Raw genomic sequence first — 230,686 nt, 5'->3', positions numbered from 1 at the left:
GCACATCGCCGGCTACAACTTCAATATTTTCCCCCACCCGCGCACGCAGATTTTCAGGCCGCCGCGCCAGACACCGCAGTCGCTGTCCCCGCTGTTCTAGTGCCTGCAGCAATCGTCCGCCGACATAACCGGTCGCACCAGTCAGCAGAACCAGGTCGGCTGTGGAATTCGCCGCTTGTTCATTCTCAACCATCTATGATTTCACTTTCGCTTAACAGGAAATAGAACTTGATATCATATCAAGATTTATAGTACCGACACTGCAGATGTTGAGGGGAGAATTTCTGATATTTCTCAGGAACTGGTGTGGTTATGCGTCGTGGACATAGAATTCTCATGTCAGTCTTCGTAGACAACTACCATGATAATAAGGGAAGCAGTAAGGTTAACACCAATGACGCCTGACGCAAATTTACCCAGCCAGTTCCAGCGACTGGCAAAATAACTGTCTGTGAATGCCGCGAAGTAAACTGCCAGATATGAGAGAGTCCAACCTGCTACGAAAACCCAGTTTATATAATCAGCTGCAGGTCCCTCATACCACACTACGGCTTGCCCCCGAGATCGTTCTGCACGCAGATGCGTGAAGGCAAAAAACAGAACCGTAGTAGAAGCGAAACTTATACAGGCCGACAGCACGGCAGGCCAGGCACGATTCACCTTCTTTGGAAACTGAAATCCTGCAGGCAGTCTCCAGCACAGATACTTCTTGAAGTGGACTGGTAAAACCGCACGCAGCCCAAACAGAAGACCGGTAAACAGTGCGGATGAGACAAGACAAAAGAAGAGCAGATTATATCCCAGGGAAGTAAATTGATCTCCTACTACCTGTAGAAAACCAAAGGCAGGCGGCTCAAATTTCAGTCGATTGAAATCATTAACTTTCAAACCATAAAAAGCAAAACAAAACGCCCAGACCGTATAAAAACAGGCGAGCGTGTTGATCTCAAATACAAACCCGGATTCTTGTCCCTGCCAATCCTCAACCGCTGGCGAAATGATCTGTTCTTCTGGGTTCTCAATCAGATTCATCGCTGAAAACTTTTCTAAAATGTACCATTTTTTCTGACTGTATTATAGCACAAATAGATTTCAACGGACCACCAGTTTCCCCTCGTCGTAGGCAATCGCTTTCTGGCGGCCAATCACCGTATCCCAGTTCATCCGGTGAGGTGGACTCAGATAATGCGCGTAAGCGACCGCCATCTGGCGGGCCACCTCTTTGTAAGGCACATTCCCGAAGCCGGCTCCCATCGCGGGAAATACGACCGAGTTAATCTTCTGCCTTTCATCCGTCTGTCGCACGTTGTGCTGATACACGGCCAGCAGCGAAGCCCAGGTCGCCGCATACACTTTGTCGGTTCCGGAAATCGAACCGGGTACACGCATCGTCGGACTGTGGGCCACATAAGGATAATCCGAATTGCCGGTAGGCTCGATTAAAGAAGTGCCGATCGGCTGCTCGCCCAGATACTCATCCAGGATGCGATGCTGAATCCGCTGCATCAGTTCGACGCCATGAAAGTGGATCACGGCGGCATCGATGCCCGCATTCATAATCCCGAAGGCATTCGCGGCGGTCACAAAACAGTCGTGCGGGGGGAGGTCTTCAAAACGGCTTTCGATGACCGTTACACGAGGGAGACTTTCAAAACGTGTTTGAAATGCATCACACATTTCTGATTCGGGATGAATCAACCAGAGATCAATGGGCAGAGCCATAAAAGAGCAGGGCACCTTTCTGAATGCTAGACAGGTTTTATACCAATTCACTCACACTCAGGTCAAGCACTTAAATTCAGAGAATTCCTGAAATGCCTGCTCCGCTTTGACAAATCGCTTTGACTCAACGCACCAGCGCAATCGGCGTCTGATCTTTCCAGTCATACTGTTTCCCGTCCACTCTCAGACCATTCAGCATCAGGTCGAATTCGTGACCTTCCCATTGAAAGGTCACACGCCCCGGACGGATCGTCGTATCCTGGAAGGTCTGTCTGTTGCCCGGCATCTGTGCTGCCTGATCGGGTAGTGAAAAGATTCCCGCCGGGTAAGTAACCGCTTCGCGATCTGTAATCACAATCTGACGGTTGAAAGGTCGATCCTCGCGACCCGCCAGTCTCAATGTCAGCGCCAGTTGTGTTTCCGCCTGACCAATTTCTGCTTCCCAGTGTCCCTGAGAAGCGTTAAATGATTCCAGAGACCAGAACAACAGACCTACACACACCAGACCCGCGCCAAGATAGATCAGAATGTTTTTCAATATTTGTTTTTGAATTGGCTTATCTCGATTAAAAATGAGGAAAGAACCAGCGAATCGAAAAATCCATTTTCCAGTTCGTGCACCATATCAGAGCAGCAACATTGCCGGGCCTGTGTTGTGCTCTTCCTGGATATTATTATAGAGATACCCTATTCGGGGGAAAGCAGAATTTTGATCCATCAAATTCTCAAACAGGAATCTGATTTGTCACGACTGCAGCCCTCTGCATAAATCGTGCAAGATCTTTCACAATCGGAAACGATCTGCACGCGGCTCTGCTGCATTCCTGCAGATTTCTGCAATTCAGATTTTTTTACAATTTTGAAAACGGGAATTCTGAATGAATGGAGAGAGGTCGAGTCACTCATTCTCAGCATCGCCAGTCTGACAGACCAGATTTCTATCAGTTCTCAAGCGACTCGGTAATGATGATCGGCTGCGTCTCATCCCAGGCATAGTCTTTTCCATCAACCTGCACGCTTTGCGCGGTGGCAGAAATTTTATGTCCATAACCTTCAAGCGTTAAGCCTTCAGGAGTCGCAAACGTTTTAATCTGCTTCGAAACGGTCTGAGGTTGAGGAGGAAAAAATTCAATCCGGGGAGTTTTGAGGTTCGTGGAAACTTTGACGTTTTTTAAGACAATCTTCTGCCGAATCCCTTTCAGTGCAGGGGCATCTGGTTTTGATTTGTCCGACGAATAATAGATACCGAAACGCTCCTGACCGGGATCTCCCTCTTTTGCTGCGAACACAACGATATCCTCGCGGGGTGGTTTAGAAAACGCGACCCAGATCGTCGCGACCACTCCCAGCAGAATCACTCCCGCCATGATGAATTGATTTTTTCGGTTCATGTCAGATCGTTACCCGTTGGAAACAACCAGAACAAAGTAAGGCTGCTTTAATTTTAACAGAGACAGACTCTCGAATGCCAGCAGTTTCCAGCAGTTCGAGTCCCACATCCAGTGCCATACCTGCTCACTGCTCCTTTAACTGCTGCAGATGCTGTTCGAGCGCGTCCCATTCTGCGATGACATGCTGCTGGATTTCCGGATTGGAAATATAGGGATGGCCGCTGGCGACATGCACCTTGATCGATTCTTTCACGTACGAAATCAGCTGTAACACGTGGGATACCAGCTCCCGTACTTCCGGTAGAGTCTCTTTCGTAAACTGAAATTGAATCGCCGCTCCCAGCCCCAGAATCTGGCACCACTCCACTCCGTTTTCCTCGCGCCAGACTGGTGTGACCAGCAGGTAACGCTCCAGCACCGGAAAATAATAGGCGAACGCTTTGCCCCCCATATACATGAAATCTTCTGTATGCTTTTCCGGATCTTCCTGGAACCTTTGATAGGCTTCCGACAGCGTCAGGCCACCAAAGTGTTTCCACGCGACCTGCGCGTCGAGGTCTCCTGCATCAGGATCAAAGTCCCGTTCGCCGGGCAGCGGGCCTGATTTTTCCCAGGGTGGTTTCTCTGTCATAAGAATATAAGATTTTCACTTTTGATTCAGATTCAGGTAATCAGCAGCAAAGCCAGATAAGGTACTGCATTAAACACCAGAAACAGCAGTTTGAACAGGCCGATAAAGCAATACATTACCACATTAAACGAATCTCGAGGCAGCGGAATCCAGGCATTCTGCGATCGATACACCAGTTCCGGCGCCAGCAGAAAAATCAGGGTCCACACAATCAGGATTGACCCATTCACAATCGTGCACCACATGAAAAACGCGGTCAGAGTCTGCAGATCCATACGATTTTCCCTTCAAAAGCCATGCGAAAGACGTTGTTTCAAAATATTCCGGATGCGCGCTTTCACGGAAGGGGCTTCTTCTTCCAGAGCCGCTGCCAGTAAAGAATCCACTTCCGGTTTGAAGTCAGCATGCTGCAGTGCCAGTTCATTGAAACCGTTATAGCCCCATGCTCTGACAAATTTATTTTCACTCTGCAGACAGCGGCGTAAAAATGGTTCGAGTTGCTTCACTTCCCGTGTGTCAATCGTCAGGTAAGGCAGGCACTGCAGTAGATGCAATTGCGTTTCCCAGTTTTGTAGTTCCGATAAACTTCGGTAATAAGGCGACCAATCCATCCGAGTGACATCCTGTCCTGTTTCCAGCGCCTGTTTCAACAGCCAACTGGCGGCCTGCTGTCTCTCGGGATCAGCTAACAGCTTCACCAATGCGTTGCAGAACTCCGGTTCTCCACTGATACGATCATAGAGTGACTGTAATTCCTCGACAGTCCACTTCTGCTGATTCTCTAACAGACGTCTGATCTCCACCATCATTCCCCTGATATGATTTCGACTGATTTTAAGAGATCTGTGTTCACATTAAAAATGTTTTCCAGATCATCAACGCAAACATGATGAGAATGCCGATGACGACGAGTAGCCCAATCGGCAACAGTTCGGTCAGCGTTTTATGCCAGGCCAGGAAATGCTGAATCACCATCATGGTGCCCGCCAGCAGAAACAACCACAGTCCCAGTGACAGGATCCAGTCGGGAGCAGGGATACCAGTGAGGGGGTACCACAGCAGTTTCACTCCCAGCAGGAAGGCAGACAAAACGATGGGAGCATCCGCCAGTGTCAGCCACCCCAGCTGTTTCTGAATCTCGAATTTTTTCTCTGCTTTCTCCGGGTCTTCTTTGGGAATCTCACGAATCTTCTGAATTAAAAACAATCGAATCCCCGACAGATAAGCAGATAAAGCGACCGCAATCCCCAGTATCGCCAGCAGTTTATCTGAGCTGAATAACATTGAATTGCTCCTGAGTGAAGTCATTTTTCAGGTGATGAATCAGTAACTTTGACTTATTAAGTTTAACACCACATCCTGAACCGCAACAGCCACCCAACACTCATTCCATTCTCAGATTCGTCTCCGCCGCGGTCAGGTCTCCTCCGACTGACTCTCGGGCGGGGGAGGTGCCTTGATAACCTCCCGCCAGATTCCGCTCCTTAAGAACCCGGGGAGCACCGCCACTAGCGCGAATAATCCCACAACGCCGGCACAAAAAGAAATAAAACCCAATACGACCACTGGGATCTGCTCCAAACCACACAACTGATATTTCGCGTAGAGCCTCTGGGTTTGACCACTAAGCGCTGCAACTCCCTTCTCAATTGTAATGGTTGCCGTGTATTCACCCTGACTGAATGTGGGAATTTCTACGAGCATCTGCCCTCCGCTCACCAAACCTGAATTCCCAGGACTGTCAGAAAGCGTCGCTTCGCTGACTTTAAAATGGCGAGCGACGATTTCCTCGTCAGCTGCATTCTGGATCACGATGGATCCGGACAGACCATTCAATTCAGCCTGCGGTATTTGTTCCCCATCATCTTTAAGCCCCCCATCCACAAAAACCCCTTCGCCATGGGAGACACTACAGGTCTGGTGAAAAGGCACGGTCACCGTGCCAGGTCGTGAAAGATCCAGCATAACCTCCATGGGATGTGCTGAAATCCACCCACGAAAAGTATGTTGATAGTCAAACGCAAGCTTTGCAAAAAACAGAGTCACACAGATCGCAGTGCAGGCAATCACCCCGCCAGTCAGCCTTGCTTTCGCCAGTTTACGCATTGTCCGCTCTGAATTTAATTCCATGAAACCATCACTACGCAACATGACAAATGCAAGATTCACAAATCTACAGATCTGAGCGCGACATCTCTCTCATACTGCAGAAGCGATACCCTTTATTTGTAAACCAGATCTGAAAGAAATCAACAGGTTTCGCTGCAATTCAATCTTTCGGCGGTCATTCATGCACGTAGGCCCAGTCGCCCACGCGTTCCAGCCAGCCGCCATATCCGTTTTCCGGATAGTCCTGTTTGGGAAAGTACAACATCAGATCAAATCCCACTCCGAAGACAGGTGGCAGCACCTGCAGAGCCCAGGGATTGCCTGCATACTGTTGACGGGCATCCTCACCGGTGAAATATTGAAATTCAGAACAGGCCCGCATCCCGGTATCGGGCACGGCAGGCAGGTAATCGGGAACCAGCACAGTTAACGACTCAGGCGGCGCACCATGCTGACGTTCATAATCATTGATCGCGGCAATGAGCGGTTGACTGCGATGCGAAAACGCTTCCCAGCGGGCGGTCCAGACACGCCGCTCCCAAGCGTTCCCCAACAGAAAACAGGGAACATACACGACGATTACCAGCAACCAGAGCAGGGCACGCGCACGGGTCTGTTTCCAGCAGAGCCGCACCAGCACGATCGGCAGCATCACCAGCGCTGCCAGAAAGGAGAAGAGATATATCATCGTCACACACAGAATCAATCCGCTTCCATAAGGAGCCAATAATAACCATGTGCATAATGGTAAAGCAACAATCGCAGAAAATGCAAACAGAATGTATACGATCAAGTCTTTAGACTTCATAGCGGTACCCCGCTTTCGATGCCTGCTTTTCCGGTGCTCTCAATACCATATTCTTTTTTCGCAACTGCAATTGAGACCGGAAATGCCAGGCTGCGAAGCCACCGATGATCGCATTGAGACTGCCACAGATCAGACACGATATGATTGCGGAAGGAATTCCCAGACGAAAACCGGCAAAAAATCCCAGACTCCCCCCCATCTTGAAAAATTCCGCTCCCCAGAGAGCAGGGTGGAGGAGTTGATCAGCCAGTCTTGAGCTGGGTTTTCGACTGATGATAGAGAGTCCCACCAGGCAGACCCCATCCAGTACACCCAGAATGGGCAACAGGAACTCCCAGGCGGGATTGTTCAACTCGATGGCGTAAAGCTTCCCCGACAACAGGCCGACCAGATAACCTGCCACACCACCACCAACCAGGGAGAGAAAATTCTGAAACCGGCTCGGAGTATATACGGGCAGTTCTACTAACCGAAAGAAGGCGCACCAGGGTTTCAACAATTCAGACGAATGTCCGCAATTGATGACGGCGTCAGGCGTATAAATCGTCATGCCCTGTTTCAGACTGGTGGCAAACAGGACTTCGTCTGCAGACGACGTACCAGGCTTCCATTGGCAATCGGTGAGGAGTGAAGTTTGTTCTCCATCCGGAGTCACCACTTTTATATGAAGTCTCTCCAGAACCACCTTGCGCGGCAGATGGGTACGGAAATGTTTCACTTTTCCGCAGGAGATCCACCAGCAATAGAACATGACAAAGCTCAGACAGATACCTTGGAACCCGATGACCACTTCCAGGGGCGCATTGTTTCGAATCAGCATGACAGTCAGAGGTAATAGAAAGAGCAAACCTCCGGCGATTCCGACTTTGAATTGAAAACGACGCCAGTATTGGCTCACACTGATATCGTCTGGCTCAAGCAGATCGACCAGTTGTCCCCCCTCTGTCGCGAATGTGTAGAGGTCAGGCGAAATCGCTTCCACACAACTCCGGCAGTAGTGCCTGTCATTCCACAACAGCACCGCTTCGTCGAGAATCGGTTCTTTGCAACGGGGACAAACAGCAGAAATCACACGCGCCTCCCGATAAAACAGATCGCAGTCTCGTTACCGTCCCTGTATTATAATGAATTCAGCAGATGAAATCAGCATTTTTCCGCAGCTTATTCGCCGCCGATGCCTTCTTCTTCCTGTTCGACTTCTTTCGCCTCCTGCACATGCTGACCCGCGGGATTCACGATCCGGTCCATCTCCATCATCGCACCAATGATTCCACCGCCGCCGGATCCTGATCGGGTTCTGTTTTTGTGGCTAAACAGATCCTTAATAAACACCACCATCATGCAGGGAGTGGCGATCACCACCAGAATCAATCCAGCCAGCACACAGAATTCCATGGGTTCCATCAGATTTCCCTCGCATGATAGTCACTGGAAACAGGTGACAGTCATCGTTTGAGTCCTACGCCTAACTGAAACACGGCGATCACAAACAGTACTTTTCCCACCAGAGCCAGACAGCTTAACTGAAACCAGTCATTCCAGAGTTGCTGATACTCATCCGCTCCCAGCAGAACAGGTTCGGAAAGAGTGGAGCTGGAACTCAGCATTTGAGTACACAATCCAACCAGCACGAACACCAGCAGCGAAGTGACCAGCCACCATTTTCCTTTGACCGCAGGCCAGGTCAGTACCACAATCAGTGCGATACTTTCCAGGCAGAGCAACAGCCAGGGACTTGCCTGGTACAAGTATTCAACAGCTTTCATTGATCTCATCATCCTGGAAATGGATTCGTTTAATATTCACAGCATCTCCTTCGAAGCCACCTCCGCCTTACGAAACGCCTGCTGTTTTCGATCACTCAATCGAATCGGACACATCAGCTATTAAAGTTATTCGCAATCGATATCGAATTCTTCTCAACCAATTTTGAAAACAGCTACGGAATCTTATAGTCACTTTCCTGACTTATCGGATCCATCTCAACAGCACCACATCTCTTTCCAGCAATCACAAGGAATACAAACAGGGCAGCCACCGATGCTATTCTGGCATCTCAACACAGAACAGACAAACGACCTTTGCACGTGGATGCCACGAAGTATCAATCACTACCATAATCCAACGCAGGTCAGTGAAAATATAAAATCCTCATTGAAAATCATTTTTTTCGCAAAACCTCTCTTTACATATTCCCATATGGGAATACAATGATCGGCATGCCTAGATCACCCACAACCACTGACGCATTTAACGCGATTGCCGAACAGCGGCGACGCGACATCATCCAGCAACTGGCGGGAAAAGCGTGTTCCGTCAACGATCTGGCTGAGTCGCTCGGCGTTCCGCAACCGCAAATTTCCAAACATCTTCGCGTCTTGCGAGAGGTGAATCTGGTGACTGTCAGGCAAGAGGGCAAACACCGCTGGTACAGTCTGAATGCGAAACAGCTCAAACCCGTTTTTGACTGGGTCCAGACATTCGAGCGTTTCTGGGATCACCAGTTATTAAATATCAAAGCCGTCGCGGAAGTCAAAGCGGCGGAACAAAAGAAATCCAGCAGACAGAAAGAAGGATAAACAATCATGGTTTCAGCGACAGACAATTCACTCTCATCACTCCACATTGAACGCAAACTGGAAATCGCGGCCCCCATTCAAACGACATTTGAAGCACTGCTCGAACAAATCGGCCCTGGTTCTACACTGCCGGACGGAACACCTCTCCCGATGAAACTGGAAGCCTGGCCCGGCGGACGCTGGTTTCGCGATCTGGGAGAGAATGCCGGACATCTTTGGGGTCATGTGCAGGTGATCAAGCCCCCCGCGCTGATCGAAATCATCGGGCCACTCTTTATGTCTTATCCGGTCATGTCGCACGTGCAATATCGCCTTATTGAAAAGGGAGACGCCACCACGCTGCAGTTTCTGCATCGGGCCACGGGTCATATCGATCCCTCACATGCGGAAAACGTTGTCCCCGGCTGGGAGTATATATTGGAACAAATCAAACAACGAGCCGAACATTCAGTTTAAACGCACTGTTAACAACCTCTTACAAACCAAACCAGGAGACGACTCATGTCGATGCAACAACAAACACTCTCCCTGGCCGAACTCGCTATCGAGCAACTGCATCGCTCTCGCAATTTTGTATTGGCACTTTTAGAGACTTTATCCGACGATCAGTTGCATCTGCGTGTCGGCGGTGGAAACCATGCCCTGTGGATCATGGGGCATCTGGCATTCGCCGATGATGCATTCAGTTCTGCATTTCTTGATGAACCCAGCTGTCTGCCGGCAGAACACAGAGAACGTTTCACGAACGGTACCACCCCCAGTGATAACCCTGCTGACTACCCTGACCGGGAAGAACTGTTGGAACGCATGACAACCGCACGAAATCGATTCATCAAATGGGCCCAGACTCTGGAAGGGGACGCCCTTTGGCAAGCCTCTCCTGAAGCAATCGCATCGATTGCCGAAAACGCGATTACTGCAGTGCATACATTGTCGCAGCATGACTTCATTCACGGCGGTCAAATTACCACCATTCGCGCATCGCTTGGTATGAAACCCGTGTTTGGATAAGCCTCATTGAACGGAATCACAACACTGAGGTGATTTGAGTTCGTTTCATTTCACCTCAGTCAGTGGCAACGATTCATCCCGAGCCTCCGCTTCCCGAATCGCCTGCTGTCTAAGAGCGCTACGACGAATTGTGGAGGTCAGCCACAGCCCGTAAGGCAGCCAGATGTAATAGTTCCAGGGATCGGGTAATACAAATACCAACACCACAAATATGGGAACCACAATCCAGTAGAGTACAGCCAGCTTCACCACAAACGTCCGTTCCCGCGGCCCGTTTGTCTGTTGAATGCTGTTCCAGGTACCGTACACGCCTCCCAGAAAACCCAGTAGAGTGCCGCCGACAGCGCCGATTAAGCCAATCATCTCAGGAGCCATTTTTGATTCCCTTTAGGTCAGCATCAAAATCATCAGAGCCAATGGCACAATAACCGTCACAGGAAGCAGGTTGAATTCCGGTCGATCGAAAAACCGGGCTCGTCCATCATCTCAATCTCCCTGAATCGCTCTGGAAACCATTACTTCTTACTGTGATCTCCGCGTAACGGTACAGCATACAGTTTTCGCGCCGCGATCGCATCCTGAATTCCGGAAAACAGCACCAGCAGCGCCATCACAGCCATCACCAGCCGCAGCACATCGGGAACGGCCGCAGGCGCATAAATAATCTGTGTCGGCTCATTCCGCCACGCAGCCGCTTCCAGACAGACCGCTGTCACCAGCCCACCAAACAGCATCGCAATGATGATATGCAGCACGTACTCACCGCTGGGCAGACCTCCCAGCAACCGACGGCTCTCCCGTTCCAGCGCAAAGTCCACAATCGAAATCAATATATCAAAAACAAACAGCGCCAGCAGACACCAGAAATAAAAGCCCTGCAGCACCAAATTCGGTATCACCAGAAACAGCGCAGCGTAAGTCGGCCCGCGCAGACTGTGCACCACCAGCTCGGCCCGCGCATCCGGGTGACTCCGGATCCCATGCGAAAAACTGTGGTACAGCGCAATATCCGTCGCGCCCAGACAACCCAGTCCGAATAAAATGTATGTCGCTACTTCCATGAACGTTCACCTTCATTCAGTTTCCGTCACAAATCGGCTTACCACGTCACTATCCACTAGACGCAGTAAGGAACGATGCCGAAACGCAAACGCCGCGCGTAAATCTTTAACAAGAAACGTCCGCGTCATCAGAGCCCCGCCAAACTGCCACGCCAGTTCTACATTCAACACATCCCGTACGATTGTTCCGGCTGATAATTCTTCAAATTCATGAATGTGTGAGAAACGGGAAAACGGACCATGAATCAGCGTCTCACCAAAGCGGTGCCCAGGCTCATAGAGATCATGCCGAAAACCCATCACGACAGGCAGACAACCTGCAATCATCTGCTCAACCCAGGTCTCGGCCCCGGGGTGAATATGCCCCGCATGCCGCAACACGCGAAAGCCAGGCCACTCCGCCAGCAGCAACCCGAGATGAGCCGGATCTTCATGAAACCGAAATAGCGTCTCGCGATCAGCGGGAACAGTCTGTTCAAAACACAATTCCATAAACCGGCTCAATCATTCGGTTACTGTTCATACAACGCACTCACATCACACGGCACTTCAAAAACAGAAATCCCGGCGCGGTTGACAACTTGTGATAGCTTTCTGGATCACTCTGCTGCATCTGTTCGTCCGGTTTGCCTTCACTCATCTCTACGACGCACAAGCCCGCATCCGTCAATGCCTGCATTAACGTCGAAAGGGACCGACGATAATATTCCACTCGCACGGGTGAACCGATTGTATCCCACTCGTCGACGATTTTTTCCGTCAGAAAATAATTGCCGCTCGGCGAGAACTGATAGTCCACAAACGGATGATGCGTTGAAAACACAAACAGTCCCGCTGGCTTCAATATGCGTTTCACATCACGGAACAGAGGCGTCAGATCTGCCAGGTAATGAATCATCAAAGGAGAAACGGCCAGATCAAAAGATTGGTCCGCTTCATCAGGCACGCCCTGTGCAAGATCCTGCACATACGCGTTGATAGTTTTTCCTGGCTTCTGCTGTACCAGCGAGATCATCTCAGCAGAACTGTCAACGGCGGTCACCGTCGCGCCCCTGGATGCCAGGTAAGCAACGTATTCACCAGGTCCACAGCCCAGATCAATTACCCGTTTTCCCTGCAGTTCCGGCAGCAGGGCGCAGAGAGAAGGGCGTTCATAGTAAGCATTATAGCTGTTGTCTCTGATCGCTGTCGCATATTCGGCAGCGTGTCGGGAATACATGGGATTTAACATGGTGTGTCAGTTCCGGACAGATGTGAAAAACAAAAAGTCCCGCAACCGTTATACCACGACTCCGCTCCCTCAACAATAAATGAGAGAACGGAGTCGTTTTCAGATCCCAATCTGATTCGTTGTTTCTGCGTTAATACCCCGCAGTTGCAGCCTGGTACAGTTCTTTCGCAATGCCGCGCAAAGCATCGTCGGCCTGCTGTCCGCCGATATTCGTCATGATCACAATCGCAATATCTTTTTTCTTATCGATCCAGATCTGCGCCAGGTTTTTCCCATTCGAGCCGCCATGGTAGAGCAGGGGATACGGCGCCCAGTCGACAGTCACCCAACCCCAGCCATGTGCATATTTCCCTTCGGGTGGCGTTCCCGGACGGTTTTCCCCTTTGATCGTAAACACAGGCGTATGAATTTTCTCCACCATTTCCGGCTTGACGATATTGCAAGGCGCCCGCGTCCCGTTCCCGGCGTTCCACCCGGCCCAGGTTGCTAAATCCAGAATCGAGAGGTGCAAGGTTCCCGCTGGTCCGAGGATCAACGAGTTATCCGCGTTCGGCCCGGCCATATATGACTTGACCTTGCCATCTTTCTGTACCACATGCCCCAGCGGTGCATCGATTTTTCCGAGTGTGGACTGCGTTCCCAGACCGGCGGTCGTCAATTCGAACGGTTCAAAAATGCGTTCCACAATCAGTTCGTCCCACGCTTTACCGCTGACGCGTTCAATCATCGCACCCGCAATGGTATACCCGCGATTGTTATAAGCCCACGCCTTTGACGGTTCTGCCACGAGAGGTAGCTTGACCGATTCCTTTAACAGCCAATACCGCTGGTCGTTCAAATCTCCATCGACGTCAAACGAATCTTTCAGCAGCTTCATCAGGTTTTCATCGTCGGCCCGCATGCCGCTCGTATGTGAGAGCAGTTGCTCCAGCGTCACTTTCTCCACGCCGGGCGCCATCGTTTTTTTCAACTCTGGAAAAACGTCGCCCAGTGTCGAATCCCATTTCAACTTGCCTTCTTCAATCATCATGCCCGCGATGGTCGCGGTCATCGCTTTACCATCGGACCCCAGATGAAACTTGTCATGAATGGTGACCGGAATATCCGCACCCATCTTCCGCGTTCCGACCACACCATATTCGGTCAGCACGCCCCGATCGACCACTGCGGCGGCGACCGCCGGCAGATTGCCCGATTTCAGATAAGGTTCCAGTTTGTGATTAATCGTCTGCCCCTGCATCACACCAGTTGGCAGTATCAGACTCATCCCCAAAATCAGCATACAGACCCGCGGCCGCATAATACGCATAAGCTATTCTCCAATGTTCGATCAACTGTATTCTGGATGGCTCCCGCTGCCACCATCCGCTTTATTTATCGAGCATCAACGCTGCCGGCTGTGGAGTCATCGCACAAATAATCCTCAGATCCAAAAAACCACAACTGTTAAACCGCACAGGTCGCACGATCAGGCTGACTGGGATTCAGGAACCGATTTCAGATGCAGCCCTTTCGCCGCGATCTGCGCCGTAATAGCGGCGTCGCCACCATTCGCCAGCACAAACAGAATCACGGCAAACCCGTAATTACCATTCGAAATCGCGGCAGCCAGTACGACCAGTAAAATCATAAAACCACAGAACTCAGCAAAAGCAACCGGATAATGCTTCATCACAAAGTCGCCCCACGACGGGAAGAAGAAACTGCGAATTCCCACTTCCGACGGCTTCCAGAACGTCGCGCCACAGGCTTCACAGTGGTAATCGTGTTTGGGAACGACGGCAAAACAGTTGCCACACAGGTTTTCACGCGACTGAGTTACTTCCGGATCGAAGCCTTTCTCGTCAAACGTTTTATAAGCATCGAGAAATACCGACCGCATCGTCTTGCGGTCGATTTTTGGAAACCCTGAATAATTCAGGTTCTTGCCATCTTTGAGACAGATCTTGGCGTTTCCGAAGATCGTACTTTTCAGATCCTTGATCTGACTGTAATAAATCGACCAGAACGTACGCTTGGGTTTGCCTTTGCCATTCGTACGGATACACAGCAGCCGAAAGTTCGTCAGCACGACCGCCGTATGATTAATCGTCTGGGCCCAGAGGGCTCCCATGAAAAACTGCTCAGAGAAGGATGACTGATTCCCTTTAGAGATGAACAGCACTTCTTCTTTTTCCAGCAGCATCTCTTCCAGCAATGGTTCCAGACGTTTCACCAGTTGAAATTTTTTCTTGATTCCGCTCTTGGCAAACATCCCCTCCAGCTTGGGGAACATCGTCTCCAGCCGATAATTAATATTGGGGGAAAGCTTCAAATTTAACTGGGTAAGTTTGGTATCAACCGCCTGGCTGTCGACTGTGCTCATGAGAGTTCGTTCCTCAAGGATGAAATGATTCGCGGGTAGAAAAATATCTTAACCAGAACACACGAACAGTTCAAAATGATTTTCATTTATTTACGATGAATTCTTCACAGGGCCCCCTCAAGACACCAACCTGAGTTCCTTACAGCCGCCCGATCCAGGTCGCCACGTCCAGCACTTCGCTCAGCATCATCTGCTGGGCACACAGAATCGACCGCTGCAGTTCTTCCGCCGTCACCTCACCGGCTGAATTCGACAGCGCCAGCGTCCCTGTCGCATCACTCAAAAACTCAACCGTAAACCCCCGATGCACCGCCTGTCGAGCCGTCGTATCACAACACATATGTGTCATATACCCGGCAATCGTCACCGTATCGATGCTCTGCTCCCGCAACCAGTCTTCCAGTTCCGTACCGGTGAAACTGCCCGGTAGCGTCTTTTCAAGCAGCAGTTCGCGCGGCCGCTTCGCCACCTCATCATGTAATTCCCAGCCCGGCGTCCCTTTCTGAAAGAACGGCTTGTCCGGATCAGTCATATGATGCTGCACCACAATCACAGGCACCTGTTTCGCGGCAGCCGCATCCATCGCCACCAGGATCTGCTCCAGATGACCCGCCGGATAAGTAATCGGCAGCGCTCCCGTGAAATATTCGTTCTGCACATCTATCACCAGCAAAGCACGACTCATAATTTCTCCTTCAAGTAACTCATGCCTATTTCACTTCACCAGTATAAAATCAAAACACATTTTTCGTGTCATTTCGAGTTTTTCGTGGTAGTAAAAAACGACATTCAGAGTTTAATCCAGTTTATTAAATATTATAGAAGTGGAATACGCGGGCAGTTTAGCCTGCCGCCCCCAGTTTGAGACCAATGAGCCCGGTCAGGATCAACAGCACACTGATAACCCGAATCGTATTGATCGGCTCCTGAAACAGTATGACCCCCAGGATGACTGTTCCCAGGGCGCCGACTCCGACCCAGACAGCATAAGCGGTCCCCAGAGGCAGAGTTTTCATCGCGAGCCCCAGTAATCCCAGGCTGACAATCATCGAACCGATGGTCCAGAGGGAAGGGAGCAGACGCGTAAAACCTTCTGTATATTTCAAGCCCACGGCCCAGGCCACTTCAAATAGACCCGCCAGGATAAGAATCAGCCACGACATCGTATAGTCCTTCACACTGATGGGGCCGTCCCCGCTGAACCAGGAGCGGTGAGGTCGTCCTCACTTCCAGACAGATCGATACTGCCATCTTAGGCAACAGCAGCAAGTCTGCAAAGTCTCATTGAAAAAGTGAAGTTCCTGCACTCCTCACATCACCAGCACATTTTCGTGCATTTTATGTTTTTCGTAGTAGCAATCCTCAACCATCGGCTGACAGCGCCTTCTGCTCCGCATACCAGTCTTCCGTCGCCTGGACGGCCTGCTTCACCACCGCAATTACTTCAGCCGGCGGTCCCTTGGATTCCGTGCCGTACTCCCACTGGCTCAACAGTTCTGCGCCGGCAGATGTCTGAAAACCCACCAGCAGTTTGCATGGCTTACCCGCTGCATCCGGATCACCATACCCGCCGATCCAGTCATCAAGGACCGGACTGCAGACACTGCGCACTGTCACAAATGCAGCAGTATCAATCACCCCGATAAACAGTCCCTGTTCCCGATTGTCTTCCGTACCCGTCCCCATCCGATTGATCGTGCCATCGTCGGCCAGCAAAATAAATAATACCTGGTCGCCATCGCATTCCAGCACCACCATAATCCGTGCCACACTGTCGGCACTACTGACTGTGGTGGCCGCTGGTTTCGATTTAAACCTGTCAAAGAAGCCCATTCATACCTCATATCTCTGATCATTACTTTGAGCGCTCAAAATAATTTGTGAATGCTTTCAATATCGGTTTTTCCTCACTGCGGTCAAGTACAGAAAAGCGAATCTGTTTGAATCGCCCGAAATAAGGCCCACCCGATTGCAGGAATTCAGAGAACAAACGCGCTACCAGATCAGGAGAATTTCGAAAAACACCACAACCCCAGGCCCCCAGCACCAGTGTCTGACAACCTTGTGCAGCGAATAAAGCAAGCGCCTTATCCATACGCGCCATGAAGACCTGCGGAATCTCGCTTACATGCACGGACTCATTCTTCTGAATCGCTCCCGCATTGGGAGCCGCACTCGTCAGGAAGTCGACCTGGTAACTCGACTCCAGGAACGAACCCGCATCATCCCGAAATACCGGACAGGCAGGGGAGTAAATCATGCGATCCGAATAAAAGGCGCTCCGTAACTTGCGATGTGTCTCGTAGTACTGGCTGTGAAACAGATTCAGCGAAGCGTACAGCGCTGAACTGCGTGCCAGACTCTCTTCCTGCGCCTGGCTGCCGCCCAGAAATCCACCTCCCGGATTTTTTGCAGACGCGAAATTTAACACACCGATCCGCCCCGTCGTCGAATCCGCCGCCAGCGCGCGTGCGCCTTCTAATGTCGTTTCATTCTCCAGACGGAATTCAGTTTCCACAAACGGAACCGGGCTCTTCACCACTTCATCCCGCATCTGTTCCAGCGTCTCTGGTTCAAAACAGGCTGAACCCGCATTGCAGGCTGCCATCTCTGCAGCAATCGCTACCGTCTCTCCCCGTGGATTCACATACTGCCCCACTTCCATGACCTCCAGCGTGGTCTTTGCCAGATACGCACGTCCTGTTCGACTACTCATAGTCACAATCCTTTCTCATTCTTGTTTTCATTCTTATTTCTTTTACCACATTCTACCTTAGTGTAGATTATACGACAAGCAATAATAAATCAGGGTTCGCCCGCTTTTTCACTTTCGTGTCATTTCGTGTTTTTCGTGGTAGTAAAAACCAGTTAACCGAACGAAACCACCCTCAAGACTTTCATTCCGCTTCGAAATCTGGTTAGAATAAAATTCCTCACTACACACTCCAGCATCAGGAATAACATCATGCCACGACTGACAATCCCGTGTCTCTTCGCTCTGTTCACGCTTCTGTTTCTCACAACAGACGTTTCCTTCGCTGCAGAACCCGTTAACATCGGTTCCCGACTGGAACTCATGGTCGACGACACCCTGATCGAATCCCGCAGTGAAGAAGCCCGTTTCGAACTGCATCATCCCACGCCCCGCGAAAACGTCTTTACCTACGACAAGCCCTGGGAGGGGAGTGGCTGCGGCTACCAGAGTATCTTCAAAGACGGCGACAAATACCGCATGTACTACAAAGCCTGGCATCTCGATGTGCAGGAAAAGAAACTCGGCCCCAACAACAGCAACTTCACCTGCTATGCCGAGAGCGACGACGGAATCCACTGGAAACGCCCCGACCTGGGACTCTTTTCCTTTCCACCAAAATCAGGGGATAAAAACAACAACATCGTCATCGGCAAAGCCTATCGCGACTGGATGAAATCCGCCAAACCCGATCCCGTGCACCCTGCTGTCTTCAAAGATGAAAACCCGAACTGTCCCGCAGATGCGAAATATAAAGCCATTCTCCGCTCGCGCGGCCCGCACGGATTACTGGTGCTTAAATCCCCCGATGGCATTCACTGGTCACTCCTCTCGGAAAAACCGGTCATCACCGACGGCGCCTTCGATTCAGAAAACCTCGCCTTCTGGGACCCCGCCACCGGACAATACCGCGCCTACTGGCGTTACTTCACCAAAGGCACGACCAATGAAAAAGACTGGAAACCCTCCGGCCTGCGTGATATCCGCACCGCGACTTCCCCAGACCTGCTGCACTGGAGCAAACCCCAGGACCTGAAATACGGCGACGCGCCTCCCGAGCAGCTTTATACCAACCAGATCAAACCCTACTACCGTGCCCCGCACATCCTCGTCGGCTTCCCCACACGCTACATCGAGCGGGGCTGGTCTAAATCGATGGAAGAACTGCCCGAGTACAAGCACCGTAAAATGCGATCATCCATTTCCAACCGTTACGGCATGGCGATCACCGAGGGACTGTTCATGACCAGCCGAGACGGCGTCAATTTCAAACGCTGGCCCGAAGCCTTCCTGCGTCCCGGCATCGAACGCCAGGGAACCTGGGCCTACGGACATCAATACATTGGCTGGCAGATGGTCGAAACCAAATCCGATGTGGAAGGCGCTCCCAACGAAATTTCCCTCTACGCCACCGAAGGTTACTGGACCGGCAACAGCAGTCAGCTCAGGCGCTACACCATGCGCATTGACGGCTTCGTCTCCATCAACGCCCCACTCAAAGGGGGAGAGATCACAACGAAACCGATCACCTTCACAGGCAAAGAACTCAAGCTCAACTTCTCCAGCTCCGCCGCCGGCGGCATCACCGTCGAACTGCAGACCCCGGATGGCAAACCGATCGCAGGTTTCACAGAAGCCGACTGCAACGAACTCTTCGGCGACACCATCTCCCGCCCGGTCAGTTGGAAGAATGGCTCCGACGTCAGCAAACTCGCCGGCAAACCGGTCAAATTAAAAATTAAACTCAAAGACGCGGACTTGTATTCGTTCAAGTTTGAATAGCCGACTATTGAGATGAGAGCAGGGTAACCCCGAATGCAATTCGGGGTTACCACAGGCAACTGGAAATTGACAGTGAAATCTCCCATTAAAGAGCAACTGATCAAAGTCCAGACCGAACGCTTTCCGTCAGAGTATCCTTTTCGTGTTTTTCGGGTCATTCGTGGTAGTAATTAAATTCGTGGTGCCCATGATCACTTAAAGCAACTCATCAGAAACACCACGTTTAATCAACGCATTCGAAGGAACAGAATTCCGATCCAACATCTTCCTTGCTGCTTCCGCCCCCGCCACCGGCAGATTTTCCGGGTCAATCAACCCTGCCTGGACCAGTACGGAAGCCTGGTCCCAGTGAATGTGCTCCTCACTCATCTTGCCTGCCTCGAATGAAACAATCACGACCACAACAAATTCTAACCGGCGTCCTGTCGCCGGTACCCCCGGAAGTAACCAGTACATTTCGACAGAATGCGTGCAGCGAATCACAAATTCATCGACGATGCGATCCAGTCCCACGGTTCGTGAGATCATTTCCGTCTCCAGATCGGACGGCATATTCGGTATGAAATACTTGGCATAAAAGTGGTTCAGATGTGAACGTCCCATACCACCCGTCAGGGTAGGCACATGATTCACGTAAGGCACCTCGGTCATCGTGCCACAAGACGCATCCGCATCTTTTGTTTCGAACTCTGCCTCCAGGTGCGCTTCCCACAATTCCACCATCGCCCGCTGCTCTGGTGTCAAACGTTCTATATCGAATTCATACATTTGAAAATCTCCCTGTCGTTATTCCGGAGGAGCATTGCCAGCCACATCAACATCATCCTGCAGTGCCATTTTTTCAGGAAATCGTTTCATTACCAATTCCAAAGCCCATAAACCTTCCAGCCCGCCGATGATCATTCCGATCCCCATCAGCAACTGCAGCCAGCCCCCCAGAATCGCTGTCACCAGCGCGCCCGCTCCCTGGGCCATCACAAAACACATCAGGAAGTGAGCAATGCAGAGGGGATTCTTCAGTCGAAATGGATTACAGGAATGCGTGGGTCTGGTCCAGACAGGATCGGAATAGGGATTGATTGTCTGGAACCCGACGACAGCCACGACCATGACCGGCCAGAACAAAAACGAGACCAGCAACGCGAAATAGAAAAAGTAAACATCAAGCACGGGACCACCATTCATCGCCCCTGACTGATAATTCAGAAAAGACAGGCTGCCTGCAATCGCCGCCAGAATCAGCAGAACAGAACGAAACCGCGTCCAGTCACCTTCATACCAGCCGCTTCCTAACGGCTCACTCTGCCGCACCTCAATCTTCCGCCCGTCTGGATCTTCCACCACAAACACCGGCTCCTGTTCGATTTCATACTGTGAGATGATCGCAATTCCGGCCTCTTCCAGGCTCTCTCGCAGATCCGTCTCCAGGTTGACCGCAAACCCCAGCCGTGACCGGTCCGCTGGCTCTCCCTCTTTCAGCGGATAGAGTTCGAAAACCATCCCCTCAAACACAGCCGCGTAATGCACAGGCCCGGAACCATGCTGCTCCCGCTCAAACACAATTCCAAAGTGCTCGTAAAACACCCGGCTGACTTCAATATCCCGACAACGCAGCACCAGCAGATTGAGTTTCTGATCCATTATTGATGACACAGTCTTCTATTTTTTCAGTAACAAAATCAATTGTTGGGTGGCACTGTTGGCTCGCCCAACAGTGCTGTGATACAGCTTCCTAACCAGTAAAGACTCAGTCCTGATAAGTCTCGAAATAATCCCAGGGTAGGCCGCTCAGCTCAGGCAAATCTGAATCAACCAACTCTCCTTCGCTTTCATACCAACGTCGGGTGGCACTGTTGGCTCGCCCAACAGTGCTGTGATACAGCTTCCTAACCAGTAAAGACTCAGTCCTGATAAGTCTCGAAATAATCCCAGGGTAGGCCGCTCAGCTCAGGCAAATCTGAATCAATCAACTCTCCTTCGCTTTCATACCAGCGAGCGCTCGACCATTTCCAGTCCCGACTCTGATCGACCAGTTTCTTCCTGACTGGATTCATATGAATATAGCCTATTGATGCTTCAACTGCTTTCAATGACGAAAGATTCCGATCATATCCGGGCCCTTCCTGCCAGAATCGAAATACAGTATTTCCAGGTCGATCCCGTATTGTCAGATCATCCAGTAATCGATCTTGCGTTTCCTGCAGGAGCTGCTTGATACGATATGAAAACGGACGTTTGACAGCAAATAGGAAACGATCAATCTTACATTCCTGTTGTTGGGGATAAACCAGTAGATGCACATGATTGGGCATAATCACAAAAGCGATCAAGCCAAACTGATAACGCCTTAAGGCACGCTCAATTGACTGACACAACATCTGCTTCCAGAGATCGCAAATTAACAGAGACCTGTTCTGATAGCACGAAAACGTCAGTTCATGACAATCACCCAATTCGTGAAAGTGCCTGATCCGTTTTCGGTTTCTGGTCATAAATCATTGTCACCTGATTTCACAAATTGCCTCTGAAAATCACTTCTCCAGTGTTTTTGTGGTGACCAGCATCGACCTCAACTCCATCACTGTTGGCAAGCCAACAGTGCCACCCGACCGAAGTCAGTAACACAAATTTTTTACGTTCAGACACCCGATTACACTCCTTCAAGACCATGTCATGCTCCCCCTTAAATGAAGTCATATAACAGTTTACATGAGTGTTACCCATGTGTCCGAACGTGTGTTACCTATGTGCCCGGTCTTTACACAAGCTAACAGCGCCACCCAAAAGTGCACACATGAATTGTAACCACCATGTAATTAGACAGCAAACGCTGTCATACCTGTTCGTGTCATTTCGTCTTTTTCATGGTAGCAAAAAAAATCTCAACCACGCCGTTTCCACCGCTGCCGGGCTGCGTCCAGCAACACTGCGACAATAATCACCGCACCCGTGATCACGCGTTTGATCGACTGGGTGGCAATGTTGGCTCGCCCAACAGTGAGAAGAACCAGCGTCCCAACAACACAAACTGTTCGTGTCATTTCGTGTTTTTCGTGGTAGCAAAAAACAAATCTCACCCACGCTGCTTCCACCGCTGGCGTGCCACGTCCAGCAGGACTGCGACGATAATCACCGCGCCGGTGATCACGCGTTTGATTGGGTCGGTTGCCCCGATCTGTGCCAGCCCCGTCTGCAGCACCGCGATGATCAGTACGCCGAAGAAGGTATTGATCACCGAACCCCGGCCTCCCATCAGGCTCGTCCCGCCAATCACGCAGGCAGCGATCGCTGACAGTTCCAGTCCTACCGCCGCATTCGGGTCGGCACTGGAGAGTCGCGAAGTCTGCATCACCCCCGCCAGGCCACAAAGCAGGCCGCTGATCGTAAACACCGCCACAGAGTAGGGAGCCGTCCGTATGCCCGACATCCGCACTGCTTCCGCATTCGTTCCGATCGCCACACAATAGCGTCCGAAGACTGTCCGCGTCAGCAGGTAGTGTCCCGCCGCCACAATCACCAGCGCCAGCAGAAACGCGGGGGAGAAGACAAAGCCTTTCAAAGGCACGCCGATCCATTCAATCGATGAGCCTATGTATTTTGTCTGTGAATCCGTGATCAGATACGCGCTTCCCCGCGCCATCTCAAGCATTCCCAGCGTCACGATGAACGACGGAATGCCCGCCTTCACACTGATCACCCCATTCAACATGCCACACACGGCTCCCACGCCCAGGCAGACAGGTACCGCCGACCAGAGCGGACTGCCCCAGTCGACCATGCAGACTCCCAGCAGGGCCGAGGACAGCGCGAGCAACGAACCGACCGAGAGATCTATCCCGCCGATGATCAAAACCAGTGTCATCCCCACCGAAATCACCAGTAGATCGGGGATGTTATTCGCCACCGTAACCAGCGTCTGCTGCGACAGAAAATGATCGCTCATCAGGCTGAAGATCAGCACCAGGAACGCCAGCACACCCAGCAGGCCCGCATATTGAAACACGGAGTACGTCACGCCACTCACCAGCGAACGTGAAGGGAGAGAATCATTATCGGATACAGGGGCAGGGGAGTCGCTCATTGATTTAATCCTGAAACAGTCTCTTTCGCTTGTTGTGAGTATCCGGAAAAGCAGTCCTGCATGATCGCGTCATACGACCAGTTTTCCCGCGTATATTCTGCCACCAGTCGGCCGGCGGACATCACGCCGATCCGGTCGCAGGTCTCGAACAGTTCTTCCAGATCACTGCTGACAATCACCAGCGCCTTACCATTTGCCGCCAGTTGATCAAACAGCTGATGAATATTCCTGCGTGCCGCCACATCAATACCGCGTGTCGGCTCGTCAAACAGAAACACATCCGCATCCTGCAGCAACCACTTCGCGACCGCCACCTTCTGCTGATTGCCGCCACTCAAAGTGCCCACACTCTGTTCAATGTCCCGCGCGTGAATCTGCAGTCGCCGGCGTTCGGCTTCCACCAGCGCCACTTCGCGCCGATGGTCTATCAACCCCGCTGTCCCCGTCAGCAGATCCAGGCTCGCCAGCGTCGTATTGACGCGAATCGACTGCGACAGCAGCAACCCGTTCTGCTTGCGGTCTTCGGTCACCATCGCCAGTCCTGCCTGCACTGCTTCCTGCGGATGAGTAAACCGCCACGACTTTGTTTCTTCCCGTAAAAAGAGTTCGCCCTGTTCCCCGCGGTCGGCTCCGAAAATCAGCCGCAATAATTCGGTCCGTCCCGCTCCCACCAGACCTGCGATTCCATAACGCTCGCCGGCCTGAACGGAAAAGCGCACATCCCGAACAGGCCCGCCTGTCATACCTTCCACTCGTAACATCGTTTTTTCCGTGGAATGATTCGTATGTTCCTGCAGCGCATGTTGCACCGCCTGCGTTTCACCGGTCATCAGATCCACCACCCGCTCGATCGGCTCAAACTCACTGACCGCATGCGTGCTCACATATTTCCCATCTCGCAATACAGTCAGTCGATCCGCAATCCGCGCGATTTCATCCAGGCGATGGCTGATATAAATAATGCCCACGCCCCGCGCACGCAATACATCCAGTCGCGCAAACAGCCGCTCCGTTTCTCCCGCACTCAACGCCGCCGTCGGTTCGTCCAGAATCAACAGCTCACACTTCCGATCCAGCGCTGCTGCAATCTCCAGCATCTGCTGCTGCCCCACTCCCAGGCTGCCGGCACTCTGATCTGTATCGATCTCCTGCAGACCAAAACGATCCAGCGCCGCGCGTGCCTGCTCATGCAATCGCCTGCGATTGATCACGCCCCAGCGCTGCGGGTATCGTCCCAGCAGCAGATTCTCGGCGACAGAGAGCGTCGGGATCAGATTCAGTTCCTGCTGTATAATCTGCACGCCCCGCGATTCCGCAAAGCGTTTATCGACGGGATAGTAGGGGACACCATTTAACATCATACTGCCCGCTGTCGCCGGCGTCAGACCCGCTATAATTTTACACAGCGTACTTTTCCCGGCTCCGTTGGCGCCCAGCAGCGCATGGATCTCGCCCGGGCGCAGTTCCAGCCGCGCTTCATCGAGCACCCGCACGACATAGTCCTTGCAGACGCCGCGTGCTTCAAACAACAGCGACTCTGTGCCGCCCGTCATTTCAGATCCTCGGCCGTGATCAGATCCACGGGGGTTTCGCGATCTTCCACTTTGGCCTCTGGATCGGCAATCAGACGCAACGCATGCTCAATCCCGAACACCGCCAGTTCGCCACCATGCTGATCTGCGGTCGCCAGTATCTGGCCTTCCTTAATCGCCTGCTGTACCGCCGGGATGTTATCGAAGCCGACAATCGCCACCTCACCCGCTTTGCCGCTGTTTCTGACTGCCGCCAGTGCGCCCAGCGCCATACTGTCATTCGCAGCCAGGATCGCTTTGACATTCGGATGTTCGCTGAGCATCGAAGACGCCAGCGTGTTCGCCATACTCATCTCCCACTGCGCCGACTGGCTGTCGGCAATTTTGATGTCGGCTGCTTTCATCGCTGCTTCAAAACCGAGCCGCCGCTGGGTACCGTTGAATGAGGTTCGAATCCCTTCGAGCACTATCACTTCATCTCCTGCTTTCAGCTTCGTTGCCAGATAATCACCGACTTTTTTTGCTCCCGCTTGATTATCGGGACCGACAAAAGGAATCGAAATCTGTTCCGTCTGCAATATCTCTACATCCAGTTTATTATCGATATTGATAACCACCACACCCGCTTCCCGCGCCCGTCGGAGTGCCGGCACCAGTGCTTTCGAATCTGCGGGGGCAATCACAATCGCATCCACGCCACTCGAGACCATCTCTTCGACCAGCGCCACCTGACGACTCAAATCGCGTTCATCCTTGATCCCGTTCACAACCAGATCATAATCGTCGCTGTGTGCCTGCTGATGCGATTCGGCTCCCTTCGCCATCGAGGAGAAGAAATCATTCGCCAGCGATTTCATGATCAACGCAATCTTCGGCTTTTTATCATCTGAATGCTTTTCGCCCGACTGCTCTGACGGGTCTGTCTGCGACGTACAACCCGCGAACAGTCCACACAGTAACAGACCGGTTATCAGATCTTTTCGTAGTTCATTCATGGAAGCGCTCCTGTACTTGTTTTGTGATCAATGTTTCAATCTGTTCGCGGTCTGGCATCGCCGTCTGGGCTCCTGCTCCCGAGGCGGCAATCGCGCCTGCTGCAGAAGCAAAGTGGGCGGCTTCCCGCAATGTTGCCTGTTCGGCCAGTTTCACAGCCAGCCCTGCAGCAAAGGCATCACCGGCGGCCGTGGAATCGATGGCCTGAATTTGAAATGGGGGAATGATCTCGACCGCCTCTCCGTCAAACAGGACCGCCCCCTGATCGGCCATCGTGACCAGAATCTGACGCGGCCCCTGTTCAACCAGAGCGGGAATCGCTGCCACGACATCTTCAAGTGAAGTCAGTGGTTTACCAGTGAGTGCTGCTGCCTCACTCTGATTCGGGCAGATCAGATCCACCTTCAGCAGTTCGGCAGGAAAACCCGCCGGTGCAGGGGCCGGGTCCAGAATCACTGGCACTCCCGCTTCTCGAGCGATCTTAGCTGCAGCAATCACGGTTTCGACGGGGACTTCCAGTTGCATCAGCAAAACGTCGCTCTCACAAATCACCTGCCGGGCCTGTTCCAGTTCTGCCAGACCGACGAGACCGTTCGCTCCGGGGACAACCAGAATCGCGTTCTCGCCACTCATTTCCACCATCACCACCGCGACACCGCTGGTGGTGTCTGTTTTGCGTGTGACGTACCTGGTATTGATGCCTTCTGCTTTCAGATTCTGTAACAGCTCCTCGGCAAAGCTGTCATCTCCGACGCAGCCGATCATCGTCACTTCCGCCCCCATCCGGGCCGCGGCCACCGCCTGATTGGCGCCTTTGCCTCCCGGGTTTTCAGCTTTCGTCTCTGCAATCACTGTCTCACCCGGCAGAGGCAGCTTCGCCGAACGGATCATCAGATCCATGTTGATCGACCCCAGGACGGCGATCTTCGCGCGTCTTTTGTCACTCATCAGAAACTCCCGTTCTACTTCTGAGGAGGCTGACTGGAAAGTTGCACCAGCGCTTCGACCACGCGAATGCGCTGCGCATCAGTCAGTTTCAGATAACGCTGCTGACCGTCTCCCGGTTTGAACGTCGTCAGTCCATCCTCTTGAACAGTCACGGTTCCGGTTTCTGACAAATCAAAATATCCCCGATGCGGGAAGACTGCATACAGGACACTGGTCAGATCCCACGTCGGACGATCGTGTGGCGGGGGATTATACAGTATGTAGGCTTCCGCCAGGGGATGATGAGACGTGTAATTAAAATCTTCTTCTATGCTCTCATGTGGATAAGCAACGTTCAGCCCGATTTCAAATCCACTCCAGATAACAGGCGTCGGCCATTCCCGCGCCAGCTTCTGAGCCGCGGGGATGTCTTTGATAATGTTATACTCACGGTGATCAACCAGTTTTCCCTTGCGGGGAATTTTTTCAAACGCGCCCGCCATTATTGACAGAAGTTTCACTTTCTGTTTGACCAGTCCCTCACCAGCCAGGGGACTGATTTTGTCCGACGGCGATTTCAGCAGGTTCGCCAGGTTGGTCGAAAAGCCCACCTGTGCGATGACCACCGAATGATCTTCCGCACCCGCCAATGCGGTTCGCAGCACCGTCACGGCATCGGGTATCTGCTGCGGATCTTTGAGATCATGTGGATAGCGAAGTTGGCCGTTGTCCTTCTTTTCCGCCAGTATATTAAACTTGCCCGGTTGCGGTGTGACGCCACTTTTACAGATCCCGATCGGAATATCACCTTTCCCATAAAACGTATTCACGACATCCGTGAACGAAGCGGCCAGCGGATTGTCTTTGGTAATCGTCACCGCCAGCAGTTTGCAATCACCGCGGGCTTCCAGCGCATGGATCATTCCTAATGCCAGCACATCATCGACATCGTTCCCGATATCCGTATCAAAGATAACAGGTACCGGTCTCCGGGGTTCTTCTGCCTGCAGAAGTGACTCTCCCCTCCATGCGATCGACGCACAGAAGATTAAGACGGAAAATATGAGCATCTGAGTCGTTTGTTTCATTGGATTCAATCCTTTTCCTGGCTGAAAATGGTCCTGCTTCATCCGATCTTTGTGATTGAAGAACGCCGAATGAGCTGGACAGGAATACGATACTGTTTCTGTTGTGGTGGCACACTGCTGCGAATCTGTTCCAGAAGTAACCGGGCGGCCACCTGGCCCAACTGATTGACATCCTGACTGACCGACGTCAACGGCGCAGCCAGGTAAGCGGCGAAAGGAAAATCATCAAAGGCGATTAATGACAGATCGTCGGGAATAGCGCGTCCGCGTTCCGACGCCGCCCTTAATGCGCCCAATGCATTCTGGTTACTGAAAGCAAACAGCGCCGTGATTTCCGGTCGTGTCGACAGCAGATGCAAAGCCGCTTGATATCCCGATGCTTCGTCAAAATGATGCCCGGCAATCAGCGAAGAATCAAAGTCCAGGCCGCAAGACTCCAGCGACTCCTTGACCCCGGACAGACGCTCCCGGTTGGGCAGTGTCTCGGGCATTCCCTGTAAAATACCAATCGTCCGATGACCGGCTTCCAGGAGTTCATTCATCGCAGCCCGGGCACCTGACTGATGGTCTGACGTCACTGTCACCAGTTCCCTGTTGTTGAATCCCCGGTCGATCAGCACCAGCGGCAGCTTCTGTCGAGCAAGCTGGCAGAGATGGGCTTCTTCCATTCCCACCGGACAGACCACCAGACCCTCAATCTGCCGGGCCTGCAACTGTTCGACCAGCCGGGCTTCCGTCTCGCTGTTTTCCTGGCTGTCCGTCAACAGGACCGAATACCCGTCTGCTTCGGCGGCCAGTGTGATTTCCCGCGCGATCGCTGCAAAAAACGGGTTCGCCACATTGGGTAGCACGACCCCCAGCAGCTTTGTCTGTTGTGACCTCAACGAACGGGCCAGCAGGGAAGGGGAGAACTGCAGTTTTTTCGCGGCATCGCGCACGGACTGCTCGGTTGCACTGCTGATCCGATAAGCTTCCGCTTTCCCCGACAACGCCCGCGACGCCGTCGACACACTCACCCCGGCAGCCTCGGCGACTTCTTTCAACGTAATCGATTTGCTGGTCGACTTACTCATAGACTGTGTCCAGTTTTACCGTATCGTCTCCCGGGCCATTTGGACCGGGTATAATACATTGAAAGACGCCATAATTAAATGCAATGTAATCCAGAACCCTTTTGCACAATCGATTGTGCATATTATCAGATCCCGAGTGAAGATCAAGCCAGAAGACGAAAAGAGAGTCGAACGCATCGCCATCGATCTATAAAAAAAGAGCGGGACCAAATCAATTTCAGTCCCGCTCTGCGTATTCAAAAGCAGTCAAGCCAAGTGAATCAACTTTATTTCTCACCCACGCAAATCAGCTTGCCACGCGTACGAACAAAGATTCGGCCATCGGCAATCGCGGGAGTTCCCAGAATCGAATCGCCCATATCGTTCTTGGCGATAATCTTCTGCTCGGGGCCATCTTCCAGTACGACGATTTTACCGTTCTCGCCGGCGACATAAATTTTTCCATCACCATAAATGGGGGAAGCGAAGTATTCGCATTCGTTCTGAATCCGTTTCGGGCCCCAGACTTTTTTCCCTTTTTCCACATCAAAGCAGGTCGAGATCCCCCCCCCTTTGACGAGGAACATCCGATCTTCAGTCACGAGGGGGGATACAATATGATCGGTGTGTTTGGTGGGATGTTTCCAGAGCAGATGCGACTTGGTCACATCGCCGCGACCGCCCCCTTTGACAGCGAGAATAAATTCCTGTGCTGGTTCTTCGCCAAACTTGGCCCCCGCTTCATTGCCCGGGGGCAGGAAGGCAATATCCAGCTCTTTGCCTTCGAGGGCACCATCTTTATTCAAGTCGCCGCGATCAAATGTCTTTTTGTAGAAGGCTTCGGGCACTTTGGTCTTGCCGACAAACGCCTGGATTTCCTCTTTGGTGACTTTTCCGTCGCTGTTGCCGGTCTCCCAGCGGTCGATGGATGCCAGCCACTGATTGGCAATCCCGCCACTCTGCAGCGACACATAAATGATTCCATCTCGACTGACCGGAGTCGTCTTGATATTTCGCAGCAGTGTCTGGGCCGTCCACAATCGTTTGCCGGTCTGGGGATCATAGCCGATCAGCTTCCCGGTTCCCGCAACCACAATTTCATCCCCGTTGTCAGTCTCGCAGATGACCGGATGAGAATAGTTCACCGCCTGGTCGCTGCGATCATCCTTCCAGACGATCTTTCCCGTCTCTTTATTGAATGCATAAAAGGCAGGCGCCAGGTCATCATCCTGACAGAATAAAACCAGGTCTTTATACAGAGTGGGAGACATCCCCGCGCCCCATTTAAATACAAAGTAGGGGATCGGCAGTTCCTGTTTCCAGACATCCGCGCCGGTTTCAGCATCGACGGCCAGCATGCCCAGCGTGCTGAAATAGAAGTAAACCCGCTCCGCATCTGCAGCAGGCGTCGTCGCAGCGAAGCTGTTGGTTTTATGAATCTCCAGCAGATCGCCGGTTTTCCAGACACGTTCCCAGAGTTTCTTTCCGGTCTCTGCGTCAAAGGCATACAGTCCGATTTTATCCTTGCCGACCATTCCCGAAGTAAAGACGCGTCCCGCAGCTACCACCGGGCAGCCAATCCCATCCCCCAGATTTTGTGACCAGATCACATTTTTCTGATCGTCAAACTCCGCCGGCAATGGCTTTTTGCCGGTCGACACTCCCGAGCAGTTAGGCCCTCGGAACTGAGGCCAGTCTTCTGCCTGCACCAGATCACCACGCCCCAGGAGACTGAAGAGACCAGTCACAACAGCAAGTAAAACAGTTTGTTTTCGCGTCCAAAGCATCAGTTTCATCTCCTGAAATTTCGAGAAGCCAGTTATTCCGCGCTGAAGAAAATACCCTGTTCCAGGAACGGGCAAGATTCCACTCTACTTAATCTTTGTCGCAATACCACCTTATCTGGCGGATTTTTAACAAGCTTTAAAAACATATAAAAAAACCTGTATATTATAGAGACAGGCCGCCGATCAATTGTTAGAATCGCACACTTGAACACCCCGACAATCCCACCCGATGTGCACAGTAGTAATTCCAGAATGATCTGGTCCCGCCTGCCTGAAACGAGTGAAAGGAAAGTTCCATGTTCTCGATTCTGAATCATCCCCAGCGATTTACCGGAAACATGTCACGCCGCGAACTGCTGACAACCGGCGGGGCAGGGCTGCTGGGACTTTCGCTTCCCCAGATGCTCCAGGCCGAACAGCAGCAGATTGTCAATCCGTTTCAGGGTGGGAAAGCCAAGTCGGTCATCTTCCTGTTTCTGTTTGGCGGCCCCAGCCAACTGGAAACCTTCGACCTCAAACCCGAAGCCCCCAGTGAAATTCGTGGTCCCTTTCAGCCGATCGCCAGCCGCACTCCCGGTCTGCAGATCAGCGAACATCTGCCTCACCTGGCTGAGATTTCGGACAAGTATTCTGTCATCCGCAGCATGACACACACATTCAACGACCACAGTGGCGGCGGCCACTATGTACAAACCGGCAAACGCTGGCATATTCCGATCGGAGCCGGTTTCGATGCCACCCCCAAAGACTGGCCTTCCATGGGGTCGGTCGTGGAATATTTAACACAGCATTCTCCCGGCGGTCTGGAACGCGATTTACCGAATTACTCCGTGGTCCCCAATCGACTGGGACGACTGCAGGCAGGGGGGCGTTACATCCGGCCCGGTGAATATGCCGGCTGGCTGGGACGCGCTTACAACCCGCTTTCCACAACCGTCGACAGTCGCGATTCCACTGACAACCCTTACTGGCGCGACTGCACGGATGAAGAACTCAGCTTTGAAATCGAAGGCCTGGCTCCCGAAGTTCCCTTGAAGACCATCCGTCGTCGCGTCGCACTGCTGGAACACTTTGACGGCATGAAACGCAATTTCGACAAAGCTGATTCACAGGTCTTCGACCGTTTCCGCCAGCGGGCACTGGCGCTGTTAACTTCCAACAACACCCGTAATGCCCTCAACATTAAAGACGAACCCAATCCGCTCCGCGACAAGTACGGTCGCCATCTCTTTGGCCAGTCCTGCCTGATGGCCCGCCGCCTGGTGGAAGCCGGCGTACGCTTTGTTACCGTGCACTACGACTGCGTCGATGGCTACAGTTGGGATTCACACCGCAACAGCGACGATGTCAAAAACAATCTGCTGCCGACGTTTGATCAGGGCTGCGCGGCGCTGCTGGCCGACCTCGATCAGCGGGGCATGCTTGATGATACACTGGTCATCGCCATGGGAGAAATGGGCCGCACTCCCAAACCCAACAGCAACTGGGGACGCGGACACTGGAGCCAGCTCTTTCCGGCACTCGTCGCAGGTGCTGGCATTCAGGGAGGGACGACCTACGGCAGTTCTGACCGTCTTGCTTCTCGGCCAGCCGAACATCCCGTCAGCCCCGAAGATCTGGCTGCGACCATTTACTGGGCCCTGGGTATCGACCCCGGCCTGATGCTTCCCGATGCGCTCGATCGACCGATTCCCATCGTTGACGGCGGAGAACCGCTCAGGCAGCTGTTTGGTTGAGTCACTTCAGAACAGGGTGATGACAATACGACCAGTCAGCACACAGTGTAGATCTTTTGATGATGTGAGCACTCTCACTTCATTCGTTTTCTTTCGCTGACTGTTTCCTGCACGCCGCGCTCGGACTGAATTTTATTCGGTCCCACCCTTTTTTACTGTTTATATCTTGATGTCTGCAGGCAACTGACAGAGTAACAGTTCGCTCCAGAACCAGACGACAAACCGGTAATCTCCTTGCATTCCGGCTGCCGATCGGCTTCAATCATAATAGTGCTTTCAATCCTAACTGTACTCGTTTCTGCCGAGAAGGTTCTCCCATGATGCGTCTCATGATTGCCGTCTGTCTCTGTTCGACTTCTGTCTGCTTTGCCGATGACGCGACACCGAATTTCAAACCGCAAACCATCGACAGTACGGTGGAAATCGGTTACGGCACCGCGATTAGCGATGTTGACGGCGATGGAAAACCGGATATTCTGTTAGCCGACAAGAAAGAAATTGCCTGGTACCAGAACCCGACCTGGAAGCGACATGTGATCGCAGAAAACCTGACGGAACGCGATAATGTCTGTATCGCTGCCCGTGATATTGACGGCGACGGAAAAGTCGAAGTCGCCGTCGGCGCCCAATGGAATCCCGGAGACACCCTGAACTCCGGAGCCGTCTTCTATCTCGTTCCCCCCGCTGATCGGACACAGCTCTGGAAAGCGATCCCGCTCCCTCACCAGCCCGTCATTCATCGCATGCGGTGGGTCAAACTGGCTGACAATAATTTTGCACTCATCGTTTCCCCGCTGCATGGAAAAGGAAACAAAAAAGGAGAAGGGGCCGGCGTCAAACTGATCGCCTACGAAAAACCAGCGAACCCACATGACCAGTGGAAGCAGACCGTCATCGAAGACACGCTGCATGTCACCCATAATCTCGATCCGGCACAGTGGAATCCAGAGACCCCCGCGGAAGAAATTCTCTACGCAGGCCGCGAAGGAGCCATGCTGCTTTCTTATGCTGACGGCCAGTGGCAGAAAACAAAGTTCCCGCTGATTGAAGGGAGTGGTGAAATTCGCATGGGTCGACTCAAACCGACCAGCCGGTTCATCACCACCATCGAACCACTGCACGGCGACAAGCTGGTGCTGTACCAGTCAGATGACTCGAACAAGGGAATCAGTAAACGTCAGATTCTGGACGATAATATCAAAGCCGGTCACGCCATCGCGACTGCGGATCTGTTCGGCGACGCACGGGAGGAAATTGTCGCGGGCTGGCGGACTCCCAACAAAGATAATCAGGTGGGTGTCAAAGTCTACTGGACGACCGACGACGCAGGTAAAGTCTGGAAGTCAGCCTGGGTCGATGAGAACGGCATGGCCTGCGAAGACCTGCGACTGGGCGATCTGAACGGCGACGGGCGGATCGACATTGTCGCCGCCGGTCGCGATTCACACAACTTAAAAATTTACTGGAACCAACCAGAGTAAATCTGCCTTACATCGTTCGCCCACCATCGACGACCAGTAACTGACCGGTTGACAGTGTGGTCCCTAAAGCCAGGTATAATACGGTATCAGCGATATCATCAGGCTGGGCAGGGCGGGGGATCGGGAAGTCGGCCGTTCGCTCTGACAGTTCTTCGTCAGTCATCACCTGTTTGAGCCAGCGACTGTCAATCGGACCGGGGCAGACCGAATTCACGCGAATTTCCGGCGCCAGCGCCCGCGCCAGTGATTTCGTCATCGTATTCAGTCCCCCTTTGCTCGCGCAGTAAGCAACACTGGAACCCTGTCCGGTAATGCCCGCCGTCGAACTGACATTCACAACGGCGCCAAACTCACTCTCCCGCAGCAGGTGCGTCGCGGCACGAATACAAAAGAACGGTCCTTTCAGATTCACACTGATGATACGGTCCCAGGTTGCTTCACTGAGCGCATCCAGATCTTTGTGTTCAATGAATTCGGTCGTCCCCGCATTATTCACCAGCACATCCAGCCGCCCCCATTCTGATTCAATTTCTGCAATCATGCTTTTCACAGCAGCGTCATCACTCACATCACACTGGATGAGCAGCACGCTGGCACCTTCTTCCTCGAGCAGGGCTTTCGTTTCCTCTGCTTCAGCCTGGCTGCGTGAATAATTCACGACAATATCAAAACCTTCCTCTGCCAGGCGCAGTGCACAGGCGCGACCGACTCCCGTTGCTGATCCTGTGACCAGAGCGACATTGTTTTCGTTCATCTGAAGAGTTTTCCATTTAAGAATTTGAGTGGTTAGGAACGGTAACGGAATGAGTTTCAATCAAAATCAGTCGGCAGCATGTGCTTCCACAAGACCCCAGTCGACTTCGATTCCCAGTCCGGGGGAATCGGGAATCGTAATCACGGGACCTTCAATCTTCAACGGATTTTTGACGATGCAAATCTCATGATATTCAGGGCCCAGAATATCTCCCGGATATTGCTCGATGTTCATATTCGGACAACCGACAACCGCATGACACATCGCTGCCGAAGCGATATCCAGTTCCAGGTTCGAACCGATACTGCAGGGAATGCCATGCTCGGCAGCATAGCTGACAATCGCTGCCGTCTTGCTGATGCCCCCGTTTTTTCCCGGATAGACGTTGATCACATCGCAAGCATTATTGCGAATGCATTCTTTAGCGTCGGCCAGGTCAAAACAGATATCATCAGCCATAATTTCCGGGGCAATCGCCTGTCTGACTTCTGCGAGTGCGGCAAAATCACCGCGGGGGGTAGGCTGTTCAAACAACGCTACGTTGCAATCATTCATGCGTTTCATGGCAGCGATTGCGGTCGCGGCATCCCAGCCCGCATTGGCGTCAATCGTCAGTTCCAGATCCGGGCCCATTGTCTCGCGCACCATTTTCACGCGGGCTACATCTTCATCCGGATTGGTCCCCACCTTGACCTTAATCGTTGTGAAGCCTGCTGCCACCAGTTCCTGCGTGCGACGTTCGGCTCGCTCCAGTGAATACGCGCCCATCGAAAAACGGCATTTAATGGAACGGCTGCGGACCGCGCCTCCCAGCAGCTCATACACGGGCAATGCTGCTTCTTTACCTTTGATATCCCAGCAGGCCATCTCGATGGCTGACTTGGCAAACCAGTTCCCCTGCGAAGTACGATCAAGGATCTGGTTGATGTTTGCAATGTCACAGGGATCCTGGCCAATCAGTAATGGTGTAAAGACACGATCGACAATCGCCTGTGCGCCCCAGGCGGTTTCTCCACTCCAGCGACAGAGGACGGTTGCTTCACCCGCGCCTTCGATACCGGTATCGGTTTCGATTCGTAGGACCAGATAGTGGGAGACATCGTGTTTCCCCAACGCTGAAATCATCCGCCGTTCGGGTTTGAGCGGGATCCGAACCCGGTAAGTTATAATTGCTGTAATTTTCATGGTGTGCCTCTTGCTTCACTTCAGAATGAGCGGGAACTCAAACATCAACCGGCGCTGGTTATGTATAGTCAACTCCATGATACCAGAACCGGTTATAATCAGGAATCAACAGCCGCGCGGAGAACTGAAAATACTCTGCACCGGGTGGTATCGGATGTAATCCGGTATTGCCACAGGCAACAGGAGCTCGCAGTTCACACATTGTATGTTGAGAAAACGTGATTCACTCTATCTGCGATAAATCATCGGAAATGCGAACTTAATTCGAAAGTTCACACAGCAACCTCCTGCTCGCTCCGCTCGGCCCGAATGTACATTCGGGCCCACACACTCGTGGGAAGAATTGATTGAGAAGCTCAGTTGAATTACCGGCTTCATTCCGCTAAAAGCAAGGTACGATCAAAGCCTCTTTTCCATTTAACTGAAATCAGCGAGTCTGTTGTGTCCGCTCTCACCGAACGTCTGCCTGCCACCTGCCAGTTAATTCTGGAAGGCATTGAAAATGAACTCCATACAGGAGTGCAGCTCTACATTTCTCAGCGAGGTGAAATTATTGCTGATGGCGGCATCGGGGAAGCCCGCCCCGGAGTTCCCATGACGGCCGACACGCTCAACCTCTGGCTCTCCGCCGGTAAACCACTGACTGCCATGGCGATTGCCCGCTTATGGGAGCAGGGGGATCTGAAGATAGATGATCGCGTTTCCCGGTTCGTTCCCGAGTTTGGAACCCACGGAAAAGAACCGATTACGATCCTGCACCTGCTCAACCATACCGCCGGCTTTCGTCCGGTCGATACAGGCTGGCCTGATGTCAACTGGGCTGAATCAATTCGCCGCATCTGCGAGGCACCGCTGGAAGAAAACTGGCAGATCGGAAAAACCGCCGGTTACCATGTCAGTTCCAGCTGGTTCATCCTCGGTGAAATCCTGCAGCGCATGACAGGTCAGTTGTATCCTCATCTGATGCGCGAACTGATTCTGGAACCGCTGAGCATGTCGAACAGCTGGCTGGGTATGCCCGTCGACGTTTATGAGCAGAACCAGGAGCAGATCGCGTATGTCTATCAACGCGACAAAGGGGAAATGCAGCTGACTGATCTGCATGATGCAGCCCACTGCCTCACACCTTCACCGGGCGGAAATGCACGGGGGCCAATTCGTGAACTCGGCCTGTTTTACGAATGCCTGCTCAACCAGGGCACACCGCTGTTTGAACCACAGACCGTCGACACCATGATCGATCGTCATCGGGAAGGGGAGTTCGATCTCACACTGCAACACAAGGTTGATTACGGCCTGGGGTTCATTGTGAATTCCAATCGGTATGGCGCAGATTCGGTCCCTTACGGATTTGGCAAGTACGCCTCCGAAACTTCATTCGGGCACGGCGGTTCACAGTCTTCAATCGCCTTTGCCGACCCGGAACGGGAACTGGTCGTCGCCGTCGTTGCCAATGGCCGGCCCGGCGAACCCCGACATCAACGCCGCGCCAGAGCAATCAACGAAGCGATCTACGAAGACCTGCAGCTGGTGTAATCGCTGTCTGCCCTGATCACATTAATCAGGGAGCCACCGCACCAATGTAAGGCTTCATGCCACCAGGTGCACCAGCTGCTTTACTGGCAGGATTATCGGAAGCCGGCACGAGGAACTTTTCATCTCCCGGAGTGGTAGACACAAAGTTATTCAGATTCGCATCTCCCTGTTTGCCTTTGTTCTTGAACAAATCGAGTTCATCAGCGGGCAGCGGACTGGGAGCGGTACGGGAAGAATCGTTTTCCAGCGCAGTCAACGCTTTCGCCCAGAATTTCGCATCATTATCCTGCTCTACCTTTGCCGGTGGACCTTCGATGGTCGCAAACAGATTCCGCGAAATCTGAATCGCTTCACTGTTGGGAGTCGGACTGGTAGTAAAAACAATTCCTGAGTTGACGATGAAAAAAGTATTGTTCGTCAGTTTCAAATGACTGATCTCATATCCCCGGCAATCAAATCGAATCCCGGTGACAGTCTCCGAGAAGATCGATTCCTTGACCTGTGTTTCCCTGACCGCTGATGAAAACTGCAGGCCCACTTGCATGGCAGTCAGACAACGGATGTTCGTCATTCTGATGTCACTGTTCGTATCCCCGGTAAAATCCAGACCGACCGCCTGGGGATTCCCCGCTTTGAGGCTGAGATTTTCCAGCAGAAATGGTTCGCTTGAGAGACCGGACACACTGGTGGCAAAGATACCCGTTTTTTGAAAATCATTAATCTTCAGGTTCTTCAACTGTGTCCCCACCAGATAGCCGGACAGTTGAATCGCTACTTTTTTCCCCTGGGCTCTGACCAGAAAACCATCAATCGTAATCCCTTCGATGCCTGTTAGCTGCACGACCGGTTCGGGACCATCAGGAGCCAGGATCACCGGCTTACCACTTTCTGCGACAATCGAAATTCCTTTGGGGTAATTCAGACTGGAATTATCAATGACGATCCGTTCTTTCAACTCCTGGTCAGCGGCGACCTTTATCGTGTAATGCTTCCCTTCATCACCAAATGTTTTGCCATAAACAATCTGGATATCCTTGAGTGCAGCCGCAATCGTTTTATAAGTTTCCTTCGGACCAACTTTGATTTCTTCAGGCAGTGATTCTACTTCAACCGGTTTCTCAACCACGGGCGCCGGTTTGACAGGCGCCGGCTTTTCAGGTTCTTCTCCCGGCAAAACAAACATCACAACAAGCAGAATCAGTAATAAACCGATCCCACCGCCGGCGATGGCTGGCAGAAACCATTTCTGACCGGTAATCGAACTCCCGGCAGGAGATGCATCTTCGACAACTTCTGCTTCGATTTCATCCGGCTCCGCCTCCATCACTGCCGAATCGCCGGGGAGCGCTTCCGCTACGGGTACCGGCTTTTTCACAGGACGTCCTGAAACAGGTTTGGCCACAGGCTTCGCAACAGGTTTGGCAACTGGCTTCGCCCCAGGTTTAGTAACTGGTTTGGCGACCGGTTTGGCTGCAGGTGCAGGCGCCTCTGATTCTGCTTTCTTGAGCGTATCGGAAGTACTGCCGATCCGCGTGGAAGCGGTACTGATTTTATCCTGCTTTACAACAGAAGAATCATGTACATCGGAAGAGGGTTTCGCAACGGGATCCAGGCGGGGACTGCTTTTCTTTTCATTCACATCAGGAGAGCTGGTACTTTTCTGGATCCCGGATTCCTCTTTCAGATTCGAGAGAAACGCCGCCAGTTCGGGATTCTGTTTCTGCTGCTGCACACCTGAGCCACTTTGCGCCAACTCGACACCTGAGCCCAGCCCACTACTGACATTGTGGCTGCGCCACTCCTCATCGGTGTTGTTCTGCAGCCATTCATATAAAGCTTCAGCCGTCTCATCCATTGTCTGGTACCGGTTTTCCCGGTCTTTCGCCATCATCTTTTCCAGGATTTGAACGACTTCCGGTGGAGTATCGGGACGGTCGTCCGTAACGGGAGGCGGATTTTTGTTCTGATGCGCCATCAACCGCTGTGCAAGTGAGCCTTCGGTGAAGGGGGGATGCCCCGTTAACAGGAAGTACATGGTACAACCCAGGCTGTAGATGTCTGCGCGGGAATCAACCTGGTGGCTGTCGATGGCCTGTTCGGGTGCCAGATAATCAGCCGTCCCCAGAACTTTCTCATCGTGTGCGATCGTCAGCGATTTGTCTTCGCCTTCATGAAAGAACCGCGCCAGTCCCAGGTCAAGAATTTTGACAACGCCTTTGGAATCCACCAGCAGGTTGCCCGGTTTGACGTCCCGGTGCACCATATCCGCTTCGTGGGCATGAGCCAGGCCTTTCGCTCCCTGGCGGATATAGTTGACGGCATCGCGAATATCCAGTGGACCGGTTTTGGTAACGATTTCCTGTAAATCCTGACCGTCTACATACTCCATGACCAGAAAATGAATTTCCGCATCATTCTCTTTTTCATGGTCGACATCATAAGCGCGGACGATGTTAATGTGATCCAGAGAAGCAACTGCCTGTGCTTCTCGATGAAAGCGGGCGAGATAGGAGGCGTCATTCACCCGTTTCGAGGGGAGTACCTTGATGGCACAGCGACGTCGCATCAGCACATGTTCCGCCAGGTAAACAGAACTCATGCCACCTTTGCCGACCAGATCCAGCAACCGGTATTTACCCAGGAAAAAACCTTTGTGTTTGCCTTGCAGCAGTTTGTTGGCCTGCCAGCGTGTCAGCAGAGACCGCCCGATCAGTTCCTCGGCGACCTCAGCAGGTTCTCCCAGCTTCACCCCTTTTTCCTGATATTCGGAGAGCAGCTTCTTCAGCTGATCGACCGAGACCAAACCACTTTGTTTTACCAGGTTTAAAAAAGCCTCGGCCGTTAGTTTGCCTGCCATTTTTTACCAATTCGCTCAACTTGTCCTGCGATGAATCTCTATATTCCGTAAGGTAATAGTAACACTCTAGCATCCGTTTTAACGACTGACCAGTATTGGTTTAAGGATTCTACCGAATCCCCGGAAAGGTCGTTCCTCTCCCCACGGTTCACTGACTCTCTTCCTGTCCTGCAATTTTTTGAACACTATCTCAGATTCGGGCGCCAAAGGCTCTCTGTTGTGTAGATCTTTTGATAAAACCGGTAAGAGATTCAAAAAGCCCGGCAATTGACTATAATATTCGCGGTCAATATTCGATTAATAAAATAGTGACCAGGGACCGGGTACTTACTTGTGAAACAAGTAACAGAGGCGAGCAGGATCTTGATATGAGCACAATGACACATAAAGAAGAGCTTCCACAGGGACTACCATTCTTAGGTAACTCAATGTTATTCCTAGGCTTAGGAATAATGGCCCTCTCTCTGACAGGCACCGAATGGCTGCCATTCAATATGCCGCGTTCCTGGTACCAGAGCCCTTCGATCTGGAATTTACTGGCTTTCTGCATGACCTGTGGCGGCATCGCTGTCCTGAAACAGGTTTCCAGTACAGAAATGAAAAACAGTGAACGAAATCGCCAGCTTCCTCAAAAAGAAGACTGGATGCCCGAAGAACCAGGCCAGCGTTTCAGTACACTCATCGTTTATACGAAAGAAAACTGCCCGCTCTGTGAAGAAGCGGCAGAAATTCTGGAAGACTACGGCGTCTATCTGCCTGAGATCGAATTTATAGACATCTATAGTGATCCAAGTCTGATCGCCAAGTTCGGAACCTGCGTGCCAGTCGTGTCAATTGATGGAAAAATCCGCTTTCGCGGCCGGATCAATGAAGTACTGCTGAGACGGTTAATTGTGGCTTCGCCCGTAACCGTAGCCCCTGCCGCCTCATCCGGGTGTGGCTGTAACAAGCAGAGTTGCGGCTGTAAACGTCAGAAATCCAGCGTCGATTCCAACAGCGAATCGACCAGCGCATCGACGGACTGTGGTGGTCAGTGCAAATGCGCCTGACCGCATTTTGAGCGGATCCTATGGGAAAAACGGTGCATTGCCTGTAAAAAACGGTTTATCGGTTGTTGTGATTCAACCATAAATGAGATAAATTACACCCAGCAGGCACGATTCCCGACGCGAATTCAACTTCCCGTGTCAGAATTTTAATCTCACGTAAGCTTTAGGCATAAGACCATGTCGTCTGAAATCTCTTTGAAGAATTCAAAAATACTCATCGCAGATGACAATCATCAGAACTGCGAACTGCTCGACGCGTATCTGCTGGACGAGGGCTATGAAACCTTTATGGCCTACGATGGGAAAGAGACGCTGGAAAAGGTCGCTGAAATTGACCCCGACCTGATCCTGCTGGACATCATGATGCCGAAACTGAGTGGATACGAAGTCTGTGCCCAGCTCAAACAGAGTGATGAAACAAAAGATATTCCGATCCTTGTGATCACCGCACTGAACGAAATGGGCGATATCGAGAAGTCGGTTCAGGCCGGCTGCGATGACTTTCTGACAAAGCCCGTCAATCGAATCGAATTAACGACCCGCGTCCGCTCTCTGTTACGTGTCAGACACCTGACGCATGAGCGCGATCGTCTGCTGGCTTATCTCGCTGAAGTGGAAGGCACGACCCGCTCTACTTCCAGCGAATCATAAATAGAGTGGCAAGCCACTTTCCGCAAGGAAAGATTTTCGGTCTGCACTAACTTCATAAATCCTGCTCAGTCCCGGCGACGTCTGCCTCTGAGTCTCGCTGTTCTTGTTTGCCGGACACTGACGATCCTGCGACCCATTGATTAGAAAACTCTCATGAGTGACTCACAACCCTCGGTTTCCGACGATCAAGTCGCCACCGAAACCAGACCAACCCCGCGCGTCATCCTGAAACCACGACGCGCGCTGCCATTCTTTGGACGACATCCCTGGGTCTTTGCCGGTGCAATCTCCCGGATCGAAGGCAATCCGACTGCCGGTGAGGAAGTGATTCTGCTCTCCGACAAGAATGAATTTATCGCCCGTGGACTGTTTAACCCCAACAGCAATATTCGTGTCCGCCTGTTTTCATGGGATGAGTCAGAAGTTCTGGACAATTCGTTCTGGACCAACCGGCTTGAACAGGCCGTAACACTGCGGGAACAGGTCGGACTGCTCGAAAACTTTGAGACTTCCGGTTGCCGACTGGTCTTCAGTGAATCCGATCAGCTTTCAGGACTGACCATCGATCGCTACGGCGCCTGGTTCCTGGTCCAGTTTTCCAGCCTGGCACTCTCGCAGAAACAGGACCTGATTATTCAGTTCCTCAAGGCGCGCTTTCCGGCCAAGGGAATCTGGCTCAGAACCGAAAAAGGGATGCGGGAGGCGGAAGGACTGGAAATTTCCGATCAGCTCCTGGATGGCGAAGAACCGCCGGCCCATTTCTTCCTGGAGGAAAACGGGATCCGTTACGGCATGAGCATGGTCACTGGTCAGAAGACCGGCTTTTACCTGGATCAGCGCGAAAACCGTCTTGCCGCGGCCCGCTATCTGAAAAATCATCGTACACTGGAACTGCATTGTTACACCGGTGCGTTCGCGTTGAATGCCATCATCCACGGACAGGCTCAATCAGTCGTGTCTTACGACTCTTCACAGTCCGCCATCGATCAGGCAACCGCGAATGCAGAACTCAACGGCATTGGAAATCGTATCCACTTTCAGACGGGTAAAGCTTATGCGGTTCTGGAGCAGTTTAAAGCAGAAGGGGAGCAGTTCGATTCCATCATTCTCGATCCCCCCAAAATGGCCCGACACCGCAGCGGGGTCAAGCAGGCTTTGAAAGGGTATTTCAGCCTCAATCGACTGGCATTTGATGTTTTGAAACCGGGTGGTATCCTGATTACCTGCAGTTGCTCCGGTTTGATCAGCCAGGTGGAATTTCAGCAGATGCTCGCATCGGTTTCACAACATACCGGGCGGCACATGCAGATCCTGGAGCAGCGCAGTCAACCGGCCGACCATCCGGTCTCACCCAGTTGCCCCGAAAATCAATATCTGAAATGTTTTATCTGCCGCGTCCTGTAGAACCGGTATCCCCGGCTGATGCACTACCTGCCAGCTACTGTTTCGAAAAATGAAATATCATGTCGCGTAAGTCGAAAAAAAAACAACGTCTGAAAAAACAGGCACCTCCTCCAGAACAACTGCTGCTGGATTTCCTGCCCGCGGACTGGAGTTCTGCGCAGACGCTCTGCTTTCAGTCCAATCTGTATCCCCTTACGACCGCATTGATGAAGCGTGTCTCGGAAACAGATCGGGTTGACTGTTTCAGCTTTGATAAAACGATTGCACAGCGAATCCAGCATAAATGCAGTCTCCTGCAGGAAGAACAGGAACAGACACCCGTCTGGAATACCTTCTGTGACAGCGAATTTCCCCAAGGCGACTACGAGTCGGTCCTGCTGCCGCTCTCAGAACAGTTTTCCGATGAACTGGTGCGCGAACTGACACTCTCCGCAGCCTATTCTCTGCAGACGGGCGGTACGCTGACGATCGCTTCTTCACGCACCAAAGATTATGAATACCATAAATTTCTGCAGACGCTGTTCAGCAAAGTCACACGTATCGCCTCTGATGTCGGCATTGTCTACCAGGGCAAGCGACAGCAGCCACTGCCTGAAAAAAAATGTCTACAGGATGAGTCCGCGATGCGTGAAGGGGAAAAACTGCTTTTCGCCTATACGCAGCCGGGGGTCTTCAGTCACCGTCGTCCCAACCAGAGTGCCCGGGCGCTGATCAACCTGATGGAACTCTCCGACGAATCCACCATCCTCAACCTGGAATGTGGTTCCGGGATTGTCTCGTTTGTCGCAGCGACACGCTGTCCCGGCTCACAGATTCATGCCCTCGACAGCAATGCCCGAGCGGTCAAATGCACAGAGCAGGGGATCGGGAAGAATCAACTCGCAAACGTATCAGTCAAATTAGCTGCGACTGACGAAGGAATCATGCCCGAGAGCTATGATTACCTGTTGACCAATAAATCTTATTTCAACAGCGAAGAGCAGGGCGAGGCCTTTCTGCAAATGTGCCTGCGGGCATTGAAGCCGGGGGGGCTGCTGCAGTTCTCCACCAAGCAGTATCAATGGTATGCCCACCGCCTGCTTGATCTGTTCACAGACGTCGCCATTGACGGGGCCGTCCATCATTTCATGCTCAGCGCCAGAAAACCGGAATAAGAACGCGTCACTGACTGTATAGACCGTTGTACGATTCATCAGGCACTCGCGCCGATATGCAACCGGGTTCATGTGCTGCAGTTCCTCCGACTGCAGATTCACCTGTAGACAGATACATGACTCCGTCTTTCTGATTCAGAATCCATTTTTTTCTGATCTTTTCTCAAGAAATCCTCGTTGACAGCGAAGAACTGATGTGAAAATATCATTTGATGGCTCTGGAGAGACTTGAAAACAGACTGCCCCGGGCTTTGGACCAGATTGCTCTTTTCAGAAGGAGGCTGTTATGTCATTATTCCTGTCAATTGCGGTCCTCGCAGCGACACCACAGGATACCCAAAGGAATGAACAGCCAGTCGAGGCTGCAATACCACAGATGACTTCTAATTTTTCTTCTTTCGATCAGCTGGCTGATTCTCTCTCGTCTCGTGTGCAAACGGGAACCCTGCTGTTCAGTAAAGGCGATTGCCTCGCCGTTCGAATTTATACACAAAGCTCGTACACTCACGTTGCCATGATTGTGATGCGAAATGGTGAGCCACTGGTCTATGACAGTATGAACGGGATCGGTGCCCGCTGCCTGACGTTGAAAAACTATCTGAATACTCAACGCCCGGCAACCATACATGTCTTTCAACCCAAAACGACCTTCAATCCCACGATGACAGAGCAGTACGAACGCTACCTGGATCAGAAGCTGGGAACCCCTTATTCGATCCGGCATCACCTCACTGGTGTGCGTGCCCGGGGGATACACTGCGCCGAATACGCCATCGATGCACTCTCAGCCTGTCACCTGATGAAGGCCCAGGCACCTGCGAAAGTTTCTCCCGCATCTCTGGTCACCGGAATCGTTCAGGCAGATCGCTATTCACCATCGATCACTTTTGCACTGGAACGACCTCCACTCGTGGCAGAAAAACCTCGCAACTGGTGCCATCAACTCTGGGTGGATACCAGGAACTGCACTTCCGCCTGCTGCGTCAAACTGCGTGGCTGGGTGCTCTGCCAGTAAACTGCCGCCAGACGCCCGAAAGATTTTACACACATCTTCTGTGAAATCCGGGAAAGATCGGCAAACACTGCTTGAATCTGCGCAACCGGTCAGCGAGAATCTGAGAATGAACTCTTCTTCAGTGTGACCTGTTTCGTAATTGAAAGCGCCAGCATGATCAAGACCTTTCAGAACCAGCAAACGAATATTCACCAGTTGATTTTGAACCGATCTATACTTGGTTTACTGTTACTCACATTCGGAATACCAACTGCAGTCTTCTCACAGGAAAAGACCGGAGAGCCTCAAACCGTTTCCATTCAGCGCGAAGCGATCACACTCAGACATCCTCGGGATTACTACGTTCCACTCAATCTGAAACCACTGCGCTTACTGACCATTGCCGCACCCATTGACGGCATCATCCATACCATCGAAGTCAAACCCGGAGACAAGTCGACGACCAAAGCAGTCGTGGTCCGACTGGATTCAGCCATCCCGCAGGCAGAACTGGATCGTGCGGAGGCCGCCCTGGAAGTGGCCCGGGAAGAACTGAAAAATGCGACCGGAAAAGCCGCTGCGGTCGCAAAAGCAAACGTGGCACTGGCAGAAGCAGACCTGAAGCTTGCCGGCATTCGGATGGAACAGACCATCATTCGCGCCCCCTTCGCAGGAGAAATCTTTCGGATCTTTGCTGCGCCCGGCGAATTCGTCAGAGCAGGGGAGCCTCTGGTTGAACTGGGGGACACCTCAAAACTGCAGGTGGAAGTTCCCCTTTCGCGCGAACAGGCTCAGAAAGGGGCCAGCATCAGTCTGAATGTCGAAGAACAGGCAACCCAGGCGACCGTGGATCACGTTCTGCCTCTAGCGTCACAGTTTGAGAAACTCCGCGATCTGGCAAAGTCCATTACTTCTGCAATCGTCATTCTGGATAACAAAAATGCACAATTCAAACCGGGGCAGTCTGTCAGTGTGGACTTGATCCCACGCTATCCGATTGCAGAAGTACCCACCGTTTCTGTCACCAACACCCCCGAAGGGACACGAAAAGTTCAAATCGTGCGTGAAAATGTGATCAGAGACCTCACACCACAGATCCTCGGGCAGATCGGCCCGGGACGCCTGTTCGTATCTGCTCCCTTTAACAAGGACGATGAAATCATCGTCAGCACGTCGCAGCCGCTCGCAGACGGAACACAGGTACAACCTCGACTGACTGTGGGAAAATCAGAGACCTCACCAGGAACAACCCCTGGCAGCCAGCCTGCAAAACCACCTGAAAAAAAGGTCAGCTTTTAGAATCCATTGTTTCGTTGGGTAACAGAGCTCGTTACACTATAATATACGATGCAAAGTCCTGTCCGGTTCCATCGATTCACAGCTCGATTTCAGACTTCTGACAGAACTCGGGTTATGCCAGATCATTGTCGTTGGCTACAATGACGTTTGACGGATCTTCGTCGAATCACTTAACAGCAAGAGGTTGCGCAGTGGCTGAAACAGAAACTAAAGAAGCAGATAATATTGTTGATGAATATGAGCTGGTGAACCTCATCGTGGATGGGTCTACGACTCAAATCTGGGAAGTGAAAGAACAGGGGGGCGCCAACAGTTTTGTGATGAAACGGCTGCTCCCCGAACCGATGACCAAACCGGAAATTGTCGCGACCATGAAACTGGAAGCCAAAGTGGCTGCGGCGCTTGATCATCCCAATCTCATCCATCTGCATAAGTTTGTCAAAAACAAAAAAAACATCTACCTGCTGATGGATTATTTCCGGTCCCCGAATCTGCGATCACAGATTTCATCAGATCGCCAGGGCGTTCAGGCCCGCTTACGCAAGCTGATTGAATCAACGGCAATGGCACTCGGCCACATGCACGAAAAAGGCTGGGTTCATAAAGATATCAAGCCGGAAAATATTCTGATCAGTAAAAGCTCGGAAGTGAAAATCATTGACTTCGGCCTGGCTGTTCCCGTTGCCAAAGGGCTGGGCAAGCTGTTCGGTAAACCCAAAACAGTACAGGGGACCCGCTCGTATATCGCTCCCGAAACAATCAAAAAGGAGCCTCTGGGACCCGCGGCTGACATCTACAGCCTGGGAATTACGATCTTCGAAATTCTGACGGGCAAAACTCCGTTCCACGGAGAGAATCCCAAGGAAGTCCTGTTAAAACATATCTCGGAAAAGCCGCAGCCCCCATCAAACTTTAATCCAAACGTCTCACCGGAAATGGATGAGTTTATTTTGAAGATGCTGGCCAAGAAGCCAGAGAACCGGCATGCTTCCATGGAAGAGGTGGCCTCAACCATCCGAAACCTGAAGATGTTCAAAGCCGAAATTTCCGAAATCATCGCTCAGGAAAAAGCGGATGCGGAAGAAGCGGAAAAAGAATCCATGAAGGAGAAACGCCTCGACAGCCGTGCGGACGCGCGACTCTCCGAACTGGTGAAAGAAAACCCGGAACTGGCCAAGCAGTTGATCGCAGATCGTAAAGCCAACGCCAAGCCTAAGCCCAAACCGGAGCCGGCTCCACAGAAAAAACCACAGCAGCAACCGCAACAGCCGCCTCAGCCCATGTATCCGCCTCAGTACCAGCAACCCATGTATCCGCCGCAATACCAGCAGCCGATGTATCCGCCGCAGTACCAGGGGCAACCCATGCCTCCCGGCGGCTATCCACCACCGCCGCAGGGATACCCCCAGCAACCTTATCCGCCTCAGCAGTACCCGCAGCAACCCTACCCGCCACAACCACAACAGCCGGGACAGCAGCCACCACAACAGCAACAACCACCGGCACAGCAACAGCCAGCCCAGCAACCTCCGGCTGCCAATGCGCCACCTCAGCAGTCACAGGCACCGCAACAACCGGCAAAACCACCTCAAAATCAGCCGGAACCACCAAAAAATGAAGAGAAAGAGCAAAAATCCAAAAATGATGATGATCTTCCCTTCATGGATGAATTGCCGGATGTGATCTGAAATCATAAAATCTTCCAGGAACGGCATGCATCTGGTAAACTGCCCGACATCTTTAAACACCTACTCATTCATTTTTAATACGCGGTCTCAAATACTATGTCTGTTATGAATCAACTTCCATTCGAACGTCCCATCTACGAACTGGAAGAGCAGCTCAAGAAAATCGAGCAGGAACCCAATCCCACACCCAATACCAAAGACGCCATTCGCAATATGCGACTGGAAATCACACGCATGAAACGTGAGATCTTTGAAAACCTGGATGCCTGGGATACGGTTAAGGTCGCCCGCCACGCGGAACGCCCCCAGACACTCGATTACCTGGAACTCGTATTTGATGAATTCGTCGAACTGCATGGCGACAAAGCCATCGGTGATGACCGCGCCATTCTGACGGGCCTCGCCAAACTGGACGGACAGAAAGTCATGTTTGTCGGGCAGCAGAAAGGACGCACGTTAAAAGAGCGCACGGAATGCTATTACGGCTGTGCCCATCCCGAAGGTTACCGCAAGGCGCTGTCCAAAATGAAGATGGCAGAAAAATTCGGGATTCCCATCATCTGCCTGATTGACACACCTGGCGCTTACCCGGGCATCAAGGCAGAAGAACAGGGAATCTCCTACAACATTGCCATCAACCTCAGGGAAATGTCACTGCTGAAAACTCCCATCGTCTGCGTCGTGATTGGCGAAGGGGGTTCCGGGGGAGCCATCGGCATCGGTGTTGGAGACCACATCTCCGTCCTGCAGTATGCCTACTATTCCGTCATCACACCCGAAGGCTGTGCCGGCATCTTATGGAAGGATGTTAAATTCGCCAACGAGGCAGCCAACGCCCTCAAATTCACCAGCAAGAATCTGCTGGAACTGGGAATCATCGACGAAGTCATCCCGGAACCACTGGGGGGCGCCCATCGTGATCATCGCCAGATGGCGACTGCACTGAAGGCTTCCTTATCTTCCAACCTGAAGCAGCTGACAAACATTCCATTGGATCAACTTGTCGACCAGCGTTACGAGAAGTTCCGCAAGATCGGCAAGTTCCACGAAACACTCGAAGTAGAAACCGCATAAGACCACCGCGGCTCCAGCTTCGCAACAAAGACATCAGGCGTACGCCCGTTGAATTCCAGAAAGGAACCACCAACGGGCGTACGCTTTTTTTACGACTGGTGAAGCTGAAGTAGTACCCGCGCGGAATAAACAAAGTTCTGCCATTCACAACCCATCTACGGCCCATTTGGATGCTATGCTTTAAGCAGACGTTTCCCGGTCGAGAAATCGATTGAGGATTGCAGCCTGGCTTTCTTCCCATCGGATGAAAATACGTCATTTCTGCGCGTCGAAAACAACCGGCCTCCCAGAGGCCCGGCAGTGAGCTGAAAAGGAAAACGCGATGCAAGTGTCACAAATCCGAATCGAGGCCCTCAGAGACGCATTTCTGCGCAAGGAGTTCGGGGAACCTGCTCTCCGTGAAGTTGATGTCACCGGAAACGAATTCACAATCGCAATCGCCGACCAGTCGCGTCAGATACCCGGGGAAATGGAGACACGAAAATCGCAGTTCAGACCCGGCCAGAGAACTCGCATCGGGGCATGTAAACGGGCCTGTTTTAAGACGCGATTTCGACGCACGTTTCAGCATACTCAGAGCGAGCAACAGCAGCATAAATCAATGCCACGATCGGCTCGTCTGGATCGCGTTGAAGAGCGGCTGCAGAATGAGATCAAACCAGTGATCAGACGGGGCTCCGCGAGAGAGCAGCAGCTTCTGTTGAACACCGCTTTTGCATGACGCCATTCAAGGCATAAGAACACAGGCCACACCGCAAACACCAGTAAAGCACCCCACAACGAACGTCCGATAATGTCCGTTATGTTAAGTTCGGCGTGAATTTTAGCCTGTTTTTACAGGGTTTGCGATTCTCCCTGATTCCGATCTCCCACTCTACATACTCTTTGAACTGGTACCCGACTTTACTCTCAAAGCCTCTCTGCTTCAGCATCACGATGATCCTGAAAGCAGAGTCGAATTCCACTTCAACATTTCACCTGCGTTGTGCTTCACGCATCCGATCCTGCAGCGCTGATCCCAGTGCATTGATGGGAACCTGCTGCAGTTCCAGCTGACGCAGAACGCGTGTATCCAATGGTGTGGTAACATCCGTTTTCGGATCGGGGTCTCCCCCGTTTAATAACAGGTCTGCCCGCCAGTCCTGCAAAGCAGCCAGGACCACCTGGTCTGGCAGCCCCGTCAGTGTGATTTCGAATTCTTCAATCAGAGAGTTCTGTGCTTCCGGGTAATCAGAATAGATGGCGGCAATATCCCGAAGAAGTTTTGTTCGCTCCCGGGTGATACCTTCTGCCTGGGGATCCGACTGCCCCCCGTTGACACCAAACAGCGGACTGTCGTCCGCGGGAAGTGATGTTTGAGGCTGACCATCCTGCCAGTCGTTCGTCACATTTCTCAATACTCCGGGAATCCGCGACTGCAGTTCCCTGGCAAACCGGGCTCGATCCTCAGGAGCGGTTGCGTTGTAAGCTTCGATCACCTTGTCCTCCAGCTCACTTTTCAGATAGCTGGGAATACTCTTCAGGATCTCTTTCAGTAATGAATCCTGTTTCGTGGTTCTGACGTCAGAACCGCCACTCCCCGATTTTTCAAAAAAGGGATTGGGAAGATCATTTGAACCGGGAGGAAATGGATTGTGATCCCCGTGCTGACCATGATCGTGGTCACTACCAAACAGATCATCGTCATCATGATCGTGCAGATCGATCTCCGGATGATCCAGTTTTGCCAGGCATGAATCCAGGATATTATGTAATTCCTCCGGCATCACAGGTGCCATCTCATTCAGAATCACAGCCGCCGCATATCCACTGCGCGATTCCAGTACGGTCGCCCGGGCAGATTCCGATATCGTGATCAGAAAAAATGTCAGGAATAAAGAAAACAGAATGCCTTTCAGCAGTCCCAACACAGCGCCCAGATGGCGATCGAACTCATTGAATTTCAGTGAATCAATGGCGGTCTTCAAGCTTCGCGCCAGCGTAAATGAAATAAACGAGAATGCAATGTAGATGACCAGCATGGCAATCCAGCGATTGAGTGGCGGTTTCACATTAATGAGTGGAGCCAGTTGCAGCGACAGAGATTCGGCAAACGCAAAGCAAAGCACCAGCGCTGCAATCGCGGCCAGCTGCCAGACGACGCCTTTGGAGGCACCTTTCCAGACAGCATAAATAAGAATCCCCACTATCAGTAAATCAAACCACATCGCGACATCCTGTCTATTTCGGTCCGTCCATGAGAAATTTCGGAGTTGGCCCACTCCCCTGCTCGCACTCCCCCGATTTTTCATCAATTCAAGGGAAGGGGATTATAGGGCAAAATTGAACTCAACGGAAAGCCCAGATTTTAGATCGAAATTCTCGGAGTCAAAGGTAAACGAGGATGAATTTTCAAAATAGAAAAGCAGGGGCCATCTGTCAGAAAATTGCGTGTGCGGCTTCCATTTTACTTCATCGCAGCGGGATCCAGAGCCGGATCACAACTCACTGTCAGTCAGAAGGCCTCAGCAGCAGCTTTAAAGCATTGAACCAGATGACATGAAAACCGGGAATTGCTAAAGCTTTAAAACTGCTTCTTACTGTCCAGCAGCAACGTAATGGGTCCATCGTTGACCAGTTCCACATCCATATGCTCCTGGAAGCGGCCTGTTTCCACCGGAATGCCTTGACCACGGACTTCCGCCACAAAGCTCTGATACAACTCATTCGCCTGTTCGGGCCGCGCTGCATTCACAAAACTGGGACGGCGTCCCTTACGGCAGTCTCCCAGCAGAGTGAACTGACTCACCACCAGCATTTTACCATTTACATCGGACAGCGACAGATTCATTTTCCCATCTGCGTCTTCAAATACACGCAGACCGGCGGACTTCTGTGCGAGATAAATCACGTCATCCTGCGTATCATCCTGCTCGACCCCCAGCAACACCAGAAACCCCTGCTCGATTTCTCCCGTGATCTCACCATTCACTGTCACGCTCGCGCGGGATACTCGTTGTACCACAGCTCTCAAAGCAATCTCTCCTCGTGGAAGTTCATTCAATCAAAATTTATGCCGCGCTGGCAGGAAAACGGGTCCAGCGAGATCGACAATTCTTCCTCACAGATTAATTGCCGAATCAACTTTGCGGTAATGGGTGAAAGCTGTAAGCCGTCCCGGTAATGCCCGGCGGCCATGATCAGGTTCTGGTATCTTTCAACACGCCCCAGGTACGGCAGACCATCGATCGACTTTGGTCGTAAGCCTGCCCAGGCACGTTCGAACGTCGCTTCACCTAAGCCCGGCACGACAGACTGCGCAAAAGCGATCAGTCCTGCGATTCCTTCTGCCGTATTTTCTTTGCTGAATCCAGCCTGTTTTTCTGTGGAACCAATCAGAATTTTTCCGTCACTGCGTGGCACAAGGTAGCGGCGACCGGATTCAATCACCTGACGAAATGGAAGCCGATTCATTGACAGTAATACGATCTGTCCCTGAACGGGGACCAGCTCACACCGAATTCCCAGACGACTGAGCACCTCAGACGACCAGGCACCTCCGGCCATCACCGTTTGCTCCGCCTGGTGGACTCCGGAAGGTGTTTGAACTCCGGTGATCCTCTCACCTGCGGTTTCGAATCCAAAAACGGCAGCCCCTGGATGAAGCGTGACTCCCCGGCTGGCACACGCAGACAGCAGCGCCTTCATATGTCTCGGGTTACGCACCTGTCCCATTTCAGGCAGGTAAAAACCGGATTGAATTTCCTCATTCAAAAACGGTGCCCGCTTCCGCAATGAAACCGAATCCAGTTCTTCGACGACGGATCCGGTTTTGCACCAGTCTGCGACATAACTCTGCCAGTCTGCGACATCTTCAGCCAGAGAGACATGCAGCCCGCCACAATTCAGATAGCCGTTATCAATTCCCGTTTCCTCCAGCAGACGACGTGACCACTCGGGCCATAACGGCTGGCTGGCGGCGCGGAGTTGTCCTCCGGGAGTCGTCGCGCATTCGAGTTTCGCGGGAGGCAGCATGCCGGCACCAGCCCAGGATGCCTCCTGTCCAAACTGCTGACGATCAAAGACAGCAACCTTCAAACCCTGGTTCGCCAGTTCATAAGCGATCGAAAGCCCGATCACTCCACCGCCAATAATATTTACATCCATCATGGGTTTAACGAGCCCTGGCCACACGCTTCAAAACGAGACATTCAAGGCGGTTGATTATAGCGGACTGACCGCAGAATCACAGGGGTTGCTGCTCATTTCCAAAATCAGGAAACGGAGCCCCCTGCTTTTCTGCCTGATTCCGATTCACAGGAATCTTAATTCAACTTACCGGGTCGGAGAGTCCTGGCATAAGCGGTTGCCAGTGCCCGCAGATTGGTGCCATAAACTTTCTGCAATGCGGCAGGAGCAGCAGTTCCTGATTTGAATTCCTTCAACAGCAGCGCCATCTTTTGTGGACCACCGTTATTTATCAGAAACTCGACCAGTGTAAATCCGACAGCCGTCGTTTCGGAAGGTGAAAAAGTCCCTTCGGCAACCAGTTGTTCGGGTCGTGTCACTTTAGGAGCTGCATTGAGCGCCTGCTGCCTTAATGACTCGAAATATTGCTGACTGGAAGAACCATTCGCCGCCAGCAGCATGCCCAGACCACGGGACAGCCACATCGGCACCTCCCCTTCTCCACGTTGGATTGCTGCATTGGTCACCCCTGCGACAACATTAGTCTGCAGTCCCGGTGAATCCACGGTCGCCTCATCGCCAACATCCTGTAATACCAGATACGCTTCCAGAGAAGTCGGTGTCACTTTGGAATGCCAGGTCGTGGCGGGATCTACCCGCCGGTCTTCAATTGTCTGATTGAATTCCGAATAACCAAATCTATCTTTCATTACGTAAACTGCCAGCTTGCCTCGCCAGAGGGGCTTCTGTTTTTCATTGAACAGTTTTCGTAGACCATCTGCCTGTGTTTCGGCCCAGCCACTGATCTGCTTCAGACGATCCGTACTGACATTCCCGTAGAAAATAAAATCATCTGTCTCAAGCATTTCCGGCTTTTCGTTATTCAAGGCGCGCTTCCAGATCGGCTCCAGTGAATCCCGGCGCATATCAGCAAATTTTTCGGGTGAAAGATTCGCCAGTTCCGCCATCCGCAGCTCATCTTCGGTCGGCACCATTTCCCGCAGGTTGCCTTTGGCATTCTTACCGTCGAATTTGGCACCTTCTTCGATCCAGGTTTTCAGATCATTGGCATTTTTTCGTTTGAGCAATGCCTGTCCCTGGGGCATTTTGATTGGATCCTGTAAACCGACCAGTTGCCATAGACGGCTGTCGTCCGGTTTTCCAGGCACGATTACTTCTCCGGTATCACCGCCACGTAGAATATCTTCAAAGGTCACGACCGAGAATCCACTGGCTGGATTATTTCCGCTATGACACCGCATGCAGAAATCCAGCATCCAGGGAGCAACGTCTTTCATGAACGAAACTTTTTCATCTCCCGTTGCCATCACCACTTTGACGGGGTTCTTTTTCGCTTTTGCAGAAGCGCCAATCGGATCGGTCTCTTTCTCACCATCAAAGCGGGCACCTTCCTGGATCCATTTCGCAATCAATTCAATCTGATTCTGTTCCAAAGCCGGTGCATTCTTCGGCATCCGCTGATTATCGGGTGCGATCAATTTGAGTGCCATCAGACTGGCTCTCGGATTCCCCGGTACCAGCAGCAAGCCACTCCGCCCCCCTTTCCGCATGTCGGCAAATGTACTCAAATTCAAATTCGCGCTCGCCCGTTGTGCGCCGTGGCAGTTGGAACACTTCTCATTGAGAATCGGTGCAATCTGCAATTCAAAACTGATTCCTTTATTGGCACCAGGAGTACCACCTCCCCCTCCCATGGCTTTTTCGAGTACTTTCCGACGCGCTTCAATCAATCGTTTGGTACTGACGATGACAGCATCCGTTTCCGGAATCATCGCATCTGCAGCCAGTTTGTCGAATTTGGCTTCCTCTTCATCGGTCAGTGTTTTTGCTTCGTCATATTTTTTCTGACGAATCAGCGTGGCCACTTTACCCAGGTTCCGTTTGATCGAAGCCAGTTCTTTACGTTGTTCCGCTGTCAGCTTTGCCGCCTGACTGGTGGCAGTGAGTATTCCGGTGAACAGAATCAGCGCCAGGAGGAATCGAGTAATCTGAACGGACCGATGAGACATAACTTTCCTCTTAGTTTTGAAATAGGATGAATTGCGTAATTTAACGCGACTCCCCTGCTCCGTCGAATACACGAGGATGCAGAAGATACTCATCTGACTGACAAGGCATTCGTTTAATCAGACAGTTGTATTTTAGATAGTCAGCATCAATCCGATGCTCCCGGATTGATACAGCACTCCGTTTTCATTGGCTTCAGTATAATCGTCACGGGAATGAGAAAAAAGATCTGAATGCGACGAATCGCAGATCCTGAGGCAGTCTGTAAATTCCCTTATCAACTGAACCTCCCTTCTCCACAGCAGATTCGTTCCTAATTTGTCGTCTTGGCGGGGAATCCGACAATTTTCACCTGAAGTTCCAAGACAATGACTCCTCGGGTTGTCTATAATATAAGCAAATCACACGAATTCCTGATAACCTCATATATATTCTTCTCTTTTGACTATGTCTCTGACCGCAGAATTATCCCGAAAAACATCACGCCTGACTGAAATCCTGGCGCGCATGGACCGGATTATCGTCGCATTTTCTGCCGGTGTAGACAGTACCGTCGTCGCGCAGGCGGCTTTTCTGGCACGCGGAGACCACGCACAGGCGGCCACTGCCGTCAGCCCCAGCCTCGCCTCGGGCGAAAAAGAAGAAGCGATCCATCTGGCCGAACTGATCGGTATTCCGCATCGCCTGGTTACCACATCCGAATTCGCGACCGAAGAATACCGGGCCAATGCCCCCAACCGCTGCTTTTTCTGTAAAACAGAACTGTATCAGATTCTCAGTCAATCGATTGCGGGAACAGCATGGGAAACCGCTACCCTGGTCAATGGTGCCAATCTGGATGACCGCGGCGACCATCGCCCGGGCATGCAGGCGGCGTCCAATTACCATGTTCGCAGCCCGTTGATCGAAGCGGAATTTACCAAGGAAGAAGTGCGTGCCCTGGCGCGGCACTGGGAACTGCCGATCTGGGACAAGCCCGCGCACCCCTGCCTGTCCAGTCGCATCGCCTATGGTGTCGAAGTTACAGAAGAACGGGTGCAGAGAATTGATCAAGGCGAACAGTTTCTCCGTGATCAATTCGAAATCCGGGAACTTCGGGTCCGTCTGGAACCCAATGAACTGGCCCGCATCGAAGTTCCTCTGGAAGAAATCCCCAAATTGACAACCCCCTCCGCACTCACAAAAATATCTGATCAATTCCTGCAGCTCGGCTTTCGGAACGTCACACTCGATCTGCAGGGTTTTCGCTCAGGCAGCCTCAACAGTTTTCTTTCCATCAATGACCTGCAGATAGCCGCTCCCAAAACCTGAATTCAGGAGAGACCATTTTCGGTTCGCTTCTGAAACAACAGCACTCAACACAGCATAACAGCAAAGAATGACAAGGAAACCAGCCGTGGATTCAGACAGTTCGTCTTTCATCGATCTTCGCAGTGACACCAAAACCAAACCAACCCCGGAAATGCTGCAGGCCATGATCTCTGCTGAACTGGGCGATGACATGAATGGAGAAGACCCGACTGTCAATCGCCTCGAAGCCATGATCTGTGACCTGCTCGGTAAAGAAGCTGCCGTGTTTGCCTGCTCGGGGACGCAGTCCAATCAGATGGGGCTGCGCGCTCACTGCCTGCCCGGTGATGAGCTGCTGATTCACGAACTCGGTCACATCGCGATCTTCGAAGGGGGGGCTCCGGCAATTCTCAGCGGTGTCAGCTGTCGCACTTTGACCGGTGAAAGAGGTATGTTGACGGTCGAAGATCTCCGAGGAAAGATTCGCGCCAATGATCAGCACCTGACACGCACCCGACTCCTGTGTGTTGAAAACACAACCAACGCAGGTGGCGGGCACTACTACCCTCTCGATCAGCTTACAGACATCTGCAACTGGGCACACGAGAATGGCCTGAAAACTCACATGGACGGTGCACGGATTTTTAACGCCTGTGTCGCCGGCGGCTATACGATGAAAGAGATCTGCGCCCCGCTGGACACGATCTCGATCTGTTTTTCCAAAGGACTGGGGTGCCCGATGGGGTCGATCCTGGTCGGTTCGCAGGAAGCAATTACCCACGCCCGCCGTTCTCGCAAGATATTTGGCGGCGCTTTAAGGCAGGCGGGCATTGTCGCAGCCGCATGCATTTATGCCCTGGAAAACAATATCGAACGTCTGCAGGAAGATCACGACAATGCCCGTTTCCTCGCCGAGCAGTTGGCCGAGATTGAAGGGATTTCCATCAATCCTGAGCACACCGAGACCAACCTGGTCTTCTTTGATGTGCATCCGGAGCGGGGAAATGCGATGCAACTGTCAGCCGCCCTCAAAAAAGAAGGTGTCGGAATCGGAGCGATGGGCAATTCCACGCTGCGGGCCTGCACCCATCTGGACATCAGCCGCGCCCAGATTGAACAAGTACCCGCTGCCGTCCGCGCCGCGTTAAAGGCAGGCCTGGATCAATACCAGGGAATCGCCACCGGTCCCTATGCCCGAGGTTGATCTTTTTTCCTGAAAATCTTTCACAGAAAAGACTTAAATACAACAGAGATCACACGCGATACAGGCCGATTTGCCTGCATCGCATAATCGGTATAATCGATACCGGTGGTCGAGTCCTGTCGTGTTCCCATGATTTCTGCATCAGGAATTAAACTTCTGACAACTGGTCAGTCGATGGAATTAAGGTTCAGACTCCCCCTCAACGATTGAGGCCGTAAAGACATAGGAACATGTCTTACAACTAAGCCCATTACTCGTTTTGACTCCATTGAGCTGGAGGATGTGCAGGAAGCCATTCTACATTCAATATTGATGACAACCTGAAAACAGGTGTTCTTTTGCTTCATTAAGGAGCAAAACCGCTGGATTTTCAGTGAATTCAATGAAAGAATTGGCCATGACTGCAGACTACCAGTTGAATCGATCCCCCGTCTTACGATATCATGAACCCCATACAGTAACTAACAGTCGGGAAGATTCTACCCCGACAGGTTCAGGACCACGTGACAGGGGGAATGCCGCCATGGATGTTAACGGCACCAGTTCTATTTCCGGATCTCTGCCTATCAGTAAGCAGACCGGTCCGAGCAACACCAACATCAAACAGACACCTGCTGCGAAGCCAATCTCTTCTCCTCAGGATGAACTAGAGATTTCTTCCGCCGGTCGAATGCTGGATGAAATGACGAACAACTCCGATATGCGTGCAGAGCGGTTAGCACAAATCAAGGCGGCTATTGACGACGGAACTTATGATACGGATGAAAAGCTGGATGCAGCTTTGAGCCGTATGTTGGATCAGATCTCTGATTCTGAATAAACCGCGTCTTAGTCGTAGTAGAGAAATTAAATGAGAAAGAGATAAACCGTGCTCAATTTTGAAAGCCTGGAAATCGCTGTTTCTCCGACTGAGAAATTCAGAGAGTACCTGGCCACAAAGGGAATGAGGCTGACACAGGAACGTGAACTGATCGTTGCTGAGGTTTTCTCGTCCCATGAACACTTTGATGCCGACCAGTTGGTCGCTCGCATGGCGTTACAAAAAACGGGACGCCGTGTCAGCCGTTCTACTGTGTATCGGACATTAAGTTCGCTCGAAGAAGCCGGTCTGTTGCGCAAAGTGGCGCGAACCAACGACAAGGACATCTACGAGCACGACTACGGCTATCCTCAGCACGACCATTTCATCTGCAAAAGCTGTGGCGAACTTTTTGAATTTCATAATGAAGGCATCGCCGAGATTCTGGAAAAACTTGCGGATCAGATTAACTTCCGCATGAATGAGCACCGACTCGAAGTCTACGGAATCTGCGATGAGTGTTCCCGACCTCCGCAACGCCGCCATAAGAAGCTGGACCTGATCTGATCCTCCGGCGATAAGTCTACACTCCCCTGCCCTGCTTCTCCCTGATTTAGCGGCGTTTCACCGGAATTGCCCTGTAGATTCGTAACAGAACCAGCAGCAGGATCAGTGCGCCCAATGCAATCCCGCCGATGATCGCCAGCCCCAGACCATCGCCATATAATTTACGAATCGAAAACTCGGGAGCTACTCCCGGAGCATGGGCCGGCCATTCCGCGAGCCAGAACCATTTCCAGCTCATCAGCACAATCAACGTGGCCGCGCACAAATAAGGCCCGTATGGCAGATAGGTTTTCCCCGTCATCACCCGTGTGAGGAAGCCAATCAATATCCCACAGAGCGGAGCCAGCAGCAGGATCGGCAGAATCGCCTGCCAGCCCAGAAAACTGCCCACCATCGCCATCAATGTCACATCCCCCAGCCCCAGCGCCTCCTGTCCCAGCAATACGGATGAAACCAGGCGCAATCCCCAGGTGAGACCGCCCCCGACGATCAAGCCTGTCAGACTCCAACTCAATCCATGCCAGTGGGAATGAGCTTTGATCCATTCCGGTATATAAGGTCCGGTCAGTCCCGGAACCGCCTGATTCCAGTCCACCCACAGATGAATAATCTGCAGGTGGCCGGCGATCGTGGCGCCGAGCACACCAATCAGCATTCCGGGAATCGTGATCTGATCAGGAATCAGATATTCGCGAAAGTCGATCGAGGTCGCTGCAACCAGCAACGCCAGTAAGACATACAAATAGATCAACCGCCATTCCAGCATCTCTCCCGAGGGACGGACCGAAGGGACTTCGAGACACCGCAACTGCACAGCCATAAAATAAAACAGGACGAACAGGGTGCCAGTCAAAATTTCCAGCAGAATCTCTGATCGAGGCAGTCGTGCGGTACACGTGCGACAGCGGTTTTGAAATGGCAGCCAGCGAAGAACCGGAATCAACTTCCAGAATCGAACGCGCGCGCCGCATTCCTCGCAGCGGGTCAGGGGGCGAATGACCGGTTTGAGGGTCATCAGCCGCACCCAGGCATTCACCAGCAGACCAACAACAGCCCCTGTTAAAAACAAAATTCCAGGCAAAAATGTACTATTCAACTGTCCTGCTCTCACTCTCGTCAGATCTTAACCTTCCTGAACAAAACCCGTTCTTTCTTGGGTGATTTTGCAGCAGGGCTTTGGTAGACTGACGCGTTAACTGATTTGATCGTAAGATCATGCTGGATGAGGATATGGTGAAGTCTGTCTCATGTAATCGCAATTGCGGTTCGATGAAAAAATCAATTTAGATGAAACTGCCTGCTCGCACAATCGTCTGAAACGATTCATCCACTAAGCAGATCGTTCGATCAATTCAGGGAACCAAAGCGCTCGCTCACTGCTTTGACAATTTTTTCGCGCTCGGAAAGGCCTTCACAATGAGGAGAGTCTACAGACAGCTTACGTACTGCACATTTTTAACATTCTTCTTGAGTTTATCCGGAATGGGACAGATCTTCGCCGACGAAGCTGTCCCCCCCCATGCCCTTGGCTCTGGTGCAGAAGCACCAGCGCAGGAAGCAGCGGCCGTCGAATTTGACAGCGCTGACATTGCCTGGATGATGGTCGCCTCTGCACTGGTATTGATGATGACCGCCCCCGGGTTGGCCTTGTTTTATGGCGGACTGGTTCGCAAGAAGAATATTCTGGGCGTCATGATGCAATGTATGTTCCTGATGGGACTCATGTCTGTCATCTGGGCACTCTGGGGCTATAGCCTTGCGTTCGGTTCAGATATCCTGGGTGGTTTTGTCGGTGGTTTTGACTATCTGCTGTTGAAAGATGTCATCCCGTACTGGAAAGATGGCGCGGTAGTGATTCCCGCCAATGGTTCGATTCCCAAATCACTGTTCATGGTCTTTCAGATGATGTTTTTCATTATCACCCCTGCTCTGATCTGCGGTGCCTTTGCGGAGCGTATGAAATTCAGCTCAATGGTGGTTTTCTCAGTTCTCTGGGGCACTTTTGTCTATTGCCCGATTGCCCACTGGGTCTGGTCAGATACGGGCTGGTTATGTGAATGGAATGAAAATGCACTCTACCCGGCGTTTGATTTTGCCGGAGGCACAGTAGTACACATTAGCTCCGGATTTTCCGCACTGGTCTGTGCGATCCTGCTGGGGAAACGACTGGGATACGGTCAGGAACCGATGCCACCACACAATCTGACTTATACATTTATCGGTGCTTCAATGCTCTGGGTCGGCTGGTTCGGATTTAATGCCGGCAGTGCCGTCGGTTCAAATCCTGCCGCCGTGAATGCTTTTGTAGCGACGCATCTGGCTGCAGCAGCCGGAGTTCTGGCCTGGGCAGTGGCAGAATGGGTCTTTAACGGTAAACCCAGTATTCTCGGTGCCTGTTCGGGGGCCGTCGCGGGGCTGGTCTGTATCACCCCCGCCTGTGGTACGGTCACTCCGCTGTCTGGAATTATTCTCGGGCTGCTTGCTGGTTTTGCCTGTTATTTTGCCTGTACTTCACTCAAATCCAAGTTTAAATATGATGATACGCTGGATGCCTTTGGTGTACACGGCGTCGGTGGAACCGTGGGGGCAATTCTCACGGGTGTATTTGCTACCAAATCCATCACTGGTAATGCGGAAGGCTCAGGTTTACTGGAAGGAAACACTCAGCAGCTGATCAATCAGTTTGTCAGTGTGGGAGCAGCCATCGCGATTTCAGTCGTGGGAACCATTATCATTCTGAAGCTGATTGACCTGACCATGGGTCTGCGCGTCAGCAAAGATGGTGAAATTCAAGGGCTCGATTTGAGTCAACATGGAGAAGAAGGATATATCTTCCTGTAAAATCAGGGGATCGAGAGTCGGTTTGGAGCCGACTCTCGTTCTCATTTTCAGGAATTTCGGTCCGAAAGGCCTGTCAGGTCAATAGTTCTGATTGTTTTTTCAGGGAAATCAATTTGCGGTATCGAGATTTCCCGACAATTGCGATATAATATCTAAGTGTGATAGTCGTCTGGGTTTCTGAAAGCGCTGGAAGAAAACCGGACATTTTTCTGGGAGTATGATTCCGATGAAAAAAGTAGAAGCTGTCATCAGACATTTCAAACTGGAAGAAGTTAAAGATGCTCTGACAGAAATTGGTGTACAGGGCATGACCGTGTCTGAAGTACGTGGTTTTGGTCGCCAGAAAGGCCACAAAGAACAATACCGTGGTGCAGAATACACCGTGGATTTTCTACCGAAGGCTAAAATGGAAGTCATCGTCCCCGATGATCAGGTCAAAGCTGTTGTTGATACTATTCTGGAATCAGCACGCACCGGTCAAATCGGCGATGGAAAAATCTTCGTATTACCAATCGAAGATATTATCCGGATCCGCACAGGTGAAGCCGGAGATACTGCGCTTTAACTAATGACGGTAAAGCGAGGGGCGTGCTTTTGCCCCTTTTGCTTTACGTCAGTCCGGGTGACTGAAATTACGGTTTTCGAAAGAACTTTCAATGAAAAAGATTCAGGCAATCATTCGCCACTATAAACTTGAAGAAGTCAAAAATGCGATTTCTGAAATTGGCATTAGTGGAATGACTGTCAGTGAAGTCCGTGGTTTTGGTCGCCAACGTGGCCACAAGGAAACCTATCGAGGCAATGAATATATCGTTGACTTTCTTCCGAAAGTGAAACTCGAGATTGTGGTCCAGGACGATATGGTTCCCAAGACCATTGAAACGATCACACAGGTTGCACGTACCGGGCAGATTGGTGACGGGAAAATTTTTATTACCAGTCTCGATGAAGTCATTCGAATCCGTACGGGAGAAACTGGTCCGGAAGCGGTCTGATCCATTGGCAGATTTCCTGCAAGATATTCTGTCTTGAATCCGGGCTTCTTTTGTTCGCGTTCGTTTCAGCCTGGAATTGATGATGTCACATCCGTCAACCTCCTGCAATACACAACCATTTGTTGTCTATCGCACGAAGGTAGAACAAGCCCGGCAACGTGGTCAGGAACTCTTGCGCCTTGGCGCCAGTGGATTACAGATCGCGACAGCGATCGCCGAATCGATCGAACAACTGCTGCTGCAGATCATTCAGGATCAGTTCCAGCAACTTCCCGAACCCCGCCAGAAGCTACTGGTGCAAAACTGCTCGATCCTGGTGATTGGTGGTTCCGGTCGCGGATTAATGGCCCCCTACTCTGATGTCGACCTGCTGTTTCTGTACCGGAATCAGGTGAATGAAGAATTTGCAGCATTTGTCGGAGACATCGTTCGCAACTGCTGGGACGCCGGATTAAAACTGGGGCACAGTCTCAGAACCATTTCCGACTCAGTCAAAATGGCACGCACCGAACCCGAATTTGCTACGGCAATGATTGAAGCGCGCGCCATCTGGGGCGACGAACATCTCGCCGAACAACTCATCCGTTCATTTTACCGGCATGTCATCTTATTTCGCAGACGGGTTTTCTTCGAACAGTGTGTCGAAGCACGCTGGCAGGAACGGAAACAGCATGGCGGCGCGGTCATGCAACTGGAACCCGACATCAAGCGTTCTCCCGGCGGTCTCCGCGATATCCACCTCCTGCGCTGGACAGGATTTGCCCGCTATGGAACCGCGAATCTTGACATGCTGCGACTCGACGGTCGGATCAACAGTCGCGATGTCAGAACACTGAAAAATGCCCGCGACTATCTGCTCAAAGTACGCATTCAACTGCATTACGAAGCCGGTCGTCAGCAGGACCTGTTCACCAAAGACACACAACTCTGGATGGCCGAACAACGCCAGATTGAAGGCACTAACGGTCAACGTCCCGTGGAACTGCTGATGCAGGAATACTTTCGGCACAGTAAAGCCGTTGCAGAGATCACCGAACGGTTCATCAAAGCACATCGACCTCAGCCTTTGCTCTCGTGCATCTACGATTTCCTGATGACACATCGTTCAGATTCCATTCTCAAGATCGCCCCCGATCATCTCGACGTGATCCCCAGATACCGGGCTCAAGTCTGTAACAGCCTGGAAGATATTCTGAAACTGTTTGATACTGCCTCACTGTATGGAATTTCAATCGCTCCCGATCTGCTTGACGCTATCCGGGAGTCGGCCCTCACCCTGAATCCTACCGTTTCCAACAGGTCGATCGATCTGTTTCGTGCCATTCTGGATCGCAGTACAAACCTGGGCGCCACACTCAGAACCATGTCCGAAACGGGGATCTTGAATCTACTGATCCCGTATATGAAACACGCCTACTGCCTGTTGCAATTTAATCAGTACCACAGTTATACAGTCGACGAACACACATTTCGCGCCATTGAAGCTGCTGAAACGTTTCATCACGACGACTCAAGCCTCGGCAGTTCGTACCGCCATATCGAGAAAAAAGATATCCTCAATCTGGCAATTCTGCTCCATGATATTGGGAAAGGCTACGGTGAAGACCACTGTAAAATGGGAGCCATGATCGCCTCGGAGACCTCAATTCGACTGGGGTTGAAAGAAGAAGAACAGAAACTGCTGGTCTTCCTGGTATTTGAACATTTAAATATGGCCCACCTGGCTTTTCGGCGTGATATTTCTGATCCTGATATCCTGTTCGCATTCAGCCAGAAAGTCGGCAGTCCCGAAAAATTACGTATGCTGTATGTTCTCACTGCAGCAGATATCACAGCCGTGGGTCCGGGTGTCTTCACCGACTGGAAATCAGAACTGCTGGCAGACCTTTATGAGCGTACCATGCTCCTGCTGGGGGGGAAACATTCCCGCTACAATCGCGATCAGCGACTCTCGCGCGTCAAGCAGCAGGTGCGCAGTTATTTGAATCTGCCCATTCTGCATGATCATGAAGAAGAACAGGAGGAAAGCTGGTTCACAGAACTGTTCAATTCATTCTCTCCTCATTATCTGCTGGTTACCCCACCCGAACGTATTGCAGCAGACATTGAAATTCTGCAGAACCTTCCTTCAGATCAAATCGTTGTTGAAGGTGAATTTGAACCGGAAACCGCTACAGTTAACTATCATGTGATTGCTTCGGCCCTGTATTCACAGTCCTGTTTTCATCGCATGGTCAGTGTATTTACTTCGAGGCGGATGGAAATTATTTCCGCGCAGATTACAACGAGTGCCTCCGGTGGAGTCGTCGACAGTTTCCGCGTCATTGATCACGATTACGCAAGTGAAGTACCTCGCTCGCGCGTGCAGGCGATCGAAACGGAAATCCGCAAAGCCGTGATAGGCGAGAGTGATGCCAAAACCATGTTTTTAAACAATCGACGTTTTCAGGAATCAGCCAGCCTGAGTGGTGAGTTTGATCTGGGTCGAGTGGAAATTGATAATCAGTCTTCCAGACGTTGTACGATTATTGATGTAATCGCCCATGACCGTACCGGTCTGCTGTATATCGTCTCTCGCGCCATCAGCCGGATGGGACTCTCTGTTGTGATGGCAAAAATATCGACACACCTTGATCAGGTCGTGGATGTGTTTTACGTGATTGATGAGTACGAACGTAAAATCGAAGACGGCGATCGACTGCAGGAAGTCAAAGAACAACTGGAACGCACCCTGCATGACTTTGAACTGGAAGGCTACAAACGCTACCAGCGTGTCTGACAGAGCCCACTGCTTTCTTCTGCACCTCAGGCAGGGATCACTTCCAGAATGGTCACCGGCGTCTCTACATGGATTTGACAATCCGAGGCTGCCGCGGGAACCAGCAGCGTTTTCCCCTGAAACAGTTCATATGTTTCTGCACTGCAATCCAATTGCCCTGAACCTTCCAGCACAATCAGAATCTGAGCCTGATTCAACGAAGTCAGTTGAAATGATTCACGCGCAACATACCGCCGAATCGAAAAATGCTCGCACGTTAACAATGCTTCAATCTGGTGATTTGCGCGAGATTGCTTTTCGGGCTCTAACAGATCAACGGGGCCCAAATCAAAATCGATGCAGGAAATAGCCTGCTCGACATGAACGGGACGGGGACTGCCTGACTGATCCAGGCGATGCCAGTCAAATAATCGATAGGTCACATCGCTTGTCTGCTGCACTTCGGCCAGTAATATTCCCTCGCCAATCGCATGCAGAGTACCAGCGGGAATGTAAACACAGTCCCCTTTTTGGACAGGATAGCTGTGCAGGCACTCTTCCACGGTCCCCTGTTTCAGATGTTTTCGGAGCTGTTCGGGACCAATCCCCTGCTTTAAACCTGCGTAGATACAACTCTCAGGCAAAGCGTCAAGAATGACCCAGGCTTCCGATTTCCCCGACTTCGTCGCATCAAATCGAGGCAGATGACCGGCATCCGGGTGAACCTGCAGCGAAAGGCGGTCGGTGGCATCGATAAATTTAATAAGAATGGGAAATAGTGGATAGCGCTTCCCCTCCCCAAACAATGCTTTCGGGTTCTTTTCGATCAGCTTGGAGAGTGTCCAGCCAGTGAATTCCCCACTGGCAATCAAGGTGGGGGCTCCAGGATAGTCAGAAAGTTCCCAGCTTTCGCCATAGTCCTGTTCAACCCCAATTAATTTGTGCAACTGAGTGCCCAGACGCTCCCCGCCCCATCTGGCACGCTTTAAGATCGGCGTGAACTCCAGCGGTAATAAGGTGGCCGTGGATTGGACTTCTTGCAATGACATAATCAGATGAAAAGTAATACCAGGTAACAAGATAGAAAGACTGGAAAAGATGGAAGCATCCATAATCGTAATTCAGGAAACCCCTCAATTGCAACTATAATCTGTATGAATTATGAGATCGGGGATCTCCTGATTTATTTTGCTGTTTTCTTACAACTATCCTTCTTGAAAGGTTTCAATTGCCATAAACGGGAACTCCTGCTAATCTCTCCCCCCTTGAAGCCATCGACGACAGAACTAGATCATGCGTACATATATCGATTCGCATTTCTACCTGTTGTCTGGTGAATTATCGCTGTTTATCGATGAAAGGCACATCAGTGGCAGATCTGTTATCTCAAAGTTTAGAAGTGGAACTTTCTATTGGTGACACAATACAAATTGGAGATCAGTTTTTAACGGTAATTGATATCGAGGGAAACGAAATCCTGTTTCAACTCGATTCGGACAATCCAACCGGACCTGCTGCAGATGCTATGAATGACGCTTACTAATGTCGCTGAGAGTCCGCTCCGGAATTTGATTCCGGTTTCACTAAGGCTGTTTTCCCGTTTCAGGCGGATCAGCCGGAAACAGCAGCCATTTCGGTATTTCCGGTTTCGGAATAGCCGTCTGCCGGGAACGTTCTAAAATTTTCTGGAACCGGGGTATGTCTTTCACCCAGAGTGTTGCCTGTTCATCTTCATAAATCAGAAACCAGTCGCTCCGGTTTTTCAAATAGTCATTTGTCTGCTGGGCCTTGGGCAGCAGAATGATTTCGGTCGGATATTGATCCAGCAGCGGGTTCGAACCGCTGGAATTCTGATTCAGCTTCTGAAACGCCACAAACTCCTCTTCCAGTTGAGCTGAATACACCGTTCGATAACGCCCGTCAAAGGCGACGCGGGATGCGGGAAAAGTCTGCCAGATGACATACTGTGCCCACCCATAATCTGTCAGGATATTCCCCGCCAGGTGTTCCTTCTGCATGACTTGCATGACAGCCACAGGCATTCCGGGAGCCCTGCTTTGTGTTTCCACTCCTATCTGCCAGGGTGGAACTCCTTCTTCCTGCAGATGGATCACAGTATGAGCACCCAGTCCCAGAACCGCCAGGGTCATGCTTGTGATCAGAACAGATCGCAGGCCCAGTCTCGTTTCTCCCGACCACTGTTGATTGATCACAGGGAACAGATTGCGTATGGCGTCAGTAATTGGACGCGGTAACAGAATCATAACTGCAATCGCCAGTAATGCCACATGCCTGATATGACTGACTGCCTGCCACGCGACCACCGCAATCAGCAGCAGATCAATCCACTCCCATTTTCTGGAACGGAATATTGCCAGCGCAATCAGTAGAAATGGAATGTAATACAGTAATGCCTGCCGGGCCTGCCAGAGGGGCTGCCATTCACGGACAATCTGTGTTGTAATCAGATGATCCCAGAGCATCTGATGCAGATGAATCCCGTATGGATTGATCAGCGTCACCATCCAGCTCGCAGTGACAGCCACCAGCAGTCTGTAAAATTCTCTTCGCTGGTAGCGCCCTTGAACACAGCCCCATCCGACCCACAGGACTACTACGGCCTCAATGCCAACCCCGGCCAGGAAGCCTCCATGAGAGTTCGACCAGAAGAGCATGACAACAGGCAGATACCAGACCCCCTTTGCCTGAGGGTGATCAACATATTCCCGCAGCAGCAATAGAGTCCAGGCGAAACAACCAAATGTAACCAGTTGCGGACGGACAAAGACCACAAACTGTGCCAGGCAGAAGGCGCCATAGACCAGTAACAGAACCGCAGCAGACAGACTTGCCCGGGATCTTCCAAGTGCAATCCAAGTCGGGATCAGAATCATGCATAACCAGAAATTACGCCAGAGCCACAGACCGGAATTTCCGATCTGACTCCAGAGCCAGCCAAATGACAATTCAGAAAACCACTCATGGTTGATCCAGCTGGTCCCCGGTTCCGTGTAACAGAATGGGTCAGTACGTTCTACCAGAACATGTTGCTCCAGGGCGCGCAACCCATAGAGGGTATGCCCCCATAAATCAGGGTCGGCGATGGTGACAGTCGCTGTTAAAAACAGACAGGCAAACCAGATACTCCCCGAAGAAAGATACCATTCGCGAGAGCTCATTACCCATTCAGCATTACCGGATTCATAATCAGGCACTGACACAACAATTCTCCTGGTGGATTCGATTCGTGAATCACGTTGCCCTCAGCAGTTTGCCATCAAGCTGAAAAGAAAAAAAGACCTGCACTCGATGGTACAGATCTTTTTCACTTTTTCCGATTTCTGTTCTCTACTGCATAGCTCACAAGAATGGGAACTATTTGCTCTTCAAAATATCTTCCAGGCTGGGAAGAGAATTATGAAGAAGTTCCAGCGTCGGAACGCCGTCACCATCTGCAGGGAATTCTTCGTACGCTGTCAGATCAATCTGTTCGTAGATTCGATCAAACATTTTGTGAGCGTAGGGTGCTTTCGGGTTTCCACCAAGAGCAATAATCTCACCTTTTTGTCGAAGAATATTAGTGTAATTGTAAGGTCGGAAATAATAGTATCCGTGATAGACAGGCGGGTAAGGATAGTGAGGGTACATATCACCCGTCGTTTTCCAGCACAACCAGCTACGCTTTTTCAATTTGCAACCATCGTTGCTGTAACAGTTACCCCACATCCCCCAGTGACCGAAGAGCCCCCCTGGCTGACAGAGGTCTCCTGTCGTGCAACCGCCTGCTGTACAAGCATCGGAAGTAATACAGGTATTTTGGCATGCTGCCATTGAGATTGTGGCGGGAGCACTGACAGTGTTGACTGGTACAACTTCTCCATCGTACTGCCAGACACTTAAACCGATGAGCAATGCAAAACTCGCATTCATGAGACCACCTTTATATTTACGTTGTATCAACAACACTTTTGGTTAGGCATTATGGTGGACATTCAATTGATAGTCACTCTGGAATCAGAGCACAATATTTTCCCACCATATCTCGTTTTCGTCCTGCTAAGGTCCTAATGTAAAGTGAAAATAGAGGAAATCAATAAAATCTTAAAATATACATAAATTGGGAAACACGACAAAATTACTATCAACCTTCCGTACAGCTCCAACCGATATGATTGATGCTATGGGATTTGTCTGAAAAGAACAGATCCTTCATTGCCGATCATGAAACATGATAATTCTAGATCTCACAAGTCACTTGATAAAGTGGCGTGATAGCAGGCAACACAGAACAGACACCTGGATTAAGTTTAAAACAAAGTTCCTTTAAACGTAGTTTTATTTGAACTTCAATTAACTCAATAAATCACTTACTCCAATTTCTCAAAATTGACGACCAAAGGATTGGGAGACAAGTATGTCTATAAATGCCTCATGGAAAAGACGCACAATGCTGGCTGTTGCCTGCGGTGTCGCTATCACAGCATCGCCACTTTCTGCGCAGGTTCCACCAGCTCCTCCTGTCCCGGGAAAGTTGAAAACCAATAACTACGTGCCTGGTAAGAAGAAAAATCTCGCACCAGTCATCAGTACCAAAACCAAAGAAAAAGTCCATCAACTCGTTGATCAGATTTATGAATCTGAAGTCGAACTCAGTGTTCAACAGCGACATTCAAAAATTCTGAAAATGAAGATGGATGTGTTTCGTGTAGCGATCGCAGACCCTTCAAAAATTGAAGTGGTCGCATTTGGCTCACAGGAAGTCGAAGTCATCGGAAAAGATACCGGTACTACCACTATGACTCTCTGGCTGGGTGACGAAGCAAACCCCCAGATCCTCAGCGTGCAGGTGAAGGTAGAGGGTGACAATTCCATCGAAGATCTTCGTCGTATGGAATACGGCGAATTCCAGAAAATGATTAACGAGTTCTTCCCGAACAGCAAAATTCAACTTGTCCCGTTTGCAGACAAACTGATTGTCCGTGGGCAGGCCAGGGATGAACAGGAAGCAGTCCAGATCATAACCATTATCCGTGCCCGTTCCGGTTCAGGTGGCGGCCAGGGTGGTGGAGGGGGAGGCGGATCTCTGTTCGCAGATGGTGCAGCCGCTGATCCATTCCCCGGTGGTGCCATGCTTCCAGAAGCAACCGTCATCGACATGTTGAAAGTGCCTGGCGAAAAACAGATCATGCTTAAAGTCCGTATCGCTCAGATCGACCGGTCTGCAGCCCGTACCGCAAGCACCAACATCATTGCTCAGTCCGGAGATTTTGGCTGGGCTCAGTTATTCACCGGTGTGGCGCAACAACTGGGCAATGGGGGGACTGGTCTTGTGACAGCTTCCTTTACCAGCAGTGATGTCGACGTGTTTATCTCGGCTCTCGCACAGAATGGTTATGCGAAAATTTTAGCAGAACCAAACCTGGTCACCATCAGTGGACGTACCGCCAACTTTATCTCTGGTGGAGAATTCGCGGTACCGACTGTGGTCGGGGTCGGTGGTGCTCAGGCAGCCACGACAACCTTTAAAGGATTTGGTACTCAGTTATCCTTCCTGCCGACAGTGCTGGATAAAGATCGAATTCGATTACAGGTGTCTCCTTCATTCAGTACGGTCAATCCTGCATTAACTTCAGGTGGGGTTCTGGGTGTGAATGTTCAAGCTGTCACCACGACAGTTGATCTGCGGGAAGGACAAGTACTGGCGATCGCCGGTCTGCTCCAGGAACAACAGCGGGGTGACTTGAACCGCGTTCCCTTCATTGGAGATATCCCCCTGGTAGGCCCACTGTTCTCTAACAAGGGAGTTTCCCGCGACGAGACAGAATTGATCATCCTGATCAGCCCCGAACTGGTACATCCGATGGAACCAGAAGACGCCCCAACCGTGCTGCCGGGCATGGAAGTCACCGAGCCAGGTGATGTGGACTTCTTCTTTATGAATAATATTGAAGGCAAACCTGATGTGCATCATCGAAGCACAGTCTGGTACATGCAGAAAAAACGGATTCACCAGCAACAGAAAGATTTCATTCACCAGAGCAAGTGTGATAAGTATTACATCAATGGTGACTACGGATTCTCTGAATAATTTTTAAATGATTATTTCTTTGCCAAATGATACCTATAAAATTCCAATCACATTTTTGAAACGAATGTGAGAGAAATACAAGGAAGTAAGCGATGTCTATACAACCCATAATTGCAAGTTTGCCTGCTATTGCATTAGCAGCAATGCTGATCAGTGGTTGCCAACATAAACAACATCACGCAGAAATTCCCTACGACTCTGTAGCGCCACTGGGAACCATCAGTGATGACATTTGGCAAAAGCAGGAAGAAAACGGAGAAGCTTCCGACTTCGTGATTGTCGAAAGTGAATTCGTAGGCGCGACTGCAAAACTCAATGCCGCTGGTGAAGATCACATTAAACAGATCGCTGTCCGCATGGGCTCAACACCGTTCCCGGTTGTTGTCGAACCCAGTTCGATGTCGGTCAGTGCATCTTCGGAATATAAATATCCGATCCATGGCAACGATGACCTGGACATGCATCGGCGCAACGTGATTGTCAAGATGCTGCAGTCAATGAACGTTCAGGATGCGGATGAACGCGTTGTTGTGGCACCTGCCTTCACACCTGGCTTTGAAGGATTCGAAGCCTACAGAGCTTACTCCAATGGATTCATGAATCGCGGTGGTGGCGGTGGTGGATTCGGTGGCGGCTTTGGTGGAATGGGCGGCGGAGGCGGAGCTGGTGTCTTCTAATCCAGGCTGAATCAATCGAATTGATTTGTGGTGGACGGATTCCAGTGAATCCGTCCACTTTTTGATAAAAACCATCCGCTCACATTTCTCTTCACAGAAGTAAAATTTATCAACCATTTCTACAGACGATTTTTATCACTGTGACACCATGGAATTCCAGGTGAATTCCTCAATATTAAAGTCGATTTACGTCAGGACAGAGTTATGAACGACAAAGGATTGTTTTGTTCAGCTGTAATCCTCATCATTTCACTCCAGGGATGCGCCCAGATGGGAACTCAGGTTGCCAGAGTGAAATCAGCTTTACCGGGAAAACATCATTCAGAAAAAGTACTTACTGCAGCTCGCAGTTTTGAGCATAAAAAAGAATGGCTGGCAGCCCGAAAGCAGTATGAAGTCTATCTGAAAAAAAATCCTCGCAGTGTGGTCGCCTGCCATCGGCTGGGGATAGTCTGTTCCCAACTGGGTGATTCTGTGGCAGCCACTCGTTACTTCACTCAGGCAAAACAGCTTGACCCGAATAATTCCGAAGTTCTTAATGACTTCGGTTACGCTCTGTATAAACGCGCTCAATATGATGCTGCGGAAAAAGTACTGACGGCAGCACTGCAAAACGATGCGAATAATAAACGAATCATGAACAACCTGGCGTTAACAGTAGGACACCAGGGCCGGTTCAAAGAAAGCTATACTCTCTTCCGCAATATCATGCCGGAAGCGGAAGCACACGCGAATGTGGCATATATTCATACCCAGCGTGGTGAGGGAGAGATGGCGCTCAAGGAATACGACCTGGCTTTGACGGCTGATCCAACGCTGGAAGCAGCGGGTCTTGCTGCAGCTGAATTAGCTGTGATGAAAAATATTTATGTTGCAAAACAGGAAAAACAGCCACAGGTAAAAGAGGAACAGCAACTCGCTTCCACTCAACCACAGCCAGCTCAAACCGTCCCTGAGAAACCGGTGACGAAGAATCCTTTCATTGAAAAAACAGTCACGAAAGAAAGTGTCGCCAGTCGGACGGAAACGGCAAAACCGTCTGCAGAACAGAATTTTCGTAAAATACCTGCTCAGCAGACGACTCAGTTAGTGAGCGCCAAAGAGGTCGTTCCTGTAGTATCGCGGCAGTCACTTGATGCACCAGTCAAAGAGACAAGACAGAAACTGGTGTCACAGGCAACTCTCAAAAAAGAACTGCTTGCCCCAAGCCAGCCGACAACTCCTGCAGCCAGAATCGAACCTCAGGTACAGAAACAGGAAGAAGAATTTCTGGAACCACTGGAAATCAATTCGTTCCGCAGCCTGGATGAAATTACCGATGATGAAATCACCGATGAAGACACCCCGGCCATTATCCGGATTTCGAACGAGATCCCTGCAGAAGAACCCATGTTCCGTTCACCCGATGAGCTGACCGGTCCATAAACAACTGAATCAATCAGTTGATCCGCGATTCAATCGCCTTGACAGTAGATGCTGCCTGAAAACGGAAGTTGTTATTTGTTGTCGATTGATTCACTTCCTCAATTTTTTTCAGACTTTTCTCTGTGCCGATCTCTTTCAGTACCCGAAAGACGTTGACCAGCACGATAAACTGATCCGGATCCAGCTGTTTCAAAACAGCATCCTCTGCCCCGCTTCCATACTCTATCAGTTTCTTGGAAGCATTATGGGCTTTAATGGGATCCTTCAGCAGTTCAGCGACCGCCGTTACTCCTTCCGGTGTTTCATGTTTCAGAATAGCTTCCATAACACTCGCCTGCCCCAGGATATTCACTTCTTTTAAAAGCCCGGTCATTGCCGGGATGTCAGCCCTGGTCGACCAGACTGCCAGTGCGCGCGAAGCATCCTGCACAACGGTGATATCTTTGCTTTCTAAAATTCCGATTAAGATCCCGGAGATATCCGGGTTTTCCTGATCCGGTTTTGTCTGACTTAACTTCTGTAATGCTGCTTTGCGTTTGAGCACATTTTTCGTCGACAGATCTGTCAGAATCAATTTCAATTCATCGTCAATGTTTTCGGGAATCTCAAATCGGGCCGCATCCTCACGCTTCTTCTTCTCTGCAGCATGCTTTGCCATGGCTGCCTTCTGTTCTGCTTTCAGCTTTGTCAGTTCGTCTGTACTTAATAAAGTAGATGAGAGTGTAATCGGAATTTTTTGTGTGCTGTTTTCTGAACGCTGAATGAGCTTGTAATTCAGGGACAGATTCTGAACACACCCCTGTTTCTGATCAAACTGAATGATACCGGTTCCCGTCAGTTCGACTTCCGGCTCACTGTCATCAATTGTCGATATCGTGCGATAGGAATAGCTGGCTTCGATGGTAACCAGGTCTCCTTCCTGACCGGTAATTTTATATTCCGATGTTTTTTTCGCCCCCATCGTCTTATCAATGCCAGGCCCCCGCAAAGGAGACGAAATTCGAGTAGATGAAGAGATGACTGAAATACTGCTTTTCTCCGACTCGGACCAGCTACGCTGGCCATCCGGAGAGAGTGGAATCAGGTTGATCTGCGAAAGGTGCCCCAGCAGATAAGGCAGTAGCGATGACCCCTTGACGGTATCAATTTCACCATGACGGTTTAGTTCAAGAGAATGCTGTTCGAATGCCCCTGCAAAACTGCCAGACAGTCCGGCAAAAGGACTGCGATGACGGTGCATTCGCATGGGGGGAATTAACGGACGCCGGCTTTTGCTTTTCGTCACCGAATTTAAATTCCCCGAACAGCGCAGCGAGAATGAATTGTCATCCGCGGCCGTCACATCATATATTTCCACACCACTCAATGTCTCTTCATAGTTTTCCATGTTGACTTCAATTTTTACTCGATACGCATACTGCTGGCCTTTATCCCATTTGTATTTCAGTGGCAGCTGATCAGCGGCCAGACTGAATGCAGACGTTGCCGAGATCGTCAGCAGGCAAAAGCTGATCAGCAGACAGAAGCGGACAGTCAAACAGACATAGACAGAGCATACTTGTGTATGGATGCGCGCAAACATGGAAGACTCCCCGAGAAAAAAGTGGGCCAGACAACTGCTGGTAATACACCAGAGCAAAAGTTTACCATAGTATAATCAGCGCAGACAGGAATGCATCAAAAATATCTGTATTTCAAAAGAAGCCGTCTGTTGTTGCACATCACTGTAACAGCCATTTGACAGCTGCTGCCTGTCGATTTCCCTTGTCATTATACAAAGTCACCTGATGCAGTTGGCCGGCCGCATTGTATGTTGCCTGGATCAACTCTGGAATCGAACTGGAATTTCCCGCAAGCCAGAGTGATGCCGGCTGGCAGAGAGACAGTACCCCTTCGACATCACCATACTTGACGGCACCAGGCCACAAACGCAGATCACGAATGTTGGTGATCTCCGCAAAATGAAATCCGCCTGTATCAACCGCCAGCTTCTCAACCACATCGGAAGAGTGTGCACAAGCTGCCGCTGCCAGTACCCCGGAAAATCCGAAACCAGCCAGAGAAATCGATTGTGGCTGGCTATCATGATATTTCGAAAAGGAAAGCACATTCAGGATGTCATGCACCTGCTTCGAAACGATGGGATGATTATAGCCCAGAGTATACCCGGCGAATTCACGGGGGTTTTTAACGACAGGCATTTCCGTGGGAGCAGGCTGCAGCTGATTGAATTCCCCCTGGTATAAAACATCGATACCCGCCACAGCAGTCCCGGTATCAACCAGTCGCTGGATAGGTGTTTTGAGACTTCCATCTGCTTTCAACAGACCCGCTTTTCCCTGGTCGTCTAACCAGATCACCACTTTCTGATTCCACTGGTCAGGCAAAAAGAACAGGGTGGGAGTCACTTCCCCATGTCGCCTGTTTTTGATCAATGTATGATATTGACGATAGCCCGATTTGGCTTCTTCAGAAAGATTTTCTGGTTCCAGGTCTTCTTTATCAGGCAGCGAACGGCCGATCATTACTTGAATCGCGCCGCCGACAACTCTGCGGTATTCTTGCAGACTCGTTTGATCGTATGGCGTCAGTCGTTTAATCTGCTCCGTATTATTCTTCGCCAGTGTATGCAGAATTTTAATTTCCGACTGTTCATCTCCGGGAGGTGCCGGGTATGTTTTGTTCCAGACGCTTAATTCCTCACGAGAAAGCGGCTTGAAATCTTCTTCGACAATGGGTGAAGACATACCCAATTGAAAATGCTGATTGAAAAACTCATACATCATCGCCCGACTGACATAATTATAATTATGCGGGAACGGGTAATACTTACCGCTCACTTTCTCAGGCACACCCAGCATTTTAAAATGCTGTTTCAGTTCCGGCAGACCTTTGCTTTCAATTTCTTTGGTCCAGTCATCCGCTGCGGTCATGCCTAACGGTCGCGGTGCCAGTAACGCTGCGAATTCTATATTGCCCGTACCGACGCGCAGATAGGTCGCATTTTCACAGGTACACCCCCCCTGCATCGCGGTAGAAACCATCACTGCGGGAAACGCAGCGGTAATACGCTGATCGATGGCGGCCAGAATAAATGTCTGTGTTCCGCCGCCACTGGCTCCCGTAATCCCGATCCGTTTCTGATCAACTTCCGACAGTGAGCAGACCCAGTCCAGAGCACGAATCGAGTTCAATGTCTGCAAGCCCAGCGCACTGATTAACCGCAATTCTGATTGCGCGCTGAACAGTCCCCAGTTCTTTTCACTCGACATTTCAGGGCGCTGTTTCGCAAAGCGGTGGATCAGATCATAACTCAAACAGAAACCATCGGCGTAACCCAGCATATCATAATGAAAAACCATGCAGCCCATCCGGGCCAGTTCAACGCAACGCGCCTGCAGAGGATAGCGTCCGCCGACTTCATATTTTTCTGCGCCCGCTTTAATATCAGCCTGAACTTTCTGTGCGCCCCTGTCATAGAAACGACCTTCTGCAAAATGGCCATGCGGCGAGAGCACCATCGGAAACGGTCCCGATTTGCCTTTCGGACGATACAGGTTGCCCGTCACATACAGTCCCGGAGAACTTTCAAAAAACACTTTCTCAACGGTGTACTCATCTCGATCGACTTTTCCATGGACGGTCGCCTTGATTTTTGTATTCTCGGGTTCCGGCCAGACCCCGGCAGCGACTTGAATCTGTCGTCTGACATACTCAGCCCGCTTTTCCCAGTCTTCCGGCGAATCAGCGGGAGTAAAGGGGAAGTAACCATTCAGATCTTTCAATGCACCCAGCCGACTGTCTTTGAATGCCGGGTCTTCCTCCGCTGCGAAAACATTTGCCAGTTCCGTGGGAGAACTAAGGATTCCTGCGGACAGCAAAGCCAGTCCGATATTCTGCAAAGCTGTTCTGCGGTCCATGGAAAACTGGTCGTCATTCTGAATCATCGTAGCCCCGCTTTCTTCATTGATGCGATCTGAGAGGTCATTCCAGCTGGAATCCAGATTGAATATCATCTCTTCAGTCTAACCGCAACTGCGTGATCGTTGCCAGTCCGAGCGGGCTATTTTGCTGCAGTGCAGGTACTCCGCTTCAGGGGGAACTGTCGTGAGTCAGATCCGTTTTCGGATCAGGTGGACCGCAAAAAGAAGACAGACCAACGCAATGCCCGAGACCAGGCTCCAGATCAGTGATATGGAATGAGGCTGTGGCGCGGCCTGATAGGTGGGAACATGCTGACGCTCGCCTGTCGCCAGCGAATCGGGATGATTCGGAAATGCTTCTGCAGTAATCGAGAGGTCTTTCCATAACACCTGGACGGGAGTGTCTACGTCACTCTGCTGGGCTCCCAGCCGTAGCAGGTCGACGTCGGCTGTTCCCAGTTCCACCTCCCGCAGTTCGCGAAATTCGTCTCCCGAGCCGTCAGAAATCAGGAATTTCAACTGACTCCCGGTTCTGACCAGTTTCAGTTTTCCCGAGTTCTGTTTCGCGTCTACCAGCTTGACATCATACTGACGTTTGCCTGCAACTGTCGTCGACAGACTCGTGCTGAAAACATGCTTGTTCTTCGGTCGCAATAATCGACCAATCATCGCTGCCGATTCTTTTTCGTCGTGCATTCTTAAATACATGCTCGGCCCCATGCCATACCCCGCCCCTGGTTTTTTCCAGGCAGGGACCTCATACGCAGCGGTAATTTCAAAATCACCACTTAGCTGAAACCGGGGGCTGATTCCAACACTGGATACCTGATGTCCCGCCGGCAGATTGAAGAAAAGGCCGTCCCTGCGTGGTTCGATTAACCTGAGCATACCTCTTCCCAGTGGAACCAGTTGCGCATTATCAAACTGTTGTCCCAGAAAACTGAATTTCAACTCGCGTCTCCCCTGCTCTGCCCCGACCGGTCCGGTCAGCAACAGAAACAGACAGACGCCCCACCAAGGGATCACCCCGGTACGGAATTGAGACTTCATAGACCAGCCCCTGTATCAGATTCACCGCCGGAGATCGTTCCCAGCGCCTGCCAGACCTCAGTATTGATATTTTCATTCACAAATCTGACAGCGCCATCTCCCATCAGCACATTCACTCCCTGTCCGTGCCAGCTGGAAGGATTTAATATCACACCATCCCAGGTAAATCCATTCTTACAGTTGGTCCGGTTTGGCGTTCGCACGTGGTTATATCGGGTCCAGTTCATATTCCCCGCTAGCCAGGTCTGCCCTGATTCTACATCGTACTGATAGGCTCCAGCAGACTGTGGCGTTAACCCTCCACAGGCATCAGAGAATTGACTTTCGGTCCAGACTCCCTGCAGGTTATATAAATCGGACAGGGGATCGATGACCGTATCGTCCCAACTCCCTTTGACATGTTCGCTGAACATCGCTGTCTGAGAAAGGCCGTCTTTGACATCCCGCATCCGCACACTGCTGTTCTGACCGAACATTCCGTTCCCCTCCCTGCCCGACCAGGAACTTCCGTTACAGGAGCGATAGTTATTGGGTCCCCAGCGACTTTTGAGTCGGTCCAGATCACTGGGACAGAGAAAGACATTGAGTCTGGTCTGAGCAGCTGGTCCGTTAATCACTTCATTAAAGCGGGTTTCCAGTTCAGCCTGATCGTCATTCGCCGCATTCGCAAAAGGGTAAAAAGGAGCTACATTGAAATTTAACTGGTTATAAACCACAGCCTGATCCAGGTAAGGCAGCAACATCGCATGTGCTGAATAGCGGCGATCCGCCAGGGTTCCCAGTGAGGAGATCGGCCCATCCTGATCATCTCCGACTCCAAACGGTAAGACCTCATGCGATTCATGGTAAGCCTGCAAGGCAATTCCGATCTGATGCAGATTATTAGTACACTGCATTTTGCGGGCGGCTTCCCGAACCGCCTGTACCGCGGGCAGCAGCAATGCGATCAGGAGACCAATAATCGTCAATGCTGCCAGAAGTTCGATCAAAGTGAAACCAGGCCGAATCCGCTGTTCTGCTTTCCTGTATTTGTCATCGACGTTATACATCTATCCCCCCAAGGCAGCCTCACTTAGACAACCTCTGGAACACCATTTCAATTTTTCACCTTTATTTCTTTTAAAATTCTCAGATTTCTGAGTTAAGAAAGGATGCTCACTATACAACTAACTACTGAAGTCCATCTTGAGCAGGCTTTCACAGATAAACGCCCACTTTTCATAAATAAACACGCATAGAATGGTCAGTTTTTCTGGTTTTTTGAGATTTGATTTTTCAGACATCTTTTCAAAACAGAAATTCTACCTAGAGTATTGCAGTATCTTCTTATGAACATTCAAACAAATATTCAGAAAAACATCACACATTGATTATTCAATGCGTAGTAACCACAACTTCATTTGATTCATAACCTTACGATCCATATCAACTATTACTTTTGTTTAAATAAATATTTCAGACTTTAGAAATCAAGCAGGTTTTTAATCGTCATACTTGTCGTGTAGACGATAGTATACTATAATAAAGATTACATGCAAAATCAGAATTCTTTGTGATGATCACAGGAAGACACCCTCAACCCTTCTTTATTCTGATGAGGCATTTTTTTGAGTGATCCCAAAATGTTTTTTTGTTTGGGACAGGTTTTTTTATTCCTGATTGTTTCAGGAAACTACTATTCAGTTGACACTACTTTTAAGAAATGGGGTACTTTGTTATGGCAGGCACCAAAGCAAACCTTACACAACGACAGCAGGAAATTTACGATTTCCTGAAAGACAAGATCATTAACCGAGGCTATGGCCCGACCGTTCGCGAAATCGGTGCCAATTTTGGCATTCGCTCTCCCAATGGCGTGATGTGCCATCTGAAAGCCCTCGAAAAGAAGGGACTGATTACCCGTGAATCTCACATGTCACGTGCGATTCAACTGTGCGATCATTCCCAGAAACGGACACGCCTTCCACTGGCTGGTCAAATTGCCGCTGGAAGCCCGGTTCTGGCTGTCCAGGATGATGAGCATATCGACTTCGGCTCACTGTTTGATCCCGATGATCAGTTCTGCCTTAAAGTCAAAGGTGTATCCATGATCGAAGATCAGATCGCCGATGGAGACTATGTCATCGTCCACAAGCAGAACACCTGTAAAGAAGGTGACATCGTTGTCGCGCTGGTAGATGGTCAGGAAGCAACCTTAAAACGCTATTACTCTGAAGGCGATCGTATTCGCCTGGAGCCAGCGAATTCCAGTATGCAGCCAATTTACTCCAAGAATGTAGATATTCTCGGAGTTGTGACAGGCGTGATTCGAAAATATTAAGGTGAGTTGTCTTGCTGATTCATCTGCGGCATAAATGTGACAGATGAAAGCGGACAGAATCACTTTCGAAGTGAATTGAGAGCGCATCATCTTTAATCATCGCGTCTCTCAATCTGTTTATTCGGTCCGGTTCGACCTGGAGACGCTTCAGTAAAACTGGAAACAGTCTAAAAATAATGCTCTGGCAGTTTATGCCAGAGCATTTTTTTACAGGTAAAGCGTAAGGTGCAGACAGGTTTTATTAACCCGCCGCCCGAGTCTGATACTGATTCAGTTTGTTGTAAAGTGTTTTCAATGCGATTCCCAGTTCAGCGGCACACTTGGGTTTATCCCCATCATGTTTATCGAGAACATGGTAAATCACTTCCATCTCAATATCCCGCAATGTTTTCCCTTCCATGCCCTCAGTCCAGTTGATTGCAGTCGAACCAGCAGACATGGGAATCGAAGAATGCCGGGTCAGATTGGATGGCAGATCACCAGGCTGAATCTGAACTCCATCCCAGAGGATGACGGCATGTTCCAGAGCATTGGCCAACTCCCTGACATTACCTTTCCAGTCGTACTCCTGCAGAATTTCAATCGTATCCTGCGACAGAATATCCTGAGGAATAGAATCCTTTTTTAGATGTCGTTTCAGCAGCACGCGGGAAATTTCCGGAATATCCCCTTTGCGTTCCCGTAATGCAGGCAGATTGATCTCAAACGTATTCACACGGAAATAAAGATCTTCACGGAATGTGCCTTCCGTAACCATTTCCTTCAAATCACGGTTTGTCGCACAGACAATCCGCACATCAACATGGAATGTTTCACTGTCACCAACACGACGGACTTCACCCGATTCCAGAAACCGCAGCAGTTTCACCTGCATGGTTTTGTCCAGTTCTCCCAGTTCGTCCAGGAAGAGAGTACCGCCGTTGGCAATCTCGATCAGCCCCTTACGCGGCGTATCTGCACCGGTAAAAGCGCCTTTACGATGACCAAACAGTTCGCTTTCCACCAGGTTTTCCGGCAGGGCACCACAGTTGACAGGAACAAAAGGCATCGAGGCACGCGTACTCAAGTCATGAACTCTCCGTGCCACCAGTTCTTTCCCGGTCCCGGTTTCTCCCAGGATCAACGCTGTGGAATCGGTCGGTGCGATTTTTTCGATCAGCTTTTTCACCCGCATCATCGGGGGTGTTTCACCAACAATCTGGCAGGGCCCTTCCACGCTTTTCAGACGGGATTCCAGGGCATAATTCTTGTTCTGCAGCGACCGTTTATCAGCCACTTTCTGCAACACGGTGGCGATATCGATCAGCTTGCATGGTTTCGGAAGGAAATCGTAGGCACCGCGTCGGATCGCCTGAATGGCTTCGTCGATACTGCCATGACCGGTGCTGATGATCACTTCTGTCTCGGGAGAGACCTTATTAATGTGATCGACCACATCCCAGCCACTCAGGCCAGGCATCCGGAGATCGACAATCGCTGCATCAAAGGTAATTTTATCCAATGCAGTTAATGCTGACTGACCATCTTCACAAATGGTGACATCATGTCCCATACGTGGCAGTTCAATTCGCATGACTTCCCGAATTGCCGCCTCGTCGTCGACAAACAGGACCCGTAATTTATTGACCGAATTACTCAAGTTGTGCTCCTTCTTCCTGCTCTGACATCCTGTCAAAGAGAAAGCCATTTAACAAATTTCATAACCGAATGGTATTCAGGAAGGATTATGGGAAAGGCTCTGGAGAAAGCCGGTTCGCATTGAACTGACTCATCCTTTTCTCCAGTATCGATACTCAAAGCTGCAGCCCCGGAACCGGGACTCCATACAGGACCTTTCTCTGCACAAACTGTGTCAAATCAGGAAGGGAAATACTGAGACTTACCTGCAGTACAGAGAACATCCATTTTCTCCTGTATCGTTAACTTTATGTGAATCATTTGTGGGGAGAGACGAGTAATATCAGATTTTGAAAATCGTGGCAATCGGAGAATCGCAGAAACTTCGACAGCAAACAATACCACTAAAGCATTACGCTGCTACACTTTGCAACTTAGTCTTTTTCGGGAGTTCTACAAAAATTGTACTGCCTTGTCCGGGACCGGGACTTTCCACTTCGATCTCACCCCCGTGATCTTTAACGATCCGATGAGTGATCGACATCCCCAGTCCTGTTCCTGTTCCATCGGCCCTCTGTGTAAAGAAGGGATCAAACAGACTCTCTTTGACTTCCTGGGTCATCCCCCGTCCGTCGTCCCGGAAAATCAGGGTCACAGAATCGACATGCTCACGGACCTCAATCTCCAGATTTCCGCCTACTTCCATCGATTCCAGGGCATTGGTCATGATATTGAGAACCACCTGCTTGATTTCGGCAGGGTTAAATTCAGCGCAACAGGGATTGCGGACAGAAAAATGTATGTTTCTACCTTTCAGCCTCTTGATCAGATTGACCATTGAGCAGACTTCGTCAATGACCCCGACCAGATCATTCTGACTGCGAACCGAATTCTGACCCCGGGAAAAATCAAGCAGTTTTGAAGTAATCTCACGACAGCGCATGGATTCCCGCTGAATCAGACTCAGATACTGTTCGACCACTTCAAAATCCGCATCCTCACAATGCGGTTTTAAGTCGACTATTCGTCCCTGTAATGACTCTGATGCCATCGAAATTGCAGACAGGGGATTATTGATTTCATGCGCCACGCCGGCTGCCAGCACACCGATTCCTGCCAGTCGCTCGGAACGCACCAGTTGTTTACTCCGCTCGTCTACCTTATGATTCAGTTCGTCCCGTTTTTCTTTGAACCGCATCGTCATCTTGTTGAATGCTTCCGCCAGCTCTGCCATCTCATCGTCAGATTTGATTTCAAAATGGTGGTCATAATGTCCCTGGGCCACGATGCGCGCCCCTTCATGCAATGCCTGAATCGGTGCAAGGACGGTACGGTAGCCGTACCAGATCAGACAGCCAAATGCGATAAAAACCACCACGCAGGTCACAGACACCAGATTAAAGCGGGAACGATAAACGGAAGTCGCACGTGCCAGCACTGCTTTTGTACCAGAGGGGACATCCCGTACTTCCAGAATCAGCGTCTCCAGATGGGCTACTTCCAGAATCATCTGCTCGGACATCTCAAGACGCTTCTGGGGATCTTCCAGTTGTACCTTCATCAATTCCAGTTGATTCAGGATTGACATGCACGCACTGTGTTCACTCAATTGTGATTCAACGAATCCTTTCCAGTTTTTGATTGCTGGATCCGCGGGCAAGCGATCCACCTTCTGCAGAAAGCCCTGAATTTCCATGCGTACTTCCTGGAGTTGTTTATCAAACTCCTGCTGAAAATGTGCACTGGCTGCCGGCTTGGAGTGGCGAATTCTCTGCAGGGGTTTATTGAGGGCCACTACAGAGACAACCAGGCGATCACGGTCAGGCAAGTTATCCAGAGAATACTTAAACTCATTAACCGTATTATGATAAGACTGTAAACCGGACACTGCGCCATAAGCCATGATGATGAGCATGAAGAAGATAATCCCCAGCCCCAGCCCCAGTTTGCGCCTGATTGTTTGCGTAAAGAACACACTGACCTCCGTGTCACAAGTCCTTCAGATTCCCTGAATAAGGGACGGATCATATCTGAAATCCGGCGGAAATCCAATGTTAAATTTACAAAGATCCGAAAGTGCACAAAACCCCAGAACCCCTGCAGAATTTCTGAACAGACGACTGTACGTTCAGGACACATTCCCCTTGAGCGCTGCTTCCCTCCTACAATGATAGCCAGCTAAACGTTACTGAAGATGCTCCCGTAAAGCTGCTCACACCCTAATCTTCCTGAGAGGCGGAGGGAGGCCCTTTTTTCCAGCGTGCCTGATGCACCATTTCTTTGCGGTAAGAATGCAGGCCCGTCATCAGGATATCGATGGCGCGGGAAAAATCACGAAACGCATGCAGGTATTTCTTCTGTTCCAGCTCTTCTTTGGCTTCGTAATAGATCTTATTGTGTTCGGACCATTCGATCGTCCATTCTTCTTCCATCGCTGCCCGCTGCAATTCGGATTCCATGGTGGTCAGGTACTGCAGGAAATCCGTATTGAACTTCAGCTTTTCTGATCGATAAGGCTTCCACTCAATCGTCTTACTTTTATCCAGATATTCCTCACGTTTACTGGACTCGCGCTGAGCGAATACCTTACGCACCAGTAACATCACCAGTAGTGACATGCCTCCGAAAGTCAGAAACTCTCCGCGGTCAAACCGGGTCAGGATCCACATGAGAATCCCGGCTGCCACCATCAGTGAGGCGACCCAGACACCGGCCAGCCACAACCACTCACCATACTCGCGTTCCAGTTCGATTTCCGGTTCTGGTTCCGGTGCTTTTTCCTGAGGCAAATTCACATCAGGTAATTCTCCCACCCGAACAACAATCACCGAAATGTTATCTGACCCACCACGTAAATTGGCAAGATTGATCATCAGGCGGCAGGCATCACTGGGCTCCAGGTACCTGGCGATCATACCGATCTCTTCATCTTTCAGATGACAGGTCAATCCGTCACTGCACAAGATATAACGATCCCCCTCCATGACCGTATAAGGGCCTTCAATGTCAACTTTGACAACCGGCTCCGGTCCCAGTGAGCGTGTAATGACGTTGCGAGGTTCATTCATGTAAACCTCTTCAGGCTTCATCCGTCCCTGCCGAATCAGCTCCCACTGCAGACTATGATCAAACGTCAATTGATCAATGCGATTTTCACGCACACGGTAGACGCGACTGTCACCTACATGACCGATGACCGCGCCTTCCGGACAAAGACACAAAGAACTGCAGGTGGTCCCCATTCGCATGAATTCACGATTGGCCATCCCCCGCTCATTGATCGCCTGATTGGCAACCTCAATCGCAGATTTCAGCGATTTGGTAACTGGCCCCGGCTTATTCTTAAAGAAGGTATGAGGGACCGTTTCAGAGGCCATCTTACTTGCCAGCTCACCTACGGCATGACCTCCCATACCATCGGCGACCAGAAAAAAATGCCCGTGGTCTCGCCAGCTTTCCTGATCTTTGCAGATACGAACCGAGATCGAATCTTCATTATTCCTGCGCCGAAAGCCAACATCACTCTGCGATGCGAACTGAACCGGATGTTCCCAACGCATTCAATTTCCCTCACACAAACATCAGAAACGTAATTTCACTACTTGATTCCACTTTAATATCTTGGTGAGTATTGAAGGTAAACACCAGAGTACACTGCAGAAAAACCCGTATTTGTTACTGAAAAGCAGGTATCCCCCCTCAATGCTGCCAGATCGGATAATGGAATATTTTCGCTGCCGCTTCTGCTGACAGAATGTCGCAACTGATCCTCAGATAATTCAACGTTGATCCGGCATGGTTTTACCAGTCAGGCTGTAAACGTAGGCCATAATCTCGACAAAGACTTCATATAACTCAAAGGGGATTTCCTGACCGGTTTTTACATCGCGGTACATCTGGCGTGCGAGTGCTTTCCGCTCAATAATGGGAATTCCGTGTTCGTTGGCAATCTTTCGGATCTGAAAAGCAATCTCTCCCGCTCCCTTGGCCACCACAACCGGTGCCGGCATCGATTCCGGATCGTACTTGATTGCAATCGAAATGTGTGTGGGGTTCGTGATCACCACATCCGCTGACTCCACCTTGGAAAGTTCCTGCGACATGGCAAGCTTCCGGTGTGCTTCCCGACGCCGCTGTCGAATCAACGGATCTCCGTCCATCGACTTCATTTCTTCACGGATTTCCTGTTTACTCATCATCAGGTCTTTTTCATGCTTCCACTTCTGAAAGGCATAATCCAGTCCCCCCAATATGATCAACGCCAGTGCCAGCAGCAGTCCCAGTTCAATGGTGGAATTAAATATGTCACGTAGAATCGTTTCTGGAGGCGCCCCCATCAAACCCAGAAAACCGGGAAACACCAGATAACTGAACCAGACAGCAATCAGTACCAGCAGGGAGATTTTACCGAGACTCACCCCCAGCTTGACCAGCCCGCGAATCGAAATGATCCGCTTGGCACCTTCGATCGGATTCAGACGTTCCCACTTGAGCTGGAGCACATCCGGTGTCATCATGAACCCCACCTGCACGATATTCAGGAAAACTGCAGAAACAAACAGCACTACCATCATTACGAGCGTCCCTTCCAGGAACAGTTCAATGATGGATTCACAGCGTTCGATGAGCAGGGGCTGATCGACACGCAGCCAGACAGGAGTCGTCAGCGAAACTTCCATCAGGTTTTTCATATCACTGCTCAGTCTGACAGCAAAGAAATAAAGGACAGCCGCTGTGGCCAGCATCATTCCGGCTGCATTCAGGTCAGTACTTTTCGCAATGTTCCCCTTCTCGCGGGCTTCATTGCGCCGGCGATCCGTGGGCTGCTCCGTTTTTTCTCCTGTATCATTCTCAGCCATGATAAAACGATTTCAAATCAAATTATAAAACGGTACTGCGGCTTAACTGATCAATGGCAGAGGGAATGGATTCAACAACAATATCCGCAGCCCCCGACAGTGTAAAAACCAGTACGATCAGACTGATCATTGCGCGAATGGGAAAACCAATCACCAGTACATTGATCTGGGGAACCGTGTGTCCGAGATAACCCATCGAAATCGAGATTAACGCACTGATTGCCAGCAATGGGGCTGCCACCTTAATCGACAGTACCAGAGACTGATGCATCAACGTCTGCAGCAGGTCCAGCGTATTCGTAGATACAATTCCTTCACCTACTGGAAAAACCTGGAAGGTATCAATCAGGGACGACAGCATTAACAGATGACCGTTTACCGGTTCCATCAGCAGGAAGACAGAGATCCCGATAAAATACAGATACTGTCCACTGAGTGAAGCATTCATGTCAAAACCGGGATTGAAGACTTCACCCAGCGCCATCCCGGCCTGCTGATCGATCATCTGACCTGCCATCTGCAGACTGAGTAGTATGATATATATCCCCAGGCCCAGCGAAAAACCTAACGTTAATTCCCCCAGGATGGACCAGGCATAATCCAGCAGTGAATTCGGCATTCGCGTCACGAACCGGTAATCATTGACTGTCAGTTCCCGAGTTGCCTGGCGACCTGCTGTGACCACAAGATCCTCAAACCGATCCTGCAGATGCTCCGGAACTTCATCCTGGCTGAGTCGCTGATCCTGGTTGCTGTCCAGTTGATAAAAGCCGACCGTCGTCTGGTCATGCAACGTCGGCGTAATAAGCAGCGACAGACTCAGGATCAGCAGAATCCGGATATTCGTGGGAAAAATCGGTTGACCGAAGACAGGTCCGATAATCATCAGACCACTGATTCGTACAAGTACCAGCGTAAACGCATAAAACTGCAGCATTGCCCACTGCAGCAGCTGTCCCGGAGCCAGCTGCAGGATCGGATTCATCACATATTGATCGAGGAGTTCGCTCACGGGACTCGTTGTTTCCCTGGTTCATTCGAAGCCGGCAGTTAAAGACGTGTCGGAATATTGGTAATCAGATTCGTACTGTATTCCACCATTAATGAGGTGATCCAGGGCAGCGTATACAGGATCGCCAGCACCATCATGATAATTTTGGGAACGAAACTGATGGTCTGATCCTGAATCTGAGTGACAGCCTGTCCAATACTGATCACCAGGCCGACCACAACAGCAGTCAGCATGACCGGGCCACTGACTTCCAGCATGATCAGTAATCCTTCACGTCCCAGATCGAGAACAGTGGATGTATCCATAACTTTTACCTGAAATTAAGAAAGATCCAGGCGCAACCTGAGCGCCCGACATCAACCGACGGCCCTGATACTTTCCAGTAACATCCCGACTGTCAGTAACCAGCCATCAATCAAAACAAACAACAGAATTTTAAAGGGTAAGGAAATGAGAACGGGCGGCAGCATCATCATCCCCATGCTGATCAGGATGGAACTGATCACCATATCGATCACAATGAACGGCAGATACAGTTGAAAACCGATCAGAAAGGCCGTCTTCACTTCACTCAACATATAGGCCGGTAATAAAACCGTCAGTGGCACCTCATCATAGTCCCGGGGTGGCTGATACGATTCAGCCCCGGGTGAACCTGGCAGAGGCTGCTGGTAATCCAGGAACATCCAGACGGTGTCGCTGTTGCCCGTTAACTCAATCTGATCACTCATAAATTTCCGCAGGGGTGCTACCGTTTTCTGAAAAGCAGCTTCGAGTGAAACCGGTGCCTGCTGAGTCTGATTGGTGTAAGGCACGATGCCCTCTTCATATGCTTTTTCCCAGATAGGTGCCATCACCATGATTGTCAGAAACAGACTTAAGCTTGTCAGTACCTGGTTGGGAGGCAGTTGCTGGGTTCCCAGCGCCTGACGCAGTAACCCGAACACGATCACGAAACGGATAAAACTCGTCGTCATTATCAGAATCGAAGGGGCCAGGCTCAATACTGTCAGCAGCAAAAACAGCTTCAGTGTCGAATTCAGCCCCTGTGGAGATGTCATCTGTTCGACATCCAGCATCTCAGGCACACCCGCGCCCCCTTGCTGGTTGTCTTGAGACATGAATACCGGCTGAACCGGTGCTTGAGTCGGGTTCTGGCTGGTTACTCCCTGATTGGATAAAGCCTGACTGGAGGGAGTTGGCTGTGCCTGGGCGCTCTGCGCAGACAGTCCCAGCCAGAGCATGACCAGTACCGGCAGCAGAATTCGGACTGCTGCTTCGGTCATCTTAGCTGTGATCAGGTTTGGAACGCCCCCCCGGCTATGCATGATCGGACTCCGCACGCTCATTCAGGGACTGACGAGGGGAATGCAGCAGTTTCTGCTGTAAACGGTTCACTGCCGAGTCATAATCTGAAAACGGTTCCTGCTCTGGTGTTCCAGCAGGTTCTGATTCTTCAGTGTTCTGAAACGGTTCCGTTGCCGGTCGAGTAAAACGTGGCTCCTCTTTTTTCTGTACGCTTTGAAACAGGTTGAGAAATGAATTCGCCGCTCGAGATGACTCAGCGTCCTCCCGGCACATACCCGTTATCAGATCGACCTCGACCGGATCTACTACTTCACTGAGCATTTCCAGCCCGGCGGGAGAGGAACCCAGGATCAGAATCCGGGACCCACACCGCACGAAATGGATGGTCTGTCGGGCATCCAGTGGTTTCTTTCCCAGCACTTCCATCACTTCACGAGGCAAGCCCGCTGAGCCGAGCGGATGATGCTTTTTGAATAACTTTGCCCCCACCAGGATAATCGAAATCACAACCAGTAATGCACCGAATGTCCCCCAGATCGAGGGAGCCCGCTTACTGAGAGTTTGACTTGAAGAGCCCGAAACCGGCTGCTTCTGACGCTCTAAAGGAGTGATGGGATTGGACTCGGACTTCCGCACATCGGCTCCACTCCGCGGAAGCAATGTCTGAGTTCTTGTACCGTTGAGCGTCTTCGAATCGGAAACAGAACCTGTCCGGCTGGTTTGTACCACTGGTCGCGTTGTTCCGCTTTGCATCCGTTGCTGATGTTTTTGCGGGTACCGCTCTGACGTATGACTCTGATTACGAAATTCCGCAGGTTGCGTAAAGGCAGGATTGTCTGCTGAATGCACGAGAGGGGTACAAATCAGAGAGCACAATAAGGCCAGCAGAGTTAAATTACAAAGACGAATCATCGCATCCTTTACGTCGTCAGTTTCCCGCTGCACGGGAGCATAGATTTCCAGCCACCGTTTACAGTTCCGGAGAAATAATCTCTGCCACACGGACGCAGAAATTATCATTCAGGACCAGCACTTCACCACGCGCGATAATCCGACCATTCACCAGAATATCAACCGGATCACCCGCCAGCTTGTCCAGAGGAACCACGACGCCCTCTTTCATTTTTAAAACTTCTTCAATCAGCAGTTCTGTTCTACCTAACTCAATGCACAGGTCCAGTTCTACATTCTGCAGCGATGACAGTTTCATCGCTTCTTCTGGATTACTGACCATTGACTCAAAATTAGGGAATTCAAACGATTTGGTTCCCCCCAGATCATTCGGGATCCCGCTTCCGGGCCCCAGATTGGGTGAAATTGCTGCTGCCAGATTCGCTTCGGCCTGATTTAATAATGCTTCCGTTTCTTCTCGCGAAGAAAATGGCATTCCTGACTGATCATCTGCGTCAGAAGAATGCTGATTAAACAGGGCATCGATATCGTCGTTGTTGACAACCTCTCCTGGATTGTCTGCACCATCGCTTTCTGCGGCTCCGGCTCCCTGCAGTAATTTTTCAATATCAGCAGGATCGAGAAGATTATCTGATTTTCCTTCGGCAGACGGAGTTTCAGCAGGCGCACCCTGCCCTTGGGAATTCAGCAGTTTTTCAATTTCAGACGGATCCAGAAGATCATCATTCTCTTCAGCCACGTTACCATCCCGCTATGCTATGCATGCTTTATTGTGTCATTGTGCGATATTCGCTGATCACAGTCTCGATGACATAACTTTTCTTGAGAACCTTGTTAATGGACTCTTTCATCATGCGTTTCACCGTACTGAGCTGCGGATCATTCAGATCGCTCAGATTGGATTTTCGCACGACTTCAATGACCGCCTGCTTGACACGTGCTTTATTCTGCTCTTTGACCATTGAATCAAAATCAGCAGCGGCCCCCTGTTCGACCAGCGCCACCAGATTAAATGTGACATGAATGGTCGCTCCCGGTTCGGCGATATTGTTGGTCACGCTGAAATTATCGACGGGCACTTCAGCTGTCGTAACCTGCAGGTTTTCACTCCCTTTCGAAAGCGAATCTTCTGCCAGTTCAGCAGGTTGAGCCGGTGGAGTCAGCAGCCAGTAGGAAATGCCGATCTGCAGGATGATTACCAGAAGTAACAAGCCTCCAATCTTGAGCAGTTTCCCTTTTGATTGCGCCTGGGGTGCTCCTTCTTCAGTTGAAGCAACCGCCTCCGTATCGACACCAGGCTCTTGCGTATCGGTGTCTGTTGCCACGAGTCTCCTCCTTGAACTCTCGCATCCTGTTTGCGCAAAGACAAATCCGTTGTCTTTTATCTACGCTCCGCTGTGTGCGGATCTGTTGGTTACAGGTTCAGCGAAATATAACCGAGTGAATCTGAAAAACGCTCGATCAGGTCAATTCAATCGTCTTGGTTTAACGATTGCCTGTCTTAAGAGAGACTATATACGCATCAATTAAAAATACGTCAACCCGACGATTTAAGTATTGCTCTTCGGGGTTACGTGTGATCGTCCTGGGCTCGGCGTCACCCACTGAACTGACAATCAGTCTTTCAGGCTCAATTCCTTTGGACTCCAGATACTCCGCGACATTCTTAGCCCGATAAAAAGACAACTCCTGTGAATCCAGGAACTTTGAGTCCTTTGGTAAGGGTTCTGGGGATGCATGTCCGCGGACGATCAGCCGATTGGGAGTTGGTAGAAGAATTTCGGCTATGATGTCGAGTTTTTGTTTTATTTCCGGCGTCAGCTCGGCCGAAAACCTGCCGAAACAGGCTGCTCCCCCCAGAGTCACTTCGGTACCTGTATTGATACGCTCGACGGTTTTATTCGGGCCGCCTCCCCCGCTGGATTTTTCTTTTCCCGTTTTGGTACCGCCATCAGAACTGGAGCCTTTTGAAGCGGGCTTGCTCTGGTTACTGGTGGGATCCAGCGATTTACCGGGGACTGCGGCTGTTCCCTGATGAGTACCAAACCGCTCGCGTAACGAATCCAGCATGGCGCGGACACTGCCTTCGTCATTACGAATTTCGCTCATCGAGACCAGCATGATGAAAAATGTCAGCAATAATGACATCATATCACCATACGTCACTACCCATTCCGGAACGCCAGGAGGTGCATCTTCTTCCGGCATCGCCATCTGAGTACTCTCCTTTGCGGTCTGTGAATATCAAAACCAAATTGATACTGGAACGAATCAGTAGTTCGGGAGCAACTTCACAAAATCAGGCTGCCTGGCTGTCTTTGCCCACCCGCTGATCCTGTGGTAAAAAGGTATTCAGTTTTTGTTCAATCACGCGCGGATTATCACCTTCCTGAATGGCAATCAGCCCTTTGATGATGACTTCACGGACTTGAAATTCCTGTTTGCTGTAAAATGCCAGCTTATCCGCAAACGGGAGGAAGAACAGGTTGGAAACCAGCGCGCCGTATAATGTCGTAATCAATGCCACCGCCATACCAGGGCCGATCGCTTCAGGGTCATCCATGTTTCCCAGCATGATGATCAACCCCATCAACGTTCCGATCATCCCGAACGCCGGAGCGTAACGCCCCACGGTATCCATCAGTGATTTTCCGTTTTTATGCCTGCCGGCAACTGCTTCCATTTCGGTTCTCAGGATCTGTTCCATGAGATCCACATCGGTCCCATCCACCGCCATCTGGACGCCCAGGAGAATAAAGGGGTCCTCGATCTCTTCGGTTTTGGCTTCTAATGCCAGGATCCCGTCCCGGCGGGCAATCTCTGCAAACTCCACGATTTGAGTGATCACGGGCGCCAGTTCCTGCTGTTTGGGAAAGAATACCTTCTTGAGTACCTTGGGAAACAGCAACATTGCTGCGCCTGGAAACGCAATAAAGCAGGCAGCGATAGCCCCCCCCACCACGACCGCAGCCGAGGGAATATCGATAAAGGCAGCAAAACTGGATCCCGGCGCAATCGCAATCGCCAACAGCAGCAATGCGATCCCGGAAACTAATCCACCAGCGGTTGCCTTATCCATTTCTGTCGACGTTCCTGTTGATAGTGGCCTGTCAGCCACTGTAAATTCAAATCACTGCCCGGTAGAGCTCACCAGCCTGTATTTCAGTTTTATAATCCGGGGACCAGCCGGATCGCCCGTGAATAGGCAATCGACCGCTTCACCACTTCTTCAACACTTTCCCGGACTATCAACCGATCCTCCGATGTCAGCGTTATAAAGGTATCGGGACGACTTTCAATGCATTGAATTAACTCTGCATTTACGACGAATTCTTCACCATTCAACCGGGTTAATTTGATCATAATACCAACCTCCCAGGCAAAGCAGTTTCTATCCTGCGATCATGAAACATCATACGCGTCTCACTATCGTCCCAGGACCAGCAGTTCATCCACCAGCTGTTGTACGGAACTGATCACCCGCGCGTTTCCACGATAGTTCGTTGAAGCCACGATCAGGTCCACCAGGCTCCGACCGACATCGGTGTTTGATAATTCAATGGAACCGGCGCGAATTGTTCCCGCTCCGAAGTTACCAGGTGTCACCAGGAAAGGAGGGCCGGAGCTGACACCTTCCTGAAATGTCGAGTTTCCGAATTCCAGCAATCCCTGGGGATTCGAAAACCGAGACAGAGTGATCTGCCCGAGAGTACGAATAATCCCGTTATCGAATACACCATTGATAATTCCGGTTTCATCAATCACGAAGCTGGCAAGCGTTCCCGGATCGGAACCATCCTGCAGAGTCAGCTTCAAAGTACTACCGGCACTCGCAGAAGAAATACCGGAAATATCTGACAGGTCCAGTGTCACATCCATTTCGTCCGCGGCTGTATTAACGCGACTGATTCCAAATGTATTGGGAGTATAGTTAGTGACATTCCCGTTACTGTCAAACGTGATTGTTCCGTTAGAGACGGCAATGTCTCCATCGTTATCATCAGCACTTTCCAGAAAATAGCGGAATACCGTATTGTTAGACGATTGAGATTCCAGCACACTGGTCATCTTCATTGTCACAGGCTCACCCAGTGAGTCAAAGATCACAAAGTCTGTAATGGCACTTTCACCGTTGGATGATTGTGACTTTGTAAATGGCAGAGAAATCGTGGCACCATCGGAAGTGATGTTACCGATTGTGACAGCGATGTCATTGACCGTTCCTGAGTTACCAACGATCTGAAATGCCCCCCCGCCGGTGATTGTCACACCTGGCTGGGCTCCCGTCGTGGCATCATTGGGAATACCGCTACCATTTTGAATTCCCAGCGTCCGATCCATGAAATCTGCAAAGTCTGCTGCCGTCGTCGTTCCAGTAACCAGCAATGTCATTGGATCAAGCGAACGACCTCCCTTGTTGGGAGTAAACTCCAGGGTCTCACCCACAGTAAACAATGGCGTACCAATTGTCTCTTCGACATCTGATAACAGTGTGGTTCCTGTAATGGCAGCATTGGCATTTCCGGCATCTGTCAGATTTGCTGTTGTCAAAATAGACCCCAGCGTGCCCAGAACACCCGTAGGTAACAAGGCACCACCAACCTGTACGTTTTGTGTGGCCTGAGCCACGTTCAAATCCCCCAGGGGAATTTCAATATCAGTCAGAGTTGTGGTGACAAGGTTAAAATCTTCATCGACGCCATACCCCTGGACTTTAAAACCGCTCTGGTTTGTTAACAGGCTCTGGCTGTTAAGTTCGAAGTTACCATTACGAGAGTAAACCTGGCCATCCGGACCATCGAGAATAAAAAACCCATCTCCCTGGATCGCGAGGTCGGAGGGACTGGTACTGTTGGTCACACTTCCCTGAGTAAAGTCTTTGCGAATTGAGGCACTCAAGGCCCCCAGACCGACCTGACGGGGATTCGTTCCACCATTACTGGTTGTCGGGCGTGACCCCACACTCAATGTACGGGATAACTGAGTGGTAAACAGCACATTTGAGGCTTTAAAGCCGTTCGTGCCTGCGTTGGCAATATTGTTTCCCAGTACATCGATACTGGTTTCATTCAGGCTTAAACCACCCAACGATGTATTTAATGCAGATGTCAATCCCATGACTACTCCTCGGTTGAATCAACCAGGTAAAAACCTAATCCATTGGTTCCAGAGCGCAGCATCAGCTTAACTGAGGCCGCTCCCTGTTCTGAATATCGTCTAATTAGAAACAATTCATACCATTTTTTTTTAGAATGTCTCTGGTATCAGAGCACCCCATCAAAAAAAATTTGCTGTAACCTTAAAAACTCTAAACACTTGCAGGTTCTTGAACACTGGTAATTGCAGAGACAGGCAATTCAAAAGCACCAATGCCGACATACGACTTTCCATCGCGGACAAAGGCGCGCTCCACAACACCCGCAACCGGATTTTGCTGGCCTTCCTGCCCTTCCACTTCTTTTCCGATCAACGCAGCAGCCTGTGTCAGCGACTGTCCGGTCGTAATTTCTTTCAATGTATCTGATAACTCGATATTCGACTGCAGTTCCCGCATACTGGAAATCTGTGCCAGCAGTTGTTCGTTCCCCAATGGTTCTGTCGGGTCCTGGTTTTGCAGTTCCGTAATCAACAGTTTCATAAACGATTCGGCGGTTAAACCATTGAAGCCAACTTTATCTGGATCAACCACTTCTACTGCAGTCGTACCGCTGGTACTGCTGCTTCCACCAATTCCATCAACGGCCATAATGGCACTCCTTCATCCCTGAAAAATGGAGTTAAATCTGTACGTCTATTTCTTCGACATTTTCTGATGCAATCCCCTGGGAACGAACGACCTGGGGACGATCCTGGTCTGCAGGTTCATCCTGCTTCACAGCATCCTCGACAAATGACTGCTCACCCGGACGTTGTTCACTGTCTTGCGGGTTATCAGAGAACTGCTGAGAATTAAAATCATTTCCTGAGTCTGACTGCGTACCTGATTGAGAAGAACGCTGGTCTTCACTGGCGTCCGTGTTGATGTGTACGTCGATCCGATCTAACGAAACGCCCGTCTTTGATAATGCCTCTTTTAACTGGGCAATATTATCATTGATCACTTTTTGTGCATGACGGTTCTGTACTTCCAGCTTCGCCGTGTATTCACCGTTTTTCAACGAGACCTCAATCTGCAACGTTCCCAACTCAGGTGGGCTCAAACGAATCTTCAGTTGCTGCCCGGTAGAATGAGACTGTTTGACGGCAGTCGAAATCCTCTCGACCAGTTGATCAACCTGTTTGACATCAATCACTGGTCCCGCAGGCGCAGCCGGTGCAATTTCATTTGTCACAGGGGCAGTGGAGTTGCCGTTCAGTACCTGGATATTTGAGTGATCTGTCTGCTGATTTGCAGTCGTATCCTGAATTTGTGGACTGGGCCTGGATGGATCAACTGAGAGAGCAGGAGCATCGCCGGCAGGCTTCAAACCCGGAGGGACCGGGGAGAAAGTGACAACGTCAGCAGAATCATCGACAGCTTCAGACTTCGCATCTGTTTTCTGGTCTACGACTTCAGACTTTGTATCAGGAGTGGATTCTACAGGCTGCTGTAACTCTTGGATGACCGTTCGGGAAACGTCTTCTACAACTGTCTGTTCCGCCGACTGTTCACTCTGATTGGTTTCATCTGCTGAGGAATCCGACTGGTTTTCATTTTCAGCACTCTGATATCGCTGCTGCATGAGCGATTGAATATCAACTTCTGAATCTTCTGTCGATGCATTCCCGTTATCGGAGTTCTTTTCCTGAAATTCTTTAATTGCCTGTTTCAATTCTTCAGTAACTTTGACCTGCTGGAGCCCAGCAGACAACTGTTGAGAAACAGACTCTTCAACAACTTCACCTGTCGCCTGTGCGGTTAAATTTTCTGCTGCCTGATTCTGCTGCTCTGCCAATACAGGTTCACTCGACAATGCGACATCAGTCGATTGAGTAGACGAAATGGATTCGCTCTGATTCTTCAGTAAAGCTGCCAGTCCTTCCGGTATAGGGTAAGCTCCTTCGGGTTCTGTTTCTGTTACTTCAGTTGGCAGTTTGACCAGATTCTGATTGTCCGTGAACTGAAAACTGGCTGGCGGTTGAATCTCTCCATCTGTCGAAGTGACTTCCTGGAGGGATTGTTGCCTGGAATCACTGACAGCGGAATCGCTAAACAGTGAATACACTGGCTCTTTCTGTTTGACAGGCTGTTGTACTTCGGCTGCCAGCGGATTGATGGTATCAGATTTATTTTCTTCTGAACTCGTGTCACTGACTGAAGCGGGTTCACTCGAAACTTCCGTTTTTTCCGCTTCGCTGCCAGCAACTTCCGTTTGAGTCTGTAATTCAGCCGAATCATCGCGCTGCAGACTCTCTGGCGATTCTGTATTCTTCGGTTTTTGAGCCGGAGCCTGAGGTTCAGGGCTCTGTTTTTCGTCGATTGCCCGTTTTGAATTCAAATCCCGGGGTCGGGCATCGGTTTCCGGTTTTTGATCAGCTGACTGACTCGGCTGTTTCCTCGAAAGGGACTCACTTAACTGTCTGCGGTAACTCGAGTCGGGATTGCGGGTTGCCCCCTGATTCAGATCAAGTTTCTGCTTACCGTATTTACTGAGATCCAGCGGTTGGAGATCCAGCAGAGAAAACTTGTGAGAATCTGACATTTCTCATTACCTTTAAGAAAAATAAGTACTGAGGGCAGCCTCCCTGCAGGTCACCTGGAAACCGCGCAGTGGTATCCACAATGGGAAGGACTGTTTCACCAGTATCTTATTCGTCAGAATCATCATCGAGACATCACGTAAGAATACACAAAATAGATCAATTTTAGCGAAAAATTGCATTAGCTCGATTAGAGATCTGATCGATGCTGGTTGAAGAAGGTCAGGCAGTACCTGATTTAAGAATCGTGTCTGTTACAAATCACAACTCTGTTTCAGGTACGCGACCTAATTATTCTGGGACAGTTTGTCTAATGCACCGTCAGAGAAGCTGCGAAACGGTTCATCCTGTGAAATCTCTTTGAAAATCTCTTTCCCGCGTTTGATGACCAGTGGGTCAGGAGCGACCAGGAACTCTTTCAGGAGCTTGGCGATGAACTTACCTTCCATCCCTTTCAACAGTTCAATATTTTCTTCAATGGAAAGCTGCATCAGATATTGAACTGCATCTCCGGAGGGTAATGCAACCAGTACAGATTGCGTTTTCTTTGTAGCGACATTCTGACTCTTCTCTTTCAGAATTTCCAGTTCCTCTTCAAACTTCTTTTTCGCCTCTTCAAAAACCAGTCGCTCTTTTTTGAGAAAATCGGAGGATTCCGTAATCGAACTTTTCAACAACTCGATTTCATCTTCGCGCGCTGCTAATTCCAGAATTCGCATGGCCCGTGTTTCTGCAACTTCATCACGTGAGGGCAGACTGGTTTCTTCCTCAACTAATTCCACGTCATCCAGTGACTGCCCCGTCACGATCATGCGAATGTCTTTGACAGAATCCGCATTCAGATGACCGCGAACCCATAAATAACTGAGCCCGAGAATCTCCGAGATGATCGTCGCCACGCAAAATACACAGATAATGACAACCAGAGGACGAATCATTGATAACCTCCTGTCTGCTGTGTGGCTGACCAGGTTTCTTCCAGCTCAACCATTTCTTTCTGGTTTTGTGCATAGAGAAATGTTTCGCGATGTTTATCAGACAGTTTTTCCATGGCTTTGACTTCCTGCTCGGCCTTGGCCAAAGCCTGTCTGCAGAGGACAATCTGTTTCCCCATTAGCTCCCGGTTTGTGTTGACCGACTGAATTTGAGTCTGCAACTGGCCAGCGTAATACCGTAAACTGGTCGTCCCATCAATATCCACCCGCCCTTCGGACTGACGGACCCGGATTTCCTGAAACTGTTCTGAGCGATGCTGTTTCAGTTGCTCGGCCTGATCAATCAATCGCTGGTCAGTCTGGAGCATCTCCCCCAGCAGCTGACGGCACATACTGCGTTTATGCCGTCGCATTTTGAGCACTGATTCAAATTGAAATTGAAATTTCTTCATCTCACTCAGGTTCACACAGGATATAAAATTCGTTAATTGCTATTCAACTTTTCAAGTTAACCGGTCGTTTGTGCGGTTTGATCGGTCGCAGCGATCTGACCCGCCTCCGAAGCTTTCATCGGTTTAAGCTGCTGCATCCGGGCAACCAGATTAGTGAGCCCTTCTGAAGCGGTATGGAAATCAGAGTCTTCTGTATTTCCCTGTTTCAGATACTCATTCCAGAGCGGCCTCATCTTGATTGCCAGATCGACTTCCGGATTTGAACCCGCCTGGTAAGCGCCGATTGAGATCAGATCTTCTGACTGCTGGTAGGCGGCCATGAGTTTCTTGATTTGAGCGACTGACTGCTGGTGCTCAGCTGATGTAATGTCATTCATCGAACGGCTGATACTCTGCAGCACATCTATTGCAGGCCAATGGGATTCATGTGCCAGTTTCCGCGAAAGCATGATATGACCGTCCAGAATTCCCCGCACGGTATCAGAAATCGGCTCGTTCGCATCGTCGGCTTCAACCAGAACGGTATAGAACCCGGTGATGCTGCCAGATTCAGTCCGACCACTCCGTTCCAGCAGCTTAGGCAGGAGGGAAAACACGCTGGGTGGATAGCCTCGAGTCGCCGGCGGCTCTCCTGCAGCCAGACCAATTTCCCGCTGTGCCAGCGCATAGCGGGTTACACTGTCCATCATCAGCAGGACATCTTTGCCACAGTCACGAAAGAATTCCGAAACCGCGGTCGCCAGATGAGCGGCCCGCAAGCGAATCAGCGCAGGTTCATCACTTGTCGCAACGATCACGACACTGCGTTCCAGCCCTTCCGATCCTAAATCACGATCCAGAAACTCGCGTACTTCACGACCACGTTCCCCGACCAGACAAACCACATTAATATCAGCGGAACTCTGACGCGCCATCTGCCCCATCAGGGTACTTTTACCAACACCACTTCCGGCGAAAATCCCGAGTCGCTGCCCTTTTCCACACGTTAACAGTCCATCAATGGTGCGGATACCGGTGCTCAAGGGGGAATCAATACGGGGGCGATTCAAAGGGGAAATCGGTTTGGCTTTTAAATTGGCTCGATGAGAAAGCATTGCCTGGTTCTTACCATCAATACAGCGACCGCGACCATCCAGAACTCTCCCCAGGATCCCCTGCCCTACAGCAACCGCAGGCACCGATTGAATCAGACTGACGCGGTCTCCACGTCGGATCCCCGCCAGATCTTCATAAGGCAGCAACAGAGTTTCTTCATTCTGGAAACCAACGACTTCCGCTTCGACTGCCGAACCATTCTCCCGATCAATGGCACAGACGGATCCCAGCGGTGCCGGAAAGCCGGAAACCGATGCAGTCAACCCGACCACACGTGTGACTCTCCCTGTCAGGCGAAAGGGTAGAATCTGTTTAATCTGTTGAGAAACATCGAACATGGAAGAGGCTAGTCCTGAGTCTGGATAATCAGCTCCTGGAAAATACGATCCAGTTGTACTTCGATTCTGGCGTCGATTGTTCCATGCTGTGTTTCGATAATACATCCCCCCGGGGAGATCGATTCATCTTCAATAATTTCACAGGTCTGACATCCCGTCAGATTCGTGATAAAACTCTGTGCATTCTTTCCCAGATGGACGACATCCGTCGGATTCATCTGGAACCGGATATGCTGAGTTCCCGATGCCAGCTTGAGCGCTTCACTCATCATGGGTTTCACAGTATCGGGACGGGTCTTGATCTCATGCCTGACCATTTTTTCTGCAATCACCAGACACATTTTGACCGCGGCAGCATCCCACGTCTGCCTCCAGTTGACCTGCTCCTGCTGCAACCCTGCAACGGCTGCCTGCATCGCGGGGAAAACGGTACCCAGTTTTTCTTCTACCATCTGACTGGCCTGCGCTTCCGATCGGGCCTGAACCTGGGCTTCTACCTCGCGTAATGCCTCTTCCAGTCCCCGTTGCTTCCCTGCCTGATACGCTTCCTGCTTGATCTGTTCTGCTTCTGCTTGCGCATCGATAATCATCTGACGCGTCTGGTTACGCACATTGCTAATATAATCTTCACAGCGTTTTTCGATATCATTAAAGTTATAGGCGATTTTCGAACCCAGCGCGCGAAACGCATCCGCCTTTAACAATTTTGCTGTTTCCAGTTCCGCCATTTCTTTTACTTTATCAATCCTGTGATTATTCGTTCTGTTTGATTTTCACGACAAAAATCCGACATGCATCAGGTAATGTACTGTTCACTTTCATTTCCGGCAGCAACTTCAATTTCTCCGGCATCTTCCAGGCGTCTGACACTATCTACGATCTGCTGCTGAACTGCTTCCACATCGCTGACTTTGATAGGACCAAGATATTCCATTTCTTCACGCAGCATATCCGCTGCCCGCTGCGACAGGTTGCTGAGCACTTTCTGCTTGATCTCCTCGGAAGCCCCTTTCAAGGCAACCGCCCACTGATTGGTGTCCACTTCCTTCAACAGAGCCTGAATCGCTTTATTATCCAGTTTCACCAGATCATCAAAGACAAACATCAGGCGGCGAATTTCATCCGCCAGATCGGGAGTTTCCTGATCCATACTTTCCAGAATCCCTTTGTTAGTCATGCGGTCTGTCACGTTCAGAATCTCGGCAACCAGCTCGACTCCCCCCGCTTTTTCCATACCCTGGCTGAAAGTGTTTTTCATGCGATGCTCCAGGCTCTTCTCAACATCGCGGATCACTTCCGGACTGGTCTGCTCCATATTGGCAATGCGTTTGATCACATCCATCTGCTTATTGGAAGGCAGTCCGGCCAGCACTTCCGCCGCCATGTTACTGGGCAGGTGTGACATGATCATCGCGATCGTCTGGGGATGCTCTTCAATGATAAAGGTCAACAGGTTGTTCGCACCTGATTTCTGCAGGAAACCGAAGGGTACGGAGTTCATCGTCTGATTAATACTGTCCAGAATCGAGCCGGCACCTTCTTTTCCGAGAGACTGTTCGAGCAGTTCATTCACGGCCGCCAGACCGCCCCGCTCCATCGTGGTCTGCTCACCGCGCAAATTGGTAAATTCGGACAAGACGGTGGCCTGCTGCTCCTTGGAGACATCCTGCATCCGGGCAATCATCATCGTTACTTTTTCGACATCTTCTTTGGACATCAGACTGAGCACTTCAGCGGCGAGCGCTTTATCCAGGCTCAGTAACAAGACGGCGGCTTTTTGTAGTTCATCCATTTTTCAGCCTGCAAAACCAGTATTAAAATAACATCGAATCAGAAAAGCGAACTCAGGATTTTGAGTGGATCCATTTACTCAACACCATCGCAGCAACCTCCGGATTATCGCGAACCAGTAACTGAACCTCATCGCGCTGTGTCGGTTCTTTCTTAGGTTTTACCGATTCTTCTTCGGGAGTTGAGTCAACGGGTCTTTTCAGTGGCAGATCAATCTCTTCTGAATTGACCTCTTCCATTTGCGGCATACTCTTATTCAGCATCCATAAAGCCCAGATCGCGAATAACCCCAGACCAAGGGTACTGCCCCACTGGCTCACAAACTCGCCGACACTTTCGGTTAACGGCAAGGCGATTTCAGGGACTTCTGCATCAACGCGTACATAAGAAGCGACACTGACCGCATCTGTGGCAGACTGTGAAGGAATCAGCTTCTGGACGTGCTTTTGAATACTTGTTTCAACTTCGGTCTGAATGGCGGCAGTGGCCTGTTTGAAAGCGGCGATATCCGCTTCCGCTTCTCCTTTTTTGATTCCGCGTTTGAGAGCAACTGCAGAATAGTAATCCTCCGGGATGGAAACAGAAACCTGTACCGTGCTGGGCATGGCGGCGACAAACTCTTTTTCTGTCCAGGTAAATGACGGAGCTGTGGTGGCCTCATTATTCGTCTCTGTTACCTTCTCATTCTTTTCGTTCCCTCGCGCCACTGCCAGGGAGTTCGGCTGATTGGATCGAGCTCCCGGTTCTGCCCGGGTCGGTTTTTCCACGAGGCTGCGTTCGGTGGATTGCTCTTTTGACTGAAGTGTCACCGAACCGTCAGTACTGATTTCCTGTTTGCGTTCGACATACCGTTTCAGATTTTCGACGTCGACATTCACATTCACGATCACATCTGGAATATACGAGAGAGAATCGAGAATTTTATCCTGGTAGTTTTTGGTATGCTTATTGACCCAACTGATGAATTTACTGTCAAAGGCTTCGTTTTTGTCATCCGCGGTAAACGAAGTTCCCGTGGACTGATCGAAGACCGTTACCGAGTCCGTGGTCAGGTCGGGAACCATCGTTGAGACGGCAGCTCTCAGGCTGGTCACCAGAACCGGGGTCAACTCCCGTCCCGGTCGGGGTTTGACCATGACGGTCGCCGTCACTTCCGGGGTGGTATTATTCCAGCGCAACCGTTTTTTCGAACGGGCCCACATCACACTGGCATCCTCAATCGCCGGGATCGCGCGGATCATCCGACGCAACTGGTTTCCCAGCGCAATATCCCGCATGACCTGCAGCTGGTCCTTACTCACAAACATGCTCGATTTTTCAAACTGCTCCTGCCATTCCGAAGCCCAGTCGGTCGGAAGTCCGCCGCCTTCAATCAGCGCGGCATTATAGCGGGGTACTTCATTCTGAGGGACCATAATTCGCTGTCCCTTTCTTGAGAAATCGGTCAACCCGGCACGCAACAGAACTTCTTCGGCATGAATGACCTCTTCGGTCGTAAAATCTTTACCCAGGGAGAGTGAAACGTAGCTCGATTGACTGTCCCGAAAAAAGAGGAAGCCAAAAGCCAGCATCATCAGCAGGGGGACAGACAGCAAAATCGCACGCTGGCTGCCAGACATTGTTTGAAACAGGTTTGAGAACTGCTGATATATTTTTTTTATCGTATCCATACCGGGTGACCAATCGACGAATCCGTGTCAAAATGGTGAAAGTACTGCCTGATTTGCCTGGGTTTTACATTTGCATCTTCTGGATCTCGTTGTAAGCCTCCAGAAGTTTATTTCGCATTTGAACCATCATTCTCAGAGCCAGATCTGCCTTCTTGATCGAGGAAAAGACTTCGGCCTGAGTAATATCTTCTCCCAGGAGCCCCGCCTGAATCGCCTGCTCCGATTGAAGCTGTAACTGATTGGCACTGTCCAGAGACTGTAACATCATATTCTGAAATGAAGGGGCGCCGGCTGGCGTGCCAGCCCCTGCATCTTTGAGCCCCGCCGGTGAAAGACCGGGCAGTAATGAGTTACCGATATGACTGATGGAACTGGTCATACTGTTCCCTTCCCTGAGATCAGATGATGATTGAAATCTCTATATATCTAAGATTTATGCTAAAATCCGCAACGACGTACTAAACATTTCCTTAGTGATATCCAGAGCCGAAATATTGGCTTCATAGGCTCGCCCTGCTTCCAGTGCATTGACGAATTCGGTCACCAGATCAATGTTAGGATAGGTAACATTCCCATCCTGATCCGCATGGCGGTGGCCGGGATCATAGGTTTTTCTTAACGGTGTGTCTGTATCAATTTCAACATGATATTTTACCCCGGTTCCGGACGCATTCTGGTCCAGACTTTCCGTGTCCGCCTGGAAGGTAACCATTCGGCGATAAAAGGGTTCTTCACCACTTGCGGGATCGTGTGATACATTCACTGCAGCAATATTCCCCGCAATCGTGTTCATCCGTTGCCGCTGGGCGACCAGGGCACTGGTACTGATATCAATTCCTTTTAACATCCGCTGCTCCTTTCAAATTTTCTGATGGGTCCTGTTCGCTCAGTCTGAATCTCAGGCGCGTTCTGAAATGACTGTTAACAACTGATTCATCTGCGCCATCATGACTTCCACAGCGAACTGCTGCATCATGGAGTTTTTGGTCATCTGCGTCATTTGTGATTCAATACTTCGATTATTATCATCCTGAAACGTCAGGTTCTGAGGAGTTGCTTCCCGTGCCTGAAACAGGCTGCGCGGGAACAACTCCTGCAGTTGTGCTTCGACAGATTTCGTCGCTTCCAGAGTGACAGGCATCGCCAGAGTCTGCTGCGACACCGGATCAGTCAGGTTTTCCTTCAACTGCACCGCATCACGTAAAGCCTGCTGAAATTCCTGAACTGGAAGATCTCGCATCTTGTATGAGGGGGTATCGATATTCGCAATATTACCTGCCAGGACATCCTGTCGACGCTCTGCAAACGCCGCCATTTTTTCCAGTAATGGTAATGCATTCGAATTTAAAACCTGATCTAACATACTCTCACCTGCCTGGTTAAAAGAACAAAACCCGCGGTCAGGCAGCACGCCTGACCGAAAAAGTCCGTTTGGAATCCGGGCCTCCCCGAGGTGGATACCCATAGGATCTGAGTTTGCCGGAAAGCGTTCTCAACCCGATATCCAGAATCTGAGCCGTACTTTCCCGGTTGCCTCCGCAGCGTGCAAACGTGCTTTCAATCAGTTTCTGTTCCATTTCACGCAGCGTCATCCCTGTCAGGGAATCCACATTGGAAATCGATTCTGACCCGATCCAGGGCAATAAACTGGCGGCATCCAGGCGCGGCCCGTTATCAACACGATTCACATGTTGAATCAGATTTCGCAGTTCCTGGAGATCCCCGCTCCAGTCATGTTTCTTCAACAGTTCCAGACCATCCAGCGTCAACAGTTTTGGAACCGTTCCTTCAGTGTTCGCCACTTCGCTTAACAGGTTTTCTGTCAGCAGGGCGAGATCTTCTTTCCGATCATTCAAACGCGGAACCGACAAACTGGACGTAGACAGAATGCCGGCCAGTTTTCGCTTGAACTGATTCTGCGTCGACAATTCATGCAGCGAGAGATGGCTCAGAGAGATAATGCGGCAGTTCAATTTTTTCTGCTGACTGTCTTCCGGCGAACGATACTCGCTGCTCTCCAGAATTTTCAGCAGCGCCGCCTGTACGGGCAATGAAGTCAAATGGACCTGGTCAAGCACCAGTGTGCCGCCTGCCGCCTGTTCGAACTGACCTGGATTCCAGACCGGTTCATCTGAGTAACTGCCTGTTTCATTTGAAAAATAACCGATCAGTTCCCGTTCAACATTTTCAATGGTCAACGTACTACAGTTGACTCTGATGAGCGGCTGATAGTTCAGGAACATGGAGTCATGAATGATTTCTGCCACCACAGACAACTCAGATCCGACTCCCCCCTGAACCAGTACGGGAGTTCGCAAATGCACCAGGTCTGCAATCCGGTCTCTTAATGTCTGGATTGCCTGGCTGTATCCGATCAGCCGCCGACTGGAACGCAGGTTTAATTCAGAAATCAACTCAGTACATTTATGGGACAGTCGCGAGTACTTGATCGCGGAATCCAGGAGCCGACTGATATGATCCAGCGAGTCGTTTGTACGCAGTTCCGCAAACGGCGCCATCGTTTCATGTGATGCAGTACGGGAAGGCTTCAGACAGGCCTGCTGCAGTTCATGCGTCAGCAGGGGATAGTACAGCACCGGGATCAGATTCTGCTCGGGCACGGAATCGACGGCAAACATGAACTCGGTAATCGACCGTTGATCCAGGAGTACACAGATATCGGCATCCGGTCGCCGGGATTTTGGAGTGAAATTCATTTCGGTCAAGGGAATGACCGTATAACCCAGGTTCGAAAACTGCGTGCAGACTTCCAGTCTACGGATGCGATCCTCTGAAATCACCTGGATCAGGCCGCGTGATGTTGAACTGTGTAACAAACTATGATTCATTATTAAAACCCGCTTTAATCAAAGGGAATACTTCTAATCTTTTCTGTAATCTGTCATTCTCACTGATCTATATTCAGATGCCGATGGGTCGAAGGTGCCAGGCTGTCACGATAGGCTTCCCCGACTTTTGCCCCCTGGTTTAGCGACTGGATCTGCTGCTTTGTTCGATCCCGTCGATCGACCATGGACTGTGTACTGGTATCCTCATTCTTCAGCAGCTGTGCCAGCACCGCTTCAGAATCACTCAAAATCTGCTCACACGCGGCGCGTTGTTCGGGGGGTAACTGGTCCCTGTCCTGCTGCCACTGCTCCCAGAGTCGAGGCAACTGTTTCGTGTATTGATCCAACTGCCCCAGTAACCTCTGTTTTTTTCCTAACACGTCCAGCAAACTGGAATAATCATCATCCTTGATCAGTTCCTGCTGTTGCAGCGACAGGGTTAACAGTGCCCGGGAATACTCCAGGCGTACTGCAAACAGTTTGGGATAATCAATCATATTTGTCGAAGTCATATCAATTACATCATGATTCAGGTTTAACGATGAGGAACAGATTCTGTCCCCTGGTAATTTCTCAGTTTCAGGCACCATTCACTGGCGGCAGGGCGCTGGTTCGACTGTCAGAATCACGAAACTCGCGCGACCAGTCCAGCCAGCGATTCCATTCTTCTCGTCCCAGGTTCGTCGCTCCGGACTCGAACACACTGTCAGGCATCTGTTTCAAAATTATTTTGGCCTGTTCCAGCATGCTTTTAGCTTCATTTTTTTTCCCTAATGCTTCGTAACAGCCCGACATCTTCATATACGCAATCAACACTTCCGTACATTGCGGGTACCGGTTTACGGCATCGTGATACGATTTAATTGCCTCGGCGTACTCTTCCGTCAGATACAAGATGTGCGCTTTTCCAAAACAGCTCGACTTGAGTAACTGCTTTCCCAGTGCATCAAGTCTGTCTCGATTTTCCAACTGACGCAGATCCCGATTCAGATATTGAAGTTGTGTCAGAGCCTGATTCAAATAGCCAAACTGCTTCCGTTTTAATTCCTGTCGGGCGTTGTCTGTCCTGGCTTCCTTCATCTCCCGGAGTGGTTGATCTGACAGATTCTGTAAAGACCGGGCCAGCAGATAGCGTGCTTCCGATATTTTTTCTGATTCTGGATAACGTTTGACATATTCGGTCAGACGTCGTGTGGCCTCTTCATAATAACGATTCTGCCTCGAACCTGTGATCTGTCCTTCCGGCGCATCTTCTGCGGTCTCGCTCTGTTTTTCTGACTCGGCAATTTTTCCCTGGTGAAAATTCAACTTACCCAGCGAAAACAATGCATCCCCCCACTGTTTTGCTTTGGGGGTTAACTGGCTCGACTCCAGAATCTCTTTCCATACGGCTTGAGCCTGATCAAGTTCATTCTTTTCCAGATAAACAATCCCCAGTAAATACTGGGCCTCAAAGGCAGAGACATCGGTCGGGTAATTTGTCATCACTCGTTCGAAGTGGTTAATCGCTTCATCAAGCCGATCCAGCTCCAGTAAAATCTCACCTCGCTGAACGAGAGCCTGCGGCATTTGCTTTTCCGGATTCGTATTGATGAACCGTGTCAGCACTTTGAGCGCGGTTTCGAAATCCAGACCTTTTTGAAAGTGATCTGCGGAGATGGCAAGAATATCTCCATATCGATCCGAAGTCGTCAATCGACGGGCGAGTTCAAAATAGGCACGCCCGCTCTGCTTCCAGTGTTCATTCAATTCGCCTCTAAGAGACTCCTGCTCTGTGACAGTTGCTTCTTCATAGCGGCGTTGCAGATATTCCGCCCAGCGACGATTGGCATTCGCAGCCAGTTCCTTCGACTGGACTTCCGGCAGCAAAGGAGGCAGATAATCAGAGAGTTGAATCGCCGCATTGAAGTAGGTCACGTCATCTTTGATCCGGTCTTCATCCACCCAGTCGTTCCATGCATTCAGAACATATGTCTTCACGCTCTGCAGACTGATCCAGCGATTGCGGAATTCATCCGGACTGTGAATGGACCGCAACGCAGTCCGATAAGCAATCAGGGATTCTTCGGTACGACCATTTTTCCGTAGTAATTCAGCCAGACGCAGAAATGCCGCCAGGCCTTCCTGCGTTCCGGCATAGCGATGAGTTGTCTGTTCAAAAAAATCAATGGCACCATCAGCATCACCAAGCGACTCGGCACACACTCCCATCAGGTAGGAAGCCTGCCTGGAAAATTTACGCTCCAGCCCCAGATTGTCTTTGACCGGCGCCAGAATCGTTAATGCTTCCTTGTAATTCCCTTCCGCCATCAGAGTTTGTGCCTGAAACACCAGTGTCACCTGATTCACAGACTCCTGCTGCTTGACCCGGTCCAGTACCTCCTGTGCCTCAGTATTCTTGCCTTGCGCCAGGAAAATCTGTGCACGCTGCAAATACAATCGATCCCGCATCTCAGGATCCAGATCTTCCAGTTGCAGACACTCTGAATTCAAATCAAATGCCTGCTTTAACTCAGACGGTTCTTTGTGATCGAGATAAATGTCCGTCAGCGACATGGATGCATTTAACTTATTTTCTGCAAACGTACTGACAGCTTCTTCCAGCAGCGGGCGCGACTTTTGAATGGAACCTGACTTGTAGAGACTGGTACCAAGTGCATAGCACCATTCTGGACGATGTTCCTGATCAATGGCCCTGCGTTCTGCTTCTCTCAGATAACGGCTGGCGATCAGATACTGGTGATCCTGAGCTTCCCCATGCAGTTCTTCCGCATTCTGGAAAGCAACAACACCAAAAATAAAGTACAAAGCACCCGGGAAATCCGGATCCAGATATTCCTGTTTTTTCAGTGCATAAGCCAGTTCAAGTGCCTCGGACCGTGTTTTGGTATCTGTCGATGACCCCAGAATCTGCAGTGCTTCTGCCAGTGTTTCTTTCGGAGTCTTTTCCGGTTCACCAGAGAGAGACATCAGATATCCACCCAGCAGAAGAAGTACAGGCACGATACCCGCCAGAATCTTCCAACGCGATTTGACAAAGCCTGTGACACGAGCGCGCAATGCAACCGAATCAGAGGCAGCAGACTCGATATCTGCATCTCCGGATTTTTTTTCAGGTGGGTCCTGCACGGCGACGTTCGCTGACTCATCTGATTCTGGTTGTGCTTTTGTTTCTTTGGCCATGACTGCGCTACCTGTGATGAAACCGGCTCGTCCTCAACAGGGACGCGTAACCTGATTCGATATCAGCAGGTGATTGAGGGGATGGAAAATGGAAGTAATCAGCAGAATTGTTGAAATGAATTGTAGTATTCCACAAAGGGAAGAAATCCGCTTCGCAGAAATAATCTGAGAGTGTTGTGATGGTTCAGGAATTGAATAGGAGAGAGGTGTAACTTGAGTATTAATACAAAAAAAAGCGAATTTTTGTCAATATTGATTCAAGTCAGCCCCAGAAAACTGGGCAGTGAGCAGCTCCTGTTTCCTGCAAATCACAAAACAGGTAAACTGACGAATTCAGCGAAGCGCATTTCGCAATCGTTGTGCCGTCCGTTCCGGAGGCGTCTCACTGGAATGATCAAAGGGAACCCGCTGATACATCAATGTCTGCTTCAGGATTTCTGCGGCAGGAGGCCCGGCTATCGTTCCCCCATAATGGTTCTCGCCCACAGAAGGTTCATTCACCACAACCAGCACAAGAACACGTGGATCATGTGCCGGGGCACCACAAATAAAAGAACTGACATGTAACTCGGAAGAATACTTACCTGTTTTCGGATCGGGCTTTTGGGCGGTTCCGGTCTTCCCAAACACCACATACTCCTCAAGCTGAGCTTTCCTCCCGGTCCCTCGTGTTACCGTTTCCACCATAGGAACCTGAACCAGCCAGTCAGCGACTTCCGGAGAAACAATCGGTGTGGAAACAAGGGGGCGTACCTGATCTGACTCTTCTTCAGAACGGGGAAAGTAATTATGATCAATCTGATCACGGATCAAACGCGGATTCAACAATTTCCCCTGATTCGCCAGAGCCACATGTCCAGTAATCAGTTGCACCGGCGTGACAGCGATTTCCTGGCCCATCGGTACTGAACCCGTCGAATAGATATTCCAGCGTTTTAAGGGTCTGACTATCCCTCCCAGTTCACCGGGCAGCTGGATACCGGTCTTCTGCCCAAAACCGAACGCCGTCACTGCCTCATACAGTCCCGGATTGGTCAGTTTCTCTCCAATTTTCGCCATACCAATGTTGCTCGACTTTACGAGCACATCCGTCACGCTCAACAGCCCGTAACTGTGATGATCGTGCAACAGTCGCTTTCCCATACGGTATTCGCCATGCTCACAATCAAATTCATCCTCGGTTTGAATCAATCCCTTTTCGAGCGCCGCTGCGACAATAAACGGCTTGAGTGTGGAACCAGGCTCATAGATCGAAGCAATCGCTGTATTTTTCCAGGCAGATTCATCAATCCCCTCAGGATGATTCAGATCGAAAGTCGGAACCGATGCCATCGCCAGGACTTCACAGGTTTTGACATCCATTACGATCGCACAGGCACTTTTGGGCTTCCACTCTTCGACAATGGACTGGAGTTGCCGTTCCGTGTAGAGCTGAATAATGGAATCCAGCGTCACCACCAGCGTCTCCCCGTTTCTGGCCGCGACGCGGGAGTCATTGCGTACTTCAATCACGCGGCCATGCGCATCGCGAATCAGAAAACGATAACCGTCCTGACCACAAATCAGATGGTCAAATGCTTCTTCCAGCCCCCCCTGACCTTTCCCATCAATATCCCGCAGTCCGAGAGCATGTGCTGCTAAAGCACCTTGTGGGTACTGTCTGCGGTATTCCTGCCGAAACCCCCAGACAGCATCTGAGAGACCCAATGCCCGGATCGCTGACAGTTCCTGATCAGAGAGACGCCGTTTGACCCACAGGAACAGTTTGTCCTGGTTTTCATTTAACCGTTTGCGAAACGCAGCCGCATCCAGTTGCAGAATGTCGCAGATCCGGTCGACTTTCTTCTTATTTTCCAGGCGCTGGGGAACAACATACAGGCTGTTACTGACAATGGTCGTTGCCAGCAGTCGACCGTTCCGATCAAGAATGTCTCCTGGTCGCGCGGGAATTTTTTCTTTATAGACCTGCTGTCGAGCCACAACCCGGGCAAACTGTCGATGTCCAATGTATTGCAGATAGACCAGCCGCCCCGAAATCACCAGCCAGGCCAGCACCACCACCAGAACCAGGCTCCAGGTGCGCCAGCTGTTTCGCAGATTCGATGGTACCAAATTCAAGAATTGCTTCTCCCGCAGAACTGCCTGCTGCTGATCACCGCCCGACGACAGACTACAATATCATGCAGACAGTATTATTTTTCTGCCTGTCCCTTATGAGGATTTAAATGCCATTGCAGCAACGGCATCTCGCGACGGTTGCTCAGAGCAGGCTGCTGATTGGATTCGACATCCAGTTCCCCGCGTTCGATCGAGTTCAACACCTGACGGGGTGAACCCGCGCGTTGTGTTGCCAGCTTCATCTTCGCATGAGCATTCACCAGAACATCCAGCTGATAATGCTGCCGACTGACCAGTCGTTTCAGCTTCAGACTCTCTTTTTCGAGTGCAATTCCAATCAGAGAGACGGCAACCGCCAGTAAGATTGCACTACTGAAACGGAATAACATCCAATCGACCTTCCTCACCAGCGAGAATGTTAGAGAGCATCACATTTAATCAGAGCGTCTGTCAATCTGATATTCTCGGTCCAAATAGACCTGGAGACGCGATAGTCAAACTGGACACAGTCTATCAGGAAGTTCGCCGCTGGCTAAGTTGATAATGAAACAGGAGGCACCATTGCGCCTGTATTCACTATCGGCTGGATGAGTTTCCAGGAACAAGACTGACCCGGCTGGCATCATAAGGCAGTTGCAATTCTGTTCCAATTTGAAGCTTGTTCGGGTTTTGCAGTCTCTGCCGGTTAATCTGATAAATCTGATACCAGCGGGAAGACCGTCCCAGATGCTTCTGTGAAATATCAGTCAATGTGTCGTTGCTACCCACGCGGTACATGGGGCGTCCATCGGTACTGATAAAAAACCCGGCTGTTTTACCTGGTTTGCGGACGGCAGTACTACCGGTAAACTCGCTGACTGTCGTCTGGGTTATCTTATGGCTGGCCTGGTATCGTGCTTCAATCGCAGCCTGATCAGGCGCAATCAATTTCAAACCGGGTTTCATTTTGCGAGGATCACTGACCCGACTCTTATTGATCTGCGCCAGCAGTTGAAAATAACGACCGGTTCCATACAGTTTTTTCGAAATCGTCCAGAAATTCTCACCATTTTGAACGACATATTCCCCGCCGACTGCTGTCGCAGACTGCTGACTGAATGATTCTTCCTGAATCGCTCCAAACTCCTGGGTAGAAACTTCTTTTACAGGGGCAGGTCCGTCAAACAGCCCGCGTGCCTGTGGCTGATTTTCTGCGGTCATTTCGTCTTCACGAAACGTATTCGAATCAATGGCGGCTGCAGGACGTTTCACAGTCGTCACACTTTCTGCCTGTTGTGCTGAAAACTCTTCGGCTCGAAAATCCCCAAAACGCTCTTCAGTCTGAGCGACTTCCGTCTCGCTAAATTCCGAAACAGCGGGGCGTTCAAACTCCTCGTTAGCCATGGCCGGTGTTTCCGACTCAAAAGAATTCTCGAGTCCCGCAGCGGGAGCCTGAGGTTGTTCCTGGGCAAAACCGGAATCACTAAATTCGTCGAAACCTTTGGAATTGGAAATTTCAGTGATATTTACTTTGGCCGTCTTCTCAGCCACGGGATCAAATTTCTGCATCGGAACAGAATTTTTATCTTCCGCCAGACCAAAATCGTCAAACTCACTGGCAGCAGGCTGCTGAGACTGCATTGATTGAGCCGGTTCTGGCTCTGCTCCGAATGGATTTTCATCGACCTGAACGGTGTCTGTTCCCGTTTCAGCAGCAGAACCAAATTCATTTGCTGCAGGCTGCTCCATTAAGCCTGATTGATCGCTGGCTGCTGGTTGAGAAAAACCAGACGCCGGTTCATTACCAAATTCGTTCGCTGGAGGTGTTGCCGCTGGCTGCTGCGCAAACTGGTCGGCCCCGCCAAAGGGGTCCTGTTGCGGTTTATCAAAAGCGGCAGGTTCTGCCTGGTTCTGCATGCCATTCTGAAATTCATTCGCAGATGGATTCGAAAAATCATTTGCGGGTTGCGGCGGTGGATCAAACTGTTCAAATCCGTTATCCGACTGATTGGCAGCGATCTCCACAGGCTGCGCTGGCTCATTCTGTGATTGAAAGGCATTCTGATCGAACTGACTGGTTTCCGTTGCGGCTGATTGCGCCGGGCCAAACGGGTTATCCTGAGCCGACTGCTCGGCGGGAGTTGAAAAGCCTGTATCTTCAGCCGGAGGATTAAAGTCACTGGAATGCTCGGCGACTTGACCCGTTGTTTTGGAGTCGTCGCTACCAGCTGCGAAAGGATCTACTTTCCCGGACGATTCCTCTACCTGCCCTCCCTCTTCCGGACCATTAATGGCGACAGACTCCTGAGGACGATTTATTTTCTGATAGACAACCAGACCAAAGGCACTGAGCAGGATACAGATCAGACACAGTCCTACCTTGGTTTCAATGGCGATTCCCGACTTGGGCTTTTCAATTCCCCAGTCTTCTTCGGTGGGTTGTTCTGCTTTTTTTTCTTCAGTCATGGCTCTAAACCATTTCCCGTTTAAACGAAATTAGTCTTATTCAGACAAACAGAAAACTGTCTGCCTCCCTGTATTTTCAGTACTCACATTTATGTTTTCACAGCGACACGCAGCTTGGCAGTGCGGCACCGTGGATTGACTCTCTGTTCTGCCTGCGTCGCCACTATCGGTTTGGCAGTCAGATTCTTCCAGATCGCCTGGTTTTTAAACGCCTGCTTGACCATCCGGTCTTCCAGCGAATGGAAGCTGATAATCACAGCTCTCCCCCCAGGTTGCAGTACCTGTGGTAACACAGTCTCCAGCATGGTTTCCAGTTGTTCCAGTTCCTGATTTGCAGCGATCCGCAACGCCTGAAATACGCGCGTTGCCGGATTTTTTCTGGCAGCCGCCAGTGCTTTGCCAGGAATCGCCTGCTGCACCGCTTTGATTAAATCGGCCGCAGTTCTGACGGGAGCGGTTTTCCGCTGTTTCACAATTTGATTCGCAATTCGCTGACTGAACCGCTCTTCGCCATAGACTTCCAGGATCTCACATAACTCTGATTCCGGGAGACTTTCCAGTAACTGCCAGGCAGGAACTCCCTGTCTCGTATCAAAACGCAAATCCAGTTCACCTGCCGATTCGAATCCAAAGCCTCGTTCATCGTCGCTCAATTGATCGGAAGATAAGCCCAGGTCCAGTAACACACGATCAACAGATGAAATCTGTAACTCTTCCATCACGGCCGGCAGTTCTGCGTAACTACTCTGCCGCAGGTAGCATCGACCTGCAGGTAGTGACTCTGGTTTTAATTTTTGCGTGGCAAAACCCAGCATCATGGCATCGCGATCCAGACCAATTAAGGTCCCCTCATTATTAATTTTTTTCAGTATATGCTCACTATGACCACCTGCCCCGACTGTGCCATCAACGACAATCAGCCCAGGAGACAGATCCAGTTGTGTTATCACTTCACGTAACAGGACCGGTAAATGGACAGGCCTTTTCTGATCACCGGGCTTACCTGACATTCAACTGAAAACGATTCTATATAAATGAATTAAACAATAGACTGGTTGACTGACTCCAACGGAATGATTCCATCAGAAACCAGTAGAAATACGAATTGATTGTTTCGGGAGGGGCAGAGACTTGAGAAGTGAAACTCAGAGAGATTGCTGACCTGAGTTGCGGATTTTAGAACAAGCCCGATCCTCAAGCGCAGGAAGTTTAGAAAAATCCTCTATTTCTGGCAAGATCAGTTAAAGATTTTTGGGAATCGGAATTTAATAGCCCTAAGTGACTGACTTGAAACCGATTGAATGCACACGTCGTGCGGGAAATCGACAACAGAGGAGAAAACTCAACTCTGTTTCTGTACTGTCTTCTCCTGTTCAAGGAGGGAACCCTGAAGCCATCCGTCTCAAGCAGCATCCATTCTACCTGTACTCGGAGACGAACGACCGGTGGCCCAACCCAATATCATGAGCACACACAGGTGACATCCATTTCACCTTCAATCCGCAAAGCCCGGTAGCCAGCGGAAGAGTTCCAGTTTGTCCTCCTTGAACAATACATTGTTATGATTTGTGTTTAATACCTGGTCCTCTAACAGAAATGTTCCACATTCCTTCCACAACTACCAGGTCATTTGACCAAAGGCCTGAGCGGCCATTTCATCAAAATTCGGTCCATGATTATTTAGATAGGTATTCCATCGTTCCGCACTCCAGATTTCCGCATGGTCCTGCACTCCCAGCAAAACCACTTCCTGTTTCGGTTCCAGACTGGCCAGTTCTGCTAATCGCTCCGGGATACAAACTCTTCCCTGCGAGTCGACTTCCACTTTCTCTGCTCTGGCATAATACAGCCGCAGATATTGGGCAGCTTCCGGACCATTTCTGGAAAAATCCGCTAATCGTTGTGCCTGCTGTTCAAATCCCTTCTCCGAGTAGACCAACAATACGGACGCAGTACCTGGGGCAATATAAACCTGGGGAGACTTTTCCTCTACGAGCTCTTCCTTGAGACGTTTTGGAATTGCCAAACGACGTTTACCATCCAGAATCTTATTGAAAGTTCCCGTTAACGCCATTGAGCCCCACTCACCACCACCAGACACCACAGAGTGATGAATTTACCACCCAAAATGGAATCGTCAAGCATGATTGAAAGCTCGGTCAGATCCCGGCGAACACGAATCGACCTAGATACTTATCACTACAGGAATTGTGACTTTGATGATTTTTAAATTTTGTTATGAGAAGTCGATTCAGCGGCCCTCATTTCGCCCCGAATCAGTCTTCCAGAGACAGCCTTTGGGCATAAATCTGATCATATCTGTCAGCAATTGAGTCCCATGTAAACTCATTCTTCACAAGATCTTGCGCAGTTTCAGCCATCTCGATAAACCTGGCAGGCTGGGTACTCAGTTTACGCAGCGCCTGCTGAATCTCAGCAGGTCTGCCTGTCGCCACCAAGGTCCCCTGCTCCCCATCCTGGATCAGTTCGGAAACTCCATCGACCCGGGTTGAAATGACGGGCAATCCGGACGCCATTGCTTCCAGGACCACGTTAGGCATTCCCTCCCATAAAGAGGGTAGTACCAGACAGGTTGCAGCCCGCATCAATTGGGGTACCTGGGCCTGCCAGCCGGAAAAATGAATCCGATCTGCACAGGTCAGCGTACCGGCTTTCTGCTGCAGTTCCGCTTTCAATGGTCCCTCCCCGACAAACAGCAGATGAAAATCATCCGCCTCTTGAGCGAAGGGTTCAAACGCGGTCAGCAGATCGTGGGGAGCCTTCTGGGGATCCAGTCTGCCTGCAAACAGCACCACTTTCGCACCAGCAGGGATTCCCCAGGGACTTAGATCCAGTGGTTCAGCCTCATCAAACAATTCAAAATCAACGCCATTTGGAATCACCGTTACCTTGGACGCTTGCAACTTCCCCTGTTGAATCGAGAAATCAGCCACCGACTGGCTGACACAGATATTCAGCTCTACCAGGCGGTTTGTAAATCGATCCAGCAACAGGTGACTATTTTTCCGTTTCTCTGAAACTCGAATTCCGGAAACAATATGCGGGATTCCGGCCAGCTTCCCGGCCAGTCTGCCAGCCAGATTCGCATGAAACAAAAATGTCTGCAGTAAAAGCGGTTTTTGGGATTTCAGCTTTCGTGCCAGTTTCCAGATGATCCGCGCATCCCAGGTCGATTGGACCTCCAGGATTTCTGTCGGTATCCCAGCTGCATCCAGACGTTCCACCAGTGGACCGGCCCCCGTCAGAGAGTAGACCACCGGGGCCCAGCGTTCTCGATTCAATCGAGTGACAATCTGCACGAGCGCACGTTCTGCGCCACCGGGCTGCAGGCCGGTAATGCAAAACGCGATTGGAACTGGTCTGGTCTGATCAGCCAAGCATCATCTTTCTGAGGACATAACCGATTTTATCAGAATGCGGGATGCATCCCGTTTCATAACCGTCTCTTTATCAGTATGATAGCCTCTCTTCCGTTCAGGGAGAGAAAACATTTCTCTTGTTCACTTATTGCCTATTGTTCTCAGGTTACAATGCTCGACAAGCTTAGATTCGGATTTAATATTCATTGAGTCCGGAGAAAATGAAAACCTTCGTTAAAATCCCTCATTTTCAACAATCGACCCGACGAAACGATCGACGAAGCCTGTTCATGCAGACGGGAGCATATTCATACGATCCCCCTGGAATAGCGAAACACAACCTGAAAACCAGCTGGAACTTTGCTGAATGACCGATTTAAACGACTTTGACTATCAACTGCCTCCTGAATTGATCGCGACCGAGCCCACGCAGCAGCGGGATCAGTCACGCCTGCTGATCCTCGACCGCAAGTCCCAGTCCATTACGCATGGCTCCATTTCTGACCTGCCCCGCTATTTAAATCCGGACGACTGCCTGGTTCTGAATAATACCCGTGTCCTGTCAGCACGATTATTTGGCACGCGTCAGTCGACGGGAGGCAAATGGGAAGGCCTTTACCTGGGTTCCAATTCCCTGGGTGAGTGGAAATTAATGAGTAAGACCCGGGGAAAACTGAATCCGGGAGACATCATCGAATTGCGTCCCGCACATCAACGGTCACTCGAGAAACAGGTCACACTGAAACTATTATCAAAGGACACCGAAGGCTACTGGACTGCTCTGGTAAAGTCCGATGAAGATCACCACAGTCTGCTCGCGCATTTTGGGACGATGCCACTACCTCCCTACATGAAACGTAACCTCGCAACCGAAGAAGACTGGGAACGATATCAGACCGTGTATGCAGCACAACCGGGCGCAGTCGCCGCTCCGACGGCGGGTTTACATTTCACGCCGGAGTTGCTGGAACGTTGTACCGCGCAGGGAACCAGAATCGCAAACGTGACGCTGCATGTCGGCATTGGAACTTTCAAACCTATCTCTGTCGAGACTCTCGAAGCACACAAAATGCATTCCGAATGGTGTGAGCTGTCTGCCGAATCTGCAGAACTGCTCAATCAGTCTCGTCAACAGGGAGGCCGGATCGTCTGCGTCGGCACCACCAGCGTTCGTACTCTGGAATCGGTCGCACAACAGGGGCCGCTGCAGGCATGGCAGGGAGAGACGGACATTTTCATTTACCCCCCCTACCAGTTTCAGGCTGTCGATTGCCTGCTGACCAACTTTCATCTGCCGAAATCAACGCTGCTGGTACTGGTGAGCGCTTTTGCCGGTGCTGAATTCATTTGCGAAGCCTACAAAAAAGCTGTAGAAGCAGAATACCGCTTCTACAGCTATGGTGACGCCATGCTGATTTTATAAATTCAGTTTTGCTGAGGCAGTTTTACTGAGGTTTGGCGATCTCTTTGGGAACCTGCCCACTCAGGTAACGCCAGTTTTTGATAAAGGAAATCAAGTCGGCCATCTGTTGTGGATTAATGGATTTCTCCAGGCCAACCGGCATCAGTGACACGCCATTCGATTTCATCTCGTCGATCTCATCTTTCAGAACTGTTATCGTCTTTCCTTCCGGTTGTGTCAGGGTAATGGAAGCCCCACTGTCAGAGGAAATGATCCCGGTATGAACCACACCATCAATCGTGATGATCGTGTAGCTGAAGAAATTCGCATCGATGGCCCGATTCGGGTCCAGAATATTGGTCAGCAGGTATTCCGGGGTCTTGGTTCGTGAGTCCCCGATATCAGGAGCCACATTGATCCCCATTTCACCAATCTTGTGACAGGTCACACAGTTCTTGGCAAACACCAGCTTGCCCTGCAGGGGATCGGCTTTCAATTTCAAAGCCTTCTGGTACTCGGCCAGAACTTTCTGACGATCCGCAGGAATTGCAGCAGCGAACAGAGCAGCAGCCCGCTTTTTGATTTCGGGATTACGGTGTCGCTGCAGTCTACTGGAACGGGATGGTCCCAGTTCGGATATTTTGATCTGATCTTTTTCAATCGCATCCAGTAACAGACCTGTTCGATCCTGATTCGCCAGCATCGCATCCAGAATCGCACGTCGCATACCGGGAGTCTGAGTGGCAAATCCATCCATCAGCATTTCACCAATCCGGGGATCCGAATAAGGACTGATCGCTGCAATTGCTGCGATTTTCACAGCTTGGGAATTGCCTTCCTGGATCAGGGAGAGCAGTGTTTCCCCACCCGTCTCAAAACCGACAAACTGTAAAATACTGATCGCATTCAAGCGCTGTCCTGTGGGAGTTTTGGGATTCGCGGCGGTATCGACAATTTTCTGATAGAATGTCTTCAGATTCTGCTGATCGACGTCAGAAAGTTTGTCCTGATATGCCGTGATCGACTTCCCTCGACGTCTGAGGCTGTTACCCAATCCTTCAAAACCGGCAATCTGCAGTGGCATGAGTGCATCGGAATTCAGCCCGGCGATCAATGACAGGGTTTCCTGAATTTCCTCTGGTTTCAACCGGGGTCCGATGACGGCTGTCATTTCGGAGACGGCGTCAGTGATACCAGGCTGAGCTGTTTTTTTCGCATCACTGGACTGCAGCTGCTTTAAGAATGATTTGAAAATTTCCACAGTCTGTTCGGGAGCAGAGGAGAGTACCGCTGCGCGGGTAAAGGGATCGCTGGCTCCGTTTAGCATCAGACTGGCCAGCTGGTCCACTGCAGACGGACCGTCTTTCGCTTCTCCCAGACTGATCGCCAGCTGAAATCGAAGAGGCGCGTCAGCAGACTTCACAAGTGACAGCACTGCGGTTTTGAGCTTCTCATTCTGCGATAACCGCGGTTCGCTCAATTTGACTGCCTGGGCCACGACTCTCTGAGACTTATCTTTCAACGCGGTTTCAATCAAGGCATCACTCAGTTTCCCGAGCCCTTCCAGTGCCCACAGGGCATGGATCCGTGACTGTTCCGTTTTACCGCTGGAAACCAGTTGCTCCAGCTGGGGTTGAATCGATGCGTCCTGACGTTCGAAAATCAGACGGGAAGCCGTTTCCCGCTGCCAGGCATTTTCTGAAGACAAGGCAGCCACCAGTTGCTGTGGTGTGGCATCCTTCAGAGAAGTATAGACACTTTTATCAATTTTTGTTCCCTTGGGAACAATGCGATAGATCCGGCCACGATCAATCCCATCATTCAGATCGGAACGTTCTTTCAATTCGACGGGCATGAACTGCGGATGTTCAATCACGGCACGATACATGTCACACAGATACAATGCACCATCCGGTCCATTGGCCAGGTTGACGGGCCGGAACCATTCATCGCGACTGGCGATGAATTCCACCTGATCACGCCCATATTTTGAATCGTAAGTGGCTCCCATGGGCGTCAATACATCCCGGTGAACCAGATTCGCCGTCGGCTCACAGGTGAAGCTGTTGCCATAAAACGAGTGAGGAAACATTCCGCCTCGATAAATGGTTACACCACAGGCGGCGGTAAACTGACCGGCATGTAAAGTGGAAGTCGTCCAGGTACGGCTGATGGCGTACACTCGAGAATCTTCACCATCGGGTGAAACATCATGATATACCGACTTCACAGCCAGATATGGATTCCGTTTCAAATAGCGATTTTCCAGCACGATATGTTTATTGGGATTACGGTTGGAACAGACAAATCGGTTCCCGTAATCATCAAAGGTCAAACCAAACTGACCGATCCCGGAGATCGATTCATATTTGCCAGTCAGTGGCTGAAAGCGAAAGTCCAGGCCGTTAATGGGAACCTGCTCCGCTTTCTTTTTCCACTCGGGATGAGTGGCAATCACGGAACCACCCCGCAGACCATTGGCGATGTAAACATGATTGTCCAGTCCCAGTGTCGGATGATTCGCCCGCAGTTGAGAGTTCTCTTCCTTAAAACCAGTGAACCAGGTTTCGACGAGATCTGCTTTGTCATCTCCGTCGGTATCTTTCATGTACTGCACTTTACCTGCCAGCGTGACAATCAGCCCCCCCTTCCAGGGTTGAATTCCCGTGGCAAACAGCAGCTTGTCGGCAAAGACAGTCGCGGTCTCATAATAACCATCCTGGTCTTTATCCCGTAATAATTTGATTCGACTTTTAGGATCTTCACCCGGTTGGGGACCATGCGGATAGTCGGTCATTTCCACCGCCCAGAGCACACCGGTTTCATCAAAGGCAACCGCCACCGGATTGATGATATTTGGTTCTGAAGCGACCACCTGCATTTCAAAATCAGGATGCACCACCGTCTGCTGCAAACTTTCTTCCGGTGTTAACGGAGATTTGGGTACTTCTTTTTTCTCAGGATCAGCAGCAAAAGAGAACTTCAGACAGACAGCGGCCACCAGCAGAAGTGAGCCCCAGCGGAATACCAGTCGGGGTAATCCCGGGGTCGAATGTTTTCCCTCACCGGCGGATTGTTTCAAGGCTTGAAAAGTAGCTGATTTCATGTTGGATCACCGTAACAATACAGATGGAATTCTGGTGTCTTATCAGACCTGGAATGGCACGTTGGTCGACATAGTCCGCACGCTCATTGACGTGCTCGCCTGACATCGACCACCTGTCAAAACAGGATTGATGGACCAATGATTTAAATTACAAAAAATGAATTTACTTCGAATCTATCGTAACCGACAGGGTTACGACTCTCTATCTAACTTGAGCCTGCTTTTTGATAATTTATAAACAATATTAACGTTTAACGAAACCCATTGCACCCCTGCGACGAGACTCTCCCCTTTTTTTGTTATCACTGCCAGTTATTTTGAGGATTCATTCCCACCGGAACTCAATTGGCTTTTCACTCCCCTCTGGAATCGTTTACCCTGATAGCACGCTTTTGAAGAAGCAGAAAGCGTACATCACTGGAAATACTCTCCCTGGAATCAATCGTGAATTATGCAGTCAACAAGTCTGGTTTTAATCCGTTTCTGTCTGTCGGCCTGGGTTGGTGCAGCCGTGATCTTTGTGATCAACGGCGTTCAGGATGTCACGTTTCAGCCATTTGACTCCCTCACCAGAGATCAGCTGATTACATTACATTTCCCTGTTTACTATACGATCGCCTGGGTGCTCTTAACGGGTTCATTTATCAGTTCTCTGATACTCAGAACAAAAAAAATATGGTCCCGGAACAAAGCGAACCTGATCACCGCTCTAATCATGCTGAGCCTGGCCATCAGCGTGGTGGATTACTTCTGGATTTACACGCCACTGGAATCCATGATTACACCGGCCGGCAGCCCGCGGCCTGCTCAGTTCCATCACTACCATCAGGCTTCGAAGTACATTAACAGCGTGAACATTCTACTGGCATTGATCGCAGCAATTCTCGTCAACGGCCCCCTGCTGTCCCGGATGCCAACAAGCAGCGACGCAGACGGCTCAGTCACGAATGTGAAATAGCTGCTTGAGCGCGTCGAGCAGTCCATGTGGTGTGCCTTCCCGGGCTTCCTGTCTTAATACTTCCAGTGGTGGATGCAGTAGTTTATTGACGATCTGTTCGATCGAGCGTTTAATCAGGTCCTGGTCTTTTTCATCCAGATGCGATAGCTTGCTGAACAGTTTTTCGACTTCCTGCTCACGTACATCGTGCCATTGTTCGCGAAGCTGTTTGATGATGGGCCCCGTCGCCCGATGATAGACGCCGTGCATGAAACGTTCTGTTTCTTCATCAATGATTGTGAGTGCGTTCTCGACTTCTTTCTGACGCGCGCGACGATTCTTCTCGCAAGTCGCTTCCAGATCGTCGATATCATACAGGAAGATATTATCGTTGATCTGACCGACTCCCGGTTCAAAATCGCGGGGTGCACCGAGATCAAGAATGAAAAACGTTTTGTTGCCGGATTTCTTCAAGACCCGTTCAAAACAGGCAATGTCGACAATCGGTCGCGAAGCGCCCGTTGTACTCACAATGACGTCGGCAGACGCCAGACAGTCTTCCAGTTCCTCATAAGGCCGGGCTTCCCCGCCCCACCTGCCTGCCAGTTTCTGTGCATTTTCCAGGCTGCGATTCACGACGATGATGTGTTTGACGCCCTCATCTTTCAGATACGTCAACGTCTCTTCCGCCATTTCACCGGCACCGATAATCAACACGGTCTTATCATCAAACCGCTCAAAAATCCCTTTGCCGAATGTCCCCACAGCCACACTGGCAATCGAGACCCGACCTTCCGCCAGTTGGGTTTCGGTCCGCACCCGGGCAGAAACCCGGATCGCCTGCTGAAACAGGGCATGCGTGAGTGGCCCACATAATGCATTGTCTGTCGCACACTGGTAGGCTTCTTTGACCTGATTCACAATCTGGGGTTCGCCGAGCACCATGCTGTCGAGACTGGAAGCCACCTGAAACAGATGCCGCACCGCATCCGGGCCCGTGCGTTCCAGGAAGTCCTCGAAGAAATCGCTGACAGGGACCTGATGGAATTCAGAAAAGAATCGGGCCAGATCCTGATGAGAAGGACCAATCTCTGAGTCCTGCGTCGCGGTATACAGTTCTACCCGGTTACAGGTCGAAATCACTACGATTTCGGTAGCAGGATACGATTGCCTCAAGACAGAGTACGCCTGATCCAGCTGTTCTTTGGAGGAGAACGCCAGTTTTTCGCGAATGTCCAGACCCGCTGTCTGATGGTTACAATACACGACCTGTAGATTCACGACACAACCCTTTCTGCAGTCGGGTCATGAATTTCAATGACGGGAGCGGAGTATTGTGAATGCCACGATTCAAATTTCAAGATGCGTACATTAGACAGGATCTGAATGCCAATCACCGTCAGCAGTATCAGGCCTCCGGTCCAGATTGTCAGCTGGGCAATATGTTTCTGATTGGGCTGTCTGGTCCGCAGTATCAGAATGACGCTCAACATCATTCCCACCCAGACCAGTTCATACACAATGATCACGGGATCGAAAAATGAAATGGAGTGAGCGCCCTTACGAACATAGACTCCCAACCCGATCCCGATCCCCATCCCGACGGTCATCAATGGCGCTGAGACCATTACCGCCCAGCGATTGAGGCGCGACAGTTTTGCCAGGCTGGGTAGATTGAATCCGGTCGAAAAATTCTGTTTCTGCTTTAAGCGCCTGTGCTGAATCAGATACATCAGGCTCAGGACAAAACTCAGAACAATGCCAACCCCCCCCAGCACCAGCAAAGAGGCATGCAGCATCGCCCAGGAACGAATGGAAGGTTCCATCAATGTATTGGTGGCGTCATCAACAAAATAGGAAGAAATCACCAGTGTCAGCACAAGCGGAAACAGAAACAGTCCGATCGATAATTCTTCATCAATCAGATTGATAAACAGAAAGATCGCTACCAGTACCCAGGAAAAAACAATCAGCCAGTCATGCGACGAACTGAGCAGAGGCGGCAACTCGGTTACCCGGGCTCGATTCAGCAGATACGCTGTCTGAGCCACCAGACCGGCGAGTGAAAACAGAAAAATCAGGGGGCGCAGAAAACCGTTTTTTTTTCGCAGAAACCGGGTCACCTCTAATCCAAGGGCAACCAGATAACTGGCCATAAAACAGAATACGGTCACTTCCGACAACATGTCTGGTACTTTGTCTGGTAGAGAGGAAAGAAAGTGGTGGGCTGTTTACTTCGCTGATGGGACACCAGCGGACTCTCTATTATAGGGCTGTACAGCAGGTAGAGGGCAAGTCATCTTGCTTCGGATTCTAATTCGTACTCCGAGATTTTTTTATGCAGAGTGTTCCGGTTGATCCCCAGACGGGTCGCCGTCTTGGTCTGGACCCCCTGGCAGGACCTTAAAACCTGCAAAATCACTTCTTTTTCCACAAGTGATACAATCTGAGTATGCACGTCGGTTGAAGACTCACCCACACGCTGCAACTCCATATTCACCAGATCGCGACACATCGTCTCCGGATCCTGTGCTTTAGAGGGGAGTGAACGTGCAAGGGATTTGCCGGTGACATGGCCGGGTAACAGGTCCAGTGAGGGACCATCCAGCCCTGAAAGCACGATCAGACGTTCCACATAATTCTGCAGCTCGCGTACATTTCCAGGCCAGGAATAGTTCTTGAAGGTCGATAACACTTCTTCAGAGAATTCAGGCAGCGGGATTTTTTCTTCGGCGGAAAACTGTTTTGCAAAAAAGTGAACCAGTTCAGGAATGTCTTCCGCACGCTCACGCAGTGGAGGCAGGTTAATCGGAATCACGTTCAGGCGGTAATACAAGTCCTCCCTGAACCGTTCTGCTTCGATTTCATCCAGCAGATCACGGTTCGTAGCAGCGACAATGCGACAATCGACCTGAATCGATCGCGTATCCCCGACCCGTTCGAATTCGTGTTCCTGCAAAACCCGCAGCAGTTTCACCTGCAATGTAAAACTGACCGAATTAATTTCGTCCAGAAAAATCGTTCCACCATGGGCGGCTTCAAAACGGCCTGTACGATTTTCAACCGCACTGGTAAACGCCCCTTTGATGTGCCCAAACAATTCGCTTTCCAGTAGACTTTCACTGAGCGCGCCACAGTTCACGCGAATAAACGGACCGGTAGCACGAGGGCTTAATTCGTGAATCGCGCGGGCGATTAATTCTTTACCTGTCCCCGTTTCTCCCGTTAATAATACAGTAGACGAGGTGGCAGCTGCGCGGCGGGTCAATCGATAGATATTTCTCATGGCCGGACTTAAGCCGACCATGTCTTCTAAAATGGGGCGATCGTCTTCCATTCTATCTATTGGAAAATCCTATTCATTATTCACAGGGAAAAGTATCAAAGAAGGAAATCAGTAAGGTACTGTAACGTAAAGCTTTCGGATGAATGTCTTTCCGAAAACGGTTGATACTCCCCGCTAACCAGCATGAAATAATTGCACCCACATGCTCAAAAAGATGGCGAACGCTTAGATATGATATGCTGCCTGATCAGAAGAGGAAAGAGGTAGACCTGTTTTTTTTATAATTCAACAGTATTCGATCAGATCAGATCCTGCAATGTACCGGAAATGCAAAACAATAAAGCACACTGCACAACAATCAAGCAACTCACTCAGGACTTGATACGGCAGAGGCTTCGGGAATTACTTGAGAGTTCTGTGAATCGACAAGCACGACTTTGGGTTGATGCCGGCGTGCTTCTTTCTCTTTATATTCGGCGTAACTGGCGATGATCACCAGATCCTGGGGCTTGACCAGATGTGCGGCTGCACCATTGATACAGATGACGCCTGAACCAGGTTCACCGATAATAGCGTAGGTCGTCAGTCGAGTCCCCGATGTAATATTGTAAATCTGCACCTGCTCGTATTCGACGATATCTGCAGCGTCCATCAGCTCCCGATCAATGGTTACACTTCCGTTGTACTCCAGATTTGCTTCGGTAACTGTTGCCCGGTGAATTTTTGATTTTAATAAGACGCGCTTCATCATACTTAACCTGAAAGAAGTTGGACTTCTTTTTAACTGAACACAGACTTCCAGACTTAAAAGATCGGCGTATACTAACCATTCGCCTTAACGATAAGCAAGAATATATTCATTTGCCCACCAGGGTCTGTTTTCAGGTCTGTATCTGCACCGGACCTGAAACCGCTCCCTCATTCACATTATAGTCAGCCCCCTCTTCGTTTCCATCCATTTTACGAATCCAGGGTTCATCCGCTCGAGCCCCCAGGGCTCGTGCATAGAGATAGTAATAGGTGGGAATCAGGAACAGCACCAGGACCGTCGCCAGCATCAAACCAAAAATCAGACTGGCAGCCATCGGAATAATAATCTGTGCCTGGAAGGAAGTCTCTTTGAGAATCGGAGCCAACCCGACAATTGTTGTCATGGAAGTCAGCAGAACGGGTCGGAAACGGCGACGACCGGCATCGATTAAAGCTTCGCGCAGAGGCAGACCGTCTGCGATCCGATGATTGATAAAGTCGATCAGAACAATAGAATCATTGACCACGACACCTGTCAAAGCGACCAGGCCGAACAGGGAAAAGAGTGTTAATTCCATCCCCAGAATCGCATGGCCAAATACAGCACCGATAATCCCCAGGGGAATGATGCCCAGAATGATCAATGGCTGGATGTAAGAGCGAAACTCCACGGTCAGCAACGCAAACATGGATGCCAGAGCGATCATCAGCCCCACAATCAGACTGTTGACCGATTCATCGGTCTGTTCCTGTTGCCCTTCCCAGCGAACCCTGACATTCGGGTACTGTGTGAGTAACTGATCCATAAAGCCTCCCTGTTTTTTCAGAGACTTGACGATTTCGCGTGCATTCCCCTCTTTTTCGTTCAAATCGGAGGAAACAGTAATGGATCTCTGCTGATCGATTCGATTGATTTCCGAATAGCCGCGTTTTACGGTCACATCGGCCAGTTCCGTCAGCGGTCGCTCCGCGCCATCACCGGTGCGAATCCGAATGTCATCAAAACTCGATAATGATTTTCGCTCCTCTTCCGGATAACGTACCATCAGCTTGACTTCGTGACGTCCCCGCTGCAGACGCATCACCTCTTCACCGTAATAGGTGGCGCGGACCGTCTCTGCGACATCAGCCAGGGGAATTCCCATCGCTCGCGCTTTGTCTTTGATCTTAATTTGAAATTCCCATTTGCCCGGGCTGGAATCGTCGTTGACATCTTTCACGCCCGGATAGGTTTCCAGTTCCCGCTTGCAGGCTTCCACTGCCGCTTCCAGTTCGGTCAAATGTTTTCCGTCTGCCAGCAGTTTGAATTCAATCGGCTTGCCTCCCGGCCCCATGGAAGGTGATTTGAATGTGAGCCGGTCGACACCCGGAATTTTCCCGACACGCGCTCTCCACATCTCGAGGATCTCTTCACTGCCCAGCGTGCGTTCTTCCGCTTCTACAATCTCGACACTGACTTTGCCGACATGACTCCCCTCGACCGATCCGCCCAGATTTGCTCCTGATTCATCACGGGTCCCGAAACCCACGTTCCGTCGTACGAGTTTGATCAGGGAATTCCCGTATTCCTGCTGATATTCGCGATCCAACGCTTCAAAATCTTCCTGAATTTTTCGCGTCGTTTCCCCGGTAATTGACTGCGGTGTTCCGTCCGGAAACTCGACCGTCGCTTCGATCATGCGGTAATCGGTCTTGGGGAAAATATTGAACGGTGCAAAACCGCCCATAATCAATCCTGCCGACAACAGCATCAACGCCCCGGCGACTGCAAGTGCCGACGAAGGATAGTTCAATGCCGCTTTCAGGACAGGCAGATAACAACGGTCAATAAACCATTCCAGTTTTCGACTGACGAATCCCGCTTCCTGCTTCTGTACTCCCCCATCTGCCGTTTGTTTCGCATGCGCCAGGTGGCAGGGAAGGATAAATATACTCTCCATTAAAGAGATTAACAGCATGGCAATGACAGCGATCGGCATCACTGCAATGAATTTTCCCATGATCCCGGAGACGAACAGCAGGGGCATAAAAGCAATCACAGTGGTCGATATGGAAGCACAGACAGACGGCAGCACTTCGGTGGCACCATCAATGGCAGCGGTGACAAATGATTTCCCCAACTGTCGATGTTCGTAAATATTCTCACCCACCACGATCGCATCATCGACCACAATCCCCAGCGCCATCAGGAACGCAAACATCGACAGCATATTCAAAGTCTGGCCCGTATAGTACAGAACCACACAAGCACCAAACATCGAAATGGGAATTCCCAACGCCACCCAGAATGCCAGCCGGAATTCCAGAAAAATTGCCAGCGTGATAAACACCAGAATCAGCCCCTGTAACCCGTTTCGGGTCAGCAGATCCATGCGGTCGCGTACATCGACTGACTGGTCTTTCCATAATTTCAGCGAATAGCCGGGAGGCAGTTTGGCAGTTTCGACGTAAGCCCGCACCTCTTCCACAATCGCCAGCAGGTCTTCCTGAGCGGTCCGTTCCACGGCGACCGACAACGCCGGCTTGCCATTGATTTCACTGATCATCGTCGTATCGGCAAATTCATCCTGAACGCGCCCCAGGTCCCCCACGGTCAGTACCACACCACCCGGTTCTGTGACGAGGGGAATTTTTTCAATTTCTCTACCGGTCAGGTGTTTATTTTTACCACGTACTAATACGACCTCCGAGACGGTATTCAGCTTACCACCGGGCAGTTCCAGATTTTCCCGGCGTACGGTGCGTGCCACATCCTGTAAAGTCAGCCCATATTTGCGCAAGGTGGTTTCAGGAATTTCGATATCAATCTGATAGTCACGTGCCCCGGCAATATTGGCCTGAGATACCGATTTAAGCATCATCAATTCATCACGAATTTTCTCTGCCAGGTTCCGCAGTTCCAGGGCACTGCTTTCGTCTCGCGCTTCCGGGCCAATCACGGCCACTTCAATTGCCACCTGCCGAAACGTGATCTGCTGAATCTCCGGATCTTCCGCCAGCTCCGGAAAACTGGGAATACGATCGATTTCAGAGCGAACCTCGTTCAGAATTTTCTGCACATCGGGGACATCTGCCCTTAATTCCAGAACAATCGAGCCTGAACCTTCATTGGCGATGGATGTCATCTTTTTAATGCCGTCAATGGCGCGAACGGCCTCTTCCATTTTCTGGCAGATGCCTTCTTCAACTTCATCAGGGCTGGCCCCCGGGTAAGGCACCGAGACCAGAATGATTTCCAGTTCAAATTCCGGAAAAACTTCACGACGCATCATCATCAGTGAAACCAGGCCAACCCCCAGCACTGTGACCATCAGCGTGTTCATCGCTGGGGAATTATTGATGGCCCATTTGATGATCGACCTCATTCTGTGTCTCCCTCACTCACCAGCATGCCTTCATCAGCAGTGCTGAGTGGCGAGACGACCACCCGGTCTCCCGGCTTCAGGCCTGAAGCCCCCTGCTCGACCAACAGCTGATCACCACTCATGTCCACAACACGAACTGTTTCAGAATGCAGTTTACCATCCCGAACCACCCAGACCAGATTTCCCGGGCGTATGGCCATCTCGGGAAGTTGCAACAGGGAAACATCCCCCTTGAGGGGAATATCAATTACGACAAACATTCCCCGTGTCAAAGGGGGAGCCCCTACAATCTGACTGGTCGGCTGCCCATTTACCAGAATGGCAGAGGGGCGTGGATCAGATACTATAATCCGACAGGGAACCGTTCTTGTTTTTTCATCCAGACCAATCCCATCGAAGCGGGACAGTTCCCCATCCCAGACAAACTTGCGTCCGCCAAGTTCATAAGAAACTTTCACAGGCAGTTGTGGCAGTTGATATCCCAGATCATGGCGATTGGATGGATTGGCAGCGGCACGAGTACCCCGGGCAGCCTGCGCCGCGTGCTGCCAGAGCAGGGAAAGTTCTTCCATCCGCAGATCGATGCTCACTTCCACGGCGGAAGTATCTTCGATCGTCACCAGCGGGTCACCGACTTTGACATAACCATCCTGCTCGACGGAGTCTTCCACGATGACTCCATTGATGGGTGAGTAAATGCGGGTCCGGCTGAGATCCAGCCTGGCGCGAGACAGTTGCACTCCCACCAGATCACGGGCATGCATCATCCGCTGTCGTTTCGATCGCAGCAGGTCGGCTTCATTGGTTAACTTCTGCAGTGCATTACGAGCAGCCAGTTCGCTGCGCTTGGCTTCTTCGTATTCCGTATCGGAAACCACATTTCTGGCTCTTAATTTTTCGACACGATTCAAGTGTGTTTTCTGCAGATTGACTTCTTCATGCGCCAGATCAATCATCGCTTTGGAATTATCAATCTCTACTTCCAGTTCATCGATGACATCCTGCGCCTGTGCATGTTCCTGCGTCAGTCGCTTGACTTCGAGCTCATAGTTTTCGGGATCAATCTGAATCAACAGATTCTCTGTTCCCGATGCCGCCCGTTCCTGATCGGTAGCTTTGCGAACCAGGTTCCCGACTTTACATCCATCACGCGTCAATAAAACCCTGCCTGCCACCTCTGCCGCCAGCTTGACTTCGCGGGAAGGGACCACGGTTCCATCAACGGTCACCGTAAACCCGGCATCCGTCGATACCACAGGCTGAGTCAAAACCAGAGGTGCTACCTGGTCCAGAAGTTTCTGACTCTGTTCCGGTTCTTTTTTCATCGCCATTAATACAACCAGGCTGCCACCACCTGCTACTAAAATAATAATCGGCAGCAGGAAATGCTTCAGTTTTTTATAAAAACTGCCTGATTTCTGATTCTTGAATTCTGACATGATTATTTTCTATCGTGAATTGCATCACAAATGAAATTGACGGTGAAACGCGTAAAGTCAATTACAGTCGCCCCGCGGTAATACTTAGATTTATAAAATTCCGTTTTAATTCAACACAGTTTTAGTACCTGTTTTCTGATTGTGCAGGGTTCCGGTTCAGATCTGGTTAAGTGAGGAAGAAGATTCCATTTCTGAAGAGAGGTATTCGTGTTTCAAATTTTTGATGGCTGACAGTGAAAACTGCAGAATATGTTCAATGATCTGTTCGGTATTGTAATGAGTTTTCTGCTCTTCCTCTCCCAGCATCAAGGTAACCAGACCGCCTGAAACACGGTAGAACTGACATTGAGCGGCAATACTGAAGACACACTGCATTCGCCGATGATCCGGTACATCCTCTCCCAGAATCTCCAGCAGGATTTTGTCGGCGATGTTCACAAACGGACGGAACAGTTCCTGTACCAGATGCTCACAGGCCCGTGTCGGCCTGAGTACTTCGCGCATTATCAGATGATTACTCCAGGAAAGCTCTCCCGTGCCCAACATCCGTCTCACCAGTGTTTTAACCCAATCCTCTAATTTTTGTTCGGGGGGAGTATTCTCAGTCCATTCCGGTAAAGGCGCCCGGGAAACTCCCATCTGTTTCGCCAGACAGATTACTTCCAGGTAGAGCTGCTCTTTATCGCCAAAATAATAATTGACACTCGCCAGATTGACATCCGCTTTCTGACAGATTTCACGAACCGTCGCCTTCTCAAAGCCTTTCTCTGAGAAAACCGGTCCCGCGACCTCCAGCAGTTTTTCACGGACATTGATTGTGGACATGGTGGTATTCCGACTCTTTGTAGCGCTAACCGACCGGTCTGACAATCGAATGATTACAGCCTGATCGTGATATTCATTAAACTCGCCGTTTAAAACAATTGTATTAAACAGGCGTTTAAATTCAAAGCAAATTTTTGAAAATCAATCTTTATCTATATAAAATTATACTACAAATTGACTTACAGCAATTACAAGCACACCGGTATTAATGAGTGTCTCTGAGTCGAATTCGCTACTCAAGCGCAAAGATTCGTCGAAATACCGAATATTCAGCAATTGATTCGAGATCAACTGGCGAAGCGTTCGGGACCTTCCTCGCGAATATCAAACCGCTGAAACCCTGATTCATCAAGGCGCTGCCTGAGAAGTTCTCTCCACAGTTTTTGAGGAAGTCCATTCAGAATACCGTACAGAACCATCCCGATTGTCAGACTGGCGACTTCAACGACGCGCATCGGCAGCGAAAACTGCTTCAAATCGGCGAATATTTCCTCGGCACTGCAATATTCACCAAACTTTTGATCGTGGTACATAAATTCCACGCCAGAGAAATCTTTGCTCCATTCATAGTCAAACGGACCAAATTCTCTTCTACGATGAAGAACCCAAAAGCGGGTTCCCTCAAAACGTATTCCGTGGGTACCTTCCAAAACAAATGTTCCTGAACAGAGACTGATACTCCTGAGTGCCATAAGTGTAAGAGACCTCGTATCAACCAGATGGAAACAAAATGGACTATAAATCATACGTCATTCTCCTCCTTTTGCGAAGTCCGTTTTAGAACCTCTGGTTGGCCTCCTCTGTCCATCCAAGCCGATAAACCTTCTTTTTTTTCCAGGAACCGTTGGGAACTGAAAAAAAACAACCACCATAAGTCGATAAGTATTCAGAACTTGCTATCATTACGACAACCCAGTTGTTCAACCCGGTTCGATTCAAAACACAGGATCCATGAAACATTCAGAACCTTATCTTGCAGCGGTCGAGATCGTCCGCAAACTACGTGACGCAGGCTTCCAGGCCTTGTGGGCAGGCGGATGCGTACGTGATCTGCTGCTGCAGAAAGAACCCAAAGATTACGATGTCGCCACGAATGCACTCCCTGAGGAAGTGCGCACACTGTTTGGCAAACGTCGAACTCTGGCAGTCGGTGCCAGCTTTGGAGTCATCATCGTTCGCGGACACCAGCCAGACTGCGATGTCGAGATTGCCACCTTTCGCAGCGAAGGCCCTTACCTGGATGGCAGGCGGCCTGAACATGTAAAGTTCACCACAGCAGAAGAAGATGCCCAGCGCCGGGATTTCACTATCAATGGCATGTTTTACGATCCGATCAACGACTCCCTCTTCGACTATGTGGGGGGCAAAGCAGATCTCAATCAGCACATCATTCGTGCGATCGGAAACCCGCTGGAACGAATGCAGGAAGATAAACTCCGCCTGCTCCGCGCGATACGGTTTGCGGCTACACTCCATTTTCAACTGGAGGAATCGACCCGCCAGGCAGTGCAGACGATGGCAGACCAGATCAATGTGGTCAGCCCCGAACGGATTGCAGACGAGCTGCGTAAGATGCTGATCCACCCGGCTCGCAGCCAGGCGATTGCCCTGGTACAGGAGACAGGGCTGCTCAAACAGGTTTTGCCTGAACTGGCACCGCTCTGGGAATCTGCAGGAAATCGAAGTCTCTGGCTTCAGACACTCGATCGCTTGAAACTGGTCAGCACGCACAGCTTTGAAACCGCGTTCGCAACCCTCCTGCTGGATTTACCTGCTTCAGGAGCCGATCAGCGACTGGATGAAATTTATGAAATCTGTAAGCGTCTGCGTTTTTCCAACCACTCTCTGAACCTGGTCCACTGGCTGGTTCAGCAGCGACACAGCCTGGAACATGCCCCCGCAATGAAGCTGTCGCGACTCAAACGACTGCTGGCACACGAGGATTGCCCGCAGCTGTTTGAATTGATCGCCGCCGATTTAAGTTCTCGGAAACAACCACTGGACGACCTTGAATTTTGCCGGCAGTATCGTGATCATACACCCAGAGAGGTCTTGAATCCCCCTCCTCTGATCTCAGGCAATGATCTGATTGACCTGGGGATCAAATCAGGTCCTCAATTCAAACATCTGCTGACGCAGGTCCAAGATGCCCAGCTGGAAGAACTGATTCACACACAGGATGAAGCATTTGCGCTGTTAAGCCAGATACTTCAGAAATAAGCATCGTATTCGAATTTTCCATAACAGTAGTTCGCTAAGGTTTTCTCATGTCTGATTTAGTTCGCATCGGAATCATTGGAGCAGGCGCCGTCTCCGATTACCATCATGTTCCCGGCATCAATCTTGATCCCCGTGCGGAACTGGTCTCCATCTGCGATCCGAATTCAGAACTGCTGGCCCAACGCCAGTCTGACTGGGGAAAAACCAAAGTTTCGACACGCTTTGAAGACATGGCAGAAGACCCGGATGTGGACGCCGTAATCATTGCCACTCCCAATTTCACGCATCATGAAATTGCTTTAGCCTGCATCAAAGGCGGCAAACACGTGATGTGCGAAAAACCATTGGGGCTGAACTACACCGAATCAGCCGAAATGTACCGCGCAGCCCGCGATGCCAACCTGAGGCACATGACGGCCTTCACCTATCGCTTTGCCCCTTCGATGCGTTACGTAAAACACCTGGTCGAATCGGGGGCGCTGGGAGTGCCTCGACACTTTCGCAGCCAGCGTTTTCTCGACTGGCCTGAATCCAGCTGGGGCTGGCGGCAGAGCAAAAAACTGGCAGGAGCGGGTGACCTGTTCGACATGACCATTCACCGGATCGATTTTGCACAGGACCTGCTGGGACCGATCAAAAGCATCTGTGGTGCCGTCGCCCAGTTTGTTCCCCGCGATAAAACGGCGGAAGGCGAGCCTTGCGAACCGTCAGAAGTGGATGACTGGTCGTCCCTGATTGGTCAATTCGAAAACGGAGCCGTGGGGGTCTGGGAAGGCAGCACGCTGATGAAAGGCTATCACAATGATGGCTTCGGCTATGAATGGGCGGAGGTCAATGGTTCAGAGGGCTCTGCCGCCTATCAGTTAACTGATCCGAACAACATTCTGATCGGCAAACCGGGCCAGACCATGGAAAAACTGCCCGTGCCCGATGAATACCTGGTAATTGACGGCAGTCCCCGTGAGCCTCATGCAGGGGTACCCAGCACCGTATTTCGTTATGACCTGGTCTATGAATTCGTATCGGCCATCGTCGAAGAACGGGACGCGATTCCCGGTTTTGATCACGGTGCCTCAGCACAGCTCGTTGCTGACTCTGTACTGGAATCGTTTGACAAACGGACCTGGATCGACATCAACTGCGATCTCTGAGTCTTAAAACGTCAGCTGGTAACGCATCATTCCTGTCGGCGAAATATCGTAATTGCCGATATCGGATTTATATTCCAGCTTGCGATTGAAGACGAATCCGACTTCCAGTTTGCTGATCATTCCGCCGGTATGTTTTGTTTCGAGACCTCCGATTAAACGCAGGTCACTGTAAGTCGCGATATCATCAATGCCTGTTGCGCCACGCCGAATTCCCCACGAACCGCCGCCGAACTCTCCGGCGACATACGCCCAGCGCTCCAGCTCCTCTGTTTTTTCGATGCGGTATGTGAATTTGGGTTTCGGGAAGATCAACTCGAGGCGTGATCCTTCGCTGAACCACATAATCATCCCCGCAGCGGGCAACATCTGAATATTTTCGCGATCCAGGTACACGACTCCCATTACAAACTGCTTGGAGCGGGAATGAACATAATAGGCCAGCCCTTTCCCGGTAATCCGCAGAGAGTCGGAAGTCACATTTTTGAAATCACTATAAACCCCGGGAGCCACTTCCAGTTCATAAGACCACTTTTCGTTATGTTTTTTGAACCAGCGGAACGCGACCGAGGTATCGTAAACCCGCGCTGGTAAATCAGTCTGTATCGGACCATCCAGATAGTGCACACCAAAATAAGGTGTTACTGAAAAGCCTTCAAACCGTGGTATCTCGATCGTTTCCGATAAATTAATGCTGAAAATCCCGAGTTCATCGCCCGTCCCCGGCAGCCATGTCACTCCGGCATCCCCCTGCTTATGTGAGATGAGCGGCACAATCGCATCGCAGTCGACACAGTCATCGCCGGAATCTGTCCAGTTCTGATCATCTTCCAGTAACTGGGGGGGAATTCCTAATGCTTCCCGCGAATCGGCATCCAGCACATTGGGAACCTGGGGAGACTGGCTCACCTGTTCGATCTCGACATCGCGAGGCATGAATATCGTTCGATGCTGTAGTGCCTGTGAACTGCCTGCACCTGCATCTCCCCCTGTCTGAACAGAAGACCCCTGAGCCCATACCAGATCATCGACGCCCCCCATGCTGAAGAAACACAGGACAATGACCAGAAATACAGCCTGGCGGGACTGATACAACATGACTGATTTTCCCAAATTGACGATAAGACTGTGTCCAGTTTTACGTTAGCGTCTCCAGGTCCATTCGGACCGGGTATATTAGATTACTGTCGCTATGGTTAAATGTGTTGCGTACCAGGATTAACCTGGAAATCAATATCTCAATCCCGGCACTAAGACCAGGGTCAGATAGACAAGAGGTGCTATGGGGAGGTATTTCGAGAGAGGTAGTAGTGAGAGCTGTATGAAATATCAGGGAATGAATTTAAGGTCAAGCCGAATTAAGATCAGTGCTTCTCTCATTTCTCTGCAAAAATGCCCTGTCCTGATCGTTGCTCCTTACCATATTAGATGTTAGAATCAATTTCCTCAGACAGAATATATACATTCGAACATAGCAATTTTCTTTTATCAGGAACTAATGAGAAATGGGACGTGTTGAAAAAGGGCGTGAACTGGCCCAACGTCGAGTCCGTAAACACAAGCTGAAACAGCTCCGGGCTAAGTTTGCCAAAGCAAAAGATCCTTCAGAAAAAGAAGCGATCAAAGAGAAAGTTCGCAAAATCAGCCCCTTCACTGTCCTGGAAGAATCTGCATAAGCAGTTCCGGCAGTCGATGATAAAACAGGACGCTGACTTGATTAAAGTGAGCGTCGTTTTTTCATGCGCTACCTGAAACTTCATCCGAATAAAAAATCAGCCCTGGAACCAGATTTCAGGGCTGATTGTCATTTCGCCTGAGGCTTTATATTCACCTGCCGGAGAACAGAAACAGCCCCTCATGCGCATCCACATGAATCGTAGCCCCCTCTACAAAATCACCGGAGAGCAGCTTGTTGGCCAGTTCATTCTGAAGGTTCTGCTGAATGGCCCTCTTCAAGGGGCGCGCCCCATACACAGGATCATAGCCTTCCTCCGCCAGCAGATCTTTGGCAGCCGTCGTCACCTCCAGAGTAAAACCATTATTTTCCACCAGCCGGGAAAGGTTCTGTAACTGCAGATCCACAATCTGGCGGATTTCTTCCCGCCCTAACGGATGGAATACGATCACTTCATCAATCCGGTTCAGGAACTCAGGTAGAAATTCATGCTGTAACGCATCCATGACACGGTTATGAATCAGATCTTCGTCTTCTTTTCCCGACAGATCCATGATCGTCTGGCTGCCAATGTTGGAAGTCATCACCACAATCGTATTGGAGAAATCGACGGTTCGTCCGTGGCTGTCCGTCAGTCGTCCGTCATCCAGCAACTGCAGCAGGATATTAAACACATCCCGATGCGCTTTTTCGACTTCATCCAGCAGAACAACGGAATAAGGCTGCCGCCGGACTGCTTCCGTCAGTCGCCCTCCTTCTTCATATCCGACATACCCGGGAGGGGCACCAATCAGACGTGCCACGGAATGTTTCTCCATAAATTCGCTCATATCGATGCGAATCATGTTGCGTTCATCATCAAACAGAAAACCTGCCAGCGCTTTACACAGTTCCGTTTTCCCCACACCGGTTGGCCCGAGAAACATGAACGACCCGATCGGTCGATTCTGATCCTGCAAACCGGAACGTGAGCGGCGCACTGCATTCGAGACAGCCAGCACGGCTTCATTCTGATTAATCATCCGCTTGTGAATTTCGTCTTCCATCCGCAGGAGTTTTTCACGTTCTCCCTGCAGCATTTTCGAAATCGGAATCCCGGTCCACATGCTGATAACCTTGGCGATGTCTTCCGAGGTCACTTCCTCGCGCAACAACCGCTCACCACCGACATCCCCGAGTTCCGTCACCTTCTGTTCCATCTCGGTCAGTCGCTGACGTGCTGCGTTCAACTCCTGTTCCGCATTGTAGGCCTGTGAATAGTCCTCATTGGAATTCGTCTGCTGTGCCCGGTGAAATGCCTGCTCATAGGCGGTATTCAGCCGATCAATCTCTTCCTTTAAAGGCTGCAGGCCCGACAGTGCTTCTTTTTCCGTTTCCCAGCGCGTCTTCAATGCATTGACACTTTCTTCGCGATCCGCGATCTGCTTGCGCAACTCTTTCAACCGCTCCTGACTGTCGGGAGTCGTTTCTGTTGCCAATGCAGCCGCTTCGATCTGCATCCGGGTCAACTGCCTGGTTGCTTCATCAATTTCTGCCGGCATGGAATCCATCTCCATCCGCAACTGACTGGCAGCCTCATCGACCAGGTCAATCGCCTTGTCAGGCAGAAATCGATCATTGATGTAGCGATCCGATAAAGTCGCGGCATTAATCAACGCATCGTCGGTGATCCGCACCCCGTGGTGTGTTTCATAACGTTCTTTTAACCCCCGCAGGATGGAGATGGTATCTTCGACCGTGGGTTCAGTCACCATAACCGGCTGGAAACGTCGTTCCAGTGCGGGATCTTTTTCAATATATTTACGATACTCGTCCAGCGTGGTGGCGCCCACACAATGCAGTTCACCACGGGCCAGCGCGGGTTTCAGCAGATTCGAAGCATCCGCGCCCCCTTCCGCTGCCCCTGCCCCTACGACGGTATGCAGCTCATCAATGAACAGAATAATCTGTCCTTTCGCCGCTTCGATCTCTTTGAGCACTGCCTTCAGACGATCTTCAAATTCCCCTCGATATTTGGTACCTGCAATCAGGGCACCCATATCCAAAGCGACCACACGCTTGTTCTTCAGATTCTGTGGCACATCGCCCATCACAATCCGATGCGCGAGCCCTTCCACAATGGCTGTCTTGCCGACACCGGCTTCACCGATGAGGACCGGGTTATTTTTTCGACGCCGCGACAGAATCTGAATGACACGTCGAATCTCCTGATCGCGGCCGATCACCGGATCGATTTTCCCCTGCCTGGCCAGTTCGACAAGATCTTTTCCATACTGCTCCAGCGACTGGTATTTCTCTTCAGGACTCTGATCGGTGACGCGTTGCCCCCCGCGTACCGCCTGCAATGCGGAGAGGACATCATCTTCTTCAATTCCATTCAGTTCCAGAATCCGCTTAGGCTGTTCGTCAACGGTCGTACAAGCCAGCAGGAGATGCTCGGTGGAAACAAAATTATCCTGCATCTGGTCTGCGCGATCCTGCGCTGCCTGCAGTATCTTGAGCAATGCCTGGCCCACACCCACCTGCATGGTGGCTCCGGAAACTTTAGGCAGACGACTGATTTCATCATCAACCATTTTCTGCAACTGAGGCAGATTGGCACCGATCTTCTGAATCAGTGGCTTCACAACACCCTGCTCTTCATCCAGCAATGCTTTGAGCAGATGCAACGGTTTGATCTCCTGCTGACCAAAATCTTCAGCCGTCTGCTGAGCGCGCTGGACGGCCTCCTGGGCCTTCACAGTCAACTTTTCAAATCGAAATGCCATAACACTCCTCCGTTCTATTGTTAACCTGCGCAGCAACTCAACAGCCTGAATTATCATATCAGATAACGGGGCGGTAAGCAGTGCTCGTATAATAATTTTAAGTGAATCAGACCCGGGGGAGGGAGAGTCTTTTGAGTCTGATCAATGGTATGAAGCTGAAAAAACAGTCTTCCAGAAATGGATTTTAAGGCAGGAGTCAGGGGCTCAAGACGATCCTTGAGCCCCGTTCCTTATCTCATAGAACTGCTTCAGTCCTTTTTCTCAAACTCGGCATCAATCACATCCTCTTCATCGGCTGCTGCACCACCCGCTTCCGGAGCAGCACCTTCGGCTCCTCCGGCTTCCTGGCTCGCTTTATACATCTGCTCGGTGAAGGCATGCGTGGCCTGCTGCAACTCTTCACAAGCTGAATTGATGGCTGCAACGTCTTCTGTTTCGAGAGCATCGTTGACTTTCTTAACGGATGCTTCGATCGCAGTTTTTGAGGATTCATCAATTTTATCAGCATGTTCTTTCAACAGTTTTTCCACATCATAAACGATGCGGGAACCGTTGTTCTTCGCCTCTGCCAGCTCTTTCTTCTTCTTGTCTTCATCAGCGTGTGCTTCTGCCTGTTTCTTCATATCTTCGATTTCAGATTCAGACAGTCCGCTCGACTGTTCGATTTTAACTGATGTCTCTTTACCAGTGGCAACATCCTTGGCTGACACGTTCAGAATGCCGTTCACGTCGATATCGAATACCACCTTAATCTGAGGAACCCCACGCGGTGCCGGCGGAATTTCTTCCAGGTTAAACTGACCCAGCAACCGGTTGTCGCTGGCCATCTGTCGTTCTCCCTGAAACACACGGACAGTGACAGCAGTCTGATTGTCGGCAGCAGTCGAGAACACCTGATCTTTCGTCACAGGAATCGTGGTGTTACGCTCAACCAGTTTGGTCATCACGCCACCCTCGGTTTCAATCCCGAGAGAGAGTGGTGTTACGTCGAGCAGCACTACATCCTGAACATCACCAGAGATAATTCCCCCCTGAATCGCGGCTCCGATTGAAACCACTTCGTCCGGGTTAACCCCTTTATGAGGTTCTTTACCAAAGATCTTCTTAACAAATTCCTGAACCTTGGGAACACGGGTGGAACCACCCACCAGCACAACTTCGTCAATTTCACTGGCACTGAGACCGGCATCTTTCATGGCCTGCTCAACCGGTTTCCGGCAGCGTTCCACCAGAGGATCGATCAGCTTCTCAAATTCAGACCGGGTAATTGCCATCTGCAAGTGCTTTGCACCACTGCTGTCTGCGGTGATGAAGGGCAGATTGATATCTGTCGTCTGGGAAGAGGACAGTTCTTTCTTGGCCTTTTCAGCGGCCTCTCTCAGACGCTGCAACGCCATGGCGTCGCTTCGCAGATCGATCCCCTGCTCTTTCTTGAAGGAATCAGCAATATGATTGATCAGTTCTTCATCGAAATCGTCACCCCCGAGGTGACCATCGCCGTTGGTGCTCAAAGTTTCGATGACTTCATCGCCTACTTCGAGAACAGAAACGTCAAACGTACCGCCACCGAAGTCGAACACCACGATTTTTTCGTCGCTCTTTTTCTCCAGGCCGTAAGCCAGGGCAGCCGCGGTAGGCTCGTTGATGATGCGAGAGACTTCCAGACCGGAAATCTGACCGGCATCCTTGGTCGCCTGTCGCTGAGCATCATTGAAATAAGCCGGCACGGTAACCACTGCTTTGTTGACTTTATGTCCCAGATAGCTTTCGGCAGCTTCTTTCAGTTTCCGCAAAATGGAAGCGGAGATTTCGGGCGGCGTATAAGTTTTGCCACCCGCTTCAATTTTGACATAGTCTTCCGGCCCACCAATAATCCCGTAAGGAACTATCTTCTCTTCGCTCTGAACCTCGTTATGACGACGTCCCATAAAGCGTTTTACCGAGTAGACCGTATTTTTAGGATTGGTGACCGCTTGACGTTTGGCAGGCTCACCGACCAGAGTTTCTCCCTTATCAGTGAAAGCCACGACACTGGGAGTGATTCGATTCCCTTCCAGGTTGGGGATCACTTTCGCTTCCCCGCCTTCCATGATTGAGACTACTGAGTTGGTTGTCCCCAAATCAATACCGATGATTTTTTCGCCTGACGACATGTGAGTTTCCCCTCTTTCCTTATTCGTATTTCAGATCTGTACAAAGCTCAGACTACGAGAAAACTCTCCCAGCCTCATACATCTCCCGCTTGTGATTCAATACTTAATTCGATTCTGCCTGAAATTACAGGCTGTGTTGTTAGACAGCAATGAGTGTGCCAAGCAGAACACCAACCAAAAAATTAGACCTATGTCATTTATAAATAAGCACTTACTAACCACGACTGTTTTTTCTTACCAATTCCAACCAGACAGACACTGCCAAATTGACACCGCCGCAATCCCATTCTGCCTCTGAGGCAAAATGACATAATGGCAGTCAATTCACCCTGCCCGCTGGAATAAAGGCTAAACAGTTCACAGGTCAGGCCTAACCGCTTGACAGTCCCTGAAGGCGGCGGTACAAACTAAAACAATTGATAAACAGGCCGGAAACAGGCATTCCCTTTTGTTTGTGTACCCTCTGCTTCTGTTTTTTCAATGCCTCTAAATGATTATCTTATAATATTTTAAGCAAAAAATTCAAGAATGAGATTCGGGAGAAATCCGAAGTTAATCAATTCTTAAGGGATTGTAATCCAATTGTGAAACTGGCAGTAAGCGACTAAACACAACCAGGGAAGGCGTGTGATCTGGCTGCGGTTAATTTTCTGAGAGACAGAAACGAGACTCACATCCTGAAAGATTCCGATGGCCAAGAAAAAAGCGGTTAATAAACGAACTTCAGTCAGTAAGCCGAAGACGTCAACCAAGAAAAAAGTAGCCCGCACCAGCCCCAGCACAAAACGCAATCCTGCATCGACACAGTCCGAACTCAAAAAGATTGACCGAGAGATTATCAAACTGGTCAATAAACGCTGTTCGATGACAGTCAAACAGATCAAATCTGATCCCGAGCCCCGCAAGGCGATGTTTGACCCCAAAACAGATGAAGAACTGCGTGAAACAATCGAAAAACTGAACGGATCCGGCCCTCTGACCAACAATGCCATCCGTGGAATTTTTCGTCAGATCCTCAGTTCTGCCCGCAGACAGATCCACCCCCAACGCGTTGCCTACCTGGGCCCTGCTTACAGCTATACCCATCTGGCTGCCCTGGAACGGTTTGGCGAAGGGGCCGACATGGTGCCTGTGAACACCATCGGGGCTGTATTTGAAGAAGTCAACCGGGGGAATACCGAGTTTGGTGTGGTTCCCATCGAAAACAGTACGGATGGACGGGTGGTCGACACCCTCGATATGTTCACCCGGCTTCCATTACGGATTTGTGGTGAAGTGCTGATCGCCGTACATCACAACCTGCTGGCGCGCTGCGAACGGAGCGAAATCACCGAAATCTACAGCAAACCGCAGGCACTCTCACAGTGCCGCGAGTGGCTCTCCCGAAACATGCCTCAGGCTCATCTGCATGAAGTCACCAGTACTTCAACCGCAGCCCAGCTGGCAGCGACCAAACCAGGTGCCGCAGCAGTTGCCAGCCACCAGGCTTCTGTGGAATACGATCTGCAGATTATCGTGGAAGGCATTGAAGATAACGCCAACAACGTCACTCGCTTTGCCGTAATCGGCGAAGAGGTCTGCAACCCGACCGGTAAAGATCGTACGGCGATCCTGGTTCAAATCGCCCACAAGGCCGGCTCCCTGGCTGATACACTTCAGATCTTTAAGAAAAACAAGGTCAACCTGACCTGGATCGAATCCTTCCCGCTCCGGGGAGAAGAACCAGGATACCTGTTCTTCATTGATTTTGAAGGCCATGTTCAGGAACCCCATATTAAACGAACGCTGAATGAACTGGAGAAACGCGTCGTTCGTCTGGAAACAATGGGGTCCTACCCCCGCAGCGGGATTCTGGAGTAACAGAAGATGGCAACCGCGCCTCTGATTCGTGAGAATTCTGTGAAAACAGGGGTCATTTCAGGATTTTCAGCCCAAATCCTTGAATCATTGCGTTTGACTCAATAACTTATGCTGCAGCTTTGATTGCTGCTTAAAACGGCATCGGTAACCATTTGAAGGTCACAGATCCGTTAACGCTTTTGTTTCGCCTCTCGATCTCTGGCGAAAACAGTATCTGTACAGTCCATTTCCACCTTTAACTTACTTCAATCACAGGATCAATTATGCGTCGCTTCCTTGTAGCCGGTAACTGGAAAATGAATACCACTAAAGAATCCGGTGCACAGCTGGCTCAGGCCCTGGCATCCGAAGTGCCCTCTGAAAATCCTGCCGTTGAAGTTCTGGTTTGCCCTCCGTTTCCCTACCTGACCACGATCGGCGAGATCGTCTCTGGCTCAGGCGTCGGCTTTGGTGCACAAAACTGTTACCATGAAGCACCAGGTGCTTTTACCGGTGAAACTTCAACGGAAATGCTGACCGACGTCGGTTGCCGTTCCGTTATCCTGGGACACAGTGAACGTCGTCACGTCCTTAAAGAAACAGACACAGATATCAATCTCAAAGTCAAAAAAGCCCTCGAAGCTGGGCTGCAGGTCGTCCTCTGTGTTGGTGAATTACAGAGTGAACGTGAATCAGACCAGACAGAAACCGTGCTCAACACCCAGATGACAGGCGGCCTGAGTGGAGTCGACGCATCCGCATTCGGGCAGATCGTGATCGCTTATGAACCAGTCTGGGCGATCGGAACCGGTTTAACAGCGAGCCCTGAACAGGCAGAAGCCGCTCATCTCTACCTGAGAAACTGGCTCAAAGACCAGTATTCTGCAGAAATCGCAGACTCAACCCGAATTCTGTATGGTGGTAGTGTCAAACCAGATAACGCCAAAGAACTGCTTTCCCAGGAAAACGTCGATGGCGCGCTGGTTGGAGGAGCAAGCCTCAAAGCAGAGCTCTTTATCCCCATCATTCAGGCTGCTGTGGAGTTATCTGCAGAATAGTCAAGAGTTTCTGGTATTTAGACGATACTCCGAATCCAGAATCGATTTACAGATCGTATATCATTACTGTATGATACGGGCGATCTTACTTCAGCAACTTGCGGGTGATTTTATCAACCCGTTCAGAAGATATTTTAAGCCATTTAGGATGACACAATGATTTTTGCGACGTTCCTGGAAGCCATTACAGATCCTGCTACCATACTGATGACATTTCTGATGTTCTTCGGAGTCCTCCTGATTATCATCATCCTGCTGCAAAAAGGTCGTGGTGGTGGACTGGCCGGCGCATTCGGTGGTGCCGGTGGCCAAAGTGCACTGGGAACGAAAGCCGGCGATGTCTTCACAAAAATTACGATTATCATGGCAGTGATCTGGGTGATCCTGGCTGGTGTCTCCGGCATCACCACACGCGCCAGTTCCGGAAAATACAGTGGCGGTAGTGCCGTATCTGAAGAGACCGCTATTTCCTCGGATGACAAAAACAAAGAAGAAGAGACACCGGATACTGAAGAAAAAGCGGCAGGCGGCCCGGAATTCACACCTCCTAAAGATCTCGCTGAAAAAGAGACAAAAGCCGCTGAAGAGAAAAAGCCAGCTGCAACGGAAGAGAAAGCAACCAAGCCGGCTGAACCAGCCGGTAAAGATGCTGCTCCGAAAGCTGCCGCTCCTGAATCTAAAGAAGACAATAAACAGGAAACTCCTGCAAAACCTGAGACAACCAAATCTCAACCCAAGTCAGAATAGTCAACTGAGCTGATCCTGCGTTCGGCAAAGTTTTTGCTGGTTCTCTAAGCCTCAAATTATTCCTGTTATTCAGAAAAGAGTGTGTTGTGCTGCTGGGCATGACTGGTTTTGGAAGTGCGACTGCAGAAAACGACCGGCTCTCGGTCCATGCCGAGCTACGTACCGTCAACAATCGCTATCTGAAAGTTTCGTCCCGCTATCCGGACTTCTACGCGAAACTGGGAAGCCAGATCGAAAAACTGATTCGCAGTTCTGTCTCTCGCGGAACCGTGAATCTCACATTGCGAATTGACAGTCTGGATCGCACCAGCGATTACCTGCTGGATGAAGAAGTCATCAAACAGTACTGGGAACAGCTCAAACACCTGTCCGAAGCCTGCCATACTCCCTTGCCCAATCACGTTGACAGCCTGTTGACGTTACCTGGCGCTGCAATCGACAATTACTCGCGTTCCCATACCCCTGAGTCGGACTGGCCATTAATTGAACAGGCGATTCGCGGTGCCCTGCAGGAACTCACTGAGTTTCGCAAGAAAGAAGGGGAATCGGCCCAGGCAGATCTTGAGAGCAGTAATCAGATTATTCGCCAGCAGCTTGAAGTAGTTAAAGAGAAGGCACCGCGTGTTGTCACAAACTACCGGGATCGCCTGCATCAGCGACTGGCAGACCTGCTGAAAGACCAGGAAGTCGAACTGGACCCTGACAGCCTGATTCGGGAAGTCAGCATGTTTGCAGATCGTTGTGATATCAACGAAGAAATCAGTCGACTTGGCTGCCATTTAGAGCAATTTGACTCCATCATCACCTCAAAAACGTCTCAGGGTAAAAAACTGGAATTTCTGGTGCAGGAGATGTTCCGCGAAATTAATACGATCGGCTCGAAAGCCAATGATGTTGAGATTTCCCACGCCGTCATCGAAATGAAACTGGCTGTTGAGAAAATCAGAGAAAACGTCCAGAACGTTGAATAGTATAGAATTATTGATCTCCTGAGATTGAATACAGAGACCACACAACGATTACTCTGGAGCTTTACCAAGTGTCTGAACCCCAAGCCTGTATCCCACCGGACATACCGATTGTTGTGCTCTCCGGCCCGACCGCCAGCGGGAAAACAACCATTGTTAATCGACTGATGCAGGAAACACCGGTCAAACTGATCAAAGCGATCTCGGCCACAACGCGTCCTCGCCGAAAAGGGGAAGTGGACGGCAAAGATTACTATTTTCTGACAACGGAAGAATTTGAAAAACGACAGGAAAATAACGAATTCCTTGAATGTGAACAGGTTCATGGGTTGGGATACTGGTATGGAACGTTAAAATCAGAAGTGGACCGGGCAGCGAAACAGGGGGGCTGGCCTTTTCTGGAAATTGATGTGCAGGGAACCCTGAAACTGAAAAAACAGTTCCCCCAGACCATTACGCTCTTTGTCAGAACATCCTCCGATGAAGAATACGAGAAACGAATCCGCAATCGGGGAACCGAATCAGAAGAAGTGATCGAAAAACGGCTGGCAACAATTCGCAAAGAACTGGAGCAGGCCCAATATTATAGTCATGTCATTATCAATGACGATCTGGAACGTGCTGTCACAGAAATCGGCACCATCCTGAAACAACGGGAGCTAGAAATTAATGCTGGAAGAATTTAAAGAAGAAGAAATCGTCAACAAAGTGGGCGGACGTTTCAAACTGTCTTCACTCATTCAAAAACGGATTGTCGCGTTGAACCGGGGCGCGCGACCACTGGTCGAAATGCAGACCAAAAACCACATGGAAATCGTGGTTCAGGAAATCATGGAAGACAAAATCTACCTCGACCAGTCTGGTGAAGTGGCCATCACCGATGATGGAAGTCCGCTGGATGCCATCGAATATGACGACGCAGGCCCGACACTGGAAGACCTGGTTTAACACACCGATTCAGTACCATGAGCACCGGAAACCAACCCATGCAGGGGCGCGAAATCCTATTAGGTGTTTCTGGAGGAATTGCCGCATACAAGACGGCTGACCTGGCCAGCAAACTGGTTCAAAAAGGGGCAGCCGTCAGCGTGGTGATGACACAAGCCGCGCAGAAATTCATAGGCGCGACCACATTTGAAGCCCTCACCGGCCGCCCGGTCTACCAGGACGGGTTTGCTCCCCGTGAACATTTTCAGGGAGAGCATATTGGCCTGGTCAGAAGAGCCGAACTGTTTGTCATCGCGCCCGCCACTGCAAACGTGATGGCCCAGATGGCGCATGGTTTCGCGGATGATCTGCTAGCCACGCTCACGCTGACCTGCACTGCTCCCATCCTGCTGGCACCGGCGATGAACGCTGACATGTGGGCCAAGGCCTCGGTTCAGCGCAATCTGGAACAGATAAAGGCAGACGGAATTCAGATCGTAGAACCAGGCGAAGGCTGGTTGAGTTGTGGCGTGATCGGAAAAGGACGGATGGCAGAACCGGCAGAGATTTTAACCCGAATTGAAGAACTACTGGGGTAATTCGAATCTGCTCTGCCCTGCTTCGAACTCATCCATTGAATGATCCTCCAATGCGAATCCTGATCACAGCCGGCCCCACACGAGAATACCTGGATGATGTTCGCTACCTGTCCAACGCCAGCAGCGGACAGATGGGATATGCTTTAGCCCGCTCCGCCATTGCCGCCGGTCATGAAGTTGCGCTGGTTTCAGGCCCGGTCACTATTGCTCCCCCCGCCGGCTGCGAGCTTTACCAGGTTGAAACGACGGACGAGATGTTCGCGCAATGCGAAAAACTGTTCCCAAACTGTGATGGTGTGATTGGTACTGCCGCGGTCTGTGACTATCGGATCAAAACCCGTAAACCCGGCAAAATCGCTAAAACCGGCGAGGCGATTACCCTGGAACTGATAGAAACGATCGACGTTCTGGCAGAACTGGGATCCCAGAAAGGGAATCGCTGGGTGATGGGCTTCGCGCTGGAATCGCAGGATGCCCGCTTTAACGCCGTTCGCAAACTCTACAGCAAAAAATGCGATGCCATCGTGCTTAACAGTGTGAGCGCCATCGGCTCCTCAGAAAACTTCGTGGAAGTGATCGACCAGAGCCAGGAGATTGTCGCGACTTACTCGGGCGAAAAGACCCAGGTCGCAGATTCGCTGATCGAATGGATCCAGCAGCATCTGGCAGGCAGATAACCGGTCGCCCTTCTCACACGTCTACTGCGATAAACCGGGAGACAGGCCAGAACCTGTCAATCCCGCGCAACCGTTACAGTCGGCACGACGTGTTCCTGATAACTTCCGCTGACTGTTCTAACCCGAATCGCACGATCGCATGTGGCTAAAACACAACATCGTTTGATGAGTTTTTTCGACCCGCCCTCCGTTTGTGTGATAGGTTTGAGTAGTTAAGGAAATCAACATTTTTATGAATCCATACTTTTGTTTGGTACGTCTCAATGCCCCCCCATTGAGACACTGGTCGTGAAAATATTCCCGTCTGTTGATGTTCTTGGGTTTTCATCGCAGACGGGAACTATTTTTCACTCGAACAAATTTTCTGGTCAATCCCCACAAAAAAAGTAATCATTATTTTGCGTCCGCTTTGCGCGCCGTTGATTCTCCTTTGAATACACAACCCGAAATTTCTTACATAGATTTGCAGGTTGGTCAGCATGATCGACATTCAACGGTTCAAAACAGATTTAATCGCGCTGGGATTACTGGCAGCGACAGTCTTTCTTGGACTGAGTCTGTTCAGTTACGACCCCGCCGATCCTCCTGCGCAACTCGTCTACCCTGTCCGTGATGTCGCACAAAACCTGTGTGGTGACTCCGGCGCTCAGATTGCCCATTACCTGCGTACCGGTTTCGGTATCGGTGCCTGGGGAATTTTCCTGGCATTAATCGTAGTCGATATGCGAATGTTCTCGCGACAGGAAACTTCCGGAGTTCTGGTGGAACTCATCGGCCTGAGTCTGATTCTGATTTCAGCCTGTATTGTCAGCCAGATGATGCTGGGACAAAACAGTGCGACACCACTGATTGGCAGTGGTGGGTATATTGGTGCACTCGGTTTTTCTCTGCTGGAAACCCGATTTTCGGTTGCTGGATCGCTGATTCTGCTGACCTCGATGTTTCTGGCTGGACTGTTGCTGACAGCAGATACGCTGCCGGTACGTCTCTTCTTTTCCTGCCTCACCTTTCCTTTCAAAGCCTTGAGTCGTGAATCGGCTGAAGTGGATGAAACTGAAGAAGAAGCAGACGAAGAAGAGTATGAAGAGGAAGAAGAAATTGTCGCTGAAGAGGAAGACGAATACGAAGAAGAAGTCGTCGCCGTTCCCAAAGCGAAAGTAAAGCCTAAAAAACGCAAGCCGATCAAAGTCAATCCGCCGGCGGGAATTCGCGTGGCGCGACAGACTCAGCCAATCGAGCAAAAAAAAAACAGCTCCTATAAGCTGCCCGGGTTAGACCTGCTGGAAGATGCGGAAGACTTCCCGTTTGAGTTGTTAGCCAAAAAAGCGGAAGAAGCGGCCGAAGTTCTGGAAAACACGTTCGCTGATTTTGGTCTTGATATCCAGGTCTCCGAAATCGATACCGGCCCTGTCTTAACACTGTTCGAACTGGATCTGAAACCCGGACTGCGGGTGGCCAAAGTTACCGCGCTGGCTCACGATCTGGCAGTCGCTTTACGTGTGCCTTCCGTGCGAGTAGTGCCTTCCATTCCCGGAAAAAACACGGTCGGCGTGGAAGTTCCCAACGACAAACAGGTCATGGTCCGTCTGAAAGAACTGATCGAAGCCTGCTCTGACGAAACAGAAAAAAGTCGCATTCCCCTGTTCATGGGGAAAGATGTCAGCGGACATCCTCTGACTGCCGATCTGGCCAAATTACCTCACCTGTTGATTGCCGGTCGAACCGGAACCGGGAAAAGTGTCTGTCTGAATACACTGATTCTGTCACTGTTGATGACCCGCACGCCCAACGAAGTCAAAATGCTGATGATCGATCCGAAGATGGTGGAGTTAAGCGGCTACAAACGCATCCCCCATCTGATGCATCCGGTGATCACCGATATGAAAAAAGCGGAAGCCGTGCTGGCGTGGGCCGTCGACAAGATGGAAGAACGCTACGACCTGCTTGCCCGCTGCGGCTCCAGAAACATCGAAAGCTTCAACAAACTGGGTAAGGATAAAGTTCTGGATCTGGCTGGAATCGATCCTGAATCGGAAGAAGCATTGCAGATGCCGGAAAAAATGCCTTCGATCGTGATCGTCGCCGATGAAATTGCCGACATGATGATGACCTCTGGTAAAGACGTGGAAGCACATATTATTCGCCTGGCTCAGAAATCTCGTGCTGTCGGAATCCACCTGGTGCTGGCAACTCAGAAACCAACGGTTGACGTGATTACCGGTCTGATTAAATCCAACCTGCCTGCCCGCGTTTCATTCCAGGTGGCCAGTCGCGGCGACAGTCGTGTGGTTCTGGATGAAAACGGTGCAGACGCCCTGCTCGGCAACGGTGACATGCTGTATCTGGCACCTGGGACCAGTAAACTGACACGGGCCCAGGGCGCGTATGTCAGTGACGAGGAAATCGAACGCGTGATTGACTTCTTCAGTGACATGGCACCTGAATACAGTCCGGAACTGGCTCAAATCACCGCAGCCAATTCCAAGAAAAATAATGGCGGCGAATCGGACCGTAAAGAAGACAGCCTGTACGAAGAAGCCGTTGAAGTCGTCATTCGTGAAGGTCGCGGTTCCGTTTCACTGCTGCAGCGTGCTTTGGGAGTCGGCTACGGTCGTGGTGCCCGGTTGATAGACTATATGGCTGAAGATGGCATCGTGGGTGAATATAACGGCTCGCAGGCACGTGAAGTCTTGTACACACTCGATGAGTGGGAAGCCGTGAAGGCAAACCAGTTCGAGGACGATTTAGGGGAAGAAGAATACGAAGAAGAGTTCGTTTGAGCATCTACCCCCCTGCTTCGCTGAGAATCTGACCTGAAAACAGGGCGAAATCGGCTTTTCGTTTGACTCATACTCCCCTGCTGCTTATGATCTTTCCATCGACTGTCAGTTATCAATCGTATCAAATCAAGAGGAAGGCTCTCTGGTCTATGTTGTCTGTCTCAAATATGGTCCGCATCAGCGACATTATTATTATTTGCGAAATTTCAGACTCCCAATGACTTGAGGATCATTACCAATTTAACAGATTTTCATAACCTCAGGTCACAACCTGAGGTTTTTTTGTTATGTAGACCAGGACGAATCAAGCACTGCCCCGGTAACGCCTGAAAAGAATAACAGCAGACGCAACAAGAGTGATTTCTTAATTAAACAGAAAGAAAGCCCCCACGATGGCCCGAATTCAGATGTATGACACCACTTTGCGGGATGGCAGCCAGGGAGAAGGCGTGAACTTCTCACTGGAGGACAAACTGCAGATTACCGCAAAGCTCGATGAAATGGGCTTCGATTACATTGAAGGCGGCTATCCCCTTTCGAATCCGAAAGACACTGAATATTTCCAGCGCGTCGCGGAAATGGATCTGAAGCACGCCAAAGTGACCGCCTTCGGCATGACCCGCCGCAAAGAGATTGAAGCCAAAGACGATGTCGGCATGCAGGCTCTGCGTGACTCACGGGCTCCTGTGGTGACCATCGTCGGCAAAACCTGGGACCTGCACGTCACCGAAGTACTTCGAGTCTCGCTCGAAGAGAATCTGGCAATGATTGCCGATTCCGTCGGCTTTATCAAATCCTGCGGACGGGAAGTCATCTACGACGCAGAACATTTCTTCGACGGCTTTCGCGCCAACCCGGAATATGCACTCAAAACCATCAAAGCGGCTGCTGACGCGGGGGCAGACATCGTCATTCCCTGCGATACCAACGGCGGCAGCCTGCCCGAAGTGATTACGAAATACGTGGACCTGGTCCGTTCTGAAGTGAACGTTCCCCTGGGAATTCACTGCCATAACGACTGCGATCTGGCAACAGCCAATTCACTGACGGCCGTCAAACATGGTGCCATCCAGGTACAGGGAACCATCAACGGCATCGGAGAACGTTGTGGCAATGCTGACCTGATCAGCGTAATTGCCAACCTGGTCACGAAAAAAGAAGGCTACTCGGTACTGCTCGACAATAAGCTCCATAACCTGACCGAACTCTCACGCTATGTTTACGAACTGGCTAACATGAATTTCCGCTCCGGCCAGCCTTTTGTCGGCAGCAGTGCGTTTGCCCATAAAGGGGGCATGCACGTGCACGCGGTCAACCGTATCGCACGCAGCTACGAACATATCGAACCGGAAGTTGTCGGCAATGAACGCAAAGTGCTGGTGAGCGAACTGTCAGGTCGCTCCAACATCGTTGCCAAAACGACCAAGATGCAACTGGACAATGATCCGGAACTGCTCACGCGGATTCTCGAAAAAGTGCAGGACCTGGAAAACGAAGGCTACCAGTTCGAAGCCGCGGAAGCGTCGTTTGATCTGCTCGTGAAAAAAGTAGCCGGGACCTTCAAACCGCATTTTGAAAAGATCCACTACCGTGTGAATGTCGAGTCAGACAATACGCATGAGCCACTCACGGAAGCGACCATCAAGCTGATCGTCAACGGCCAGCAGGAACACGTGGTGGGCGAAGGAGACGGTCCGGTGAATGCCCTGGATACCGCTCTCAGAAAAGCCCTCTGCCCTGCTTACCCGGCTCTCGAAAAAATGCATCTGGTGGACTACAAGGTCCGCGTGATCAACTCCGCAGAGGGAACAGCCGCCAGCGTCAGGGTGGTGATTGAAAGCCGTGACGAACACAAGGTCTGGAGCAGTATCGGCGTCAGTGAAAATGTCATCGAAGCCAGCTGGCTGGCTCTGGCAGACAGCGTCGAATACAAGCTTTACAAGGATGAGGGAACTATTTTAAGCTGACCCGTGTCCCGTTAGACGGAACCATCAACAGAAATCCAATCCGGATTTCAAATCTCAGAGCCTCAACAATGCCCGTCATGCCTGTTTTTGCGATATCGGAACTGGTATAGTTCGTTTCAGTAACAGAAAAACAGCTGGACAGTGTCCAGTTTTACTGTAGCGTTTCCAGGGCTGTTTGGCCCGAGTATATTAGATTGAGAGACGCTATACTTAAATGTGATGCGCTCTATTTCGTGGCAGAGCGATTTCTCCACTTTAACCATGCCTCAAAGCACAAGACCCAACTCGAAATCATGACCGAATCGTTAGAGAAACAGTATAACCCTGAAAGTGCACAACAGAAGTGGTATCAGTTCTGGGAAGAAAAAGGCTACTTTCACGCCGAACCAGACCCGGAAAAAGAACAGCACACGATTATGATCCCGCTCCCCAACGTCACCGGGGCACTGCATATGGGACATGCGTTAAATGGGACGGTCCAGGACCTGATCACCCGCTGGCGGCGTATGCAGGGCTACGAAGCACTCTGGATGCCCGGAACCGATCATGCCGGCATTGCCACCCAGGCAGTTGTAGAACGCCGCATGAAGGAAGAGGAAAATCTGACACGCCACGACATCGGCCGTGAAGCGCTGGTCGAGCGGATCTGGGACTGGAAAGATCAGTACGAAAAACGCATTTTGAATCAGCTCAGAAAACTGGGCGCCAGCTGCGACTGGCAGCGCACCCGGTTTACCCTGGATGACATGTGTTCCAAAGCGGTCCGCCGTACCTTTCTGAAACTGTTCTCCGACGATCTCATCTATCGTGGAAAACGACTGGTCAACTGGGACCCGTTCCTGCAGACCGCTGTGGCCGACGATGAAGTTTTTTCAGAAGATATTGCCGGGCAGTTCTGGACATTCCAGTATCCGGTTGTCGACAGTGATGAACGGATTTCATTTTCGACCACGCGTCCCGAAACCATGCTCGGCGATACCGCGGTTTGCGTTCATCCTTCCGATGAACGATACACACACCTGGTCGGCAAACTGGTTCGCATTCCCTTAAACGGGCGCGAAATCCCGATCATCGCGGATGCATTGCTGGCAGACAAAGATCTGGGGACCGGAGCCGTCAAAGTGACTCCCGCGCATGACCCCAACGACTACGCCTGTGGACTTCGAAATGATCTGGAGCAGATCAATATTCTGAATCCGGACGGGACCATGAACGACGCGACCGGCGAGTATGAAGGCCTGGATCGTTACGCGGCTCGTAAAAAAGTCGTGGAAGATATGGACAAGCTGGGTTTCTTTATTGCAGTGGAAGACCGCCAGATTCCTGTCAAACACAGCGATCGATCAAAAACTCCCATCGAACCTTATCTGTCCGATCAATGGTTCGTGAAAATGGATACCCTCGCACAATCCGCCATCGATGCGGTCGAAGACGGGCGTGTGCGTTTCTTTCCCAGTCGTTATTCCAAAACGTACCTGGACTGGCTCAAAGAAAAGCGGGACTGGTGTATCAGTCGTCAACTCTGGTGGGGACATCGTATTCCCATCTGGTACTGTGACACCTGTTCTGAAGATGATCTGAAGCTGGCATTTGGCGATCGTTATGACGTGGATTATCGCCGAGACGATGAAGACACCTGCTGGCTGATCTGCAGTGAGACGGACCTGACCGGGGATGAACTGGGAGCCGCTCACAAGCTGATGCAGGATGAAGACGTTCTGGATACCTGGTTCAGCAGTGCCCTCTGGCCACATGCCACACTGGGCTGGCCCGACAAGAATCCGGACCTCGATTATTTCTATCCAGGCAGCGTGCTGGTGACCAGCCGTGATATTATCACACTCTGGGTCGCCCGCATGGTCTTGACCGGCTTGTATAACATGGAAGACATTCCTTTCAAACATGTCTGTATCCATCCGAAAATTCTGGATGGTTTCGGCCAGACGATGTCCAAATCCAAGGGGAACGGCGTTGATCCCATGGACCTGATCGACAAGTACGGGGTCGATGCAGTCCGCTTCACGATTGCCTCGTTTGCAGGGGAAACACAGGACGTCCGTCTGCCCGTGGGTTATGAAGATCCGGAAAACGGTGAAGTCGTGCCCCAGACTCTGGAGCATCAGACAACGATTCCTGCCGGCGGTGAAAAGCCACGGATCAAATTCCCTAAAAGTGGAAAATCGTATCAGTACACGAGCCCCTGGTTCGACCCGGATCCCAGCGAAAAGGTGGCACGCATTGTCAGCGAGCGTTTTGAGTATGGCAGAAACTTCTGTAACAAGCTCTGGAACGCCAGTCGCTTTGCCATGCTGAACCTGGAAGGGTACACCCCTGCTCCACTTACTGAGTCCGATCTGACGATGGAAGACCGCTGGATTCTCAGTCGACTCTCTACGGTTGCCGAAGAGATGACCACCGTCTTAAGTCGCTACCAGTTCGACGTGGCCACACGTGCCATTCGCGACTTTACCTGGAATGAGTTCTGCGACTGGTACCTGGAAATGATCAAACCCCGCCTGTGGGATGAAGAACAGAAACCGGCAGCACAGCGCGTGCTCGTCGGCGTGCTCGATGCCCTGCTCCGCCTGCTGCAGCCCTTCGTTCCCTTCATTACCGAAGAACTCTGGCAGCGATTGAATGAAATCGCTCCCGAACGGGGACTGTTCACGCCGGAACCAGGGACAGAAAGCATCATGATCGCCGCCTGGCCGGAGCCACCAAAAGACTGGCAGGACCCACAACTGGAAAAACGGTTTGAACGTCTGCAGGAAATGATTGTCGCCGTACGGAATATTCGCGCGGTCTATAAAATTTCCCCGGCAGTACCACTGCAACTCTTTCTGCGTTGCGAATCCAGCGTGGCTGATGACATGCAGAATGTGGCGGGACAGTTTGATAACCTGGCGAAAACATTGCTGGAATCAGCGGGCGCGGACGTCCAACGTCCCAGCGGGTCTGCGACGTTTTCGCTCAACGATGTCGACGGTTTCATCGCATTGGAAGGCATCATCGATCTGGAAGCAGAACTCGAACGGCTGCGAGGTGAAGCAGAAAAACTCGAGAAACATATCGAAGCCAGTGAGAAGAAACTGGCCAATAAAAACTTTGTCGATCGGGCCCCCGCCGATGTGGTGGCAGGGGTACAGGAAACACTGGCAGGAAATCAGAAACAGCTGCAAAGTGTTCTGAAAACCATTGATGAACTCGAGGGAAAATAGGCTGAGCTTCGCGTATGCGAAATCAAACAGAATCTGTTGCCCTCCCCGGAAACGGTGTATAATAATTTCGCGATCACAGGTATTTCAGTTTTAACTCGTCACATAGAATCTGGTTTGCAGTGAATTCCCTGCCGGACCTGAGGAGGCTCTCTTGTTAGTGGAAATGGAGTTATCTCGTATTATTATCAGCGAGATCGGCGATCAGCAGGTGATCTATCTGCGCGAAGTGGAAGGCGAGCGTGTCTTCCCGATCCTGATTGGTATTTTTGAAGCTACCACGATTGACCGCCGGGTCAACCAGGAGTTTTCTCCGCAGCGTCCACTGACGCATGACCTGTTAAAGAATACGATCGAATCCCTGGGCGGCACCTTAAAAGATATCGTGATTACCCATCTGGAAGATCATACTTATTATGCCGTACTGCGGGTGGAACAGGATGGAGAACTGGTCGAGATCGACAGTCGCCCCAGTGATGCCATCGCGTTGTCAATTCACTACGAACCACCACTGCCGATCTATGTGCATGAGTCGGTGCTGGAGCAGACAGCAGGTTAAGTGTTCTCAGCGACACGACGATGAAAATTAAAAGGCAGCTCGAAATCAGTATTCGAGCTGCCTTTTGGGTTTGCAGGTGGATCGTTTAGTTACATTCGGCGACCAGTGGTCCCGCCAGTTCGTCCAGAATAATCAGTCGACCTGGCTGAGTCGTCATGTAAGTGGAAGGAATCCAGCTGGTAGGCTCATGTCGCAGAGTCATCCAGACACTCATTCCCTGCCACTGCATGCCGCGTGAGAAGATGCCGTCACAGCCGCCGATGATCTTGTCGGCCTGCAGGAAACAACCGGGACCAATCGTATTCGCATAAGCGGGTACCAGAGTGGTGCGGCTCTTGAAGCTCGTCACAGCGTTCTGCTCAATCGTCAGCGGATGCAGTTTAGCACCGATGCGATGCGTCTGTGCTTTCCATTCTTCTTCAGAATTAAATTCGCCGGCAAAATGCGGTTCCCAGAACGCGATATGACAAACGCGTCCGATACCGAAAATGACTCCCAGTTTCGCGCCCGCAGATTTTAATTCACCGATTTTTTCTGCGTAGGTGGGCAGTACATCTTTCGTCGCAAAGTGACGCTGATTCTCGGGAACAGTCAGGTCGCCCAGGGGACCATAAAAGGCTTCCTGCATGGCATACTGAAACGCACCGGGGTTCGAAGGCGGCAATGTATTGCCGTCGACATCGCTCCACTCATCCATATTGAAGCCATACACATGATCGCAGGAGACGCCCCATTCCTTGAGGAAGTAGACAGCCCAGCGATACATGCCCATCGGGCCTACAGGCAGGATTAATGCCAGTTTCTCACCAGCATCCCGAGACTGTTTAATCGTTAAAGCGATCTCATGTCCCAACATCGTATCGAAATCGGTAACACTGCCACACATGACAGGCTGGAAGTCTGCATGCCACCACGACTGGCGGTCTGTAATAGTCGTGGGATCGGCGCTCATGCACTGATCAATTTTGGCCAGATCCCATCCTGCTGGAAAAAATCCTTCCATCATGGAACCGGCAATCGTACTCATTAAATCCATAATTCTTCCCTTCTCAAAGCAAATTCACAGGTTGGCCAAACTGTGCCGACTGTCAAAATTCAATATTTTCTTATCATTGTTGCAAAATTCAGAGGCTGGTGTGGATTTTAGCATAGAAATGGCATAAGAACAGGAAAGATCAGCCTGTGATTTTATAAACAAAAGAATATTTAAACAAAGACGTTGAGAACGACAAACATCTTGAATTCTCTAACCGATATAGTTCTAATAGTAGAGCTGAGTCGACGCCTTAAATGATTTGTCGATCCTGCCTTAGCTTACCTGCCTTAAACAACCAGAAGTTTATCTTTACACGATAACCGTCAACCTGCCCGATTGCACAACAGAGTCCCTCTGCTGTCATACATCAAGAGCTTTTACAAACTGATTTTTCATTGAACGAGTCTGCAATCTCAGAGTCTCGATCAGTAAACGATTTGTTTGCTCAAAGGTTCCTGCTGCGGTTCACACAACCGGAGAAACGAAAAGATGAAAGTACTGATTGCCCCAGCCTGTACGGCCATTGCCATGATTGCAGGCTGGCTGGTTTATGAACACTCCCTGAACAATGCACAAACCTCTCCCACAAAAATCCTGACTGAGCCGATCGCGGTACAGGTCACCCGCTCTACCGAAAAAACTCTGGAAAAACGGATTACCCTGGTGGGCAACCTGGAAGCCGGTTCCCAGGTGGAAATCCGCTCGAAATACAATGGGTATATTAAATCCATCCCGTTTGATGTAGGCGAGCGGATCAAAGCCAACGATGTGATTCTGGAATTGAATGACACCGAACTGCAGGAACTGGTCAGTAAAGCAGCTGCCTCACTGACGGTTGCCAAAGCGCAACTGAAAGCACAAGTCACAGGCCAGGAACTGGCTCAAAAGGCTTATGAACGTCTGCTGGTTCTACAGAAATCCGGTGTGAGCACGCAACAGGAGATGGAAGAGGCGCTGGCCAACAAGGCAATCCAGGAAGCGCAGACGGAACTCGAAGAAGCCCGTGTGGAACAGGCCGAATCGGACCTGGAACAAAGTCGACTGCGACTGCAGGAAAATAAAGTCCTGGCGCCGACCGATGGCTTTCTGGCAGAACGGATGGTCGATGTCGGCGATCTGGCTAAACCGGATGTTCCCTTAATGAAAATTGTAAACCTGGATCATGTACGGACCATCGTACATATCGTGGAAAAAGATTACGAAGATGTCAAACTGGGGCAGAAGGCTCTCATCACTGTTGATACGTTCCCGGGCAAAACTTTTTCAGGTCAGGTGAAACGGAAAGCACCGGTTCTCGACCCGCAAACCCGAACCGCCGCTGTACATATCGAAATTCCGAATGCAGACTTCTCGCTGAAACCGGGAATGCATGCCCGCGTGCAGATCGTCTTTGAACATCGCCACAAAACCAGCGTCCTGCCGATTGCTTCGCTGACCCGCAGAAAAGACGGCCCTGGTTCCGCAGTCTTCATCATTGGTGGAAATCCTCCCATGACCGAACGGCGCAATATTGAAACCGGCATCAATGACGGTGAACTCGTCGAAATTCTGTCCGGGCTCAAACCGGAAGACCTGGTGATTACCCTGGGTAATCGGATGGTTGATGAAGGACAGACGGTCACACCAGTAGAAGTGCCCATGGATCAGGTGATTCAGACACCGTCCCCGTTACCACAGAAAACTAATTTGTGATCAGGATGATCATTTGATTTCATAGCAGATCATCAAACCTTGAGAAATCGATTATGTCCCTGACCCGACTGGCAGTTCAGCGTCCGATTACAACCCTGATGTCCTCACTGGTGCTGGTCATGCTGGGCGGGGTTTCACTATCACAGCTGGCCGTGGATCTGATGCCTGACATTCAGAACCCCAGCGTCAGCGTGATCACGCTCTATGAGGGTGCGGGTCCCGACGAGGCGGAAAAGCAGATCACGCGCCCGATTGAACAGAATCTGAGTTCTGTCTCCGGCATTGAGAATATTCTCAGCAGCAGCATGGAAGGCAGCAGTACCGTACGACTGCAATTCCAGTGGGGCACCGATCTCAACCTGGCGATCAACGAAGTGCGTGACTCGCTGAACAAACTGAGAAACAAGTTGCCCGAGGGAGCCGAAGATCCTTACATCCGCCATTTTGATGTCGCGGACCGCCCCATTCTGTATCTCGGGTTGAACAGTGACCTGGACCCGATCACACTCACCCGTCTGACGGAAAATCAGATCATCCCGCAGTTCGAACAGCTGGAAGGCGTCGCCCGGGTCCGCATGCGGGGCGCGATTGAACGGGAGATCCAGATCAACCTGGATCGCAGTAAGCTCGAGTCGCTCAATATGGGCGTCAACGAAGTCATTAACGCGCTGAAGCAGGAGAATATCAACCAGCCCGCCGGTAACTACGAGGAAGGCCATCTCAATCTGCATATCCGCAGCCAGGGTGAATTTACCGACCTGGATCAGATCGAGAATACGGTGGTTCGTGAACAGGCGGGTGCCACGGTTCACGTGCGGGACATCGCGGAAGTCGTCGACGGTGAGAAAGAACGGACTGAGCTGACTCGCATGAACGGACAGCCCGGCATCCTGCTGTACGTGTATAAGCAGTCGGGCGCGAATACGATCAGCGTGAGTGACCAGGTACAAAAGCAGGTCGAGCGGGTCAACAAATCGCTGCCTGACATGAAGCTCACCATTCGCGTGGATAACTCGGAATACATTCGACAGTCGATCGCCAATATTCAGGAAGCCGCTCTGTATGGAATGGGACTGGCCATTCTGGTGCTGATTGTCTTTCTGCGCAGCTTCCGCAGTGTGCTGGTGATCGGCGTCTGTATGCCTCTCTCCGTTCTCGCGACATTCACCCTGATTTATTTTCAGGGCTTCACATTGAATATCATCTCATTCGGCGGACTGGCGCTGGGCGTCGGTCTATTGGTCGATAATTCGATTGTGGTACTGGAAAGCATTTTCCGCAAACGGGAAGAAGGCCTGGACCCCAAAACGGCGGCCATTGAAGGGACTGAAGAAGTTTCCTCTGCGATCATTGCCAGCACCTTGACGACACTGATCATTTTTCTGCCTCTGATCTTTATTCATGGTACAACCGGTATCCTGCTGCATCAGCTGGCGTGGGTGGTTTCCTTTTCCCTGGTCTGCTCGCTGTTTGCCAGCCTGACTCTGACACCAGTCATGAGTGCTTACTGGATCCCGGAACAGGCAACAACACCGCATACAGGCTGGACCCGTTACTGGTTCAAGCTGATCGATGGTTTCCATCACCTGAATTATCAGATCCTGTTGAAACTGGAGCGAATCTACCAGCGGATTTTGAAGTTCAGCTTGAAACATGCCACGTTGACCGGCTTCCTGCTGCTACTCTGCTTTACGACCACACTGGGCCTGACACCGCATGTGAAAACGGAATTTTTACCGAAAACAGACGAAGCGGCGATTAACGTCTTTTCGAGAATGGCGGCCGGCATTCAGCTCAGAAAACTGGATCAGCAGACGCGGATACTGGAACAGGCGACGATTGAGGCAGTCCCTGAAGCGATCGCGATTGCTTCCTTTATCGGTGATAGTGCCGATGACGCAGACCAGTGGAACCGCACGACTTTAAGACTCCAGCTGCAACCCCGCGGTGAACGTGAACGGGGAATCGAAGAAATCCGTAAAGCGCTGGACGATGCGATCGGCCCGATTCCCGGCATGAAAGTCCAGGTGAAAGCACAAACGGAAATGATGCTGATGCGGATGATCGGGAGACGAGGTGGGGGAGATCTGGTTGTACAGGTCGCCGGCCACAACCTGCAGTCCGCGCAACTGATTGTCGACCAGGTCGTATCGGTCATGAAGCAGACCCCCGGACTGATCAATGTGGAGGCAGAGGTTTCAGATCAACGCCCTGAACTGACTGCTTCCATCGATCGTGAAAAAGCGGGACTGCTCAAAATCAGTGTGCAGGATATCGCGCAGACCCTGGAAACGACCATTCGGGGCACGGAAGCCACACTCTACCGGGAAGAAGGTGATGAATTTCCCGTTGTCGTCCGTTTGCGGGCGGAAGACCGCGATCAGATGGATGACGTGCAACAGGTGGGTGTCACGACAGCAACGGGTCGCACCATTCCTTTGAAAAACATGCTCACATTTCAGCCCAACGAAGCCCCCGTGGTGATTGAACGCCAGAATCAACAGCGTATCCTGAGAGTCTTTGCCGATGTCGAGGGACGCGACCTGGGCAGTGTAGTCCCTGAGCTTGAAGAAAACCTGAGTGCCATCCAGGTTCCTTCCGGATTTTCGGTCAGTGTCGCAGGCGACTGGGAAGAACAGCAGAAGAGTTTCACGGCACTGAAACAGGGTTTCATTCTGGCGATTCTGCTGATGTACATGATTATGGCTTCACAGTATGAATCATTGAGTGATCCGTTTTACATTCTGTTTGCGGTTCCACTGGGAATGATGGGTGTGATCTGGGTTTTTGTTTTCACAGACACGACGTTAAATGTGCAGTCATTCATCGGCATCGTCGTGCTGTCGGGAATTGTGGTCAACAATGCCATCGTTCTCGTTGATTATATCAACCAGCTCCGACGAAGATTCCCGGAAAGACCGGTGAACGAGCTGATCATTCAGGCCGCCACTCGCCGTTTCCGACCGATTCTGATGACCACACTTACGACGGTTCTGGCCATGATCCCGATTGCCCTGGGCTGGGGTGAAGGGGGCGAACTGCAGGCTCCTATGGCGCGTGTTGTGGTCAGTGGCCTGATTGCAGGCACCACAATCACCCTGCTGGCAATTCCTTTGATTTACCAATCCTGTACTGTTCCTGCGGCGAAAAAGAGATCGCAAAACAAGGAAGCTCCACTACAGGAACCGCTCATCGGTGAACCGGTAAAATCCAGCTGAAATGACGGGGAACTCCCGTCTACGATAGCATCAACTCCGCCGGTCTGACTATAATACGCGTCAAGTGTCTTATCAGACCTGGAATGGCACGTTGGTCGAAATGGTCCGCACGCCCGTTGGCGTGCCCGCCTGACATTGACCACCTGCCAAAACAGGATTGATGGACCACTGGTTTGTATTCATCTGCACGAGTGTGTTCGGGTTTTGTCATCTGAGATCAGATTGACAGCAATTTCTGCACGATTTCAGCCTGAATACGAACTGAGGGATTGACGGGCTTTCTGTTACGGATTTTGAAATACAGGATCATGTCAATCGGGCATCTCTCTCATCTCTGGGCATCTGGATATTCACTCTGACGATGATGAATCAAAAACCTGCACTGATTACCGAACCGATTCCGTACAAAACCCTGTTTCCCTGGTTGAACCTGTTTCGGGTATTTCGACTGGCTGTCGATTTCCAGAAAATCATCCTGGCCTGTGCAGCGATCCTGCTGTTCATGCTGGGAAACCAGTTGTTTAATCAACTTCCGTTTGCACCTCAGCAACCCGTGAGCAATCGTTCGGACTTAGTTCACCAGCGAATTGAGTTTCCCCCCCGGAATTCTGACCTGTTTTTACACTCTCCTCAACAGGGGCTGACCCCGATTCCAGAACAGTCACCGGGAGTGCTCAACCTGGTCCGGGGCACAACGCTGCTGGAACCGATGTCCTATTTCACCAGACCGGTTCTGACCCTGTTTGAAACCGGTGCCAGCTGGAGCACACTGGCTTACGCCACAACACAACTGTTGTGGGCGATTATTATCTGGGCGGTGTTCGGCGGTGCCATCACCAGGATTGCCTCAATTCAGATTGCGCAGGATGATCATATCGGCATGCGGGCTGCGCTAAAATTTTCACTGACACGAATCCTGTCGCTGGTCAGTGCCCCCCTGCTCCCCTTTGCGGGCATGGGTTTCTTCTGGATCCTCTGCCTGCTGATCGGTCTGTTAGGTAATATTCCCAGTGTCGGGGGAGTGATCGTCAGTCTGCTCTGGGGACTGGCTTTTCTGTTTGCCTTCGTCATGAGCCTGATCCTGCTGGTAACCCTGGCGGGCTGGCCTCTGATGATGACCACCATCAGCGTGGAAGACAGCGATGGCTTTGATGGTTTAAGCCGTATCTTCAGCTACATATTTGGTCGAATCTGGTATTTTCTGTGGCTGGTGTTTGTCACACTCTGCTATGGAGCTGCCTGTCTGTTCCTTGTCGAACTGTTGATGCAACTGGTTTCTCACCTGGCATTCTGGGGTGTCAGCTGGGGCATGGGCAGCGAACAGGCTTTCGAACTGTTCAACCAGGGAAAGACCAACCTGGCCACTTCCATTTCCAGGGGCTGGGGCGCCGTACTCAACATCACTTTTTCCGGTTTCGTGATCAGTTTTTTCTGGTCAGCCAGTACCGTGATCTATTTCCTGCTGAGGAAGTGTGATGACGGGACGCCCATTGATCACGTCTACTACACAGAAGAGGAAGCGGATACCGCCAATGAGCTGCCGCTGGCGGGTGTTGCCAAAGCGGGTGAACCTGTCATTGAACGGCCTGTGACGCCGGACAAAACAGATGACGACGTACAGCAGGAGGCGAAAGAGTCAACCGATCCAGAGTAAACCCGGTTTGAATTCACCAGGTGGTCGCGCAGACTGAGTTCTGGCTAGATTCACCGGGAATCAGAGAGCACGTGAAAGGTCTACCAGCGAAACAAGCCTGTGCCCCAGGCGAGTCCGGCACCAAAACCACTCAGGAGAATGGTATCGCCGCGATTGATCCGGCCTGATTGAAACGCTTCATCCATCACAATGGGAATCGATCCGCCGGACGTATTCCCGTAGCGATCGAGATTGATAAAGACTTTCTCGCGGGGAATCCCTAACTGCTCACAGGCAGAATCAATAATGCGGATATTCGCCTGATGCATCAGGAACAGATCGACTTCATGTACGCTCATGCCCGTTTTCGTCAGCATCAGATCAATGGAATCGGCGACCGTTCGAACAGCCCACTTGAAGACGCTGCGTCCATCCATATTCAGGAAATGACGTCCAGCAGTAATATCATCAGCCGTGGCAGGATTACGGGTTCCACCAGAGGGACGGTCCAGCAGAGAACAGCCACTGCCATCAGAGCCGGTCTGATAACAGGTCAGCCCCTGATGAGGGTCACCCTTTGACAGCAGCACAGCACCGGCACCATCGCCAAACAACGGGGCCACACGACGGTCTTCGGGATTGACGATACGGCTGTTGCAGTCGCCGCCAATCACAAGGGCCAGTTTACTGTTTCCTGTCGCGACATACTGGGCCGCGGTGACCAGGGCATACATGAAACCGGCACACGCCGCCTGCAGATCAATCGCAGGGGCATCCAGTCCTAAGCGATCCTGCACCAGGCAGGCAACGGAAGGACATTGGAAATCCGGTGTAAACGTACCGACGATCAACAGATCGATGTCTTCCGGATTCACACGGGCCGCACGGATTGCTTTCTGAGCAGCCTCGTAACATAAATCACTGGTCGCCATTTCCGGTGGGGCATGTCGACGTTCCAGAATTCCTGTGCGCTGTTCAATCCATTCCGGGTCAAATCCAAAACGCTCCTGCAGATCCTGATTCGTAACGACATTGTCGGGTACATACGATCCACTCGAAACAATTTGTACTCCCAACAATGAATTAGTTCTTTGACTAATCACCTGGCGACCACGCTTGCTCTCTATTTTTTTTGTTTCAGGTACCTGATCCCTGTGTTGATTTAACAACCCGGATGCATCCAGAACGGATTCCAGATCCGTTGAATCGACCTGATTTTTTGATTGAAATTTCAAAGACATCTTGTGCATAATCCTGACATCCTTATTCAGTTTAAGTCAAACCTGCCGAACAGACAGAGCTCGACCTCCTTTCAACACGAGTCCGATCGTGATGCAGCACAATTCCATTGAATATCGAATCTCGGGATGAGATTCGGCTTCAAATGCAGATGCACTAACTGATTACCAAAACGATTTCGCATCAGTAACCAAAAGCTATATAGACTGGTAGCGAGACGGGAAATAAACAAATCTCACTGACTGTTGACGACAGCCGTTTAGACGTGATTCGACAACATGGTCCGCAAAGTATAGCGTTTCATAAAATTGGAAACTAGCGAAATATAGAAAATTCCAGCTAACGTATAATATAGGCAAGATTCAATGCCCTGCAAACAAACATAAAAGCCTATTTTGACACATTTTAGACTTAATTCAATTTCCCTTTGAGGATTAGTTTTGCAATTCGGCAGATATCCCAAACTACCCTGATGATCAAAAGGAAACCTGTTTCAGGCAACATCTTCATTGCACGTCTGATTGGTCACCCAGTATTGCATGACAGCCTCAAATTCTGATTCCAGATCGATAGATCGTTTGACCTCCACGCTGATCCCATAGCCCCGGGTTTCCAGAACCCGTGTCCGGACCGATAAACCGGGATCAAATTCGCAGTTCACGGAGAGTTTTCCCTTCAGGGGAGGATACAGTCCGAGATGCACCACCCGGGTTTTCTGCTGGGGTTCAAATTGCACCAGGACCCCGCCCTCAATGAATTCAAAACCTGCCTCATCTGAGTTGCGATTCATCCACTGTGAGCAATTGGCGTGCTCCTGATCGTCTGAAAGTGATTCAACATCAGACTGGCTTTGTGCCAGTAACGCTTCAAAACGCTTTTCACGTCCTGCATCGATCTCGGCGTGATCTGAGGTCTCTGGATCAGCTTCAGCCAGGGACTCCACAGGGACTGTTTTAGAAAACGTCTGTTCGGTCACATCGACGTGATCACTCTCCGCGAACCGTACTGCCTCCCGGTCCAGCCACTCCAGCACCCCGGCAAACGCCATGAAATAGGTCAGGCAGAAAAACAGGATGCCCATCAGATTGAGTCCCTTTTCAGGCAAGACCGCCAGCATGCCGGCCAGTACAGGCAATATGAGTGCCAGCGTGAGGCCACTCTTTTGGCTGCCTGAAAGCCTGAGCATCCTGAACTGGCGCAGTAACAGCAGGGTTCCGGCGACAAGACACGACATCAGGCTGCCTACGGTCAGCACGGGGAGATAGCTGTTTGGAACCTGAATCGAGCCAACGGCACGTAACAGCAGCAGCCCTCCTCCGCCGGCAATAATGACGACGGCGAAAAACAGAGGGGAAAGCCCTCTCAAAAGAGACAGCTTTCCCCGTGTCATTTCATTTTCCAGGCAATGAAGATTCTGCTTGGATTGTTTCATATCGAGCATCTTCCCTTCTGCTCTGCCAAATTCTGAATAAACGATAAAGCTCAGGACATGGCAAATTGTGTCTCGGGTACTTCGTTCCCCAATCCGGCAGCGTCTCTCAATTCAGCTGCTTTATCTGTTGCTTCCCAGGTAAAATCAGGATCATTCCGACCAAAGTGCCCTCCCCAGGTTGTTTTTCTGAAAATCGGGCGGCGTAACTGCAGATGATTGATAATTCCCTGCGGACTCAGCGGAAAGAGCTCACCGACCAGTTCGGAAATCTTCGCTTCGGGAATCACTGACGTGCCTTTGGTATCCACGTAAATGCTGGTTGGCTCGACGACACCAATCGCATAGGAAAGCTGAACTTCACACTCAGCAGCCAGTCCGGCAGCGACGATATTTTTGGCAATGTAACGTGCCATGTAGGCAGCAGAACGGTCTACCTTGGTAGAGTCTTTCCCGCTGAATGCACCACCACCATGACGTCCCCAGCCGCCGTAAGTGTCCACGATAATTTTACGTCCGGTCAATCCGGTATCGCCGTGAGGACCACCAATTACAAAGCGACCTGTAGGATTGATATGGTATTTCGTTTTATCACTTAAGAAGTCAGCGGGAATCACTTCCTTGACGACTTTTTCAGTCACAAAACGATGAATTTCTTCCTGAGATACTTCTTCTGTGTGCTGGGTGGAAACGACCACTGCAGAGACGCCTACAGGTTTGCCGTCTTCATAGTCAACGGTGACCTGGCTTTTGCTGTCCGGTAATAACCAGTCAACTTCACCATTCTGACGGATTTCAGTGAGCTTGTTCAAAATCCTGTGTGAGAGCGCAATCGGAACCGGCATGTATTCTTCAGTCTGATTGCAGGCATAGCCAAACATCAGCCCCTGGTCTCCGGCTCCTTCTGCATCAACGCCCTGGGCAATATCTGCACTCTGCTGATGCAGTTTCACCAGAACTTCGCAGGTATCGGCGTTAAACCCGATATCCTTACTGGTGTAGCCAATATCGCGAATCACATCACGAGCGACTTTTTCATAATCAACCTGGGCGTTACTGGTGATTTCACCAGCCAACACGACAAAGTCCGTGGTACATAATGTCTCACAAGCGACACGTGAGTAGGGATCTTGAGCAAGTAATGCATCCAGAATGCCGTCGGAAACCTGATCGGAAACCTTATCCGGATGTCCCATACTGACGGATTCACTTGTGAACGAAAAATTAGCCATGCGTTACTCCACCTTAATACCTTGCCATGATGAGTGTACCCGGTCTAAAGCAACGCCGGGAACCTGATCCAATATTTCAACTTATGAAACGCCCTGTCTTAAGGAGCATATCCACACTTTGCGTCTCATATTAAATGATTTTGCCTAATTGTAGAATTCCAGAGTAAAGTCAACAAGAGAACCTCTCGTTCTGCTTTCTGTTTTAGAAAATGTTTCTGGCCGTAAGACAGTGGAAAAAGGCTTCTCAGGCACAGAAAAACAGATGGAATCAGGCAGCTTTGTCTTGCGCGTCCGACTGTCCCCCTGCCAGCAGAGGTGCAATCAGCGACAGGGTGCGCAATGTTGCTCCCCGTTGATCCAACACAAAGCGTTGCGCCCGTGCCCCCTGTGCTTCCGCCAGTGGCGGGTCTTCCAGCCATTCGATCAGTGTCTCCTGAAATGCAGCCCGGTTCTGAACAATCGTGACTGCCTCATGCTGCAGCAGGGCGTCGACCACGTCCTTGAAATTCCAGGTATTCGGCCCCAGCATCAAGGCGGTCCCATAGCCGGCCGGCTCGATCATATTTTGTCCACCACGTTTTGTCAGGCTTCCCCCGACGAACGCAATATCTGCCAGCCCCCAGCAGCTTTTCAATTCTCCCAGCGTATCCAGCAGTCCGATCGCAGGGGTCTGGCTGTTTGTGAACGGTAAAACAGATCCTGCTTCTCCCGACTCCTGTTCGCTGCGCCGAATCAGTGGAAGTCCGTATTGTTTCACCAGCTCTGCCACTTCATGGAACCGCTCCTGATGACGGGGTACCAGTATCAGGCGCAGGCGGGGAAATTGCTGCCTGGCTGCCAGGTAAACCTCCAGGGCAATCTGCTCTTCCGGCGACTGAGTGCTGCCAGCGATCAGAACAGTTTCCCCTGATTTCAGGCGAAAAATGTTCCGCAGTTCTGCCGTCAACGGATTCGCCCGATCCACCTGGATACCGTCAAATTTAATCGAGCCGGTCACCTGAATCCGATCTGCACGGCCTGTCAATTTCTGAAAACGTTCCGCATACGCGTCGGTCTGAACGGCAATCAGCTTTAGACGGTTCAGCAGCGGACCGATCAGCCAGCGAAGTTTCCGGTACCCGCGAAAACTTTTTTCACTCAAGCGACCATTGATAATCGAGACGGGGATCCCCGCCTGATCTGCTGCTAATACGAAATTCGGCCAGAGTTCCATCTCCACCAGAAGCACTGCCGTCGGCCTGATGCGCTGCAGTGCCCGCTTGACCGCCCAGGAAAAATCCAGGGGAAAATAACAGACGGTAAACTCAGGAAACTTTTCTTTTGCCACCGCATACCCGGTATGCGTAGTCGTCGAAATCACAAGTTCGAGTGTGGGATTCTGTCGTTTCAGTTCTTCCAGCAGGGGAGGCAGTTGTAAGACTTCCCCCACGCTGACGGCATGAAACCAGAAACAGGGCTCATAGCTGTTTCGCTCGGACAACTGTCCGAAAAACTTCTGCGCCAACCCGCTTCGATATTTTTTCTGAACCAGAACCCGGTACAGAATGACTGGCGAAGCACAGGCCAGCAACAGGCAATAAACGAGATTCAACAGGTAAGCATAAATTTGCACGGGATTCCATTCCCCAACCGGACTTCAATACCGGAATGTGATGAACTACAGATTCTTTCCGCAGCACTTTTTAAATTTCTTCCCGCTGCCACACGGACAGGGATCATTTCGACCGACCTTGGGTTGCTGATTGACAATCGGATCGATTGGCTGCTGAGCAGGCTCGGAAGAATTGGTATCCCCTTCACTCTCCTCATCGTAATCGTAATCATCCGTCACTTCTTCGTGGACCGTATCAGTAACCCGCCATAAAGAACCGACAAAATCAGGACTCTGTTTTTCCAGTCGGAAAATCGCTGAAGTGACCTGCTGACCAATGCGGCCCCACATGGCATCAAAGGCCTTCATCCCTTCGCGGCGGTATTCAACTTTGGGATCTTTCTGGGCATAGCCAACCAGACCAATGCCGGACCGCAAATGATCCATATAGTACAAGTGGTCTTTCCACGATGTATCAAGAACTTCCAGAATCAGCGAGCGTTCTGCCTGACTGAGTTCCGGGCGATAACGTTTGTTGTAAGCCTGATACAGGCGAATTCTCACTTCATCGTCGGTCAGGGGTTCCAGCTCTTCCGTCGTCAGATTCAGTTCGAGTTCCTCGTTTGCCCACTGAGCCAGCTCTCCCAGAGCGGCTTTGTTCTGCACGGGCTGAAGATTCTTTCCGGCAGAGACTTCCGATTCAGGAGCATAGGCTTTGGTCAGATACTGTTCGATCTGCTTTGAAGCTTCTCCGTTAACAAAAACCTTTTCACTTTCTGCGGACAGGATATTCTGAATCTCATTAACCTGTTTCCCTTTCAGGGCTTCCAGATCCAGGTTGGAATGAAATCTGGAGTTGGCCCACTTCACCAGGCCAACGCGGCTGTTTGATTCATTCCCGGGCTGTTGATTGCCCAGAAAATTGTACATCCCGACGGTTACCGGGAAGGTGACTTCTTTTTCCCGATACAGCTCTTTTACTTTTTCCAGTACTTTGGCTTTCGCTTCGGGAATACTCAGCGATTTGAATTCTTCCGGGTCGGCTTCGATGCCGAACTGATAGTTCAGATAGCCTGCCAGGGAACGGGAACCCCATTCTCCATCCAGAAATGCCTGCAAGGGGGTGAAATCGATGCGCTCGATGGCTTTTTGAGCATGATCGAAGAGCGTTTCATGCAGACCATCCCGGCCGATTTTTTTGAGTTCGCGTTCATTCAGATTCAAATTGAAATAAGCATTCGCCCATTTGGTCAACGCCTGCCAGTTCCAGTCATCTTCATATTCTTCCGGCAGATTCTCATTGATCTGTTCAGCAATGATATCATCCGCCTGCAGGCTGGCTTCATCTTTCAGATAGCTGACCAGTTGCTCGTAATCCATATCACGAATATTCGCGGCATCCACTTCGATATGAGCTTCCTGACCACACCAGGCGGCAATTGTATCCCAGCTGTAATTTTTATCGAGCAGACGCTCTGTTTCTTCATCGACCTGGCGTTCAATCATTTCCAGGATCAGATCGCGGCAGTTGCAGCCATCCAGAATCCGCTGACGGTAGCCATAGACGGTTTTTCGCTGTTCGTCCATGACTTCATCATATTCCAGCAGATGCTTACGCTGCTCGAAATGGGTTTCTTCCCGTTTCTTCTGTGCCCCTTCGACACGTTTGGAAACCATCCGACTCTCGATGGCCTCTCCTTCTTCCATGCCCAGACGAGACAGAATATTTTTTACCCATTCGCCGGCAAACACCCGCATCAGTTTGTCTTCGAGTGAAAGGAAGAAGCGGCTGGAACCGGGGTCTCCCTGACGTCCCGAACGACCACGCAGCTGCAGGTCGATACGACGGGAATCGTGACGCTCGGAACCGATCACATGCAACCCCCCCAGCTGCATGACTTCTTCGGCTTCGACATCCATGCCCTCCCGTTTTTCAATCTCTTTCACCAGTTTGTCCCACTCCGCTTTGGGGACTTCAATTCGGGACGCGTATTTCTGGCTCAATTCATCCCAGGCGATATGCTCCGCACTTCCCCCCAGAATAATGTCAGTACCACGCCCGGCCATATTCGTAGCAATGGTGACAGCGCCTTTACGACCTGCCTGCGCAATGATCTCCGCTTCACGTTCGTGATGCTTTGCGTTCAGCACATTGTGAGGAATGCCATATTTACTCAGTTTGTGACTGACAATTTCCGACTGTTCGATCGAAACGGTACCGACGAGAATCGGGCGTCCCTGTTTATGAACTTCGCGGACTTCGTCGGCAATCGCAGTCCATTTTTCTTTTTCCGTCTGATAGATCACATCGGGATGATTGATACGCTGCATGGGACGGTTGGTTGGAATACTGACTACATCCAGCTGATAAATCTTCCAGAACTCTTCCGCTTCCGTCATCGCCGTACCGGTCATGCCGGAGAGCTTATCGTATAATTTGAAAAAGTTCTGCAGGGTAATCGTCGCCAGAGTCTGCGACTCTTCTTTGATTTTCACACCTTCTTTGGCTTCCACCGCCTGATGCAGACCATCGCCCCATTGACGGCCCGGCATCAGTCGCCCGGTATGATCGTCCACGATAATCACTTCGCCCTGCTGAACGACATAATTCACATCCCGTTTATAGAGGTGATGTGCCTTCAGGGAGTTATCGATCAGGTGCGGCCATTCCATGTTCCCGGCGGTATAAAAGCTTTCCACACCAGCCAGCTCTTCCGCGTGTTTGACCCCCGCGTCCGTTAAGTGACAGGTATGCTCTTTTTCTTTGACTTCAAAATCGGTGCCTGGAATCAGCTTCAGGGCTACGGAATTGGCTTTGGAGTATTTGGTCAGATCATCCTGTGCGGGGCCGGAAATAATCAGCGGCGTACGTGCTTCGTCGATCAGAATATTATCGATTTCGTCAACGACGGCATAATTTAAGGGTCCCTGCACCTGCAGTTCTTTGACCGGTTTCATGTTATCCCGCAGATAGTCGAATCCGAACTCATTATTCGTACCATAGGTAATATCGCAGCCGTAATGCTTCTGGCGTTCTTCGGGACCCATTTTGGACTGGATCGCCCCGACAGTCAGTCCCAGCGCAATATGAATGGGGCCCATCCATTCCATGTCGCGTAAAGCCAGATAATCATTGACGGTCACAATATGGACTTTGCCGGAAAGCGCATTCAGGAAGGCCGGCAGAGACGATACCAGCGTTTTTCCTTCCCCGGTGACCATTTCTGCAATCATGCCTTTATGCAGAAAGTAGCCCCCGATCATCTGCACCGGGTAATGTCGCATACTCAAATTGCGACGAGCCGACTCACGAACGGCTGCGAATGCATAAGTCAGAATATCATCCAGGGTTTCCCCCGCAGCGAGGCGGGCGCGGAGTTTCTCCGCGGTCTGTTTCAATTCTTCTTCGGACAGTTTCATCAACTCCGGTTCAAAACTGTCGATTTCTGCCAGCATGGATCCGGGCACGATTTGATCATGCCCCTCTTTATCCCGGACGAAACCCAGTTTCCGTATCTGTCGTTCATTCGATGAACCGAACAACCCGGTCAGAAATCGTTCCAACCATGCCGTTACTGTTGTTAGCCATTCACCCAGCTTGTCTAGGAATTCCATTTTTTAACCCGAACTCGAATTCTCGAAAAATAGTCTTCAATATTTCTTCTGGTTGATCACGGTGCGACTGTCATACTGGCAGGAACAAGAAACCGTTCCCTGATGACTGAATTATTCGCCAGCAGCAGACCATCCTTATCCAGAATACATTTAATTTCTGTAAGTTCTTCTCTTTCCGAAGTTTATTTATTTTGAAAAATATGGTCAATGGCGTTATTCCGCCGGCTTGCGACCGCAACTTCAGAGATTGGAAGGCTCACTCATACAGAAATGCAACCAATGTGCCAAGTCTGGGGCATTTGTAATATCTTCCTCTGGATAATTTAGCCGAAATTCCTATATTTCTGAGGGAAACCCGTTCGGGATGCCTCTTCCTAAATGACTGTGGAGCCTACAGATGTATAATAATCCTGATTCCGAGAAATATCAGACCGGTGCGCCCCCGCTCCCCCCGGACGCAGATGCGGAAATCATCATCAGTGCAGACACCCGTCGGCAGGAGCGGATTCCCGCCGGACAGTCAAGAACGCGAAAATGGCCTGTACTGCATGCCACCACGGTCCCGGCGGTTAATCTCGACACCTGGAAACTTGAAATCGGCGGACTGGTAAATACCCCGCTCTCATTCACCTGGGAGGAATTCCAGCAGCTCCCGCGGACCCGGGTCTTCGCCGATTTCCATTGCGTGACGCGCTGGTCCCGGCTGGGAAATCTGTGGGAAGGAGTCTCCGCCCAGGAGATCATGCAACGTGCCGGCGTTCATCCCGATGCCCGCTACGTGGTGGCGACCGGCTATGATGGCGACTGGACGACCAACCTTCCTCTGAAAGATTTTCAGTCCGAAGATGTTCTGCTCTGCGATCTGCATGATGGCCAGCCGTTGATTCCGGATCATGGGGGTCCGGTACGCCTGATCGTCCCTCTGCTCTATGCCTGGAAAAGTGCCAAGTGGCTCAAACGGATCGATTTCCTTGCCAAAGATGCGCCAGGCTACTGGGAACGTTGCGGATACCATCACCATGGCGATCCCTGGGTGGTCGATAAAAACAACCCAGACGGTGAACGTTTCGAAGACCCGGACCAGATCCCACCCGGCTTTGATGAATGATCGGGCATCCTGCTCATCTCGAATCTAAAATACTCACTACTCAGCCGGAGTCAGACAGTGATGAAGCGTCTGGAGTGCGAACGCGGTAGCGATCAGAGGATCGTCTTCCATCATCCAGGGAAGCGGGTTTTCCCAGTGCCCGTCTGCCTGCTGTTTCGCAATGAGTGTCTGCAAGACCTCGTGACAGCGTGAATTCAGAAACTGATTTTCCACACCTTTTTCCCTCATTTGTTTCCAGACACGGGCTGTCGCTGCCGCTTCGTAAAAAAAGAGAGCATCCAGCTTCTGGTATGAAGGCAAGAACTCTGCAGAGAGCGGGATCACAGCAAGACGTGCATGCGTTAATTGAGGTAGAACATGAATCGCAGTTTGAATCCTGCGATCGTCTGCAGGCACATCGCAGACCAGCAGCGCCGAAATTCCATCACAGGTCGCCGAGAGATAAGGGACGCCATACAGCTTCCCGGACGGGCTGCGTTGGGAACCTGCTTTATTCAGAGGATGATCAGACAGGAACGTAAACACAAAACCACCCGCGCCCGCAGCTTCAGCGGGCACCTGACAGTGCTGCAGATAGTCCAATGCTGCAAAACGGTTCTTGAGTGGTAATTTTTGCGCCCCGGACAGCGCGGCGAGGGCAAAGTAAGTGACAGAGACGTTCGGTGGATTGGCTGCGGAACCCTGCTGGAATGAATCACTACCTGGCCCCCATCCCCCCGCGACATCACCTTCTGAAAGTCGATCTGCTTGTAATATTCTCTGCCGGCGCAACAATTCCCGACTTAATGAGTCCCGTAGTTCCCGATTTACAGTTGCTTCCGGCTGATACTGATTCAGTGTCGCTAACATCAGACAGATTGAATACATGGGATAATTCGATTCTGCTTCAACCGACTTCCAGATCTCTTCCTGGTTGATTTTAGATTTGAGAAAGGCCAATCCGCGACTGATTGATTCACCTTGGGCTGCACCCGGTGGCGTGATTTCCACCAGCGTTGACATCACCAGCGCACTGTCCGCGATTCTGCTCTCGAAACTGGCATAAGTTTTCGATTGCCAGCTGCCATCATATTTCTGCTGCTGTTCCAGCCAGCGTCTGCCCTTCAGCAGCGCATTGCTCACCTGTTGCTGTCGCGATTTGAATTTCCCACGCTCCACCCGGATGTCAGGTGTCAGGTCTTCCGCGTTCAGTTGACCCGGTATAAGCAGTAGTATTCCAAGTAAACAAACCCGGTTGTGATTGCAGTGCCGATACATCCCGATTACAGATCTGAAGTGGGAAGACTGAAATTAGGGGATAACAGGGTCAGCAGAACGCCGGCCGTACAAAAGGTCCGATCGGTAATACAATGATGGCCTTTCCAGCTGCCATCCTGATTTTGAGTTCGCAATACACCGTCGCGCACCTGGGGATACCAGTATTTCCAGTTATCTTCCTGTCCTTTCAGCATGCATTCGGTAATAAAATAGAAGGCCAGATATTCTTCTCCCCCGGCGAAACGAAACACCCGCGGTTCCGTTTTCACTGTTTCCAGGATCGTCTTCACACACTCCTGGAATTCTGGAGTATTCCTGTATCCCAGTGAATACAGCACGCGCACCCCAGCCGCCTCTTTATAAAACTGTTGCATCCAGTTCCGCCTCTCATCGGGCTGCTCCCGCAAATGCTTCATCAGAGCCTGACCTACCAGGTGTTCCGAAGCTTCAATTCGCAAGCCAGCCGAACTGGCCGCTCGCAGACATTCCCAGCCTAAAATCGTTCCCAGTACGGGAGCCCAGCTCTCATTTCCCCAGGTGCCATCTTTTCTCTGTGTCAGGCAGATATGATTAACAAGTTTGTCCAAAGCTGCGCGAATCGCTTTTTCTTCACCGGGAGCATCATAATAAACCTGACTCAGATAAAGTGTCGCCAGAAACAGATCCGCATTCAGACCGATTTTTCTTTGCACCAGGGTGATATTTTCTTTCGAACGTTTGAATCGATGAGACTCGACCAGATCCAGAACTCCATATAATACCAGTCGACTCTGTTTCTGATATTTGCCGCCACGCGGAGTGCTGCCTTCGGAAAGGAGCACGAGACCTGTCATCGCAGTACAACTGAGATCCGGCATATGATACCGGTCTGGTCCCACTGTTCCATCTCTGTGAATAGCCGAGATCAACCAGTCCATCCCGCGTTCGATCGCCTGCCGGGTTTTGGGATTATTTCGGACCGGGTTGCCCGCCTGCACCGTCGATGTCACCAGTCTGAAATCAGAACAGGGCGCCGGAATGAAACTCAGGCAATAAATCAGGGTGTTTACAATTAACAGGTTCTTCGATAAGAATGGACGTTTCATCCGGCACAATCCTTTGAACAAAACAAATCTCAGATCGTTCAAAGGAAAACCACTGCATAAATCAGTCCATTTTTTCACATTCTTTTATCGTGCAGAAATCCAGCGGAGAAAGGCTTTCTTAGGTTGCATGGAGCTGAAAGAGACGACGCCTGAAAACCTTAAGTAGATTTCACCGACCGTGATGTCGAAAAATACGACAGACGGATTTCCCAAAAGGAGCAGGATGCGAAAGTAAACATGATCGGATGGAATCGTCTGATCATATATTCGCCTTGAACGATACCTGCACCAGTTCCGGATTTCCATCTGAGGCGATCGGACGCATTTCGTTATACTGCTGCCTTGTTTTCTGCAGAGAAATGTCTTGTCCCTCTCTGTCGTGAAAGCGGTCTACAGCAACTGGTTTTATCAGCCTGCCACTGGTCACGAGGTCGGCAGGCATTTTTCCCGGCGGACGTGATCCGTTTTTGTTATTGAGGAGATCGATTCTATGGAGCGGCTTGCAGACGTCAAGGGAGATCTGAATAAAAGCAGGTGGCGATACAGGTTGATACCGGGGCGATCTGGTGCGATGCCGAGGCCATTCTGTGCCGATGACGGGCGAAGTGCGGCGACCCGCAGGCAAACATTCGGAACAGGTGCTGTTCTGCGAACTGCTTATCTGGAAAAAACCGGCTGTTTTATAGTGATGACTGCGAACAAGTGTCGCGTGTTTCAGTGCACTGTAAACTGAGCACGCGCGCGACCCAGAACAGCGCTTATCTCCTGCGGCGCGCCGGAGTCAAGTACAGTCTGGGCAGTAGTGGTGATTCGTTATTAGACCTGACCGTTTTACCGTATGCACTTTGAGGAGGCTGGCTATAATGAAACTCTCAATTCAGGTCGGATTCATGACTGTGTCCAGTTTTACTGTAGCGTCTCCAGGTCCAATTGGACCGAGTATATTAGATTGACAGGCGTTATGGTTAAATGTGATGCGTTCTAGTATTCTGAATTGTACGAATCCTCTGACGGTTTCCTGTTGTCTGCGACAACCCCGAATTGCATTCGGGGCTACCCGGTTTCGATATAATGAAATTTCCAAAGCAGATTCTGTTTGTCCGGCGTGATCCCGTGATCTTAATTTCCAGAAGGATATTTGAATGTTGATCCATTTGTGTAGCACACGCTTCTGCTATCGCGGTTTACTGATGCTGAACCTGTGCTGTTTCATCGCCAGTCAAAGTCAGGCTGCTCCAGACGGCGATACAGTGATCCGAGCTAAAGCCGGTGATTCGGAAATCGTGATCACTACAACCAATCGCCTGGCGGGCGCCATTCATTCGCTGACCTGGAATGGCAAGGAATTCATCGACAGTTTTGATCATGGCAGACAACTGCAGTCTGCTGCCAGCTTTGACTGTGGTAGACCGGGCGCGTTCTGGGCAGAATGCTTTAATCCCACTGAAGCGGGTTCGCGTTCGGATGGCGTGGGACCCACGTCCTCCAGTAAATTACTCCGTTTACAGGCACGCGACAATGAACTGCATTCGACGACCCAGATGGCGTTCTGGCTCGCGCCGGGACAGAAATCATCCGACAGGCCGGCACTCAATACCAGTGTTCTTTCCGCACATCAGGTTTCCAAGCAGGTTCGCATCGGCTACCAGGGTCTCGATCAGGTGCTCGATTATCGCGTCACGTTCACGATCCCCCAAGGAGAGCATCACAACTATGCCCAGTTTGAAGCACTGACGGGTTATATGCCTGCTGAGTTTGAACAGTTCTGGAAATTTAATCCGCAGACCGGGAAACTGCTGCCTCTGGACGACGGGCCAGGCGAACAGAATGATCCAGTCATCCTGAGCACGCGAGACGGCAAGTACGCGATGGGCGTTTTCTCTCCCGCTCAGCCCTCCCCTGGCTTTGAGCAGGTGGGTTACGGCCGATTTCGTTTCCCAGCTGCAAAAGTGGTGAAATGGAACTGCGTTTTTCGGGTCAAGAATCCAGAGGGAGTCGCCGCCGGCGATTATTCATTCCAGGTGTTGGTTGCTGTCGGTACGCTGGAAGATGTCAGGTCGTCTCTCAAGTCACTGGCGAAAGAAAATACAAAATAAGAATTGAAACGATCATTCGATTCGATTCTTCCCAAACAAGCGTCAGAGTGCTCCCCAGCACGACGATTTCGTATTCCCCTTCGCTTAAAACGAGTTCACCAGTTCAGTCCAGTGAAAATCAGACCCGCGGAGCTGCTGCCAGGACTTCTTCTGAAACACCGGATGCGTATTTCATAAAGTTGTCGTTGAAGGCGGTCGCCAGTTTGATTGCCGTATTTTTATAGGAGTTCTGATCGTCCCAGGAAGAATGCGGTACCAGAATATGATCATCCACGCCGGGGCATTTCGTAATGGTGGCGGTTCCAAAAATGGGATCGACTTCGGTCGGTGCATGCACCAGGGTTCCGGAATGAATGGCATCGATAATCGCCCGCGTGTCTTTCAGGCTGATACGATTTCCCACGCCGTAGGCGCCACCATTCCAGCCGGTATTGACCAGCCAGACGTTGGCGTTGTACTTCCTGATTTTCTCAGCCAGCAGGTCGGCGTATTTCCCCGGATGCCAGACCAGGAACGGCCCGCCAAAACAGGGAGAAAAGGTGGCTTCCGGCTCATCGACACCCATTTCAGTTCCGGCGACTTTCGCTGTATAGCCGCTGATAAAGTGATACATGGCCTGTTCGGGTGTGAGACGACTGACTGGAGGCAAAACGCCAAAGGCATCGCAGGTCAGGAAGATCACATCATTAGGATGGTCTGCCAGGCAGGGAATTTTCGCACTGGGCATATACTCGATCGGATAAGCCCCGCGGGTATTTTGTGTGAAACTGGTGTCATCGAAATCGACATGATGCCGGGCTTCATCATAGACTACGTTTTCCAGAACGGCTCCGTAGCGCAGCGCCTGAAAGATTTCCGGCTCATTTTCCCGCGAGAGATAAATCGCCTTGGCGTAACAGCCCCCTTCGATGTTGAAAATTCCGTTATCTGTCCAGCAATGTTCGTCATCGCCGATCAGGAACCGCTTGGGATCTGCAGAGAGTGTCGTTTTCCCCGTTCCGGACAGACCGAACAATACGGAAGAACGACCCGTCTGGCGATCCGCGGTCGCGGAACAGTGCATCGACAGGATGCCCCGCTTTGGCATCAGGTAATTCATGACCGTGAAGATGCCTTTCTTCATTTCGCCCGCATATTCGGTTCCCAGAATGACGATCTCGCCATCTTCAATGCTGAGGTCCACACTGGTTTTGGAAGTCATACCCGTCGTAAAACGATTCGCAGGAAAGGTACCGGCGTTGTAAATCACATAGTCCGGTTTACCGAAATCTTTCAATTGCTCTTCAGTCGGACGAATCAGCATGTTATGCATGAACAGCGCATGATAGGGGCGCGAACAGATCACGCGGACTTTAATCTGATACTCGGGATCCCAGCCGGCAAAGGCGTCGATCACATACAGGTGCGGGCAGATATTCAGATAATCGGTCGCGCGTTCCCGGTTACAGAAGAACGCATGCTGATCGAGGGGGTAATTCACATCGCCCCACCAGATATCATCGGAGGAATTTTTATGTTTGACAACCCGTTTATCCTTGGGAGAACGCCCTGTTTTCTCACCCGAGTAGGCAATCAATGCACCTGTATCGGAAATCGAAGCACCTGGTTCAAAGCGAATGGCTTCTTCATACAACATTGACGGATCTGGATTGCGCATCACCCAGTCTACGTTGATTCCATGTTCGGACAGATCGAACGACTCCATTTTCCACTCCATTCACATGATTTGAATTCCAGGGCCTGCCAGATCTCTGATCGAGATAGATTAAACTAAAGCCCATTGCACCGCTGTTCGCCGCAAGTTTACTCATTCTCCTGAATTTCACCAAGAGAGATTCCCACCTTTGTGTCCAATTAACTGCAGGATCCAGTCGGGTTCTGACAGAACTAGTGTGCAGCCAGTCGCTGCAATTCAGGCTTCATCCGCCGCATCGCTTCTTCAAAACTGACACAAGGTTCGTAGCCGAAATCATGTCGCGCACGGCTGACATCATAATAGTGGGAACTGCTGAGTTGAGACGCCAGAAAACGGGTCATCGGCGGTTCTCCAGGCAGATGCAGAACCCGGAAAACAAACTCCAGAACGCTGCCGATTCGTTTAGCCGCTTTCGTGGAGATCTGTTTTTTGACAGGCTGCAGTCCCGCTTCAACGAGCAATTGATTGATCCATTCCCACATCAGTACCGGTTCGGGCTCATTGATAAAATACGCCTGACCGCCGACAGGAGAATCGGGAAAGAGTCGTGCCGCTGCCTGGAGATGGGCCGCGGCTGCATTTTCCACGTAGCTCATCGAAATCAGATTGGTTCCTTCTCCTACCTGTCGCAAGCGTCCTGACCTGGCGCGTTGGATCAATCGGGGGATCAGATGATTATCACGAGGCCCCCAGATCAGATGTGGTCTGAGCGCAACTGTAGCGAGTCCGTTTTCACCGTTGGCTTGCAGCACGGCACGTTCGGCCAGCATCTTGGTATGTGGATAATGACAGAGAAAATGTTCGCTGTAAGGCAGGGACTCGGTAGCATTCTCATGGGCAGAACCGTCGTAGACAACACTGGGTGAACTCGTATAAACCAGTCGCGTCACGCCCTGCGATTGACAGGAGGCAATGACATTCAGAGTCCCTCGAGTATTAATGCTGTAAAAGTAGTCCCAATGCCCCCAGATGCCGGAAACAGCGGCTGTATGATAAACGGTCTCGATTCCTTCGCAGGCCCGTTCGACTGTGGTCGCATCACGGATATCGCCTTGAACGGTTTCCACACCCAGTTCTTTCAGCCGCTGATACTCACCACGACAAAGCACGCGTACCGTTTCCCCGGCAGCCACCAGTTGCTCGACGATATACAATCCAAGGAAGCCCCCTCCCCCGGTCACCAGTACATTCATTTGACCTGCTTCTCTGCCCAGGGAGTTAATTTCTCACGAAAGATTTTGACGTTATGCCGGATATCAACGGGCAGAGAACGATGAAACAGAACGGTCTCGATCGATTCCGTTAACGCATTTGCTCTGCCCAATGTCAGTAGTTCGTGTGTGAATTGGTCACGGACTGCCTGATTTTCAGGATAGTCCCCCTGCTCCGGTTCGACAATGATCACCGGTTTCTGATTCGGTTTTGAACCGACCCCGACCAGCGCACTGCGATAGACCCGTGGATGCTGGTTGAAAATCGCTTCACAACAGATTGTGAACATGGCCCCCAGACTGGTCTCCAGCATGTGTGCCTTACGTCCACAGAACCAGAGTTTTCCTTCCGCATCCCGATATCCGACATCTCCCATTCGATGCCAGAACCGATCGCCGTCTGGTATTTTCGCCAGTTGTGTCGCTTCGGGTCGCTGAAAATATTCACGGGTCGCCATCGGCCCCTGTACAATGATTTCACCAATCTCACCGACAGGTAACTCAACGGCGTGTTCGATCGACCTAATCGGTTCATTATGAATCTGGATGATTTTCACCTGGACTCCGGGAAACGGCGTCCCGACACAGGTGCCTGCCCCGGACTGTGTCTGTTCCGATGTTTTCTCCAGGACATCACGACCACAGATCGAAGCCACCGGCAGCGATTCTGTTGCCCCATAAGGGGTATTGATGTCTGTTTCGGAATTCGTAAATGTCTGCCGCATACGCTGGATCACATGCACGGGAACCGGGGCTCCCGCAGATAATACCCGTTTGAGTGAAGGGAGCTGAATCTGATGCTGTTCACAATAGCGGCCAATTCGATTCCACATTGCCGGAGAACCAAACGCCTGTGTTACTCCCTGATCGTTAATCTGTCGGATGATTTTCTCCGGATCAACTTGCGCCGGCTTCGTCGGGTCCATATCGGGAACGACGGTCGTGACACCCATGGCTGAATTGAAGAGTGCAAACAACGGAAAGCCTGGCAGATCCACTTCACCTGGCTGAATCTGGTAGTAATCGCGGAGCAGGTCCACTTGAGACCAGAACATGCCATGCTCGTAAGCCACTCCCTTGGGGGGACCGGTGCTCCCACTTGTAAAGATCACGGCAGCAGGATCGGTAACAGAACGCTGAACTATTTCAAAAGGTTCCCACTCTCCTCCCAGCAGCCATTCATAATCGATACCGGAAGTAAGCACCGGCTTGCCGACCGTCACATTCAGATGTGCCTTGGGAAAAGAACGATGTTTCAGTTTACGGATCAACTGTGCCAGCGGGATCGCCACGAAGCCTTCGGGTTCGACTTCCGCCAGGCAGCGCATGATATTTTTTCTGCCCATGCCTGGATCAATCAGAATGATGACCGCGCCCGCTTTGAATAATGCAAAGGTCAACGCGATAAATTCCAGGCTGGGACGTACCATCAACGCCATTCGCGTTCCGGGTTGCACCCCCAGTTGAATCAGCCCCCGCGCCAGTCGATCACTTTCCTGATCCAGTTGCTGAAACGTGAGACTGCTGTAAGTATAGCGGCCCTGTTTATCCTGCCCTGCAGGAAAGACGACGGCTTTTTGAAAAGGCCAGGCTTGTGCGGACTGTTTTAAACGGTCGGCAATATTTCGTTGTGAATCAGACATAATCAGAAGGAACGCAGGCTGTCAAAAGCGGTCAAACTTTTCACTGGCGGACCAGAACTTCTCCCTTGCCAAGTGTCAAAAAGTCACCGCAGTAGCGACGATATTCTGCATTCAGACAATCCTCTGGGACCGGAAAGCCGACGGATTTTAACTCGCGTAGAAAAAACGACAACCAGGCGGGTCGGTACTGGCAGGAATACTTGAACGTCGGCAGTAACTCGGGTTCAGCGACAGCACCCAATGCAGCAATCGTTCCCCGTCGCATGCCGGCACCGGGACAGGCACCGATTTTCCCAAACGAAAAAATGGAACCGGCAATCATATCAAAACCGGCTGCATCACCTAAATCGCCTCCAACGACAATCACTCCCCGCCGCATGCGATGACCTGCTTCTCTACCGGCATTACCGCGAATCAGAATTGTACCGCCATTCATGCCCCGTTTACTGCCAGGCCAGGCTGCTCCAACCAGATCACCGGCATTCCCTGCGATCTGAATTTCTCCGCCTCGCATTGCAGTCGCCAGGTTATCGGCAACATCTCCTTGAACCTGAATCTGACCGCCGGACATCTCACGGCCCAGATGCATTCCAGCATTTCCCTCAATGCGAATGACACCGGAACTTAACTCAGCGCCAATGGCTTTGACTCGCGAGCAATCTCCGACCCAGACCATCAGATCCGCTTCACTGGCGGATTGTTTCACATCAAAAAAATCAGCGAGAGAAGCCCGTTGATTTCCCTGGAGCACTGGCAGCGCACGTACCTCATCTGCCGAGAGCTGCTGGACCGCTGCATGATTGATCGAATCAACTTCAACCGGGATCGTGAGCGCATGCTTGAGAGTAAAAGTGAAGGCCATGCGGTAGAAATTCTTTATCAACCTGTCCGGGAGGTTTTTCCCATATTGATGAGGCCTTCAATGAATCCGCGTGCAGCCAAATAATCGTTAGGCAGCATGGTTTTGATCTGGCCACGCAGAATACTTTTCATTTTGACGGCTTCGTCATTGATTTCCTGCGACAGACTGGATGTGATGCCGGTGGAATTCTTCAAGGAATAGAGTTCCTGTAGTTTTTGGCGTGATTCAGCGTATTCTGGTCCCATCAGAGATTCAGGCCACGAGATTTCACCTGTTGCCGGATTGAGCTGGCTGGCATTCAGGGTTTCACTATCCTGGGAGGAAGCGGCATTGTAATAGGGGCTCAAACCGGATTCCTGCAGTTTGAGATTCTTTTCCTTTTGTGCTTCAATCGCAGCCTGTTTTTGCTGAGCCAGTTCTTTATCGATTTCCGCCTTTTCGTGAATCGACTCGCGGAGTGCTTTTTGGCGTGCCACATAAGTTTCAGCCAGCTTCTTCTGGTTATCGATATATTTACTGTTAGCTTCCTGATAATTAATCATGGCTTTAGATTGATCGACCTGAGCCTGCCCCTGGGCACGAATCAGAGAGGAGCCATCGTTGTAATAGCCTCCATAATAACCAGGGTAACCACCATAGTAACCGCCACCATAGATACCACGGTAACCGTAAAAAGCAGTGGGGCTGTAGCCGCCACCAAAATTATAAACCGTTTGTCTCGGGAAGAAGGGACCAGCCGCTTGAACCAAAGAACCTGTCGACAACAGGATCGTTAAACATAAACCGGACAGGGTCATCTTGTGCATCACTGGTTTCATCTCTTACCCCTGAGCATAAATTGATAGTGGACCTGACTCTATGAGGGAATTTTTTTCCCTGAAGACAGGCTTCTATGATTTCCTGATGAATCTGATCAGAATTACTTGATTTTTGAACTCAGATCATGATATCTATAATGTAACAGTTTAATGTTCTCCTTTCTATTTCGCCAGTCTTTCTTCTGAAGGTAATATGAATTCTTTACTTTCTGAGAATCTGGTATTCGCAACGATGATTAGCAGGAACTTGACTTATGCGTCAACTACTTACGACAGTGCTTTTTCTGGGCGTCAGTTTATTCACATCAGGAATTGTTTCTGCTCAAGCCCCTGATCTCGCCCCTCTGATAAAAGATCTGGCCAGCGAGAACGAAGAACAGCAGGCGTCAGCCGCGCATCGTCTGGGAGAGTTAGGGCCTTTGTCCAAACCTGCCGTCCCGGCATTGATTGAAGTCGTCAAAGCGGGTTCTGTCTCTGCCCGGAGTGAAGCCATTATAGCTCTCGGAAAAATTGGACCTGCTGCATCAGCTGCTGTACCGGAACTTGCTAAAATATTACGTGGCTATTCCATCATTCTGAAATACAACACATTGCAGGCACTGCGGGGGATTGGTTCTGCTTCGAAACCGGCAGCAAAACAAATCCTGCCACTGCTGGAAAGTAATAATTCCTATCTGAAAATCGCTGCTGCCCGCACCCTCTGGGCCGTTGATCCCGGAAATAAAGAAAACCTGCAACGCATTATTAAAGTCCTTGTTGACAGTCTGCATGTTCCGATTAATGAAATACACTCCAGTGCAGCAGTTGCCCTTGCTGAATTAGGAGCTCCCGCTGTCGAACCTCTTCTGGAACAACTGAAAACAGAGTACAAAGAAAATCACACAGAACAATGTAAGCAAATCTGTGATGTTTTCGCTCACATAGGGGCTCAAGGTGAAGCGGCGATCCCCACATTGATTAAAGCATTGAAAGTAGAAAACCCCGAACTGGTCTGGCATGCTGCCAATGCATTGGGCGCCATCTCTGCCAAACCTGATGAAGTCGTGCCTGCATTAACTCCCCTGTTAAAGAATTCATCCTCCGAAGTGCGGGCCCATGCCGCGATTGCATTAGGAAATTTCGGCAGCGCTGCCAAATCAGCCGTCCCCGAGTTAATCAAACTACTGGCTGATTCGGAACTGAATGTCAAACTGGATGCTGCCTCTGCACTGGGTTCGATTGGACCTGATGCTTCTTCTGCCGTACCAGCACTGGCAAAAGCAATGCAGGACGGCCCAACCGCCTTAACTCTCACCAGCGCCTCTGCCCTGGCATCCATTGGTAAAGCAGCCGTTCCTGAAGTCACTAAACTGTTAAATAAAGACTCTTCTCTCAAACTTCTGGCGATTCACGTTCTGGGTGAAATTGGTACTGAATCGGAAGAATCCATTCCAGAACTGCTGAAACTGACAAAATCAGATGATACGGATATCCGTGAGACCGCCATCGTCAGCCTGGGAGAAATTGGCCCCAAAGCAATCAAAGCAGAACCTGAGCTGATCAAGATTCTGAAAAACAGCACGGGCACAACCAGAAATAAAGCCGTTTATGCGCTTTCGAAAATAGGCAGCAAAAAAGCATTGCCACTCATTAAAAAATACGCTGAGTCAGATTCAGATGATGAACGCTTTCGACTCGTGTGTGCCTGGGCACTCCTGAGAGAAGATCCCACCAACCCAGAAGCTGTGAACGCCGCGTTACCCGGTCTGATCAAGGCACTCTCCGATGAAAACGCGCTGCTCCGCAGAGAGGCAGCCAGTGCCATTGCCTTGTCCGGCCCACTGGCAAAATCTGCTGTTCCCAGTCTGAAAGAAGCGCTCGAGACCGAGCAAGACCAGCGCGTCACCTTTGAAATCATTACGGCCCTGGCAGAAATCGGTCCTCCCGCAGCTGCTGCCATTCCTCTGATCAAACCCTATGTAAACTCTGAAGATATGGTTCTGCGAGTGGTTGCCACGTATGCCCTGGCACGCTTTGGCAAACTCTCTGAGTCGGCTGTTCCCCTGCTGGAAAAAGAACTCAAATTACATAACGAACAGGAAAACGCAGTGACTCTCTGGGCTTTAACAAAAATCGATCCGAGTCCCGCCAGAGCCAAAGCAGCTATTCCGGCCCTGACGGACCTGCTCACAAAACACCCTAACCCGGATGCTCGAGTCGAAGCTGCCATCAGCCTGGGAGAATTTGGAATCAAAACCCCAGAAATCACACAGGCTCTGAAAACTGCAGTGAAAGACAAAGATCCACGCGTGCAGAAAGCGGCTGAAGAAGCATTGAAGAAACTCAACAGCTGAATCCCAGTTGCAGAGGGATGTTGCTTTTCTGCCACCTGAGCAGATTCGGTGTTGCTTTAAGTCAACGCATAATTGCCAGAGTGGAACGGGGCTGACAATGCTCAATACCCAATGTCCTGTTGGTGCCTACGTGAAAGCCGATGGTAGCCAGCAGGTTACATCAAAAGTTTTCTCGGGCTCGCTTCGATAACTCTGAAACGGATCGCTGTCTTCTGGTCTTCCTCATCACTGGCATGATTGTTGCAATTTAGTGCATTTCCTGATGTACTTAATTGTGCCTGTCATTACCGGAACCGGAGTAGCCATGATCACAGTTGCCGAAATCAACGATATCGATCGCCTCGATCATTTTCGACTGGCCTGGCGTGCTCTGCTGGGAAAGACCAAAGGAGCTACGTTTGCTCATTCTCCTGAATGGCTGGAACATTACTGGAACCACTTTGGTCACAACCAGAAACTACGGATTCTGTTTGTGACGCTGGGGAACAAAATCATCGGCATTGTCCCCCTGGTAGTGAAACCAGTGGCTACCAAAATCGGCACCGTGCGCGTTTTGACATACCCACTGGATGGCTGGGGAACATTTTACGGACAGATTGGTTCAAATCCCGCTGCCACCATGGTCACTGCAATGAGACACGTTCATGCTTCCAGGCGTGACTGGGATCTGATCGATTTAAGATATATCGACCAGGAAGGTCATGACCGTCAACGCACCTTGAACTCCTTCAAGTCCGTCGGATTTCAAAGCAATCAGAGTGTCTGGCAGAAAAGCCCTCTGATCAACACCAGTGAAGCAAACTGGGAAGACTATCTGGCTTCGCGCACTGATAAAACTCAACAGCAGATTGCTAAAGCAGATCAACTGTCCCGTAAACAGGGACCGATTGCATTTTATCGTTCGCGACTGGAAGATCCTTCAGCCCCCGGCTGGAACCCACGCTGGGACCTCTGGGCAGAATTCCAAAGGATGAACTTCCTGGATGGAAATCAGCTGAATATCGCTGGAGGTCATTTCTCGCAGAATAAAAAGCTTTCATTCCTGCATGACATCCACGGCCCTGCAGTTCGCTCGGGTACGGCCAGAATAGATGCGCTGTTTGTAAACCATTCGCTGGTTGCCTGTGCCTACGGTCTTCAACACGGCTCTGGAACAGATTATCTTGCTGTAGGCCGCCGCGATACTGCCCCCCGGGAAGTCATCACCACCCTGATAACGCGAATGGTACAACAGTCTATTCAGGATGGAGAACCATCACTCAACCTGGGATTGGTGGGGAACAGACTGTCCGGCATGTGGAGTAACCAGTTGCAGACCAGCTATCGTTGCTCCCATTTCCCGATCACGGCACCACGTTCGCAACTGTTGAGAATGAATCGCTGGATTCAAAAACCGGCACTGCAGCCGATGGGAAAGAAAAAATCGAAAGCAGACTCTGGAATCAACGTCAGCTCTGCACCAAAATTAACACCGCCGGAAAAGCCGGATTCCTGCATTGAAATTGCGGACGACGCACCACAGGACTGGTCTGGGCAGCATAAAGTGCGCAGCGGTTCAACAGAAGACCGTCCCCGTTTTCGGATCGTGGGCTAGATTGTGTCCAGTTTTACTGTAGCGTCTCCGAGGTCATTCGGACCGAGTATAATAGATTGAGAGACGCTATAGTTAAATGTGATGCGATCAAAAAAAAGAACCGCAGCAAATCAGTCTGCATTGCGGGCAAATTTCAGAACCATTAGTGTTCTGTCATCGCCATCATTTCCACCTTCCAGGTGTTTCTGCAGTTTGGCCCAGATCCCCTGCATCACTTCTTCCGCGGTATCTTCGATGTGGTTTTCCAGGACTTTCATAATACCATCCGAACGGAACATCTTGCGTTCACTGCTCATGGCTTCGCTGATGCCGTCACTGAATCCAACAATAATGTCATTGGTACAGATCGGGATTACTGAATAATCATAGTCATTTGACTCAGTCACTCCCAGTAACATTCCGTGGGAAGTCAGGCTGGTGATTTTTCCTTTATGAACCCAGAACGGTGCAGGATGACCGGCGTTGGTATAAGTGAAAGTCCGATTTTTTGTATCGATCACTCCATACATCATGCTCATGAACTGATGCGGCAGTGATGTATGATACAGGGCTGTATTAATCCGACCAATGACAAAGCGTGTATCTTTTGCCTGTTCAATCGGCCCTTCTGTTAATGTTCTCAAAGCACCTCTGACGGATGCCATCACCACCGCTGCAGGAATACTGTCGCCAGAAGCATCACCCAGAGCAAAACAGGTGATGTTGGGTGCCAGGGTGATGAACTCGCATAAGTCCCCTCCCACTTCATGGTGGCTGATCGTCTGCACTGCTGCCTGAAAATCGCGTTCCCGATGAGATTCCTGTGCCAGTTCAGCCGGGAATGATTCCGAGATCACCTTCAGCTCTTTTTTCAGGCGGATTTGATTCTGGCTTTCTCTCAGCAAAACCGCACGCTCTAAGATAGTACTGACCTGGGCACCAATTGATTTCAGGATATGAATATCCCGGTCTTTTAAATGTCGAGCACGCCGGTCAAAAGCCCACAATGTTCCAAACGGTCCGGACTCCGACTGGACGGAGACGCAGACACCTGTCAGACACCCCTCGGGTAACCAGCTGGAAAACGCAGGGTTTTCCTGTCGATTGATGATCAAGGCATCTTTCGCAAACGCCTCAAGGTCTGGTGGGGATTCATTTAATTTTCGGCGATGAAAGGGAATCTCAAAAGCCGTTAAACCATATTGTACACGCAGGGACAACTGGTTTGATTCAGAATTTAACAGAAAGAATCCGGCAGCGCGAAATCCGGTTAACTGCAAAGCTGCTTCCAGCAGTTTCTGTAACGCATCCTGCAACCCTTCCTGTCTGGTTGCTGACAACCCCACATCCACCAGCGTCGTCACTTCCCTGGTCTTCGATTCCAGAGAAGAGTTCATCGTTTCGATTTGAGAAATCAATCCCCCGACCAGTTCAGCAAACTTGATCGCGGTCACAAACAGATGATCGTTTGCTGATTCGTCAGGCAGAGTCAGATAAAGATATCCCAGAGTCCTTTTGCCATCTTCGATGGATTCATACCAGCAGTATTTTTCACTTTGGCACAACTCGGCTTCCAGGGATTTTCGTTCCCCTGGTTTGGCAGGAGTGAATCGCAACGGCCAATCAGTGATTTCCGTAAACTGATCACAAATATTGTGAATCCATTCCAGAGGCTGGGTGATTACCTGTTCCATTTCACCTGATCCAAGACGCCGAAGAAGAAAAAAGCGGTGTTGAAGGCGGATTGCCCTGTTATCTCCTATCGGCAGGCAGTCTTCAGCAGATCAGGCAAGGGGCAGTTTGTAACGGTTGAAAGGATTGCTCATCTGGAAATCTGTGAGAACTGCAGAATCTGTCAGCTTCGATTGAACTCCGAGGACAGATTCGAAATCTTAGCGATACCGTTCAATGATCGCACATCCACAGGAATCACTCCAGACGTTAACGGATGTACGGCACATATCCAGAATTCGGTCGACGGCAATGATCACTCCTTGTGCTTCCAGAGGCAGACCGACCGCCTGGAGTACGATCGCCATCATCACCAGGCCAGCATGAGGAATCCCCGCGGCTCCGATACTGGCCAGCAAGGCGGTCACCGCTACCAGAATCTGCTGCTCTAAAGGCATGACCACACCAGTATAAGCCTGAGCGATAAACATCACCGCCACCGCTTCATAGAGCGCAGTTCCGTCCATGTTAATCGTGGCTCCCAGAGGCAGCACAAAGGAACTGACTTCGTTAGAGATACCCGCATTCTCTTCCACACAACTCATCGTCAGCGGTAGTGTACCGTTGGAAGAAGCCGTCGAGAACGCGGTCATCAGTGCCGGGCTCATCGCGCGTGCGAATTCCAGCGGGGACCGCCGCGCCACAAACTTAAGCAGACATGGCAAAATCACCACCGAGTGGATCAATAAAGCGAAAAAGACGGAAAGCATGTACCAGGACAGAGTCTTAAAGATCTCAATTCCCTGGGAGGAAACCGCATACACCATAAACGCCAGCACGCCAATGGGGGCCAGGCTGATCACGAACATGGTCATCCGCATCATGACTTCAAAGCCGGCCTGAAAGAAATCCGTCATTACTTTCGCGTGTTTGCCACCGACGATAATGATAAAGATGCCAGTCAACATGCTGAATGAGATGATCGAAAGAAATTCTCCCTCACCCAGCGAATGAATAATGTTGGTCGGTATGAGTCGATCCACCATATCCAGAAAAATAGAACCGACCGATTCCGTGCCTGACGAAAGTGATCCACTGCCGCCAGGCAGCTCTGCGCCAATACCAGGTCGGATCAGATTAACCACGAAAATACCGGTACAGATCGCCAACAGGCTCGTACAAAAATAATACAGCAACGTCCGGGAGAACATTGCTCCGAAACGGGTCGCGTTTCCCAGACTGGCAATCCCCGTAATCAGGGAAGTGACAATCAGTGGGATCGTCACCATCTTCAATAAGCGCAGGAACAGATCACCCAGCCATTTGGAGACGCCCATTACAGTTTGTGAAATTCCTGTTCCATATTTTTCGTAAGCTGCTTTCCACTCAGGATACTGTTTTCCCAGTTCTTCACCGCTGTCAGCGGAAATAGAGGTAACCGTTTTTTTCTGATCGACATTCCGGGTATACGTGAGTGTGATTTTCCTGGCTGCATCCACGATATGAATCAGACGCCCGGTCACCTTGACAGATACCGTTTTTTCAGGTTCTCCTGTAACAAACAGGCCTTTCAGTTCCGGAAAACGCTTTAGCAGCTGTTCCCGGTTTGCGAAGTCATACTCCTGTGGATCCTGTTCTGCTGTTTTTTGAACAACCTCAAAGCCACCTGCAACCGGAGTGAGCGTTAAGGTTTGATCTTCAAGAGAGATTTCCCCCGGGTTGAAGATTAAGCCGAGAATCGTTCCCAGGATTAAAGCGATTAGAATCTGAAAATGCAGTGGGATTTTCTTCATGAAACACCAGCTTCCCGCGTCTCGTTTTCGACATGTAAATGAAATCACGACGTATCTTCAGAAATGAAGACGGTAATCTCCTGCAGGCGCGCATCCTGCTAGCAATACTCGTTGTAATAATCAGTTAATGACTGTTTAACAGGCTGGATCCGGATTAACTCCGGGCACTGTCACATTCAAAAGGTAACCAGGCCCCGTTTTCCTGACTGCTGGCAACAGACTGTTGAATGAAAAACATTCCTTCCACGCCGTCATAGACATTCGGATAAATTGTGTTTTTCGGTTCAAAAGGTTGACCGGTAATTCGATTAATCATCGCATCAAAAGCAGATCGGTAAATATTCGCGAATGCTTCGAAAAACGCTTCGGGGTGCCCGGCTGGTAAACGACAGGCAGCTGCCCCCGTTTCGTTCATGAACGGTGCATTCGGGTCGCGTGTATAAATCGAATGTGGCTGACCATTGCGGCGGACAATCATCTGATTAGGCTCTTCCTGTCTCCAGGATAATGCCCCCTTGGTGCCATCAACTTCGATGAACAAATCATTTTCACGACCATGCGAGATCTGGCTGGCAGTCACAGTTCCGAGCGCACCGTTCTGAAAACGAATGACAGCGTGACCATAATCATCCAACTGTCGCCCCGGTGCAAAGATTTTCAAATTACAGGAAATTTCTGCTGGCAACAGACCTGTCATATAGCGTCCCAGATTGTACGCGTGGGTCGCGATATCACCGAAGGCACCCGCTGCACCTGACTTTGCTGGATCGGTTCGCCACGCAGCCTGTTTCTGATCTTCCTGTTCCAGTCGGGATCGTAACCAGCCTTGAATGTAGTTGGATCGGACGGCCTGAATCTCGCCGAATTCCCCATTCAGAATCATCTCGCGAGCCATTCGCACGAGCGGATACCCGGTATAGTTATGACTGACCGCAAATACAACTCCCGATTTTTCCACGAGTGACTTCAGCTCTTCCGCCTGTTTCAGATCGAAGGTCATCGGCTTATCGCAGATGACATTGAAGCCGGCTTCGACAGCCGTTTTCGCGATGGGAAAGTGGGTAAAATTCGGAGTCGCGATACTGATGAAATCGATCCGCTGATCTTCAGGAAGTGCTGACTCTTTTTCAACGAGTTCTTCAATGGAACCATAAGCGCGGTCAGGTTTGATATCATAGGCTGGTGCAGATGCTTTCGCCTTCTCAGGATTGGAAGAAAGTGCCCCGGCAACCAGTTCCGCACGATTATCCAGACAGGCAGCAATGGAATGGACTCGACCGATAAACGAACCTTGTCCCCCACCCACCAGTGCCATCCGCAATTTACGATTCAGCTGACCGTTCATTGTTTCCATAGTTGCATTCCTTCCTCTCGTTGATTCATTCCAGACCCGTGCGTTACAGACGAGTTAGAGTTGAGCTGCGACATGTTGAATCTGATCTGCCCGAAGGACAGTCACTTAAAAGCAGCATACTTTCGCTGGATTGGAATTACAACCAATGGGAATTTCGGGCTATAAGTCTTTAAATTCAGCCTTCTGATCCTCCCCTGACATTCCTTAAATTCGATGAAATCAAGTCTGGCAGGGATTTCGGATCTTGGTTACAATACGTTTGTCAGCCACGATCGATTCGGGTCATTTCATTATCAATTGATCCACTTTGTACTCCCCATCTTGTACAAGGGACAGGCTGTGAATCAATACACTTGAATTCTGAATAAATATAGCACTGGGAGGCATTTGTGGTGAAAAATCAAAATGGAGATCGCCGTTTTCTGTGGCTGACCGTCGGGGTAATCTGCGGTATGTGTTTATCCTACTTCTGGCCACACGAACCAGCCTACGCGGTTGCCACAGACCGGGATGGCGATCGTTTCGCGATCACAACTGTTCCAACTCGTAGCGGGAATGCGGAAGGCGTTTTTGTACTCGACTTCCTCACCGGTCGTCTGCAGGGAGCCGTCCTGAACTCACGAACGGGCAAATTCACTTATGCCTATTTCCGTAATCTCGCTGCTGACTTTGGCGTCGATCCGACAGCCAAACCACATTATGTGATTGTATCCGGTACTGTCAGTCTGCCCGCACAGGGACGGGCCCAGTTTGCTGAAGGTGGATTGTATGTGGGTGAAATGTCATCCGGGAAGGTAATCTGCTATGCATTCTCTTTCGTGTTTAACAATGCTCCGGCTGCACCACAACAGTTAATTCCAGTCGACCAGTTCCAGTTCCGACAGGCACAATAAGCTGTCAGTGATTTTGTTGAACCAACACAAAACAAAAGCGGGATCCACACCAGGACCCCGCTTTTTTTGTAAGTGAATTCGACAGGCTGTGGTTGTGCAGCTTATTCCCGTTCGCAAACCAGAGCACGCGACTTGCCCTGCAGACGGGCGATGATCAGCACACCGGCTTCATCCCCTTTCAGTGACAGCTTTCGACGGAGTGCCTCGATGCCAACCGGTATCCGCCGACATTTGATTTCGAGCTGACCAAAATTGGCGTTTCGAAAATACTTTCGGATTTCACGGTCATTGGTCGAAAGTTCTTCCAGAATCCGAAATCGTCTGAAAAAAGGTGAATCTACGGCATCAGTCGAAGTCAGGTATTCCTCTTCCGGATCCAGGCGACTCAAGCCTGCCTGCGCAGCGGCGACATCCAGTAATCCAGAACGAACCACTGCCGGATCTGGATCATAGACATAGTTGTCCGCATCAGTAATCTCAACAAAGTCATCCATGGGGTGACCGGCAATACTGTCGATCTGCCCGGCTTTGGAAATTGTAGTTGCCCGATATTCGTGCGCGCCCGCCAGGTCTCCAAACCAGATGGTCGCTTCTTTACACTCCCCGTTCAGGCTGATCAGTTCGGCCTCGGTCCCGGGAAACTTGCCGGCGAAATTACTGGCTGGACTGAGTTTGATGGCACCACCTTGAAACTGTGATATCAATTCCTGCAGCGTCTCCAGCCCAGGCAGATAGTCTTCGATGCGAATGACCTTCCCACCTGAATGAGGACGTCGATCCGGATCGATGTGCAGTCTCCCCTGGCGATCCTGTATTTCTTCCAGACGCTGGTTCAGTAAATTGACGGAACTGGAAACCCCATAAACTTCACTGTTCCAGGCTGCGAACTGGCAGAGAACTGGTGAAATATCAACTCCGGTGACGGCCGCATACTCCCCCAGCGCCACCAGGTCGCCGCCCATTCCACAACAGAAATCATATACCATCCCGGAAAACCGGGTCGCTTTATGTTGTGACACCAGTTCCGGTGTTGCCTGCTCCAGACTTTTGCGATCAAACCACATCTGGTCTGCACGGGAAAACTTGGCTCGCCCCCGCTTGCGTAATTCTGCCAGCGTGAGCGCAGCACGAACAGCATCTTCAGCGTAAGTCTTGCGTAACTGTTTCTGCAGATGAAATTCCGAACCAGAGTGTTCGCGAATGATTTCAAAGATTTCAGGTTGTTGATACAACTGCTTAAAACAATCAAGCTCGGAGGGGAACTCACTGGTCATGGAACCGCTTAACTACTTTCTGTCGCCACGAGAGATTGATTGAGGTGAGAAACCGCCAGGGAAAGCCGATTTGAAATCTGAGCAAGTCGCTCTGTATCAAACTTCATTTCTACAAATCGAACCGAATCATGGACCACTGCCAGGCCGACAGAGTCAGGCAGACAGCCAATGAGCTGTTCGACCGCCAGTGTATAGACTCCCAACTGAAATTCATACTCTGAGATCAGTTCTTCATCTGCCAGTTGAGCCAGGCGTGCACCGGTTTTGTAATCGAGGACAACCCAGCGCTGATCGTCCGTCTGATAAACGGCATCAATCATGCCGGTTACTGTCACAGCAGACTCTTTGTCAGAAGTCGCTGGCAAGCGTAGCAGAAATTCCAGTTCCCGATAATGAACGCGTGCCGCTTTCAACGCACTACAGATCTCCGATTCATACCAGGCAGCAATCTGCTGCTGAATCAACGGTTTCAGTTTATCTCCAGCGACCTGGGGTTGATCGAACAGGACGAGTTCCACAATCCGGTCTGACTGTTCAGGCTTTAGTGGATCCAGCCGTTCTATCACAGAGTGTGTTAATGTCCCCAGTTGGGTCGCCTCATCAGCATTCAACAGATCTGCTGTCGACAGCCTCTGGTATTGTGGTTCAGGCAACTCTTGTATTAAGGCATCAGCCACTTCCAGATGTGAAACGCTGAAATGGGATTGCCTGTTTTTTTGAGGGGCGAAGACGGTAAATGTCTCCGGATAACCTCCTGGAGATCCCTGTTCAAGTGCTGCCCAGAACTGACTGGGTTTCAGCTCTTTAATTTTCTTCGCTGGTTTCGTTGCAGTTTGAGGTCGATTCAGATGCACGCGAATTTCCGGAATCTGATCTTGTTGAACATTTCCCATGGTAAAATGACCCAGATAAGGATCCAAAGTCGGCAACCCCGTTGAAAGATCAAAGTGCCGCGACAGCAGTTTCATCCATGGGGACTGTACCCTGCGATCATAGGGCAATCCGGCAGAGAGGATCAGGTAATCTGCTGCGCGGGTCACTGCAACGTACAACAGTCTGACAGTCTCGTCTTCATCGGCGTTCTGCTCGATCGCACGATGCATTTTAAATGCGAAGTTCTCCGGAGTTACCCCCCGCTCTGCTGGCAAATTCAGGAGTGCCCCCCATTCCGGATGCAGAAATGGATCCTTAGAAGCTCCCTGTGAGCGGCGATCCATGTCGGCAACAATCACGACTGGGAATTCCAGCCCTTTGGACTGATGGATGGTCATCAGACGAATGACGTCGCTGGTTTCAGGTAAAGTCGCCGCCAGCTCTTCCTTACTCTCTTCCAGAATCGAATCCCGAATTCGCTGGACAAAATCCTTCAGAGTAAACAGGCCCGATGCTTCGAAATTGCGAGCCAGCTCAATCAGTTTTCTCAGGTTGGCCAGTTTGCGGTCACCCAGAAATTCATTGAGCAAAGCCGCGTCATAACCGGTTCGCTCCAGAGCCAGATTTAATAACTCAACCAGAGACAATCGGTCTTTTTTTGTCCGCAGCTCTTGAAGTACAGCCTGGGCATAGCGTACCTGGCGTTTCTGCTCGGGACGCACATGATCTGGCGGGGCGACCTGCATTGCTGCCGTCAGGCTTTCTGCGTGGCGTGTGATGGCATAAATCGTATCATCAGACAGACTGAAGAACGGTGAACGCAACAGTCCCAGCAGGCTTAACTCATCATCGCTGCTATCCAGGTACTGACATAGATTACTCAGATCGTAAATTTCCTGTTGTGCGTAAAAAGCACGACCCCCTACGAGATAATAATCCAGATTATGCTCCTGCAATGCTTTTTCATACAGGCTGACACTCGACAGTGAACGAAACAGAATGCAGATATCTCCGGGTTCCACCCGCCTCAATTCGCGTTCGCCGCTCTGCGGATTTTTGGACCAGATGCGGGGAGTCTCATCTTCGAGCAATTGACGAATCCGAGCCGCAATCCAGTCTGCTTCGGTTTCACGGATTGCGTCGGCCAGCTTGATATCCGGGTCATCAGGCGAGGCAAACAGGAATTCAATGCCCGGCGTGGGTGAGTGCTGTTGCTGGTCGAACGGCGTCAACGATTCGTAATAATGTGCCATCGCTGACGCAAACAGACAGTTCGTAAAATTCAGTATCGCGGGTTGGCTTCGAAAATTGGTACTTAACGGAAGCCGCCCCTTTTCTGGAATCTCCTGTCGGAGCTGATGAAATACTTCCGGGTCGGCCCTTCGGAACCGATAAATGGATTGCTTGGCATCCCCCACCAGAAACAGTTTCCCGGTTAAAAGTTCTTTCCCGCACAACGCGCGAACAATTTCACTCTGTACAGGATCGGTATCCTGAAACTCATCTACCATCAGATAATGAATGCCGGCAGCAGCCCTTTGTCGGGCATTTGGATCGCGGCGGAACAGATCCCGAGTCTGCAGCAACAGATCATCAAAGTCCAACAGCCCTTTTTCTGCTTTACTCTCCTGGTAGCATTTCGCGGCATATTCAGACACTCTTAACACCACCAGACTGAATTCTGCCGCCGCGAGGAATCCAGCAGGATCGGGAGACAGTGTTTCATAAACTGGTTTCAATGTTTCACGTAATTCTTTGAATCCGTCACGGATCTGCTCATAAATGCTGACATCATCCCAGTCCTTTTTGGTGCCTCCCCCTTGAATTTTGGCATGATCTATCAGTGTGCCCAGTAATTCACCTCGCATCTGAGGAGCGCCGTCTATCAGCTCAGGAATACGTGATTTGAGCGTCTGAAACCGTTGACGCAGTTTCGGATTGCTCGGTTCATGCGAATTCATCAGCCTTAATAAATGCAGCGTCGCGTCTGACTCAGCAATCTCCGCAAGTTGCATAGGTATATAATTTTGTTCCCAGAAATCGCGCATCCGTCCCGCCAGCTGTTCTGGAGTCAGTTCGCGGAACTCATCAAATTCAAGACGAAACTGCTGGGGAACCAGGGAAATCAACAGTTCATAGGTTTTCTCCAGACCAAAGCGATATACCATCTGGATGCAATCGGCATTTTCCTGTTTCAGCAGTTCATGGACTGCTTCATGCACGACCTTCCGCAAAAATGTGTCACTGGTCCCCTGCTCCAGCAGACCAAAATGCGGATCAAGCCGGGCACTGACGGCATGGCTCCGCAGAATTGAAGTACAAAAAGAATGAATCGTACTGATCCGTGCCGAATCCAGACCGCGAATCACCGCCTGCCAGTGATTCACTTCTTCCGGCGGACAGTTCTTCAACTGATCCAGACAGGTTTCACGAATCCGGTCCCGCATTTCCCGGGCCGCACGTTCCGTAAACGTAATCGCGACGATATGGCTGAGTCGGTCGGGGGGGGCTCCCGGCTCAATCAGTTTTAAAAACCGTTGTGTCAACACAAACGTCTTCCCACAACCCGCACCTGCTGACAGCGCAATGGAGACATCACGCGTATTGATGGCAGCGGCCTGTTGATCGGTATAAGTGGGTTGTTTCGACATGCTCTCTCGTGATCAGTTTTGTGATTGTTCGGTAGCGGAATCGGGGGCGGTATCAGCAAACTGCAACAGATTAATCTGTTTTCCCAGGCTGTCTCGATAGCTCTCCACCTGGGAAGCACGACAGACCGATTGAAACGCCTGGTCGAGATGAGCGATTTTTTCATCCACCTGCACGGGGAAAAAACCACTCCGAATGAACGCTGCCAGATGCGGAACCAGGCCTTCCAGCGTCACTTCCAGAACCTCCAGATCCTCAGGCGAGATGGGTTCGATCATTCTCTTGCGAGCAGAATGCAAAGGCATGACAAAACCAGACTCCTGGATCTTCCAGTACCCCAGATGGAAGGGTTCCGCATCGGCGTCAATCATCCCCAGTCGACGAGCGGCTATCAGATACAAGGCCAGCTGCAGCTTCTTACCAGTTCGGATTTCCGTCGAAGAGGGGACGCTCCGCCCGGTCTTGTAATCAATAATGTTGAAATATTTCTGACCGTTAATGGTCCCCACGTCAATCCGGTCAATCTGCCCTCGAACGCGCGTTTCACGCGTACCGGTTCCCAGCGTCAGATGCTGATACTGTCTTTGTGACGGGTCTGGCTCCCCAGGCACTTTTCCAAAGGGGACCTCCCGGCCGACGATCGCGGGAACCGTATCCCACAGTTCCTCAAACAGTTGACCATAAGTTACTGACTGTTCTGCAAACAGTCCTCCCCAGTCCTTCAGGATCTGTTTCTCAATCGACAGCAATACCTGTTGCAGTTTGGATTCAACATCAGAATCCGAGACTCGTTTTTCCAGTAATTCAAGAAACAGTGGTTCAACCTGATCTGCTTCATACAACTGTGTGTTATCACCTTCTGAACCGAGCTGCTCATACAAGCGGGTCAGAATACTGTGGACGTGAATTCCCCGCTGCAGAAAATTGGTTCTTAATTCAGGTGGCTCAGGTACCTCAATCCCCAGTACATTCTGTACAAAAAACTGAAAGGGACAAGCCAGATACAACTCCAGTTGAGTAGTACTGAATTCGTAGTCCTGCGGGAATCGCTCATGGATGGCCTGTCGAGTCGCAGCGGAGACCATGATCCCTTCATATTCGGTAAAGCCTTCCTGCTCAAACCTGGCTACTGCCATTTCCACAGCTGAAAGTATATTCCGGGCAGTGGCCTGGAACCCCGGTTCTTCCAGAATTTGCAAAAACAGTCCTGGCTGATCCCGTTTCAATTCATCAATTGCCAGAATGCGAAGATCACGTGCCGACATCGCCTGCTCCCGACGAGGCAGTGGATTCAATTCTCCCACCTGTCTAACCGAAAGTGCCCCTGGTTCAAACAGATCCATTAATGCAGTCAGATACGGACTGGCAAATAAGGGCTGTCCTGTAGAGCTGATGGCAGGATAACTCAGAATGAGCCGTTTTGAAAATCGCGTCATCACCTCATAAAACAACAGCATTTCTTCCTGCTGTTGATTAGCGTGACGCTTCAATGAGAGTCCGTACTCATTTAATTCCCCACGGTCTTTTTCACTGTAAAGACAATCCTCCCGATGGCTGCGGGGGAAACTGGCTTCACTGAGCCCTCCTACCAGCAGATAAGGGACACTCAGATTTCTCAATTGAGACGCATCCAGAACCTGAACCCGCCCCGTTTCTTCCGTTTGTAATGCGAGAGTCTGCTGTTCCAGGAGATCCAGCAGTAAACTCCGAAACGTGAGTAAATCCAGGGGAGCGGCTTCCCGCTGATGAAACTGCTCAATCTGGTCTACTTCAGCGACAGCATGAAACAGGAGTTTCTGAAACCGTTCCCAGACCAGTTGATCGCGTTGATCGAGAGCCTCTGTTCCGGGCTCCTCGCTGGACCAGGCTTTGGGCAAGCCAAATTCATTCGCCAGCGAGATCAGTATTTCAATCCACGTCACAAACAGTTCTTTGCCGCGCAATTTTTGAGTTTCACTGGAAAGTCGCTTTGCGAGATGATACGCAGACTCCATTTCCAGCAGTATCGCCTGTCGCTTCGGCTGATCAGGGTAACGGGTACAAAGCTCGTTTGCTTTCCGGTATTCCTTTTCCAGAGCGTTCAAAATATCGGTTTTACCGGAATCGATCTTCAGCTCTCGTAAGATCCGGGAAAGGCAACGCACAGCAGTCCCCGATTTGTATTCGGGCCAGTCTGGTGAAAAATAATTCGAATCCAGAATGGACATCAGACTGTCGAACGACCAGTTATCCAGCTCAATCTGCAGGAAGGTAAATATGGCCCTGATCACGGGAAACCGGGAAAACTCCTGTTCCTGCCCGAGGAAATAAGGAATCCCGGCTGCGGACAGGGTTTCGTGGATCAGGTCGCCGTATTCCAGCGTCGATCGGAATACCAGCGAAATCTCTTCCGGTGGAACTCCCTGCAGCAGTAACTGCTTGATTTCAACTGCCAGTACTTCCAGTTCATTCCGTTGACCGGCGACCGCTAGAACCTTGATTTGTTCTGCAGACGGAGATGGTTTAATCCCTCTAGGATTATCAAATAACGCTTCACAGATCTGAGACCGGGAAGATGCAGGCGCATCACGCTCGCAGGCAACGCAGTGAATCGTTCCCGGCAGTCTGTTTTCAAGAACCTGCCTGGCGACCACAGATTTCGCAAATAAATCCTGGCGTCGTAAATTATTTTCCAGTGGAAGTGAAATCAACAGCCTGCTGGTTCTGGCCGCCAGCAGTTCCAGGATCTCGTACTGTGTATGAGTAAAATCAGCGAAACCATCCAGTACGATCAGATCAAACTGGCCGAAAGGGCCCCACATTCCTTCCTGCAACGCAGTCCGGGCAGACCAGAATCTTCCCTCAGAGTCATAACGTCGCATTTCATGTAATGCGACTTGATATCGATCATAGATTAATGCCAGTTCCTGATCTTTCTGGCGGGAATCTGTTTTTAAACGGCCACATGCCTCGGAAAACTGTTCCGGCCAGATCTCTTCCCGTTTTAATTCAGAAATAAAATGCGAGATCAGATCCAGAAAACCGGTCGTGCCCGCGATGGAACTGAAATACTGAATCTGACCTGCAGCTACCAGGTCGTCCACAATACTCCTGAGCAGGTAGCGTTTGGAGATTTCTGGCAGGGTCTGAACAGGCTGATCGAGCGACTGTAAAATTGTCTCGGCAAAAGCCTCGAAGGTAAATACATGAGGAGCAAAACACACCGGCATTTCCGGGCTGAGTAACTGATCCAGAACCTGCCTGCGTGAACGGACGGTAGGGGAAAGCCAGAGGGTTTTACCGGGAACATGCCGTTTCAGGCCTTCCTGCAACGCACTGCGATATTCATCCAGTAAGCGATCCGTTTTACCGGAACCGGCTATACCTGTCAAAATTTGAACTTCAGGCTGCATGGTAGGTGTTGCCCGGTTTTAAAGCAGAAATATTAATCATCCCCCTGGTGGAAACCCCATTTTTACAATGGTGTCCTCAATTCTCAGATGCATCTGGTCTGAAATGACTAGCAGAGATACAAAAACAGCCCCCGTGCAATGTATCCGGCGGGACCTCAGAATTCAATTTCAGAATGATTTTCAGAAGAAACCGGTTTTAAACTCTCAGTTTAGGGAGCAAATCTTGCCACTGCTTTACAGATCGCCTACACTTATAGAAAAGGAAAGGAAGCTCTCACGAGTTTCGACACCAGACAAAACCTATTCCGACTCTGGAGAACATTCAGTTCCTTCAAGTTTGAATTGTGTTCTGTATATCTCATAAGGAATCGTCCATGCAAAAATTCCGCTTGATCAGTTCGTTCTCTCTCGTCACCCTGATCCTCTTCTCGATCTTTCCGCAATTCAGTTTTGCAGATGAAAAAAGCAGCGAGAAAGAGAAAGATGACGACTATTATCAAATGATGAAACTGTTCGCAGATACCTACGAACAAATTGAACGAAACTACGTAAAAGATATCGACCGTCGTATTCTGGTAGAAGCGGCGATTCGGGGAATGGTGCAGGAACTGGACCAGTACTCGAATTATATCAGTCCCAGAGATCTGTCCCGGTTTAATCAGGTCGTAGAACAGGAATTCGGCGGCATTGGAATTCAGGTTCATATCGACGAAAACAACGGTAGACTGACCGTCATGACTCCCCTGCCTGGGACCCCCGCTTATAAAGCAGGAATTCGTGCCGGCGATGTGATCGACTCAATCGAGGGAAAAACAACCAAAGGTTTTACACTTCCCGAAGCGATCAAAATCCTGAAAGGTCGTGCGGGTGAATCAGTCAGCATGTCTGTGATTCACAAGGGAACCGAAGAGGTGATTCCTTTAACAGTCACACGCGAATTAATCCACGTAGCTACCGTTCTGGGAGACACTTATAAATCTGATGACTCCTGGGATTACATGCTCGACAAGAAAGAAAAAATCGGGTATATCCGACTGACACACTTCAGTCGTCATAGTTCAGAAGAATTACAAGCCGCGATTGAAGACCTGCAGAAGCAGGGAATGAAAGCACTTATCCTGGACTTGAGATTCAACCCCGGTGGTTTGCTTTCTCAAGCAACAGAAATATCGGACATGTTCATCAAATCCGGTAAGATTGTAAGCACACAGGGAAGAAACAGTCGGGACCGTAAATGGGAGGCGACCGCCGAAGGAACTTATGACGGGTTCCCCATGGCGGTGCTCGTCAATCGCTATTCCGCTTCGGCCAGTGAGATCGTTTCAGCCTGCCTGCAGGATCACAAACGGGCGGTCATCGTCGGTGAAAGAACCTGGGGCAAAGGCAGCGTGCAGAATGTGATCGAACTGGAAGAAGGTGACAGTGCCCTCAAGCTGACCACCGCAAGTTATCACCGCCCCAGTGGTAAAAACATCCACCGTTTCCCCGGAGCAAAAGATACTGACGTCTGGGGAGTCACCCCCGACGACAAATACCGTCTGAGGCTCACTGATGAAGAATTAGAGGCATTCGGCGAATACCGCCGTAAACGTGATATTCTGGACCATAACGCCAAACTGGATAACAAATTCAAAGACAAACAGCTTGATCTGGCATTAGACTACATCAAATCTGCTTTGAATGAGGAAACAAAACCAGCGGCCAAGGAAGATGCTCAAAAAGCTGAGAAAAAGGAAGTGGAAAAAGAGAAGAAACCCTCTAAAAAAGCAGCCGCGCTCCCACAACCGGCAAAAGCACCTCTGGTGATTCAAACCACTTAGCGAATGCTTCTGTTGAAGAGATCCTACCAGGTACAGGTCACCATTCGGCCAGACAACCAGATTGCGACTTGAACCACGTTAGCCAGTTATAATACGAAAGCGACTTTCGGGAATCTGTTCGGTCTCGAGGGTCGCTTTTTTATTGGAAATAACGTAAATTCCCCTCTATGAATCAATCTGAAGAATATCTCCTGGCCATCGAATCTTCCTGTGACGAAACCGCCGCTGCGGTGATCACTCGTGATATGCGAATTCTTTCGAATGTCGTCTCTTCTCAGACCCGACTGCATGAAAAATTTGGGGGTGTCGTTCCAGAAATTGCCTCGCGGGCCCACCTGGAACGCATCTTACCAGTCATTGATGATGCACTAAAACAGGCCGAAATCACCCTGGATCAGCTGACTGCTGTAGCAGTGGCAACGGAACCAGGTCTGGTTGGCTCTCTGCTGATCGGTCTGACCGCCGCCAAAACCCTGGCACTCACACTCGAGATCCCTTTGATTGCAGTCAATCACATTGAAGGCCATCTGTTTGCCTGCCAGATGCAGGAAGACCACCCATTGTTCCCCGCGATTGGCCTGGTCGTCAGTGGAGGTCACACGAACCTGTATCACTGTTCGGAAACGCTGCAGTTTGATCTGATCGGCGCAACCATTGATGATGCCGCTGGAGAGGCCTTCGATAAAGTTGCTAAGATTCTTGGTCTGACTTATCCGGGAGGCCCTTCCATTCAAAAAGCCGCGGTTCAGGGAAATCCCAAAGCATTTCCATTCCCTCGAACATTTATCAAAGACCCGGAACTGCGTTTCAGTTTCAGTGGCCTGAAGACAGCGGTATTGTACGAAGCATTGGGAAATCCGGGAGCAAAAAAACAGCCACCGCCTCTCACTGAAGATCGTATAGCTGATCTCGCAGCCAGCTTCCAGGCAACCGTAGTTGATGTTCTGGTTGCAAAATGCCATCAGGCATTAACCCAGTATGATTACTCCACTCTTTGTGTAGGCGGGGGCGTCGCGGCCAATGCCCTGCTGCGAGAGCAGCTGGAGGCAATGACGAAGCAGTCTGGCTTCCATCTGAGCATTGCACCACCTGATTTATGTACCGACAATGCAGCCATGGCTGCGATTGCCTGGCACCATCTGGATCAGGGCCGAATCGCTTCTCTCGATCTGGATGTGAAACCGGGGCTTGTCCGCTGAAATACGGGTACTGGATCAGGGGTTCATAAAACTGAACGTGAAGATTTCAGTCACATTCGTGAACTGAGGCGATAAAGATAATCTGACATACCTTCGGTCCGGCGAAACAACTGCTGCTCCAGTGAGACTGATTCCTTCAGGAATTACTGTTATCACAGGCTGGTTGGCAATTCCGCCGGTATTCTGTACTCCCGTCACGACGGGAGTTTGCCGACCAGTTGAAATTCCGACCTGCCTGGAAACCCGGAAACTGTTAAGTGATTCCCGCGAGCCTTTTGAAAGTTGACCTGCCGGACGTATTCGATTGCGATTCCCCAGGCGACTGGTTTTCTGAGTTTCTTGAGGCTCTGCGGGGATCTGCGATTTCTTGTCACGTCTGCCTTTTTCCAGATTGATTCGAACCAGCTGATCTTCTTTTGACAGAGGAACGATTTTCGTTTCAACAATTGGTTGCTCCGATCCTGCGTAGCGAGTTACTTTCAGCTTCGCTCTCTGTCCCACAATATTCCCGGATACATAGCGGACTCGAACGGTATAGTTTCCCGGGAACCCACTCGCACAAAGATATTCTTCCTTACAGTTTTCCTGCTTCGGACCATACCCGTCATTCAGCAGTACACCACCTCCGGCGGTTAAGGGAGATTCAAAAGAACAAACTGTCCCTTTCGGCTCCTCTACAATCAGATCCAGATCACCATCGCCATTCCAGGTGAGTTCAAGTTTTAAATCACGTTCTAAAGCTGTTTTCCTGGCTGAGCTGACTCGATCTGCCTCTGCTTTTCGCCCCGCCTTATTAAATGACTGTTCCAGATCAGCCAATGCATTTAGTGCTTTTTCATGCCATTGCTGATGATCTTTGATCCAGACGTTCGTCAAGATCCCCGTAGCCGCCCACTCTATGGCTTCTGCATCTTTGAGTTTAATTGCCAGGCGTAAGCCCATGATATAAGGCTCGGGACGGGAGGGCTGAAGTTTTGCCGCCTGCTCATAGAGCTTCAGAGCCTGTTCATCTGCCTCAAACCGGGAAAGATACGCGGCTGAATACACCATGCTGGGTACATCGGTAGCAGAGAAATCGATGCGTGAGAGTAATACGCGCTGAATCTCCTGCTGAGGCCGCCCGACAATTTCCATCGATAAAGCCAGTACGTCATACATCCAAGGCTGCGACTGACCATGAATCAAAGCGGCGTTGATGGCAGCTATGACATGCTCATGTTTGCCAGACTGATGCAGATTGAAAATTAAATCATTTACCAGGTCGGGAGAAGGCTTTCGCTTGGAAAAATATTCATTCCAGAATGCCTGAGGATCTTTGACATTGGCAATTATTGGTGCTTTGAACTCGCTCTTTTTTTCCGGTTCACTATTAACAGAAACGGAGCCTTTCCCCTGGGAACGGCTCCGTGCTGTTAATTTAGATTGTCCAGCGACTACAGGTGGTTTCTGTTTGACACCTACTTGACGGTCACTGGTTTTTTTTTGAGTTGTTCAATCGTGTTGTTATCAAAACGAAAGGGTTTGTCTTCGACCTGAAACTGAGCCTGCGATGCTTTGGTTTCAGTCTCTCCCAGGATGTTATCCAGAATGGCTTTCATCTCTGCATCTTTGATTGACTTCAACTGTGGGGTTTCCGCTTTTTCTTTTGCTTGGGGAATGGGCTGCTGCTTTGTATTTTGCTTGGGCAATCCATTCATCAGCAGCATTTCTGGAGCCACGTTAAATAAACCCTGACCACCACCGCCACCACCGCCGAAGCCACCCTGACCACCGCCACCAAAGCCACCTCCACCGCCGAGGCCACCTTGCTGACCACCCTGCTGGCCGCCAAATCCACCCTGACTTGATCCAACAGAAGACTGCTGTGTGGAGACTGAGATGACCAGGTCGGCAACGGGATAAACCCGTGTACTCAAGATTTCTTCCGCTTTAATACTGGTGGTGATTTTCATCACTTCGTCTTCAACCAGATAGGTCAGACCGATTGGCTTTAAAATAATATTCAACGCACTTTTCAGCTTGATGCCGCTGAGAGCCACATTGACTGGTTCATCAACTGTTAATCCTTCTTCTCCCAGATCGTTCGAATTGATCAGGATTGTAATATTGTGCAATTCAGCAAAGTAAGTCATCACTTCAGACAGAGGGATGTCAGGGAAGTTTGCTTCAGTCTCTTTTTGCAGTTCTTCAAAGATCCGCTGTTCAGCAGGACTGTTACGATGCAGGTCAACGTTAGACCATTTCTTCCGTCGCTCGGTCAACGCGGTCCAGACAGGAGCGGATGGCCAGCGAATGGGAGGCTCATCCGGGAAAGGAACGTGTGAGAGTTCTACCTGATACAAAGTTTCCAGAAAACGGTCTGCACGGAGTGAACGCATCTTGAAGACTTTTGCTAACTGTCCTGCTGCTTCAGAAGTAAACAGAGCTGCGGTCGCAGGCCCATTACCCGGTTCCATATCAACGGCGACACGGGCAACGGCTTCCGCTTCTTCATAGGCATCAAAGTTACCATGCTTACCGTCCTGGATCAGAGATCGCACACGGTCGATCAATTGTTCCAGCTTTTCATCTTCCAGCAGAATCTGATCTACCAGACGTTTCTGTTGTTCCAGCTGAGCCAGTTGCTGTTGTTGACGAATCCGCCGAGTTTCAGCGACTTCCATCTGGCTGCGGACATCCACCATCATGTTACTCAAACGACTTTCGAGTTGCTGACGTAAATCGATATCGATGTCTGAGGTTGATTTCAGGAAGTTCAAAGTCCGTTTCAGAACCCCTAGAGCTCCTTCCGGATTTTCAGCAGATTCCTGCCGGGCTTCTTCAATGGCGTTCTGAACTTCAATCTTCATCTGGGCACCTTTGATTTGACGCAGTTGTTCTACTTTGCTGATGGCGTCATCAATTGGTGGCTGTGGGTCACTTTTAGGAGCAGGTTCAGCTGAAGTATCAGCCGCAGGTTGTTTTATGTCGGCCTGAGCCAGCTGTGCTTTTTGGAAGCGATCTGAGAGTTTCAACAGTGAATCTGCACGGGAATTACCGGGATCCAGCTGCTGCAACAGGTTTCCGTATTTGGCAGCTTGTTCAAATTTACCACTGCGAATGGCATTGGTTCCGGCAAATTCCAGCTGAGCCATGTGTTCTTCGTGTCCGGTACGAGCCAGATTCATCATCCGCTGACCGGCAAAAGCGACTCCCAGTTCCTGTCCAGGCTGCTGATTTAACCAGGGAACCGCCAGGAAGCTGTTTACTGGCTGAGCGACAGGTACTTTAAATTTCCAGATGCCGTCCAGATTTCTGTTTTTCAGTTCTACCGTGAAACCGCTTGAGACGTCGCCTTTTCCGAGATAAATAGTCTCCCGGTCAGTCCTGACAGGTAAAGCGCGGTTGGTATTTAATTCTAACTGGTTGTCTGAGATACGAATTGATTCGGGATAAAATACGGGAGCCTGGATCGCTTTGACGAGTTCTTTACCAACAATGGCCGGTAAATCCTGCTTGCCTGTTGCTTCATCAGAAAGAACAACTCCACCAGTGTATACGCCGAGTGTTCCCAATAGCTGCAGGTCTTTTTTAGGGCCGACTGCATAGCTGTGGACGGGAACATGCTGTTGTGCCAGCTTACCGGTTAATGCTGCCATTTCAGGTAGTGAGATCAGTTTGGCAGAGCTCATTCCATCGCCGATATAGACAATTGAACGTGCCCGCTGATTCTGCAGCCCCTGCAGGACTGTTTTCAATGCAGCTGAAAGATTCGTAGCACCGAGAGGGGCTCGAGCAGCCAGCGATTCGACAGCCAGTTGGGCCTGTCGACTTTTAGGAGCAACGAATTCACTAACAAAGGGAGTACATTGAACGTCAACCGCGTAGACGGCAACATTCGAATCATTGGGGAGTTCATTCAACAGGGATTTGAGCACATCCAGAGCCTGAGTCCGATGCTCGCCTACCTGACTGGCGGACGTATCAAACAGAATCGCAATCTGCTCTCCCGCATGAGCTGGTGCCGGCAGGCGATCCGCTTTGATCTGCAGGGCGTAAAAATGTTCGCCTTCACCATTCTGATAGCTGAGGATCTGGCCAATGTTTGAGATTTCTGGAACCTGCTGTTCAGCAAAACTTTGTGGCGAGCACAACATTAATGTTGAGGCAGCCAGAACAAACATTGAAATTCCAAATCTGGATAGCGACATGATTTCTCTCTCCCGAGTAACTTTAGGCAAGAATGCTTGAACTTAAGCCTATATGGTCGATTGCCAAATTGCGCATTCTCCTCAACTGTGCATTGTATATACAGTCTCGGACACCATTGAAGGAAATTCCCCCGATTTTCTCTTAATTCTCCAAATTTGATGCGAGATGGAAAGGGTTTGTCGGCACGGACTGAAGGATCCGCGTAATTTGCAGTCCGATTATGGGGAAAGTAAGGATCAAAGCCCACTTAGCGAAATCAGCGATTTCAACAAAAGAAGCTGATAAAACAGCTTCGATCTACTCAACTGTTCATATCTGGTATCTCAACTCGGTTCTACTTTCATGTTGAAGGGGATCGGATTGTACTGATTCTTCTCAATAAGCAGACGCGTAAAAGTCGATCTTCCATACAGTCTTACCCCCTTGTTTCCATACACGAACCAACCGTTTTCCGATGAACCGGAAGTAAACACGCGAATACGTGTTGCAGTCAGGCTTCACCAAATCCAGACACTGATTCCAGGCATGCTCTCTCGACCATTCATCATACTAACGTGTTTGATCACGTGCATTGCTGTATTGATTGGGTGGGAAGTTCATTCATCAAAATCAGGCCCCTTGCCTGCCGGGTCAGGAAACCGCCGTACTGTAAGACAAGTCAAAGCTAATAAACCTGCCTTTCGCCCCCCTCAGACCGTAAACTGGAATCTTCCCGTCACGGTCACGGGCTTGAAAAATAAACTGAGCTTTCCACTGTCATTTTCTTCCGACGATGAATACGTACTCATTGTCAACAATCTGGATCGCTCCCCCAGACGCACGAAAACAATCAGCCTGACAGTTAACGACACCGTTGAGGAACGGCCTGCCACAGACTGTTATTTCGAAAACATACCAGAATTAGATTCTGTTGCCCAAACCAGTAGTCTGCACCATGTTTCAATACAGCCCCGCTCTCCTGAAACTGGGGCACTGGTGAGTGAATCAGAGCCTGATCAAGCACTTCTTGAACCTGTCAGGTACTTCAATCTGTTTGTAACCGATGGGGATCTCTCCGACAAAAAACAATACACGCGGCTCGAGGCACGATTGATTCGTCAGAGCGCCCGGGTTGCGATTTATCTGGATAAGCAGCAAAAACCTGAAGAACTGGCTGCCGGACTGGTCAGTGATCTGATTGCGCAGCTTGAGAATCAGGTACTGGACAAGATCAACAGAGAGTGTGGGCCCATACGAGATATTGATGGTAACGGGCGTTTCTGTATTCTTCTCACCCCCTGGTTAAGCAGGCTGCAGGGTGGCAAAACAAAGATCAATGGCTTTGTCCGCCCCAGCGACTTCCGAGACAATGTCGCAGAACCGTTCAGCAATCACTGCGATATGCTTTACCTTAATTCCGCATTGAAACCGGGACACCAGCTACTTGATCTCTTAAGTCATGAAGTGACCCATGCAGCTGTATCCAGTATCCGTACTGCTGGTGGCCACTCTCTGCCAGATGAAGAAGACTGGCTGAACGAAGGTATCGCGCACCTGATGGAGCCTGGCTATACGAATCGTGACTACCGTATCAGTGAGTTTTTCCGGTCACCTCAATCATATCCACTGGTCATCTCCGATTATTATCGCGCACAACTCTGGCGCAACCATGGATGCCGGGGAGCCGTGAATCTCTTTCTGAACTGGTGCAATCAGCGACAGTCGAACAGCCGTTTTGCCAGGCGTTTTACTCATCATCGCTTCACAGGCACTGATAAGATTGAGCAGTTAACTGCCACTCCATTTCCAGAACTGTTTCGTCTCTGGTCTCTGGATCTGGCCAGACAATCGCTGATTTATAATACATTTCAGGCTGCCCCGAACAGGCCTGACCCCCTCATCCACTGTGGCAGATTCATACTTGCCGGGCCAGCTTTTAAAGACTGGAATTTGTCAGATCAAAACCATACGAGTTTGAACATTGCTTCGACAGCTTCCGGTTTTCTACGTCTTAAATCAGGCAATCTGCGACCGGAAAAACGGATGATTCACGTGCAGGGATTTCCAGCGATGCAGTTGACGCTGTTGAAAATTCAACAGACGCCTCAGCAGGTTTTCCTGCACGCTGAACACTCATCTTCTGAAAGTCCGGCAGATTCCATTTCCGAATTCAGTGACTTCCACCTGCGTTGCAGTCATCCCATCAATTCAGAAGTCGAATCAATCCACCTGGAATTCAATGGGGCCTATCTTTCTCAAATCGCCCGACAACCGCAAAAACGGGAGATCATAGCGACTGCCGCCCCCCCCATTGAGCAGAGATCCGGACTCCAGGTCGATAAACTGGAGTCCTGCACGAGAGAGGAGAAACGGGTGACAGAGTTCCGTGTATCAGTCCCACGAACCAGTTTCGAGGGAAAAATGGAAATCGAAAGTCTCACCTGGAAAGCCATCCTCATTTCTGAATCTCAACAACGAAGAGTCGCTCAGTTCGAAATGGCATTACCGACACTGTCACCACGCAGACTCGCAAAGTCAGTCCTTGAATCAGCGAAATGAGATCGACTGAAAATTAAAAACTGGTAGCGTCGTCCTGATTTTCTCCCAGATATTTCAATCGAGTCGCAAACATTTTTTTCAGACGGGATACCGGATACATACGCACGATCTTATTTTTGTAGGTAATTCTGCCCTGATCGTCACGTCCCAGTTGTGCTGCAACATCCGGCTTGGCCATTCCTGCATACAGACCGGCGAACGTTTCCGGGTCAACACCATTCCCGGCTTCGAGGTCATCCAGCGCGTTCACACCTCCACATGAGACCGCAAATGCATTCAGTCCCTTAGTAGCAGGACGCATGAAATTTTCCTGTTCGAGCGCTGACTGTGCATCAACCAGTTGCTTCACACCACGTTTGATCTTGTCTTCCGTCTCTTCGGTCGGAGTCCCGGAGGTCTGCTGTGCGTGCAACAGACTGCTTTGAAAACTTTGAGAAGCACCTAAAACATAACCGACTGTAATCAGCAGTAAACCGACAGCGACCTGGCTAACCTTGGACATGAAAGACTCCCTGTGAATGCAACATTTTTGTTTTGTGGTTCTATTCAAGGTCAACAACCGTGAGACGCATCATCGTCTCCGGCCTGCTGGCTTAAAATAATGAAATTGCTTGACGTGCAGTAGCGTTTGAAGATCATTTTTACTAATAATTAACAGCTCAGGTCAATAAGAACCCTGAAAATTAGCGGCTGAAACCGTGATCCTCTGAATTTACCCCGGTAATCAGCCCCCATCAACCACTTCCGGGCTGCCCCCTGAGATAATACTCAGGGCCAGAGATTTACAAAGATGAGCATTGAAGAATTTCAACAGGCACTGTCACAGATCGTTGCCCAGTTCCAGAATGCCAATTATGATGCCAGACATCTGCTTCTGGATCTTTCTGAAAAAATTCAGGAACTCTCGGAACAAATCCCCGAGACCGTGCCCGCACATCTGCGATCCGAGTGGAAATCGATCTGCAATGATGTCGATGCAGTCCAGCCTGCCTTTAAAAGTCATCGTAAAACTTCGATACTTTTTGATCGGCAGGGTATGGGACTTCCGGGTGTTCAGACGGCAAAAGCACTGATCACGCGCATCGTCGCACTGTCAAAACTGATTACTCGACTCACCGAATAGATTCGGATTCGATCCAAATTCAGACGACAATGCGATTCATATGGTGCAACAGCAGCTCTTTCTGATGTGCTATTTCAACCCGATCCTCCGATTTACAGGCTTCTTCCAGATGAGAAGCAAGCTCGGAAAGCTCATCAAATCCATAGCCGGCACCGGCCCCTTTGAGCTGATGCGCCATCGTTTGAAGCGGAGTGATCTGCTCAGTACTCACGGCCTGACTCAAAAGTTGTTTCTTCTCCTCGATCCCATCGACGAACATTTCAATCAGTTCCAGGAAATCTTCATCATCACAATATGCCGATCGGACCGGGGTGTTTGCTAAGGCGTCTAACATATTAAAGGTACTCCTATTGATTCAGGGTCCCAAATTATCATTTTTAAGGGTTTCATTTGCGCTTCGGAACTTTTTACAGGCGGGCGACAGCACCAGTTCCAATTTGCCACGTATACAATTAATAGTTTGGCAGAATGCGCGTGCTGCAAAAAAGGTTCATTTATCCAATTTACAGGTGATGTAAAACGGGCAGGAGAAATGAATGTACTGATTAAGACTGATTTGCCGATACGAGAACTATTCAAACTAACTCTATACACACGATTTACAGAGCACATGGAAATGCACATCGGAACACGCACCAGCCGTCTGATATTGACTCAATACGGGTTCTTCTCTTATACACCACCGGTGATTCCTAACATTCCCCACAGAGGGGTTTGAGTTGATCCCTGAGTCAGGTCATTCCTGAACTGAGACTGATTTACAGCAAATATCAGAATCAGACCTGTTTGAGCTAAATCCTTAAATCCATTCTCTTTAGTTCTAGATTAATATTACCCTGCCATGCGATTGTTACAGCGCTATGTTCTCTTCGAATTATTGCGCGTTTTTACACTTATGATCACAGTGCTGACCGTCCTGCTGGTATTTGTTGGCGCGTTCCAACAGGCAACCAGCCAGGGGCTGGGTGTAATTCTGGTTTTAAAGATCCTGCCATTCATTGTCCCCAGCATGCTCCCCTTCACGATTCCTGCGACTCTGTTGCTGACCGTCTGCGTAGTTTATGGTCGCATTGCCGGAGACCAGGAAATCACGGCCGCTAAAGCGGCGGGAATCAATGTACTCTCTCTCCTCTGGCCTTCTTTTATTCTGGGAGGTTTTTTGAGCCTGGGTTCCCTGATTTTGAGCGACCAGATTATTCCCTGGGCAGAAAAAAATATCGAGAACACCATCGCCTGCGAACTCGAAACCATCTTCCTGGAAAAACTGCGGTCACAAAATCAGATTCATGACCCGACCAGTGGAATCTCCATCACTGTCATGGGTGTACGCAACAAGACTTTACTCGTACCCACGTTTCGGTACTCGCCTCCCAACAAGAAACCCGTCCATCTTCAGGCGGAAGAAGCAACCCTGGAATTTGATCTCACCAATCAGCAGGTCATTCTGCACATTTCCAAGGGGCATATCGACTTCCCGGGAAAACCACGCTTCTTTGTCGAAAAAGATACGTTTCCATTCCCCCTTCCCAGCCAGACCACCATGGCCAAACCGAGACACATGAGTGTGAAATCCATCAAATCCGAACTCGTTGATCTCAGCGAGAAAAAAAATGAGTTCGAGTTCCAGCGCGATATCGAAGTTGCCATGCTCCTGGCTCTGGGAGATTTTGAACACTTTCAATCACCGGAAGTCAACACGGATCTCCCACAGAACCAGTTCCAGGAAAAACGCCAGAACAAACTCAAGACGGCCCTCTCCAGCCGCTTCGCCTTAAGCTGCAGTTGCTTCTTCTTTGTACTGGTAGGCTGCCCTTTTTCCATTGCCCAGGCACGCCGACAGTTTCTGACCAGCTTCTTTCTGGTATTCCTGCCGATTCTGCTCTTTTATTACCCCATCGTTTTGCTGGCAATCAACCTTGCTAAACAGGGAAAAATAGAACCAACCTGGTCGCTCTGGGCAGGCAATGCTGGTCTGCTGATCGTCGCCATTCACATGCTGCGAAAAGTACTGCGAAATTAAGAACCGGTAGAGTCGGTACTTCGCTTCTTTCGATCCCAGTTTGAGAAAAAAGTCGTCAGCCGTCGCGTTTCACCAAAGATATATATCGCAGCCGAGATATGTCCCGCATCCAGCCAGACCAGCTCCGGCTTCTTGCCCATCGACTCCCATAAAGCCACTGCGCTTTTCGGGGGCAGAATCTCATCATGTTTTGCAGCGACCATCAATACATCACGATCCTGCAGCAGTTTGCCATACGTATGCGGATCCACGGGGGACATGATTTCCAGAAATGACTCAAATGTGCCCCCGTTATCCAGCCAATGTTGACGAAACCGTTTTGCATCCTTATGCGGATTTTCCCAGATGCCCAGCGCCAGATTGCCGCCGCCAAGGTAAATGGCCACTTTCCTGAACCGCGGCTCTGCTTCTGCTGACAGCGCCGACATGATGCCTCCCAGGCTGATGCCGGTCACTCCCAGTCGCTCTGCGTCCACTTCCTGACGGCTCGCCAGCCACGCCGCGGCCCGCCGGATATCCAGTACTGCCTGGGTCATCCCCTCCGCCGTATGCTCAGGCACAAACGAGATCATCCGCCGCCGACTCTGGGCTCCTGAACCCCGTCGTGCAGCATAATAAGGCATTTTGATGGTCAGCGCTGCTATCCCCTGCCGCGCCAGTGAATTCGCTGACATCTCAGACAACTCAAATCCGCCCCCCAGAATATGCAGACACACACACGCAGGAAACGGACCCGGACCTTCCGGCTGATAATAATGACCGTGCACCGTATTGTTTTCCTTCACATCCGTTTTCACTGGAGAAGGAAACGTGACATCATACACTTTGACCGGTCCACTCATCCGCTTAAATTCACAGGTAAACGGAAACGAGTGAGGCTCCAGATGAAACCGTGCAGGAACCTGATCCTCCTTCTCAGTTGTCGTGAAATGAACCTCCCCCTGCTCCGGGATGTCTACGAACTGCGAATCCGCGGCTTTCGATTCGGCCCAACTCATTCCTGGCAGACTGACCAGACAGAGCAAAACAGAACAGGTAATCGACAGACGTCGTTCCAATGAGAGGAGATGTACACAATCCATATCAGATAAACTTCCGCTTCACAGTGAGATAAAGAACGGCCACTGGTTTCTTTCAGTGACTCAGTATTTGATTGAACGTATTTTAGGAGAATGACAGCCAGGAATGTAGACTGATTTGAAAGAGAATTCCCTGCCGACCGGAAAACAGGTAAAAACTTTGTCCCGTTTCAAATAACCGGACCGGAATGCCATTGAAGCCGCCTTTTGCTTCCCCGGTAATCTGTTCTCGATCTGCTCTGTGCTGTCGGGTAGCGAATCTAAAGTATTTGCCGCTGTTTCTGTCGTGGCTCTGGAACCGAAAAAGGCAGTAAATACAGGGAGTTGGAGCAATAAATTGTTCTGAGAACAGAATTTCGATAAACAGAGTAAATTGACTCCGGAGGATCTGCTGATAATAATAAGAGAGGAGCAGAACGATTTTCTTACAAATTGATTGATCATTCTGTTCCGAAATGACGTATTAAAAGAAACGTACTACTGAAGACACGGGGGCGATCGGATTCGACTGGTTCACCGTATGTTAAGGTGGCGTGCCGTGGTTGATCAGTTGGCCACGTAAAAAGCTGATCACAATCTAATTGCAAACAAGCAATTTTCAATGGCTGCTTAATAAAAGCAACCCCGGCTTAGGAATCTCTGTCTGAGGAGTCCGACAGCTGGTCACAAAATCAGACTGGTATCAGATCAATGTCCGCTCCGTCTGATACGAGATTCGTGGTGGACTGGTTTCCAACAGGCTCTGTTTATCGTGCCCGAAGAAACGAGACTCAAACGATAAAATATGCACGTAGAGGCTTTAGCTGAGGGTTCACAGGACGCGGGTTCAATTCCCGCCGCCTCCAATTTAAAGGCTGCTTACCATTCCCGGTAAGCGGCCTTTTTTCATGCTCACTTTTCATGCTCACTTTTCATGCTCATTGTTCACTCATCATCTGCCCCCCGTTGATTTGTTCTACTGCAGAATTTCGACTTGACTCCCCCCTGCCCCCAACCAGAATAAGCGTCTAACTGAGTCGCGCGCGTGACCAGTTTACAGTGCACTGAAACACGGGCCACTTGTTCCAGGTCTTCACCGTAAAACAGCCTGTTTTTTCCAGATTTGCACTGCCTGAAACCACACTTGTTCGCAAAGTGCGCCTGCGGGTCGCCACACTTCGCAGCCCTTTGCCACGGCACCGTCCCGGTACCGTCAGACATCGCCCCGTTATCAACCTGTATCGCCACAACATGCCCAAAACCCCCTTGCTCTCCGCGCGCCACTCCCTAAGATGATCCTCGAATAGAAAACGAAACCCGATTACCAAACCCCCGAGCATGACTCCGTCCTTTCGTGTCATTTCGTGTTTTTCGTGGTAGCAAAAAATCCGGAACCAGTTCAACCGGCACCGTGCACTATCCGTGTGTCACAGAAAACTCACAGAGCGACTTTCACAAGCGATAACCAGTCACCGTCCAGCCAGCAGAATTGCAGGGGCTGCCCCATGCGTCAGCCCGCGGCACCAACATCGATTTCACAATCGAAGCCCACCCCGTTCCACAGATTCTACGCGATCTCACTGCAACCAACACAGATGAAAATCCCGCACCACTGAAAACCGATCACAGACAGAAAGCATAATTAGCCGCAGGGCCTTAGCCCCGGTTGTACCCCGATCTACAGAAACCGCCCCGAACCCCGAACAGCTGATATAAAGCGGGTAGCCCCGGATGCAATCCGGGGTTGTTGCAGGCAACAGGAAACCGTCAGCGAAATCGTATAATCAGGTGACACATCACCAACCTGGCAAGGCTCGCCCCCGTTTCGCACCACATGGCAATCTGATCAATCTCTCGGAATCAATTTTTCTACCACGAAAAACACGAAATGACACGAAAGTAAAAGTGGGTAAACCCGGATGCACAACCGGGCCGATCGTAGCGAGCAGGAGGTCGCAGCTGCCGCATTCGGTCCAGAACCAAGCATCCTACTCTTACCCGGCACAGCCGAACGAGTCGGTCCGTGACAAACAATAACGTCTCTTGTATCCGTTCTAAATACTCGTCAGCCGCACCCAATGAACCAGCAAAAACACAAAAGCTGCCCACGTATCAGCTCACAGAGCCAACACCAGTTTCACAATCAACGACCAAACCTGTTCCAGACCAATATGAAACCCAGTGAAAAAGAAGCAAATGAAGATCGCTATTTTTCGAGTGATTTCAAGCATGAATTCGAATCCAATTACAAAAAACATTTTGTCTGCTTGTCAAAAATCCATTTTTACACTTTATTTACTCAGTTTGACTAACATTTCGTATTTTGGATCCAGAACCTGCATGACCGTGTTACGACTGAATCAACGCTTAGAGAAATCATCAACGAGGATCAACTTTTAGGAGGATGAGTTGATTTATCAATTCTACTTCCGAGTTTTTTTAAGCCCAGATATAAGGGCATCGGCAAGTGGTTTGTAAACTTGCGCATGAAGTAAATCACAGTAATTAGCGAATTCCTGTGCTATTCGGTCGAATTCACTCCATTGGTTCCGATTTGCCAGCACTGCGAGTAATACCGGATATCGGACGAGGCGATCGGAAGTAATCCATCTCATTGGATCATCATCGATCAATCCGACGAAGACTGCATTCTCATTTGAATATTGATCCAACCAAGGAAGAACATGAGCTTTGATCGCATTCGCAAAATCAACTATGAACATATCAATGCTCTGATCATCCGTTCTGAATTCGTGAACCACAGGACAATCAACCAGCAAACTGTCGCAGTTGATCGTCACTGTCGCGTGTGTCTTCGCTTCCGTTCTACTCAGGTATGGGTGAAACGGAATATAAGTTTCTTCGATTCGGTCAAGTCTAACTTGACCATGCGCCGCAAGCTTTGCCGTCCCTTGTTGAGATGTTGGTAATACTGCAATTTCAATTGCTTGCCAACCCTCAGCAGTTGATTTCAAAAGCTGCCAACGAGATTTCACGAACTTGAAGCCGTCAAGTTGATCGCTAAGCCCTTTTCCAATTCTTGCGGTTAGTTCATCCATAACATTATTTATTCAGATTTGATGCATTAACTTCAAAAGTACGGATCGAGCCAGTAGGAGTATTCCTTGGGAATCCAGAAGCTCTAGCCCGACGTCCAGTGAACATGGTCTTAGTAAGAGGGTCAGCTATCAGCGCATCTTTAGTAAGTTGTGTTGCATCTCGTGTCGCACCTCCGGACTTAACTTCAATGGCACGAAGTCGACCAGTCTTCTTGCTACGGACCAAAAAGTCAGTAACACGATAAGCCCCCACACCTGGCGTGCTGACTCTAATTTGCTCACCAACTAAATCGAATGTACGACTCTCAAGTAACCTCTGTCGTACGGCTGCTTCGCCAATTTCGCCTTGAATTTTATTAAGCCTGACTTGAGGAACCCCGCCAACCGTATCAGCCTGAGAGACAAGCCGACTGTTTGGCAGCACGTCATACGTTCCGAAGGTGGCGCGGAGCGTATCTGAGAACTCATCAGCGGAACCATTGACGATGCCGATATAGCCCGAATCGTAATAGCCGCGGGGGACGAGGTCACAGGGGCCTGAGTTATGGACCAGCAGGCCAGAATCGGTGACGCTGTAGACGTGTTCGCCGGCGACTTCCAGGTTGTAAACCGGTTCGGGTCCGGCGCGGATTTCGATCGAGGTGATGCGGACTGTTTTGCCGACAGCAGAACGCAGTCGTTCGCCGGGCTGCAACTGGTCGGAATGGATGAATGCCTGGCGGTCTTCGCTCCAGATCGGATGTCCGGCGGTCACGCCGATCGGTTCGGTTTCCCCTTCCACATAGATATTGAGGACGTTATGCGAAACGTTTTTAAATGTGGAGATGACCACCGGACCGTCACCCGGATCGATGGGCGGACAGTCTGATATCGAGAGCACTTCCGACGCCCCCACCACATGCAGTTCCGGCATGTTGAGCATGATAACCGCTCCCGGCTGTGCGCGGTGGCGATAAATCCAGCTTAAGGGCCGCAGCAGTTCGGCTTCAAAGTAAGTGCCATCCTCTTTGTCCATCTGCACCGATACCAGCCGCCAGCCCTCCGGCGTCGGATCGATTGTCGGTTCTGTTTGAATGCGAAGCGGATTCCGACCGACAATCCGCATGCCAGGACGCATCTGTTGAATCGGCGTCGTCACCACCTGCGGCGGTGAGCAGGAAGGACTCATTGCCGCCTGGGCCGAGGGCAGAATCTCGGTATCCGCACCACCAATCAACCCCGCTCCCGCTTTCCAGAAACAGAAACCAGTGAACAGGAAACAACTGAAGATAGCTAGTTTTCGAGTGAGGTCAGACATGAATACGATTAAAATAACATAATAAATTGTCCAGCAGAGTTTAATCTGCAGTTAAGCTGGTATTTAAGTTTTCAGTACGGAACAGCCTGAGATGATCATGATTCAAAAGCCAAAGCAATTAATAATCAGACTCACATTTGCACGAAGGCAAACTGAGAAAAGAAATTCTGAATTTCGTCAATACTTAGGCCAAGTCGTTTAGCAAGAGACTCTGAGTTGTAAGTTATTGCACTGACTTCTTCATCAAGAAACTCAATCGAATCGACGACATCTGCAATTCGAACATGCTTTGGACGACCTTGCATTTCGGCAAAGTGACTATGCAGATTCAGAATAACAACATTTGGCCACTTGGGGAACATGTGAGACTCACAGGATTTACCGAAAAAGTTACAGTCTTCCAAATTAGCATCACTAAAAACGCCCTAAAAAGTACAGCGATTCAAGTTTGCATCCTGCCAAGAGAAACCAATAAGATCACTCTCAGCAATCACTAGAGAACCGACCTACTTTCCACGAATTGACATACTTTTGGCTGGCACGCTACACCTAATTGTGCAATTTTCCAGTACAACGTCACTTCCGATTGCATTGAATGTTTTACTGTCATCAATGACGATTTCTTCGCCCTGTATTACGATGTCTTGCAAGTTCGTGTTCTTCTATCTTGTCAGAATTCTATGTACCGGAACAAGACTTCTGGCATGAATGGTACCTTTAACTGTTTCGGATTCACACTTGGTAATTTAGACACCATTTTCTATTGTCTTGCGAGCGGTTTAGAATTGCTCGTTTTTTTGGGGAGAAGGGAAGAGTTGAGGGCTTCTATGGTTCGTTAGGTAAAGACGGTGTTGATGGATGTTGTGAAGTTCTTTGTTGAAGGAATTCAACAATTTCGGGAGTGCCGTACCGTTTTGCGTAACCAACTACATTGATGACGGGTTCGCCAAATTCTGCGTCCAAACGTGCGCCTTCTTCGACAAACAGTTTGACCACTTCAAGTGATTTACCATAGATTGCACTGAAGATTGGAGTCGCACATTTGCCGAAACCTCGATTGATTTCTGCACTTTGTGCGATGAGCCACTTGCATGAATCCAATCTTCCCTGTCCTGCCGCAATGTCCAATGCAGAGCTCGTACCATCGTCTGTCAACTTATCGACTTCCAATCCAGCTTCAACCAAAACCGCTGCAATATCGGTGTGTCCTCGTTGAGCAGCCCAATGCAGCCAATTCTTTCCAACTTTTGACACTTGCAATATAGAGGGGTCGTTCCGTACCAACTCTTTTACTGCCATTATGTCGCCTTGAACTATGGCTCCATACATTATAGCTTCACTTGTCATTACTTCTCCAGAAGGAATCAGAATTCAAGACGAGACATGCGTCGTCCTGCATCTTGAAGTTGTTCCATAATCAGTTCCCGCCCCTGTTGCCATGTAAGTACAGCGTCAATGTTTGAGCGATGTACACCAAGAAGCTCATTGTAGAGCTTGGTTGCGTTTTCTGTTGTGTGCTGTCCTGCAACATTTGGAGCATAAACGAGGTTACCTGTTGGCCCCGTGCCTCGAAACCAAGGGATATCATAAAACTCAAGTATGTCTTTCCCTTTTTCGACAAATTCAACTTGGCTTCCATGACCTGCTTTCATGTTAATGTGATGCTCGTGGGACCTCGGCATACCAGCGGGCGGAAGAACGCCAGTCTCGCTTATAATGTGCTGCCCCCAATTAGATGGCGCAACTTCGCCTGCTTGAGGGCCGTAACGTCTTGGCAGTCGTGCAACATTCAAATCAGCCTGTGTCAAAACTCGACTTGGATTTCCTAACGCTGGGTGAAAACTTCGGGCATTTAATGTATCAAATTGACTAACAAGATGACTGCTCGATAGGACATCTGTCGTAGAATAGAGCGAGTCTAAATCAACGTTTTGTCCACGGGGGACCAGATAACAAGGACCTGCATTATGGACCAGCAGGCCGGAGCCGGTGACGCTGTAGACGTGTTCGCCAGCAATTTCCAGGTTGTAAACCGGTTCCGGTCCGGCGCGGATTTCGATTGACGTGATGCGGACTGTCTTACCCACCGCAGAACGCAGTCGTTCGCCGGGCTGCAACTGGTCGGAATGGATGAATGCCTGGCGGTCTTCGCTCCAGATCGGATGTCCGGCGGTCACGCCGATCGGTTCGGTTTCCCCTTCCACATAGATATTGAGCACATTGTCCGCGGTGTTTTTGAACGTGGAGATAACAACCGGACCGTCACCCGGATCGATGGGCGGACAGTCTGATATCGAGAGCACTTCCGCCGCCCCCACCACATACATTTCCGGCATGTTGAGCTGGATGACCGCGCCCGGTTTTGCACGGTGCAGCGAAATCCAGCTTAACGGACGCAGCAGTTCGGCTTCAAAATAAGTGCCATCCGGTTTGAGCATCCGCACCGACACCAGCCGCCAGCCTGCCGGCGTCGGATCGATCGTCGCTTCCGTTTCAATGCGAAGCGGATTCCGCCCGACTACCCGCATCCCGGGCCGCATCTCCTGAATCGGCGTCGTCACCACTCGCGGCGGTGAAATGGAAGGGCTCATCGCAGCATGAGCAGAAGGCAGAATCTCGGCATCCACACCACCAGTCAGCCCCATACCCGCTTTCCAGAAACAGAAGTTGGTGAACAGCAGGCAGCTGAAGATCGCTAGTTTTCGAGTGATTTCAGGCATGAATTCGATTCGATATATTTAACATCAAGATAAATTTATTCTTCTGAACTCTACCTTCTGCATCACAAGTATAGAAGACTTTTGGGGTATGTTTTTTGATGCTCAATATTAATATGCATTCATAGTGGGTACACATACTACCAGTCCTCAAAATTCCCAGGCTAAGATTGTGAACTAATAGACTGAATCGATCTATGAACTTTTACCTAGAGCGCGTCACAGATAACCGTAGCGGTAGCCACAGTGTGTATGTAGTTCCTGCTTTCTGTGCTGGTGATCTGATCGGGGCGATCCTGCTCTGATGCGATCAGGACTTTTTTTTGAGAGTGAGCTTTAAACGTGTTAATGCGCGACACAATGTCTGACGACAGAGTGCTGTGCCAAGCTGATCCTTCAATTCCTGCAGAGTGATATCCGGTTTATTTGAGACTGCAGTTTGAATTCGATCTGCCAGTGAATGCCACTGGGGAACTCGTTTACGCCTGGTGGCAGGGCTGGTTTTTCCCTGATCTCGAAACTCTTGTTTGACCCGTCTAACCCACGATTCACTGCATTGAAATTGCAATGCAATCTCCCGGGTTGTTAAACCGGCTGCATACGCTTTCAGAACTTCGAGGCGGCGTTCTTTGGAATAAATCAACATGTGAAATCCTCCATGAAATGAGACTTCACCAGTCTACCAGACTTACCGCATTCGCGCTAGATTAAAATGTGACGCGCTCTAGACCCAATATGTGAATGTATGTAATCAATAAAAAAGTAAAACATCTCATCCCAAATTATTTTCCACGAGAAACTCCCAAATGGCACTGACCACTTTTCCTTGACTCATCGTTCGAGCTTCATCGTCATACTGACTGCGAAAAGTGTATTCATCCCGTTTTGGTGACAGTATCTCAACATAATCATCACGAAAACTAGTCACTTCCATAAAACCTGATTCAATGCCGTTAAGATTTCGTATTTCCTGATCAATCAGTGTGAATCGTACGGGGACACCATTCGAGTTGCCAGCACCTCCTTGTGTACTCGGATTTTCAAATCTGAGCAGGGCCTTCGGTGTTAGCTCTCTTCGCCAATCCAAAGCGGAGTTCGTTTGTCGTCTCATCTGAACAAACAATTCCTGCGGTTCATTTCCAGAAAATTCACAATTATGGATCGGAAGAACAAGATAGAGTTCCTTGCGTTCCTCATCTAATCTTCCCTTAAAGTAGCTGTGGAAATCGGAGGGAACCAATAACAAATGGGTAAAGTTGTATTCGTTTGGAATGCCAATCTGATGTTTCGATAAGACACTTTGGCCTCCTTCTAACTGTTGTACTGCCAGCAAAACGGACTGTGCGAATTGATCATCGTGATAACCATCAGTCACTATAAGCAAATCCCTCTGTGAAAGAGGGTCTGGCATGAAGTAATAAAGAAATTTAAAAGCAGGAACGATATCCTGGAATTTTAAAATATCGCTTGGAATAGACTCGATATCAAAAAAATTTGCTTCGATGTCTGATTGAGAGATCACAAATTTGCTCCTGTCTATCTTTCGTAATTTGAGCCAATATCTTGCCGATAGCGTATACCATTTGCAGACATTCGACCACCATCAGAACTATTAGCACTACGTAAACGGATCGACATGTTCGATGTGTCATTATAAAATTCATTACGGAGGGCTCGTGTAGAGTCATAACCAACAGTATTCCAATGTTCAACAACAGGCGTTATGTGTTCTATCGTGATTCTTGGATCTGATCGTGATATAATCTCACCATCAGCGGTAAGAACTTTCCCCTTGTGTGGACCTGATTGGATTATATTTGCATCTAAAACTTCGTCTAGGAGTCTGTCCGAGAATGAAATCTTCCTTTGCAATTTTTGAGGGAGTGGGCTAAAACGGTTTAGAGTGTGAATGGATTTTCTTTCTCTGGATGCAAAACCAAAGATTTCTTACCCTGCTGTTTGTCATGACATTCCAGACATTTTTGCGCGAGTTCTCGCACCTGGGAAAAGCCCAGCCCCTTAGTCAAGGAAACGCAAACCATCATCGCCGCACCAAATAAGACTTACAAGCTGAGGCAACGATCGCAGTGTGAAATCGTCGGTGTCGATCATAAACTGCGAACGACTAACCTGTAGACCCGTCCTGCCACTCTCATCCTCAACTACCGACTGCGAGAAGTTCCTCACAGATCCGACAGCTCTGAGATCGATTTGACTCCATCCGTGATTTTCTCGCTGCGATACGCGTTTCCTGCAGTTGCCCCGGTATCTCCCGCCCCGTTCCATAGTACATCTCGTCAGGAGTCTGCCCCTGGAACGCGGAATGTGGTAAATGAGTGTTGTATTGCTCGACGTAGAAATCCACCAGGTTTTCGACCGCATGTGCGGAATCCAGCTCGTTCAAATAAAGCCATTGGTGCTTGAGCACGCGCCACCACGATTCGATATTGCCGGTAGATCGAACAAGTTCTTTTAGCCGATGATCATAGCTGCGTTGCTTGCGCGTGTTTTTGTACATAGCCTGATTCTTGTGAATCAGGACAACGGTGGGAAGGTATCATCGACATTTTACGACGTGGGAGGCGAAAACTCGCGCTTAAATGTCGGGAATGTCGTGATAAACTGCACGGCAGCCTGTGGCAGACTCGTCGATCAGATCACCAGCACAGAAAGCAGGAATTAAATTACACATCGTGGCTACCGCTACGAGTATCAGTGATGCGATCTAGAGGATTCTACTTCGCCTCTTTTTTCGGCGGGATGAACGCTTCCGGCTGGTCGATATTCAGATAGTGCCCATGATCGGCGGTGAGAATCACGATGGTCTCATCCCAGTTACTGTTTTTCTCCACCCATTCTGTGATGACTTTAAACGCGTGATCGCCGCTTTTGACCGCACCGATAGAGTTGTCCAGATTGTTATCGTGATTAGACCAGTCGACATCTCCGGATTCCACCAGAAGCCAGAAACCCTGTTTGTTCTGACTGAGTACAGAGAGTGCCGATTCAGTCATATCAGCCAGGGTCGGGTTTTCAGCGATATCTGATTCAGAGTAAACCTCGGCACTGTTTTTTTTCCCCGGAGCAGGCTGGTAATCGCCGTCAGCGGTCTGGAACGGCAGATGAGCCGCGTATTTCTCGACGCCATACACGCCCAGCAGTCGCGTTTTATTTTTGATGGCGGCGGCAGTGGCCTGTTTCAGACCGACTTTCCCTTTAACCTGCGGAGTTCTCAAAGCGACCGTGTATTTTCCACCCTGTTTGACGTCTGCCTTGTTGATGGTTTCTTCCGAAATGTATTTCCAGCCGGGCACGAAGTTCTTGCCATGCGACTTACCGCCGGTCGGTTTTTCCATTGTGCCGAAGCCTCCTCCCAGCACGACATCCAAACCTGACATCGCTTCTTCAGGATGTGAAATAGAAGTCTGTCCCAGCAGGTCCCGGGCCA

The 230,686-nt window shown here is 50.4% G+C and carries 188 protein-coding genes and 1 other RNA gene (2 of these 189 only partly in view); 60 read left to right on the top strand and 129 right to left on the bottom strand.

All coding sequences use genetic code 11. The features are described from left to right. The 14 genes from GmarT_RS10735 to GmarT_RS10670 form a co-directional block, all read right to left on the bottom strand. Positions 1–193: the start of an SDR family oxidoreductase gene (locus tag GmarT_RS10735; protein WP_002649339.1), read on the bottom strand. It extends 1,307 nt beyond the left edge of the window; the window shows 193 of its 1,500 coding nt (coding positions 1–193); the start codon lies at positions 191–193; its stop codon lies off the left edge, out of view. A gap of 146 nt (positions 194–339) precedes the next feature. Then, positions 340–1,032 (bottom strand): hypothetical protein, encoded by a 693-nt coding sequence (locus GmarT_RS10730; RefSeq protein WP_002649340.1) that lies wholly within the window; start codon positions 1,030–1,032, stop codon positions 340–342. Between the two features lie 60 nt (positions 1,033–1,092). Next, the gene (locus GmarT_RS10725) at positions 1,093–1,722 is read right to left on the bottom strand and encodes a macro domain-containing protein (RefSeq protein WP_002649341.1); all 630 of its coding nucleotides are present in this window, start codon (positions 1,720–1,722) and stop codon (positions 1,093–1,095) included. 124 nt (positions 1,723–1,846) lie between these two features. Further along, positions 1,847–2,260, bottom strand: coding sequence for a hypothetical protein (locus GmarT_RS10720; protein ID WP_002649342.1), 414 nt, complete (start codon positions 2,258–2,260; stop codon positions 1,847–1,849). Positions 2,261–2,663: 403 nt separating this feature from the next. Then, entirely contained in the window at positions 2,664–3,113 is a 450-nt protein-coding gene (locus tag GmarT_RS10715; RefSeq protein ID WP_002649345.1) for a hypothetical protein, read from the bottom strand. Between the two features lie 124 nt (positions 3,114–3,237). Then, positions 3,238–3,744, bottom strand: coding sequence for a hypothetical protein (locus GmarT_RS10710; protein WP_002649347.1), 507 nt, complete (start codon positions 3,742–3,744; stop codon positions 3,238–3,240). A gap of 32 nt (positions 3,745–3,776) precedes the next feature. Further along, positions 3,777–4,019 (bottom strand): DUF6868 family protein, encoded by a 243-nt coding sequence (locus GmarT_RS10705; RefSeq protein ID WP_002649348.1) that lies wholly within the window; start codon positions 4,017–4,019, stop codon positions 3,777–3,779. 12 nt (positions 4,020–4,031) lie between these two features. After that, the gene (locus tag GmarT_RS10700) at positions 4,032–4,550 is read right to left on the bottom strand and encodes a hypothetical protein (protein WP_002649349.1); all 519 of its coding nucleotides are present in this window, start codon (positions 4,548–4,550) and stop codon (positions 4,032–4,034) included. Between the two features lie 43 nt (positions 4,551–4,593). After that, complete coding sequence (locus GmarT_RS10695; protein WP_002649350.1) at positions 4,594–5,028, bottom strand: hypothetical protein; 435 nt, start codon at positions 5,026–5,028, stop codon at positions 4,594–4,596. A gap of 132 nt (positions 5,029–5,160) precedes the next feature. Continuing rightward, positions 5,161–5,874: a hypothetical protein gene (locus GmarT_RS10690; RefSeq protein WP_149302679.1), complete on the bottom strand. Its 714-nt coding sequence runs from the start codon at positions 5,872–5,874 to the stop codon at positions 5,161–5,163. A 154-nt stretch (positions 5,875–6,028) separates the two neighbouring features. After that, positions 6,029–6,661: a hypothetical protein gene (locus GmarT_RS10685; protein ID WP_002649353.1), complete on the bottom strand. Its 633-nt coding sequence runs from the start codon at positions 6,659–6,661 to the stop codon at positions 6,029–6,031. Then, the gene (locus GmarT_RS10680; protein WP_149302676.1) at positions 6,651–7,733 is read right to left on the bottom strand and encodes a hypothetical protein; all 1,083 of its coding nucleotides are present in this window, start codon (positions 7,731–7,733) and stop codon (positions 6,651–6,653) included. Before GmarT_RS10680 ends, GmarT_RS10685 begins: the two co-directional genes overlap by 11 nt. A gap of 89 nt (positions 7,734–7,822) precedes the next feature. Beyond that, positions 7,823–8,065, bottom strand: a complete 243-nt coding sequence (locus tag GmarT_RS10675) for a hypothetical protein (RefSeq protein WP_002649355.1) — start codon at positions 8,063–8,065, stop codon at positions 7,823–7,825. 41 nt (positions 8,066–8,106) lie between these two features. Then, positions 8,107–8,427, bottom strand: coding sequence for a hypothetical protein (locus GmarT_RS10670; protein WP_002649356.1), 321 nt, complete (start codon positions 8,425–8,427; stop codon positions 8,107–8,109). Positions 8,428–8,880: 453 nt separating this feature from the next. On the opposite strand from GmarT_RS10670, the gene GmarT_RS10665 reads away from it, so the two are divergent. The 3 genes from GmarT_RS10665 to GmarT_RS10655 are packed head-to-tail and all read left to right on the top strand — an operon-like array spanning position 8,881 to position 10,251. After that, on the top strand, positions 8,881–9,240 hold the full coding sequence (locus tag GmarT_RS10665; protein ID WP_044240327.1) for an ArsR/SmtB family transcription factor: 360 nt from the start codon (positions 8,881–8,883) through the stop codon (positions 9,238–9,240). 6 nt (positions 9,241–9,246) lie between these two features. Beyond that, entirely contained in the window at positions 9,247–9,696 is a 450-nt protein-coding gene (locus GmarT_RS10660; protein WP_002649358.1) for an SRPBCC family protein, read from the top strand. Between the two features lie 45 nt (positions 9,697–9,741). Beyond that, positions 9,742–10,251, top strand: a complete 510-nt coding sequence (locus GmarT_RS10655) for a DinB family protein (protein WP_002649359.1) — start codon at positions 9,742–9,744, stop codon at positions 10,249–10,251. A 45-nt stretch (positions 10,252–10,296) separates the two neighbouring features. Here GmarT_RS10655 and GmarT_RS10650 read toward each other — a convergent pair whose 3' ends face one another. From GmarT_RS10650 to GmarT_RS10605, 10 genes are all read right to left on the bottom strand, one after another. Next, positions 10,297–10,626, bottom strand: coding sequence for a hypothetical protein (locus GmarT_RS10650; RefSeq protein ID WP_002649360.1), 330 nt, complete (start codon positions 10,624–10,626; stop codon positions 10,297–10,299). A gap of 140 nt (positions 10,627–10,766) precedes the next feature. Beyond that, positions 10,767–11,312 (bottom strand): hypothetical protein, encoded by a 546-nt coding sequence (locus tag GmarT_RS10645; protein WP_149302673.1) that lies wholly within the window; start codon positions 11,310–11,312, stop codon positions 10,767–10,769. 12 nt (positions 11,313–11,324) lie between these two features. Continuing rightward, positions 11,325–11,804 carry an SRPBCC family protein gene (locus GmarT_RS10640; RefSeq protein WP_002649362.1) on the bottom strand — a complete coding sequence of 160 codons (480 nt, stop codon included), beginning with the start codon at positions 11,802–11,804 and terminating at the stop codon, positions 11,325–11,327. Between the two features lie 40 nt (positions 11,805–11,844). Beyond that, the gene (locus GmarT_RS10635; RefSeq protein ID WP_002649363.1) at positions 11,845–12,543 is read right to left on the bottom strand and encodes a class I SAM-dependent DNA methyltransferase; all 699 of its coding nucleotides are present in this window, start codon (positions 12,541–12,543) and stop codon (positions 11,845–11,847) included. Positions 12,544–12,673: 130 nt separating this feature from the next. Then, a complete protein-coding gene (locus tag GmarT_RS10630; RefSeq protein WP_149302670.1) occupies positions 12,674–13,852 on the bottom strand; it encodes a serine hydrolase domain-containing protein in 1,179 nt (392 codons plus the stop codon). A 159-nt stretch (positions 13,853–14,011) separates the two neighbouring features. Then, positions 14,012–14,908, bottom strand: coding sequence for a PH domain-containing protein (locus GmarT_RS10625; RefSeq protein ID WP_149302667.1), 897 nt, complete (start codon positions 14,906–14,908; stop codon positions 14,012–14,014). A 139-nt stretch (positions 14,909–15,047) separates the two neighbouring features. After that, positions 15,048–15,593: a cysteine hydrolase family protein gene (locus GmarT_RS10620; RefSeq protein WP_149302664.1), complete on the bottom strand. Its 546-nt coding sequence runs from the start codon at positions 15,591–15,593 to the stop codon at positions 15,048–15,050. A 157-nt stretch (positions 15,594–15,750) separates the two neighbouring features. Beyond that, on the bottom strand, positions 15,751–16,071 hold the full coding sequence (gene sugE / locus GmarT_RS10615) for a quaternary ammonium compound efflux SMR transporter SugE (RefSeq protein ID WP_149302661.1): 321 nt from the start codon (positions 16,069–16,071) through the stop codon (positions 15,751–15,753). 199 nt (positions 16,072–16,270) lie between these two features. Next, complete coding sequence (locus GmarT_RS10610) at positions 16,271–16,741, bottom strand: hypothetical protein (protein ID WP_149302658.1); 471 nt, start codon at positions 16,739–16,741, stop codon at positions 16,271–16,273. A 22-nt stretch (positions 16,742–16,763) separates the two neighbouring features. Next, positions 16,764–17,624 carry a TIGR02452 family protein gene (locus tag GmarT_RS10605; protein ID WP_149302656.1) on the bottom strand — a complete coding sequence of 287 codons (861 nt, stop codon included), beginning with the start codon at positions 17,622–17,624 and terminating at the stop codon, positions 16,764–16,766. A gap of 249 nt (positions 17,625–17,873) precedes the next feature. On the opposite strand from GmarT_RS10605, the gene GmarT_RS10600 reads away from it, so the two are divergent. Continuing rightward, positions 17,874–19,442 (top strand): glycoside hydrolase family protein, encoded by a 1,569-nt coding sequence (locus GmarT_RS10600; RefSeq protein ID WP_002648624.1) that lies wholly within the window; start codon positions 17,874–17,876, stop codon positions 19,440–19,442. Positions 19,443–19,637: 195 nt separating this feature from the next. Here GmarT_RS10600 and GmarT_RS10595 read toward each other — a convergent pair whose 3' ends face one another. The 11 genes from GmarT_RS10595 to GmarT_RS10545 form a co-directional block, all read right to left on the bottom strand. Beyond that, positions 19,638–20,210: an ester cyclase gene (locus tag GmarT_RS10595; RefSeq protein ID WP_002648627.1), complete on the bottom strand. Its 573-nt coding sequence runs from the start codon at positions 20,208–20,210 to the stop codon at positions 19,638–19,640. An 18-nt stretch (positions 20,211–20,228) separates the two neighbouring features. After that, a complete protein-coding gene (locus tag GmarT_RS10590; RefSeq protein WP_002648628.1) occupies positions 20,229–21,083 on the bottom strand; it encodes a VOC family protein in 855 nt (284 codons plus the stop codon). Between the two features lie 260 nt (positions 21,084–21,343). Then, positions 21,344–21,934, bottom strand: coding sequence for an REP-associated tyrosine transposase (locus GmarT_RS10585; protein WP_002648629.1), 591 nt, complete (start codon positions 21,932–21,934; stop codon positions 21,344–21,346). A 390-nt stretch (positions 21,935–22,324) separates the two neighbouring features. Continuing rightward, positions 22,325–22,483, bottom strand: coding sequence for a hypothetical protein (locus tag GmarT_RS10580; RefSeq protein ID WP_002648630.1), 159 nt, complete (start codon positions 22,481–22,483; stop codon positions 22,325–22,327). Positions 22,484–22,515: 32 nt separating this feature from the next. Then, positions 22,516–23,523, bottom strand: coding sequence for an ABC transporter permease (locus GmarT_RS10575; RefSeq protein WP_002648631.1), 1,008 nt, complete (start codon positions 23,521–23,523; stop codon positions 22,516–22,518). Further along, on the bottom strand, positions 23,520–25,076 hold the full coding sequence (locus tag GmarT_RS10570) for a sugar ABC transporter ATP-binding protein (protein WP_002648632.1): 1,557 nt from the start codon (positions 25,074–25,076) through the stop codon (positions 23,520–23,522). The genes GmarT_RS10575 and GmarT_RS10570 overlap by 4 nt, the downstream gene beginning before the upstream one ends. Beyond that, positions 25,073–26,050: a sugar ABC transporter substrate-binding protein gene (locus GmarT_RS10565; RefSeq protein WP_002648633.1), complete on the bottom strand. Its 978-nt coding sequence runs from the start codon at positions 26,048–26,050 to the stop codon at positions 25,073–25,075. Before GmarT_RS10565 ends, GmarT_RS10570 begins: the two co-directional genes overlap by 4 nt. Then, positions 26,043–26,996 (bottom strand): ribokinase, encoded by a 954-nt coding sequence (gene rbsK, locus GmarT_RS10560; protein ID WP_002648634.1) that lies wholly within the window; start codon positions 26,994–26,996, stop codon positions 26,043–26,045. Before rbsK ends, GmarT_RS10565 begins: the two co-directional genes overlap by 8 nt. Positions 26,997–27,010: 14 nt before the next feature. Next, positions 27,011–28,063 (bottom strand): nucleoside hydrolase, encoded by a 1,053-nt coding sequence (locus GmarT_RS10555; RefSeq protein WP_044239785.1) that lies wholly within the window; start codon positions 28,061–28,063, stop codon positions 27,011–27,013. Between the two features lie 38 nt (positions 28,064–28,101). Next, the gene (locus GmarT_RS10550) at positions 28,102–29,136 is read right to left on the bottom strand and encodes a LacI family DNA-binding transcriptional regulator (protein WP_002648636.1); all 1,035 of its coding nucleotides are present in this window, start codon (positions 29,134–29,136) and stop codon (positions 28,102–28,104) included. A gap of 266 nt (positions 29,137–29,402) precedes the next feature. Further along, complete coding sequence (locus GmarT_RS10545) at positions 29,403–30,902, bottom strand: outer membrane protein assembly factor BamB family protein (RefSeq protein ID WP_002648637.1); 1,500 nt, start codon at positions 30,900–30,902, stop codon at positions 29,403–29,405. Between the two features lie 296 nt (positions 30,903–31,198). Here GmarT_RS10545 and GmarT_RS10540 point away from each other — a divergent pair, with 296 nt between their 5' ends. Together GmarT_RS10540 and GmarT_RS10535 are read left to right on the top strand one after the other, a co-directional pair. After that, entirely contained in the window at positions 31,199–32,638 is a 1,440-nt protein-coding gene (locus tag GmarT_RS10540; RefSeq protein ID WP_002648638.1) for a DUF1501 domain-containing protein, read from the top strand. Between the two features lie 317 nt (positions 32,639–32,955). After that, positions 32,956–34,119, top strand: coding sequence for an FG-GAP and VCBS repeat-containing protein (locus GmarT_RS10535; RefSeq protein ID WP_002648639.1), 1,164 nt, complete (start codon positions 32,956–32,958; stop codon positions 34,117–34,119). Between the two features lie 7 nt (positions 34,120–34,126). Here the strand turns inward: GmarT_RS10535 and GmarT_RS10530 are convergent, their stop codons facing one another. Then, the gene (locus tag GmarT_RS10530; protein ID WP_002648640.1) at positions 34,127–34,873 is read right to left on the bottom strand and encodes an SDR family NAD(P)-dependent oxidoreductase; all 747 of its coding nucleotides are present in this window, start codon (positions 34,871–34,873) and stop codon (positions 34,127–34,129) included. Between the two features lie 66 nt (positions 34,874–34,939). Beyond that, positions 34,940–36,058 carry a mandelate racemase/muconate lactonizing enzyme family protein gene (locus GmarT_RS10525; RefSeq protein WP_002648641.1) on the bottom strand — a complete coding sequence of 373 codons (1,119 nt, stop codon included), beginning with the start codon at positions 36,056–36,058 and terminating at the stop codon, positions 34,940–34,942. Between the two features lie 441 nt (positions 36,059–36,499). On the opposite strand from GmarT_RS10525, the gene GmarT_RS10520 reads away from it, so the two are divergent. Then, on the top strand, positions 36,500–37,594 hold the full coding sequence (locus GmarT_RS10520; protein ID WP_002648643.1) for a serine hydrolase domain-containing protein: 1,095 nt from the start codon (positions 36,500–36,502) through the stop codon (positions 37,592–37,594). 25 nt (positions 37,595–37,619) lie between these two features. Here GmarT_RS10520 and GmarT_RS10515 read toward each other — a convergent pair whose 3' ends face one another. Beyond that, positions 37,620–40,451, bottom strand: a complete 2,832-nt coding sequence (locus tag GmarT_RS10515; RefSeq protein ID WP_002648644.1) for a serine/threonine protein kinase — start codon at positions 40,449–40,451, stop codon at positions 37,620–37,622. A gap of 368 nt (positions 40,452–40,819) precedes the next feature. On the opposite strand from GmarT_RS10515, the gene GmarT_RS10510 reads away from it, so the two are divergent. The 9 genes from GmarT_RS10510 (at position 40,820) to GmarT_RS10470 (ending at position 50,485) form a co-directional block, all read left to right on the top strand. Then, positions 40,820–41,500 carry a glutaredoxin family protein gene (locus GmarT_RS10510; RefSeq protein WP_081459594.1) on the top strand — a complete coding sequence of 227 codons (681 nt, stop codon included), beginning with the start codon at positions 40,820–40,822 and terminating at the stop codon, positions 41,498–41,500. Between the two features lie 177 nt (positions 41,501–41,677). Next, the gene (locus GmarT_RS10505; RefSeq protein ID WP_002648646.1) at positions 41,678–42,151 is read left to right on the top strand and encodes a response regulator; all 474 of its coding nucleotides are present in this window, start codon (positions 41,678–41,680) and stop codon (positions 42,149–42,151) included. 153 nt (positions 42,152–42,304) lie between these two features. After that, complete coding sequence (locus GmarT_RS10500; protein WP_002648647.1) at positions 42,305–43,555, top strand: class I SAM-dependent rRNA methyltransferase; 1,251 nt, start codon at positions 42,305–42,307, stop codon at positions 43,553–43,555. 59 nt (positions 43,556–43,614) lie between these two features. After that, complete coding sequence (locus GmarT_RS10495; RefSeq protein ID WP_002648648.1) at positions 43,615–44,709, top strand: methyltransferase; 1,095 nt, start codon at positions 43,615–43,617, stop codon at positions 44,707–44,709. 286 nt (positions 44,710–44,995) lie between these two features. Then, positions 44,996–45,724, top strand: coding sequence for a YiiX/YebB-like N1pC/P60 family cysteine hydrolase (locus GmarT_RS10490; protein WP_002648649.1), 729 nt, complete (start codon positions 44,996–44,998; stop codon positions 45,722–45,724). A 153-nt stretch (positions 45,725–45,877) separates the two neighbouring features. Further along, positions 45,878–47,002 (top strand): efflux RND transporter periplasmic adaptor subunit, encoded by a 1,125-nt coding sequence (locus tag GmarT_RS10485; RefSeq protein WP_002648651.1) that lies wholly within the window; start codon positions 45,878–45,880, stop codon positions 47,000–47,002. 191 nt (positions 47,003–47,193) lie between these two features. Beyond that, positions 47,194–48,690 (top strand): serine/threonine protein kinase, encoded by a 1,497-nt coding sequence (locus tag GmarT_RS10480; protein ID WP_002648652.1) that lies wholly within the window; start codon positions 47,194–47,196, stop codon positions 48,688–48,690. A 105-nt stretch (positions 48,691–48,795) separates the two neighbouring features. Then, entirely contained in the window at positions 48,796–49,764 is a 969-nt protein-coding gene (locus GmarT_RS10475) for an acetyl-CoA carboxylase carboxyltransferase subunit alpha (RefSeq protein ID WP_002648653.1), read from the top strand. 322 nt (positions 49,765–50,086) lie between these two features. Next, positions 50,087–50,485: a hypothetical protein gene (locus GmarT_RS10470; RefSeq protein WP_002648655.1), complete on the top strand. Its 399-nt coding sequence runs from the start codon at positions 50,087–50,089 to the stop codon at positions 50,483–50,485. A 253-nt stretch (positions 50,486–50,738) separates the two neighbouring features. Here GmarT_RS10470 and GmarT_RS10465 read toward each other — a convergent pair whose 3' ends face one another. The 4 genes from GmarT_RS10465 to GmarT_RS10450 form a co-directional block, all read right to left on the bottom strand. Next, the gene (locus GmarT_RS10465) at positions 50,739–51,971 is read right to left on the bottom strand and encodes a CvpA family protein (protein WP_002648657.1); all 1,233 of its coding nucleotides are present in this window, start codon (positions 51,969–51,971) and stop codon (positions 50,739–50,741) included. 356 nt (positions 51,972–52,327) lie between these two features. Next, a complete protein-coding gene (gene dtd / locus GmarT_RS10460; RefSeq protein ID WP_002648659.1) occupies positions 52,328–52,777 on the bottom strand; it encodes a D-aminoacyl-tRNA deacylase in 450 nt (149 codons plus the stop codon). A gap of 26 nt (positions 52,778–52,803) precedes the next feature. Continuing rightward, a complete protein-coding gene (thiO, locus tag GmarT_RS10455; protein WP_002648660.1) occupies positions 52,804–53,913 on the bottom strand; it encodes a glycine oxidase ThiO in 1,110 nt (369 codons plus the stop codon). Between the two features lie 155 nt (positions 53,914–54,068). Then, on the bottom strand, positions 54,069–55,961 hold the full coding sequence (locus GmarT_RS10450; protein ID WP_002648661.1) for a c-type cytochrome domain-containing protein: 1,893 nt from the start codon (positions 55,959–55,961) through the stop codon (positions 54,069–54,071). 505 nt (positions 55,962–56,466) lie between these two features. Between GmarT_RS10450 and larE the strand changes: the two genes are divergently transcribed. The 4 genes from larE to GmarT_RS10430 all read left to right on the top strand — a co-directional run bounded on the left by larE (position 56,467) and on the right by GmarT_RS10430 (position 59,819). Continuing rightward, on the top strand, positions 56,467–57,270 hold the full coding sequence (larE, locus tag GmarT_RS10445; protein ID WP_230682339.1) for an ATP-dependent sacrificial sulfur transferase LarE: 804 nt from the start codon (positions 56,467–56,469) through the stop codon (positions 57,268–57,270). Between the two features lie 85 nt (positions 57,271–57,355). Continuing rightward, a complete protein-coding gene (gene ltaE / locus GmarT_RS10440; RefSeq protein WP_002648664.1) occupies positions 57,356–58,453 on the top strand; it encodes a low-specificity L-threonine aldolase in 1,098 nt (365 codons plus the stop codon). Between the two features lie 382 nt (positions 58,454–58,835). Next, complete coding sequence (locus GmarT_RS10435) at positions 58,836–59,273, top strand: flagellar biosynthesis anti-sigma factor FlgM (RefSeq protein WP_002648666.1); 438 nt, start codon at positions 58,836–58,838, stop codon at positions 59,271–59,273. Positions 59,274–59,321: 48 nt separating this feature from the next. Further along, on the top strand, positions 59,322–59,819 hold the full coding sequence (locus GmarT_RS10430; RefSeq protein WP_002648667.1) for a Fur family transcriptional regulator: 498 nt from the start codon (positions 59,322–59,324) through the stop codon (positions 59,817–59,819). A gap of 46 nt (positions 59,820–59,865) precedes the next feature. On the opposite strand, the gene GmarT_RS10425 is transcribed toward GmarT_RS10430, so the two are convergent. Further along, on the bottom strand, positions 59,866–60,915 hold the full coding sequence (locus GmarT_RS10425; protein WP_002648668.1) for a prepilin peptidase: 1,050 nt from the start codon (positions 60,913–60,915) through the stop codon (positions 59,866–59,868). A 386-nt stretch (positions 60,916–61,301) separates the two neighbouring features. On the opposite strand from GmarT_RS10425, the gene GmarT_RS10420 reads away from it, so the two are divergent. From GmarT_RS10420 to glnD, 4 genes are all read left to right on the top strand, one after another. Next, on the top strand, positions 61,302–62,660 hold the full coding sequence (locus GmarT_RS10420) for an ammonium transporter (RefSeq protein WP_002648669.1): 1,359 nt from the start codon (positions 61,302–61,304) through the stop codon (positions 62,658–62,660). A gap of 226 nt (positions 62,661–62,886) precedes the next feature. Then, positions 62,887–63,225: a P-II family nitrogen regulator gene (locus GmarT_RS10415; RefSeq protein WP_002648670.1), complete on the top strand. Its 339-nt coding sequence runs from the start codon at positions 62,887–62,889 to the stop codon at positions 63,223–63,225. Positions 63,226–63,316: 91 nt separating this feature from the next. Next, positions 63,317–63,655: a P-II family nitrogen regulator gene (locus GmarT_RS10410; RefSeq protein WP_002648671.1), complete on the top strand. Its 339-nt coding sequence runs from the start codon at positions 63,317–63,319 to the stop codon at positions 63,653–63,655. Positions 63,656–63,737: 82 nt separating this feature from the next. Further along, entirely contained in the window at positions 63,738–66,434 is a 2,697-nt protein-coding gene (glnD, locus tag GmarT_RS10405) for a [protein-PII] uridylyltransferase (protein ID WP_002648672.1), read from the top strand. A gap of 26 nt (positions 66,435–66,460) precedes the next feature. Here the strand turns inward: glnD and GmarT_RS10400 are convergent, their stop codons facing one another. Then, positions 66,461–67,525, bottom strand: coding sequence for a type I phosphomannose isomerase catalytic subunit (locus GmarT_RS10400; protein ID WP_002648673.1), 1,065 nt, complete (start codon positions 67,523–67,525; stop codon positions 66,461–66,463). A gap of 257 nt (positions 67,526–67,782) precedes the next feature. Between GmarT_RS10400 and GmarT_RS29480 the strand changes: the two genes are divergently transcribed. Then, the gene (locus GmarT_RS29480; protein ID WP_155367888.1) at positions 67,783–67,956 is read left to right on the top strand and encodes a hypothetical protein; all 174 of its coding nucleotides are present in this window, start codon (positions 67,783–67,785) and stop codon (positions 67,954–67,956) included. A gap of 40 nt (positions 67,957–67,996) precedes the next feature. Here GmarT_RS29480 and GmarT_RS10395 read toward each other — a convergent pair whose 3' ends face one another. Together GmarT_RS10395 and GmarT_RS10390 are read right to left on the bottom strand one after the other, a co-directional pair. Then, the gene (locus GmarT_RS10395) at positions 67,997–69,634 is read right to left on the bottom strand and encodes a hypothetical protein (protein ID WP_002648675.1); all 1,638 of its coding nucleotides are present in this window, start codon (positions 69,632–69,634) and stop codon (positions 67,997–67,999) included. Positions 69,635–69,788: 154 nt separating this feature from the next. Further along, positions 69,789–70,343 (bottom strand): hypothetical protein, encoded by a 555-nt coding sequence (locus GmarT_RS10390; RefSeq protein WP_002648676.1) that lies wholly within the window; start codon positions 70,341–70,343, stop codon positions 69,789–69,791. A 484-nt stretch (positions 70,344–70,827) separates the two neighbouring features. Between GmarT_RS10390 and GmarT_RS10385 the strand changes: the two genes are divergently transcribed. From GmarT_RS10385 to GmarT_RS10375, 3 genes are all read left to right on the top strand, one after another. Beyond that, entirely contained in the window at positions 70,828–72,501 is a 1,674-nt protein-coding gene (locus GmarT_RS10385; protein WP_081459599.1) for a type II and III secretion system protein family protein, read from the top strand. Between the two features lie 92 nt (positions 72,502–72,593). Beyond that, positions 72,594–73,178, top strand: a complete 585-nt coding sequence (locus tag GmarT_RS10380) for a hypothetical protein (RefSeq protein ID WP_149302638.1) — start codon at positions 72,594–72,596, stop codon at positions 73,176–73,178. 270 nt (positions 73,179–73,448) lie between these two features. Next, complete coding sequence (locus GmarT_RS10375; RefSeq protein ID WP_002648679.1) at positions 73,449–74,603, top strand: tetratricopeptide repeat protein; 1,155 nt, start codon at positions 73,449–73,451, stop codon at positions 74,601–74,603. Positions 74,604–74,616: 13 nt separating this feature from the next. Here the strand turns inward: GmarT_RS10375 and GmarT_RS10370 are convergent, their stop codons facing one another. The 4 genes from GmarT_RS10370 to GmarT_RS10355 form a co-directional block, all read right to left on the bottom strand. Beyond that, positions 74,617–76,185 (bottom strand): HEAT repeat domain-containing protein, encoded by a 1,569-nt coding sequence (locus GmarT_RS10370; RefSeq protein ID WP_002648680.1) that lies wholly within the window; start codon positions 76,183–76,185, stop codon positions 74,617–74,619. A gap of 139 nt (positions 76,186–76,324) precedes the next feature. Beyond that, complete coding sequence (locus tag GmarT_RS10365) at positions 76,325–78,619, bottom strand: alpha/beta hydrolase family protein (protein ID WP_149302635.1); 2,295 nt, start codon at positions 78,617–78,619, stop codon at positions 76,325–76,327. Positions 78,620–78,715: 96 nt separating this feature from the next. Then, entirely contained in the window at positions 78,716–79,576 is an 861-nt protein-coding gene (locus GmarT_RS10360) for a DUF1583 domain-containing protein (RefSeq protein ID WP_149302632.1), read from the bottom strand. Next, entirely contained in the window at positions 79,573–80,625 is a 1,053-nt protein-coding gene (locus tag GmarT_RS10355; RefSeq protein ID WP_002649779.1) for a DUF1559 domain-containing protein, read from the bottom strand. Before GmarT_RS10355 ends, GmarT_RS10360 begins: the two co-directional genes overlap by 4 nt. Positions 80,626–81,293: 668 nt before the next feature. Between GmarT_RS10355 and lexA the strand changes: the two genes are divergently transcribed. After that, the gene (gene lexA, locus GmarT_RS10350; protein WP_002649781.1) at positions 81,294–81,896 is read left to right on the top strand and encodes a transcriptional repressor LexA; all 603 of its coding nucleotides are present in this window, start codon (positions 81,294–81,296) and stop codon (positions 81,894–81,896) included. Between the two features lie 241 nt (positions 81,897–82,137). On the opposite strand, the gene GmarT_RS10340 is transcribed toward lexA, so the two are convergent. The 34 genes from GmarT_RS10340 to GmarT_RS10175 form a co-directional block, all read right to left on the bottom strand. Beyond that, positions 82,138–83,535 carry a sigma-54-dependent transcriptional regulator gene (locus GmarT_RS10340; protein ID WP_002649782.1) on the bottom strand — a complete coding sequence of 466 codons (1,398 nt, stop codon included), beginning with the start codon at positions 83,533–83,535 and terminating at the stop codon, positions 82,138–82,140. 390 nt (positions 83,536–83,925) lie between these two features. Then, a complete protein-coding gene (locus tag GmarT_RS10335) occupies positions 83,926–85,488 on the bottom strand; it encodes a sensor histidine kinase (protein ID WP_002649784.1) in 1,563 nt (520 codons plus the stop codon). A 244-nt stretch (positions 85,489–85,732) separates the two neighbouring features. After that, on the bottom strand, positions 85,733–87,073 hold the full coding sequence (locus GmarT_RS10330; protein ID WP_002649785.1) for a PP2C family protein-serine/threonine phosphatase: 1,341 nt from the start codon (positions 87,071–87,073) through the stop codon (positions 85,733–85,735). Positions 87,074–87,292: 219 nt separating this feature from the next. Then, positions 87,293–88,372, bottom strand: a complete 1,080-nt coding sequence (gene flhB, locus GmarT_RS10325) for a flagellar biosynthesis protein FlhB (protein ID WP_149302629.1) — start codon at positions 88,370–88,372, stop codon at positions 87,293–87,295. Positions 88,373–88,394: 22 nt separating this feature from the next. After that, positions 88,395–89,384: a flagellar biosynthetic protein FliR gene (locus tag GmarT_RS10320; protein ID WP_002649039.1), complete on the bottom strand. Its 990-nt coding sequence runs from the start codon at positions 89,382–89,384 to the stop codon at positions 88,395–88,397. 38 nt (positions 89,385–89,422) lie between these two features. Then, a complete protein-coding gene (gene fliQ, locus GmarT_RS10315; protein ID WP_002649040.1) occupies positions 89,423–89,689 on the bottom strand; it encodes a flagellar biosynthesis protein FliQ in 267 nt (88 codons plus the stop codon). Between the two features lie 51 nt (positions 89,690–89,740). Further along, positions 89,741–90,712, bottom strand: coding sequence for a flagellar type III secretion system pore protein FliP (gene fliP, locus GmarT_RS10310; protein WP_230682340.1), 972 nt, complete (start codon positions 90,710–90,712; stop codon positions 89,741–89,743). Continuing rightward, positions 90,705–91,604 (bottom strand): FliO/MopB family protein, encoded by a 900-nt coding sequence (locus tag GmarT_RS10305; protein ID WP_157158997.1) that lies wholly within the window; start codon positions 91,602–91,604, stop codon positions 90,705–90,707. Before GmarT_RS10305 ends, fliP begins: the two co-directional genes overlap by 8 nt. Before the next feature lie 58 nt (positions 91,605–91,662). Beyond that, a complete protein-coding gene (gene fliN, locus GmarT_RS29725; RefSeq protein ID WP_002649043.1) occupies positions 91,663–92,343 on the bottom strand; it encodes a flagellar motor switch protein FliN in 681 nt (226 codons plus the stop codon). A gap of 28 nt (positions 92,344–92,371) precedes the next feature. Then, positions 92,372–92,929: a hypothetical protein gene (locus tag GmarT_RS10295; RefSeq protein ID WP_002649044.1), complete on the bottom strand. Its 558-nt coding sequence runs from the start codon at positions 92,927–92,929 to the stop codon at positions 92,372–92,374. Between the two features lie 160 nt (positions 92,930–93,089). Next, a complete protein-coding gene (locus GmarT_RS10290) occupies positions 93,090–93,818 on the bottom strand; it encodes an OmpA/MotB family protein (protein ID WP_002649045.1) in 729 nt (242 codons plus the stop codon). 85 nt (positions 93,819–93,903) lie between these two features. Then, positions 93,904–94,683: a motility protein A gene (locus GmarT_RS10285; RefSeq protein WP_002649046.1), complete on the bottom strand. Its 780-nt coding sequence runs from the start codon at positions 94,681–94,683 to the stop codon at positions 93,904–93,906. Between the two features lie 89 nt (positions 94,684–94,772). Further along, positions 94,773–94,967 carry a flagellar FlbD family protein gene (locus GmarT_RS10280; protein WP_002649047.1) on the bottom strand — a complete coding sequence of 65 codons (195 nt, stop codon included), beginning with the start codon at positions 94,965–94,967 and terminating at the stop codon, positions 94,773–94,775. A gap of 63 nt (positions 94,968–95,030) precedes the next feature. After that, on the bottom strand, positions 95,031–96,722 hold the full coding sequence (locus tag GmarT_RS10275; RefSeq protein WP_002649048.1) for a flagellar hook-basal body complex protein: 1,692 nt from the start codon (positions 96,720–96,722) through the stop codon (positions 95,031–95,033). 190 nt (positions 96,723–96,912) lie between these two features. Further along, entirely contained in the window at positions 96,913–97,350 is a 438-nt protein-coding gene (locus GmarT_RS10270) for a flagellar hook assembly protein FlgD (protein ID WP_002649049.1), read from the bottom strand. 31 nt (positions 97,351–97,381) lie between these two features. Next, the gene (locus GmarT_RS10265; RefSeq protein WP_002649050.1) at positions 97,382–99,286 is read right to left on the bottom strand and encodes a flagellar hook-length control protein FliK; all 1,905 of its coding nucleotides are present in this window, start codon (positions 99,284–99,286) and stop codon (positions 97,382–97,384) included. Between the two features lie 285 nt (positions 99,287–99,571). Next, positions 99,572–100,222 carry a hypothetical protein gene (locus GmarT_RS10260; protein ID WP_002649051.1) on the bottom strand — a complete coding sequence of 217 codons (651 nt, stop codon included), beginning with the start codon at positions 100,220–100,222 and terminating at the stop codon, positions 99,572–99,574. Further along, the gene (locus tag GmarT_RS10255; protein ID WP_002649052.1) at positions 100,219–100,671 is read right to left on the bottom strand and encodes a flagellar export protein FliJ; all 453 of its coding nucleotides are present in this window, start codon (positions 100,669–100,671) and stop codon (positions 100,219–100,221) included. Before GmarT_RS10255 ends, GmarT_RS10260 begins: the two co-directional genes overlap by 4 nt. A gap of 56 nt (positions 100,672–100,727) precedes the next feature. Then, a complete protein-coding gene (locus tag GmarT_RS10250) occupies positions 100,728–102,104 on the bottom strand; it encodes a FliI/YscN family ATPase (RefSeq protein ID WP_002649053.1) in 1,377 nt (458 codons plus the stop codon). An 8-nt stretch (positions 102,105–102,112) separates the two neighbouring features. After that, complete coding sequence (locus tag GmarT_RS10245) at positions 102,113–102,832, bottom strand: FliH/SctL family protein (protein WP_002649054.1); 720 nt, start codon at positions 102,830–102,832, stop codon at positions 102,113–102,115. A 68-nt stretch (positions 102,833–102,900) separates the two neighbouring features. Further along, positions 102,901–103,896, bottom strand: a complete 996-nt coding sequence (gene fliG, locus GmarT_RS10240; protein WP_002649055.1) for a flagellar motor switch protein FliG — start codon at positions 103,894–103,896, stop codon at positions 102,901–102,903. Between the two features lie 52 nt (positions 103,897–103,948). Next, positions 103,949–105,565: a flagellar M-ring protein FliF gene (locus tag GmarT_RS10235; protein WP_002649056.1), complete on the bottom strand. Its 1,617-nt coding sequence runs from the start codon at positions 105,563–105,565 to the stop codon at positions 103,949–103,951. A gap of 64 nt (positions 105,566–105,629) precedes the next feature. After that, on the bottom strand, positions 105,630–105,944 hold the full coding sequence (gene fliE / locus GmarT_RS10230; protein ID WP_002649057.1) for a flagellar hook-basal body complex protein FliE: 315 nt from the start codon (positions 105,942–105,944) through the stop codon (positions 105,630–105,632). Between the two features lie 54 nt (positions 105,945–105,998). Further along, entirely contained in the window at positions 105,999–106,412 is a 414-nt protein-coding gene (gene flgC / locus GmarT_RS10225) for a flagellar basal body rod protein FlgC (protein ID WP_002649058.1), read from the bottom strand. Between the two features lie 51 nt (positions 106,413–106,463). After that, positions 106,464–106,928 carry a flagellar basal body rod protein FlgB gene (locus GmarT_RS10220; protein ID WP_002649059.1) on the bottom strand — a complete coding sequence of 155 codons (465 nt, stop codon included), beginning with the start codon at positions 106,926–106,928 and terminating at the stop codon, positions 106,464–106,466. 37 nt (positions 106,929–106,965) lie between these two features. Beyond that, positions 106,966–108,414, bottom strand: coding sequence for a sigma-54-dependent transcriptional regulator (locus GmarT_RS10215; RefSeq protein WP_002649060.1), 1,449 nt, complete (start codon positions 108,412–108,414; stop codon positions 106,966–106,968). A 59-nt stretch (positions 108,415–108,473) separates the two neighbouring features. Next, positions 108,474–108,926 (bottom strand): flagellar export chaperone FlgN, encoded by a 453-nt coding sequence (locus GmarT_RS10210; RefSeq protein ID WP_149302620.1) that lies wholly within the window; start codon positions 108,924–108,926, stop codon positions 108,474–108,476. Between the two features lie 67 nt (positions 108,927–108,993). Next, on the bottom strand, positions 108,994–111,597 hold the full coding sequence (locus GmarT_RS10205; protein ID WP_002649062.1) for a tetratricopeptide repeat protein: 2,604 nt from the start codon (positions 111,595–111,597) through the stop codon (positions 108,994–108,996). A 333-nt stretch (positions 111,598–111,930) separates the two neighbouring features. Beyond that, positions 111,931–113,715 (bottom strand): peptidoglycan D,D-transpeptidase FtsI family protein, encoded by a 1,785-nt coding sequence (locus GmarT_RS10200; RefSeq protein ID WP_002649063.1) that lies wholly within the window; start codon positions 113,713–113,715, stop codon positions 111,931–111,933. Positions 113,716–113,789: 74 nt separating this feature from the next. Beyond that, on the bottom strand, positions 113,790–114,104 hold the full coding sequence (locus GmarT_RS10195) for a hypothetical protein (RefSeq protein ID WP_002649064.1): 315 nt from the start codon (positions 114,102–114,104) through the stop codon (positions 113,790–113,792). A gap of 187 nt (positions 114,105–114,291) precedes the next feature. Further along, entirely contained in the window at positions 114,292–116,160 is a 1,869-nt protein-coding gene (locus GmarT_RS10190) for a LysM peptidoglycan-binding domain-containing protein (protein WP_002649065.1), read from the bottom strand. 89 nt (positions 116,161–116,249) lie between these two features. Next, a complete protein-coding gene (gene rsmH / locus GmarT_RS10185) occupies positions 116,250–117,170 on the bottom strand; it encodes a 16S rRNA (cytosine(1402)-N(4))-methyltransferase RsmH (protein WP_149302618.1) in 921 nt (306 codons plus the stop codon). A 608-nt stretch (positions 117,171–117,778) separates the two neighbouring features. After that, positions 117,779–118,234, bottom strand: a complete 456-nt coding sequence (locus GmarT_RS10180) for a division/cell wall cluster transcriptional repressor MraZ (RefSeq protein ID WP_002649067.1) — start codon at positions 118,232–118,234, stop codon at positions 117,779–117,781. 202 nt (positions 118,235–118,436) lie between these two features. Beyond that, positions 118,437–119,558: a glycosyltransferase gene (locus GmarT_RS10175; RefSeq protein ID WP_002649068.1), complete on the bottom strand. Its 1,122-nt coding sequence runs from the start codon at positions 119,556–119,558 to the stop codon at positions 118,437–118,439. 349 nt (positions 119,559–119,907) lie between these two features. On the opposite strand from GmarT_RS10175, the gene queA reads away from it, so the two are divergent. Next, a complete protein-coding gene (gene queA / locus GmarT_RS10170) occupies positions 119,908–120,963 on the top strand; it encodes a tRNA preQ1(34) S-adenosylmethionine ribosyltransferase-isomerase QueA (protein WP_002649069.1) in 1,056 nt (351 codons plus the stop codon). Positions 120,964–120,985: 22 nt separating this feature from the next. Here the strand turns inward: queA and GmarT_RS10165 are convergent, their stop codons facing one another. After that, positions 120,986–124,048 (bottom strand): PVC-type heme-binding CxxCH protein, encoded by a 3,063-nt coding sequence (locus tag GmarT_RS10165; protein WP_002649070.1) that lies wholly within the window; start codon positions 124,046–124,048, stop codon positions 120,986–120,988. Between the two features lie 451 nt (positions 124,049–124,499). On the opposite strand from GmarT_RS10165, the gene GmarT_RS10160 reads away from it, so the two are divergent. Next, positions 124,500–125,006, top strand: coding sequence for a hypothetical protein (locus tag GmarT_RS10160; RefSeq protein ID WP_002649072.1), 507 nt, complete (start codon positions 124,500–124,502; stop codon positions 125,004–125,006). Here the strand turns inward: GmarT_RS10160 and hemA are convergent. The 8 genes from hemA to GmarT_RS10120 form a co-directional block, all read right to left on the bottom strand. Next, complete coding sequence (gene hemA / locus GmarT_RS10155; protein ID WP_002649073.1) at positions 124,986–126,266, bottom strand: glutamyl-tRNA reductase; 1,281 nt, start codon at positions 126,264–126,266, stop codon at positions 124,986–124,988. The two genes, GmarT_RS10160 and hemA, sit on opposite strands and share 21 nt — an antisense overlap. Continuing rightward, on the bottom strand, positions 126,263–127,171 hold the full coding sequence (locus GmarT_RS10150) for a cytochrome C assembly family protein (RefSeq protein WP_002649074.1): 909 nt from the start codon (positions 127,169–127,171) through the stop codon (positions 126,263–126,265). Before GmarT_RS10150 ends, hemA begins: the two co-directional genes overlap by 4 nt. 110 nt (positions 127,172–127,281) lie before the next feature. Continuing rightward, positions 127,282–128,322 (bottom strand): sigma-54 interaction domain-containing protein, encoded by a 1,041-nt coding sequence (locus GmarT_RS10145; protein WP_002649075.1) that lies wholly within the window; start codon positions 128,320–128,322, stop codon positions 127,282–127,284. Positions 128,323–128,638: 316 nt separating this feature from the next. Next, positions 128,639–129,019, bottom strand: coding sequence for an aspartate 1-decarboxylase (gene panD / locus GmarT_RS10140; protein ID WP_044240124.1), 381 nt, complete (start codon positions 129,017–129,019; stop codon positions 128,639–128,641). 133 nt (positions 129,020–129,152) lie between these two features. Continuing rightward, the gene (locus GmarT_RS10135) at positions 129,153–132,386 is read right to left on the bottom strand and encodes an efflux RND transporter permease subunit (RefSeq protein WP_002649077.1); all 3,234 of its coding nucleotides are present in this window, start codon (positions 132,384–132,386) and stop codon (positions 129,153–129,155) included. Continuing rightward, positions 132,383–133,825: an efflux RND transporter periplasmic adaptor subunit gene (locus GmarT_RS10130; RefSeq protein ID WP_149302615.1), complete on the bottom strand. Its 1,443-nt coding sequence runs from the start codon at positions 133,823–133,825 to the stop codon at positions 132,383–132,385. Before GmarT_RS10130 ends, GmarT_RS10135 begins: the two co-directional genes overlap by 4 nt. A gap of 156 nt (positions 133,826–133,981) precedes the next feature. Beyond that, positions 133,982–134,650 carry a TetR/AcrR family transcriptional regulator gene (locus GmarT_RS10125; RefSeq protein WP_002649753.1) on the bottom strand — a complete coding sequence of 223 codons (669 nt, stop codon included), beginning with the start codon at positions 134,648–134,650 and terminating at the stop codon, positions 133,982–133,984. A 287-nt stretch (positions 134,651–134,937) separates the two neighbouring features. Continuing rightward, positions 134,938–135,183, bottom strand: a complete 246-nt coding sequence (locus GmarT_RS10120) for a hypothetical protein (RefSeq protein WP_230682341.1) — start codon at positions 135,181–135,183, stop codon at positions 134,938–134,940. Positions 135,184–135,601: 418 nt separating this feature from the next. Here GmarT_RS10120 and GmarT_RS10115 point away from each other — a divergent pair, with 418 nt between their 5' ends. Together GmarT_RS10115 and GmarT_RS10110 are read left to right on the top strand one after the other, a co-directional pair. Further along, positions 135,602–136,870, top strand: coding sequence for a CCA tRNA nucleotidyltransferase (locus tag GmarT_RS10115; protein WP_002649755.1), 1,269 nt, complete (start codon positions 135,602–135,604; stop codon positions 136,868–136,870). Positions 136,871–136,917: 47 nt separating this feature from the next. Then, positions 136,918–138,021 (top strand): Gfo/Idh/MocA family protein, encoded by a 1,104-nt coding sequence (locus GmarT_RS10110; RefSeq protein WP_002649756.1) that lies wholly within the window; start codon positions 136,918–136,920, stop codon positions 138,019–138,021. 3 nt (positions 138,022–138,024) lie between these two features. Here GmarT_RS10110 and GmarT_RS10105 read toward each other — a convergent pair whose 3' ends face one another. After that, positions 138,025–139,116 (bottom strand): DUF6268 family outer membrane beta-barrel protein, encoded by a 1,092-nt coding sequence (locus tag GmarT_RS10105; protein ID WP_002649757.1) that lies wholly within the window; start codon positions 139,114–139,116, stop codon positions 138,025–138,027. A gap of 407 nt (positions 139,117–139,523) precedes the next feature. Between GmarT_RS10105 and GmarT_RS29475 the strand changes: the two genes are divergently transcribed. Beyond that, complete coding sequence (locus tag GmarT_RS29475; protein WP_002649758.1) at positions 139,524–139,694, top strand: DUF6800 family protein; 171 nt, start codon at positions 139,524–139,526, stop codon at positions 139,692–139,694. Between the two features lie 151 nt (positions 139,695–139,845). Here the strand turns inward: GmarT_RS29475 and clpB are convergent, their stop codons facing one another. Together clpB and dnaK are read right to left on the bottom strand one after the other, a co-directional pair. Next, on the bottom strand, positions 139,846–142,461 hold the full coding sequence (gene clpB / locus GmarT_RS10100) for an ATP-dependent chaperone ClpB (protein WP_149302612.1): 2,616 nt from the start codon (positions 142,459–142,461) through the stop codon (positions 139,846–139,848). A gap of 248 nt (positions 142,462–142,709) precedes the next feature. After that, positions 142,710–144,614 (bottom strand): molecular chaperone DnaK, encoded by a 1,905-nt coding sequence (gene dnaK, locus GmarT_RS10095; RefSeq protein ID WP_149302609.1) that lies wholly within the window; start codon positions 144,612–144,614, stop codon positions 142,710–142,712. Positions 144,615–145,304: 690 nt separating this feature from the next. Between dnaK and pheA the strand changes: the two genes are divergently transcribed. From pheA to GmarT_RS10035, 12 genes are all read left to right on the top strand, one after another. Further along, a complete protein-coding gene (gene pheA / locus GmarT_RS10090; RefSeq protein ID WP_002649005.1) occupies positions 145,305–146,474 on the top strand; it encodes a prephenate dehydratase in 1,170 nt (389 codons plus the stop codon). Between the two features lie 263 nt (positions 146,475–146,737). Then, positions 146,738–147,511: a triose-phosphate isomerase gene (gene tpiA, locus GmarT_RS10085; RefSeq protein WP_002649006.1), complete on the top strand. Its 774-nt coding sequence runs from the start codon at positions 146,738–146,740 to the stop codon at positions 147,509–147,511. Between the two features lie 156 nt (positions 147,512–147,667). Then, the gene (secG, locus tag GmarT_RS10080) at positions 147,668–148,258 is read left to right on the top strand and encodes a preprotein translocase subunit SecG (protein ID WP_002649007.1); all 591 of its coding nucleotides are present in this window, start codon (positions 147,668–147,670) and stop codon (positions 148,256–148,258) included. 86 nt (positions 148,259–148,344) lie between these two features. Beyond that, positions 148,345–149,229, top strand: a complete 885-nt coding sequence (locus tag GmarT_RS10075) for a YicC/YloC family endoribonuclease (RefSeq protein WP_002649008.1) — start codon at positions 148,345–148,347, stop codon at positions 149,227–149,229. A gap of 68 nt (positions 149,230–149,297) precedes the next feature. Next, a complete protein-coding gene (gmk, locus tag GmarT_RS10070; protein ID WP_002649009.1) occupies positions 149,298–149,912 on the top strand; it encodes a guanylate kinase in 615 nt (204 codons plus the stop codon). Continuing rightward, positions 149,896–150,174: a DNA-directed RNA polymerase subunit omega gene (locus GmarT_RS10065; RefSeq protein ID WP_002649010.1), complete on the top strand. Its 279-nt coding sequence runs from the start codon at positions 149,896–149,898 to the stop codon at positions 150,172–150,174. The genes gmk and GmarT_RS10065 overlap by 17 nt, the downstream gene beginning before the upstream one ends. Positions 150,175–150,191: 17 nt before the next feature. Further along, the gene (locus tag GmarT_RS10060; protein ID WP_002649011.1) at positions 150,192–150,752 is read left to right on the top strand and encodes a flavoprotein; all 561 of its coding nucleotides are present in this window, start codon (positions 150,192–150,194) and stop codon (positions 150,750–150,752) included. A 50-nt stretch (positions 150,753–150,802) separates the two neighbouring features. Further along, the gene (locus GmarT_RS10055) at positions 150,803–151,429 is read left to right on the top strand and encodes a phosphopantothenoylcysteine decarboxylase domain-containing protein (RefSeq protein ID WP_002649012.1); all 627 of its coding nucleotides are present in this window, start codon (positions 150,803–150,805) and stop codon (positions 151,427–151,429) included. A 479-nt stretch (positions 151,430–151,908) separates the two neighbouring features. Continuing rightward, positions 151,909–154,209 carry a DNA translocase FtsK gene (locus tag GmarT_RS10050; protein ID WP_002649013.1) on the top strand — a complete coding sequence of 767 codons (2,301 nt, stop codon included), beginning with the start codon at positions 151,909–151,911 and terminating at the stop codon, positions 154,207–154,209. 392 nt (positions 154,210–154,601) lie between these two features. Beyond that, positions 154,602–156,176, top strand: a complete 1,575-nt coding sequence (gene cimA / locus GmarT_RS10045) for a citramalate synthase (protein WP_002649014.1) — start codon at positions 154,602–154,604, stop codon at positions 156,174–156,176. Between the two features lie 293 nt (positions 156,177–156,469). Further along, positions 156,470–159,394, top strand: a complete 2,925-nt coding sequence (locus GmarT_RS10040) for a valine--tRNA ligase (RefSeq protein WP_002649015.1) — start codon at positions 156,470–156,472, stop codon at positions 159,392–159,394. A gap of 151 nt (positions 159,395–159,545) precedes the next feature. Further along, positions 159,546–159,950: a bifunctional nuclease family protein gene (locus GmarT_RS10035; RefSeq protein ID WP_044240094.1), complete on the top strand. Its 405-nt coding sequence runs from the start codon at positions 159,546–159,548 to the stop codon at positions 159,948–159,950. A gap of 85 nt (positions 159,951–160,035) precedes the next feature. On the opposite strand, the gene GmarT_RS10030 is transcribed toward GmarT_RS10035, so the two are convergent. Next, complete coding sequence (locus GmarT_RS10030) at positions 160,036–160,986, bottom strand: sugar phosphate isomerase family (RefSeq protein ID WP_002649017.1); 951 nt, start codon at positions 160,984–160,986, stop codon at positions 160,036–160,038. Between the two features lie 489 nt (positions 160,987–161,475). On the opposite strand from GmarT_RS10030, the gene GmarT_RS10025 reads away from it, so the two are divergent. The 3 genes from GmarT_RS10025 (at position 161,476) to GmarT_RS10015 (ending at position 167,550) form a co-directional block, all read left to right on the top strand. Then, positions 161,476–162,678, top strand: a complete 1,203-nt coding sequence (locus GmarT_RS10025) for an efflux RND transporter periplasmic adaptor subunit (RefSeq protein WP_002649018.1) — start codon at positions 161,476–161,478, stop codon at positions 162,676–162,678. 53 nt (positions 162,679–162,731) lie between these two features. Continuing rightward, on the top strand, positions 162,732–165,896 hold the full coding sequence (locus GmarT_RS10020) for an efflux RND transporter permease subunit (RefSeq protein ID WP_002649019.1): 3,165 nt from the start codon (positions 162,732–162,734) through the stop codon (positions 165,894–165,896). Positions 165,897–166,257: 361 nt separating this feature from the next. Further along, positions 166,258–167,550 carry a hypothetical protein gene (locus GmarT_RS10015; RefSeq protein ID WP_002649021.1) on the top strand — a complete coding sequence of 431 codons (1,293 nt, stop codon included), beginning with the start codon at positions 166,258–166,260 and terminating at the stop codon, positions 167,548–167,550. A gap of 80 nt (positions 167,551–167,630) precedes the next feature. Here GmarT_RS10015 and GmarT_RS10010 read toward each other — a convergent pair whose 3' ends face one another. The 5 genes from GmarT_RS10010 to secA form a co-directional block, all read right to left on the bottom strand. Further along, positions 167,631–168,770 (bottom strand): 3-oxoacyl-ACP synthase III family protein, encoded by a 1,140-nt coding sequence (locus GmarT_RS10010; protein ID WP_002649022.1) that lies wholly within the window; start codon positions 168,768–168,770, stop codon positions 167,631–167,633. A 491-nt stretch (positions 168,771–169,261) separates the two neighbouring features. Further along, a complete protein-coding gene (locus GmarT_RS10005) occupies positions 169,262–170,200 on the bottom strand; it encodes a hypothetical protein (RefSeq protein WP_149302606.1) in 939 nt (312 codons plus the stop codon). Positions 170,201–170,250: 50 nt separating this feature from the next. Then, the gene (metK, locus tag GmarT_RS10000; protein ID WP_002649024.1) at positions 170,251–171,429 is read right to left on the bottom strand and encodes a methionine adenosyltransferase; all 1,179 of its coding nucleotides are present in this window, start codon (positions 171,427–171,429) and stop codon (positions 170,251–170,253) included. Positions 171,430–171,697: 268 nt separating this feature from the next. Continuing rightward, on the bottom strand, positions 171,698–173,041 hold the full coding sequence (locus GmarT_RS09995) for a 3-deoxy-D-manno-octulosonic acid transferase (RefSeq protein WP_002649025.1): 1,344 nt from the start codon (positions 173,039–173,041) through the stop codon (positions 171,698–171,700). Between the two features lie 45 nt (positions 173,042–173,086). Continuing rightward, on the bottom strand, positions 173,087–176,635 hold the full coding sequence (secA, locus tag GmarT_RS09990; RefSeq protein WP_002649026.1) for a preprotein translocase subunit SecA: 3,549 nt from the start codon (positions 176,633–176,635) through the stop codon (positions 173,087–173,089). 397 nt (positions 176,636–177,032) lie between these two features. On the opposite strand from secA, the gene GmarT_RS09985 reads away from it, so the two are divergent. Further along, positions 177,033–177,743 carry a molybdopterin-dependent oxidoreductase gene (locus GmarT_RS09985; RefSeq protein ID WP_002649027.1) on the top strand — a complete coding sequence of 237 codons (711 nt, stop codon included), beginning with the start codon at positions 177,033–177,035 and terminating at the stop codon, positions 177,741–177,743. A 36-nt stretch (positions 177,744–177,779) separates the two neighbouring features. Here GmarT_RS09985 and GmarT_RS09980 read toward each other — a convergent pair whose 3' ends face one another. Together GmarT_RS09980 and GmarT_RS09975 are read right to left on the bottom strand one after the other, a co-directional pair. Further along, a complete protein-coding gene (locus GmarT_RS09980) occupies positions 177,780–179,000 on the bottom strand; it encodes a prenyltransferase/squalene oxidase repeat-containing protein (RefSeq protein ID WP_002649028.1) in 1,221 nt (406 codons plus the stop codon). Between the two features lie 5 nt (positions 179,001–179,005). Continuing rightward, positions 179,006–180,085, bottom strand: a complete 1,080-nt coding sequence (locus GmarT_RS09975; protein WP_002649029.1) for a prenyltransferase/squalene oxidase repeat-containing protein — start codon at positions 180,083–180,085, stop codon at positions 179,006–179,008. Positions 180,086–181,227: 1,142 nt separating this feature from the next. Here GmarT_RS09975 and GmarT_RS09970 point away from each other — a divergent pair. After that, positions 181,228–182,181, top strand: coding sequence for a hypothetical protein (locus tag GmarT_RS09970; protein WP_002649032.1), 954 nt, complete (start codon positions 181,228–181,230; stop codon positions 182,179–182,181). A 118-nt stretch (positions 182,182–182,299) separates the two neighbouring features. On the opposite strand, the gene pckA is transcribed toward GmarT_RS09970, so the two are convergent. The 5 genes from pckA to GmarT_RS09945 form a co-directional block, all read right to left on the bottom strand. After that, entirely contained in the window at positions 182,300–183,886 is a 1,587-nt protein-coding gene (pckA, locus tag GmarT_RS09965) for a phosphoenolpyruvate carboxykinase (ATP) (protein ID WP_044240109.1), read from the bottom strand. Positions 183,887–184,068: 182 nt separating this feature from the next. Then, the gene (locus tag GmarT_RS09960) at positions 184,069–185,070 is read right to left on the bottom strand and encodes an NAD-dependent epimerase/dehydratase family protein (protein WP_002649034.1); all 1,002 of its coding nucleotides are present in this window, start codon (positions 185,068–185,070) and stop codon (positions 184,069–184,071) included. Then, positions 185,067–186,731 (bottom strand): fatty acid CoA ligase family protein, encoded by a 1,665-nt coding sequence (locus GmarT_RS09955; protein ID WP_002649035.1) that lies wholly within the window; start codon positions 186,729–186,731, stop codon positions 185,067–185,069. The genes GmarT_RS09960 and GmarT_RS09955 overlap by 4 nt, the downstream gene beginning before the upstream one ends. Before the next feature lie 40 nt (positions 186,732–186,771). Continuing rightward, positions 186,772–187,593, bottom strand: a complete 822-nt coding sequence (locus GmarT_RS09950) for a formylmethanofuran dehydrogenase subunit C (protein WP_002649036.1) — start codon at positions 187,591–187,593, stop codon at positions 186,772–186,774. 17 nt (positions 187,594–187,610) lie between these two features. Next, complete coding sequence (locus tag GmarT_RS09945) at positions 187,611–188,411, bottom strand: hypothetical protein (protein WP_002649037.1); 801 nt, start codon at positions 188,409–188,411, stop codon at positions 187,611–187,613. Between the two features lie 254 nt (positions 188,412–188,665). On the opposite strand from GmarT_RS09945, the gene GmarT_RS09940 reads away from it, so the two are divergent. Both GmarT_RS09940 and GmarT_RS09935 read left to right on the top strand, forming a co-directional pair. Continuing rightward, positions 188,666–190,744, top strand: a complete 2,079-nt coding sequence (locus GmarT_RS09940) for a HEAT repeat domain-containing protein (RefSeq protein WP_149302603.1) — start codon at positions 188,666–188,668, stop codon at positions 190,742–190,744. A gap of 304 nt (positions 190,745–191,048) precedes the next feature. Beyond that, positions 191,049–192,338: a GNAT family N-acetyltransferase gene (locus GmarT_RS09935; RefSeq protein ID WP_149302601.1), complete on the top strand. Its 1,290-nt coding sequence runs from the start codon at positions 191,049–191,051 to the stop codon at positions 192,336–192,338. A gap of 110 nt (positions 192,339–192,448) precedes the next feature. On the opposite strand, the gene GmarT_RS09930 is transcribed toward GmarT_RS09935, so the two are convergent. The 3 genes from GmarT_RS09930 to GmarT_RS09920 form a co-directional block, all read right to left on the bottom strand. Then, positions 192,449–194,011: a PP2C family protein-serine/threonine phosphatase gene (locus GmarT_RS09930; protein ID WP_002649803.1), complete on the bottom strand. Its 1,563-nt coding sequence runs from the start codon at positions 194,009–194,011 to the stop codon at positions 192,449–192,451. 198 nt (positions 194,012–194,209) lie between these two features. After that, the gene (locus GmarT_RS09925) at positions 194,210–195,781 is read right to left on the bottom strand and encodes a dicarboxylate/amino acid:cation symporter (RefSeq protein WP_052301304.1); all 1,572 of its coding nucleotides are present in this window, start codon (positions 195,779–195,781) and stop codon (positions 194,210–194,212) included. A 154-nt stretch (positions 195,782–195,935) separates the two neighbouring features. Continuing rightward, entirely contained in the window at positions 195,936–197,135 is a 1,200-nt protein-coding gene (locus GmarT_RS09920; protein WP_187782356.1) for a Gfo/Idh/MocA family protein, read from the bottom strand. Between the two features lie 392 nt (positions 197,136–197,527). On the opposite strand from GmarT_RS09920, the gene GmarT_RS09915 reads away from it, so the two are divergent. Further along, a complete protein-coding gene (locus GmarT_RS09915) occupies positions 197,528–198,028 on the top strand; it encodes a hypothetical protein (RefSeq protein ID WP_149302598.1) in 501 nt (166 codons plus the stop codon). 101 nt (positions 198,029–198,129) lie between these two features. Here the strand turns inward: GmarT_RS09915 and GmarT_RS09910 are convergent, their stop codons facing one another. The 3 genes from GmarT_RS09910 to GmarT_RS09900 are packed head-to-tail and all read right to left on the bottom strand — an operon-like array spanning position 198,130 to position 206,216. Then, entirely contained in the window at positions 198,130–199,302 is a 1,173-nt protein-coding gene (locus GmarT_RS09910) for a class I SAM-dependent methyltransferase (RefSeq protein WP_002648731.1), read from the bottom strand. A gap of 8 nt (positions 199,303–199,310) precedes the next feature. After that, positions 199,311–202,826: a UvrD-helicase domain-containing protein gene (locus tag GmarT_RS09905; RefSeq protein WP_002648732.1), complete on the bottom strand. Its 3,516-nt coding sequence runs from the start codon at positions 202,824–202,826 to the stop codon at positions 199,311–199,313. 12 nt (positions 202,827–202,838) lie between these two features. Further along, on the bottom strand, positions 202,839–206,216 hold the full coding sequence (locus GmarT_RS09900) for a PD-(D/E)XK nuclease family protein (protein WP_002648734.1): 3,378 nt from the start codon (positions 206,214–206,216) through the stop codon (positions 202,839–202,841). Between the two features lie 374 nt (positions 206,217–206,590). Here GmarT_RS09900 and GmarT_RS09895 point away from each other — a divergent pair, with 374 nt between their 5' ends. Beyond that, positions 206,591–208,036, top strand: a complete 1,446-nt coding sequence (locus GmarT_RS09895; RefSeq protein WP_002648735.1) for a S41 family peptidase — start codon at positions 206,591–206,593, stop codon at positions 208,034–208,036. 167 nt (positions 208,037–208,203) lie between these two features. Further along, a complete protein-coding gene (gene tsaD, locus GmarT_RS09890) occupies positions 208,204–209,235 on the top strand; it encodes a tRNA (adenosine(37)-N6)-threonylcarbamoyltransferase complex transferase subunit TsaD (RefSeq protein WP_002648736.1) in 1,032 nt (343 codons plus the stop codon). A gap of 15 nt (positions 209,236–209,250) precedes the next feature. Here tsaD and GmarT_RS09885 read toward each other — a convergent pair whose 3' ends face one another. Next, positions 209,251–210,393 (bottom strand): YfaP family protein, encoded by a 1,143-nt coding sequence (locus GmarT_RS09885; RefSeq protein ID WP_002648737.1) that lies wholly within the window; start codon positions 210,391–210,393, stop codon positions 209,251–209,253. Positions 210,394–210,692: 299 nt separating this feature from the next. Next, on the bottom strand, positions 210,693–213,425 hold the full coding sequence (locus GmarT_RS09880; RefSeq protein ID WP_081459602.1) for a vWA domain-containing protein: 2,733 nt from the start codon (positions 213,423–213,425) through the stop codon (positions 210,693–210,695). A 619-nt stretch (positions 213,426–214,044) separates the two neighbouring features. On the opposite strand from GmarT_RS09880, the gene GmarT_RS09875 reads away from it, so the two are divergent. After that, positions 214,045–215,964, top strand: coding sequence for a hypothetical protein (locus GmarT_RS09875; protein ID WP_002648740.1), 1,920 nt, complete (start codon positions 214,045–214,047; stop codon positions 215,962–215,964). Between the two features lie 13 nt (positions 215,965–215,977). Here GmarT_RS09875 and GmarT_RS09870 read toward each other — a convergent pair whose 3' ends face one another. Continuing rightward, entirely contained in the window at positions 215,978–216,466 is a 489-nt protein-coding gene (locus GmarT_RS09870) for a hypothetical protein (RefSeq protein ID WP_002648741.1), read from the bottom strand. A 288-nt stretch (positions 216,467–216,754) separates the two neighbouring features. Between GmarT_RS09870 and GmarT_RS09865 the strand changes: the two genes are divergently transcribed. Continuing rightward, positions 216,755–217,087 (top strand): hypothetical protein, encoded by a 333-nt coding sequence (locus GmarT_RS09865; RefSeq protein WP_002648742.1) that lies wholly within the window; start codon positions 216,755–216,757, stop codon positions 217,085–217,087. Positions 217,088–217,106: 19 nt separating this feature from the next. Here the strand turns inward: GmarT_RS09865 and GmarT_RS09860 are convergent, their stop codons facing one another. Further along, positions 217,107–217,421 carry an Hpt domain-containing protein gene (locus GmarT_RS09860; protein WP_002648743.1) on the bottom strand — a complete coding sequence of 105 codons (315 nt, stop codon included), beginning with the start codon at positions 217,419–217,421 and terminating at the stop codon, positions 217,107–217,109. A gap of 507 nt (positions 217,422–217,928) precedes the next feature. Between GmarT_RS09860 and GmarT_RS09855 the strand changes: the two genes are divergently transcribed. Then, entirely contained in the window at positions 217,929–219,107 is a 1,179-nt protein-coding gene (locus GmarT_RS09855) for an LptF/LptG family permease (RefSeq protein ID WP_002648744.1), read from the top strand. Here the strand turns inward: GmarT_RS09855 and GmarT_RS09850 are convergent. Beyond that, positions 219,104–220,189 carry an alpha/beta hydrolase family protein gene (locus GmarT_RS09850; RefSeq protein ID WP_002648745.1) on the bottom strand — a complete coding sequence of 362 codons (1,086 nt, stop codon included), beginning with the start codon at positions 220,187–220,189 and terminating at the stop codon, positions 219,104–219,106. The two genes, GmarT_RS09855 and GmarT_RS09850, sit on opposite strands and share 4 nt — an antisense overlap. A gap of 487 nt (positions 220,190–220,676) precedes the next feature. Here GmarT_RS09850 and ssrA point away from each other — a divergent pair. After that, positions 220,677–221,034: a transfer-messenger RNA gene (gene ssrA, locus GmarT_RS09845) on the top strand. Positions 221,035–221,110: 76 nt separating this feature from the next. Here the strand turns inward: ssrA and GmarT_RS29470 are convergent. The 9 genes from GmarT_RS29470 to GmarT_RS09800 all read right to left on the bottom strand — a co-directional run. After that, positions 221,111–221,449, bottom strand: coding sequence for a hypothetical protein (locus GmarT_RS29470; RefSeq protein WP_002648747.1), 339 nt, complete (start codon positions 221,447–221,449; stop codon positions 221,111–221,113). 1,139 nt (positions 221,450–222,588) lie between these two features. Beyond that, on the bottom strand, positions 222,589–223,224 hold the full coding sequence (locus GmarT_RS09840) for a hypothetical protein (protein WP_002648751.1): 636 nt from the start codon (positions 223,222–223,224) through the stop codon (positions 222,589–222,591). A gap of 4 nt (positions 223,225–223,228) precedes the next feature. Beyond that, positions 223,229–224,521 carry a polymorphic toxin-type HINT domain-containing protein gene (locus GmarT_RS29930; protein WP_002648752.1) on the bottom strand — a complete coding sequence of 431 codons (1,293 nt, stop codon included), beginning with the start codon at positions 224,519–224,521 and terminating at the stop codon, positions 223,229–223,231. Positions 224,522–225,346: 825 nt separating this feature from the next. Next, on the bottom strand, positions 225,347–225,868 hold the full coding sequence (locus tag GmarT_RS09830) for an ankyrin repeat domain-containing protein (RefSeq protein WP_002648754.1): 522 nt from the start codon (positions 225,866–225,868) through the stop codon (positions 225,347–225,349). A gap of 17 nt (positions 225,869–225,885) precedes the next feature. Next, a complete protein-coding gene (locus GmarT_RS29925; protein WP_002648755.1) occupies positions 225,886–227,241 on the bottom strand; it encodes a polymorphic toxin-type HINT domain-containing protein in 1,356 nt (451 codons plus the stop codon). A gap of 307 nt (positions 227,242–227,548) precedes the next feature. After that, complete coding sequence (locus tag GmarT_RS09820) at positions 227,549–227,884, bottom strand: helix-turn-helix domain-containing protein (protein ID WP_002648756.1); 336 nt, start codon at positions 227,882–227,884, stop codon at positions 227,549–227,551. A 126-nt stretch (positions 227,885–228,010) separates the two neighbouring features. After that, positions 228,011–228,760, bottom strand: a complete 750-nt coding sequence (locus tag GmarT_RS09815; protein ID WP_002648757.1) for a hypothetical protein — start codon at positions 228,758–228,760, stop codon at positions 228,011–228,013. Between the two features lie 636 nt (positions 228,761–229,396). Continuing rightward, on the bottom strand, positions 229,397–229,756 hold the full coding sequence (locus tag GmarT_RS09805) for an integrase core domain-containing protein (RefSeq protein ID WP_002648758.1): 360 nt from the start codon (positions 229,754–229,756) through the stop codon (positions 229,397–229,399). Positions 229,757–229,973: 217 nt separating this feature from the next. After that, positions 229,974–230,686: the end of an alkaline phosphatase gene (locus tag GmarT_RS09800; RefSeq protein ID WP_002648759.1), read on the bottom strand. It continues 964 nt past the right edge of the window; 713 of the gene's 1,677 nt are visible here — the last part of the coding sequence; its start codon lies beyond the right edge, outside the window; the stop codon is at positions 229,974–229,976.

The organism is Gimesia maris, from assembly GCF_008298035.1.
GTDB classification, from domain to species: domain Bacteria; phylum Planctomycetota; class Planctomycetia; order Planctomycetales; family Planctomycetaceae; genus Gimesia; species Gimesia maris.
The sequence above is the reverse complement of the archived record's forward strand: the minus strand, read 5'-3'. Positions and strand labels throughout refer to the sequence as shown.

What these genes read in the sequence shown, in the direction of transcription:
- GmarT_RS10540 (WP_002648638.1), top strand. Translation starts at nt 31,199, where the DNA reads ATGTTCTCGATTCTGAATCATCCCCAGCGATTTACCGGAAACATGTCA.
- GmarT_RS29930 (WP_002648752.1), bottom strand. Translation starts at nt 224,521, where the DNA reads ATGTCTGACCTCACTCGAAAACTAGCTATCTTCAGTTGTTTCCTGTTC.
- GmarT_RS10675 (WP_002649355.1), bottom strand. Translation starts at nt 8,065, where the DNA reads ATGGAACCCATGGAATTCTGTGTGCTGGCTGGATTGATTCTGGTGGTG.
- GmarT_RS09955 (WP_002649035.1), bottom strand. Translation starts at nt 186,731, where the DNA reads ATGTCTGATTCACAACGAAATATTGCCGACCGTTTAAAACAGTCCGCA.
- GmarT_RS09935 (WP_149302601.1), top strand. Translation starts at nt 191,049, where the DNA reads ATGATCACAGTTGCCGAAATCAACGATATCGATCGCCTCGATCATTTT.
- GmarT_RS10145 (WP_002649075.1), bottom strand. Translation starts at nt 128,322, where the DNA reads ATGGAAGACGATCGCCCCATTTTAGAAGACATGGTCGGCTTAAGTCCG.
- GmarT_RS10255 (WP_002649052.1), bottom strand. Translation starts at nt 100,671, where the DNA reads ATGAAGAAATTTCAATTTCAATTTGAATCAGTGCTCAAAATGCGACGG.
- GmarT_RS09865 (WP_002648742.1), top strand. Translation starts at nt 216,755, where the DNA reads ATGAGCATTGAAGAATTTCAACAGGCACTGTCACAGATCGTTGCCCAG.
- GmarT_RS10650 (WP_002649360.1), bottom strand. Translation starts at nt 10,626, where the DNA reads ATGGCTCCTGAGATGATTGGCTTAATCGGCGCTGTCGGCGGCACTCTA.
- GmarT_RS09900 (WP_002648734.1), bottom strand. Translation starts at nt 206,216, where the DNA reads ATGCAGCCTGAAGTTCAAATTTTGACAGGTATAGCCGGTTCCGGTAAA.
- GmarT_RS10110 (WP_002649756.1), top strand. Translation starts at nt 136,918, where the DNA reads ATGTCTGATTTAGTTCGCATCGGAATCATTGGAGCAGGCGCCGTCTCC.
- GmarT_RS10645 (WP_149302673.1), bottom strand. Translation starts at nt 11,312, where the DNA reads ATGGAAGTAGCGACATACATTTTATTCGGACTGGGTTGTCTGGGCGCG.
- GmarT_RS10050 (WP_002649013.1), top strand. Translation starts at nt 151,909, where the DNA reads ATGATCGACATTCAACGGTTCAAAACAGATTTAATCGCGCTGGGATTA.
- GmarT_RS10620 (WP_149302664.1), bottom strand. Translation starts at nt 15,593, where the DNA reads ATGAGTCGTGCTTTGCTGGTGATAGATGTGCAGAACGAATATTTCACG.
- GmarT_RS10275 (WP_002649048.1), bottom strand. Translation starts at nt 96,722, where the DNA reads ATGGGATTGACATCTGCATTAAATACATCGTTGGGTGGTTTAAGCCTG.
- GmarT_RS10525 (WP_002648641.1), bottom strand. Translation starts at nt 36,058, where the DNA reads ATGAAAATTACAGCAATTATAACTTACCGGGTTCGGATCCCGCTCAAA.
- GmarT_RS10500 (WP_002648647.1), top strand. Translation starts at nt 42,305, where the DNA reads ATGAGTGACTCACAACCCTCGGTTTCCGACGATCAAGTCGCCACCGAA.
- GmarT_RS09885 (WP_002648737.1), bottom strand. Translation starts at nt 210,393, where the DNA reads ATGTATGACGTACTGGCTTTATCGATGGAAATTGTCGGGCGGCCTCAG.
- GmarT_RS10220 (WP_002649059.1), bottom strand. Translation starts at nt 106,928, where the DNA reads ATGTTAGATCAGGTTTTAAATTCGAATGCATTACCATTACTGGAAAAA.
- GmarT_RS10290 (WP_002649045.1), bottom strand. Translation starts at nt 93,818, where the DNA reads ATGGCGATGCCGGAAGAAGATGCACCTCCTGGCGTTCCGGAATGGGTA.
- fliP (WP_230682340.1), bottom strand. Translation starts at nt 90,712, where the DNA reads ATGCATAGCCGGGGGGGCGTTCCAAACCTGATCACAGCTAAGATGACC.
- GmarT_RS10005 (WP_149302606.1), bottom strand. Translation starts at nt 170,200, where the DNA reads ATGAAACAATCCAAGCAGAATCTTCATTGCCTGGAAAATGAAATGACA.
- GmarT_RS10490 (WP_002648649.1), top strand. Translation starts at nt 44,996, where the DNA reads ATGTCATTATTCCTGTCAATTGCGGTCCTCGCAGCGACACCACAGGAT.
- GmarT_RS10180 (WP_002649067.1), bottom strand. Translation starts at nt 118,234, where the DNA reads ATGGCGTTAACGGGAACTTTCAATAAGATTCTGGATGGTAAACGTCGT.
- cimA (WP_002649014.1), top strand. Translation starts at nt 154,602, where the DNA reads ATGGCCCGAATTCAGATGTATGACACCACTTTGCGGGATGGCAGCCAG.
- GmarT_RS10710 (WP_002649347.1), bottom strand. Translation starts at nt 3,744, where the DNA reads ATGACAGAGAAACCACCCTGGGAAAAATCAGGCCCGCTGCCCGGCGAA.
- GmarT_RS10120 (WP_230682341.1), bottom strand. Translation starts at nt 135,183, where the DNA reads ATGTACCACGATCAAAAGTTTGGTGAATATTGCAGTGCCGAGGAAATA.
- GmarT_RS10280 (WP_002649047.1), bottom strand. Translation starts at nt 94,967, where the DNA reads ATGATCAAATTAACCCGGTTGAATGGTGAAGAATTCGTCGTAAATGCA.
- GmarT_RS10590 (WP_002648628.1), bottom strand. Translation starts at nt 21,083, where the DNA reads ATGGATCAGAAACTCAATCTGCTGGTGCTGCGTTGTCGGGATATTGAA.
- GmarT_RS10390 (WP_002648676.1), bottom strand. Translation starts at nt 70,343, where the DNA reads ATGAATGCGAGTTTTGCATTGCTCATCGGTTTAAGTGTCTGGCAGTAC.
- GmarT_RS10670 (WP_002649356.1), bottom strand. Translation starts at nt 8,427, where the DNA reads ATGAAAGCTGTTGAATACTTGTACCAGGCAAGTCCCTGGCTGTTGCTC.
- panD (WP_044240124.1), bottom strand. Translation starts at nt 129,019, where the DNA reads ATGAAGCGCGTCTTATTAAAATCAAAAATTCACCGGGCAACAGTTACC.
- GmarT_RS09940 (WP_149302603.1), top strand. Translation starts at nt 188,666, where the DNA reads ATGCGTCAACTACTTACGACAGTGCTTTTTCTGGGCGTCAGTTTATTC.
- GmarT_RS10555 (WP_044239785.1), bottom strand. Translation starts at nt 28,063, where the DNA reads ATGAAACAAACGACTCAGATGCTCATATTTTCCGTCTTAATCTTCTGT.
- GmarT_RS10705 (WP_002649348.1), bottom strand. Translation starts at nt 4,019, where the DNA reads ATGGATCTGCAGACTCTGACCGCGTTTTTCATGTGGTGCACGATTGTG.
- GmarT_RS09920 (WP_187782356.1), bottom strand. Translation starts at nt 197,135, where the DNA reads ATGGAAACAATGAACGGTCAGCTGAATCGTAAATTGCGGATGGCACTG.
- GmarT_RS10365 (WP_149302635.1), bottom strand. Translation starts at nt 78,619, where the DNA reads ATGATATTCAATCTGGATTCCAGCTGGAATGACCTCTCAGATCGCATC.
- GmarT_RS10655 (WP_002649359.1), top strand. Translation starts at nt 9,742, where the DNA reads ATGTCGATGCAACAACAAACACTCTCCCTGGCCGAACTCGCTATCGAG.
- GmarT_RS09840 (WP_002648751.1), bottom strand. Translation starts at nt 223,224, where the DNA reads ATGGATGAACTAACCGCAAGAATTGGAAAAGGGCTTAGCGATCAACTT.
- GmarT_RS09945 (WP_002649037.1), bottom strand. Translation starts at nt 188,411, where the DNA reads ATGAAACCAGTGATGCACAAGATGACCCTGTCCGGTTTATGTTTAACG.
- GmarT_RS09905 (WP_002648732.1), bottom strand. Translation starts at nt 202,826, where the DNA reads ATGTCGAAACAACCCACTTATACCGATCAACAGGCCGCTGCCATCAAT.
- GmarT_RS10270 (WP_002649049.1), bottom strand. Translation starts at nt 97,350, where the DNA reads ATGGCCGTTGATGGAATTGGTGGAAGCAGCAGTACCAGCGGTACGACT.
- GmarT_RS10130 (WP_149302615.1), bottom strand. Translation starts at nt 133,825, where the DNA reads ATGTCAGAATTCAAGAATCAGAAATCAGGCAGTTTTTATAAAAAACTG.
- GmarT_RS10415 (WP_002648670.1), top strand. Translation starts at nt 62,887, where the DNA reads ATGAAAAAAGTAGAAGCTGTCATCAGACATTTCAAACTGGAAGAAGTT.
- GmarT_RS10585 (WP_002648629.1), bottom strand. Translation starts at nt 21,934, where the DNA reads ATGACCAGAAACCGAAAACGGATCAGGCACTTTCACGAATTGGGTGAT.
- GmarT_RS10475 (WP_002648653.1), top strand. Translation starts at nt 48,796, where the DNA reads ATGAATCAACTTCCATTCGAACGTCCCATCTACGAACTGGAAGAGCAG.
- GmarT_RS10435 (WP_002648666.1), top strand. Translation starts at nt 58,836, where the DNA reads ATGAAAGAATTGGCCATGACTGCAGACTACCAGTTGAATCGATCCCCC.
- GmarT_RS09960 (WP_002649034.1), bottom strand. Translation starts at nt 185,070, where the DNA reads ATGAATGTACTGGTGACCGGGGGAGGGGGCTTCCTTGGATTGTATATC.
- GmarT_RS10635 (WP_002649363.1), bottom strand. Translation starts at nt 12,543, where the DNA reads ATGTTAAATCCCATGTATTCCCGACACGCTGCCGAATATGCGACAGCG.
- GmarT_RS10450 (WP_002648661.1), bottom strand. Translation starts at nt 55,961, where the DNA reads ATGTCTCATCGGTCCGTTCAGATTACTCGATTCCTCCTGGCGCTGATT.
- GmarT_RS10575 (WP_002648631.1), bottom strand. Translation starts at nt 23,523, where the DNA reads ATGAGCGACTCCCCTGCCCCTGTATCCGATAATGATTCTCTCCCTTCA.
- GmarT_RS10205 (WP_002649062.1), bottom strand. Translation starts at nt 111,597, where the DNA reads ATGGCCAAAGAAACAAAAGCACAACCAGAATCAGATGAGTCAGCGAAC.
- GmarT_RS10725 (WP_002649341.1), bottom strand. Translation starts at nt 1,722, where the DNA reads ATGGCTCTGCCCATTGATCTCTGGTTGATTCATCCCGAATCAGAAATG.
- GmarT_RS10530 (WP_002648640.1), bottom strand. Translation starts at nt 34,873, where the DNA reads ATGAACGAAAACAATGTCGCTCTGGTCACAGGATCAGCAACGGGAGTC.
- fliE (WP_002649057.1), bottom strand. Translation starts at nt 105,944, where the DNA reads ATGACCAGTTCCATCAGTCATATCGGTAACTCATTACTGCCCGGTCTT.
- pheA (WP_002649005.1), top strand. Translation starts at nt 145,305, where the DNA reads ATGGCCAAGAAAAAAGCGGTTAATAAACGAACTTCAGTCAGTAAGCCG.
- GmarT_RS10030 (WP_002649017.1), bottom strand. Translation starts at nt 160,986, where the DNA reads ATGGATTTAATGAGTACGATTGCCGGTTCCATGATGGAAGGATTTTTT.
- GmarT_RS10105 (WP_002649757.1), bottom strand. Translation starts at nt 139,116, where the DNA reads ATGTTGTATCAGTCCCGCCAGGCTGTATTTCTGGTCATTGTCCTGTGT.
- GmarT_RS09985 (WP_002649027.1), top strand. Translation starts at nt 177,033, where the DNA reads ATGTATAATAATCCTGATTCCGAGAAATATCAGACCGGTGCGCCCCCG.
- GmarT_RS10505 (WP_002648646.1), top strand. Translation starts at nt 41,678, where the DNA reads ATGTCGTCTGAAATCTCTTTGAAGAATTCAAAAATACTCATCGCAGAT.
- metK (WP_002649024.1), bottom strand. Translation starts at nt 171,429, where the DNA reads ATGGCTAATTTTTCGTTCACAAGTGAATCCGTCAGTATGGGACATCCG.
- queA (WP_002649069.1), top strand. Translation starts at nt 119,908, where the DNA reads ATGACCGATTTAAACGACTTTGACTATCAACTGCCTCCTGAATTGATC.
- GmarT_RS10040 (WP_002649015.1), top strand. Translation starts at nt 156,470, where the DNA reads ATGACCGAATCGTTAGAGAAACAGTATAACCCTGAAAGTGCACAACAG.
- tpiA (WP_002649006.1), top strand. Translation starts at nt 146,738, where the DNA reads ATGCGTCGCTTCCTTGTAGCCGGTAACTGGAAAATGAATACCACTAAA.
- GmarT_RS10215 (WP_002649060.1), bottom strand. Translation starts at nt 108,414, where the DNA reads ATGAATCATAGTTTGTTACACAGTTCAACATCACGCGGCCTGATCCAG.
- GmarT_RS09850 (WP_002648745.1), bottom strand. Translation starts at nt 220,189, where the DNA reads ATGGATTGTGTACATCTCCTCTCATTGGAACGACGTCTGTCGATTACC.
- GmarT_RS10545 (WP_002648637.1), bottom strand. Translation starts at nt 30,902, where the DNA reads ATGCTTTGGACGCGAAAACAAACTGTTTTACTTGCTGTTGTGACTGGT.
- GmarT_RS09925 (WP_052301304.1), bottom strand. Translation starts at nt 195,781, where the DNA reads ATGAAGAAAATCCCACTGCATTTTCAGATTCTAATCGCTTTAATCCTG.
- secA (WP_002649026.1), bottom strand. Translation starts at nt 176,635, where the DNA reads ATGGAATTCCTAGACAAGCTGGGTGAATGGCTAACAACAGTAACGGCA.
- GmarT_RS10640 (WP_002649362.1), bottom strand. Translation starts at nt 11,804, where the DNA reads ATGGAATTGTGTTTTGAACAGACTGTTCCCGCTGATCGCGAGACGCTA.
- GmarT_RS10625 (WP_149302667.1), bottom strand. Translation starts at nt 14,908, where the DNA reads ATGAGCACAGTCGACAGCCAGGCGGTTGATACCAAACTTACCCAGTTA.
- flgC (WP_002649058.1), bottom strand. Translation starts at nt 106,412, where the DNA reads ATGTTAAAAGGAATTGATATCAGTACCAGTGCCCTGGTCGCCCAGCGG.
- GmarT_RS10465 (WP_002648657.1), bottom strand. Translation starts at nt 51,971, where the DNA reads ATGTGGTTTGATTTACTGATAGTGGGGATTCTTATTTATGCTGTCTGG.
- GmarT_RS10115 (WP_002649755.1), top strand. Translation starts at nt 135,602, where the DNA reads ATGAAACATTCAGAACCTTATCTTGCAGCGGTCGAGATCGTCCGCAAA.
- GmarT_RS10595 (WP_002648627.1), bottom strand. Translation starts at nt 20,210, where the DNA reads ATGTATGAATTCGATATAGAACGTTTGACACCAGAGCAGCGGGCGATG.
- thiO (WP_002648660.1), bottom strand. Translation starts at nt 53,913, where the DNA reads ATGATGGATGTAAATATTATTGGCGGTGGAGTGATCGGGCTTTCGATC.
- GmarT_RS10245 (WP_002649054.1), bottom strand. Translation starts at nt 102,832, where the DNA reads ATGGCGGAACTGGAAACAGCAAAATTGTTAAAGGCGGATGCGTTTCGC.
- glnD (WP_002648672.1), top strand. Translation starts at nt 63,738, where the DNA reads ATGTCACATCCGTCAACCTCCTGCAATACACAACCATTTGTTGTCTAT.
- GmarT_RS10020 (WP_002649019.1), top strand. Translation starts at nt 162,732, where the DNA reads ATGTCCCTGACCCGACTGGCAGTTCAGCGTCCGATTACAACCCTGATG.
- GmarT_RS10125 (WP_002649753.1), bottom strand. Translation starts at nt 134,650, where the DNA reads ATGTCCACAATCAATGTCCGTGAAAAACTGCTGGAGGTCGCGGGACCG.
- secG (WP_002649007.1), top strand. Translation starts at nt 147,668, where the DNA reads ATGATTTTTGCGACGTTCCTGGAAGCCATTACAGATCCTGCTACCATA.
- GmarT_RS09930 (WP_002649803.1), bottom strand. Translation starts at nt 194,011, where the DNA reads ATGGAACAGGTAATCACCCAGCCTCTGGAATGGATTCACAATATTTGT.
- GmarT_RS10305 (WP_157158997.1), bottom strand. Translation starts at nt 91,604, where the DNA reads ATGATTCGTCTTTGTAATTTAACTCTGCTGGCCTTATTGTGCTCTCTG.
- GmarT_RS10380 (WP_149302638.1), top strand. Translation starts at nt 72,594, where the DNA reads ATGTCTATACAACCCATAATTGCAAGTTTGCCTGCTATTGCATTAGCA.
- GmarT_RS10235 (WP_002649056.1), bottom strand. Translation starts at nt 105,565, where the DNA reads ATGGATACGATAAAAAAAATATATCAGCAGTTCTCAAACCTGTTTCAA.
- GmarT_RS10605 (WP_149302656.1), bottom strand. Translation starts at nt 17,624, where the DNA reads ATGAGTAGTCGAACAGGACGTGCGTATCTGGCAAAGACCACGCTGGAG.
- GmarT_RS09950 (WP_002649036.1), bottom strand. Translation starts at nt 187,593, where the DNA reads ATGGCCTTCACTTTTACTCTCAAGCATGCGCTCACGATCCCGGTTGAA.
- GmarT_RS10025 (WP_002649018.1), top strand. Translation starts at nt 161,476, where the DNA reads ATGAAAGTACTGATTGCCCCAGCCTGTACGGCCATTGCCATGATTGCA.
- GmarT_RS10265 (WP_002649050.1), bottom strand. Translation starts at nt 99,286, where the DNA reads ATGTCAGATTCTCACAAGTTTTCTCTGCTGGATCTCCAACCGCTGGAT.
- GmarT_RS10695 (WP_002649350.1), bottom strand. Translation starts at nt 5,028, where the DNA reads ATGTTATTCAGCTCAGATAAACTGCTGGCGATACTGGGGATTGCGGTC.
- fliG (WP_002649055.1), bottom strand. Translation starts at nt 103,896, where the DNA reads ATGGATGAACTACAAAAAGCCGCCGTCTTGTTACTGAGCCTGGATAAA.
- GmarT_RS10355 (WP_002649779.1), bottom strand. Translation starts at nt 80,625, where the DNA reads ATGTATAACGTCGATGACAAATACAGGAAAGCAGAACAGCGGATTCGG.
- GmarT_RS10510 (WP_081459594.1), top strand. Translation starts at nt 40,820, where the DNA reads ATGAGCACAATGACACATAAAGAAGAGCTTCCACAGGGACTACCATTC.
- GmarT_RS10715 (WP_002649345.1), bottom strand. Translation starts at nt 3,113, where the DNA reads ATGAACCGAAAAAATCAATTCATCATGGCGGGAGTGATTCTGCTGGGA.
- GmarT_RS10665 (WP_044240327.1), top strand. Translation starts at nt 8,881, where the DNA reads ATGCCTAGATCACCCACAACCACTGACGCATTTAACGCGATTGCCGAA.
- GmarT_RS10195 (WP_002649064.1), bottom strand. Translation starts at nt 114,104, where the DNA reads ATGTTATTCCGTTTCAGTAGTGCAATCTTACTGGCGGTTGCCGTCTCT.
- GmarT_RS09880 (WP_081459602.1), bottom strand. Translation starts at nt 213,425, where the DNA reads ATGTCGCTATCCAGATTTGGAATTTCAATGTTTGTTCTGGCTGCCTCA.
- GmarT_RS09805 (WP_002648758.1), bottom strand. Translation starts at nt 229,756, where the DNA reads ATGTACAAAAACACGCGCAAGCAACGCAGCTATGATCATCGGCTAAAA.
- GmarT_RS10730 (WP_002649340.1), bottom strand. Translation starts at nt 1,032, where the DNA reads ATGAATCTGATTGAGAACCCAGAAGAACAGATCATTTCGCCAGCGGTT.
- GmarT_RS09820 (WP_002648756.1), bottom strand. Translation starts at nt 227,884, where the DNA reads ATGTTGATTTATTCCAAAGAACGCCGCCTCGAAGTTCTGAAAGCGTAT.
- GmarT_RS10360 (WP_149302632.1), bottom strand. Translation starts at nt 79,576, where the DNA reads ATGAAGTCTCAATTCCGTACCGGGGTGATCCCTTGGTGGGGCGTCTGT.
- GmarT_RS09870 (WP_002648741.1), bottom strand. Translation starts at nt 216,466, where the DNA reads ATGTCCAAGGTTAGCCAGGTCGCTGTCGGTTTACTGCTGATTACAGTC.
- GmarT_RS10470 (WP_002648655.1), top strand. Translation starts at nt 50,087, where the DNA reads ATGCAAGTGTCACAAATCCGAATCGAGGCCCTCAGAGACGCATTTCTG.
- dnaK (WP_149302609.1), bottom strand. Translation starts at nt 144,614, where the DNA reads ATGTCGTCAGGCGAAAAAATCATCGGTATTGATTTGGGGACAACCAAC.
- GmarT_RS10410 (WP_002648671.1), top strand. Translation starts at nt 63,317, where the DNA reads ATGAAAAAGATTCAGGCAATCATTCGCCACTATAAACTTGAAGAAGTC.
- GmarT_RS10385 (WP_081459599.1), top strand. Translation starts at nt 70,828, where the DNA reads ATGTCTATAAATGCCTCATGGAAAAGACGCACAATGCTGGCTGTTGCC.
- GmarT_RS10150 (WP_002649074.1), bottom strand. Translation starts at nt 127,171, where the DNA reads ATGTTGTCGGAAGTGACCGTATTCTGTTTTATGGCCAGTTATCTGGTT.
- GmarT_RS10400 (WP_002648673.1), bottom strand. Translation starts at nt 67,525, where the DNA reads ATGGATGCTTCCATCTTTTCCAGTCTTTCTATCTTGTTACCTGGTATT.
- GmarT_RS10065 (WP_002649010.1), top strand. Translation starts at nt 149,896, where the DNA reads ATGCTGGAAGAATTTAAAGAAGAAGAAATCGTCAACAAAGTGGGCGGA.
- GmarT_RS10515 (WP_002648644.1), bottom strand. Translation starts at nt 40,451, where the DNA reads ATGGCAGGCAAACTAACGGCCGAGGCTTTTTTAAACCTGGTAAAACAA.
- GmarT_RS09980 (WP_002649028.1), bottom strand. Translation starts at nt 179,000, where the DNA reads ATGTATCGGCACTGCAATCACAACCGGGTTTGTTTACTTGGAATACTA.
- GmarT_RS10375 (WP_002648679.1), top strand. Translation starts at nt 73,449, where the DNA reads ATGGGAACTCAGGTTGCCAGAGTGAAATCAGCTTTACCGGGAAAACAT.
- larE (WP_230682339.1), top strand. Translation starts at nt 56,467, where the DNA reads ATGGACCGGATTATCGTCGCATTTTCTGCCGGTGTAGACAGTACCGTC.
- GmarT_RS10420 (WP_002648669.1), top strand. Translation starts at nt 61,302, where the DNA reads ATGGGACAGATCTTCGCCGACGAAGCTGTCCCCCCCCATGCCCTTGGC.
- GmarT_RS10550 (WP_002648636.1), bottom strand. Translation starts at nt 29,136, where the DNA reads ATGAGTAAGTCGACCAGCAAATCGATTACGTTGAAAGAAGTCGCCGAG.
- GmarT_RS09830 (WP_002648754.1), bottom strand. Translation starts at nt 225,868, where the DNA reads ATGACAAGTGAAGCTATAATGTATGGAGCCATAGTTCAAGGCGACATA.
- GmarT_RS10600 (WP_002648624.1), top strand. Translation starts at nt 17,874, where the DNA reads ATGCCACGACTGACAATCCCGTGTCTCTTCGCTCTGTTCACGCTTCTG.
- GmarT_RS10690 (WP_149302679.1), bottom strand. Translation starts at nt 5,874, where the DNA reads ATGGAATTAAATTCAGAGCGGACAATGCGTAAACTGGCGAAAGCAAGG.
- GmarT_RS10015 (WP_002649021.1), top strand. Translation starts at nt 166,258, where the DNA reads ATGATGAATCAAAAACCTGCACTGATTACCGAACCGATTCCGTACAAA.
- GmarT_RS10055 (WP_002649012.1), top strand. Translation starts at nt 150,803, where the DNA reads ATGCGAATCCTGATCACAGCCGGCCCCACACGAGAATACCTGGATGAT.
- GmarT_RS10330 (WP_002649785.1), bottom strand. Translation starts at nt 87,073, where the DNA reads ATGCGTTGGGAACATCCGGTTCAGTTCGCATCGCAGAGTGATGTTGGC.
- GmarT_RS10630 (WP_149302670.1), bottom strand. Translation starts at nt 13,852, where the DNA reads ATGCGTATTATGCGGCCGCGGGTCTGTATGCTGATTTTGGGGATGAGT.
- GmarT_RS09895 (WP_002648735.1), top strand. Translation starts at nt 206,591, where the DNA reads ATGCAAAAATTCCGCTTGATCAGTTCGTTCTCTCTCGTCACCCTGATC.
- GmarT_RS10495 (WP_002648648.1), top strand. Translation starts at nt 43,615, where the DNA reads ATGTCGCGTAAGTCGAAAAAAAAACAACGTCTGAAAAAACAGGCACCT.
- GmarT_RS10160 (WP_002649072.1), top strand. Translation starts at nt 124,500, where the DNA reads ATGCAGTCAACAAGTCTGGTTTTAATCCGTTTCTGTCTGTCGGCCTGG.
- GmarT_RS10570 (WP_002648632.1), bottom strand. Translation starts at nt 25,076, where the DNA reads ATGACGGGCGGCACAGAGTCGCTGTTGTTTGAAGCACGCGGCGTCTGC.
- GmarT_RS10190 (WP_002649065.1), bottom strand. Translation starts at nt 116,160, where the DNA reads ATGACTGAAGAAAAAAAAGCAGAACAACCCACCGAAGAAGACTGGGGA.
- tsaD (WP_002648736.1), top strand. Translation starts at nt 208,204, where the DNA reads ATGAATCAATCTGAAGAATATCTCCTGGCCATCGAATCTTCCTGTGAC.
- lexA (WP_002649781.1), top strand. Translation starts at nt 81,294, where the DNA reads ATGGCAGGCACCAAAGCAAACCTTACACAACGACAGCAGGAAATTTAC.
- GmarT_RS10250 (WP_002649053.1), bottom strand. Translation starts at nt 102,104, where the DNA reads ATGTTCGATGTTTCTCAACAGATTAAACAGATTCTACCCTTTCGCCTG.
- GmarT_RS10535 (WP_002648639.1), top strand. Translation starts at nt 32,956, where the DNA reads ATGATGCGTCTCATGATTGCCGTCTGTCTCTGTTCGACTTCTGTCTGC.
- GmarT_RS10580 (WP_002648630.1), bottom strand. Translation starts at nt 22,483, where the DNA reads ATGACACGAACAGTTTGTGTTGTTGGGACGCTGGTTCTTCTCACTGTT.
- clpB (WP_149302612.1), bottom strand. Translation starts at nt 142,461, where the DNA reads ATGGCATTTCGATTTGAAAAGTTGACTGTGAAGGCCCAGGAGGCCGTC.
- GmarT_RS10610 (WP_149302658.1), bottom strand. Translation starts at nt 16,741, where the DNA reads ATGGGCTTCTTTGACAGGTTTAAATCGAAACCAGCGGCCACCACAGTC.
- GmarT_RS10700 (WP_002649349.1), bottom strand. Translation starts at nt 4,550, where the DNA reads ATGGTGGAGATCAGACGTCTGTTAGAGAATCAGCAGAAGTGGACTGTC.
- GmarT_RS09910 (WP_002648731.1), bottom strand. Translation starts at nt 199,302, where the DNA reads ATGACCAGTGAGTTCCCCTCCGAGCTTGATTGTTTTAAGCAGTTGTAT.
- GmarT_RS09860 (WP_002648743.1), bottom strand. Translation starts at nt 217,421, where the DNA reads ATGTTAGACGCCTTAGCAAACACCCCGGTCCGATCGGCATATTGTGAT.
- pckA (WP_044240109.1), bottom strand. Translation starts at nt 183,886, where the DNA reads ATGGAGTCGTTCGATCTGTCCGAACATGGAATCAACGTAGACTGGGTG.
- GmarT_RS29925 (WP_002648755.1), bottom strand. Translation starts at nt 227,241, where the DNA reads ATGCCTGAAATCACTCGAAAACTAGCGATCTTCAGCTGCCTGCTGTTC.
- GmarT_RS10010 (WP_002649022.1), bottom strand. Translation starts at nt 168,770, where the DNA reads ATGTCTTTGAAATTTCAATCAAAAAATCAGGTCGATTCAACGGATCTG.
- GmarT_RS10660 (WP_002649358.1), top strand. Translation starts at nt 9,247, where the DNA reads ATGGTTTCAGCGACAGACAATTCACTCTCATCACTCCACATTGAACGC.
- GmarT_RS10285 (WP_002649046.1), bottom strand. Translation starts at nt 94,683, where the DNA reads ATGGATAAGGCAACCGCTGGTGGATTAGTTTCCGGGATCGCATTGCTG.
- sugE (WP_149302661.1), bottom strand. Translation starts at nt 16,071, where the DNA reads ATGTCGTGGCTGATTCTTATCCTGGCGGGTCTATTTGAAGTGGCCTGG.
- GmarT_RS29475 (WP_002649758.1), top strand. Translation starts at nt 139,524, where the DNA reads ATGGGACGTGTTGAAAAAGGGCGTGAACTGGCCCAACGTCGAGTCCGT.
- GmarT_RS10135 (WP_002649077.1), bottom strand. Translation starts at nt 132,386, where the DNA reads ATGAGGTCGATCATCAAATGGGCCATCAATAATTCCCCAGCGATGAAC.
- GmarT_RS10260 (WP_002649051.1), bottom strand. Translation starts at nt 100,222, where the DNA reads ATGATTCGTCCTCTGGTTGTCATTATCTGTGTATTTTGCGTGGCGACG.
- GmarT_RS10370 (WP_002648680.1), bottom strand. Translation starts at nt 76,185, where the DNA reads ATGTTTGCGCGCATCCATACACAAGTATGCTCTGTCTATGTCTGTTTG.
- rbsK (WP_002648634.1), bottom strand. Translation starts at nt 26,996, where the DNA reads ATGAGTGACAAAAGACGCGCGAAGATCGCCGTCCTGGGGTCGATCAAC.
- GmarT_RS10685 (WP_002649353.1), bottom strand. Translation starts at nt 6,661, where the DNA reads ATGAAGTCTAAAGACTTGATCGTATACATTCTGTTTGCATTTTCTGCG.
- GmarT_RS10165 (WP_002649070.1), bottom strand. Translation starts at nt 124,048, where the DNA reads ATGAAATCAGCTACTTTTCAAGCCTTGAAACAATCCGCCGGTGAGGGA.
- rsmH (WP_149302618.1), bottom strand. Translation starts at nt 117,170, where the DNA reads ATGTCAGGTAAGCCCGGTGATCAGAAAAGGCCTGTCCATTTACCGGTC.
- GmarT_RS10060 (WP_002649011.1), top strand. Translation starts at nt 150,192, where the DNA reads ATGAGCACCGGAAACCAACCCATGCAGGGGCGCGAAATCCTATTAGGT.
- fliQ (WP_002649040.1), bottom strand. Translation starts at nt 89,689, where the DNA reads ATGGATACATCCACTGTTCTCGATCTGGGACGTGAAGGATTACTGATC.
- GmarT_RS09970 (WP_002649032.1), top strand. Translation starts at nt 181,228, where the DNA reads ATGTTGATCCATTTGTGTAGCACACGCTTCTGCTATCGCGGTTTACTG.
- GmarT_RS10485 (WP_002648651.1), top strand. Translation starts at nt 45,878, where the DNA reads ATGATCAAGACCTTTCAGAACCAGCAAACGAATATTCACCAGTTGATT.
- flhB (WP_149302629.1), bottom strand. Translation starts at nt 88,372, where the DNA reads ATGGCTGAGAATGATACAGGAGAAAAAACGGAGCAGCCCACGGATCGC.
- GmarT_RS09975 (WP_002649029.1), bottom strand. Translation starts at nt 180,085, where the DNA reads ATGAAACGTCCATTCTTATCGAAGAACCTGTTAATTGTAAACACCCTG.
- GmarT_RS10210 (WP_149302620.1), bottom strand. Translation starts at nt 108,926, where the DNA reads ATGACTTCGACAAATATGATTGATTATCCCAAACTGTTTGCAGTACGC.
- GmarT_RS10565 (WP_002648633.1), bottom strand. Translation starts at nt 26,050, where the DNA reads ATGAATGAACTACGAAAAGATCTGATAACCGGTCTGTTACTGTGTGGA.
- GmarT_RS09855 (WP_002648744.1), top strand. Translation starts at nt 217,929, where the DNA reads ATGCGATTGTTACAGCGCTATGTTCTCTTCGAATTATTGCGCGTTTTT.